The organism is Ensifer sp. D2-11 (assembly GCF_054161295.1).
The window spans coordinates 2397324-2623027 of sequence record NZ_CP096433.1; the positions used below are offsets into that span (position 1 = coordinate 2397324).

Sequence of the window (225704 nt, forward strand, 5' to 3'; positions counted from 1 at the left end):
ACCCTGCATCCGTGCGCACCGTTTCGGCCACATAGACGGGCTTGCCGGCCCGGGCCGCCCGGCGGACGAGAGGATCGGCGGCGGAACCGTGGCCGAGTTTCAGGAGAGCGTTGGCATGGCGCAGCTGATTGCCGATCGGCGCCCGAACGGGGCCGGAAGGCACGAGATGGCCGTTGCCGATACCGCGGCCGGAATCGACCACGAGAAGGGCGAAATCGAAGACGAGCCGGGCACTCTGGAATCCGTCATCCATGATGATGATGTCAGCGCCTTCCGCGGCAAGCTTGCGTGCGCCATCCACTCTGCGCCGGCAGATCACGGTCAGCGCCTCGCGGGCAAGCAGCAGCGGCTCGTCGCCGACATCGCGCGCGCGATGGTGCTCGGGGTCGACCACGGTCGTGACGTCCAGCGATCCGCCATAGCCGCGACTCAGGAAAGCGGGCTTCAGGCCCCGTGCCCTGGCGGCCCGCGCAATCGCGATCGCCGTCGGCGTCTTTCCGGCTCCGCCGACGGTGAAGTTGCCGATGCAGATCAGCGGTACGGCGGAGGTCGCCCGCCGCGCCCGGTCCATGCGCATCCCGGCAATCCGGCCGTACACCCAGGAAAAGGGCCAAAGAGCGTAGGCGCGCCAGTCGGCCTTGGTCCACCAGAACGGGGGCGCTTCTGATACCATCTTTACCCGTAAATATCCGTGCGGCCGCTCCTGCACCTCGTGGGCAGGAAGGGCAAATCCAGAACTTTCCGCCGCCGGCATCGGCCGTGAGCGGTGTGACCGGCGACAAAGAACGTCAGAACGGAGAAAAAGGCAAGCCGATCAGTTGGTGAGCACCGCTTCCAGCTCGGTGATATCGGCGAGGCAGTGGTCGCAAGCCGCGGCAAGCGACTGGCGCGATCCCGTGCCGGTCAAAACGGCAACCGTCATGCCGACGCCGGCACTGCGGCCCATATGCATGTCGTGATTGTTGTCGCCGACCACGGCCACCTGGTCGGGTGCAAGCCCCGTTGCGGCACAAAACCCGAGCACCATGCCGGGCTCCGGCTTTGTCCCAAAGCCGCTGTCGTAGCCGGCGACGTAATGCAGGTAGTCCTCGAAGCCGAAGCGCTTGGCGGTCTCCCGGATCGACCGCTCGTTGTCGCTCGAGGCGACGCCGAGCCGGTAACCTTTCGCGTGCAACCCGGCAAAAAAGGAAGCGAGATCGGTCACGGGCACGGCATAATGCGCGGATTGTGCAAAGAGCCCGTCGAACAGCGCCGTCAATTCTCCCACGGTAAACGGCGCGCCGGCGCCGACCATGCCGGTGGCAATCTCCACCGTATTGCCGGCCGCAAGCAGGCTGTCGGGAACGACATGTCCTGTGTCCGGATCCATCCCGCCCGCCTGAAGGAGGACACGCGCGAGGCTCTCGTTGCCCTTGGCGGCGATCCGCGCCAGCTCGTAATTCACCGGCACCCAGCTCTTCACATAATCGAGAAGGGTGCCGTCCTTGTCGAACAATATGCCGGCGATCGGTTTCGTTGCGGGCATGATCCCTTCCAGAATCGAGGCTTCAGGCTTCGGTTTTCAGGCTTCCGGGCGCGGCTCCAGCCGCGCCTTCACCACCAGCGGGTTGATGTAGGGATCGAGCCCCTTCATCGTCGCCGTCAGCGCGCCCCGCATCTGTTGCACGGTTTCGAGTCCGGCATCGATCATCGAGCGACGCATGTCGTCGTTGGCGAGCAGGTAGTTGACGCCCTTGGCGAGCATCTCCGTATCGCGCACGATCTTGGCGCTGCCGTTCTTGGCGAGCATCTGGTACGTCTCGCGGAAATTCTGAACGTTTCCGCCGGAAAGCACCGCGCAGCCGAGCATTGCCGGCTCGAGCGGGTTCTGGCCGCCCTCGGCGAATAGCGAACGTCCGACGAAAGCGACTTCCGTCAGCCTCAGATAGAGCCCCATCTCGCCGATCGTATCCCCGAGTAGAATGTCGACTTCAGGTGTGACCGGATCGCCGCGCGTGCGGCGCGCGACCTTCAACCCCTTCGCGACCAGGGCAGCCTCGATCGCGTCGCAACGCTCCGGATGGCGAGGAACGATGATCGTCAGCAGGCCGGTTCTCTCCTTCAGCGCCTGGTGGACCGTCCCGGCCGCATTCTCCTCACCCTCGAAGGTCGAGATCGCAGCCCAGGTCTTTCGCGCACCGATCTGCTGGCGGTATTCGCGCAGGTCCCGGGGATCGTGCGGCGGCGCCTCGTTGTCCACCTTGAGGTTGCCGGAGACGGTGACCGGGAGCGCACCGAGCGTGCGGAAACGCTCCGCATCGACATCGGACTGAGCGATGACGAGCGCGAGATTTTCGAAGAGAGCATCGGCAAGCGACGGCCGGCGCCTCCATCGGGCGAAGGTGCGGTCGGAAAGGCGGCCATTGACCAGAACCTGCGGAATATGGCGCCGGCCGAGCTCGATGATCGTCATCGGCCAGATTTCCGATTCTGCGATGATTGCCAGATCCGGCTGCCAATATTCCAGGAAACGGCTCACCGCCGGCTTGAAATCGAGCGGCACATACTGGTGCACGACGGCCGAGCCCAATCGCTCTGCGGCGACCCGCGCCGAGGTCGTCGTACCGGTGGTCAGCACCACGGCGATGCCGCGGCGGCGGATCTCCTTGATCAGCGGAGTGACTGCATTCGTCTCTCCGACACTGGCTGCGTGGAACCAGACGAGGGGGCCCTGGGGACGCGGCGCACTGGCATAGCCATAGCGTTCGCGCCGGCGTGCCGGGTCCTCCTTGCCCTTCGCCGCGCGGAGCGCAAGATAGGACCAGAAGAAGGGATAGACGGCCGTTCCGAGCCAGCGATAGCCGGAAAGTGCCAGCCTTGCGCGCAGGCTGCTCATGAACGCTTGCCCTCCGCCGCGTCCGACGCCGACGGCATTACTTCGCTTCCGGATCGAGCAGGCGATGCATGTGGACGATGAAGTAGCGCATATGCGCATTGTCGACGGTCATCTGGGCCTTGGCTTTCCAGGCGACATGCGCGCTCTCGTAGTCCGGGAAGATGCCGACGATATCCAGATTTTCGAGGTCGCGAAACTGCACGCCGGTTAGCGTCGCCAGTTCGCCGCCGAAGACGAGGTGCAGCCGTTGTTTTTTCTCGGAGTCGTGAGCCATCGAAGTTCCATCTGTGTTCTTATTGGTGTTGGGGTGGTTTGCGGCATTCGCCCCTAAAGGTCAATGGGGCTCAAGCGACCTGGAGGCGGCGAGCAATGCCGGCAGCGCGGTTCCCGAGGCGGCCCCCAGAACGCCGTGGATGACAGTCGGGCGGTTGTAGGACAGGGGCTCGCCATCGAGACCGCAAAGCGCCCCGCCGGCGCGCGAAAGGATGAGGTCGGCGGCCGCTAAATCCCAATCGTGCGAATTCCGCTTGACGATCGTACCGTCGATGCGGCCATCCGCGATCATCGCAAGACGATAGGCGAGCGACGGTACGTGCGACACGCGCATCATCGTGTTGCGATAGGGTAATGCCAGCCTGCCCATGACATCCTCGGCCGCCGCCACCTTCAGCACCGCGCCGGATTCCGCCTCCCGCACGGCAATCGCCTTGCCGTTCTTCCGCGCTTCGCCATCGCGGGTCGCCTGGAATATCTCGTTGAGGGAGGGCGCATAGAGGACGCCGGCCACAGGCTGGCCACGGTGGACCACGGCGACGCTGACGCACCAGAGATCCTTGCCGGCGATGAAGGCCCGGGTGCCGTCGATGGGATCGACGACAAAGACGGTCTCGCGGACGAGGCGGCTTTCGTCGTCGTCGGTCTCCTCCGAAAGCCAGCCATAGTCCGGCCGTGCAGCGAGCAGCCGCCCCTTGAGGATGTCGTTGGCGGCGAGGTCGGCCTCGCTCACCGGGGAACGGCCCTCATTTTTCCAGCGGACGTCCAGCGTCTTGCGGAAATAGCCGAGCGCAGTGTCGCCCGCCGCGACTGCAGCAGTAAGAATGAGTTCGAGGTCCTCGTCCCAGGCCGGGAGGATCGAAAAGGCTGTTTCTGACATGCAAATCCTTACACGCGGCGCTGTAGCACTTTGATCTGCTGCATGTTTTTGTCCTTTAATCGGATACGATTAAAGGAAACATGCAGTAGTGCAACGCGCCGCCCACATTCATGTTCCGGCGATGGTCATCCCTTCGACCGCAAGCGTCGGCGCGGCGATGCCGAACTTCCTGTCGATGTCGTCGGCCGGCGTCAGCGCCATGAACATCTGCTTGAGATTGGAGGCGATCGTGACCTCGGAAACGGGATAGAGGATTTCGCCGTTTTCGATCCAGAAGCCGGAGGCGCCGCGACTATATTCGCCCGTCACCATGTTGACACCCTGGCCGATGAGCTCGGTGACATAGAAGCCGGTGCCGACGCCGCGGATCAGGTCATCGCGCGAGATGGAGCCGGGCTCGAGGGCGAGATTGGTCGAGGCCGGGCTGACCGCCGGCCCGCCGCGAACGCCGCGCCCGTTGGTTTCGAGGCCGAGCTCCCTGGCTGCGGACGTGGACAGGAACCAATGGCGCAGCACGCCATCCTCGACCATCGACAGTTTCGAGCCGCTGACCCCCTCCCCGTCGAAAGGACGCGAGGAGGCGCCGCGGACGATCAACGGATCGTCGGTAACGGCAATGCCCGATTTCATGATCTGCTTGCCCATCATGTCGCGCAGGAAGCTCGTCTTGCGGGCAACCGACGCGCCGTTGATGGCTCCCGCCAGGTGTCCGACGAAGCCGCGTGCGACGCGCGGATCGAAAACCACCGTAACGTTCTTCTGCGTCGCGACGCGGCGGGGATTGACGCGGGCCGCCGCCCGCTCGCCGGCGACGCGGCCGATATCCTCGGCAGTGCGGAGCTCATCGAAATAGAGGCGGCTGTCGAAATCATAGTCGCGCTCCATTTTGGTGCCTTCGCCGGCGATCGCGCTGACGGAGCAGCCGAAACGGGTGGCCATATAGGAGCCGGAAAAACCATGAGACGTGACGAGCACGAGCCCGCCCATGCCGGCCGATGCGCCGGCCCCGCTGGAATTGGTGACGCCGGCGACCGAAAGCGCGGCCCCTTCGGCGGCGAGCGCCGCCTCCGTGAGTGCTTCGGTCGATACGTCGCGACTGTCGAAAAGTTCGAGATCCGGATAGGACTTCGCCAGGCGATCGGGGTCGGCGAGCGAAGCGTAAGGATCCTCGGGCGACGCCTTGGCCATCGCCACCGCACGCTCTGCCAGGACCTTCAAATCGAAGCCCGGATTGGCGGAAACGCTGGCGACGCGCCGCCCGACAAAGACCCTGAGCGAGAAATCGTCGCTCTCGGAAGCTTCCGTCGCCTCCACCTTGCCGAGCCGCACCGAAACGGAACGGGAGCGGCCACGCACCACCACGGCATCTGCGGCATCCGCGCCGGCGCGGCGGGCCTGATCGACAAGCTCGGCGGCGCGTTGCTCGAGGACGGCGGAATCGATCGTCTCAGACATGATTTTGGCCTTTCATTCCTGTCCCATTTATTGTGCACTGAAGCATGCATCAAGGGCATCATCGTGATTCCCGCCCCAGCAGCAAAATGATATCCGGCCGAACAAGCCCTCCCCCCACGGGCCCCCCCGGCCGTTATAGCGGAAGCACCGAGCATGGAAACGACAACGATAATCTATTCGCAGGCGCTCATGCTGCTTGCCGGCGCCGTGATCGCAGCGCCGCTGTTCAAGCGTCTCGGGCTCGGCACCATCCTCGGCTATCTCGCTGCCGGCATCCTGATCGGTCCCGTCGCCCAGCAAATCACGGAAGGCGAAGAGATCCTGCATGTCTCGGAACTTGGCGTCGTCTTCCTGCTGTTCATCATCGGCCTCGAGCTGAAACCGTCGCGGCTGTGGCAGATGCGGCGCGACATTTTCGGTCTCGGTACGGCGCAGGTCGTGATCACCGGCGCCGTTCTTTCGTTCCTGATCGCGTTCAGCGGTCTTCTCGAAGGCGCCGGCAGCATCGTCGCCGGGTTCGGCCTGGCGCTTTCTTCCACGGCCTTCGCCATGCAGATCCTGGAGGAAAACAACGATACCAACACGCGCTACGGCCAACGCGCCTTCTCCATTCTCCTGCTCCAGGACCTGGCGATCGTGCCTCTGCTTGCCATCATTCCGCTGATGGCGGCGCAAGCGCCGGAGGACACGACCACGCCGCTCGAGGATTTCGCGATCGCGATCGCCGCCGTGGCCGCGCTTTTCGCCGCCGGTCGTTATCTCCTCAATCCGCTCTTCCAGGTGATCGCGCGCACGGGGGCGCGCGACGTCATGATCGCAGCCGCGCTTCTCGTCGTCATGGGCGCGGCGACGATGATGCAGCTCGCCGGCCTTTCCATGGCGATGGGCGCCTTCCTTGCCGGCGTATTGCTGGCGGAATCGTCCTATCGCCACGAGCTGGAGGCCGACATCGAGCCTTTCCGCGGTATCCTCCAGGCGCTTTTCTTCATGGCGGTCGGCCTGTCGCTCGAGCTCCAGGTGGTGGCGGAGAACCTGCTGAGCATCATCATCGCGGTGCCCGTGCTGATGCTGGTGAAGAGTCTGGTCCTTTATGGACTGTGCCGGGCTACCGGCTCACGCCATAACGACGCCGTCCGCATCGGCCTGCTTCTGCCGCAGGGCGGCGAGTTCGGCTTCGTGCTCTTTACCGCCGCCGCTGCGGCCGGCGTCTTCTCGCAAGCCACCTCCTCGCTGCTCGTCGCAATCGTCACGCTCTCCATGGCGCTGACGCCGGTGGCTGCGATGCTCTCCAGGCGGCTGATGCACAAGCAGGACGAACTGGCCGAGGAAATCGAAGAGGATTTCGAAGGCGCCGGCGCCGGCGCCGACGTGCTGATGATCGGTTTTTCCCGCTTCGCCCAGATCGCTTCGCAGATCCTGCTCGCCGGGGGCCGCGACGTAACGATCATCGACCATTCCGCGGCGCGCGTGCGTCAGGCGGCCACATTCGGCTTCCGCATCTATTTCGGCGACGGAACACGCCTCGACGTCTTGAGGGCGGCCGGGATAGAGAAGGCGAAGATCGTCGCCGTATGCACGCAGAAAAAGGAGGTCACGGACAAGATCATCGATCTCGTCCATGCCGAATACCCGAATGCCCGCATCTTCGCGCGCTCCTACGACCGCCAGCACACGCTGGAACTGCGCGCGCGGGGGGTCGACTACGAATTGCGCGAGACGTTCGAGTCGGGTCTGCTTTTTGGCCGCAAGACGCTCGAGGCGCTCGGCGTGAACGGCGATGAAGCCATTGGCATCATGGACGATATCCGCCGCCGCGACGAGGCAAGGCTGGTGCTCCAGGAAGCGGAGGGCATCACCGCCGGCCGCGACATGCTGCATTCAAGGCCCGTCCGGCCGGAACCGCTGGTAAAGCCGAAGCGTGAAGTCACGCAGCCTGACGACGCTCTGGCGGATCTTGCCGACGAGACGCTGGAAAAGGCGGAGTGATCTCAGGGCCGACATGACCCCCAGGAAGTCCGCGTCACCACCCATTGACCGGCCCTGCTGCCGCATATGGACGTGCGTTCTGGATATCAATGCGCCATTCTGGTAGAATATAGATCGACAGGAACCAGGAAGCATCTGATGGCGCTGAGCATCAAGGACACTGAAACCGAGCAGCTTGCCCGCACACTTGCCCGGCGGACAGGGGAATCCATCACGCTTGCCACCAAGCGTGCCCTCGAAGAACGATTGCGCCGAACCGACACCGCTGCCCGGCGCGCGGCTCTTCTGGAGGATCTGGAAGCCATTCAACGCCGCTGGAATGCCATGCCCGTCCTCGACAGTCGCAGCTCCGATGACATTATCGGTTATGACGAGGATGGACTCCCCTCATAATGGTCATCGACACATCCGCCATTGCCGCGATTGCCTTCAATGAACAGGAGGCCGGAAGTTTCCGCGAAAAAATCGCGGACGACCCGGTTCGGCTCATCTCCGCGGCAACCGCTCTGGAAGCAGCCATGGTAATCGAAACCCGGTTAGGCGAAGCTGCCGGAGCGGAACTTGATCTTTGGCTTTACAAGGCAAACGTGGAGATTGTTGCGGTAACCGCCGAGCATATGGACCAGGCCCGCCGTGCCTGGCGCCGTTTCGGCAAAGGCCGTCATCCGGCCGGTTTGAATTTCGGTGATTGTTTTTCCTATGCCCTGGCCTTTCTGACAAATGAACCGCTTCTCTTCAAGGGAAGCGATTTCTCGCAAACCGATATCCCGGCGGCGTAACGCTCGCGCAGCTGGTCCCGCAGGAAGCGGAGGGCATCACCGCCGGCCAACAGTTCATTGGCCCCTCACCCTAGCCCTCTCCCCGTTCTGACGGAAAGAGAGGACGTGCCCGATGATACGACGACGGTCATCGTGGCGAAGGCAGTGCTGCGAGTCCCTTCGCCCCGCCTGCGGGGAGAAGGTGCCGGCAGGCGGATGAGGGGCAGCTGTGGAAGCTCGTGCCCGGCCTTATATCCCTTTCCTCCACCGATCGATGCGCTCTGCCAGCGCGCGCTTCACCTCGTCCTTGGTCCCGCAGGTGGCGGCAAGCAGTTCCTGGGCGCGCAGGAAATCGAGCACGCGGAACCGTCCGACATCGGGACGCAGGAGAATATCCGGTGCGCCGGCCTGCATCTTCATGGTGATGATCGACTGCATCATCAACTGGGTCGCGCCGAACAGGCTGTCGATACGGCTCGGGATCGTCTCGCCGTCGCCGTCCGGCCCGCCGACGACATCGACGGCGACGACGATATCTGCCAGTCCGCGCAGGTGATCGAAGGGGATCGGATTATAGATGCCGCCGTCGATCATCACGCGGCCGTCGATCTTCACCGGCATGAAGACCGCCGGCAGGGCGCAGGAGGCAGCGAGCGCCTTGTAGAGGTCGCCGCTTTCGCATACCCGCTCCGTCTGCCCGTAATAGTCCGTGACGATGATTTTAAGGGGGAGTGCCAGATCCGAGAAGCGGAGAGGCACCGCCTCGGGCAGGAAGGCCTTCAGCACGCGCTCTATATTGAACTGGCCGACGCGGAAACCGCTCGCCACAGCCTCGGCAAGACTGGTCGGCCTCAGTCGCCATAGGCGGTTGAGCACCTCCCCACGCCGGCCGACGGTCGAAAGCACGTGTTCGCGGATTTCCTTCCCGCTCATGCCAGCGGCCACGCCCGCGCCCATGAGGGCGCCGATCGACGAACCGGCCACGACTGCGGGGCGGAGCCCCATCTCATCGAGCGCCTCGATGACATGGATGTGGGCAAGTCCCCGCGCACCGCCTCCGCCGAGCGCAAGCGCGATGGTCGGCTCTCCCTCGCTACCCGCGGCTTTGCGTATCGTGGATAGGTTCTGCTCCATCGCCACCTCCGTCATCGGCCATCCTGCACGACGGGCAGGCCGAGATCACGCGGAATCTGAGCCGCTCCGGCCGACTTTGCGCCGATCTCAGGCGCCTCGGAAGCGCAAAAAATGCATCAGCGTGTCGCCGAAGGCGCGTTCATCGACCGATTCGAAACTTTCGGAAAACTGCGGCCGGACGTCCGCGCGCTCCTCCAGGATTGCAAGGGCACCCGGAACGAGCCAACCGCCGCGGGCGGCCGCGCTCAGAGCGCGTTCGCCGAGACCCTTGCCATAGGGCGGATCTGCGAACACCAGATGAAACGGCTCCATCGTCCCGACCGGCCCGAGATCTGTCGCGTCGCGGCGAAAGATCTTGGCCCGGCCCTGAAGGCCGAGCGCCTCGATATTGATGCGCAGCAGCCCGCGTCCCTCGACCCCTTGCTCGACGAAGAGAACCTGCCGGCAACCGCGCGATAGCGCCTCGAGCCCGACGGCCCCCGTGCCCGCGAAAAGATCGAGAACGCGCGTTCCGTCAAGCGCCTCCGGATAGGCGTGGCTCAGGATGTTGAACAGGCTCTCGCGCGTGCGGTCCGTGGTCGGGCGGATATCGTCCGATTTCGGCGCGGCCAGCGTGCGGCCGCGGAATTCTCCACCGACAATGCGCACGGCCGCCTACTTCCCCCTGCCCTGCGGCCCCTTGCCCGGCGGCTTGCCGCCACCCGGACGGCCGCCGGGCTTGCCGCCACCCGGACGGCCGCCGGGCTTGCCTTCAGCGGGTCTGCTGCCGGCGGGCTTTCCGGCACGCGGGCCGGACGAACGATGGGCGGCCGGCTTTCCCGAAGCCGGCTTTGCAGCCACCGGTTTTCCGCCGGCGCTCGCGCGTGGCCGGTCGCCGGCAAAGCTCTTCTTGCCTTCGCCACGCGGCGGCCGAGCGCTCTCCTTGCGTCCTTCGGACGAGGTGCGGTCGTCGGCCGGGCGGACCGCTCGCTCGCCATTGGGCCGGCGCGGCGGACGGTCGCCATGATCGCGGGATTTCCGCTCCGCGCTTTCGAGCGGGCGACGCCTCTCGAAGCCGCCGGCGCCCGCGGCGTCCTTGCGACCGGCGGATTTACCGGCCTTGCCCTGGCGTTCCGCATCGAAGCCGCCCGCTTTCGCGGCAGCGTCCTTCGGGCGGTCGCGGCGTTTACCTTCCGCAGGCGCGCGCCGCGCCGCCTTCGGCGACAGGTCGTCCTCCGCCGCCTTTGGCTTCTTCTCGACGGTCGGACGCGCACCCGGCGCCATCCAGACGTTGGAAGAGCGGTTACGCCGGACTGGCGGGCGCGCCGGACGCTCCTCCGGCTTCCCGCGGCTGCGGCCGCGTTCGCTCGGGCGACCATCGTCGCGGCGGGTATCGAGGCGGGCAAGAGCACGCTCGCGCTTGTCCTCGGCCTTCTCGCGCTTGCTGCCCCATTCCGCCTTGCCGTGATCGGCGGGCTCCGCTTCGGGCTCGGCAGCAGCCGGCTGGTCGTTATAGATCGGCGCGTCGAAATTCGCCTTGGAGTCGGCTATCAGCCGTGGCCCTAGCTGTTCGCGCAGCGTGCGGCCGCGTATTTCCTGAACCTGGCCGATCGGCAGCTCGCCGAGCTGGAACGGACCGTAGGAGATGCGGATCAGCCGGTTGACGTCGAGGCCGAGCGCGCCGAGGACATTCTTGATCTCACGGTTCTTGCCTTCCCGCAGGCCCATGGTGATCCAGACGTTCGAACCTTGCACCCGGTCCAGCGTCGCCTCGATCGCTCCGTAAAGGACGCCGTCTACCGCGATGCCCTCCTTCAGACGGTCGAGCGCCTCCTGATCGATTTCCCCGTGCGCCCGCACGCGGTAGCGGCGCAGCCAGCCGGTCGACGGCAGCTCGAGCACGCGCGCAAGCCCGCCGTCATTCGTCAAGAGCAGCAGGCCCTCGGTATTGATGTCGAGGCGACCGACCGACAGAACGCGCGGCAGTTCTTCGGGCAGGTTCTCGAAGACCGTCGGACGGCCTTCCGGATCGGCATTGGTCGTCACGAGGCCGCCCGGCTTGTGATAGAGCCAGAGACGCGTCCGTTCGATGCCGCGGATCGGATGGCCGTCGACCTCGATCCTGTCGGCGAGCGTCGCATTGACGACCGGCGTGTCGAGCACGACGCCATTGAGGCTCACCCGCCCTTCCATGATCATCCGCTCGACGTCGCGACGCGATGCGACGCCTGCGCGTGACAGGATCTTCGAAATGCGCTGCGGCTCGTCCGCACCGGTGGGCGCCGCCGGACCACTGCCGGCTGCCCGTGCCGCAGGCTTCTCGCTGCCGGAATGAGGTTTCTTGTCGCGACCCTTGGCCTTGCCGCCGGGCCTCGTGGGCTTGTCTTTGGATGTCATTTGTGTTGCCTGCCTTTTGCGGCTGTCCTATCAGGTCGTAGGCCGTGGGTTAAGAGGAAATTGTCGAACGAACAATGGCAGAAACGGCGCGCTTCATGCAGGCGGCCCTTCAGGAGGCCCGAAAAGCGGCGGCACGCGGCGAAGTGCCGATCGGCGCCGTCATCGTGCTCGACGGCAAGATGATCGCCGCTGCAGGAAACCGCACCCGCGAACTCAACGACATCACCGCCCATGCGGAGATCGAGGCCATCCGCCACGCCGCGGCGGCCGTCGGCGACGAGCGTCTTTCGGGAGCCGACCTCTATGTCACTCTCGAGCCCTGCACCATGTGTGCGGCCGCGATCTCCTTCGCTCGCATCCGCCGCCTCTATTATGGCGCGGAGGATCCGAAAGGCGGCGCGGTCGACAACGGCGTCAGGTTCTATGCTTCTCCCACCTGCCACCACGTGCCGGATGTCTATTCCGGTCTTGCCGAGCGGGAGGCCGCCGACATTCTGCGCGAATTCTTCGCCGGCCGGCGTTAAAAGCACTTCGGGGTAGCGTTTTCCCCGGGAGCGCGTGAAGTGTCAGTCCGCTGCGAACGCTTCCAGCCCCTTGCCGGCGAGCCGGTAACGCGTCCATTCCGACATGGGCTCCGCCCCGACGGCCTCATAGACGCGGATGGCGGGCTCGTTCCAGTCAAGCACGCTCCATTCGAAGCGGCCGCAGCCTTCCGCGACTGCCGTCCGCGCCAGGTGCTTCAGGAGCGCCTTGCCGGCGCCCGAGCCCCTAAACTCCGGCGAGACGTAAAGATCCTCCAGGTAAAGCCCCTTGCGCGCCTGCCAGGTGGAATAGCTGAAGAACCAGATGGCAAAGCCCGCGGGCTTGCCGTCGGCCTCGCAGATCACGGCGCGCGCGACGGCATCGGCTCCGAAGAGCGACTCGTGCACGCGCTCGACGGTCGCCTCGACCTCGTGCGGCGCCTTTTCATAAGTTGCGAGTTCCGTAATGAAACGGAGGATCGTCGCAGCGTCACCGGGAACGGCATCGCGAATGCTGATAGCCATGGCTTAGGACCAATTCCAAAACTTGGATGCGAGCGGAACCGCGCGCACTTTCTCATTCCGCTCTAAAACGGCCAGTACCACTTGCTTCCGGAGTTCTTGATCTGCGCCTCCTTCTTGCGGCGGCGCTCCTTGTCCTTCTCCGGTTCCCCGAGATCGACTTCGGAGCCCTCCGGCAGTCGACGGTATTCGAGCGGCGGGTCGCTCAGGAAGCGGCGCTTGTCCGAGTAGGCGCCCTGCTCGATCTTGCGCGCCTGGCGATAGGCCTCCTGCTGCTCCTTGGCGGAAAGGCGGCGGCCGTTGGCATTCGCTTTTGCCAGCGGCGAGACGTAGTTGGGATCGTTCTTGTTGGCGTCCGCCTCGTCGCGCAGACGCGCGCGCGTCTCTTCGGGAGACTCGACCCAGGCCGGGTTGGCCTCGCGGCTTGCAAGCGACTGCTGCGGCTCGACAAGAGCGGTCTGCTGCTGTTGCGGCGGCAGCACCAAACCGGGGCGCGGCTGATACTTGACCGGATCCTTCTTCGCGGGAGCGAGGCTGACCGCGCTGCCGAGATCGTCGAGCAAATGCTCGCCAGCCGTCTTGTCCGTGCCATAGGTCGGGCCGCCGATGCAGCCGGAAAGCACCAGGCCTCCCGCCAGGATGGCGGCAATGCCGGCGGCCACTCGCAACTCTCGCGTCATTCCCATGAGATTCCTTCCAGCCGGCCGCGTCTCACATGATGCGGCCATTCAGCGCCCCATGGCGGAAAAAACCGCCAAATTTCGGGCAGGTTTTACCGGATGAAGAGCCTGAGTGCAATTCACCCGGTAAACCGATCGATTACGGCTTGAAGCCGAGCTCCCGCAGGGCAGCCGCGTCGCGCGCGGAGACGTCCGGATAGAGCGGATCGGAGCCGACATCGGTGGTGATTCGCCAGGAGCGGGCGCATTTGCGGCCCTCGGCGAGTTTCGGTACGACGCTGACTTTGGCGACGTCCGGCAGCCTGAACGCATCCTCCGGGCCATCGCCGCCGTCGACTTCGATTGCCGAGGTGATGCAGATCTCGGCGAAGTCCTGGCCGTTGAGCGCCTGGAGCAGATCCGGATCGGCGACATGGACGGCCGGCGCCGCCTCCAGCGAAGAGCCGATGCGCTTTTCCTTGCGCTCGATCTCGAGCGCGCCGGTCACCACCTTGCGGACTTCGCGGATCTTCCGCCATTTCTCGGCCAGCGCGTCGTTGCGCCATTCCGCCGGGACCGTTGGGAACTGTTCGAGATGGACGGAGACGGCTTGCGGGTTGCGCGAAAGCCAGGCCTCCTCGGCGGTGAAGGGCAGCATGGGTGCAAGCCAGGTCACCAGGCAATCGAAAAGCGTGCGGATGACCTGCAGGGCCGCGCGGCGGCGCAGCGACGACGGTGCGTCGCAATAAAGCGCATCCTTGCGGATATCGAAATAGAAAGCCGAGAGTTCGACATTCGAGAAATCGATGAGCGCCCGGGCAATCCTCTTGAAGTCGAAGGCATCGTAACCTTCGCGCACCAGCCGGTCGAGTTCGGCAAGGCGATGCAGCATCAGCCGTTCGAGCTCCGGCATGTCGGAAAGCGCTACGACCTCGCCCTTGTCGTGGGCGAGCGTGCCGAGCATCCAGCGGATCGTGTTGCGCAGCTTGCGGTATGCGTCGATGTTCGTCTGGATGATGGTCTTGCCGAGGCGCTGGTCTTCCCAATAGTCCGTCGTCATGACCCAGAGGCGCAGGATGTCGGCGCCGGCATCCTTCATCACCTCCTGGGGCGTGACGGTATTGCCCTTCGACTTCGACATCTTCTCGCCCTTCTCATCCATGGTGAAGCCATGGGTGATGACGGCGTTGTAGGGCGCGCGGCCGCGCGTCGCGCAGCTTTCGAGCAGCGAGGAATGGAACCAGCCGCGGTGCTGGTCGGACCCTTCGAGATAGACGTCGGCCGGCCATTTCAGGTCCGGACGGTCCTCGAGCGTGAAGGTGTGGGTCGACCCGGAATCGAACCATACGTCCAGGATGTCCGTGACCTGGTGCCAGCGGGCATGATCGTGGTCGTTGCCGAGGAAGCGCTCTTTCGCGCCTTCTGCGAACCAAGCGTCCGCTCCTTCCTTCTCGAAGGCGTCGAGGATGCGGGCATTGACCTCGTCGTCCACGAGGATTTCGCCCTCATCGTCGGCGAAGATCGCGATCGGCACACCCCAGGCGCGCTGGCGCGAAAGCACCCAGTCGGGGCGCTGCTCGATCATCGCCCGGAGACGGTTCTGGCCGGCGCCGGGCACGAAACGGGTTTCGTCGATCGCGTTCAACGCGCGCGAGCGCAGCGTCGTGCCGTCGCCGAAATCCTTGTCCATGGTGACGAACCATTGCGGCGTGTTGCGGAAGATGACCGGTTTCTTCGACCGCCAGGAATGCGGATAGGAATGCTTCAACCGGCCGCGCGCGAAGAGCGCGTGGCGGCCGATCAGAGCCTTGATGACGCGCTCATTGGCGTCACCCTTCTTGCCCTTGTCGTCGATGACGCGGCCGGCGCCGCCTTCCGCATCCGGACCGAAACCGGGGGCGTCGGCGGTGAAATAGCCGGCATCGTCGACCGGAAACGGGATGGTGGACGAGATGCCGCGTTCCTCGAGGAGACGCACATTGTCCATCCAGGCCTCGAAGTCTTCGCGACCATGGCTCGGCGCCGTGTGGACGAAGCCGGTGCCGGCATCGTCGGTGACGTGCTCGCCGTCAAGGAGCGGCACGCTGAAAGCGTAGCCTCCGCCCAGGCCATGGAGCGGGTGGGCGCAGGTGATCGCCGCCAGTTCGCCCGCTTCGATATCGCGCACGAAATTGAACGTGACCTTCGCCTTGGCCGCCGACTCGTCCGCCAGCCGCTTGGCGAAGATCAGCTTCTCGCCCGGCTGCGGGCCGTAGTCGTTCTCGGCGGTCGCGACCTCATAGAGCCCATAGGCGTATCGCGACGAATAGGCGATCGCGCGGTTGCCGGGGATCGTCCAGGGGGTCGTCGTCCAGATGACGACAAAGGCGCCGGCAAGCGCTTCGGGCCCCTCGGTCACCGGGAACTTCACCCAGATCATGTCGCTTTCGACGTCGGCATATTCGACCTCGGCCTCGGCAAGTGCGGTCCGCTCGACGACGGACCACATGACCGGCTTCGAGCCGCGATAGAGCTGACCGGATCTGGCGATCTTCATCAGCTCGCCGGCGATGCGCGCTTCCGCGTGGAAGTTCATCGTGGTGTAGGGGTTTTCGAAGTCGCCCTCGATGCCGAGGCGCTTGAACTCCTCGGTCTGGATCCCGATCCAGCCGCTGGCGAATTCACGGCATTCCTTACGGAACTCGTTGACCGGTACCTCGTCCTTGTTCTTGCCTTTCTCGCGATACTTCTCCTCGATCTTCCATTCGATCGGAAGACCGTGGCAGTCCCAGCCCGGCACGTAATTGGCGTCGAAACCGCGCATCTGGAACGAGCGGTTGATCACATCCTTGAGGATCTTGTTCAGCGCGTGGCCGATATGGATGTTGCCGTTGGCATAGGGCGGGCCGTCGTGCAGGACGAACTTCTCGCGGCCGGCAGCGGACGCGCGGAGCTTTTTGTAAAGCTCCATCTTCTGCCAGCGGGCGACGGTCTCCGGCTCCTTCTGCGGCAGGCCGGCCCGCATCGGAAAGTCCGTCTGCGGCAGGTAGAGAGTGGAAGAATAGTCGATCTTTTCAGCGGTCTCGGTCATGGTTTTCGCATTCGTCTTTTCCGCGCGGGGCAGTCACGCAGGCGGAAGGGTTCGGTAATCTCGAAGATGAATGGGGGCGTTGAAACGCCGAAATCCCGGACCTTCCGGCGCAGACTAGAGCGCGCGGAAAGCCGGGCCAATAATTCGCTGATCGATGATCACTCGATGGATCCGGGTCATGTGGCCGGTTCTTTAAGGCGTTTTCCGCCTTTTGAAAAGGTCCGCCGGCCGCACATGCCCGAATTCTTTGACGTATCGGGTGGCACAGGGCCCTGGCGCCGCTCAGGCGAAATTGAGCCTGCGGTCGATCCCGCTCAGGGGCTGGACGCCCGCAAGCAGCGCGCGCGCCTCGCTCTCGTCCTTGCGCATCTGGACCATCAATGGCTCCAGACCGTCGAACTTGAGTTCGTCGCGCAATCGGCCGAAGAAGGATACGGCGCAGATCTCGCCGTAGAGATCCGCGGAGAAATCGAAAACGAAGGTCTCCAGCAGGGCTTCGCCGTCGCTGTCGACGGTCGGGCGACGGCCGAAGCTTGCGACACCGTCATGGAGCGACCCGTCCGCCCTGCGGAAACGCACCGCATAGATGCCGCTTTTCAGCTCCGCCTCTGGCGGCAGGCGCATGTTCGCGGTCGGATAGCCGAGCGTGCGGCCGAGCTTCTTGCCGTCGATGACTTCGGCTTCGACCGTATAGCGATAGCCAAGCAGCCCGGCCGCGTGCGGAACGTCGCCGTCGGCGAGCAGGGAGCGAATGAAACTCGAGGAAATCACGGCGGCGTTTTCGTCGCGGAAGGCATCCACGAGCGTCACGCCGAATCCCTCGCGCTCCCCGGCCGCCATCAGGAAGGCCGGCCCGCCTTCCCGCCCCTTGCCGAAATGGAAATCGAAACCGGTGACGACATGGGAGGCGTGCAGCCATTCGCGCAGGATGCTATGAATGAAGTCGGAGGCCGAAAGCTCCGAAAAGCTCCGGTCGAAGGGATATTCGATGACGGCCCCAAAGCCCATTCCCTCGAGGATGCGGGCTTTCAGCGGTGCCGGGGTGAGGCGGAATACCGGCGTGTCGGGCCGGAACACGGTACGCGGATGCGGCTCGAAGGTGAGCACGAGCGCCGGAACGGCCCGCTTCACGGCCTCCTCCAGCGCGCGGTTCAGCACCGACTGATGGCCGCGGTGCACGCCGTCGAAATTGCCGATCGCGACCACACCGCCGCGAAGATGTTCGGGCAGCGGATCGCGGGTCTCGTTGCGGTGAAAAACGGTCATGCCGATCGTCCCGTCATGCCAGCCGCGGCATCCACCATTTCGGCTGGGCCCCATTCTGCCTCAGAAAGGCCATGAGCCTTGCTTCGTCGGTCCGGCTTTCGTGCATGTATTCTTGCGCATGGATGCCCGCGCTGATGTAGAGCAGGTCGAAGCCGGCATCCTGTGCGCCCTTGACGTCGGTCGGCATCCCGTCGCCGATGGCGATGACGCGCGAAAGGTCGAAGGCACCCCTGGCGGCCTTGGCCTCCGCGAGAGCGGCGCGATAGATCGCGATATAGGGCTTGCCGGCAATGCGGGCCTCGCCGCCGAGCTCTTCATAGAGTTTGGCGATGGCACCGGCACAGGGGATGAGCCTATGTCCGCGCTCCACGACAAGATCGGGGTTGGCGCAGATGAACGGTATTTTCCGCTTGGCGAGCCCCGTCAGCGTCGCGCGGTAGTGCTCGGGCGTCTCGGTCTCGTCATCGTAGAAGCCGGCGCAGACGATTGTCTCGGCCTCGTCGGCGGATACGATCTCGGTGCCGAGCCCTTCAAGCAGCGGCAGATCCCGGTCCGCCCCGATAAAGAAGATGCGTTTGTCGGCCGCCGCAATCAGCGCCTGCGTCACGTCCCCGGAAGTGACGATACGGTCATAGGCTTCGTCGGGGACGCCGAGGCCGCGGATCTGCACCGTGACGCCCGGATGCGGCCGGGGTGAATTGGTGATGAGAACGACGGTGAGCCCCTGGGCGCGCGCCTCGGCCAGCGCTTCGCAGGCGGATGCAAAGGCTTGAATGCCGTTGTGAAGCACACCCCAGACGTCGCAAAGGACAACGTCGTAGCGACCGGCGATTTCCCGAAAACTGTTGATCCTGACGGCCATGCTGGCTTCCTGCAAACTCGGCTTTCCGGCTGACATCGCAAGGAAGGGGCAAGAATACAAGCCTTACGCCGAGAAAAACGCGGCACTTCCCAAGGATTTTAAAGCAATTCCGGGAAGCGGCGCGTTGAAGCTCCGGTCGGTTTTGTCGGCGCGCATGCCGATGCGCTTGAATTCCTCGAGTGCCGACTGCGCGGCCTATTGCATGTTTCCTTTGGCAGGAAACGGATCCTGCAGTCTCGCCTCTTCCAGGGATGTGGTAATCAAACAAGCCGCGGCGGGAAGGCGGGCGCGGCTTCCACGGCTGTCCCTCCGTTCATGGCCTTTTCCCCTTTCCGCCATGCGATACCCAGTCGTGCTTTTCCTGCGTCGCATCACGCGCCCAGCGATAGAGCGCATCATAGATCGTCATCCCCGCCTCGAGCTGTTCGAGATCATCGGCATACATGCGCGATAGGCCGAGTGAAACGGCAAGCAGCCCCGCCGCCTCCGGTTCCAGTTCGCGCCTGTCCGTGTCGGCGCCGCGGACGATACGGGCGACGTGCTCCAGCGCGGGGAACGAGAGACCGAATTCCTTGACCATCGTGTCGAAGGTGCATTCCTCGCCGCGATGACTCCAGAAGACGCCCTCGATGTCGAACGGCGTCGCACCGAAGCGCTCGCCGACCGCCTCGACCTCCGCCGGCGTGACATAAAGAAACCGGGCACGCGGGTCGACGAAGCGCCGGATCAGCCAGGGGCAGGCTATGCGGTCGATCTTCGGCCGCGATCGGGTCACCCAGACGGATCCCCCCGAAGGGTCTGCATTCGGAAGGCTTGCGACCGGAACGAGCGGCAGTCCCGCGGCCCGCCACGCTTCGATACCGCCGTCGAGTATCTCCGCAGCCGCGCCTGCATGACGCAGCCATGCGGCGGCACCCTCGCTGAGTTTGCCGCCGTGCTTGCAGAGCACGACAACCCAGCCGCCGCGGTATTCCTCGGCCCATTGCGGCACGTGAACATGGCCGCGATGGAAGGAGCCCGGCACGAGATGATGATCGGCTGCGAAGTCGTCGTCATCGCGCACATCGATGACGACGGGCGCCTTGGGAGTACCAACGAGACGAGCGAGTTTTTCGGATGAGATGGAGTTGAACGATGCCATGATACGACGTCCTTTAGATCGTTAGCGGACGCGAAATTCCGGCATGGCGCCTCGTGAGGTATTCGCTTACCCCATGGCACTCATCAAACAAAAGTGCGGCCGGTCTGTCAACGATCATGGCCGGCAAAAAATCTCGGAGCCTATCCTTGACTCATTTCACGGCCAGCCTTATCTCGGCTGGCGCTAGCACTCGCTTGATATGAGTGCTAACACCCATCTGGCGGGTCCATCCGTGACCCGCAGTGTCATTTGATCGAGGGATTAGACAATGGCAAGCACCAATTTCCGTCCGCTGCACGACCGCGTTGTCGTCCGCCGCGTCGAGTCTGAAGAAAAGACCAAGGGCGGCATCATCATTCCGGACACCGCTAAGGAAAAGCCGCAGGAAGGCGAAATCGTGGCTGTCGGTTCGGGTGCCCGTGACGAAAGCGGCAAGGTTGTTCCGCTCGACGTGAAGGCTGGCGACCGCATCCTGTTCGGCAAGTGGTCCGGCACCGAAGTCAAGATCAACGGCGAAGACCTTCTGATCATGAAGGAAGCCGACATCATGGGTGTCATCGGCTGATCGCCGGCAACCCTTCAAACTTCCGCAATTTGAAACCGGACCAGTTCCGGAATTTCGAAACCAGGAGCTTTCAAAATGGCAGCTAAAGAAGTCAAGTTCGGCCGCAGCGCGCGCGAAAAGATGCTGCGCGGCGTCGACATCCTCGCCGACGCAGTCAAGGTGACGCTCGGCCCGAAGGGCCGCAACGTCGTTATCGACAAGTCGTTCGGCGCGCCGCGCATCACCAAGGACGGCGTTTCGGTCGCCAAGGAGATCGAACTCGAAGACAAGTTCGAGAACATGGGCGCCCAGATGGTCCGCGAAGTCGCTTCGAAGACCAACGACATTGCCGGTGACGGCACGACGACTGCAACCGTTCTCGCCCAGGCGATCGTTCGCGAAGGCGCGAAGGCCGTTGCCGCCGGCATGAACCCGATGGACCTGAAGCGCGGTATCGACCTGGCTGTCGCCGAAGTCGTCAAGGACCTGCTCGCCAAGGCCAAGAAGATCAACACCTCGGACGAAGTCGCCCAGGTCGGCACGATCTCGGCAAACGGCGAAAAGCAGATCGGTCTCGACATTGCGGAAGCGATGCAGAAGGTCGGCAACGAAGGCGTCATCACGGTTGAAGAAGCCAAGACCGCCGAGACCGAGCTGGAAGTCGTCGAAGGCATGCAGTTCGACCGCGGCTACCTGTCGCCCTACTTCGTCACCAACCCGGAAAAGATGGTCGCCGACCTCGAAGACGCTTTCATTCTCCTGCACGAGAAGAAGCTCTCCAACCTCCAGGCGATGCTCCCGGTTCTCGAAGCCGTCGTGCAGACCGGCAAGCCGCTCCTCATCATCGCTGAAGACGTCGAAGGCGAAGCACTCGCAACGCTCGTCGTCAACAAGCTGCGTGGCGGCCTGAAGATCGCTGCCGTCAAGGCCCCGGGCTTCGGCGACCGCCGCAAGGCCATGCTCGAAGACATCGCCATCCTGACGGGCGGCACGGTGATCTCGGAAGACCTCGGCATCAAACTCGAAAGCGTCACGCTCGACATGCTCGGCCGCGCTAAGAAGGTTTCGATCACCAAGGAAAACACGACGATCGTCGACGGCGCCGGCCAGAAGTCCGACATCGAAGGCCGCGTCGCTCAGATCAAGGCCCAGATCGAAGAAACCACCTCCGACTACGACCGTGAGAAGCTGCAGGAGCGCCTTGCCAAGCTCGCCGGCGGCGTCGCTGTCATCCGCGTCGGCGGTGCGACGGAAGTCGAAGTGAAGGAAAAGAAGGACCGCATCGACGACGCCCTCAACGCGACGCGCGCTGCCGTTCAGGAAGGCATCGTACCGGGCGGCGGCGTTGCCCTGCTGCGTTCTTCCGTCAAGATCACCGTCAAGGGTGAGAACGACGATCAGGACGCCGGCGTCAACATCGTTCGCCGCGCTCTGCAGTCTCCGGCCCGTCAGATCGTTGAAAACGCTGGCGACGAAGCCTCCATCGTTGTCGGCAAGATCCTCGAGAAGAACACCGACGACTTCGGCTACAACGCTCAGACCGGCGAGTATGGCGACATGATCGCCATGGGCATCATCGACCCGGTCAAGGTCGTTCGCACCGCGCTTCAGGACGCAGCCTCGGTTGCTTCGCTGCTCATCACCACCGAAGCCATGATCGCCGAACTGCCGAAGAAGGACGCTCCGGCAATGCCTGGCGGCATGGGCGGAATGGGTGGAATGGACATGATGTGATAAGGCGACAGCCTTAGCACGATCCATCCGGATCTGAAGGGCGGCTCTCGAGCCGCCCTTTTTGTTTTAACGCCGCCGGCCACGAAGCAGAGATCGCGAAGGCCGCCAGCGGTTTCCATGTTCGGCGCTTACCGCTTCCATTTGGTTTCCGTAGGTCTTATTGCTCCGGCCCCCGCCACAATCCGCGGAAATATAAGTTGGCTGCTACGTCTGGCCCTCGGGAGGGGCCGTTGCCGCGGAGAAATCCGGCTGGCTCTCGCTTCCAGTTATGCAGTCTGCCGACGGGATCGTTCGGGATAGGTGAAGGTCAAGCCGCTTGTCGTCTCCCCCTTGTGGGGGAGAATATTTGCGGCGGGCTCTCGCTTCCGCTTCTGCGTTCTGCCCGTGGCATCGTTTGTGCATGTGAAGTCAAGACCGCTTGTCTGCCCCAAGGCAATGGTCCCGCGAGAGGATCAGATGGTATATGCCCTAGTTGCAGCGCAGACGGCGGCATCGCGGCTACTATACAAGCAATGCCTTCAGGTCGACCTGCGGATCCGCGAGCAGCAAACGGTCCGGCGTGGCCCCCGCCTCGAGAAGCTTCTTCCCCGTCACATACGCCTTGGCGTCGTTGATCGCATCGACCGCGATCAGTTTGCCCTGGCGGAAATACCAGACCGAGACGCTGCCCTGGCGCTGGCCCTGGCGGACGAGCGTTTCGTCGTGGCCGAGGCCGAAGCCGGCGATCTGCAGTTTGACGTCGTACTGGTCGGACCAGAACCATGGCTTCGGGTCGTAGGGATCGGTGCTGCCCGCAAGAACCGCGGCAACCGCTTCCGCCTGATCGACGGCATTCTGCACGGATTCGAGGCGGATGCGCATGCCGTCCCACGGCAGGACGGCGCAGTCGCCCATGGCGACGATCGTTGGATCGGAGGTCCGGCCATGGCTGTCGACGACAATGCCATTTGCGGTTTCGATGCCGGCTTCGTGCGCCAGCGCATCATTCGCCGCCACGCCGATGCCGACGATCACGATGTCGACGGGAATGACGGAGCCGTCGGAGAGTTCCGCCGCCGTCACGCGGCCGTTGTCGCCGATCAGACGATGGAGCCCGGTGCGCTCACGTATGTCGACGCCGTGAGAGCGGTGGATTTCGCGGACGATCGCCGAGGTGGCGGCGGAGGCGACGCGCTGAAGGATCCGATCGGCCATTTCGATGACCGTGACCTCAAGCCCCGAAGTCCGGGCAACCGCCGCAGCCTCGAGGCCGATATAGCCGCCACCGACGACCAGCACCCGCCGGCCGGGCTGCATCTCCTCTGCCAGCCGGTCGGCATCCCGGAAATCGCGCACGACGAAAACGCCCGCGAGATCGCCGCCCACCGCAGCCGGCAGCCGGCGCGGCGTGGCGCCGGTCGCGAAGGCAAGCGTCTCATAGGTGAGCATCGAGCCGTCGCTCAGCGCTACCTGCTTTGCGAGACGATCGACCCGCGTCACCGTCGTGGAAAGGCGAATGTCGATCTCGTGCTCCGCATACCAGGCCTCCGGCCGGTAAAGCAGGCGATCGAGGGTCATTTCGCGCAACAGGTATTTCTTGGAGAGCGGCGGCCGCTGGTAGGGCAGGCTCGCTTCGGCGGCGACGACGGTGATCGGACGCATGTCCTTGAGGGCGCGAAGCTTGGCGACCAAAGCGAATGCGGCTTGACCGCCACCGACAACAACAAGTCTTCCCGACACCTGCTCCACCTCAATCGTCTCTGCTCATCGCTATCCTCCCGGCCGGCGTCCGGTCAATCTCCGGCCGGAAGGCTCCGCGCTCTTGATCTACTCCTTGCGCGGGATCTCCATGCCCTTCTGGGCCGCAGGGCGTGCCAGGCCGCGATCCACCCAGTCCATGACATTCGGGAAGCTCTTATAGTCGAGCACCTCGGCGCCACCATAGAACTTCCGCGCCCCTTCCACCCAGGGATAGGTCGCGATGTCGGCGATGGTGTATTCCTCCCCCATCAGCCATTGACGGCCCTCGAGCCGCGCTTCGAGGACGCCGAGAAGACGCTTCGCTTCGTCGCGATAGCGTTGAACGGGATAGGGGTTGTTGGCGACCTTGTCGGCGGCAAATTTGAAGAAATGGCCGAACTGCCCGAACATCGGTCCGATGCCGCCCATCTGGAACATGACCCAGCACAGCGTCTCGTAGCGGCGGGCCGCGTCCGCCGGAAGGAGTTTGCCGGTCTTTTCCGCAAGATAGATCAGGATCGCGCCGGATTCGAACAGGCCGATCGGCTTTCCGTCCGGTCCGTTCGGATCGATGATCGCCGGAATGCGGCCGTTCGGATTGAGCGACAGGAATTCGGGCGACTTCTGCTCGTTGGTATCGAAGGAAATGCGGTGCGCCTCATAGGCCAGGCCCAGTTCTTCGAGGGCAATCGAGACCTTCACGCCATTCGGCGTCGGAAGCGAATAGAGCTGGATGATATCGGGATTTTTCGCCGGCCAGCGAGCCGTGATCGGAAACGAGGAAAGATCAGCCATGACGGATGCCTCTAGGTGGGAAATCGAAAGGGTGTCTGCCGCCCCAACATAGGGAGCGCCGGTTGCATTTGTCAGGGTCGAAGGCAAATTTGCCGGCCTTCACCTTCGCCGTCCTCGCGCTCAGAGCACGGCCCGCACGGCAGCAACGATCCGGTCGATCACGGGATTACCCTCGTGGGTGGCCTTGCGCGCCCGCACCAGGCAGGCCTCGGAGCGCAGGATCACGCCGTCCGAAAGGATCTTCAGATGGTTGGCCTTGAGCGTCGAGCCCGTCGAGGTGATGTCGACGATGATGTCGGCTGAGCCGGATGCCGGCGCGCCTTCGGTCGCTCCCAGGCTCTCGACGATGCGGTAGAGCTGGATGCCGTGGCTGCCCGAGAAGAAATGCTGCGTCAGACGCCAGTATTTGGTGGCGATCGCAAGCCGCCGGCCGTGACGCGCGCGGAAGTCCGCGGCGACATCGCCGAGGTCGGCCATGGTGTCGACGTCATACCAGATCTCGGGAACCGCGACGACCACATCGGCGTGACCGAAGCCGAGCCGGGCGGCGAAGTCGACACGGGCATCGGCGTCCGCCAGGCCTTCGCGCACGAGGTCCTCGCCCGTGACGCCGAAATCGACCGCGCCGCTGCCGATCTCACGGGCGATTTCCGAGGCCGACAAATAGGCGATCTCGACGTCGTTCCATCCTTCAACGCGGCCCCGATAGGACCGGTCGCTGCCGACCGCCGCAATCTTCATCCCGGCGCGTTCGAAGATCGCCGAGGCCTCATCTTTCATTCGCCCCTTGGAGGGCAGCGCAATGGTGACGGTCATTCCGCCCTCCCCGCAGCGATCGCCTGTTCTATCCGGTCGAGCCAGAGGGAAAAGCCGACGGCCGGAATATGCTCGCGGGCGCCGAGCAAGGTTAGGAGGCGGTCGAACCGGCCGCCGCCGGCGAGCACCGCCGGCGTGCCTTCGACCCCGATTTCGAAGACGAGCCCGGTGTAGTAATCAAGCGGCCGTCCGAAGGCGGCGCGGTAGCGCATCAGACCGGGATCGGCGCCGGCCCTTGCAAGCGCGGCCACGCGCGCGTCGAAAAGCGCCAGCGCATCATCGATCTTCAGGCGCGCCTTGCCGGCGAAGCGGTGGAGCGCCGCCGGAGCATCGGCGAGCGGCAGATCGAGAGCCAGGAAGGCGCGCATGACGCCGAGCGCTGCCTTGTCCAGCCGGGTGGCGGCGAGTTCGACCTTTTCCTTCAGGCGCCGCGCTATGTCGCGGGGCGAGCGGCCCGCATTGGTCGAATAGCCGGTCGCCTTCATCGTTTCGCCGATATGGGCGACGAGCCGTTCTTCGTCCTCGAGCATGCCGAGCGCCGCGACGCGCTCGACGTCGTGACCGAAGACGCCGGGCGACTTCGGATCGGCGAGCGCCGCCAGGAGCCGTTCCAACTGCTTTTGATCGCCGAAGGCATGGATGAGGCGCTTCTGCCAGCCCCCGGGCAGGCCGCAGGCTGCAATCACCGCTTCGAACACCGACTGGTCGCCGAGCGTCACTTCCAGCCGCTCGCCCGGCAATCGGTTGGCGAGGACGAACATCGCGTCGCCGACCACGCGGGCGTCGGCAGCGGCCGTATCCGGATCGCCAAGGTCTTCGATGCCCGCCTGATAGAATTCGCTCGATCCTTCGCGGCGCTGCCGGAACACCTCGCCCAGATAGGCGTAGCGCTGCGGCGTGCCGGTTGCGGTCTCGATATGCCGGAGGCAGACGGGAATGGTGAACTCGGGGCGCAGGCAAAGGCTCTCGCCGGTCTCGCTCTCGGTCATGAAGATGCGCCGGCGCAGATCTTCGCCGGCCATATCGAGGAAAGGCTCCGCCGGCTGGATGACCGGCGTATCGACGCGCAGCGTGTTCCGGCGCTCGAAGTCCGCAAGGAGGTCGCCGGCAAAGGCGGGAAGGTTGATCAGAGGCATTGCGGTCAGCCCGCCCTTTTCCGGTCCTCGGCCTGTTCCGCCAGAATTTGGCGTACCTTCGCGACGAGTTCGCCTTCCGGAACGGAAACCTGCGCGACACGCGCCTCGCGCCAGGCGACATTATCCTCGATCTCGCCCGAGAGCCGCTTGCCTTCGATCAGGTCCTTGATCTGCACGACGCCGGAGGCGCGCTCGTCACCCCCCTGGATCACGGCGATCGGCGATCCCCGACGGTCGGCATATTTGAGCTGATCGCCGAAGTTCTTCTTGTTGCCCTGGTACATTTCGGCGCGGATCCCGGCATGGCGAAGATCCTGCACGAAGCGCTGGTAGCGCCCCATGCTTTCGATATCGCGATCCATCACGCAAACGACAACCGGAGCGGTGACCTGTTCGGCGCCCAGCTTGCCGAGATTCTTGAGTGCGGTCATCAGCCGCGAAACGCCGATCGAGAAGCCGGTCGCCGGCACCGGCTGTCCCATGAAGCGCGACACGAGGCCGTCGTAGCGGCCGCCGCCGCCGACGGAGCCGAAGACGACCTTCTCGCCCTTTTCATTGGTGACGGCGAACTGCAACTCCGCTTCGAAGACCGGGCCGGTATAATATTCGAGGCCGCGCACCACCGACGGGTCGATCTTGATGCGGTCCGCCTCGTAGCCGGCGCTGAGTACGAGACCGCGGATCGTGTTCAACTCGTTGACGCCCTCGGCGCCGCGAGCCGTTCCGGCGACGAGCGCCGCCAGTTCGTCCGCGCTCCTGGCATAGTCGGTGATCCCAACGAAGAACAGGATTTTGCCGATCTGCTCCTCGTTGAGCCCGGCGCCCTTGGTGAAGTCGCCGCTCTCGTCCTTGCGCCCTTCGCCCAGCAACAGCCGCACGCCTTCCGGACCGAACTTGTCGAGCTTGTCGATGGCGCGCAGCACCGTCAGCCGCGTATTCGTCTGCTCGACTCCGCCGAGACCGATCGCCTCCAGGACGCCGTCGAGGACCTTGCGGTTGTTGACGCGGATCACGTAATCGCCGCGGGCAATGCCGAGCGCCTCCATCGTGTCGGCCATCATCATGCACATTTCGGCATCGGCCTGCACGCCGGCGGCACCGACCGTGTCGGCATCGAACTGCATGAACTGGCGGAAGCGGCCCGGGCCCGGCTTCTCGTTGCGGAAAACGTAACCGGCGCGATAGGTACGATAGGGAAGCTGGATTTCGTTGAAATTCTCGGCCACGTGACGTGCGAGAGGCGCGGTCAGATCGTAGCGCAGGCTCAGCCACTGGTCGTCGTCGTCGGTCAGCGAAAAGACGCCTTCATTCGGCCGGTCGCTGTCGGGCAGGAACTTGCCGAGCGCGTCGGTATATTCGAAAAGCGGCGTTTCCACCGGATCGAAGCCGTAGCGTTCATAGACCTCGCGGATTTTCGCGATCATCTCGTCGACGGCGCGAATGTCCGCGGCCGACCGGTCGACGAAGCCGCGCGGCAGGCGTGCCCTGAGCTTCTGCGTTTTCTTCTGTTTTTCATTCATTGAAAGCATTCCGGACTTCAAGCTTGGTCGGTGCCTTCCCTACCGGATCATGGCAGGGGCGGCAAGGGCGGCGACAAGCCGCGAGACCGCGCGCGTGCGGGCTTCCGGAACATTGCGGCGTTGGATGCGTTCCTGCGCCAAAGCTGCGATCACAATGCCGTGATTGTATATCTTACCGTTTACGCGTATAAGTTACGCAGCAGATCGAGCGCGAGTTTGGGGACTGAGCGATATGCTGAACTTCATGACACCGGGATCCGGAGCCATAAAGCCTTTGAGTCCGGAGACGCACAGAGCCTGGACCCGCCGCGTCTCGCAGGCGGGCTGCCTGGTGGAGCCGTGGCGCTGCGACCTTTCCAGCGGCGCCTTCATGATAGGTTCCAAAACCGCCGCCCTCCTCGGACTGCGGCGCAATCCCTGCGGCATCATCGACCTTGTCAGGGCCTATGACAGAGGCGACCGGTCCACGATCCTGAATATTCTGGAACAGGCGACGGAAAGCTCCTCGTCCTTCTGCTTCTCGACCACTGTCCGCGGCGCAACGGGACATCCTTCCCCGCTTTATTGCATTGGCAATTCGACACTTACGGACGAGGGCGCAGAGGGTTCGCTCGAAGGCGTGTTCGCGCTACCCGAGACTGAAAAAACGAACGCGTAACGGCGCGTGCCAATTTCCATCATCTTTGCATTCTGTCCCCCCGTCAGCGGCGGACTCGATGAAAGGAAACGATATGGTCCCCAAACGATTCATGGCTGCCCTGTTTCTCGCCGCCACATTCGCTGCTGCTCCCGCGCTCGCGCAGGAGACCGACCACGGCAGCATGCATCACGGTTCGGCAGAAAGCGGCGCGGCGGGTGACGCGTCCCCGTCGAGCAAGGCCTTCGCCGAGGCGAACGCCAAGATGCACAAGGACATGGACATCGCCTTCAGCGGCAATGCCGATCTCGATTTCGTACGCGCCATGATCGCTCACCACCAGGGAGCGATCGACATGGCGAAGGTCGAGCTCGCACACGGCAAGGACGAAGCAATCCGAAAACTCGCCGATGACATCATCAAGGCCCAGGAAGCAGAGATCAGGATGATGAAGGAATGGCTGGCCCACAATGGCGGCTAGAGCACCGTTAGGGACGTGCGCAGCCTTTTCTGTTCAAAGAAGACCGGGACGAACGTTTAACGCGACGAACGGAAAGATTTTCGCGTTTGGGCTCGGTGCCACTCGGCTCCGAGGCGGCACCGATATTGACAGTTGGCCGCAAGCTCCTCTTCCATAGGCACAGGTGCCATGACGTCAAGAGGGGAAACGATGACGATACCACCCGGTGCATCTCCACAATTGTACAACGAAGACCTCGCGCCCGCCAAAGAACGCAACTGGGGCGCATTCTCCATTTTCAACGTCTGGACATCGGACGTGCACAGCCTTTGGGGATATTATCTCGCCGCCAGCCTGTTTCTCTTCTGCGGCAGCTTCATGAACTTCCTCCTGGCCATCGGCATCGGCTCGCTCATCATCTTCTTCCTGATGCAGCTCGTCGGCGTTGCGGGCGTGCGCACCGGTGTACCATTCCCGGTCCTGGCCCGGGCGTCCTTCGGTATCTGGGGCGCGAACTTCCCGGCAATCGTCCGCGCCATCGTCGCGTGCTTCTGGTACGGTGCGCAGACGGCGGCAGCCTCGGGCGCCATCGTCGCGCTGCTTGTCCGCAATGAAAGCCTGCTTCAGTTCCACCAGTCGAGCCACATGCTCGGTCATTCCACCCTCGAACTCGTCTGCTACGTCGTCGTTTGGGGTCTTCAACTGCTGATCATCCAGAACGGCATGGAAACGGTTAGAAAATTTCAGGACTGGGCCGGTCCAGCAGTCTGGGTGATGATGCTGCTGCTTGCGATCTATCTCGTCGTCAAGGCTGGCGGCTTCTCGTTCAGCCACACGATCCCGATGGACGTGTTGCTTGAAAAGACCAAGAACGCCGGCGTGCCGGGGGTACCGGGGTCGTTCGCCGCGCTTGGCGCGGTGGCCGCGATCTGGGTCACCTATTTCTCCGCGCTCTATCTCAATTTCTGCGACTTCTCGCGCTACTGCCCGAGCGAACGTTCGCTGAAGGTCGGCAACCTCTGGGGCCTGCCGGTCAACCTCATCCTGTTCTCGCTGGTTGCCGGCGTCACAACCATCGCCGCCTTCAATGTCTATGGCGAGGTGCTGCTGCACCCCGACCAGATTTCGGCCAAGTTCGACAGCTGGTTCCTGGCGCTGCTCGCCGCGCTGACCTTCGCGGTGGCGACTCTCGGCATCAACGTCGTCGCCAACTTCGTCTCGCCCGCCTTCGACTTCGCCAACGTCTTTCCCAAGCACATCGACTTCAAGAAGGGTGGCTATATCGCGGCGCTGATCGCCCTCGCGCTCTATCCCTTCGCGCCTTGGGAAGGCGGGGCTGCGCACTTCGTCAACATGATCGGTAATACGATGGGCCCTATCTTCGGCGTCATGATGGTCGACTACTACCTCATCCGAAAGGGCCGCGTGGATGTGGAGGCGCTCTACCGCGAAGACGGCGAATTCCGCTTCGAGAACGGCTGGCATGTCAACGCGCTGATCGCCGCCGGCATCGGGATCGTCTTCTCCTCGATCCTGCCGGGGCTTACATCCGTGATGCCGGCATGGTGGGGTGTCTACGGCTGGTTCTTCGGCGTCGCCATAGCCGGTGCGATATACTACGCGCTCCGCTCCTTCAAATCGGCCAGGCCATACCCGGCCCAACCCTGATGGCTTAATTTCTATCAGAGAACATCGCCCTCTCCATCGAACGCTACGGCATGCACATATCTCTTGCGCGCCGGTGCGGCGGATACTGCTGATGAAAGGGATCCCTCGGGAACCCAACCGCCTCAACCCCGCTCGGTCGGGATTGCCCCTCAACCGGCTGCCGCCACCTTCTCCCCGCAGGCGGGGAGAAGGGATATGCCGCGCCCACTCGCTCCCTCGGGCGGGCGGTGAATGCGGGGTTCAGTCGGCGCCGCTTGTCCCTTCTCCCCGCCTGCGGGGAGAAGGTGCCGGCAGGCGGATGAGGGGCGGGTGACCGGTAATGCCAATGTTAGCGCATACGGGTTTGATCCCAAGGACCCATCCGCAAGCCTCGCCACTGCTGGAAATACAGATGCCGCCACTCCGGAGTAAATCCGCGAAGGGCTGGACAACAAGAGATATGTGCATGCCGTAGCCATCGAACGGGGAGGGCGATGTCCTTACCGGATGCGGCAATCAGGCCGCCGGACGTGCGAAGCGCCGGCGCAGGTCCTCTATCGGCGCGCGGCAGAAGCAGCCCTCGATATGGTCGTTGACGAGGCCCATCGCCTGCATGAAGGCATAGACCGTCGTCGGGCCGACAAAGGTCCAGCCGCGCTTCTTCAGATCCTTCGAGATCCGCACCGAGGCCGGCGTCGTCGGATTGGCGATGAGTGTCTCGAAGTCGACGGTCTTCGGACGCTCGCTTCCATCGGGCTCATGCGACCAGAAATAGGCCGCCAGTGAACCGAATTCCGCACGCAGTTCCTTTGCGCGGCGGGCATTGTTGATGGTCGAGACGATCTTGCCGCGATGGCGGACGATGCCGGCATCGGCGAGGCAACGCTCGACGTCCTCCTCGCCGAACTCCGCGACCTTGTCGAAATCGAAGCCCGAAAATGCGGCGCGAAACGCATCACGCTTTCTCAGGATCGTCAGCCAGGAGAGGCCCGACTGAAAGCCTTCGAGGCAGATCTTTTCGAACAACCTGTGATCGTCGGCGACCGGCCGGCCCCATTCTTCGTCGTGATAGCGGCGGTAATCCTCCAGATTGCCGTGCCAGGCACAGCGATCAAGACCGTCGTCCCCCGTAATCAAGCCCCTGGCTGCCATTTCGCCTCTCTCCATCGTTTCTCTTTTGTTCCGTTTACCATTTGCAAACCACATCGATAAAGAGGCGAATAACCCTACCCAAAGCTTTATTGCCGCGGCCGCCCTTCAGCGCGGCGCCGTTTACCGTTCGGTTGCGGACAGGTGAGAGCATCGCGCCATTGCCGGAGCACTGGAACGCGCATGCGATTTCCCGAGCTCCGCCCCACTGAATTGAACGAAAGGCCTGGGCGGGACAACTCACCCGGGCTCCTCCAGATTGTTCCGGCCAAGTAGCGAGTCCGTCCGATGCTCAAGAAATCCCTTTGTCTTGCCGCATGCTTATTCTCGATCCTTTCCGGGGTGGCAGGCGCGCAGGACCGTTATCAAAACCGTCCGCCCGTCATCGTCAGCCCGGATCTGACCGCCCCCTGGGTGATGCAGCTGACGGGCGAGCGCGTGGTCTATCGCCAGCAGGTTCCCACGACCACCCGAAAGCGGCTTGAGCGGCGCGAGCTTAGCCGCCGCCCCGCCAACGCAGCCGTTCAGCCAGCCTCGATCGCGCGCAGGCAGAAGCCTGCAAAGTCGCAAATCGATCCGCAGTTCCTCCCGCAGATGATCGCTTACGAGACGAAGGAGAAGCCCGGGACCATCGTCATCGACACCAACAACCGCTTTCTCTATCTCGTCACCGGCAACGGCGAGGCGCGGCGCTACGGCGTCGGCGTCGGCAAGCCGGGCTTCGAATGGGCCGGAGAGCACAGGATCACGCGCAAGGCCGAGTGGCCCAACTGGACGCCGCCGCAGGAAATGATCGCGCGCGAGGCAGCCCGGGGTCACTATCTGCCAGCCCGGATGGACGGCGGCCCGGAGAATCCGCTCGGCGCTCGCGCCATGTATCTAGGCTCGACGCTCTATCGCATCCACGGCACCAACGCACCCTGGACGATCGGCTACGGCGTTTCCTCCGGCTGTATCCGCATGCGCAACGAGGATGTGGTCGATCTTTATGAGAGGGTGAAGGTCGGCACAAAAGTCATCGTGATATAGCGACTATGGATGCACAATACTTCTTCCGCGTTTTCTCTCTTCAACTCCCAAAAACGTGGTTTTGAAGCAACAGATGTTCCCTCAGATACAAGTCTTACCGAAATCGCCGCACTATAGAATGTATCGCGGGCGTCCACTTGCGGTTAAATCGCATGGCTTGCTTGCAACGAGGGTTCAGAGGGAATCGTAAATGAGACGTCATGTCACGGGGATGGCCGCGCTTGCAGTCGCGGCCGCTGCTCTTCTTATTTCCGCAAACGCTTCGGCATTCAGCCCGGCCGATATTGCCGGCGCGGGCGTAAAGCGTTCCGACATCATTCAGGTCGCCAAGCAGAAGAAGCCACCTCAGAGATATTGGCGCACCAAGGTGCGCTTCCGCACGGACGAGGCCCCCGGCACCATCATCGTCGACACCAACAGCAAGTATCTCTATTACATCGATGGCCCGAACCGGGCGACGCGCTATGGCATCGGCGTCGGCCGCGACGGTTTCGGCTGGTCCGGTGTCGTCAAGGTTGGCCGAAAGGCCGAGTGGCCGAGCTGGACGCCGCCGGCCGAGATGCGTGTGCGAGAAAGAGCGAAGGGTCGGATCCTGCCCATCACCCAGCCCGGAGGCATCGACAATCCCCTCGGCGCCCGCGCGCTCTATCTCTACAAGGGCGGCCGCGACACGATCTTCCGTATCCACGGAACCAACCAGCCCTGGACCATCGGTCAGAACATGTCCTCGGGCTGCATCCGGATGATGAACGAGGATGTCGAACACCTCTATGAGCGCGCCGGCATCGGCACGAAAGTCGTCGTCATCGGCCCCGGCAGCAAGCCCGGCGACACCTATTTCGACGATCGCGGCGTCGACATTTTCCGTACGATTTTCGGCGGTTGACGGCCGGAAGGGAGGGCCGTACCGGCAGGATTCCTTCGACGTCCGGTTTACGCCCCTCATCCCGCTGCCGCGACCTTCTCCCCGTCTGACGGGGAGAAGGAACAAGTGGCTGCGCTAGCAATTCTCCCGCACCGATGAGGAGGTAGAGCGCGCAGCGAGTCCCTTCGCACCGCTTGCGGGGAGAAGGTGCCGGCAGGCGGATGAGGGGGCCCTGCTCACCCCCTGACTGTCACAACCCCGCCGGCTTCGGTCCGCCATAGGCCCAGTCGAGCAGCTCAACCGTGTGCAGGATCGGTATCTCCGTGCCGCTGGCGATCTGCGTGATGCAGCCGATATTCCCGGTGGCGATCACTTCAGGCTTGGTCGCCTCTATATTTCTGACCTTCCGCGCCTTCAGCTTCGCCGAGATCTCAGGCTGCAGGATGTTGTAGGTTCCGGCCGAACCGCAACAGAGATGCCCCTCCGCCGGCTCGCGAACCGAAAAGCCCGCCCGTTTCAGGAGCTGCTTCGGTGCCGAGGTGATTTTCTGTCCATGCTGCATCGAGCAAGCGGAGTGGTAGGCAACGGTGAGATTCCGTGCCCCCTGCTCCGGCAGGTCGAGGGTCGCGAGATATTCGGTGACGTCCTTGGCCAGCGCGGAAACCCTCGCAGCCTTTTCCGCATAGGCCGGATCTAGTCGCAGCATATGACCGTAATCCTTGATCGTCGTGCCGCAGCCGGATGCGGTAATGATGATGGCGTCGAGCCCATCCTCCTCCGCCGCCTTCAGCCAGACATCGATGTTGTGCCGGGCAGCCTGCAGTGCCTGCTCGTCCCGTCCCATGTGATGGACGAGCGCCCCGCAACAGCCCTCTCCCGCCGAAACGACCACCTCGACCCCCTGGCCCGTGAGCAGACGGATGGTCGCATCGTTGATTTCCGGCCGCAGCACCGGCTGCGCGCAGCCGGTCAGAAGCGCAACGCGGGCGCGCGGCGTGCCCTTTGCCGCGTAGACAGCCGGTTTTGCCCCACGCGCTGCCGGCAGCGCGCTCGGCGCCAGATCGAGCATGACGCCGAAGGACCTGAGGAAGGGAACCCTCTTCAGCAATCCGGCGAGCGGGCGCGCAAGACCGGCAGCCCCGAGCGCCAGCCGGAACCGTGACGGATAAGGAAGAGTGGCGGCAATGACGGAGCGGGCGAGCCGGTCCTTGAAAGGCCGCTTATAGGTCTTCTCGATATGGGCACGGGCGTGGTCGACGAGATGCATGTAGTCGACGCCCGAAGGACAGGTGGTGAGGCATGAAAGACACGAGAGACAGCGGTCGATATGGGTGACGGTCTCGCTGTCTGCCGCACGGCCGTTTTCGAGCATGTCCTTGATCAGGTAGATTCGCCCGCGCGGACTGTCGAGTTCGTCGCCGAGGACCACATAGGTCGGACAGGTGGCCGTGCAGAAACCGCAATGCACGCATTTGCGCAGGATCGTTTCGGATTCGGCGACATGCGGGTCGGCGAGCTGCTCAGGGGAGAAGTTGGTCTGCAACTGAGTACTCCATGTGGCGCCTTGCGGCCTTTGGATCACTTTGATCTCCGTCGGGCTGGCCGGAAATCGCATGATCGATTCTCTTCGTCTTAGGCCGATCTTTTAGACCGCACGATGGCGAAAGGCTGCTTCGCCTAGTTCTGGACCAACGCTGCTGCGCGCCCCGGATTGAATATGCCCGACGGGTCGAATTGGGCGCGGATGCGTTCCGACAATCGTGCCACGGCCGGGGGCTGCGGTTCAAAGGCCGGAATGCGGCCGCGCGCCTCCTCGCCGGCACGCAGAAGCGCCGCATGTCCGCCACCGACCGCGCCGATATAGCGGCGGAGCAGTTCCGCCTCCGGGTCTGCCTCCATGCGCAGCCACACCAGACCGCCCTGCCAGTCGTAGAAGGCATCGACGCCGGTCTGCAGGCGCAATGCGGCGACGAGCTGATGGCCCGCGGAAGGGGCGACCGATATGCGCCACAAAGGCCGTCTGGTGCCGTCGGCATAGGGCTTTACGTCGCGGATTTCCGCCCACAGGGTTCTTGTCTGCGCCTCGTCGAGCTGCGATATCCGCCCGAAGCGCGATAGTTTTTCGCCAAGCTTCTCCGCCCGAATGGCAACGGATGCCGCGAGGCCTTCGAGGCGCAGCACCGTTGCGGCGCCATCCGGCAATGCACCGTCGAGAAAGCGGCTTCGCACGCTTTCCGGCAGATGCGACGCACCCGAAACCTCCACCGGCTGCGCCATGGCCTCGGCCATCACCGCGGCGGCTTCCGCATCGTTCAGGCCGGAGACGACGACGGTCGCTGCCGCCGGCGGCAGTGGCAGGACCTTGAAGGTGACTTCGGTCAGAATGCCGAGCGTGCCGTAGGACCCCGCCATGAGCTTGACGAGATCGAGCCCCGTCACGTTCTTCATCACCCGGCCGCCGGCCTTGATGAGTTCTCCCCGGCCGTTGACGAAACGCACCCCGAGCAGGTTGTCGCGAGCGGCACCGGCGACGTAGCGGCGAGGCCCGGAGACATTGGCGGCGAAGACCCCGCCGATCGTCGGTTCGCCCGTCGTTGCGAAAATCGGCCGATGGTCCATGGGTTCGAAGGAGAGCATCTGGCCCTTGGCGTGCAGTGCCGCCTCGACCTCGGCGAGCGGCGTTCCGGCAAGCGCACTCATGGTCATCTCGGCCGGGTCATAGGTGACGATGCCGGAAAGGCGCCTGGTCGAGAGGGTTCTGTCCGCACGCACGGGATTGCCGAGACCTGCGCGCGTGCCGCCGCCGACCACCGCAAGCGTGACGCGCTCGGCCGCCGCGGAACGCACGACGGACGCGATCCCCTCCTCGCTTGCCGGTTCGAAATGGACGATCATGCCGCGGGCCGTCCTTCGAGCGGAAAAACCTTCGACGGGTTCATAAGCCATTGCGGATCGAAGGCGGCGCGCGCCGCCATCTGCTGGCCGAGATCGGCCCTGCTGTACTGGTGCAGCATCAGATCGCGTTTCTCGATGCCGACGCCGTGTTCCCCGGTCAGGCAGCCGCCCGCCTCGACGCAGAGCTTCAGTATGTCGTTGCCGGCAGCTTCCGCGCGGGCAGCTTCCTCCGGATCGTTGATGTTGTAGAGGATCAGCGGATGCATGTTGCCGTCGCCGGCATGGAAGACATTCGCCACCCGCAGGCCGTAGCCGGCGACGATCTCCCCGGTCCGGCGCAAGACATGGGAGAGCTGGCTCAGCGGCACCGTTCCGTCCATGCAGATATAGTCGGCAATCCGGCCGGTTGCGCCAAAAGCCGACTTACGCCCCTTCCAGATCAGTGCCGCTTCCAGAGCGGACTGCGATTCCCTGATCGTCATCACGCCGTGGCGGCGGGCGATCTCGATGATGCCGGCGAGCGTCGCATCCATCTCAGCCTCGGAGCCTTCCACTTCGACGATCAGCAATGCTTCGACGTCGAGCGGATAGCCGGCCTGGGCAAAGGCCTCGCAGATCTCGATCGCCGGCTTGTCCATGAATTCGATTGCGACGGGGATGATGCCCGATCCGATGATATCGGCGACGCAGCTGCCGGCGGACTCGGAAGAGGCGAACCCAAAGAGCACGGGCCGCGCACCTTCGGGCTTCGCAATCAGCCGCACCGTCGCTTCCGTGACGATGCCGAGCTGCCCCTCCGAACCGCAGACGAGCCCAAGCAGGTCGTATCCCGGCGCGTCCAGCGCCTTGCCGCCGAGTTCGATCACGGTGCCGTCGAAAAGCACCATCTTGACGCCCAGAAGGTTGTTGGTCGTAACCCCGTACTTCAGGCAGTGCGCGCCGCCGGAATTCATCCCGATGTTCCCGCCTATGGTGCAGGCGAGCTGCGAACTCGGATCCGGGGCATAGAAGAAGCCGTCGGCCGAAACCGCATCGGAAATATTGAGATTGGTCACGCCCGCCTGAACCGTCGCCGTGCGGTTGAACAGGTCGATATCCAGGGTGCGCGACATCTTCGACAGACCGACGACGATCGCGTCCTCCTGAGGAATGGCGCCGCCGGAGAGCGAGGTGCCGGCGCCCCGCGGCACGATCGGAATGCCGTAGCGGCTGCAATATTTGAGCACCGCGGCCACGTGCTCCGTCGTCTCGGGAAGAACGACCGCGAGCGGCATCCGCCGATAGGCGATAAACGCATCCGTCTCGAAGGGCTTGAGGCCGCGCTCGTCGCTGATGAGGCCGCCTTCCGGCAACAGATCGGCAAGATCGGCGACGATTTCCCGCCGACGATCGAGCACGGCCTGCCTTGGCTTCAGAAAGCCGATCGTCTCCGGCATGAGCGCCTCCCATTCACAGCAAAGTGGTATTTTTTGCTTACCACTAATGCATGTCGCCCAAAAGTGTGCAGCGGATCTGAGACAAGGACATACACAAACAATGACCTCAGTGCGTCCCGCTCAAACCTTTTATAGAGGTGGACGGACACCCGGCAAATGTTAATGATCTTTTCGCCTTTGGAAACAATGATCAGGATTGATGACGAATCTAGGCGATCTCGAAATTTTCGCGCGGGTGGTGTCGACCGGCAGTATGTCGGCGGCGGGACGCGCGCTCGGCTTTTCCGCAGCCGTGATTTCCAAACGCATCAAGCGGCTCGAAGACAGGCTGGGCACGCGGCTCCTGCAGCGCACGACGCGGCAGATTTCGCTGACGGAGGCCGGCCAGGGTTTCTATGACCGGGTTCTCGGCATTCTCGCCGGCCTCGAGGAGGCGGAGGCTTATGCCTCCGGCCGCTCCTCCCAGGTCCAGGGGACGCTGCGCATTTCCGCGCCGACCTCCTTCGGCCGCATGCACATCGCGCCGCATCTGACCGGTTTCATGAAGGACCATCCCGACCTGAAGCTGCACATCGTGCTGACCGACGATTTCACCGACATCGTCGCAGAAGGCTTCGACCTCGCCATCCGAATAGGCGAACTCAGCGATTCGAGCCTCGTCGCCCGCAAGCTCGCGCCGGTGCGCCGGCTTCTCTGCGCAGCGCCGAGCTATGTCGCCCGTCATGGAGCGCCGACGGAGATCGGCGAACTCGCGAAGCACATCTGCCTTCCGGCACACAACAACGACAACTGGAAGCTGGAGGGGCCCGACGGCAGCCTCTCCTATCGGCCGGAGGGACCGCTCGTCACCAACTCGTCGGAAATCATCCGCGAAGCGGTGATTGCCGGCGCCGGCATCGCGCTGCGCTCCACCTGGGATATCGGCAGGGAACTTCGGGAGGGGCGACTGGTTCAGGTGCTGCCGCAATGGGAAGGATCGCACAAGCTGACGCTTTCGGCGGTCTATCCGAGCCGGCAATTCCTGCCGGCCAAGGTGCGGCAGTTCATCGACTATCTCGCCGCACTCTACGGGCCGGTGCCCTACTGGGAGCAATAGTCTATCCGTGCTCGTCGTGATGCCGGCGAATGCGCCGCACCACCAGCCAGACCCCGGCGACCGCGAAGGGAACGGCGAGGCCCGTCAGGAGACCTGGATCGACGGGTATTTCATGACTGACGGCCTTGGCGAGGTAGCCGAAGAGCCCGACGACATAATAGGAGATCGCCGCCACCGACAGTCCTTCGACGGTCTGCTGCAGGCGCAATTGCAGCTTGGCGCGGCGATCCATCGAATTCAACAGGGCGCTGTTCTGCCGTTCCAGTTCGACGTCGATCCAGCTTCTCAGGAGAGCCGTAGCGCGGGCGAGCTTGCGCGAAAGGTTCGCCTGCCGCTCCTCGACCGACTGACAGGTGCGCATTGCCGGCGCCAGCCTGCGCTCGAGGAAGGTGCCGATCGTCTCGTAACCGGGCACCGGCGTCTCGGAAAGCGTGCGGATGCGTTCCTGGACAATGCCGTAATAGGCGCGGCTGGCGCCGAAGCGATAAAGGCTGAGGGCGGCACCCGCTTCGAGATCGGCGGCAAGGCGGGTGATCTCCGCCAGCATCTCGTCAGCCTCCTCGCGGACGTTTTCCTTCATGCGCTGCGTCACCGCCGTCAGGCCGTCCTCGGTGCGGCGGATCTCCGGCGACAGCGACTGGGCAAGCGGCAGGCCGAGGATGGCGAGCGTGCGGTAGGTCTCGATGTCGAGCAGGCGCTGCACCAGGGCGCCTGTTCCCGCCTCCGTCATGCCGCGATCGATAACGAGCACCTGGGTCAGCCCGTCGCCGTTCTGGCGAAAGTCGGTCACGAGCACCGCCTGGCCATTCTTGGTTTCGCTGTAACAGAGGCTCGTGGGATCGAAGGCGCCGATGGCCTCGCGGGTGTCCGGCGTATCGGGACGGATTTCCAGACGAATTCCGGAAATCAGCGAGCCCGGGGGCGAAAAACCGTCGCCGAACGGATGGATCGGCACCTCACCGCCGAAGCTTTCCGGCGCGGGCGCGTCCCAGAAATAGGTGGAGAATTCCGTGTGCCGCTCCCAGCGCAGCGTTCCCTGCCCCCAGGGGATCGCGTGGTGATTGGCGTCGCGACCGGGCGGGGCGATGCCGCGCGAGCGCGACAACTCGGACATCACGGCGTGATCGACGATCGACCCGCCCTCCGTCATGAAGGCGAGTTGAAAGATGACGCGCGGAGTCGTCACCAGTGCATAGGGCCGTGAATGGACCTCGCCGAGTGCCTGGGCGCGCAAGGGCGCCACCGGAAATGCAAAACTGCCCTTTGGCATGAAGCGCTTCTTCCCCCTCACGCGTTCATCATCACCTTCTTATCAACGGATAAGGTAAAAAGAACAGGGCGCTTTGACGCAGTTCGATCTTTGTCAACACCCGCAGAGTGGACAATCAATTTGACCACTTGATAGGCCCTGTTAGATTGCCGAATGGAAGCGGAGGCCGGCGAAACCTGTGCACAATGCCCTTGGCGCTCCGGGAGACGTGGCCGTGACCGAAAACCAGGACGACCTCTATGCCCGCATCAGCCATAGCCGGACGGCCGACGAGGTCGTGCAGCAGATCGAGCTTCTGATCCTCGAGGGCGTGTTGCGCGACGGCGATCGCTTGCCGGGCGAGCGAGAACTCTCCAGGCGCTTCGACGTGTCGCGGCCGATCCTGCGTGAGGCGCTCAAGGAGTTGGAGGCGCGCGGTCTCGTCGAGAGCCGGCATGGCGGCGGCACGTTCGTCGCCGACGTGGTCGGCCAGATCTTTTCCAAACCCCTGATCGAGCTCATCGGACGCCACCACAAGGCGACGCAGGACTATCTCGAATACCGGCGCGAACTCGAAGGCTTGACGGCGGAACTGGCGGCGACCCGCGCAACCGACTTCGACCGCGACATTCTTACCCGCGTCATCGAGCGCATGCGCTCCGCGCACAAAAGCGGCAATTTCGCCGAAGAGCTCGAAGCCGATATCGAACTGCACAATGCTATCGGCGAAAGCGCTCATAATATCATCCTGCTTCACACCCTCAGGGCCTGTTACAGGCTGCTGACCCAAGGCATCTTCTTCCACCGCAATTCCGTCTTCGGCGCGCCCGGCGCGCGCGACCAGCTTCTCGCGCAGCATGAGGCGATCTATGCGGCGATCATGGTCGGCGATCCACAAACCGCTAAGACAGCCGCGCAGAGCCACATCGATTTCGTCGCCACGGCAGCGCGCGAGGCCGAGCGCAGCGGAGAGTGGGTGCGCATTGCCCGTCTGCGCCTGCAGCAGCGCGATCGCTCCGGTTCCTGACCCGTCGCGCGCGACAAGCGCTAAAGTACGGATGGCGAGTGCCCCTTGGTAAAATTCCCGCCGATTTCCTACATATGGTCGTATGGGGCAGTGGTTCTGTCGGAACCGCGACTCCGCGCTTTGCGTTAGTTGGCTAATATATGGGTCCCGAAAAGGAAGAGCATGAATCCGAATGAATGCGGCGTGTTTTGACGAACGCATTTACAGCGGCATGCGACGGTTCATACTCGGGTCGCGCAGCGGCAACCACTGATTCGTTGAGGAGTATCGGGAATCTTGAACTTTCTGCACCGGCTCGCTTCTGATGTGCAACTCATGCTGCGTCGCCCGGCGCGAATGCAGTATGCGGCGCTGTGCTATCGGCTTGCCAGGAAGACGAATGCGCTGGAAATCCTGGTGATCACCAGCCGCGACACCGGCCGGTGGGTCATCCCCAAGGGGTGGCCGATGCAGGGCAAGCAGGCGCACGAGGTCGCCGAGCGCGAGGCCTATGAGGAGGCCGGGGTGAAGGGCAAGGTGCAAAGGGCCGCCATCGGCGCCTACTTTTATCAGAAGCGGAAGGATCACGGCCTCGAGATCTCCTGCAAGGTGCAGGTGCATGCGCTCGAAGTTGAGGATTTTTGCAAGAACTTCCCGGAGAAAGGCAGCAGGCGGCTGGAGTGGGTCGACTATCGTGAGGCGGCAAAGCGCGTTGCAGAGCCTTCGCTGAAAGAGCTTATCCTCGATTTCGGCAAACGCGCCGACCCCGACCCGGAGCAGCGGCCCAAGGCCTCCAGCAACTGACGGCGAGGGCGGAAGCCCACGGCATCTGCACCGGCGACTGGTCGAACACGCAAGGTCGCCGCAGGCTTCGACATGCCGGATCGGGTAACGCCCCGACCCACCCTTCATCCCCCCTCTTCAATTCCTCTTGAATACGCCCGTTTGTGCCGCTACTGGCGAATATTACAGTTGGAGAACAGCCATTGGCCAAGCCGCGACCGCGCCTCGAAAAGCTGACGCTCGACAAGGATCTCGACAAGTTCAGCCTTGCCGAGGAAGCGTCGCATCACGTCATGCGCAGGTTGGCTGCTCCCGGGCTTGCCGCTCTCTTCCTGATCCTCAGCATGGGCTTCGCGGCGAGCTATTTCACGGGCGCCTCCGGTGCGGCCGTGGTGGTGGCGGCTGCGGCGGTCGCGGGCTACATGGCGATGAACATCGGCGCCAACGACGTCACCAACAACGTCGGAGCGGCGGTCGGAGCAAAAGCGATATCGATGCCCGTGGCGCTGGGGATTGCGGCGGTGTTCGAGATCGCCGGAGCGCTGATCGCCGGCCGTAAGGTCACGCTGACCATCGAGGCCGGGATCATCGACGGCACGCAGCTGGTCGGCGCCGAAGGGCTGGTCTGGGTGATGCTGTCGGCGCTTATCTCATCGGCGATCTGGATCAATATCGCGACCTATTCGCGTGCGCCCGTTTCGACGACGCATTCGCTCATCGGCGGCATTATCGGCGCAGGTGTCGCCGCCGCCGGGCTTTCCAGCGTCAAGTGGTGGGCGATCGCCGGCATCACGGCGAGCTGGACGATTTCGCCCGTGCTCGGCGGGGTCATTGCCGCACTCTTCCTCGCCTTCCTCAAGGAGTTCGTCATCTACCGCGATGACAAGATCTCGGCCGCCCGGCGCTGGATGCCTGTCGTCCTCGGCGTCACCGCCGGTTCGTTCACGGCCTATGTCGCGGTCTTTGCCATCGATCATCTGGCTTTTGTCCCGCTTCCGACCGGCCTGTCGATCGGCGGGCTGGCCGGGATCGCTTGCTACATAGTGTCGAAGCCGTGGATCCACCGCCAGTCGGAAGGTCTCGAAAACCGCAACCAGTCGCTTCGCAAGCTGTTCCGCCTGCCGCTCATCTTCTCGGCCGCCCTGCTGTCCTTCGCCCATGGCGCAAACGACGTATCGAACGCGATCGGCCCGCTGTCGGCGATCGTCTCGGCCGTCGACGGCGTGATCTCGAGCGCGGATTCGGAGGCCCCCTTCTGGGTACTCCTCATCGGCGCACTCGGCATCTCGGTGGGTCTTCTGCTCTACGGTCCGCTGCTGATCCGTGTCGTCGGCGAGGAGATCACGCGCCTCAATCCGATGCGCGCCTTCTGCGTGGCGCTTGCGACCGCCGTGACGGTTCTGCTTGCCTCGGCTCTCGGCCTGCCGATCAGTTCCACCCACACGGCGGTGGGCGCCGTCTTCGGCGTCGGCTTCTTTCGCGAGTGGTACACGCGCCACTCGCAACGGCGGCTCGAATATGTCCGGCGCAAGACGGGCCAGACCGAATTCATGGAAAAGGGCGAGACGAATTTTGCGGAAGTGCGTCGCCGGCGCCTGGTGCGGCGCTCCCACTTCCTGACGATCGTCGCCGCCTGGGTCATCACGGTCCCCGTGTCGGCGCTGCTCTCGGCCTTCCTCTATCTCGTCCTCTCCGGCCTGTTTCTCTAGAAGGTACCGTTTCCGATGCGCGCCAATTTCCGCATGCAGCGACTGTTCATCGAGAACCCGCTCCACGCCGGAGCGAAACACGAAACCACCAGGGAGCAGTTCAACTATCTCATCAACGTCCTGCGCCTCGGTGAAGGCTCATCGCTTCTGGTCTTCAACGGCCGGGACGGCGAATGGCGGGCGGAGATAGCCATGCCGTCGCGCAAGCAGGCGGTTCTCGTCGCGGTCGAGCAGACGCGCCCTCAGCCCGCCCCTTGCGATCTCGTCTACCTGTTTGCGCCTCTCAGGGTAGGGCGGCTCGACTATCTCGTGCAGAAGGCGGTGGAGATGGGTGCCGGCGTTCTGCAGCCGGTCATGACGCAGCATGTCCAGGGCAAGATCGGCAGCCTCGAACGCGTCCGCGCCAATGTCATCGAAGCGGCCGAGCAATGCGGCGTGCTCGGCATTCCGGCAGTCGAGGAACCGCGCAAGCTCGAGGACCTCCTCGTGGACTGGCCGCGCGACCGGCGCATCGTCTTCTGCGACGAGGGAAACGACAGCCAGAATCCACTGCCCATCCTCGAGGGAATTGCCGAACGCCGGCTGGCGCTCCTGATCGGGCCGGAGGGCGGCTTTTCGGAGGCGGAGCGGGACCTGTTGCGGAGCCGTGACTTCGTGACGGCGATCCCTCTCGGGCCGCGCATCCTGCGCGCCGATACCGCGGCAGTGGCTGCGATGGCCGTCATTCAGGCGACGCTCGGCGACTGGCGATGAGCCGTCCATCCGCTTGCCCCTAGTTTTTTTGAGGGCATCTTGAAAGAAATTGACTTGCGCCGCACTTGATTACGGTTCAAGCACTCCATCCGATCCTGCTGACCCCGCAGGAGCCGCCCCAGGCAAAGAAGACGAACATGGCCCGAGACACTACCGACCAGACGCCGGTTACCTCTGTCGCTGAACTGACCGCCTATCTGGCATCGGGATCGAAGCCGAAGGAAAAGTTCCGGATCGGCACCGAACATGAGAAGTTCGCCTTCTTCAAGGCGGACAACAGCCCGGTGCCCTATTTCGGCGATGCCAGCATCCAGGCGCTCCTGAACGGTATGGCCGAAAGGAACGGCTGGGAGCCGATCATGGACGAGGGGAATGTCATCGGCCTTGCCGAGCCCTCGGGCAATGGAGCGATCTCGCTCGAGCCGGGAGGGCAATTCGAGCTTTCCGGCGCGCCGCTCGAGAACCTCCATCAGACCTGCAAGGAATCCAACCAGCACCTGGCAGTGCTTCGAGAAATCGCCGAACCGCTCGGCATCCGTTTCCTCGGCATCGGCGGCAGTCCGAAATGGAGCTTCGCCGAGACGCCGCGCATGCCGAAGTCGCGCTACGCCATCATGACGCGCTACATGCCCAAGGTGGGCAGCAAGGGCCTCGACATGATGTATCGCACCTGCACGATCCAGGTTAACCTCGACTTCTCCTCGGAAGAGGATATGCGGCGGAAGATGCAGGTCTCCCTGAAGCTGCAGCCGCTCGCCACCGCCCTCTTTGCAAGCTCCCCCTTCACCGAAGGTAAGCCGAACGGGCTGCTTTCCTGGCGGGGAGACATCTGGCGCGATACCGACAACCAGCGCTCGGGCCTGTTGCCGACGGCCTTCAAGCCGGACTTCGGCTTCAGCGACTACGTGGAATGGGCGCTCGACGTTCCCATGTATTTCGTCGTCCGCGGCGGGCATTATCATGACTGCACCCATGTCACCTTCCGCCAGTTCATGAACGGGGCGCTGAAGGGCGAAATCGCCGAATGGCAGCCGACGATGGGCGACTGGACCAATCATCTGTCGACCCTCTTTCCCGACGTCCGTCTGAAGCGTTTCCTGGAAATGCGCGGGGCAGACGGTGGTCCGTGGCGGCGGATCTGCGCCCTGCCGGCGTTCTGGGTGGGCCTGCTCTACGATGACGAGGCCCTGTCGGCGGCCGAGGAATTGACCCGCGACTGGGGTTACGAAGAGGTCCTGGCACTCAGAGATGCCGTGCCCGCAAAAGCGCTCGCGGCCGAATTCCGGTCGAGGTCGCTCTTCGATGTCGCACGCGAGGTTCTCACCATTTCGCGCAACGGTCTCAAGCGCCGCAACCGGCTGAACGGCGACGGCATCGACGAAAGCCAGTTCCTGGCACCGCTTGACGAAGTGCTGGCGAAGAAGGCGACGCTCGCGGAAGACATGCTCTCGCTCTATCACGGCCGCTGGAACGAATCGGTCGAACCGGTTTTCGCCGACTACCAATACTGAGCGGACCCTTTATCCGGACGGAGCGCCGCGGACAGGCTCGTTCCGCCCCCGTCCGGCGCTTTCGAAAAAGCGGTTTCCAGCCCTCCAATTCCCGTTATAGTGCAAGGACATGCGTCTCGTCCGGGAAGGAACGCCAATGGCACCGCTTTTTGACATGTTCGCTCAGGCGCAGAACGGCCACGCCATCGAACTGATGGCGAAGCAATTCGGGCTCGCGCAGGAGCAGATGGCGAAAGCCACGGCCGCGCTGATGCCCGCATTCTCCACCGGCTTCAAGCACAATGCCACGAACCCCTACGACTTCGGCGCGCTGCTGACGGCGCTCTCGACCGGCAATTACGCCCGGTATTTCGAAGACATCAGCCAGGCGTTCACACCCCAGGGCGTCGCCGATGGCAACGGCATTCTCGGCCAGCTTTTCGGCTCGAAGGAAATGTCGCGCGCGATCGCGGCGCAGGCGGCACAGATGACGGGGATCGGCCAGGAGATCTACAAACAGATGCTCCCGGTGATGGCGAGCACGCTGATGGGGGGTCTCTTCAAGCAGACCACGGGGCAGATGAGCGGTGGGCTCGCCGACAATCCGATGATGACGCTGATGCAGCAATGGATGGAGGCGACGGGCTTCGCCAAGAAGCCCGAACCGCAGTCCAACCCCTTCGACAATCCTTTCGCCCAGGCGATGCAGGGCTTTTTCGGCGTGGGCAAGGCGGGAGAAATGGGCAGGGCCGGGGATAAGCCGAAAGCAGCCGACCTTTTCGCCGACAATCCCTTCTTCAAGGCCTATCGGGAGATGATGGGAGGCGCCGGCACGACCGAGAAAGCACCGGCCGATAACCCAGCCTTTGCCCAGTTTTCGCAGGCGATGAACAGCCTCTTCGACAGCGGCCTGGAGATGCAGAAGGAATATCAGAAAAGCATCGACGCGCTGTTCGAGAGCCACAAGGGCGGCTCGGGCGGCAAGGCGTAGCCGTCGGAATTTGCAGGCGGATGAGGGCGGTTGTTCGCTTTCTACGGCTCGTGCCAAGCGCTATGCGTAGGCACGCTCTGGCTCAACAAGATGATACGGTTCGACCAGGCAGTCGGTTGGGATGCCCCATTCTTTGTGAAGTCTGCGGATCATATCGACGGTAAGAGCGCGCCTTTTGCTCAAGATTTCGGAGGCCCTGGAACGGGAGCCGAAAAGTGCCGCCAAATCTGCCTGCGTACGGCCGAACATCTCCATGTGCGCCTTGATCAACTCAACGGGCTCAGGAGCTTCGATCGGGTGATGCTCGTTTTCGTAAGCCTCGATCAGGGTCGAGAGAATATCGAAACGGTCCGCTTCCTCGGTTCCGGTTTCAGGCGGCTGATCGAAGTATTTCGAGACCTCGTGGATGGCCCATGCAAGGTCATCATCGTTCCTTATGGCGCGAATATTGTCCATTACACTTTCTCCGGGTTGACTTTGTCGTATTCATCATGGGTGCCCATAAACTTGATCAGTACTCTTTTGAACGGGTACGCGACGTGAACGACAAGGCGATATTTATGGCCTGATATGTCGAAAATGATGCGATTGTCGCTCACAAAATCCACGTTGGCACCGAACATCGACTTCACATCGGACGGGCCCGCCCAGTTGGCGTTCCTAACCACCGCGTGCCACGTTTTGAGAGGCGTTTCTGCTTGAGGGTGCTTTTCCCAAAACGCTCTCAACGTGGACTTCGCTATGATTTGCATGGAACCTTGGATATTCCCAAATTGGGAACATGTCAATAATAGCTGTGAGGGAAAGCGGCGTCAGAGCCTACAGCGCCCCGCTCTTGCGCAAAAAAAGCCCGGTACATGTCTTGGCATGTACCGGGCAAGCAGCAGGGTCTATTGGCTCATACCCTGCGGGGAACTTTCAGGTGCCGTCGGCACCATCCGAATCTCGCGGCATGATCCGCGCGAGGGCGAAGATTTCGCAGATCATGCCGCACTGGCGCATCCGAGGCGGCGGGACGCGCCATGAGGGGTCAATCGTGGCGCACTCCCCTGTAGAAGAGGTTCGCCCGATTGCGTGAGGCGCGCGTCAGATAGCTGCCCGGGTTTTCGAAGAAGGCCGAGGTCAGCGCCTCGTGCAGGTCTTCGCGTTTCAAACCCATGTCCAGCAGCTGGCGGTCGTCGAGATCCTGCAGGCGGGCGATCTGGCAGCGGTTTCGATAGAGGCGCCAGACGGCCGTCAGCACGCCGACGATGCCTGTTGTGCGGACTGCAGGCGACTGCCTGCTCGCAACGAGGCCGAAACCGGAGGCGTGGTGGGTCGTGCGCATGACGGAACTCCTTTTCGCGGGCACGAAGAAACCCGTCCCCTGCGGGGAGGTCTTTCGCAGGGGCAGGCCGAAATACTTTTGGCGAACCGGCGACTATTTTGGCCGGAAAGATTGACGTGGTTTGCGGATTATCATTCGCAAATCCTTATTGATCAGTCCAACGAATGTTTTTAATGATATTCATCAAACAATCTTATGGGTATTCCGGCCATGTCCGCACCGCTCGATATTGACCAGCTGCAAACCTTCGTAGCAATCGCAGACACGGGCAGCTTCACCAAGGCGGCCGACCGTGTCTTCAAGACTCAATCCGCCGTATCGATGCAGATGCGACGCCTGGAAGAACGGATCGGCAAGCCGCTTTTCATGAAGGATGGCCGGGGCAACCGGCTGACCGTCGAGGGCGACAGGCTCCTCAACTTTGCCCGCCGGATGATCCGCCTCAACAATGAGGCGATCGCCTCCTTCGACGACAACCGCCTCGAGGGAACGCTGCGGATCGGCACACCGGACGACTACGCGGACCGCTACATGCCCGAAATCATCGTCCGCTTCGCCAAGACGCATCCGAACGTCGAGCTCTACATCATCTGCGAGCCTTCGGTGGACCTTGCGGAAAAGATGGCGAAGGGCGATCTCGACATCGCGCTCGTCACCCACAATCCGCGTGCGCGGGCTTCCGACGTCGTACGGACCGAACCGCTTTGCTGGGTAAGCTCCATCAATCATCCGCTGCCCGAGAATGCCCCGATCCCGCTTGCGGTCGGCCGGCGCGACTGTCAGTGGCGGCAGGCTGCCTGCGCGGCGCTCGACGCTACCGGCAAGGAATATCAGATCCTGTTCACGAGCTGGTCCTCGACCGTCGTTGCCGCCGCGGTGCTCGCCGGCATGGCGGTCTCCGTGCTTCCGGAGTCGGCGTTGCGACCGGGCATGAAGGTGCTGACGCTGGCGGACGGCTTCCCGTCGCTGGCGCCGGTGCAGATCGGCATCATGAAGCGCCCCGGCCTTTCGCCGTCGCTGTCGAACGCGATCACCAATCATATTACCGCCTGCCTCGACAACATCACGCCCATCACCGTCAACGACGATCTCGAAGGCGATCTCAAGGGCTATCCGCGTTACCCGCGCCTCAGGCAGAGCCATATGCTGCCGGGCTGGTGAGCCGCCTTACACGGCTCCTCCAATGACGAAGGCCACGCCTTGCTGAGGCGTGGCCTTCGCGCTTGTCGGGAACGGGCGCCTGATTACTCGGCCGCCGTGCTGATCGTGTCCGCCTCGTAGCCGTGGGCGGTCTTCAGCGCCTGGCGGACGCCCGCCTCGTATTCCGGGTGGACACGGGCGAAATGAATGAGCTGCCGCTCGATGATCTCGCCCGGGACGCCGCCCATGGCGGCCGCGATGTTGGAGAAGAGGCGCGACTTCTGCCCTTCGTCGAAGAGGCCGAACAGCGCCCGCACCTGGACGTAGTCGTCATTGCCGACGCGGTGGTCGTAGCGGGACATGTCGCCGTCTATTCTGAGCGGCGGTTCCTTGGCCAGCGGCTGTTCGGCCGGGCCATTGAAGGAGTTGGGCTCGTAATAGGCGTCCGGATTGCCGGTGCGAATGCCGCCATAGGTGTTCATCTGACCATCGCGATGATAGTGGTGAACCGGGCAGCGCGGCTGGTTGACCGGGATGTGCTCGTAATGCGTGCCGAGGCGGTAGCGGTGGGCGTCCGCATAGGAGAAGATGCGGGCCTGCAGCACCTTGTCCGGCGAGAAGCCGATGCCGGGAACGATATTGGAGGGCGAGAAGGCTGCATTCTCGATCTCGGCAAAATAGTTTTCCGGGTTGCGGTTCAGCTCCAGCACGCCGATCTCGACCGGCGGGTAGTCGGCATGCGGCCAGACCTTGGTCAGGTCGAACGGGTTGTAGGGCGTCTTCTCGACGTCGAGCTCCGGCATGATCTGCACCTGCACCGTCCAGCGCGGGAACTCGCCGTTCTCGATGGCGTAGAACAGTGACTCCTGATAGCCCTCGCGGGTCTTGCCGATGACCGCCTCGCCTTCCTCGTTGGTGAAGAACCTATGGCCCTGCTGGGTCTTGAAGTGGAACTTGACCCAATAGCGTTCGCCCGCGTCGTTCCAGAAGGAATAGGTGTGCGAGCCGTAGCCGTTCATATGCATCGGCGTCTGCGGGAGGCCGCGGTCGGACATCAGGATCGTCACCTGATGCAGGCTTTCCGGCGACAGGGACCAGTAGTCCCACATGGCAGTGGCGGAACGGAGATTGGTCTTCGGATGACGCTTCTGCGTGTGGATGAAGTCGGGGAACTTGTAGGGATCGCGAATGAAGAAGACCGGCGTATTGTTGCCGACGAGGTCCCAGTTGCCTTCATCGGTGTAGAATTTCAGCGCGAAACCGCGGACGTCGCGCTCGTGGTCGGCGGCGCCCTGTTCGCCGGCAACGGTCGAGAAGCGGGCCAGCATCGGCGTTTCCGCGCCGGGCTGGAGACACTTCGCCCTGGTGTATTGCGAGATGTCGCCGGTGATCTTCAGCGAGCCGAAAGCACCCCAGCCCTTGGCATGGACGACGCGTTCCGGAATGCGCTCGCGGTTCTGGTGCGCCAGCTTCTCGATGAGCTGATAATCCTGCAGCATGATGCCGCCACGCGGGCCTGCCGTCAGCGAATTCTGGTTGTCCGGCACCGGCGCCCCGGCGGTGGTGGTGATCGTCGGACGATCTGTCATCACATCCCTCCTGTTTCGATGTTTCGGCTTCCGATGCTCGCTGAAGAGCGTGACGGCTGAACGACAGCGGCCACGATCGCCACAGTGCATGGAAGGCCTTGGCACTGGTTTCTCCCATCCCGCGACGATAATCTCCAATTGTATTTCCTGCCATTTACGATAAGATTTTCCTATCATGTTGACACTCAGGCAGATGCGTTACTTCGATGCCCTCGCGGCCGCTCGCCACTTCGGCAAGGCGGCCGAACTCACCCATGTCAGCCAGCCGGCACTCTCTGCGCAGATCATGGAGATGGAAGAACATCTGGGCGTGAAGCTGGTGGAACGGAGCCGCGCCGGCGTTTTCCTGACCGTCAAGGGCGAGGAAGTGCTGGCACAGGTGCGTTCCATCCTCGCGGATGTCGGCAGATTGGAGGAGAGCGCCCGGACAAATACGGGCACTCTCGAAGGGCGGGTCCGCCTCGGGGTCATCCCGACGCTCGCGCCCTATCTCGTACCGAGGCTCATTCCCTACCTGCGCGAACGGTACCCGGCGATCGACATAGAGCTCAAGGAGTCGCTCACCGACCGGCTCGTCGCCGATCTCGGCGACGGCCGGCTCGATGCGGTCGTGGCGGCGCTGCCGGTCGATGGGGACGGCATCGTTACCCGGGCGCTGTTTTCCGATCGCTTCTATATGGCCGTGGCGGAGAACGACCGGCAGGTGCTCATGTCGCCGATGACGGAAGAGCAGGTGGATATTTCGCAGTTGCTGTTGCTCGAAGAAGGCCATTGCCTGCGCGATCAGGCGCTGGCCGTCTGCAATACGGCCGGCAAACGGCAGCTCCTGAGTTTCGGCGCCACGTCGATGGCAACGCTTTTGCAGATGGTGGCAAACGGCATGGGAATGACGCTCATTCCCGAGATCGCGATACCGAGCGAAGCCGCACGCAACGCGATCCGGATCGTGCCCTTCGCCGCCCCGGAGCCCTCTCGCGAGATCGGGCTCATCTGGCGGCGCAGCAACCCGCGGCCGCGCGACATGGACGCACTTGCAAACGCCATATCCGCCTGCGCCCGGAAGGTCTCACGGGACGCCGCCGCGGCCGGAAGAGGCGCGGCGAAAGCTGCGCCTCTTCCGGCCGCATGATCAAACCAGCTTCGTCTTCAGGAATTCGACGGTCCGCTGCCAGGCGAGGTCGGCCGCCTCCTTGTTGTATCGCGCCGCCGAGGTATCGTTGTTGAAGGCGTGGTTCGCACCTTCATAGACGTGGATCGTCACGTCCTTGCCGTTTTCCGTCAGCGCCTTGCGGTAGGCCTCTATGCCGGCATTGATGCGCTCGTCGAGCCCGGCGTAATGCAGCAGCAGCGCCGCCTTGATCTTCGGCACGTCCTCGGCCTTCGCCTGGGCACCGTAATAGGCCACGCCGGCCTTGAGATCGGGTGCGTTCACGGCAAGCCTGTTGACGAGACCGCCGCCCCAGCAAAATCCGATCGCGCCGACATTGCCTGTGCTTTCCGCATGGCCTTTCAGAAAGCTCACGGTGGCGACGGCATTCGCATTCGTCTCGGTTGCGTCGAGTGCGCTGATCATCTCCCGCGCCTTGTCCTCGTCATCGGGTGTCCCACCGTCAGGCGACAGGAAATCGGGCGCAAGCGCCACGAAACCTTCGAGCGCCATGCGGCGCGCAACGTCTCTTATGTGCGGGTTCAGGCCACGATTCTCGTGAATGACGATGACGGCGGGAAGCTTGCCCGAGGCATCGGCGGGTCTGACGAGATATCCCTTCATTTCGCCGTCGGCGCCGGGATAGGTGATGTCCTCTCCCTTAATACGCTCGTCCGTCTCGGCGATCATTTCGGCTTTGGCACTATTGGCAGCCAGCATCGGCGCGATTGCGGCGGCGGCGGCAGCCGTACCCGCGAGCGCCGTCAATCTCTCCATGAAACGGCGGCGATCCAAAGTGAGATGCGTATACTCGTCATAGGCATCGATCATCGCCTGGGTGATGACAGGCTTGTTCATGACGCTCTCCCTGGGGCTGTGGCAGATCAAATGTCGCTGTAGCAGGCGGCAGCAGACCACCCGGCGACAGGATAGGTCAGCGGCGCGGTCACGGACTTACAAAACTGCGTTACCTCAGCTCATCGCCATCCAGACGGAAAGCCATGTCCACATCGCGACGAGCACAAGGAAACCCGCCATGAAGAGCGGCTGGCGATAGCGAAGCCGATTGCTGGTGACGTGGATGAAGGCATGAGCATAACGGAGCGCCACGAAAAGCCAGGCGAGGCCAAGCGAAAGGATATTGTCCGCCTCGGTGAGGTAGAGCAGCACGCAGCAGAGATGAAAGAGAACCGGCAGCTCGAACTGGTTCGCGATGCTGTTCCGCACGATAAGGCTCTCGCCCGGCTCGTCGCGGTTTTCCCGGAAGAGGGAAGCGTCGATCTTGCCCGTCCTGATGAGCGATGCCCGACGCGTGGAAAGGAGCGCATAGAGCGCAAAAACAAGCGCGACATGGGCCACCATCGGCCAGAATATTCCGAAGCCTGTCATCGGTGCTCTTCAGCGTCAGCAATGGACATGGCGGACGCCGGACGGCGTCCGCCGATGATATCAGGCGCCGCCCGGATAGTTCGGGCTCTCGCGGGTGATCGTCACGTCATGGGCATGGCTCTCGCGGAGGCCGGCGCCGGAGATGCGAACGAAGGTGGCGCGCTCCTGGTAATCCTTGATCGTGGCCCCGCCGACATAGCCCATGGAGGCGCGCAGGCCGCCGGCGAGCTGGTGCAGGACGCCGGAGACCGGCCCCTTGTAAGGCACCTGTCCCTCGATGCCTTCGGGCACGAGCTTCAGCGTGTCGCGGACCTCTGCCTGGAAATAGCGGTCGGCCGATCCGCGCGCCATGGCGCCGACGGACCCCATGCCGCGATAGGCCTTGAAGGACCGGCCCTGGTAGAGGAAGACCTCTCCGGGGCTCTCCTCCGTTCCGGCGAGCAGCGAGCCGATCATCACGGCCGAAGCGCCGGCAGCGATCGCCTTGGCAACGTCGCCCGAAAATTTGATGCCGCCGTCGGCGATGATCGGGATGCCCGCGGCCTGCGCGGCATCGACGGCCGCCATGATCGCGGCGAGCTGGGGCACGCCGACCCCGGCGACGATGCGCGTCGTGCAGATCGAGCCGGGGCCGATGCCGACCTTGACCGCATCCGCCCCGGCGTCGATCAGCGCCTTGGTACCGTCCCCCGTCGCGACGTTGCCCGCCATGATGCGCACCGAGTTGGAAAGCTTCTTCACGCGTGCCACCGCATCGAGCACGCGCTGCGAATGGCCGTGGGCGGTATCGACGACGATCATGTCGACGCCGGCATCGATCAGCCGCTCGGCACGCTCGAAACCGTCGTCGCCGACGCTGACGGCGGCGGCGGCGCGAAGCCGGCCCTGCGCATCCTTGGCGGCGTTCGGGTTGAGCTGGGACTTTTCGATGTCCTTGACCGTGATCAGGCCGACGCAGCGTCCTTCGGGATCGACCACGAGGAGCTTCTCGATGCGGTGCTTGTGCAGAAGGCGCTTTGCTTCCTGCTGATCGACGCTTTCCTTCACGGTGATGAGGTTTTCCCGCGTCATCAATTCGTAGATCTTCTGGGAAGGATCGGAAGCGAAGCGGACGTCGCGGTTGGTGAGGATGCCGACGAGGCGCCCCTGCGTCTGCCCGCCCAGGCCGCCGTTTTCCACGACCGGAATGCCGGAGATGCCGTGCGCCTTCATCAGGCCCAGAGCATCCGCAAGCGTCGCATCCGGGCCGATCGTGACCGGATTGACGACCATGCCGCTTTCGAACTTCTTGACCTGCCGGACTTCTTCCGCCTGTTCGGCGGGCGTCAGGTTGCGGTGGATGACGCCGATGCCGCCGGCTTGTGCCATGGCGATCGCGAGCCGCGCCTCGGTGACGGTATCCATGGCCGCCGAGAGGATCGGAAGATTGAGTTCGATGTCCTGTGCGATACGGGTGGCGATATTCGTCTGGCCCGGCATCACCTCGGAATGCCCTGGCTGGAGCAGGACGTCGTCGAAGGTCAAAGCCTCCAGACCGGTTGCCGTTTCGATGATGCGCGCCATGGCCAGTTCCTCTTCAAATAAACGAAAAATCCCCGGGGACGCTCAGCGACTTGTCCACCGGGTGACTTCAAGGCTTGTCTTGGAAGTTGGCGAGGGCTGGTAACACGGATACGCCGGAATGAAAATAGCCAAGGGGCCCAAATCTTATGGGCCCCGCCGAATTGTTGTCGCAGTGCAACAAGCCGTCTCTTCAAATATCGAACTGATAGCTCGCCGGTACGAAGCGATAGCCCTGATCCTGGCTCTCGACGAAGCCGACGGACGGAAACGGCATGTGATACCCGATGAAGGGCAGCCGGTCGGTTGCGATCATGTCGAAGACCTTTTTTCTGCTCGCACTCGCGGCCGGCTTGTCCATGTCGAAGCGGACCTCCCAGTCGGGCCGCTGCAGCGACAGGACATAGTGGTTCGCGGTGTCTGCGGTCAGGATCATGGCCTTGCCGTCGGACTCGAGCCGATAGATCATATGCCCCGGAGAATGACCGAACGCGGCCATGGCAGAGATGCCGGGCACGACGTCGCCACCATCCGCGACGAAGGTGATCTTTTCCGCCAGCGGCACGACCTTCGCCAGCACCGCCTTGTGCCCGTTCTCGGCAGGCGTGCCGACGCGGGCGCCGTCCTTCCAGAAGTCGTACTCGACCTGTCCGGTCACATAGCGCGCATTGACAAAAGCGGGCTTTCCACCCTCCGTCAGGCCCCCGATATGGTCGCCGTGCATGTGAGTGATGACGACGACCGTCACCTGTTCCGGGGCATAACCGGCAGCCTTCAGGCCTTCCGCAAGCTTGCCCGTGCCCGCCTCGCGACCTCCTTCGCCAAGCCCAGTGTCGAAGAGAACGACCTCGGATCCGGTATCGACCAGGACCGGGGAAAAGCCGTTGACGAAGCCGCTGGTCGGCAGGAAATTCTGTTCCAGAAGCTTGGAGACCGACTCCGCAGGCTGATCGGTACCGAAGATCTCGTGCGGCTTGTCCGCGGCGCGCGTCCCGTCGCTGATCACCGTCACCTTGAAACTTCCGAGTTTCAATGTCCTGAAGTCCGCGCTCTTGCCCATGCCGTCCTTTTCCGCCGTTTCCTGAGCACCGGCAATACCTGCAAGCAGGCCTGGTGCCGCCAACGCGCCCGCGCCTGCCGCGAACAGCGTCCGCCGCTTCAATTGAAATGCCATCGTCATTCCCTCCTGTTGACCGGAGCTGCCCGCGCGCCGGCGATCACAGGCGAGAAGTAGTGCCTTGACAGAAATGGACAGGAGGGATCACACGCATTTGATCTTCAATCTCCGGTTTCGCCCCGACAAAGCCATCGGAACCCCTTACCCGCGACCCGCGCGCACGAGTTCTGATGATTTTGTCCTCAAATCGATTTCGAATTAAGAACCAATGCGGCTAACGCCCGCAGTGACAGCCCCAAGGCGCCTTTCATGAACCGCATCGTCCCGTTGATCCTCGCCGTCGCTCTCTTCATGGAGCAGATGGATTCAACCGTTATTTCGACATCGCTGCCGGCAATCGCGCGCGATATGGGTGTCGGGCCGATCACGCTGAAGCTCGCGCTGACCTCCTATATGGTGGCGCTGGCGATCTTCATTCCCCTGAGCGGCTGGATGGCGGACCGGTTCGGCGCGAAGCGCATCTTCCGCGCGGCGATCCTCGTCTTCATCGCGGGCTCCGTCTTTTGCGCGGTGGCGGATAGCCTCTTCGCCTTCGTCGTTGCGCGCTTCCTGCAGGGCATGGGCGGTGCCATGATGACGCCGGTCGCGCGGCTCGTCCTTGTCCGCAGTGCGCCACGAAGCGAGCTTGTCTCGGCAATGGCTTTGCTGACGATCCCCGCACTGGTCGGACCGCTCGCAGGCCCGCCGCTCGGCGGCTTCATAACGACCTATTTCTCCTGGCACTGGATCTTCCTGATCAACGTGCCGGTCGGCATTGTCGGCTATTTTCTTTCCGGCATCTACCTGCCCGAGATGGAGCGGCGAAATCCGCCCCCGGTTGATATCATCGGTTTCCTGCTCGGGGGCATTGCCGCCGCCGGCGTGGTCTTCGGGCTCTCAGTCATCAGCCTGCCGGCCCTGCCGCCGGCGATCGGTATCGCTTCCGTGTCGGCCGGCGTCGCCGCCTCGCTCCTCTATATCTTCCATGCGCGCCGGCATCCGGCGCCCGTGCTCGATCTCAAGCTCTTCCGCGACGGCGCCTTCCGCGCCGCGTCGATCGGCGGCACGATCTTCCGCATATCCGTCGGCGCTGTGCCTTTCCTGATGCCGCTGATGCTGCAGGTGGGCTTTGGTCTCAGCCCGTTCCAGTCGGGCCTCATCACCTTCGTCGGCGCCGTCGGCGCCATCACCACGAAGTTCCTCGCGCGCCGCGTGTTCGCTTTCGCCGGCTTCCGCACGACGCTGCTCATCGCCGCCGTGATCGCGGCCGTCACGACTTTCGCCAACGGCTTCTTCACGCCGGCGACACCCTATCTCCTGTTGATCTCCGTCCTGCTGATCGCCGGCTTCGCCCGGTCCTTCTTCTTCACCGGCGTCAACGCACTCTCTTTCGCCGATATCGACGATGCCGACGCCAGCAAGGCGACGTCGATGAGCGCCGTACTGCAGCAGATCAGTCTCGCATTGGGGGTCGCAGTCGCAGGCGCCATTCTCGAATTCGAGACGGCGCTCAGCGGCAAGCCGCTTGAGCTTAAAGACTTTCACGTCGCCTTCATGATCATTGCCATCGCCAACCTTCTGGCGGCGATCCCCTTCATCGCCATGGCGAAGAATGCCGGCGCCTCGGTTTCGGGGCATCGGCTGGCAGTACGGGAAGTGGAAACGACGGCTGCCGGCAAATAATCTGCCGCAGGGTCTGATTAGGCAGCACTGTCAGGGGGGCGCTCCGCCCCTGCCCTTTCAAGCAAGCCGCACAACTCCTATTCCGGCCGCTCGCAGACCGCCGAAAGCTTGTTGCCGTCCGGGTCACGGACGTAAGCCGCATAAAAATTGGCATGGAACGGGCGCAGCCCCGGCGCGCCCTCATCGGTGCCGCCGCCGGCGAGCGCCGCGGCATGGAAGGCGTCCACCGCCGCGCGGCTTTCCGCTTCGAGCGCCACCATCGAGCCGTTGCCGATCGTCGCGGCCTCGCGATTGAACGGCGTCACCACCCAAAGCCGGCAGCGGACGTCACCCTCCGCCCCGTAACCGATCTCCACCTCATCCTCCTTGCGGCGCTTGAGGCCGAGGGGCGCAAGCGCCCGGTCGTAGAAAGCGCCCGCCCTTTCGAGGTCATTGGAGCCGAGGGTCACATATAGCAGCATGGCTCTATTCTTCCGCAGCACCCTCTGCCGGCTCGTCGCTCTCAAGCGCATGGCGACCCTTGAAACCCTTGGCGAGCAGAAACATCTCCACCGATTCGGCACGCGACGATGCCGGCTTCACATGGACGACCTGGCGGAAATTCTGCTTCAGCATGTTCAGGAGGTCGCGCTCGGTGCCGCCCTGGAAGGTCTTCGCCAGAAAATGTCCGCCCTCCGCGAGTACCTCGACGGCGAAATGCGCCGCCACCTCGCAGAGATGCATGGTTCTGATATGGTCGGTCTGGCGATGGCCCGTGGTCGGCGCCGCCATATCGGACAGGACGATATCAGGAGCTCCGCCGATCGCCTGTTTCAGCTTTTCCGGCGCCTCGGGATCGAGGAAATCCATCTGCAGGAAGCGGACGCCCGGGATCGGATCCATTTCGAGGAAGTCGATCGCCGCGACCCGCGGATCGGCATCGGTCGAGTTCGTCACCTTGGCGGCGATCTGAGACCAGCTACCGGGTGCCGCGCCCAGATCGATGATGCGCTTGGCGCCGGCAAGAATCTTGTGCTTCTCGTCGATCTCGAGAAGTTTGAACGCCGCTCTTGCGCGGTAGCCTTCGAGCTGCGCCCGCTGAACATAGGGGTCGTTGATGTGGCGCTCGATCCAGCGGCGCGAAGACGCCTTGAGCTTGCCCTTCTTGACCTTCTGTCCGAGCTTGCGGCCGCTGCGATTGCCGCCGATCGGGGATTTCGTCATGCCTCGGTTCCTTCGTGGCGCTTCACCCGTTCCTCGCCCGCCTGCGCAGAACCGAAGCTGCGCTGATGACGGCGCGGACGCCCCCGGCGCCAGGCCCCGTCATCCGCCATCATATCGGTCAGCAGCCCTTCGCGAAGCCCGCGATCGGCGACGCGCATGCGGCTCGACGGCCAGCGGCGGCGGATCGCCTCGAGAATCGCGCAGCCGGCAAGCACCAGATCGGCCCGGTCCGGGCCGATGCAGGGATTGGCGGCACGTGCGGCGAAATCCCAGGAGAGCAGGCGCGCCTGCATGGCCGAGACCTCGTCGTCGGAAAGCCAGAGCCCGTCCACGCGGCGGCGGTCGTAACGCGGCAGGTCGAGATGCACGCCGGCGAGCGTCGTCACGGTTCCCGACGTTCCGATCAGATGGAAGCCGTCGCCGTAGGAGCCGCTTGCCAGCGCGTCGACCGAGGGGCTCTCGAAGCCGGCGAGCATCGCCTCGACCTCGCGCACCATCACCTCGAAACTCTGGGGCGTCACATGCTCGCCGCCGTGGCGCTCGGAAAGGGTGACGACGCCCACGGGCAGAGAAGTCCAGTGGGTAATGTGATTGGCAAGCCGGCTCGAGCGATTTTCGCCTATCCGGATGACGGCGATTTCCGACGAGCCGCCGCCGATATCGAAGAGCACGACGGACCTGGTTTCGCGGTCGACGAGCGACGAGCAGCCGGACACGGCAAGCCGTGCCTCCGTCTCGCGATCGATGATCTCGAGTTCGAGACCGGTTTCCTCGGCGACGCGCTTCATGAAGGCTTCGCCGTTGGCAGCCGCACGCGCAGCCTCGGTCGCAATCAGCCGGCGACGGCGGATCGAGCGGGCACCGAGCTTGGCGGCACAGACCTTGAGCGCTTCGACCGACCGCTCCATCGCGTCGTCCGAAAGCCGCCCGCTGGCGCCGAGCCCCTCGCCCAAGCGGACGATTCGCGAAAACGCATCGACCACACGGAACTGGCCCGGCCGGGTCGGCTGCGCGACGAGCAGCCGGCAATTGTTGGTGCCGAGGTCGAGTGCCGCATAAAGCGGTGCCGGCGGCTCGCCCGGCGCGACGAACGGCGCACCGAGCCTCTCCGGACGCGCCTGCTGTTGCGCGGCGGCTTCGCCGTTCCGCGGCCGCGCAGTATCGCCGGGCCGCTCGCCCGGCCGGCCGCCCGGCCGCAGGCTTGTCGTCGGGTTGCCCGCGGAAGCCAGCGGCCGCCCCTGAAGGCCGCGCCGATGGCGCGCCTTCCTGTTGCGCTTTTGGCCGCCCTTCTTGTCGCTGAGCACCGCATCCAACGCCGGCGCGCTTGCACCGGAGGCAGCGGACTGATCTTGCGGTCTTGCTGATTTCGAACGCCGGCGCCGTTTGCGCTTGCGCGACGGCTCCGCCTCGTTCAGTGCTGCGGGACGCCCTGCTTCCCCGGACGGGCCGGATCCGCTGGCAATTGCAGACGGGGAACCGGACAGCTTACGCCGCCTCCGTTTGCCCTTGCCGCCCCGCGGCGCGCCTGTGCGCGCCTCGCTGCGGCCTGCTGCCGACGCCCCGGATTCAGACGGCTTCTCGCCGTGATCGGGGTCTTTCACTTGTCTCAACCATGGCGCCGCGCGAAGCCTGACGGCCGCTCAAGGCGCTCTCTCGATTTTGCGTTGGCGCGACTGTACCAGCGCCGCTTCTTTTCGCCAAACTTTTTTTGAAACCATAACGGAGCGGGCGACCCCGACCGCCCTTCCCCCCTGCGGTTGCCGGACATCGATCAAGGATCGATGGACTTTCGAGCTCAACCCAAAACTAAAAGGACACAGCCCGGCCGCATTTTTTTGGCAAAAGGTATTTGCATCGGGCGTTCTTTTGTTTATAAGCCCGCCACACCGACGCGGCGGTACACCGCCTGCGGGCCTTGGGGAATAGGTTAACGGTAGACCAGCGGACTCTGACTCCGTTAGTCCTGGTTCGAATCCAGGTTCCCCAGCCAACCACTTTCCCTGATAAAACAGCTACTTAGCATGCATTTTGCTTAAATAAGCGATTATCGTCGCCTATCGGCGCTGTACGCTGTTGCCGCTCAATGAAATGTCTTACGCAGCCGACGATCCCGCACCAGACCCCAACCGTTGCCCGCATGTTTCCGCAGCGATCTAGCATCCAACGGCACCTCGCCGCCCTTCCCGCCCCAGTGCCGGGCTCCTCCGGCAGCGGGCCGCAAGCATCGCCGCGAAGCATGTTGTTAATATCTCCTTCCGGTTGCATTTCCTTGTAGACAGATCGGGGGGAAGAGCGATTGATTGCTCTTGTAAGAACCTATGGGCAATCGGGGCTATCAACATGAATCTAAGAATATTTTCGGCGCTGACCGTGATGGTTGCGGTGTCAGGTTGCGGATCCATCACCCGCGGAACCACGGAAAACGTAACCATTACATCGTCACCCAGCGATGCAAGTATAAGTACTTCTATAGGAAAGTACTGCCCTCGTTCTCCATGCACGATCGAAGTCAACCGTCGCACGGAGTTCACCGCATATGCTGAGAAAGATGGTTACAAAAAGGGGTCCATCGAGATCAAGACAAAAGTAGTCGGCGCGGGTGCTGCCGGTTTTGCTGGCAATGTTTTGATTGGCGGCGTCATCGGAATGGGTGTGGACGCAGCGACTGGAGCGGCGTTGGACCATTATCCCAACCCTGCGCATATCGAACTGGTCCCGCTGGGAAAGCGTGCTCCCGATAAGGCGGCCAAACCAAAAAGGCGGAAACACACGAGCACGGCTAAACCATCCGTATAGCGCCACGCTCTTCAGCGAACACAGGCCCGCCGCTCTTGACCGGCGGGCTTGTCGAGCGCCCCGCCATACCTCTCCTCGCAGCATCGTCGTTGCCTGCCATTCATCCGGCGTTCAGGGCCGATCTTCGAAACTAAGCGCTCAGAGATGCGTTGATCCGGCATACGAGAATACGACGAAGGAGCCCGACCATGAAGCTTTTGACCATCGCAGCGGCGGCCGGCGTGGCTCTCACCCTGTGCGCCGGCAACGCGCTGGCCGACCCCTGGAAAGACGAAAGCGGTCACGGGCGCTGGCGTGGGTATCATGACGAGCCACGCTATGAACGAAGAGCATACAAGGAAGAGTATCGCCGCGGTCGCTGCAAGATCGAGCGGAAATGGGACGAGGACGAGTACAAGGAAGAGATCAAGTGCAAGCGCGGGCCGCGGCCTGCCTATGGATATTACCGGTACTGAGCGCAGCTCGCGTGGCTATCTTCCGGTCAGGCGCCGGCGGCGCTCGCCGGCGGCCGGTCGGTGCCGCTTATCAGTCGACGCATCTGGTCCATGGCAGAGATCATCGCGCGCGCAGCCCGAAACATCCGGACCATTGACCATCGCTTGACAACGACAGGCAAAGGCCAGAAAACACGTTCCATGGGGTTGCGATCACCCCACGAGGCGACAGCCGAAGCATCGCGTCCGATAAACCGCCAGGCGGAGGACGCGCCATGTCTACACTTCTCGAAATTTCCCCCGAAAAGCTTGCCCGCTTCATAGGCACCCCGAACTGCCCGGTCCTCATCGACGTGCGCTGGTGCCGTGACGCGACTGATGAGATACACACATGGCCGTCGCCGAAGAAGGGAGCGTGGAATTGACCGAAACTGCACAGAACACGACCACATCGGCTCAAGGTCAGGCTTTGAGCCACGGTATTTCCTTTGGCGAGGCGCTCCGGGTCTGGGCACGCGTGGCGGCTTTGAGCTTTGGTGGCCCAGCCGGACAGATCGCGATGATGCACCGCATCATTGTCGAGGAGAAACGCTGGATTGGCGAGACCCGGTTTCTACATGCGCTGAACTATTGCACCCTGCTGCCGGGGCCGGAAGCGCAGCAGCTTGCAATCTATATCGGCTGGCTCATGCACAAGACCAAGGGCGGTCTGGTCGCCGGAGCCCTATTCGTGCTCCCCGGCGCCGTTGCCATCATGGTGCTGAGCTGGATCTACGCCATCTTCGGAAATGTCGGCGCCGTTCAGGCGCTGTTCTTTGGATTGAAGGCCGCGGTTCTGGCGATCGTGCTCGAAGCGGTTCTTCGTATCGGCCGCCGGGCGCTCAGGAACAGTGCCATGATAGCCCTTGCCGCCGGGGCATTCATCGCGCTCTTCCTGTTCCGCGCTCCCTTCCCACTGGTCGTCCTCACTGCGGGTCTCATCGGCTTTGTCGGCGGTCGAGCCGGCTGGGCTGCCTTTCAGGCGGGGAACGGACACGGAAAAGTTGGCAGCAGGCAAGTCGCTGATATCGAGACCGCGCTTGGCGAAGAGGTTCCGGCCCATGCACGGCCCCCAATCAGCTGGTCGCTCAAGGTTGCCGGTGTCGCTCTCTTTTTGTGGTTCGCTCCGGTGCTTGCACTTGTCGCGTTGCTTGGCCCAGGGAATGTCTTCACCGACATCTCGATCTTCTTTTCGAAAATGGCGATGGTCACCTTTGGCGGCGCCTATGCGGTTCTCTCCTATGTCGCTCAACAAGCCGTCGAGCACTATCATTGGCTGAAACCCGGCGAGATGCTCGACGGTCTCGGCATGGCTGAGACGACGCCTGGCCCGCTGATCATGGTCACTCAGTTCGTGGGCTTCATGGGCGCCTACCGCGACCCCGGTCTGCTTCATCCATTGCTCGCCGGCACGCTCGGCGCGCTGCTCACGACCTGGGTGACTTTCGTGCCCTGCTTTCTCTGGATTTTCCTCGGCGCGCCGTTCATGGAAACGATGCGCAACAACAGGGCTCTGTCCGCCGCGCTGGCGGCGATCACCGCGGCGGTCGTCGGGGTCATCCTGAATCTGGCAGTCTGGTTCGCGTTGCACGTGCTCTTTCGCGAACTCTATGAAGCGCGCGGATTCGGCATGACGGTCGATGTGCCGGTTCTGAGTTCTGTGAACCTTGCCTCTCTCATCCTGACCGTCGGCGCGATTGTCGCGGTGTTCCGGTTCAAAATCGGCATGCTGACAGTCTTGGCCGGCTGCTCCCTCATCGGCCTCGTCTATGGATTGTTCATGGGGTGGATCTAGCTCCCGAAAACGCGATCCGGCAGCGCTTCGATTGAGAAGCGCGCAGGGGCTCGAGGGAGGGGGCGCTCCGAGCGAAGGTATGAAGGCGGTGCAAAGCATTCATCCGGCCACCTATCTTTTTGCGGCGCGCGCCTTACGCGATTTTGGCGACGGGTTCGTCGCCATTCTGTTGCCGGTCTATCTGCTTGCTTTGGGATTTTCGCCGCTGCAAGTCGGCGTCATCGCGACCGCATCGCTCTCCGGCTCCGCACTCTTGACGATCGCGATCGGATTCCTCGGTGCGCGCCGTGATCTCCGCGGCTTGCTCCTGGCCGCCGCCGGCCTGATGGTCGCCTCCGGTGTCGCCATGTCTATCGTCAATGATTACGCGCTCCTGCTGGTGGTCGCCTTTGCAGGTACGATCAATCCATCGGCAGGCAGCGTGAGCGTCTTCGTCCCACTGGAGCATGCGGTGCTTACCCGCGAAGTGGCGAGTGCCGATCGGACGCGCATGTTCGCTCGCTACAGCCTCGCCGGAGCGCTCGCAAGCGCCGTCGGGGCGCTCGCGGCAGCTCTACCGGATTTCATGACGACCTTCGGCTTCGGGCAACTGACCGCCATCAAGCTGATGTTCGTTGTCTACGCGTTTTTAGGTCTGGCTGGCGCAGTACTTTATGCCCGCATGCCTCCGCGCATCACCCGCGGTGAGCCCGCGAAAGCAGCACTTGGCCCCTCGCGCGCTATCGTGTTCAAGCTCGCAGCCCTTTTCAGCCTCGATGCATTCGCTGGCGGGTTCGTGGTGCAGTCGTTGCTCGCCCTGTGGCTGTTCGAGCAATTCAATCTGTCGCTCGCGGAAGCCGGGGTGTTTTTCTTCTGGTCGGGCGTGCTGTCGGCCTTCTCTTTTCCTGTCGCCGCATGGTTATCGAAGCGGGTTGGCCTCATCAACACGATGGTGTTCACTCACATCCCATCGAGCATCGCCCTGATGCTGGCAGCATTCGCGCCTACATTGCCGCTGGCGCTTGCCTTGCTATTGGTTCGTGCGGCACTCTCGCAGATGGATGTTCCGACGCGTTCATCCTATGTGATGGCGGTCGTGACCGAGGCGGAACGCACCGCGGCCGCAAGCTTCACCTCGGTGCCGCGCAGTCTCGCCGCAGCGGTCAGCCCTGCACTGGCAGGCGCTCTCTTCGCTGCCTCGTTTCGTGCTTGGCCGTTCCTAATCTGCGCCGCGCTGAAGATCACCTACGACGTGCTGCTCTTGCTGCAGTTCCGACACCACAAGCCACCTGAGGAATACTGAGCCGACCGCCTCCTTGGGAGAACAGACGTGAGCCGCTCGCGTGGCTATCTTCCGGTGAGGCGCTCCGCACCAGGAACCACGCCGCGGCTGGCCCGTTCTCCTTCTGCCGAAAGGAGAAGACGATGAGTACCAAGGATACCAATGCGACCCCTGAACAGTCTGAACCAGCCGATGTTCGTCAGCCGGCAACCCGGAAGAAGCACCGGGACGAGGAGTCGATCGCACCACCAGCGGTCCAGCCTCCAGGGGCAAAGGACACAAGTGAGAAACCCGAAGTGAACCCGGTCACCGGCGGGGCGTTGTAGCGCTCGCCGCGCCTATTTGACCACCTGCACGACGGTGCGGCTCTTCACATCCGCGATGACGCGCTTCTCGTTGACCACCGCAAAACCATAGCGCCTGTCGGCCGGAACCGTATTGAGAAAGACTGTTTCAGGCACCGGTTTGCCGACGGATATCTGTTCCTGCAGCACAAGCGGCCGTTGCGGAAATGGCTGCAGTTCGACGTATTCCGTCACGCCTGGCGGCGGCGGATCGATCGCCGCACCCTCAACGGGCCCTGCGACAGCCGCCACGGTCGTATCGGCAGCGCTGATTTCGTTTGTGCTTTGCGCTTGGGCAGGAGCCGCGGTCAAGAAAACCGCAACACCCAATGCAACGGAGCTCTTGACGAGTACAATTGTCATGAGAGCTACTCCAGCTACGAATCCCTTCTCATGAAGAATCGCCTGCCGAGAGCTTTGTTCCGGCGTGCCTGCGGCATCAGACCTTGGTCCTACACGGGAAGGTTAAAGGTCCTAGGACCGTTGCACGCTGCTCCTCGTGACGCATATCGCTCTGAGACGACCACGGCGGCATCCTCGTCAGCCGTCCACGTCGTCTGAAGGTCCCGGAGCCAACGCGATTGTCCCTTCTAAACGCTCCGGGACCTTCATTTCCGTCCATATACGGGGGACCGTCTAAGCGGAGACCCGGCTTGGCCTGCGCACGGCCCTCACCTTCCCGCTGCTTCCTCCGCCACAGTAAAACCGGTCTCCGCCATCGGATTCGAGGCCGGAAACGCCTACACCCGGGGGCATCTCGAGCGTTTCGAGGACTTCTCCCGTTTCCGGGTCAAGGCGCCTCAGGTCGCTCTCGTCGCCTTCCCATGTGGCATGCCAGAGCTCGCCGTCGACCCAGGTGACGCCGGTGACGACTCGGTTGGATTCGATGGTGCGGAGAATCTTCCCGGTGTCGGGATCGACCTGGTGGATCTTCCGCCCTCGATAGTGGCCCACCCAGAGCGTTCCTTCAGCCCAGGCGAGGCCTGAATCACCGCCCTCGGCAGGCGCCGGAATGGTGGCAAGCACGCGGCCGGTCGCCGGATCGATCTTCTGGATACGATCCTCTGCAATCTGGTACAGATGCTCACCGTCGAAGGCCGTTCCCGCATGTGCGGCGACATCGATCGAGCGCACCGTCTTGCCGCTCTCCGGATCGAGGGCGTTCAGCCTGTCGCCGGAGGCGAACCAGACATGCCGGCCATCGAAGGTGACGCCGGCCACCTGCCCGGTATTCGGGAAAGGTCCGTATTCCTGGAGAATTTCTGCTTTCGATCGTTTCATTTTTCCGTCCTCGTCGCTGTAATGTCTCGCATCCTAGTCGCTCGGTAGCGGGCCCGGGAGTAACAAGACTGTCGGGAAGCCCAGGACGGGCGGGGTCATCCAGCGAAGCGCCCGTCCGCGGCCGAAGGACTGCACCTTGCCGGCCGACGCAAGCTGCTCGAGTGCCCGCTGCACGGTGCGCGGGCTCGCCCCGAGCGCAATCGCCAGCGCCGAGCTCGACCACGATTCGCCGTCGGCAAGGAAGGCAAGCACCGCCGCATGCTGGTCTTCGACGGGCGGCGCCAGCACGACGATCTCACCGGCGGCGCGGAGTGAGAGCGCGAAACCCTGCTTCGTCGCCCGCACCTCCGCCAGAGACCGAAGCTCTGCCCGAAGGCGTCCGATCTCCACGCGCAACCGGGCGCGGTGGGATTCGTCTGCATGTCTCGCACGGAAGGCGCGCGCTAGGAGCGTTGCTCTCGGCACGTCTTCCGGCCAGGCTTCGCCGAGCGCACGCGCAAGCGCGAAGAGCACCGGACGCGTGGCGAGCGAGACCACGCGCTTTTCGTTCCGCACCACATTGCGGCAGGCATCCACCACGAGTGCCCCGGAAGAGAGCAGCGTTTCGACTTCCTCGATGAGGAGAGACCGCTCACCGCCGCTGCCGATCAGGCGCGCGACCGGCGCATCCAGCACGAGCGATGCGCTTTCGACCTCAGCCGTCAGTGCCGGGATGTCGGCTTCGCGCGCGGCGCGTTCGGCTCGGGCGAGCGATATCCGCGCGGCTTTCGCCTGCAGACGCCGTATGGCGATGCCGGCGATGACCAGTTCGCGGGCCGCCCGCGTCGCCGGGGGGAGCGGCATGCCGGAGTCGAGCTCCGCAAGCGCGCGTTCGGCCTCGTCCAGGCGGCCGATGAGAAGCAGGCGCCGGGCCTCGAGATTGCGCGCATGCGCGGCATTGACGTGGTCGCCATGCGCTTCGAGGGTCGATCTCGCCGCTTCGAGCGTTTTCGTGGGCCAGCCGAGATCCCGCGAGACGAGAGCGATCTCGGCCTCGGCGACGATGCAGCGCGCGCGCGCCACCGCCTGCCTCTGGCCGAAGGCATGCGCAGCACTTCTGAGAAGGGTCTTCGCCCGGCCGAAATCGCCGAGCTGCGCCATCGCGATGCCCCGAAGCGCGAGCGCATGGGCGTCGTCGCGCAAAGCCACGCGGTTCAGTACGCCGAGAAGATCGCCGGCCGCGAGCGCCCGTGCCGCAGCGGTGATCAGCGAGTCCATCGAAATCCCGTCACACTTGTCACTCTCACCGTTCGATCTCCGGCTCTAGTCTGGGTTCCTGTCGGTCGAGCAACCCGCCCCGGCAATGTACGACGACAAATGGCCAAAGGAGAAGAATGATGACGGCACATGCAATCGGAACACGGGAAGAATGGCTGGCTGCGCGGCTCGACCTGCTCGAGGCCGAAAAGAACCTGACGCGGCGAAGCGACGAGCTGGCGAAGTGGCGCCGGGAATTGCCTTGGGTACGGATCGACAAGGCGTACCGGTTCGAGACTGACGAAGGCGAGGCCTCGCTGCGCGACCTCTTCAAGGGGCGTTCGCAACTCCTCGTCTACCATTTCATGTTCGGGCCCGATTATACCGCCGGCTGCCCGTCCTGTTCGGCGATCGCCGATGGTTTCAACGGGATCGTCGCTCATCTCGAAAACCACGACGTCGCCTTCTCCGCGGTCTCGCGCGCGCCGCTTGCGAAGCTCACGGCCTATAAGCGACGGCTGGGATGGAGCTTCCCCTGGGCTTCTTCGGACGACGGCGCCTTCAACCGTGATTTCTGCGTCTGGTTCACCGAACAACAACAGCGCGAGGGCGGCATCGAGTATAATTTCCGCCGCGAGCCGCCAATCCCCGAGCAACCGGCGTCCGAGCCGCTCGCGGGCAGGACAGTCCGGGAATGGGACGCAAGCGGCAGCGAGGGGCCGGTCGCACAGATCGCAGCCATGACGGGGACCGACGTCGCCACCTATACACGCGACAGGCCCGGTGTCAGCGCCTTCGCGCTCGAAGACGGCATCGTCTACCACACCTACTCCAGTTATGCGCGTGGACTGGATGGGCTATGGGGCATGTATCAGTGGCTCGACCGGACCCCCAAGGGACGCAACGAGAACGGCATCTGGTGGCGCCGCCACGACGAATATGCCCAAGGGTGACCGTCCGATGCGGCTCGCAACGGGTACCGCCGCGCGTGGCCTGGCCGACTGGCTGGGCCTCGCCGCCGCACCGGCTTTCGCGGTCATGGCGCTTCTGACCGCCGGCGGTGATGCGGATATCTGCTCATCGATACAAGGTCCTTCGCTGCTGAGCGGAATGAGCAGCATGTATTTGCTGATGTCCGTTTTTCACCTGGCACCATGGCTGAAGCTGATTTCCGCAAGACGGGAAGCGCCAACCGATCCGGCGCTTCCGCGGATCACTCCGCCGACTTGAACTGCAGCGTGAACACGTTGCCGGCGATCTCGTCGGAGAGTGATTTCGAGAACTCCAGCGGCACGCAATTCTGGAGCGCCTCGGTGGCGGCGGTCACGAAAGCCTGCCGCTGCTTTTCGTCGCCGTTCACTTCGATCGCGGTCGGCCGGGGCGGGCCCATCAACGTACCGTCGCCGCGGAACCCGAACCTGAGGGTGACGAAGGAATCCTTGAAGCCTTGCGGCGGAGTCCAGCATCTGCCAAGCGCGGCTCCAAGGTCGGCCACCGTATAAAGCGGCTCGGCGTGGAGCCTCTCAGCCCCCGAAACGGCAAGGATTAGACCAGTGCAAGCCAGTCTCGCCATCTGCATCGTCTTCAGCCCCTATCCCAGAGGATGGTGAAGCTAGAGCGGGATGAGGAAAAGTGTGTGCAGTTTTCCGCCCGCATCCCGCGTCTCAACCTACTAGAATCGATCACGTTCATGCCTTTAGGCCGACGGCCTGAAACCATCATGATCTAGCAGATTCGGAAACGCCTGCAACGGGCCCGTATTCACATACGGACTTGCGCCTCAGCGGCGCTTCGTTTTCAGCGCCGCATGGCTCGTGAGGCTGAGAAAGACGGCCAGGAACATGATGCCGAGGATCTTGAAGCCCTCCTCGACGAAAACCAGTCCGGCGAAGTTTTCCGAAACCGCGTCCACCAGGAAGGAACAGCCGAGCGAGGCGACGGCGGCAGCAAGCAGGACCCACTGAATATTCCGGCGGATAAACCAGGCGTGATAACAGAGCGTCGCCAGCAACAGCATATGGGGAACAAGGACAAACGGCTCCGGGACCCCGGCCGTGGCAATCGCCTCATGAAGCATCAGGAGATCGTCGATGCCCATCAACCCGGAAAAGAGCCCGCCGGCGAGAAGCGTGCGTCGCAGATGCGGCGCGTCGTAGCCGGCTCCGGACCAATAGGCCTGGAGAGCCGCGATCCCTCCCGTAAACCAGAGAATGACGCCGAGATTGGAGACTAGCCCGAAATATTTCGGCTGCCCGGCAATCGCGTTGGGGTCGCGTACGAGGTCGTAGTAGTCGATGCCAAAAAGCCGGTCGGCGATGACGATCGACGTCAACAGCACGATGCAGGAGCAGATGACGAGGAGGGCGTAGTGGAAATCACCCTGTATTCGCCTCTCCCGTGGCAGGGCTTTGGCCGTGGTGATGCCTTCGACATCCATCTCGATCCTCCGCAACAGATGCCCCAGCATGCCACCGCGGACGGTCAGCTGCCTTTGTGACAGTTTTATGACAAGGCGCGACCGGCGGTTGCGGACCTCCCGGCAAGGTGGTCCAGGACGCGCGGCACGGTCCCGCACACAACGGAACCTTGCAGGTTTTCGGACGTTAATCGTTGCGTCGTGTGCTCACCGGCCCGCGACAAGGTCGCAATTTACTTGCGGTGGTACGGAACCCCTCCCCTAGGGTCATGCTGATTGGGGATCTATGCAAAGGCGAATTTGCAGGCGGGGTGACGGAGAGAAAGGATGTATGCCATGAACCAGCACGAAGAATTGCGGGAGAAGCCGCCGCTCGATCCTGCCACCGGCCAACCGACGCCGCGGGACCCGGAAGTGCCCGTGACCAGATCGCGCCGTAGCAGCTGGCCTTTGCTGGTCATCATTCTTGCCGGTCTGATACTCGCGTTGATCGCCTGGCTTCCGGCAGAGCTGACCAGGGATGCCGAGAACGAGCCGGTCGCGCCGGGCCAAACCGAGACGACCCCGTCCGACGCCACCCCGCCGGCCGCTCAACCCGCGCCTACGGACCAGGCCGCGCCTACGAATGAGGCCGCACCTACGGACCAGGCGACGCCGCCCGCCGGGGGAACCACGGCGCCGGCAGCACCTGAGACCCAGACCCCGGCAGCGCCCGAGACGCCGGCAGCACCGGCAGCACCTGCCACGCCGGCACAGCCGCAGAGCGCTCCTGCGCAGTAGAACGACGAACGCCCCTTGTCGAGCGGGATGAAGCGGCTTGCCGCGCCATCCCGCTCTTCTGCAGTTAGATCCTCCCCGAGGGGTCGAGTGACGGAGCGGGTTCGTCTTTCATGAACGAAATCTTTGCCGACATCCTTGCCGATACCCAAACACCTTATCCGGTGATATTCGCGCGGCTCTTCGGCGCGGTCCTGCTCGGCGCAATGATCGGCGTCGAGCGTGAGAAGCGGCAGCGGCCGGCAGGGCTCAGGACCCATATTCTCGTCAGCCTCGCCTCCGCGATCTTCGCGGTGGTCGCCATCGAAAGCGTGCACATGAAAAGCCTTTCCGGCCCCGAGGTGCGCATCGATCCCATTCGCGTCGTGGAAGCCGTAACCGCGGGAGTGGCCTTTCTCGCTGCCGGCATGATCGTCTTTTCGAAGGGGGAGGTGAAGGGGCTGACGACCGGCGCCGGCATGTGGCTTGCCGGCGCCGTCGGTCTCTCGGTCGGCTTCGGCTTCTGGCTGATCGCGGCCTTCGCCGCCGTTGCGAGCCTCGTCGTGCTCTTTGTCCTCGGCCGGCTGGAGGTGGCGCTGCAGTGGAAGGCACCGGACGAGTTCTACAACACGGGTTCTACGTCGCAGAAGAATGAAGATGCAGGACAAGACCGGCCCCGAGACCGGGACGATATACGCGAACGTTGATCGGAGCCGCCAATGGCGGCTCGATCAGCGCAGTTCGGAAATTGGGGTTGTTTGATACCCGCCCAAGGGGAGCGGACGGTTATCGAAGACCGCCCTCCCCTCCTTCAGGCCATGAATGACAGCAACGGCCTTGCGGGCTTCGTCCGGCGTCGCGAACAGCTGGCCTTCCAGGGACCAGACGCTGAATTTCACGGCCATGAACCGCAACCGTCCGTTCTCCGGAATCAGCGCGCCGACAGCCTCGCCGGCAAACTCCACCGTCTGCTTGCTCATCGTGTTTGAAACTCCTCCCTCGGCCGGGCAAAGCCCAAGCGGGCCGACTCTTGCGGTCAGCCGCAGGAGAAACACGCGAAGCGCAGGTTGGTTCCGGCACCAGAATTAAAAAACAACTACGATGACCGCCTCCCTCGTGAAGGCGCTGCCTTAGGTCACTCCGTTGTAAGACAACTGACATGCATATGAGCTTTCGTGTCGATTTGAATAAATCAGTTCCCGTTGCAGTCGAGTGTCCAGCCGGCCCGCTTAACCATAGCACAAGCCGCTTCCCCGTTCGTACGTTTCCCGGAAGCGGTCACCATATTTTTGTTGACAGATGTCTGACAATTGCGCAGTTTTTCATTCGACAGGACCGCGCCCAGTGCGAGCGGCCGGCAAGCCACCTCGGCGCCGGCCGAGAACAAGAACGGCCTGCAGGAACGAAAACTTGGGACCGGATATGCACTCACCCACAATAGACGTGCAGGCTTCTGCACTTTCTGGACGCATCGACGACGCTATTGCCCGCCTCGCCCCCGGCGCGGAGCAGCTTCTTGAGCAGCTCGTGTCCGTCAACAGCATCAATCCGGGCTTTCCCGGCATCGCTCGCGAAACCGTGATCGGCGGAGAGACGGCCTGTACGCGCCTCATCGGCGCCTATCTCAGCAACCTCGGCTTCGAACTCCATGACATCGCAGTCGATCCGCAGCGGATCAATCTGGCGGCAGTATTGAAGGGCGCCGGCGGCGGGCGCTCCCTGCTCTTCAACGGGCATGTCGACACGGTCGCACCGTTCAAGCCCGAAGCCTGGACTTCCGGAGATCCGTTGAAGCCTGTAAGGCGCGGAGAGGAGCTCTTTGCTCTCGGGTCTACCGACATGAAGGGCGGCCTTGCCGCTGCCTGTCTCGCCATCGCGGCTCTCAAGGAAGCCGGCGTCCTGCTGAAGGGCGACCTGCAGGTCCATGCCGTCGTCGGCGAAGAGACGATGGACCACGAAAACGGCACGACAGCCGTAATCAAGGCCGGCTTCCGGGCCGATGCCGCCATCGTTGCCGAACCCTCCTCCCAACCCGAGCGGCTGACGATCGCTCCCGTCTCGGCCGGCAACTTCAACCTTGAAATTTCGGTCAAGGGTCATGGCACCCATGCCGGCAACCGGGGGGCGGCTATCCGTGCCGGCGGCGAAGGCCCGAGCGCCGGCGTCAACGCCGTCGAGAAACTGATCAAGATCGTGCAAGCGCTACAGGATCTCGAACAGGAGTGGGGTATCAGCAAACGCCATCCGGCCTTTCCGCCAGGGCTGTTTTCGCTCGTGCCGGGCGTATTCCACGGCGATGTCGGCGTTCCGAGCGTCGGCTACATGGCCGACCACGCCTATGTCGGCTACCTCGTCTGGTACGCGCCGCAAGAAGACCCCGAGGCGGTGAAGGCAGAAATCGAGCGCCATGTGCACCACGCGGCTCAGCTCGACCCATGGCTTCGCGATAACCCGCCGAGATTCACCTGGCGCAGCCACTGGCCTGCTGCAGATGTGCCGACGGACCACCCACTTGTAGACGTGCTCGTCGATGCCCGTTCGGCGGTGCTTGGTCCCCTCCCCCCAGGGCGGGCCACGACCGCTTCCTTCAATGCCGTAAGCGATGCGTCCTTCCTTCAGGCTCAGGGTATTCCAGCGATCGTGCTCGGCCCGGGGAACATCCGCTACGCTCATGCTGTCGATGAACGCATCAACATGCGCGAATGGCGAGAATGCGCCCGCATCTATGCCCGGGCCATCGTCGAGTGGTGCGGCCACGCCAACTGACTGCTGCTGCTTTCGACCGCCATGGAGGCGGGCGGAAAGCCCCGTCGGGCGGCGTCGGCCGCGCAATGCGCAACTGAAACGTGCCGGAGCCCGACGAACCGTGATCGATTTTCCAGTCTGGAGATTGCCATGACAACCCCGATCCTCTGTGCTCGCAATATCGAAAAAAGCTTTGGGCAGATGCGTGCCATGCAAGGCGCAAGTTTCGATGTCTATGAAGGCGAAATCGTCGCCCTCATCGGCGACAATGGTGCCGGCAAATCGACCCTGACCAAGATTCTTTCCGGCGTACTGCAGCCGGACAGCGGCGAGATCCTTGTCGATGGAAGGCCGATCCATTTCGACAGCCCGCTCGACGCACGCACACACGGCATCGAAACCGTTTACCAGGATCTATCGCTGGCGGTCGATCTCAATGCGGTGCAGAATCTCTATCTCGGCCGCGAGATCGCCGCCCCCGGACCAATGGGTCGCCTCGGTTTTCTCGACAAGGCGCTGATGCGGCGCAGGGCCCAGGAGTCCTTTGCCCGTCTGGGCGTGCGCGTTCCCGACTTGCGCGTGGCCGTCGCCAATTTCTCCGGTGGACAGCGCCAGGGCATTGCGGTTGCACGCGCGCTGATGTGGGCGAAACGGGTGGTGTTCATGGACGAACCGACGGCAGCGCTCGGCGTTGCGCAGACGCGCAACGTGCTCGACCTCATCCGCCGCGTTCGCGACACCGGCGTCTCCGTCGTGCTCATCAGCCACAGCATGCCGGATGTCCTCGCGGTGTCGGACCGCGTGACCGTGCTTCGCCACGGTCGTCGCGTTGCGACCTATGCCACCGGTGCGGTTACTTCCGACGAACTCGTCGCAGCGATGACCGGCGCCCTCGAACGCGAAGGAGCCGCGGCATGACCGTCGATACTGCATCCGACAACACGACGACCAAGGACCAGCCTTCCATGCTGCATGACGCCCCGCCGCGAAAGCCCCTGATCCGCCGGCTGTTGGACGGTCCGGAACTGATGATCTTCGGTTCGCTTATCATCATCATAGCGATCTTCACGGTCATGGCGCCCGCCGCGTTTCTGAGCGGTATCAACCTGCGGAACATGGCGATCGAGGCTTCGATGATGATGATCCTCGCCGTGGGCATGACCTATGTCATCATCGCCTCCGGTATCGATCTGTCGGTTGGCGCCGTGCTTGTCTTCTCAAGCGTCGCGTCCCTGATCGCCATGCGTGCAACTGGCTCGGATGCGCCCTGGGTGCCGGTGCTCGGGCTTGTCGTGTCGCTTGCCTCCGGAGCGCTCTGGGGGCTCGTCAACGGCCTGCTCATTGCCAGAGCCCGGCTTACCCCGCTGATCGTCACACTTGCCAGCATGGGCATCGCGCTCGGACTGGCCCGGCTGATGACAGGCGGCGTCGACCTTACCGGGGTGCCTCGATCAATTGTTACCTCGATCGGCATCGGCCGTCTCTGGGGCATTCCGGTCATCGTGCTGATCGCCTGCGTTTTCACGGCCATCGCCGGCATCGCTCTGCATATGACCCGCTTCGGCCTCTATACCTATGCAGTCGGATCCAACGAGCAAGGCGCGCGCCGCGCCGGCATCAAGGTCGATCGGCATATCGTATCGATCTATGTGATTTCCGGCGTTTGCGCCGGCTTGGCCGGCTATCTCACCCTCGCCCGCTTCTCGTCCACGACGATTTCGGGCCATGCCATGGACAATCTGAAGGCGATCACAGCCGTCGTGCTCGGTGGCGCAAGCCTCTTCGGCGGCGTCGGCTCCATGTACGGTACGGCAGCCGGGGTGTTCATCCCTGTCGTCCTGGCTTCGGGCCTGATCATCGTCGGCCTGCCAAGCTTCTGGCAGGAAGTCGCCGTGGGCATCGTCCTTCTCGCGGCCGTGCTGCTCGACCAGTACCGACGCCGCTCCCGCTCCTCCTGACCTCCAACCAAAACCACAAGAGGGAACAATGACGAAGATGACCAAGAGACTTGCTTTCCTGCTTGCCGCCACCGTTCTGTCGGCAACAGCTGTCGCGGCTTCGGACGACATCAGCGTGTCGCTGGTTCTCGGCCAGCGTAACAGCGGCTTCCATGAGGCCATCGCCTGCGGCGCCCGCGCCGCCGCCGAGGAGCTAGGCGTCAAGGTCAATATCCAGGCCGCCCCGACTTACTCAGCTTCGGAACAGATCCCCGTATTGAACTCCGTCATGGCGACGAGTCCTTCCGCCATCGTGCTCGATCCGACGAGCTCGACCGCACTGATCGCGCCGCTTATGGAGGCGGCGGCCAACGGTGCCAAGATCGTTGCCGTCGATACCACCCTCGACGACCCGTCTGTACTGGCCGCCGTGGTCGGCACCGACAATGAAAGTGTCGGCCGGGAAACCGCCAAGGCGCTTGCGAAAGCACTGGAAGGAAAGTCCGGCAAGGTGGCGCAGATCAACAGCATTCCCGGCATCTCCACCGTCGATGCCCGGATCAGGGGCTTCGAGGAAGAGATCAAGAATTATCCGAACCTTACCTACATCGGAAATCAGTTTGCCAGTGAAGACATACCGAAGGCACAGCAGGCCTTCGTGTCGCTTATGAGCGCCCATCCCGACCTCATCGGGGTCGTATCGCAGTCGAACAACCCGGCGATCGGCGTCGCCGGGGGCATTCGTTCCACCGAGACCGCCGACAGCGTCGTCGCCGTCGCAGTGGATGCCGACGATGCCGAGATCGAGGCGCTGAACGAAGGGCTGCTCGATGCTCTCGTCATCCAGCAGCCCTTCGAGATGGGTTATCTTGGCTTCAAGCAGGCCGTCGCTGCCGTCAAAGGCGAGCCCGTCAAGACGCCGATAGGCACCGGCACCGTAACCGCTACCAAGGCGAACATCGCCGAGCCGGACGTCGCCAAATACCTCTACAAGGGAAATTGCATCTGATCGAAAGTTCAGGCGACAGGCGGGGGCCGACCATCTCGCCCCCGTTTTTTATACCTCTAGAGCGGGATGCATTTAGGCGGAATCGGAAAGGGGATTCCTTTTTCTGCGCAAATCAGATTCACCATTCAGGCCGGTGAAGGAGGCCGGCCTTTATGGCGAGACCTTTTTCGAATGATCTTCGGGAACGCGTTGTCGATGCGGTGACGGGCGAGGGCCTATCGTGCCGGGCAGCGGCCAAGCGCTTCGGCATCGGCATCAGCACCGCGATCGATTGGGTGCGGCGGTTTCGCGAGACGGGCAGCGCCGCACCCGGCCAGATGGGTGGGCACAAGCCCCGCAAGCTTTCCGGTCCGCACCGGGCTTGGCTGCTTTGCCGCTGCCGCGAGCGCGACTTCACGCTGCACGGACTTGTCGCCGAGTTGAGCGAGCGCGGCCTGAAGGTGGATTATCGCGCCGTCTGGACCTTCGTGCACGAAGAGGGGTTGAGTTATAAAAAAAGACGCTGGTCGCCAGCGAACGGGAGCGGCCCGACGTCGCCCGCCACCGGGCACGATGGCTGAAGCACTGCCCCGGAATTGATCCCGCCCGCCTCGTTTTCATCGATGAGACCTGGACGAAGACGAACATGGCGCCGCTGCGGGGCTGGGCGCCTCGCGGCGAACGACTGGTGGGCTACGCCCCCTTCGGCCATTGGAACACCATGACCTTTGTCGCCGCACTCAGGGCCGACCGCGTCAGCGCTCCCTTTATCCTCGATGGCCCGATCAATGGCGAACGCTTCCGCATCTATGTCCAGCAAGTTCTGGTGCCGGAACTCAAAGCCGGCGACATCGTCATCCTGGACAATCTCGGCTCCCATAAGGGTCAGGAGATCCGCGCCGCCATCCGTAAGGCCGGCGCCCGCCTGTTCTTTCTGCCGAAATATTCCCCCGATCTCAATCCGATCGAAAAGCTCTTCGCCAAAATCAAGCACTGGTTGCGTGAGGCACAGGCCAGATCACGCGATGCAATCCATGACGAACTGCGCCACATTCTCCAAGCCGTCACCCCACAGGAATGCGCAGCCTACTTCAAAGAGGCGGGATATGAACGGGCTTAAATACATACCGCTCTAGAGAGACCGTGGTCCAGTTGGACGCACAAGGAACGCTCTGAATCACAATGATTTTAGGTCGGTTCGACCTAAAATCATTGAACACACTCCTCTCATCCGCGCTATGCGAGGAAGCGCTCCGGCCGATACGGCGTGATGTCGATCACAGGCTTCTCACCCGTCATCGCCTGTGCCAGCGCCCGGCCGGTGACCGGCCCGAGCGTCATGCCGTGATGCGCGTGGCCGAAGGCGAACCAGAGGCCTTCGTGCCGCGGAGCCTTACCGATAACAGGCATCATGTCGGGCGTGCAGGGGCGCGCGCCCATCCACGGTTCCTCGTCGCGCCGCTCGGCGAGCGGGAAGAACTCGCGAGCGACCCGCTCCGCTCGTGTCAGCTGCACCGGCGTTTTCGGCGCATCGCGCAGCGCGAACTCGGCGCCGGTCGTCAGCCGGATACCGCGCAGCATCGGCGCCAGGAAATATCCCTTCTCGGCGTCGAGCACCCAGTTGTTGAGCTGAGCGCCCTCCCTGATGCCATAATGCATGTGGTAGCCGCGCTTCACGGCGAGCGGGAAATGATAGCCGAGCTTTCGCGTCACCGTGTCGGCCCACGGCCCGAGCGCGACGACGACCTCCCGGGCCTCCAACGGGCCGTCCGGTGTGGCGACACGCCAGCCCGCCCCTTCCAGAATATGCTCCAGCGTCGCCGCATCGCCGGAAACGAGCCGGCCGCCGAGCGACTGGAAGTAGGCGAGATATGCCTTGTTCAGGCTGTGCGGATCGCGGATCGACCACGGATCGGTCCAGCGCAGGCCGCCGGCGAGTTCGGCCTGGATGGATGGTTCGATCGTCTTCAGCTCGCTGGTCGAAAGCTTCTGGTGATTGACTCCGAAGCCGGCGGAAAGCCGTTCTGCGTCCTTATAGGCCGCGTCCCGCTCCTTTTCGGTGCGGAAAACCTTCATCCAGCCATCCTTGCGAATGAGGTCGCCGGCGCCGGATGCGTCGATCAGTTCCTGATGTTCCGCGATCGAATGTTCGATAAGCGGTGCATAAAGATGGGCTATCTTCTGGTGCTGGGTAAAGCCCGAGTGCCACCAGTAACGCGCGAGGAACGGCACGAGACTGGGCAGCGCACGGAAGTGATAGCTGGCGTCGATCGTGTTATTCAGGGCGTAACGGAAAAGCGCTCCGAAATTGTGCGGGAAGCCGTAGGGGAAGACGCCCTCGCGCTGTATCAGGCCTGCATTGCCGTAGGACGTCTCCTCCCCCGCACCGCGCCGGTCCAGAAGCACCACCGACTTTCCAAGCCGAGCCAGATGGATCGCGCTGGAAATGCCGACAATGCCGGCACCGAGAACCACTACGTCCGTCTTCATGTGCAGATGCTCTCCTCTCCGTCAAACCGCCGTGCCGCGTCACTTCACGACGACAACTTCCAGGGATTTCGTGGGAGGTGGTGTCCTGACATGCGCGGCGGGTATTCGCATGAATAGCCAAGCGAGCCCGGCAGGGCAAGGGAACAGAGCGTCACACCGCAACTGGAAAGGGGTGGAGACGAGAGCTCCACCCCTTATCGTTCGGCACCAATTTGCGGGCGGCAAGCCCCGCCTGGAGGCTCACGTTCGCCGGATGAGACCCGCTACGAGCGAGATCACGAGGAATATGAGGAACAGGAAGAACAGGACCTGCGCAATTCCCGCCGAAGCGCCGGCAATTCCGCCGAAGCCGAGCACACCGGCGATGATCGCGACGATCAGAAACACGAGAGCGTAATAGAGCATCTGCTATCTCCTTGTCTGCGCTACCGAAATCGAAACGCGTGTCGGCTCGCCTTTGTTCCCGGATCAGCCCCGGCTGCGCGGCGCGAGGGTGTCTGCGTGGTTCAGAAAGCATTGATTAACCAAGAGAACCGCAAATAGAACGGAACTTATATTTCCCGTGCAAGCGAGAGGAACCTTCGAAAGGCGCTTGGCGTTGTTCGCATTGAAAGAATTTCCGGGAAGACAATGAAGATACCATCGCGACATATTTGGAAGACCGTAAACGAGGCCGGCCGTTATCAGGCGGATCTGCGCGATCGGAATCTTCACATAGGCAGGACGATGCGCGACCTTCAGCGCCACTCCGAGGAAAAGTACAACAAGCGGATCCAGGCACTGCTTGAAACTCTGGAACGTGCCGAACGCCAGTCGCATAAATGACGATCGCTCCGTGTCCCTCCGGCAACAGGCATGCGCCCCGGCGTCGTGCCGCGCGGAACAAAAGGCGCCAATCGGCGTTTTGGCGACAATAACAAGCGCCGCGGCGGCGGCATCCATGGGAGATGGGAATGCAAGCCTCGGCGGCGCCTGTTGTGATCACCCCTCCAGCGGGGATCGACGCTCAGATGAGCGTCGCAGCGGCTCCAGCCATGGCCTCGGCGCGCATTTCCGCCGAAGACTGTGCTCGGCAACTCCAGCAGTTCTGTATCAACCCTGAATAGGAACGCGTCATGAAGAAGCTACTCGTCGTCGCAAGCCTGATCCTTCCCCTGGCTGCCTGCACGCAAACCGAACGAGGTGCGGCGATCGGCGCTGCCTCCGGCGGTATCATCGGTGGTGCCATATCGAATGATGTCAGGGGAGCTGCGGTAGGCGCCGCTGTCGGCGGTGTCGCCGGAGCCCTTATCGGTCGTGCGAACGAGCCCGGCTATTGCGTCTATCGCGACCGCTACGGCCGCCGCTATACCGCGCGCTGCTGATACGAACGGCCAGCCGAGCCGCGCTCCGGCCGGCTCGGCTCGTTTCGTCGGTGGCCGACTGGCGTGAACGCTGCGACGTTACTCGCGCGGTCGTTCTTCGGCCTCATCCAGACGGTGCAGAAGGTCCAGAAAGTGCTGCGGCACCGGCTCGTTCTCCACCGCCTGGTAGAGCGCCTTCAGCTTCGAAGCGATTTGACCGTGAGGTTGCGTCGTCTCGGCGGGGGCGACCCCCGCTGGCACGGCGCCTTTCTTTGAGGACTTCTTCATCTTCCCGTTCCGTGCGGGCTGCAGTTCCGCGCCATTTCAGATCCGCGGTAACCTGATGTGGCGCTTTTCGTGCCTGTCGGGTTCAGCTTCGGCCAATCCCATCCAAGGCCGCACCAGCCGGTCGCCCAATTCATTTGCCGCGACTGTTTCTCAAGGCTTTCCATACACCGGAATACGTGCTCAAAACATTTGAGGTATCCTGCTGCGCGCCGTCGGCAAGACAGGAACATATGCATAATAGTTTAGGAAGGTCTAAATGCCACTTTCCACAAGGATTGCGCCCCACCTCCCCTATCTTCGGCGTTACGCCCGTGCCGTCACCGGCTCGCAAGCAGCCGGCGATGCCTATGTCGCTGCCGTGCTCGAAGCGCTGATCGACGATCTCGGGCTTTTTCCAGTCGCGTCGAACGATCGCATCGGTCTTTACAAGCTGTTCTGTTCCCTGTTCGGAAAACTCAAGATCGACCGAACCCAGCTCGCCTCGCCTTTCGCATGGGAGCAGAGGGCGGCTTCCAATCTCTCCCTCATCGCGCCGCCCCAGAGACAGGCATTCCTGCTCGTCGCCCTCGAGGGTTTCTCGACCGGCGAAGCGGCGGAAATCATGGGGCTTGACCAAGGCGCCTTCGGCAAGCTGCTGACCAGCGCCTCGGAGGAGATTTCGCGCCAGATCGCAACCGACGTGATGATCATCGAGGATGAACCTCTCATCGCGTTGGATATCGAGGACATGGTGACGAGCCTCGGTCACCGGGTCACCGGGATCGCCCGCACGCGCCGCGAGGCGCTTGATCTCTATCACCAGACATCGCCGAAAATGGTGCTTGCGGATATCCAGCTGGCCGACGGCAGTTCGGGTATCGACGCGGTCAACGACATCCTGACGCAGGCGGCCGTACCGGTCATCTTCATCACCGCCTTTCCCGAACGGCTGCTGACCGGCAAGAAACCCGAGCCGGCCTTTCTGGTAACCAAACCCTTCAACCCGGAAACCGTGAAGGCGCTGATCAGCCAGGCTCTTTTCTTCGACGAACATGCGCAAGCCGGAGCGAGCTAGATAACCCTTGAAGTCAGCATGAAGGGTCAGCCCGGCAACTGGCGTTCCGGCTGGGGCAGCAGGATCTGCTCGAATATGATCATCGCGATCAGCGACAGCGGAAAGGCGAGGAGCGCCCCGACAGCACCCCACATCCACGTCCAGAAAATGATCGCGACGAAGACCAGAAACGGATTGATATCGAAGCGTTGGCCGAGGATGGCGGGCACCAGCAGATTTTCCATGGCGAGGTGAACGGTGAAGAAGGCGACCGCCGGGGCGATGGCCACGATGAGCGCATCATGCGTCATCAGCCCGCCGACGACCAAAGAGAGGGTCATGAAGGTGACGCCGAGATAGGGAATGAAACTCGAGACGAAGGCGAACAGCCCCCAAAGCGGGGGCATCGCCAGTCCGCCGACCAGCGCAATGACCATGGTTATGAAGCCCAGCGCCAGATAGATCAGGCTGGCGGTCGAGAAATATTGCGTAAGCGCATCCTCGAGGGCGTTCATGACCCGGATCGCGCTCAGGCGACCTTCGCGGCTGGGAAAAGCGAGAATGATCGTGCTGCGCAGCTGAACGCGCCCGAGCAGGAAGAGTACCAGGGCGGCCAGGAAGATCAGGGTCTGCACCAAAGCGGGCGTCAGGCTCGCCGCCGCGCCGCCGATCAGCGGTCCGGCATTCTTGACGATGACGTCGGCAAAAGCCTCTTCTCCGCTGCCGCGGGCAAGCGCTACGTTTACCCATTCGAAGCGCTGCAGATAGGGCAGTATCCGCTCCATGAGGCCTTCGACGAGCCGCGGCGCCTCGCGCGCGACCTCGGTGATCGGCCAGAGGATGGCATTGACCAGGTATGACAGGCCAAGCAGAAAACATAGCGCCAGCAAAAGGCCGCCGAACATGGGCGGCAGCCCGAACCGGGCCAGTTCATCGGCAGCGCGGCCGAGAACGATGCCGATGACGACGGCGAGCGTGATCGGCAGGAGGATCGCTTCCATCGTATAGACGACTGCCGCGCAGGCGATCACGAACAGGCCGATGACGCTCCAGGCGCCGGCGAGATCGATGCTGTCGCGTTTTCTGGCGACGATCGCCGATGCCTCTGCCAGAGCGATTTCCCTCTCCGCTTCGCGCTTTCGTCGACGCTCGGCCGTCGTCCGCCCGGCTGTGTCCATCGGCACCTACCTCTCAAACGCTCGTGCGGCGAACAGCCCGTTCGCGGATGCAGGACGGAGGTGGCGCACTCCACCGCAGGATGCCCCCCGCGAAGCGTTGCTCAATGTTGCTCAGGCGGGAACAGGTGGAGCGTGGCGGAAAGCAGGCCAAGCCCACCGATGATGATCAGCAATGTGTAGGCCACGTCCTCCGGCGTCCGCGGGAAGAGACCCATGCCAAGTACCAGCACGGCAAGCGCTGACACGACGAGCCGTGGCACCCAGTAGAGCATGTCTCAACCTCCATTGCGGAACGCACCGATAAACGCCGCAACTGCGCAAATCGTTCCTGCGCGACACGCGTGTAAGGACGGCAGCAAAACGCCGCCGGCCCAGGGGCCGACGGCGGGGAAAGTGGAGCGTATATCTGCTTGCGTGAAACGGCTTAGAGAGCTGCCGTCACGATGACTTCGACGAGATATTCCGGGGTTGCGAGTTTCGCTTCGCCGGTCGCGCGGGCCGGCGCGTGGCCCTGAGGCACCCAGGCGTCCCAGACCGAGTTCATCTTGGCGAAGTCCGCCATGTCGGCAAGCCAGACGGTCGCGGAAAGAATGCGCGTCTTGTCCGTGCCTGCGAGCGCCAGCAGACGGTCGACCTCCGCCAGCGCCTGCTTCGTCTGGGTGACGACGTCGTCGCCGGCATTGCCGACCTGGCCGGCGAGATAGACCGTGTTGTTGTAGACCACGGCCTGGCTCATCCGCGGGCCGGTTTCGAAACGCTTGATTTCCATAATCCTCATCCTGGTATTGAGCCGAACAACGGTCTGCCGGCATTTGGGTGATACGTATTTCCGCTCAGGCGGCATTCTTCCGGGCGAGCCGGGCCTTGATGCTGGCAACATCCGCCCGCGGCGTCGCCGCGAACAACGTCTTCGTATAATCGTGCTGCGGGTCGGAGAATACCGCGTCCCGGCTGCCATACTCGACCGCTTCGCCGTAATACATCACCATTACGTCATCGGCGATGTAGCGCACCACCGACAGATCGTGACTGATGAAGACATAGGTGAGCTTGAATTCGTCCTGCAGATCGGCGAGCAGGTTCAGAACCTGCGCCTGTACGGAGAGGTCGAGGGCCGAAACCGGCTCATCCAGAACCAGAAGCTTGGGATTGAGCATCAGCGCACGGGCGATCGCGATGCGCTGCCGCTGGCCGCCGGAGAACATGTGCGGATAGCGATTGTAGTGCTTCTCCTCGAGGCCGACCTTCTTCAACATCGCCATTGCCCGCTCGCGGCGTTCGCCTGCCGGGACCTTGGTGTTGATGATGAGCGGTTCCGCGAGAATATCGCCGATCTTCTGGCGAGGATTGAGGGAGCCGTAAGGGTTCTGAAAGACGATCTGGACCTTGCGGCGCATCTCCGCCGTCAGCCCTTCGCGGGCGATGTCGACCGTCTTGCCGTCGATCAACAGCTCTCCCGCGGTCGCCGGGTCGATGAGCGTGATGATGCGTCCGAGCGTAGACTTGCCGCAGCCGCTTTCGCCCACGATCGCGAGCGTCTTGCCCTCGTCGACCGTGAAGCTTACGCCCTTCAGCGCATGAACGGTGCGCGCCTTGCGGAACAGGTTGCCGGGAATGTGATAGTCACGCACCAGGTTGCGGGCTTCGAGAACATGGGTCATCGAGCAGCTCCCTCGAGCATTTGTTGCTCATTGAAAAGTTCGGAAATCGTCGGCAAGCGGTCTCCCGTCGCATTCTCCGGCAAGGCCGAGAGAAGCGCGCGGGTGTAATTGCTCTTCGGCGACTCGAACAGCGACAGGACATCCGCCTCTTCGATCTTCCGGCCCTTGTACTGCACGATGACGCGATCCGCCGTCTCCGCCACGACGCCCATGTTATGGGTGATCATGATGAGGCCCATGCGGAATTCCTGCTGCAGCTTCATCAGGAGATCGAGAATCTGCTTCTGGATCGTCACGTCCAGTGCGGTTGTCGGCTCGTCTGCGATGAGCAGTTTCGGGTTGCAGGCAAGCGCGATGGCGATCATCACGCGTTGGCACTGCCCGCCCGACATCTGGTGCGGAAAGTGCCCGAGGCGCTCGGCCGGGTCGGGAATGCCTACCGCCTCGAAAAGCTCGATCGCGCGCTTGCGCCGCGCGGCCCGGTCGAGGCCCATATGTATCCGCAGCACTTCCTCGATCTGGAAACCGACGGTGAAGCATGGATTGAGGCTGGCGATGGGCTCCTGAAAGATCATCGCAATGTCCTTGCCGACGATCTTGCGACGGTCGGAGGCCGGCATCTTCAATAGATCCCGTCCGTTGAAGGCGAGCTTGTCCGCGGTCACCTTGGCGGTCCAGGGCAGAAGCCCCATGGCGGCAAGCATGGACACGGATTTGCCGGAGCCCGATTCCCCGACGATCGCCAGGACCTCGCCCTCATGCACTTTGAGCGAGACGCCGTCGACGGCTCGGAACGGCCCGGACGCCGTCTGGAATTCGACGACGAGGTTTTCGATTTCGAGAAGCGCCATGTCAGGACCTCTTCAGCTTGGGGTCTAGAGCGTCGCGCAGGCCGTCGCCCATCAGATTGATTGCCAGAACGGTCACGAGGATAGCGAGGCCTGGAAGCGTCACGACCCACCAGGCACGGAGGATGAATTCGCGTGCTTCCGCCAGCATCGTTCCCCATTCCGGCGTCGGCGGCTGCGCACCCATGCCCAGGAAGCCGAGTGCCGCCGCATCGAGGATCGCGCTCGAAAACGAGAGCGTCGCCTGAACGATGAGCGGCGCCATGCAGTTCGGCAGGATGGTCTTGAACATCAGCCTCGCATGTCCGGCTCCGGCGACCTTCGCCGCCACCACGTAGTCGCGCGTCTTCTCCGTCATCACCGCCGCCCGCGTCAGGCGAACGAAATGCGGCTGGAAAACCAGCGCGATCGCGATCATCGCATTGGTGAGGCCCGGCCCCAGCACCGCCACCAGGACGAGCGCCAGCAGGAGCGACGGGAAGGCCAAGATGATGTCCATGACCCGCATGATGACCGTGTCGATCCACCCGCGGAAATAGCCGGCGATGACGCCGACGAGGATTCCGCCGGTCAGCGACAAAACCGTCACGATGACGCCGACGAAGAGCGAGAAGCGGGTGCCGTAGATGAGACGGGAGAGCATGTCGCGGCCGACGGCGTCGGTGCCGAGCAGGAAAGTCGCGCGGCCGCCTTCCTGCCAGACGGGCGGGAGCAGCACCGCCTCACGGAACTGGATGGTCGGGTTATGGGGTGCCACCAGCGGAGCGAAGATGGCGAGCAGCACCAGGAACAGGAAGAAGAACAGGCCGATGACGGCGCCGCGGTTCTCCGAGAAATAATACCAGAACTCGGCGAGACGCGCCCGGCGCGTCGGATCGGTCGATATGGCGGTTGTTGCGGTAGCTTCGGTCATATCGCTCTCCTCAGTGCCGGATGCGGGGGTTGATCAGGCCGTAGAGCAGATCCACGGCGAGGTTCACCAGCATGATGACCGCGGCTATGATCAGGAGCCCGCCCTGTATGACGGCATAGTCGCGCCGGAAGACCGAATCGACCATCCATTTGCCGATCCCCGGCCAGGAGAAGATCGTCTCCGTCAGGATCGCGCCCGCCAGCATCACACCGATCTGCAGGCCGATGGTGGTGACGACAGGGATCATCGCATTGCGCAGCGCATGAATGCCGACCACACGGAAGGTGGAGAGCCCCTTGGCACGCGCGGTGCGCACATAGTCCTCGGAAAGCACTTCGAGCATTGCCGAGCGGGTCTGGCGCGCGATGACGGCGAGCGGAATGGTGCCGAGAACGATCGTCGGCAGGATGAGGTGATTGAAGGCCGACTGGAACGCCCCTTCCTGGCCGGACAATAGCGAGTCGACCAGCATGAAGCCGGTGACAGACGGGAAGAAGAACATCAACGAGATACGCCCGGACACCGGCGTCCACTGCAGAATGCCGGAGACGACGATGATCAACAGCAGGCCCCACCAGAAAATCGGCATCGAGAAGCCGATGAGCGCGGTGCCCATGATGATCTGGTCGAAGATGGACCCGCGCTTGACTGCCGCGACGACACCGGCGGGGATGCCGACGATCACCGCGAAGATGATGGCGCAGAGCGACAGTTCGACGGTCGCCGGGAAGAGCTCCATGAACTGATCGATCACCGGCTTCTTGGTGACGATGGACGTTCCGAAATCGCCCTGCAGAACGCCCCAGAGATAATCCAGGTACTGCATGACGATGGGGCGGTCGAAGCCCAATTGGTGGGAGATCTCGGCGTGCCGCTCCGGCGACATCACCCGTTCGCCGGAAAGCAGCGCCACGGGATCGCCGGGAAGCAGGCGGATGAAGGAAAAGGCGATGATGGAAACCCCGATGAAAGTCGGGATCAGAACTGCCAAACGCCCCAGAAGGAATCGGAACATAGTCAAACCTCATGCCAACCGTGGCCGCATGAGCGGCGCACTGGCAAAAAGGAAGAGGGGCGCTCGCCAGCGGCAAACGCCCCCTTCGGATCATTCGATAAGATTACTCTACAATATCAACGCCGTCGAAAGCAAAGTCGCCGAGCGGGCTCTGCACGAAGCCTTCGACATTCTTGCGCATCGGGACGATGGAGAGCGAGTGGTCGAGCGTCGCCCAGGGGGCTTCGCGCTTGAAGACGACCTGCGCCTCCTCGTAGAGCTTGGTGCGCTCTGCCACGTCGGATGCTTCCTTCGCCTTCGTGACGAGTTCGTCGAACTCCTTGTCGCACCACTGCGCGCGGTTGTTGCCGCCGACAGCGTCGCAACCGAGCAGCGTGTCGAGGAAGTTGTCCGGGTCGCCATTGTCGCCCGTCCAGCCGAGGATGACCGCACCGTCGCGGTCCTTCGCCTTGGACTTCTCGAGATATTCCGCCCATTCGTAGGAGACGATTTCGACCTTGACGCCGACCTTGGCGAAATCGGCCTGCATCAGCTCGGCGGCACGGCGGGCGTTCAGCATGTAGGGACGCGCGACCGGCATCGCCCAGACCTTCATCGAAAGGTCCTTGACGCCGGCATCCTCGAGCATCTTCTTCGCCGCTTCCGGATCGTAGGTGTCGTCTTCGATGTGTTCGTTATAGGACCACATCGTCGGCGGGATCGGGTTGGTCGCCGGCGTGGCCTGGCCCTGGAAGACGGCGTCGACGATCGCCTGCTTGTTGATCGCCTTGTTCAGCGCCTTGCGCACTTCGACCTTGTCGAAGGGCGGCTGCGTCGTGTTGTAGGCGAGATAGGCGACGTTGAGGCCGGCCTGCTCCATCACCTTGAGGTTGGGATCGGCCTTCATGGCTTCCACATCGGCCGCGTTCGGATAGGGCATCAGGTGGCATTCGCCGGCCTGCAGCTTCTGGAAGCGAACGGCCGCATCCGTGGTGATCGCGAAGACCAGATCGTCGATCTTCTGTTTTCCGCCCCAGAAGTCCGGATGAGCCTTGTAGCGGATGACCGCGTCCTGCTGGTAGCCGACGAAGGCGAAAGGACCGGTGCCGAGCGGCATCTGGTTGAGCTGGTTCATCTTGCCTTCGGCCTGCAGCTTGTCGGCATATTCCTTCGACATGATCGATGCGAAGGGCATGGCAAGATTGGCGAGGAACGGCGCTTCCTTGCGCTTCAGCTTGATCTTGACCGTCATGTCGTCGACTTTCTCGACCGACTCGAGCAGTTCCGGCAGGCCCATGCCCGCGAAATATTCCCAGGAACCGCCGGTTACGTAGCCGTGCCACGGATGGTCGGACTTCCACTGGCGCTCGATCGAGAAGATCACATCATCGGCGTTCAGTTCGCGGGTGGGCGTGAAGAAGTCGGTCGTCTGGAACTTGACGCCGGGACGCAGCTTGAAAGTATATTCGAGACCGTCGTCGGAAATCGTCCAGCTTTCGGCGAGCCCGGGCTCGGTCTCCGTCGTGCCCTTCTTGAACTCGAGAAGACGGCTGTAAACGGTATGCGCGGCAGCGTCGAACGTGGTGCCGGCCGTATAGAGGCCCGGGTCAAAGCCTTCCGGCGACCCTTCCGAGCAGAAGACGAAAGTTTTCGACCAGGCAGTGCCGGCCATCAGCGTGGCAATCGCCGTCGCTGCCAAGAGAGTAGTGAGCTTTTTCATGAGCTTGCTTCCCAGATTTGTTTTTGTTCTCGCAATTTATCTGACGCGGCATGACGTTTACACCCGGTCAAGGCCGGATGGAACGACATTTGGCGTCGCAATGCAATAAGTCGCTTTGGAATTTTGTCTATGCGAAAAATTCTTCCGCAAATAGAACGTGCGGAACTATCCCCGACTTTCGCCGACAACCGCGGTTCCGGGGCAAGCAGCCCGAGTCGCGAACCCTTAAGGGGAGTGCAGATAAACTCTAAGCTGTGCTGTCGAAGGGAAGCATTCGACCTCGAAAGTGCTCACCACCGTTCGAGGTTCTGAGTTCGCCCGCCGGAAGCACGAGCCGCCGAGGCAACTGGAAGCAGCAGGTCGCGGGTGAGCTCCGCCACCAGCATGCGTGCCGCGGCATGCGTGGGCTTTCCGCCCGCTCTCACGCTGCTTCAAGGCAAGCTTTACGGCCCGCAAGCTCGCAGACGCGAGTGAATTCAGGCGGCCGAGGTCTGCGGGCGCACCGGCTCTTCCAGGCCCAGGAGGAAGTTGATCTGCGGCCGGGCCTTGACCAGGTCGTCGATCGTGTATCCCTGAAGTACTTCGAAAAAGGCGTTCAGCGCCTTGCGCAGCGCGGCATTGAGGCCACAGCTGTCCACCAGCGGGCAGTCGATCTCGCCCGCCTCGAAGCATTCCGCCATGGCGAAACTGTCTTCCGTCACCTTCACGACGTCGAAAAGGGTGATCTCCGACGCCGGTCTCGGCAGGCGGACTCCGCCGTTGCGGCCGCGTACCGTCTCGACCAGGCCGGCTCTCGTGAGCGGCTGCAGGATCTTGAAAAGGAACAGTTCGGAAACGCCGTAAGCCCTGGCAATCTCGGGAATGCGGCTGAGCTTCTCGCCGTTCGCAGCGCAGTACATCAACATGCGTACCGCGTAGTTGGTTTGCTTCGTCAGACGCATTTTTTGCTCCGGATCCGATAAATTCGTGCCTCATCATATAGGACGGATCGTAGTTTGGAACAATTCCAAAAAGTGGAAAAGTTCACGAAGGTTATCTCTTCACCGTTTCGCTTGTTGACTGGCGCGCCTGCTGGCGGCAGAAATACGAGAAATATGATTGACTAAGTTAAGTTTAAAACACGAAAAAGGAGAGAACACCATGAATATTTCAAAAGCGCTGATCGGTGCGCTGTCCGTGGCGGCGACATTTCTTGCCTCGACGGCGCCTGTCCGCGCCGATGGGGAGGTCAACATCTACTCCTACCGGCAGCCGGACCTCATTCAGCCGCTATTGGACGCCTTCACCAAGAAGACGGGCATCACGACCAACGTGCTCTTCCTCGACAAGGGTCTCGTCGAGCGCATTCAGGCCGAAGGCGCGAACTCTCCCGCCGACGTAATCCTGACCGTGGATATCAGCCGCCTGACCGAGGCCAAGGATGCGGGCGTGACGCAACCGGTCGCCAACGAGACCATCAACAAGGACATCCCCGACCATTTCCGCGATCCGGACGGTAACTGGTTCGGCCTGACGACGCGCGGCCGCGTCGTCTATGCCTCGAAGGAGCGCGTCGCACAGGACGACATCACCTATGAGGAGCTCGCCGACCCGAAGTGGAAGGGCAAGATCTGCACCCGCGACGGCCAGCACTCCTACAATGTCGGCCTGTTCGCCTCCATGATCGCCCACCACGGCGAAGCCGAAGCGGAAAAGTGGCTCACGGGCCTCAGGAACAATCTTGCCAAGAAGCCGGACGGCGGCGACCGCGACCAGGCCAAGGCAATCTTCGCCGGGGAGTGCGACCTGGCGCTCGGCAACAGCTACTATGTGGGCCTGATGATCACCAACGAGAAGGAGCCCGAACAGAAGGAATGGGCCTCGGCGATCAAGGTTCTGTTCCCGAACACGAAGGACCGGGGCACCCATGTGAACATCTCCGGCATGGCGCTCGCCAAGAACGCGCCGAACAAGGAGAATGCCCTGAAGCTCATGGAATTCCTGTCCGAAGGCGAAGCGCAGAAGATCTATGCCGAGCAGGTCTTCGAATATCCGGTGCTGCCGGGCGCCGAACCATCGGAAGTCGTCAAGTCCTTCGGTGAGATCAAGCCCGACACGCTGCCGCTCGCCGAAATCGCGGCAAACCGCAAGAAGGCCTCGGAACTCGTCGACAAGGTCGGCTACAACGACGGCCCGCAGGATTGACGGGAACCCGCCGGATAGGTGCGACGACGGCGGGCGAATGCCCGCCGTTTTCGTCCGTGCCGGCGGAAGTGCTCCCTATTTCCGTTCGTGGCCGATCCAGTCCAGGATCGCCTTGCGCCGCTCCGGCGTCGAGGGATGCGTCGAAAAGATGCTCGTTCCACCTTTGTCGTCGAGCTTCGTTTCCAGCAGTTCGAAGAAACGGGCGATCGCTGCCGGATCGAAACCCGCCTTCATCATCAGTTCGACCGAGTGCCTGTCCGCTTCCGCCTCTGCTGAGCGTGAGTAGGAAAGTGCGAGGAGGCCGCCGCCCTGCACCAGCATGTCCTCGGCTCCCGATCCGATATCGCCGGCGACCAGCATGAGGAGGGCAGTGATGCCGGCGGCACGATAGATCTGTCGAAGGCTGTGCTTGTGCGCGACATGGCCGATCTCATGGGCCAGCACGCCGAGGATCATCTCGGTATCTTCGCCCGCGAATTCCACGAGTTCGTCGGTAAGGATCAGTGTTCCGTCAGGCAAGGCGAAGGCGTTCGGACCGAGCGCGCCGCCTCCGCGGAAGTGGAGCGTATAGCCCGCCTCTCCCCGTGCGGATTGCGACGCGACGCGGCGGAACCCTTCCACGATCCTGTTGCGCTTCGCCTCGTCGAGCTTCGACTTGTCCAGCAGGGTCCGATCCATCGTCTCCAGGGCGCTCGCCGACATGATTTGCGGCACGGCCGGCGGCGTGACGGCGATGGCAACCTCCACCAGCAAGGGCAGTGCCGAGCGATAAATCAGCGCGCCAAGCAGGATCGCGGCGGCGACGAAGGCGATCAGCCGCGGATGGAAGCGCTCCAGCCGGTGGATCGCTCCCTCGCTTGCGCGACCTTTCCCGGTTAGGAACCGGTCGACCGCGTCATTGTCGGCAGTCTCGAACAGCGATCCGTCCGGAAAGGTGACCCGGCGCGGAATGCGGCCTACCCGGGACGATATCTCGATCGAGTGCAGGTTGCCGCCCGCAAGCTCGCCGCCGCTTTCTCCGTCGACGACAAGGTGCCCTGCTCTCTCGACGAGGCTTGCGGGAACCGAGCGACTCGATCCCGGAGGATGCCACTCGCCTGAAGCGATCGTCGTGCCGTCAGAAGCCAAAGTCGAATCCTTCTATATCCATGAATTCGGCACCGACCGCCGAGCCCTCCTGCGCAATCTGCGACAAGAGTTCGCCGACATCTCCTTCGAATCGCACGCCCGTATGCTCGTTCACGTAGCGCGCCATCCTCACTGCCGCCCAGGGCCGCATCAGGCCGAGCGTAACAAGGGTAACGATCAGGTTTGAGACGGCGATCCAGGTATAGCGCAGGCGCGACAGGTCGCTCAACAGCCGATGCCTGCCGTCGAAAGAGGTGGCGGACCAGGCGACGTTGCGCACGCCGGCGCGGTAGATCAGCGCCGCCAGGCCGAAGATCGCGAAGAGAAGGAGGTAACCGAGCACAAGCAGCAAGCCGGTAAACCCCTGCAAAGCCTGGGAAGAGAGTTCGGCACCCTCTGCCACGGCGTTGACCAACGCCACGCCGAGGAAAACAAAGAAGCCGCCGATCAGCATGCCCAGCACCAGGACCGCGGCCGGGGCCACCCAGGTTCTGTAGAGCCGACCAAGAGGGGGATCGGTCGAAAACGGCTTCTGACCATAGCGCAGATTGTTGCCGACATAGCGGTAGGACCAGCGGCTGGCGAGCGGCGCCAAAATGCCGAGGGTCAAGGCCGCCAGGACCGGACCGATGATAAAAGCAAGGAACGCCCCGCCGGCGCCGCCGACGAAGTCGAAGCGCACGTTGCGGTAGCTCGTCACCCTTGCGCTGAAGCGCAGCCCCCGCGCGACGAGCCAGGGTACGAAGAAAAGCATCAGGACGCCGAGACCGATGCCGACGAGCGGCACGAATGTGAGCATGATGTTGTAGAGGACCAGATAGGCGAACACGATCAGGCGGCCGATGAGGATCTGCCCGCCACTCGCGTGATACTCGAACCCGCGCCCGAGCAGGATGGTGTTGCCGTAGAAATAACGATTGCGGCGGACCTTCGCCCAGGCCGAATAGATGCCGAGCGTTATGATCGTCAAAAGGATATTGACGATCCATATCCCGAAATATTCCCTGCCGCTTCCCGTGAAGGATAGGCGCTGGATATCCCCTTCAGCCGCGCGTCCGAAGCTGCGCTCGCCGGCATTTTGTGCCGGCAACGACTCTGCCATTGTCATGGTGCCCCCTACAAACCGATGCCTGCCGCCTCAGCGGCAGGTGCCGCTTGAATATTCGACGGCCATCCCCCAACGACCATCTGCTAGAGCACTTAGGTAACGGTTTTCCGTCCCGAAGTGCGTATCTGACGAAGGATGCGAATCTGCGATTCACATCGAGCACAACTGACGATAGTTTCCCTGCCGGATCTCGCGCAACAAAAAAGAGCCTCCCGAAGGAGGCTCCGATTGGAGGAGGAGAGCTTTGTTCGCGTTACCGCATCGTCGGTATCGAGAACTCGGCGCCGTCCTTGATGCCTGACGGCCAGCGCGAGGTGATGGTCTTGGTCCGGGTCCAGAACTTGATCGAATCCGTGCCATGCTGATTGAGGTCGCCGAAGGACGAGGATTTCCAGCCGCCGAAAGAATGATAGGCGAGCGGAACCGGGATCGGAACATTGACGCCGACCATGCCGATATTGATGCGGGAGGCGAAGTCGCGCGCCGCATCGCCGTCGCGGGTATAGATGGCGACACCATTGCCGTATTCATGCTTCATCGGCAGCGACAGGGCCTCTTCGTAGTTCCTGGCGCGGACGACCGAAAGGACGGGTCCGAAGATTTCGGTCTTGTAGATGTCCATGTCGGGTGTGACGTCGTCGAAGAGGCAGCCGCCGATGAAGTGGCCGTTCTCATAGCCCTGCAGCTTGAAGTCGCGGCCGTCGACCACGAGCTTCGCACCCTGCTCGATGCCGCTGTCGATCAGGCTGCGGATGCGCTGTTCCGCCTCCTTGGTGACGACGGGGCCCATATCGGCCTTTTCGTCGGTATAGGGACCGATGCGCAGGCTTTCGACCATAGGCACAAGCTTGTCGATCAGCCGGTTTGCGGTTTCCTCGCCGACCGGAACAGCGACCGAGATCGCCATGCAGCGCTCGCCCGCGGAACCGTAGCCGGCGCCGATGAGGGCGTTAGCCGCCTGGTCGAGGTCGGCGTCCGGCATGATGATCATGTGGTTCTTTGCGCCGCCGAAGCATTGCGCACGCTTGCCGTTCATCGCAGCCGTGCCGTAGACGTAGCGGGCGATCGGGGTCGAGCCGACGAAGGAGACGGCGGCGATATCGGGATGCGTCAGGATCGCATCCACCGCGCCCTTGTCACCGTTGACGACGTTGAGGATGCCCGCCGGCAGACCGGCTTCGATCATCAGTTCGGCAAGGCGGATCGGCACGGAGGGATCGCGTTCGGAAGGCTTGAGGATGAACGCATTGCCGCAGGCGATCGCCGGGGCGAACATCCACATAGGGATCATGCCGGGGAAGTTGAACGGGGTGATGCCGGCGCCGATGCCGACCGGCTGGCGGATCGAGTACATGTCGATGCCGGGACCGGCGCCTTCGGTGAATTCGCTCTTCTGCAGGTGCGGAATGCCGATGACGAATTCGCAGACTTCGAGGCCGCGCACGATGTCGCCCTTGGCGTCGTCGATCGTCTTGCCATGCTCGCGGGAGAGCATTTCGGCCAGCTCGTTCATGTTGTCGTTCAGGAGCTGGACGAACTTCATGAAGACGCGGGCGCGGCGCTGCGGATTGGTTGCGGCCCACTTGGGCTGGGCAGCCTTGGCGCTCTCGACGGCGGCGGCCAGGTCCGCGTCGCTCGCCAGCGCCACGGTGCCTTGAACTTCGCCCGTTGCTGGGTTGAAGATGTTGCTGACGCGACCGCTCGTGCCGGCAACGCGCTTGCCGTCGATGAAATGACCGAGTTCATACATGAGTGTTCCTCCTGACCCTTGATTGTGCCCTCATGATCGCACTACGATTTCAACAATTCAATTTCCGAATTTCAGGAACCGTTGTGCGCAAATTAAAGTCCATGAAAGCGTTCGCATGAACTGGGACGACGTCCGGGTATTTCTGGCTGTCGCGCGGACGGGCCAGATCCTCGCCGCCTCGAAAAGGCTCGGCATCAATCACGCGACGCTCAGCCGGCGGGTTACCGCGCTCGAGGAAAGACTGAAAGCGAAGCTCCTCATCCGGCGTCCCAACGGCTGCGAACTGACGGCCGAAGGCGAGGTCTTCTTTGCCGCGGCCGAGCGCATGGAAACCGAGATGCTCGCCGCCCAATCGCAGGTCGGGCGGATCGACACGGCGATCGCCGGCACCGTGCGCATCGGCGCGCCTGATGGTTTCGGCGTCTCCTTCCTGGCGCCGCGTCTCGGGCGGCTCACGGCACGTTACCCGGAACTGAAGCTCCAGCTCGTTCCTGTTCCGCGCTCCTTCTCGCTGTCGCAGCGCGAGGCCGACATCGCGATCACCATCGAGCGGCCGGAACAGGGGCGGCTCGTCTCGTCCAAGCTCACCGACTATACACTGGGTCTCTACGCATCGGCAGAATATCTTGGCCGCTACGGCACACCCGGGACTGTCGACGATCTCAAGAACCATCGCCGGATCGGCTATGTGGAAGACCTCATCTTCACGCCGTCACTCAATTTCTCCACCGAGGTCATGCGCAGCTGGGACGCCTCCTTCGAGATCTCCAGCGCCATGGGCCAGACCGAGGCGGTCCGCTCCAGCGCCGGGATCGGCATCCTGCACAATTATATCGCCCGGCAATATCCGGAGCTTGTACGCCTGCTCCCCGATAGGACGATCCGCCGCGCCTATTGGACGACCTATCACGAGAGCGCCCGCGACCTGGTGCGCGTGCGCACGGTCGCAGCGTTCCTGCAGGAACTGGTGACGGCGGAGCATCAGATATTCTCGTGACCGATGGCTGGGGCCACCGGAGCGCTTCCATGAACGTCGCCCGTCGAGAAGCCTACCGGTTCGCAGCTTCCCGGTCGCGCGCCGCAGAATCCCGAACCTCTGCCGGCGTCCTGCCGTAGGCGCGCCTGAACTCCTTGGTAAAGTGCGATGTGTTCACAAAGCCGACGTCGAGCGCGACTTCGATGATCGGTTTCCTGCTCGTCAGCAGGATCTGCTTTGCCCTGTCCAATCGCAGGCGACGGAAAGCGAGAGCGGGAGACATCCGGGCCTTTACGGCGAACAGGCGCTCAAGTTGACGCCTTGAGAGTCCCACCGAGGCTGCAAGCTGCTCGATGGTTATCCCGCCTTCGAGATGCTGCTCCATCGTTATCAGGACGGCCGTGATGCGCGAGTCGTTGAAATACTCGCAAAGCGGCTGTCGCGTCTGGATGTCGGTCTGGGCACGCGCCTTCTCGATCTGCAACACTTCAAGCGCGTTTCGCTCTGCATCCCGGCTTATGTGTCGCCTCACCAGGGCGGCGGCCAGATCGGCGGAACTGCTTCCACCCGCACAGGAGCCGCGCTTGCCCTCCAAGTTGAACAAACGGTCCGGCCGGACGTCGTTGTCGGGAAAACGCTCGCGAAACTGATGGTAATGCAACCAGCTGACACAGGTCTCATGACCCTTCATCAGGCCGGCTTCGGCGAGGATGAACGAACCGGTGCAAAGGCCGATCAAGGAGACATTCCTGGAAGCAGCCAGCTTGAGAAACCGGACGGTTTCGAAATCGACCGGTTCCGGGACGGTAAGAAGGCCCCCGACCACCGCTATGTAATCGAACCGGCGGGGATCTACGAAGTCCGAGGTGGGGGCAACCTGAACACCGCAGCTTGACGCGATCAGGTGCCTGGTACTGCCTAGAACATGCCAATCCGCGTGGACCCGGCCCGACCGGTCGAGCTGGTCGCTCGCCAGGCGCAGGGTGTCGACGAACAGGGCGAAGGCCGATAGCGTGAAGGAACGTGCGAGGACGAAGCCGATCGTCAGCCGCCGAGCTTGCGCGGCGGCCCCGCCCGCCGTTGCTTGAACAAAATATCCCATTTCGCTGCGGTTTCTCCTGAACGCACCGGGATCAGCGCCTGTGGGGTTCCGATGCCATCATGCGCGAGGGCGAGTCTTTTCGGGGTCGTAGTGGGCGAGCCGTATGATTTTCGCCGGCAGCCGTTTGGCATGGCCGTCCAATTTGCCGATCTCCACTTCTGCTCCGAGATCAGCGCTCCTCGCGTCCACACGCGCGAGCGCAATGTTCTTTCCGAGGATCGGCGAGCGCGTACTGCTCGTAACCACCCCGATCTGCGCGCGTCCGATATGAACACAATCGCCATGGTTGACTTCGTCATTCGAGTCGATGTCGAGTCCCACCAGCTTGCGCCGCGGATGCTCTTTTCGCTCAATGAGAGCTTCGCGGCCGACGAAATCGTCCGGCTTCGACTTCAAGGGAACGGTAAATGCGATGCCGGCTTCGAACGGGTCGGTTTCGGAATTGAATTCGTAATCGGCGAAAATCAGCCCCGCCTCGATGCGGAGGATGTCGAGCGCTTCCATGCCCAAAGGCTTGAGGCCATGTTTCTGCCCCGCCTCCCAAACGGCGTCGAAGACCACCAGGGCATCGCGCGGGTGGCAGAAGACTTCATAGCCCAGCTCGCCTGTATAGCCGGTACGGGAGACGACGACCGGGACTCCTTCGAAATGGCCGATCCGACCAACACAGAACCGGAACCACTCGAGCTCTCCAAGTGTGGGCTGGCCGGGGGGAGTCCAGATGATCTCCTTGAGAAGATCCCGGCTGCGCGGTCCCTGTACTGCGATGTTGTGCATCTGCTCCGTCGATGAGCGAACCCACACATTATAGCCCATCTTCTGCGCCTGCTCGCGCAGCCAGATGCCGCTGTAGTCGTCGCCGCAGATCCAGCGGAAATTATTCTGTCCCAGCCTGAAGACGGTGCCGTCATCGATCATGCCACCATTGGGATAACACATGGCCGTGTACACGACCTGCCCGACCGCAAGTTTGCGGATGTCACGCGTCATGCAGTATTGCAGGAGAGCTTCCGCGTCGGGACCCAGCACCTCGAATTTGCGCAAGGCGGAGAGGTCCATGACGGCGCATTTCTCGCGGCAGGCCCAGTACTCGCCGATCGGGCCCTCGTTGTTGAAGCGACTGGGCAGCCAGAAGCCTCGATATTCGGTGTAGTGGCGGGTCAGCGCCGAGAAGCGCTCGTGGAATCCAGTTTCCTGTGTCATCTGAGGGTCCGCGTCCGGTGTCTTTCGGTATGCGATCGCTCGCGAGAATTTGTTCTCGGGCGCATAGGTGCGAACGAGGATGTCCGTCGGGTTCCACCCGTTGCCCGAATCGATGTCGTCCGGGCAGGAGGAGGCCACACAAACAAGATCGGTCAGGGCGCGCAGCATGACGTAATCGCCTGGCCGCGACCACGCCTCGTCCGAGATGATCTGGTCATGCGCATTCATGCGGGAGTTATAGAAGAAATTGAGTGCCTCCCATCCCTTGCGCTTCGCGACACCGTAGGGATCCAGGGCATGATTGAAATTGTCGGTGCAATTGATGTGCCCCGGATAACCCAAGTCGTCATATTGGCGGGCATTGCACGCAGTCGCGAAAGCGTCATGGCGACCGCACGTGTCCTGGATCACCTCGACGAGCGGCTCGAAGTCGAAGGCAAAGGCCTTCGAGGGTAGGCCAGGCACCGGCAGCGCGCGGTGGGTGAGCGTTCGCGTGACGGTGGCATCGAGGGCATGCTCGATGCCATTTTCGAGTTTTCGGGCAGAGAAGCACTGGAAGTCAGTCATCTGCCTTCCGTCGATGTCCAGAATCTGAATGTATTCGCCGGCTTTGACGGTAAACGCCTGCGCTGTGGCAGCGCGTATACGCCTTTCCTGCAAGGGATCTCTTAGCGGATCGGGCAGTGGATTGCTTCCCGACTTGTAGTTGATCAGCGTCGCTCGCCGGATAAAAAGCTCCAGATCGGTGGCGGTGTCCTGGCGTTCGAAGTCCATCACGCCGCCGGGAGCAGCGACCCGCAGGACTGCATCCCGCTGGACAGTGAACTCGGCCTCCTCGCCGGAAGGCCCGGTCCCGAATATCCGCAAAGTGGGTTCATTGCCAGGCACACCCAGAATGCGCGTGTCGGCCCGGCCATCGATGCCCGTCGCGGTCAACTCGGCAGCCTGAAGGCCTTCCTTGTCGACTATCCTGAGCTGATCGCCGGCATAAACCTGCAGAGTCAGAGATCCGCCGCCCTTGACGGCGTAGCGTTCGAGACCGAGAGGCAGAGTGCGGATGCCAGGCCTCAGGGTGCGGCTCGGGCGGGGTGGAAGTAAAGCTGTCATTACGCCATCACATTCCAAGGTTGCGGTTTAGCTTTGCGGCCCACGCTCCAAGCAGACGATCGGCCGTGATCCCTATGAAAGCGATCCCAAGTCCGGCAAGGAGACCCCGGCCCGTATCCGCACCAGGCAAAGCCTTGTAGATCTCCTGACCGAGGTCCTGTGATCCGATCAACGCGGTGATGGCCACCATTGCAAGCGCCATCATGATCGTCTGGTTGATGCCCATGAGAAGCTCCGGGAATGCGATAGGCAGTTCGACTTTGACGAGACGCTGGAACGGCGTCGTGCCGCTTGCGATCGCGGCCTCGACGGTCGCCTGCGGCACGCGCTTCAGGCCGAGCTGAGCGAACCTGATCATCGGCACGCTCGCATAGGCGAGCATCGCGAGGACATTCGAGAGATCGCTCGTCTGAAACAGCATGATCACCGGAATGAGATAGATGAAGCTCGGGAATGTCTGAAGCGTGTCGCAGATCGTGTTGATGATCCCGGCTGCGAGCGGTCTGCGGGATGCCCAGATACCGACCGGGGTACCGATCAGGATGCTGAGCACCGTCGTCGAGGTGACGAGATAGACCGTCAACATCAGCTGCGTCCAGAACCCGGTCAGCAGCATGGTCCCGAGCAGCGCGACTGGAACCAGCGCGAGGCGAAGTCCGCCCAGTACCCACCCAATCGCCGCGAGACTACCCAGGACCACCGGCCACGGGAGCCATAGACAGAAATCGCGCAGAGGGAGAAGAGCCCAGATCGTAATGAAGTCGCGGACAGGTTTCACATAGGCGAAGAGTTCGCGCGAGACCCATCTTACAGCCTGGTTGATCGGCGCGCCGTAGCTGAAGGTCAGGTCTTTCGGCAGCTCGACTACCGCAGGGAAGAAAGGGGAAATGACAATCGATGCGATGAGAAGCGCCGCGAACCCAAAAAGGTGCTTGTGACGAAATATCTCGCCCGCGGGGCGATGTGCCGGTACGCGGCGCATGAAGGCCTGGGACATTCGATCGAGCACGACTGCAATCAGCGTGATTGCGACCCCCTGCTCCACCGCCTTGCCGATCTGCAATTGCTGAAGGGAGAACAGGAGCTTTTGGCCGAGGCCGGCCGCACCGACCAGTGAAGCGATCACCACCATGGCGAGCGTCTGCATGACGACCTGGTTCACCCCCAGCAGTAAGGTCTGCTGCGCGGCGGGAAGCTGTACCTTCCAAAGGAGTTGCCGCCTGGTGCAGCCCGACATATGCCCGGCTTCGATCACATCGGGCTGCACCGTGCGCATGCCGAGGATGGTGCAGCGTCCCATGGGAGGCAGTGCGAAAATGAAGGTCGCGATCAGTGCCGGTACTTGTCCGAAGCCGAACAGGACTACGACTGGACCCAAATAGGCCATGTGAGGCGTCGCCTGCATGATATCGAAGCACGCATTCAGCACTTTTTCAAAGCGACGGTTGCGAAACGCCCATACGCCGAGGGCGAAGCCGGCCATGACAGCGAGTGGAACGATGACGATAACGATCGAAACCGTCTTCATCGCCTCCGTCCAGAGTCCGAAAATCGCCAGGTAAGTCGTGGACAGGCCGCCAAGGAGTGCGAGTCTTCTGCCTCCGATCCAGTGGCCGAGTATCGTCATGCCTCCGGCGACGGCCACCCAGGGAAGCGGCGGCAGTCCCAGCGCGGTGAATCCGCGATAGAGCAGCGCTTCCGTCAAGGCCAATGGTTGAGACAGAACCCAGGCGATCCCTCGGGTGACGGGCTTGCCAACTTGAGCGAGCCAGACGAACGCGCCGGTGATCCAGCTCCGCAGCGGGATGACCAGGTCTGTCGGCCACTTGTCGAGAACCGGGATGTATTTCGCCGCGACGACGAATGCGACGCAAGCGAGGATGGCCGCGATGAAGCGCTGGTAACCGTTGGATGGCGGGTTCGTTGCAATTGCTTGCCCGGATACCGGGGCAGAGTTCATTGCGCTCTCTCCGGATAAAGGGCCGCGATCATCGATTGCCTGGAGACTGAACCGAGAGGCGTGCCATCATTTGCGATGACGGCGATCGGCGACGGGGACGACAGCACCCTCGAAGCCACCTCGTGGAGTTTGGCATCCGCCGGGACGGCGTCCTCCGCTTGAGGGCCGTGACTTCGATCGCAGATCGATCCTACCGTGATGATCTGATCCCGCGGCGCTTCGCGCGTGAATTCACGCACATAGTCGTTTGCGGGTCTTGCGACCATCTCCGCCGGCGCCGCCAGTTGCACAAGCTCGCCATCCTTCATGATGCCGATCCGGTCGCCCAGGCGGGCAGCCTCGGCGAAATCGTGAGTGATGAATACGATGGTCTTCTTCAACATCTTCTGCAGGCGCAGGAACTCGTCCTGCATTTCCCGCCGGATCAAAGGATCGAGTGCGGAGAACGGCTCATCCAGAAACCAGATATCCGGTCCCACCGCGAGAGACCGCGCAATGCCGACGCGTTGCTGCTGGCCGCCGGAAAGCTCGCGCGGAAAGTAGCTTTCGCGCCCTTCGAGGCCGACGAGCCGAATCATCTCGCGCGCTCGCTTCTCTCTTTCGTCTTTCGGAGTTCCCCTGACTTCGAGCGGAAATGCAACGTTCGAGAGGACAGATCGATGCGGCAGCAGGCCGAAGTTCTGAAAAACCATGCCCATCTTGTGGCGGCGAAGTTCGATCAGCTCCTTTGGACTCGCCTTCATCAGGTCCACGCCGTCGATCAGGACGGATCCGGCCGTCGGGTCGTTGAGACGGGTAATCGCTCTGACCAATGTGGATTTCCCGGAGCCGGAAAGGCCCATGATCATCAGGATCTCGCCGGGATGGACATCGAAGGAGACGTTTCGTGCGGCGCCAATGTATCCCTCAGCCTCGAAGTCCGCAGGCTGAGGGTTGTTGCCGTGTCTGGCCATGAACTCGGCCGGGCTTGCGCCAAACACCTTCCAGATGCTTCGACATGATATTTTCGCTGTAACCTGCATTCGAAACCTCTGCATGAGGGATGACGTATCGACTGGCCCGGCCGGTCTGAGGGACGGGTTATTCGACCCATGCCTTCCAGGTGGCTTCGTTCTCGGAGATCCACTTTTCCGCGGCTTCTTCCGGCGACATGCCGTCGACATCGACCATGGCCGCGGCCGCGGCGATCTCGGGATTGGTGAAGTTGACCTTCTTCACCACGGCGAATGCGTGGGGCCATTTCTTCTCGAATTCCGGTGATGCGGCCTTTTTCAGATAGCCGCTTGCGGGAGCGCCGCAGTCATAGATCGCGTCCGGGTTCTGACCCCATGCTGGGTCCTTGAAGCAAGCCGCGTCGAATTCGGGGAATTCGACGAACTCGCCCTTGAACTTGGCCTCGATGAAGTTCGGGGTCCAATTGAAGAGAACGATGGGTTCCTTCCGATCGTAGGCGGATTGCAGTTCCGCCCAGAGCGTTGCCGCCTGCCCGACGGGAACCTCCTGAAAGTTCATCTTGAGCGCCTGAATACGCTCGGAATAGTGCTTGCCCCAGGCGGCCGGCGGACCGACAAAGCGTCCCTTGGTTCCCGTCTCGGCTGTCGCAAATTTTTCGGCGCATGCATCGAGGGCCTTCCAATCCGGCAAGCCCGGGCAAAGCTCCTTGACGTATTCCGGATACCACCAGTCTTCACGCGTCACCGCGGTGTGGGCACCGAGATCGATAAGCCCCTGTTGCAGTGCGTTGTTGAACGATTCGGACTGCGATCCTTCCCAAACCTCGACCTGGAAATCCATGTCGTTGTTGGCTATCGCGGTATACTGCAGCTGGCCATCCGACGACCTGTACTCCACCGTGTTTCCAAGGCTCTCGAGGAGTTGGCCCACAATGTTCGAAAGCACGATCTGACTGGTCCAGTCGTTGTGACGATCCGGATCGGATCGCTCGAATCCTCGGCACTGGCAATTTGCGGCATGGCGCTTGCGAGGGTTGCACCGACGACCGACATTGTCGCAAAAAGCTTCAAAACTTTCATTCTTATTCCCCTTTTTTGTGACGCTCGGCATTCTTGTGGCCGAACGTCTGGCTTGCGGATTTTATTGAGCTGTCAGCCGAGCAGCATCTTCAGATGGTCGTTGAGGAAACGACCCTTCGGGTCCAATTCCCTTCGCAGCGCACGGAAGTCTCCGGCGCGCGGATAGAGATGCGTCACATCGTCGGTGTCGAGGAAATGCATCTTCCCCCAATGCGGCCGCGAGTCGTATCCGCGCAGGATCTGGTCGACGTCCTTCAAAAACGCCCAGTAATCGATCCCCGGGCCGCCCGAGACGGAGAGCGTGATGCTGTCCTGGTGATGGAACGGGCTCATCCACGCCGGATCGCCGGCGGTGAAGCGATATTCGATCGGATAGATGCAGTTCGTATGCTTGTTGAGCATGAGGTCGCGCACGGCTCTGACGGCCGCCTTGCCGTGTTCCACGGGCACCGCATATTCGAGTTCGACGAAGTTCGGGACGTATTCGATGGGATAGACTTCCGAACTGTAGGCGATCTTTTCGAACTCGCTCTCCATCGGCGCCGCATCGGTGATGTCCATCACCTTCATTTCGCAGACGTCGGCCGATTTGTTCGTAGATGAGACGGCCGAGGTATCCGGCAGGCAGTAGAGATGGCGGCTTTCCGGCGTCGGGCACCAGAAGAATCCGAAATGCCGGTGGTTTGCCGCCAGTTCGTCATGGCGCTCCATGCAGGTCTCGAAGTCGTCACGCCACAGCCGCTCGTGCAGGTTATAGGCATCCATGACGTTGAGGGTCATGGATGAGATGATACCGAGCGTGCCGACGGAGACCTGCGCCGCGTGGAGGAGTTCTTCGTCACTCCCATCGATGTCGAGTATCTCGCCGTTCGCCTTTACGATTCGCATTCCGGCGATCGAAGAGGCCATGTTTCCGAGCTTGATCCCGGTCCCGTGCGTTCCGGTGGTAAAGGCGCCGGCGACCGCCTGGCTGTCGATATCGCCCTGATTGATCAGCGAGAGCCCGTGCTGCTTCAGCGTCTTGCCCACCTCGTTGATGCGCGTTCCGCCTGCTACGGTAATCTGCTTGCGTGCCTTGTCGACCTTCTGAACGCCCCTGAGATTTGCGAGCGACAAAAGGAGACCACTGGTTCCGACGACCGGCGTGAAGGAGTGGCCCGAACCCGAGACGCGAACTCCGAGATCCCGCTTGTCCGCTTCTGCGACCAGCTCCGCCAGTTCGGCCTCGGTGCCGGGCGAGGCCTTGTACTGCGATACGCAGTACTGATTGCCGACCCAGTTCCGCCAGACTCCACCTTTCTCGAAAGCCATTTTTCTCCCCTCACATCGCTGTAAAACAATTGTCGACGAACAGATGGGCGCCGCTGACAAAGCTTGCGTCGTCGCTCGCAAGATAAAGCGCGGCCTTGGCGACCTCGTCCGGCCGGCACATCCGGCCCTGTTGGGCGGCGATCGCTGCGTCGGAAACATCGACCCCGTAGCGCGTCAGTTCCTCGACTTCCCTCTGGCCGTGAGCCGTCTGGATAAAGCCGGGGCAAACCGCATTGCACCGGATGTTCCGGTCCCTGAACTCCACGGCGACGGACCGGGCGAACATATGGCACGCCCCCTTGGTCGTATTGTAAAGGACCTCCATGGGGGTTGCCGCAACCGCCGATATGGAAGAGGTGCAGACGATTGATCCGCCCCCGGCGTCGATCATCTGGGGAAGGACGGCGCGGGTCATGAGGAACATGCTGCGCACGTTGACGGCCATCAGCCGGTCCCACTCCTCGGCCGTCGTCTCCAGGAACGGCCGAATGACGATGGTGCCGGCATGATTGAACAGGACCGTGATCGGTCCGAGTTCTCCCGAAACCCTCTCCACCGCCTGCGTTACCTGACGTTCGTCCGACACATCAGCCGAGGCGAAAACCGCTCTGAAGCCCTCGCTGCGGAGGCGGGCGACGACCGTTTCCCCTTGGCTCTGCGGGAGATCGACGATCCCGACCGCTGCGCCCTCCCGAGCGAAAAGTTCGGTGGCGGCGAGACCACACCCCCCTGCCCCGCCGCTGATAAGCGCAATTTTTCCGTCCAGTCGACCAGCCACGTGCTCCTCCAGCCGTCGTAGTGCTGCCTGTCGGCGCGGCCTGGAGGACGGCTCTCTTGGCGTCTTGATGTCCAGGTCGGCTAAGGCAGCTTTGATGCTTGTTCCACTTGGTCAGATTGCAGTAGCGTGACGAAGGCGTCTATATTCCAAAGGTGATAAGGTCGGGGCCACATCCTGACGCAAAGAGGATTCAGTGCCGAAGACCGAAGTGCCAGACCTATCCGCCATTGCCTCCGTCGTGGGGCAGATCGGCAGGCCGACATTGCCGGAAGCACTGGACGACATGCTTGCGAGAGTGGCACCGTTCGACCTGTCGGCGATCTTCGGTTTCCCCTTTGATTCAAGGCCGCTGCTCTTGCACGACGGCTACCGGCAGCATGCCGAAGCCGCGGCGCTCAAAGCGTATCTCGACGGCGCATATCTGTTTGACCCTTTCTATACTGCCTGCACCCAGAACCTCCCGCCGGGGATCTGGCGAATGCGGGAGCTCGCCCCGGACGAATTCTTCGATTCCGAATTTTACAGTTCCAGAGAGGTTCACCCCTGCATCTCCATGCAGGCCGGCTCACTCGTGGAGGAAATCGGCTTCCTCATCCCTCTGGAAGGAGGCTTCAACGCCGTGTACTCGCTCATGCGTTCGCAAGGCCTCCCGTTTTCAGCCGACGAGATGGAAAGACTGAAGCAGATCGAACCCTTCGTTCGCGAAACGGTGCGCTCGCACTGGCGCGATGCGCGCGCGAATGAACGTCAGTTCCGTCTCGACGACCTCATGGAGACGGCTTTCGCTTCGTTTTGCGAGGATCGCCTTACTTACCAGCAGCGGCGGATCGTGCAGCTTATTCTAAGGGGGAACAGCAATTATGCGATTGGACAGATACTCTCCGTGACGGAAGGAACCGTCAAACTGCACAGGCAGAACATCTACAAGAGACTGAACATCTCAAGCCAGCGGGAACTTTTCGCGATGTTCGTGGAGCAGCTACTGCCCCCACTTCCGCCGGAAGAGAGAGCACGGGAATAGCCTATCGGGCGCTTTCGCCGCCCGGGCATTCGACCAGATACACGAGCCTTGCGGACCGTGGACCGACTGGAAGCGCATGTCTTGAAAGAAATGGTACGGTTGGGGGGGATCGAACCTCCGACCTCAGGTGCCACAAACCTGCGCTCTAACCAACTGAGCTACAACCGCACTCGGCAAGCGACTCCAACTTCGTTTGGGGTCGTCGCTTGGCGGCTCACATACGGTCACTCACACCGATTTGCAAGCCTTAAGTTCAGATTATCCAGCAAAAAGACCGGATGGCAAGCCACCCGGTCTTTGCTTTGAATCCGATCGATACGGCGCGGCCGATCAGCCCTTCTTGAGGCTGGACATCGCCTTTTCCGCGGCATCCTTGCCGGGCTTGGCAACGTTCTCGGCGACCTTGCGCGTCGCTTCCTGCATCGTCTTCGCCTGCTCGACGGCAAGTTCGGCCTGCTTGCGGATGAAGGCGGTCTGCAGTTCGACGAGTTCGGAGAGAGACCTCACGCCGAGCAGAGCTTCCATGTGCGAGAGCGAGCTTTCGGCATTGGTGCGCAGCGCGTCGATGGCCTTGAGGCCGAGTTCGACGGTTCCCGACTGAGCGCTCTCGACCGTCGCTTCGACGGTCTTCGCTGCTTCTTCGGTCGCGGTCTTCATCTTGGCGTAGGCTTCCTTCGACTGGGCGGCGCCCTTTTCGGCAAACTCGCGGAAGCTGTCGGCAAACTTGGTCGGGTCGAAAGAGAGGGAAAATGCGTCTTCGGTCTTCCTGGTAGCCATTTCATGCGCTCCTTGGTGTGGCCCTCTTCAGAGGCGCCGTTTTGATTGATGGCCGTTCTATAGCCGATTTGGTTGTGCGTTGCAATAAATTTGTGCAGTGCACAATAAGCCGTGCCCATTAACCTTCCGCGCCGAAAGACGTGGCCGAGGCCGTCCCGTTGCTGGACCCTCGCCGATGGGCTGGGTATTAATAGAGCGTTAACGCGCAAGCGATCCGTCAGTAGGTCTGCCGATGCCCGAAAGACAGTACCCCTTCATCGACATTGCCGTGCATGCACGGGTGCGGGAGCATTTTGCCCGGGGGGATGCGTCCGTCCTTTTTTCGAAGAATGTCGCGCGGGTGCTATGGGCCAACGACCAGGGCGCAAAGCTGTTCGGGACGACCTCGGTCTACGATTTCATCGATACCGACCTCGACCCGAGCGATCTTTCGCTTCGCCAGCTGCGCGCCGCCGCGGCGCAGCTCGCGGCCGTCGGGGACCGCCGGCAGCTTCTGATCCGTATGGCGTCGGGCTTTCGCCGGCTTCCGCTCAATGCCGCCGTGGAGTTGATCCGCATCGGGCCCGGCGAAGAGGCAATTCTGTTCACCGTGCCCAACAACGGCAAGGCGCTTTCGACCGAAGCGCGCGCAGAGGCGATGATTGCCGGCCTCGACGGGCCGGACACGCATATGGCCGTGCTCGATGCCGATGGGACCGTCATTGCCGGCTCGCCCGGCTTCGAGAGTCTTGGCCTTTCGGCGGATATTCGCCGGACGCTCGTTGCAGCCGCTACGAGCGACAAGGATCGGCTGATCAAGCGTCCGGTCGCGACGGAAAAAGGGCGCCTGCCGGCGGCAGTCGGCAAGATTTCGGACCATCCGGCGCTCCACCTGCTCTTCGCGGTCGAGGCAATTCTCGAGAAATCCGAGACCGGAGAGGCGGTCGGCGCGGCGGCGGCGGAGCAGGCTATCCCCGCCGCACCTGCGGCGCCCGCTGAAACACGAGAGGCGGTCCCCTCCTCCGCGGCACCGGCGGAGACGGAACAGCCGGCGGGCCGCCTCGAGGAAGCCGAGCCCGCTCCCTTGCCGGAGGCGGCAGCACCGGCAGAACACGAAGCGTCCGTCGGGGATGGCACCGACGACGAAGCGCAAGGGGAGCTCGCTCCGCAGGACGAGGCCGAGGCCGCCGATCTCGCCGAGCCTGAAACGCCGCTTGAAGCAGAACCGGCTTCCGGTGAACCGGCTGCCGATGCGGACCGTGGCGGAGAAACCGCCGACTTCGCTTTCGCAGCCGGCGGACGGGCGGTACGGTTCGTCTGGAAGATCGACGCGGAGGGACGTTTCAGCGAAATTTCCGAAGAGTTCGCGTCAGCCGTCGGCCCGAAGGCCGCCGACGTGATCGGCGTTAGCTTCACCGATCTCGCCGATCGTTACGATCTCGACCCCGACGACAAGATCAACGAGCTCCTGCATCGCCGCGATACCTGGTCCGGCAAGACGATCTTCTGGCCGGTCCAGGGAACCAATCTCAAGGTGCCGGTCGATCTCGCCGCCCTTCCCACCTATTCCCGTTCGCGCGAGTTCGACGGCTTCCGCGGCTTCGGCATCGTCAGGATCGCCGACGCTGTGCCGGACGCCAGGGCGGCCGGGCTTGCGCTCGACCGTCCGGCGCCGGCGCAGATCGCGCAGGCTTCAAGCGACATGTCGGCTGAGGGCGCCGGTGCGCCGCAGGCTGAGGCTGGCTCCAAGACCGGCCCTGACGCCGGCAGTGGGAAAGACGCGGCCGAGGCTGCACCGGACGTATCGGAAGACCCGTTCCGCGGCGAACAGCCCGCGTTGCGGGTCGTCGAAACGGCCGGCAGGCAGGCCTCCGACAAGGTCATCGATCTCGACGAGCGCCGACCGGCGGGAGCCGGCGCGCTGACCCGCGGTGAGCAGGCGGCCTTCCGCGAGATTGCAAGGCAGCTCGGCGAGCATTTCGCCCCTGACCAGCTGCCGCAGGAAGGCAAAGCCGAAGGCCGGCACGAAGCTGACACCCCCCCCATCACGCCGGCTGACACGGAAGAAAGCCGACAGACGGAGGAAGCGGAGGCGCCGGGCGGATGGCACGATGCGACGCCGGCGGGCGAGACCCCTGCTGCGTCAATGGAGCCCGGCCTCACCGCACGCAATGGTGCAGCCATGAGCAGCGAGATCCTCGACAGGCTGCCGGTCGCATTGCTGGTTCACCACGGCGACGCTTTGCTGCATGCCAATGCGGAATTCCTGCGGCTGACCGGATATGAGAATCTCGAAGCCTTCGAACAGGAGGGTGGCCTGGAGGCCCTGTTCGCTCTCGGAAACGAGGCCGGCGCGGCAAAGCCGAACGGAACCATGACGCTGGTCCGCAAGGATGGCAGGCTCATTCCCGTCGGCGCCCATCTGCATTCGATCCGATGGGAAGGAAAGAGCGCGCTGATGCTTGCGCTGACCCCGGCCGGCGCAAGCGAAGCGGAGAAGCAGGCGCGCGAAGACGAAGGAGCGGCAGAGGCAAGCCGGCTCCGGATGGAGATCGACGAGCTCCGATCGATTCTGGAAACCGCGACCGATGGGGTCGTGGTCCTCGGACGGGACGGCGACATCCGGACGATGAACCGCTCCGCAAGCGCGCTCTTCGATTATGACGAGTCCGATATGCGCGGAAAGCCGTTCGCCGCGCTCTTCGCCCATGAGAGCCAGAAGGCGGTGATCGACTATCTCCAGGGCCTTTCCGGCCACGGCGTCGCAAGCGTGCTCAACGACGGCCGGGAAGTGATCGGCCGCGAAGCCGCCGGTGGCTTCATTCCGTTGTTCATGACCATCGGCCGGCTCTCCTCCTCCAACGGCTACTGCGCGGTCATCCGCGACATCACCCAGTGGAAACGGACCGAAGAGGAGCTTCGCAACGCCAAGCGCGCCGCAGAGACGGCAAATGCCCACAAGACGGAATTCCTGGCCCGGGTCAGCCACGAGATCCGCACGCCGCTCAACGCCATCATCGGGTTTTCCGACATGATGGCGAGCGAGCATTTCGGCCCCATCGGCCATCCGCGCTATATCGAGTATGCCGGCGACATCGGCCGGTCGGGACGGCATGTCCTCGACATCGTCAACGATCTGCTCGACATCTCGAAGATCGAGGCCGGCGAGATGGATCTCGACTTCGGCGCCGTGGATCTCAACGAGGCCGTCTCCGAGGCCGTGTCGCTGGTGCAGCCGCAGGCCAATAGCCAACGCGTGATCATCCGCACTTCGCTGTCGGGCTCCGTGCCCGAAGTCGTCGCCGACGACCGTTCGATCAAGCAGATCGCCCTGAACATCCTGGCGAATGCCATCCGCTTTACGCCGTCGGGCGGCCAGATCGTCGTGTCGACGTCCTACGAGGCTAATGGCAGCGTCATCCTGAGAATCCGCGACACGGGCATCGGCATGACCCGCAACGAGCTCGACCAGGCGATGAAGCCCTTCCGCCAGGTCACGACCGGCGGCCGCAAGCGTGGCGACGGCACCGGGCTCGGCCTGCCGCTGACGAAGGCGATGGCGGAAGCGAACCGCGCGCAGTTCGCCATCACTTCGGCCCCGAACGAGGGCACGCTGGTGGAAATATCCTTTCCCTCACAACGCGTCTTGGCCAATTGAGATCGAATGCTGTAAGGAAATGTTGACCTGCGGGAGCCAGTTTGTCGGTTCTTGAAGGTTGAGGAAACTGCGGGCCGATCCCTCACTCGTCATTTCGATCGGCATTGCTTCGGACGGATCGTTTGCACTTCACCGCCAAAAGCCTCAAGCGGCGCTACGCCAGCTCCGGCACCGGCCTTCACCATCCGCTGCTCACCGGCTGGGCCGGACTCGCCTCCGCCGTCGTGCTCATGCCGATTCTTGCCATTGCGTGGCTCGCCGTTTCCGGCGGCACCGCAGACTGGCCGCATCTCATCGAAAACGTGATCCCGCGTGCAACCGGCCGCACGCTTCTCCTGGTCCTGTTCACAGGCACCGCCACCGCCATGATCGGCATCGTCACCGCCTGGCTGGTGGCAACCTATGAATTTCCATTACGACGCTTCCTGTCCGCGGCCCTGGTGCTGCCGCTTGCCATACCGGCCTACCTTTCGGCCTATGCCTTCGGGGAGCTGCTCACATTCACCGGCCCTGTGCAGGGCCTGGTGCGGGCCCTCTTCGGATTTCAGACGAGCCGCGATTACTGGTTTCCCGACGTGCGTTCCCTCGGCGGCGCCGTGCTCGTTCTGAGCTCGGTGCTCTATCCCTATATCTATCTCGCCTGCCGTTCCATGTTCCTCATGCAGGGCCGCGCCGCCGCGGACGTGGCGCGGACGCTCGGCGCCGGACCGCTGAAGGTCTTCTTCCGCGTCCAGCTTCCGATGGCGCGGCCGGCGATCATGATCGGCCTCACGCTCGTTGCCATGGAAACGCTGAACGATATCGGGGCGGTAGAATTTCTCGGCGTGCAGACCCTGACCTTCTCCATCTTCGATACCTGGCTCAATCGTGGCAGCCTCGCCGGCGCGGCGCAGATCGCCTGCATCATGCTGGTTTTCGTCATCGGCCTGATGATGGTCGAGCGGGCGGCACGCCGCAGACAGCGCTTTGCGAGCCAGAAGACCACGGCCGCAGTTCACGACGCCGCGAGGCTGAAACTTTCCGGCTGGAAGAAATGGGCCGCGACGGCCGCCTGCCTTCTGCCGATACTGTCGGGCTTTGCCGTTCCCTTCCTTGTTCTGGGCGACTATGCCCTGAAACGCCTCGACCAGTTCCTGGCGCCGCGCCTCCTGAGCGCGCTGCTGCACAGCATCCTGGTGTCAGGTCTGACGGCGTTTGCGACCGTGCTCCTGGGTTTCGTGCTCGCCTATGCCGCGCGCACCGGGCGTTCGCGCATCGCCGATATCGCCGGGCGGCTCGCCTCCTTCGGCTATGGTGTGCCCGGTACCGTACTGGCGATCGGGGTGCTCTTTCCGCTCGCGGCCCTCGACAACACCATCGACGCCGAGATGCGGGGGCTTTTCGGGATTTCCACCGGCCTGCTCATGAGCGGCACCGGCTTTGCCATCATCTATGCCTGCACGGTCCGCTTCCTGACCATGGCGGAAGGGACGCTCGAGGCCGGCTTCCAGAAACTGTCGCCGCATCTCGATATGGCCGCACGCGCGCTCGGGCGCACGAGCGGCCAGACGCTGCGCGCGGTGCTCCTGCCGATGATGCGGCCCGCAGTGCTGACGGCCGCGCTCCTCGTCTTCATAGAAACGATGAAGGAGCTTTCCGCGACCATCATGCTGCGCCCGTTCAATTTCAATACGCTTGCGACGCTCGTCTACGAGGATGCCTCGCGGGCGAAGGTGGAAGACGCCTCCGTTGCGGCGATGATCATCGTCCTCGCCGGGATGGTCCCCGTCATCCTGGTGTCCCGGTCGCTCGAACGCCGGTCATAGATCACGTATTCCTGTGCCCGTCGCAGGGATGAGATGGTTGGGCAGAGGGGGGTGTCACCCGACCTAAAATCTCGTGACTATGCAAGGGATCGCACCCTCTCCGCCCTCATCCCTGTGCTCGTCACAGGGATGAGGAAGTCGGGGATGAGCCGGCACTACGACAACGTCCGCTTGCGGTATGCGAGTGAGTCTCACGGACTGCACCCACTCTTCCTTCCATTCTCCTGCCCCGCGTCAGCGGCGCGGGCAGAGGAACAGCGGCGCAAATGGAGACGGATGTCAGCCCCAACTCAGCTCTTGAGTTCCTCGAGCCCCGCAAAGAGGTCGAGAGCTTCCGGGTTCGCCAGCGCTTCCTTGTTCTTGACCGGACGGCCGTGCACCACGTCGCGCACAGCCAGTTCGACGATCTTGCCGGACTTGGTGCGCGGGATGTCGGCGACGGCGATGATCTTCGCCGGCACGTGCCGCGGCGAGGCGCCGGACCGGATCCGGTTCTTGATCTCCCTGGTCAGTGCTTCGGTCAGCTCGACCCCGGGGGCCAGCCGCACGAACAGGACGACGCGGACATCGTCCTCCCAGTCCTGGCCGATGCACAGTGCTTCGGCGACTTCATCCATCTGTTCGACCTGATTGTAGATCTCCGCCGTGCCGATGCGCACGCCGCCGGGGTTCAATGTAGCGTCGGAACGGCCGTGGATGACGATGCCGCCATGCGGTGTCCATTCGGCAAAATCGCCGTGGCACCAGACATTGTCGAAGCGGTCGAAATAGGCGGCTCGATACTTCGCGCCGTCCGGATCGTTCCAGAACATGACAGGCATCGACGGAAACGCCCTGGTGCAGACGAGTTCGCCCTTTTCCCCGCGCACCGGCTTGCCTTCGTCGTTCCAGACATCGACGGCGAGCCCGAGGCCGGGGCCCTGGATCTCTCCGCGCCACACGGGTTTCAGGGGATTGCCGAGCACGAAGCAGGAGACGATGTCGGTACCGCCGGAAATCGAGGCGAGCTGGACATCGGGCTTGATGCCCTCATAGACGAAGGAGAAGCCCTCCGGCGAAAGCGGCGAGCCGGTGGACGTCATGAGCCGCAAGGACGACAGATCGTGCGTCCTTGCCGGGGTGAACCCGCCCTTGCGCACGGCGTCGATATATTTCGCCGAGGTGCCGAACACGGCGAAGCGTTCGGCGGCGGCATAATCGAAGAGCACGTTGCCGTCGGGGCAAAAAGGTGAGCCGTCATAGAGGCACAGCGTTGCGCCCACGGCGAGGCCCGAGGCCAGCCAGTTCCACATCATCCAGCCGCAGGTGGTGAAATAAAACAGCCGCTCGCCGTCCCTCAGCCCGCAATGGAAGCGATGTTCCTTGAGGTGCTGCAGCAGCGTTCCGCCGGCCGAATGGACGATGCATTTGGGTACGCCGGTCGTGCCCGAGGAGAACAGTATGTAGAGCGGATGGCCGAACGGCAGGCGCTCGAAGACAAGCGGTCCCGCCTGGAATCCGGCGATGAAACCGGCAAGCGTCACACCGCCCTCGACGGTCGGCGCAAGCGCGGCGCTGTCTCCGGCATAGGGAACGATGACGGTGGGCGCGCCGAGCGACTTGGCCACCGCACGCACCTTCGAGTCCACGTCCTGCCGCTTGCCGTTATACCAGTAGCCGTCGCAAACGATGAAGAGCTTGGGGGCGATCTGGCCGAAGCGGTCGAGGACGCCCTGCTCGCCGAAGTCGGGCGAACAGGACGACCAGATGGCGCCGACGGAAGCGGTCGCAAGCATGAGTGCGATCGTCTCGGGCATGTTCGGCATCATCGCGGCGACGCGGTCGCCGGCGCCGATCCCCTGCGCCCTCAGCGCCTGTTGCAGACGCGACACCAGGGCGCGCAGTTCGTCCCAGGTCAGCCGGTAGCTCACCTTGTCCTCGCCGCGGAAGATCAAGGCATCGCCGCTCCCCGTCTTGCGCAGCAGGTTTTCGGCGAAGTTGAGCCTCGCTTCCGGAAAGAAACGGGCATCGAGCATCCGGTCGCCGTCGACGAGCGCCTTCTCCCCGCTTTCGCCGATGACCTTGCAATGTTCCCATACGGCGGTCCAGAACGCGCCGCGCTCGCTCACCGACCAGTCATGAAAGGCATCATAGTCGGCGAAGCTGCGCCCGAAGCGCTCCCCGCACCAGTCAATGAACTCAGCCATCGGGCTGCGTTCGACTATCTCCCTGTCCGGAACCCACAAAGGTCGTTCTGCTTGCATGCTCTCCTCCACTCTTCGGACTTTTCTATATCATGCTGCAGCGCGGTACAAACAGCGCGGATGCGGCTCCGCATGGTCGCGACGGCGACATTTTCATGTCAGTGGCATTTGCTTTATGCAAGCCGAAGTCCTATCCAAGCGGCTTACCCGAGGCGATGGCAAGTCCGACCGAATGACGAGGAAGATGTTCCAGATATTGCGCGATTCGCGCCTGTGGGCGCGGCTTCGCCGACGCCACCTCGTTTGGTCGGCCGCCATAGGCATCGCCCTCGCCGCCGCGTACAATGCCGCGCTGCCGCTCGTGGTTTCGACGACCGAGGCCCGCGCGACGATGGAGCGGATGCTCGACGACTGGTCGGGCGGGAAGAGCACGATCAGCGGCGAGCCGGAAGTCCGGTTCTGGCCGGAACCCCTGGTGACGCTCCCCGCAACGACGATCGTCTCCACCGGACCCGAACCGCGCCGGCTCGCAGAGATCGGCCGCATCACCGCTTCGTTCAGCCTGCTTTCCGCACTTCGGGGCGAACAGGCTCTTGAGGAGATCACGCTCGTCGATCCGGTCATCACGTTCGAGCGCGGAGCGGACGGCGCCGTCAACTGGCAAAAGCCGGACTGGCTGGTGCCGCCGGGTAATGCCATGCCGCGGGATGAGGCTCCCTTCGGAGACATCACGATCGAGAATGGCCGCTTCCGCGTTGTCGACCGCCTGGCGGCGACCGGGGAGGGCATAGACGTCGCGGGGATTTCCGGGACCCTCAAATGGCCTTCCTTCGGTGGGCGGCTGAGCGCACAATTTGCCGCGGTCATCGGCGGCGAAGCGGTAGGCTGGGCCTTCGTATGCGAAGAACCGCTCGCCCTCTTTGCCAGGCGCAACGCCGCTCTCAAGACATCGCTGACGTCGGCTCCGTTGACCTTTTCCTTCGAGGGCACCGGCAATTTCTCGTCGCAGCCTTTCGCCTCCGGCCATCTGCAGATGTCCGCACCTTCGCTGGCAGCGCTTGCCGCGTGGTACCGCGGGGCTCCGGATGCGGAATTGCCCCCGGGCGGGTTCAGTATCGATACGAGGGTGACCACCGGTGAGACGGCGCTGAAGCTCGAGGAGCTCCAGCTGGCGATCGGCGAGGCCACGGCGACGGGCGTTCTGGACGTGCAATTGCCGTCCAGCAAAGGGCCGCGCGTGGAAGGCACGCTCGCCTTCGACCGGATCGATCTCAACGGTTTGCCATTGGCAACGCTGAAGCCGGCGCAGGGGGACGACCGCGGATGGCGGATGGCCCAGGCTCTTGTCGGGGGCTGGCGCCTGGATGTCCGGCTGTCGTCGCAGGAAGTCCTGGCCGGTCCGTTGCACCTGACCGATGTCGCGGCCGGGGTGATGATCGATGGAAGCCGGGTTTCGCTCGACATCGGAGACAGCACCTATGCGAATGGCAGGCTGAGCGGCCGCGCCGTGCTTTCAGAGAAAGGGGTGGGGCAAGGCGGCAAGCTGCAGGTGAACCTGAAAGACGCCGACTTCGCTGCGGTCCTCGACAGCTTCGGCCTCAAGGGTCCCGTTCCGACAGGCCGGGGCGTTCTCAGCGTCGATCTTGCCACCGGCCGCCCCCTCTGGGAGGCCGGCGTCGCCGATGTCTTCGGCCGTGTCGATTATTCGCTCACCAATGGCAGGCTCGCCGATTTCGACGTTCACGCCTTCACCGATCTCGTGCGCAAGGGGGAATTCTTCTCTCTGTCGCAGGCAAGCGACGGCACGCTCGAGTTCCAGACGGCAGACATCGAGGCGAGCTTCGGCGGCGGCACCGCCCGGCTGGACCGGGCCGCTTTCGTCGGCCCCGCAGCCAATATTTCGGTGACCGGCGTCGTCCCCTATCGAAGCGGCAGTCTGGCCCTGGCGGGGACGCTCGCGGCCCCCGAGGCCGGCAAGGAGCCGCTGCAATTCTTCATCGGCGGCTCCTGGCCGAATGCGGTGATCTCGCCGCTTTCGGTTCTCCTCAGCCCGAAGTGACATCTATGCAATAACGCACTTCCGGACGGAAAACCGTTACACACTTTTCCTGGAAATGCTTTGAGGCCTGTTGAGATTGGGAATCTCGCCGCGGCTTGTTTGATCTTCTCATCCCTGTGCTCGTCACAGGGATCCAGCCAGACCAAGTCCTTGGGCTGAAAGAACTCTTCCGCGCGCCGCAGACGCGGCGCAGCTCTCATCTCTGTGACGAGCACAGAGATGACGAGGAAGAGAGATGGCACTCCTCCGAGCAGCCGTCACAAACTCGAGATGAACCTCAACGCGCCCTCGCTCACCCAATCGCCGCGAAGGCTGCTCGCTCGTCCTTTTCGCGCTGGACTTCACGACGCTTCGTGACGATCGATGCGACGATCACACCCAGCGCGACGATGCCGATCAGGATCGTGCAGATGGCATTGATTTCCGGCGTCACGCCGAGACGGACCTGGCTGTAGATCTTCATCGGCAGCGTCGTGGCGCCCGGCCCGGTCGTGAAGCTTGAAATCACGAGATCGTCGAGCGACAGCGTGAAAGCGAGAATCCAGCCGGAAAAGACGGCCGGCGCGATCACCGGCAGCGTGATCGCGAAGAAGGTCCTGACCGGGGTCGCGCCGAGATCGAGCGCTGCCTCCTCGATCGACTGGTCGAAGCTCAGAAGACGCGACTGGACCACGACCGCGACGAAACACATGGTGAAGGTGATATGGGCGAGCGTGATCGTCCAGAAACCGCGGTCGAACCCGATCGCCACGAAGAGCAGCAGCAGCGACAGGCCGGTGATCACCTCCGGCATCACCAGGGGCGCATAGACCATGCCGGAAAACAGAACGCGGCCGCGAAAGCGGGTGTAGCGCACCAGCGCGAGCGCCGCCAGAGTTCCGAGGACGGTCGCGCAGGTCGCCGAAAGGAGCGCCACCCGGATCGTTACCCAGGCCGCGTCCAGAAGTCCCTGGTTATGCCAGAGCTGGGTGTACCATTTGGTCGAGAACCCGGCCCAGACGGTGACCAGTTTCGACTCGTTGAAGGAGAAGATCACCAGGAGCACGATCGGCAGATAGAGAAAGCCGAAGCCCAGAACGACCGAGGCGATGTTGAAACGGGACCACTTCTCCATAGGTCACCTCTCCTCGCCGTCGGCTTTGGCCTGGATGTTCTGGAAATAGACGATCGGTATCACCAGGATCATGAGCAGGATGATCGCCACCGCCGACGAAACCGGCCAGTCGCGATTGGAATTGAATTCGCTCCACAAGGTCTTGCCGATCATCAGTGTTTCCGAGCCGCCGAGGAGGTCGGGGATCACGAATTCGCCGACAGCCGGAATGAAAACGAGCAGGCAGCCCGCCACCACGCCGGGGAGCGACAGAGGAAAGGTCACGCGCCAGAAGGCGGCGGCAGGCGTGCAGCCGAGGTCCTGGGCGGCTTCCGTCAGCGAATGGTCCATCTTCTCAAGCGCCGAGTAGATCGGCAGCACCATGAAGGGCAGATAGGAATAGACGATGCCGATATAGATCGCCAAGTTGGTGTTGAGGATGATGAGCGGCTGATCGATCAGGCCGACCGCCGACAGAAACTGGTTGAGCAGGCCCTCCGGCTTCAGGATGGCGATCCAGGCATAGACACGGATCAGAAAGCTCGTCCAGAAGGGCAGGATCACCATCATCAGCAGCGTGGGCCGCAGCGAACGCGGCGCCTTTGCCATGCCATAGGCGATCGGATAGCCGATCAGGAGCGTCAGGAAGGTCGAGATGGCGGCGATGACGACGCTCGACACATAGGCGTTGAAATAGAGGACGTCCTCCGTCAGCCAGACGTAGTTGTCGAGCGAGAATTCGCCGAGCTTCTCGATGATGCCGGAAAGGCCGCCGGCCAGGTCGAAGACGGGCATATAGGGCGGCATCGCAACGGCCGTCTGCGACAGCGAGATGCGGAAAACGATGAAGAACGGGATGAGGAAGAAGAACAGGAGCCAGGCATAGGGAATGATTATGACCAGGCGGCTGACGAGGGCTGAGGCAAGTTTCGCCATGGCTTCAATCCTTCAATACGACGCCCGCGTCGTCGCCGAAGGAGATCCAGACCTGCTGGTCGTAGCCGAGCGGGTCCTCGACCGCCCGGACCGCATTCAGCGATGACGCCTTGACGACCTTGCCGTCCTTCAGCCGGATGTGAAAAACCGTCATGTCGCCGAGGTAGCCGATGTCCCATATCTCGCCTTCGGCGGCGTTCACCGGCGCATGCGCCGGCGGCTGTCGGCCGATTCTGATCTTCTCGGGCCGGATGGCGACAGCCGCCTTTGCGCCGTTCCCCGGTTTTTCCGGCGACGCCATCCGCACCGGGATGCCGCCCGTCGTCTCGACACGGATATAGCCGTCTTCAGCCGAGGTCACTTTACCGTCGAATATGTTCACGTCGCCGATGAAGTCGGCGACGAAGCGCGAATTCGGCGCTTCGTAGATCTCCGCCGGCGTCGCCACCTGGACGACCTTGCCGTGGCTCATGACGGCGATGCGGTCCGCCATGGTCATCGCCTCTTCCTGGTCGTGGGTGACGACGACGAAGGTGAGGCCGAGTTCCTGCTGCAGGTCCATGAGCTCGAATTGCGTTTCCTCGCGCAGCTTCTTGTCGAGCGCGCCGAGCGGCTCGTCGAGCAGCAGCACCTTCGGCCGCTTTGCCAGCGAACGGGCAAGGGCGACGCGCTGGCGCTGGCCGCCGGAAAGCTGATGCGGCTTGCGCTTGGCGAACTTCTCCAGCTTCACGAGCTTCAGCATCTGCACGACGCGTTCGGCGATGTCCGCTTTCGGCATTCCGTCCTGCTTCAGGCCGAAGGCGACGTTGTTTTCGACCGTCATGTGCGGAAACAGCGCATAGGACTGGAACATCATATTGACCGGGCGGCGGTAGGGCGGGATGCCCGCCAGACTCTGGCCGTCGAGGATGATTTCGCCTGATGTCGGCTGCTCGAAACCGGCCAGCATCCGCAGGAGGGTGGATTTGCCGCAGCCCGAAGCGCCGAGGAGCGCGAAGAATTCGCGCGTGTAGATGTTCAGCGAAAGATCGTCCACGGCGGTGAAGTCACCGAACTTTTTGGTGACGTTCTTGACGGAAATGAAAGGCTTGGAGGCGGGGTCCGCCCATGGCGCGAAAGAACGCCGGATACTTCCGAGAGACTTCATCATCTATCCTCGAATGGCACAGTCCATACGCAATGGCCGGCGCCGACACGTCGAGAGTTGAGCGCAGAAACTTACAAGAAAATTGCCCGGATCTGAGGTCCGGGCAATTCGTTTTCGCTCCTACTGACCAGTGACGATCCTGGTCCAGAGCCGGGTCAATACCCTCTGCTCCTTAGCCTCGAAGGGCGTCGTGGTGAAGAGTTTCTGCATCACGGCATCGGACGGATAGATGGCGGTGTCCTCGAGCACTTCCTTGTCGAGGAACTGCTGCGAGGCCTTGTTGCCATTGGCGTAGAACACGTAGTTCGAGGCCTTGGCGATGACTTCCGGCTTCATCATGTAGTTGATGAACTCGTGCGCCTCGGCGACATGCGGTGCGTCGGCAGGGATAGCCAGCATGTCGAACCACATCTGCGCGCCCTGCTCCGGGATCGAATAGTCGACCGTCACGCCGGCCTTTGCCTCGGCCGCACGGTCGCGCGCCTGGAAGACATCGCCCGAGAAGCCGACGGCCAGGCAGATGTCGCCGTTTGCGAGCGCGTTGATATATTCAGACGAATGGAACTTGCGGATATTGGGACGGACCTTCATCAGCAGGTCGGCTGCCTTTTCGAGATCCGCCTGGTCGTGGCTGTCGGGATTGAGCCCCAGATAGGCGAGCGCCGAGGGCATGATGTCGGTGGGCGAATCCAGGAGATGTATGCCGCAGTCCTTGAACTTCGCCGCAATCTCCGGGTCGAAAATCACATCCCAGTTCGGCTTCTCGTCCGTGCCGAGAATCTCCTTCATCTTCTCGACATTGTAGCCGATGCCGGTCGTGCCCCACATGTAGTCGACGGCGTATTCGTTGCCGGGATCGTACTGCGCGGTACGCTCCATGACCATGTCCCACATGTTGGAAATGTTCGGCAGTTTCGACTTGTCGAGCTTCTGGAACACCCCGGCAGCGATCTGGCGCTGCAGGAAATAGGCGGTCGGAACGACGACGTCGTAACCGGAACCGCCGGCGAGCAGCTTCGTTTCCAGAATCTCGTTCGAGTCGAAGACGTCATAGACGACCTTGATGCCGGTCTCCTTGGTGAACTCCTCCAGAATACTGTCGTCGATATAGTCCGACCAGTTATAGACGTTGACGACCCGCTCCTGGGCGAAAGCCAGCATGGTGGATCCCGCAAGCACCGCGGTGGTCAAGGTTGCGACGATGAGTTTGGACATACAACTCCCCTCTTGATTATCGGCTCGGGACAGTAATCCTCTTCTCCAGTGCCGTTACGCCCCGTCTGTTGATCGTGCCGATGCGGAGGTTAGGCATCTTTCTCGATAAGCTCAAGGAGTTAGAGCAGTTCCGGGAAAAGTGGCTCACGGTTTTCCAGCCTGAAAGTCCCTCCTCTCACCTCATCCCTGTGCTTGTCACGGGGCCCAGCAGCGCCGCGTCTGCGGACGCGTAAGAGTTCGATCGGCCCAAGGACTTGGGCCGGCTGGATTCCTGTGACGTTTCGGGACTCGCGGTCGTATAACGAAGTCCGCCTGCGGATTGCGCGCCATTTCGCGCGGGCTCACTGAAAGTCGAAGACGCTCAGCCCGGTGGCCATTTCGTCGAGACCGAGCGGTCGGGTGATCGGCGGTTCGGCGCGCGCCAGGCACCCCTGCCGCTCGCAAAGCCGGCAGGCCGGACCGATTGCGATCGCCGGCATGACTGCGGCGGCGCCGTAGACCGTCTCATTCGCTAAGGTTGCCTCGCAGCCGATGAGAATCGCCGTGCGCCGAACCCGTTCGTGGAAGGCGGCCTGCGGACCGTCGACGGTGCGGGCGACAGTGAGGAATACGGTGCCATCAGGCATCTCGACGCGGTCGACGAGAAGCTGGCCGGGCGCGGCAAAGGCAGCCTGGACGTTGAGCTTGGGACAGCCGCCGCCGAAGCGGGCATGGGGAAATCCTTGCGCTCCGGCGCGACGCAGCCTGTTGCCGGCGCTGTCGATCTCCATGAGAAAAAACGGAACCCCCGCCGCGCCGGCCCGCTGCAGCATCGTGAGACGATTGGCGACCTGCTCGTAGGAGACCTGGAAACGCGCCGCAAGAACAGCGACATCGTATTTCATCCGCTGCGCGGCGGCGAGAAATGCCGCATAGGGCATCATCAGCGCATGGGCGGCATAGCGCGCCAGTTCGAAGCGGCCGATGCGCCGCGCTTCGGCGGTGGTAAAGCGGAACTGCTCGAGCTCGGCGGCAATCGCCTCGTGGCAGGCGATCGAAGCCACCTCGATCGCGATCTCGCGCAGCTGATCGAAAGGCGACAGACGTTCGGAGATGAAGAGGCGCATCGAGTGGCGGTCGAAGCGGCGGCGCAGGGTGGGCATAACGTGCACCGGCAGGGTCCGGACCGCAAGTCCGTGCTCCCTTCTCAGCCAAGCCTTCATTGCGCCTGAAAGATCGTCGCCGGGCGAGAGGCTTGCATGCAGGGCCTCCGCCGCCTCCTCTATGCGGGCGAAGTGATTGGGCCGAGCCTCGAACGCCTCGCGGACTTCGTCCATCGGCAGCCGGGTATCGGCAAGTGCCGCCATATGTCCCTCGCCCGCCAGCAGAGCGGCGAGATCCCTCAGACGCGAGGCCTGTTCGCGGTAGGCGCGATAAAGCTTGACGATGCCGCCGGAGACGTTCGGCGCCGCTTCGGCGACCTCCACCAGCTCCTGGTCCCCCGGCAGTTCGCCGGCAAGCAGCGGATCGGCAAAGACCTCGCGCAGCTGCGCAAGACCGCTGCCCGCCTCACCCTGAAGCTCTTCGAGATCGACCTTGTAGACGGAGGCCAGTTTCAAGAGCAGCTGCACCGTCAGCGGCCGCTGGTTGCGCTCGATGAGATTCAAATAGGAAGGAGAGATGCCAAGCGCCTCGGCCATGGCCGTCTGCGTCAGCTGAAGGCCGTTGCGGATCCGCCTGACCCGCGGCCCCGCAAAAATCTTGTTCTCGGCCATTGTAATTCCCTTTACAAACCAGGCAGATGATCCGCTTTGACATCTTTTACAACTTTACTTGCGGATACTGTCAAAGGCAAGACAAGCTAACCCGTTTCCGCCGGCTTGAAACAGGAATTCGATAGCGGGTTTCTGCAGCGCAATGTAAAAACTGTCACATGATCTTCCGGCCTAGAGACGCCGTAAGACGAAAGCCGAAGACGAACCGATTTCACGAGGAGGCAGGTATGACTGATTTTTACAAGCTCGTTCCAAATGCGCCGGAGGGGCGCTTCGACGGAATCGAGCGGCCCTATTCCGCCGAGGACGTGAAGCGGCTCAGGGGCTCGGTGGAGATCCGTTATTCGCTTGCCGAAATGGGGGCGAACCGCCTCTGGAAGCTCATCCACGAGGAAGACTTCGTCAATGCACTCGGCGCGCTTTCCGGCAATCAGGCGATGCAGATGGTGCGCGCAGGCTTGAAGGCGATCTATCTCTCCGGCTGGCAGGTCGCAGCCGACGCCAACACCGCTTCGGCCATGTATCCGGACCAGTCGCTCTATCCGGCCAACGCGGCTCCGGAACTCGCCAAGCGCATCAACCGCACGCTTCAGCGCGCCGACCAGATCGAGACGGCGGAAGGCAAGGGTCTCTCCGTCGAGACCTGGTTCGCGCCGATCGTCGCCGATGCGGAAGCCGGCTTCGGCGGGCCGCTCAACGCCTTCGAGATCATGAAGGCCTTCATCGAAGCGGGTGCGGCGGGCGTCCACTACGAGGACCAGCTCGCATCGGAAAAGAAGTGCGGCCATCTCGGCGGCAAGGTGCTGATCCCGACCGCGGCGCATATCCGCAATCTGAACGCGGCGCGGCTTGCCGCCGACGTGATGGGCACGCCGACGCTGGTCATCGCCCGCACGGACGCGGAAGCGGCGAAACTGCTCACCTCTGATATCGACGAGCGCGACCGCCCCTTCGTCGACTATGATGCCGGCCGCACCGTCGAGGGTTTTTACCAGGTGAAGAACGGCATCGAGCCCTGCATCGCCCGCGCGATCGCCTATGCGCCGCATTGCGACCTCATCTGGTGCGAGACCTCCAAGCCCGACCTGGAGCAGGCGCGCAAATTTGCCGAAGGCGTGCACAAGGCACATCCGGGCAAGCTGCTCGCCTATAATTGCTCGCCGTCCTTCAACTGGAAGAAGAACCTCGACGACGCGACGATCGCCAAGTTCCAGCGCGAATTGGGCGCCATGGGCTACAAGTTCCAGTTCATCACGCTCGCCGGCTTCCATCAGCTGAACTACGGCATGTTCGAACTGGCGCGCGGCTACAGGGATCGTCAGATGGCGGCCTATTCGGAGCTGCAGGAAGCGGAATTCGCTGCCGAAGCCAACGGCTATACGGCGACCAAGCACCAGCGCGAAGTGGGCACCGGCTATTTCGATGCCGTGTCGGTCGCGATCACCGGCGGCCAGTCGTCGACCACTGCCATGAAGGAATCCACCGAGCACGATCAGTTCCGCCCGGCAGCAGAATGAACGAGCGGGACGCGCGGCACCCCTGCCCCGCCGCGCGTCCCCAACCAGACCTCGAAACTGAAGCGGGAATCAACGAAGTCCCCCGCGACCATCGCCCAAAGGAGCACTCCGATGACTGTACAGACACGCGTCAAGGAACGGGCCGAGGAACAATCGTCGGCCATGACACCGGAACAGCAGGCGGCGATCCGCATGGTCGCCAACGACCTGCACCGCCTCAACCAGGCGGTCATGAAGGCCGTCGATGCGGGGGTTTCCGTAGAACTGGTCCGTTCGGCGCGCCATCACGGCGGCGACGGCAACTGGGGCGACCTGCTGATCCCCGTCATCGTCACGCAAGGCAGGCACTGATTGTTGTCGTGCAGCGCGACGTCGCCGAGGCCGGCGATCGAAAGATCGCCGCCGACGGTGGAGCCGGAGCCGCCGAATGAAGGGCTATCTCAACGGCACTCTTTATGTTGCTAGTTACATGGCGAGACCGTGCACAGTGCGGTACTGTCAGGCGCATACCGTCTTTTTTGCACTTACCCCGATACCGGACAAGCCACACCCCGATATGACCGAGCCGCTGAGATGCCGCGAAGACGTCGCCAGTTGCACCACTCAGTGGGACATAGTTCATAACTTACCGGCAAAGTATTCAAATGTCGTGGGTTTCGGGACGATAGCCCTGTTCAATTCTCTCAACCAGTAGTGGGGCGCTGATAATCCCCCTCAAAGAGTATTTCTTTTCCCTCTCGTTGAGGTCTCGACCAAGGCGCTCAGATTTCTCACCATCCCAGACAGCCCAGTTAACTTTCGCACCGTCCCTTGTATAATGGCACGTTCGAAACATCGGAAAAGGCTGATTTCCGATGGAAACAGGCGTGTTTGCCACTACCGAAACTAAATTCTGATTCAAAGCTGATTGAAGTGGAAAGAACGCATAAAATTGCGGCTCCACATCTACAATTTGTTTAAACTCGCTGGGCCGCTCTTTGTGAAAGCCCTCGAAAACGGCAAGAAGATGTCCATACTCCTCATGTTTATGGGTGAACTGAGCATATGCCACCCCCTCAGATGTCAGTATTTGTATGACATCGCCAATCTTTGCCCTCTTGGCCATCTTAAAATCCTGGATAATTGTTTTTCTTGAGGATTTCTGCACCGCGAATTAACGCTTGCTCGTATTCCGTCGGATTCCTTACCGCGGAAATCGAATTTATCTTGTTGAGCAACGTGCCACCATCTTTGCCCAATACATAATAATTAATTAGTGTTTGCTCCACGGCTTTTGCATCCGCCCGAGAAAGATTCTCCAAGCCTTCAATTTTTCAATGACAATTCCTTTTTCGCGCATGTGCGCCTGACCACGCTTCAGAATATCATCGGAAATTCCGACATACCGTGTCGTGCCATCCACCACACAACTATAAACACAGGTCTTTCCGCCTATGGTTGCTCTACTTGCAGCAACCTCCTGCCCGGCCCTCTCGGCCGCATCGATGACCTCGTCATTGCCGCTCTTGCGGAGCGCGCCCATGATCTTCATGCCGATCTTATCGCCGGGCACGAACGCCCCTGCGGTCAGGGTCACGCCGGTCTCGAGGGCGAAGTCCTTGACCATCTGGGCGGCTTCGGCGCAGGCGGCCGTGTCGCCTGCGTCGCAGGCAAGCCCCGCCTTGGTCAGCTGGTAGGCGTCGTAGCCGGTGAGGGCGTAATCGGCTGCCGTCAGGCCGATGACGAAGACGGCGATGAGAGCCGGAAGGATGTTGTTGTCGACGTCGCGCATTGCCGCGTCGACGGTGGTGTTCAGATTGTCCGGGTCGCCGCCCGAGGCCAGCCAGCCGGCGACCGCTGCGATCATCTTCAGCTTGGCGCGGTATTCCTCCGGCGTCTCGGCCGTGATGCCGCTTGCCGCGGCGATATCGGTGACGAGCGTGCCGAGGGCGGCGGCGCCGCAATTGCCGCCGCTTGCCTCGGCTGCCGCGCAGTTGATCAGCGCCTTGGCGACCGTCTTTTCAAGCGACACCGCCAGATGCCCGCCGGCGTCGGCAACCTCCGAGATCGCCGCACCCGCAACGGCGTTTACGGCGACGGACAGAAGCGACTGTGAAAAGCCGGACCCGAAATCCGTGCCGTACACGAGCGCGGAAAGGCCTTCGGTGATTGCCCCGTCGACAGCGCCGTTCAGCAACCCGGCCATGGTGGGCTGGCCGTTGCCGAAGCCGGGCACCAGATTATCGAGAGCCGGGCTGCCGGTGGCGAAGTCGATATTGACGGCGTCCTTCAGCCCCGCGGTGGCACCGGAGAAGGCGGCGCCCTTGAGAATCTCGCCGATGTCGTAGTTGCCCGAGACGATGCCGTCGAGGCTCTCGACGATGAAGGAGGAAGTGAAGGCTTCGGCGGCGGCCACGGCCCAGCCGCTGAGACCCGGCAGGACCGTTCCGACGATGGCCGGCGCCACGAAGTTGGCAACCGCGACGGCGACGAGGGCCTTGAAGGCGGGCGAGAGGGCGACCTGCTTGTCGTAGAAATATTCGTTGGCAAGGCCGGCCTCGATAAAGGCGAGCCCGGCGATGGCGAGGAGTTCCTCCGGATAGAGATCGCCCGGATTGGCCGGATCGACGCGGGCCTGGTTATAGAGGCTGAGGCTCGCCTGGCCGCCGATCGAGAAGTCGACCGCGCCGCCTGCCTCGAAGGAGGAGAGCGTGGCCGCCTCACGGAAGCTTCTCTCGGTGATCGTCGTCATGGTGACGAGGCCGAGATTGTTGGAGAAGAAGGCCTTGCGCTCGCTGTCGATCGCCGCTTCGACCTTGAAGTCGCCGCCGGTATCGACCGAAAGATTGCCGCCGGCGGCAAGATGCGCCCCGACGAGCGTGGTATCGGCGCCGGAGACGAGGGTCAGATCGAGCGCTGCGAGCGCATCGGTGCCGGTGCTGAAGCGGCTCTCGGCGCTGGAGTTCGTGGTCGAGCCGAAGAGGCCGAAGAAATAGCTTTTCTTCGTCGTGCGGCTTTCCTGGAAAATGTCGGTATAGGCGCCGGCGTAGATGTCGCCTTCCGTCGCCGAGAGGCCGATGTCGCCGCCGGCCGAGACGAAGCGGGAGCCGGCGGTGACGAAATCGCCGGTCTCGGCGATGACGTCGACGTCGCCGGCCGCTGCGATCGAGACGCCCTCATTGGTGACGCGGGCCTTGGAGACGGAGGTCGACTTCTTCTTGAAGAGGCTCTTCTTCTGCGTCTTCGCATCGTAGGAATAGATGTCCTGCGCCGCGGCGAGCACGACCTCGTCCTTCGCCGCGAGGCGGATGGAGCCGCCGCTGTCGAGCGCCGTGCCGACGAGGACCGCGCTGCCGCCGGCAAGCGCCGACAGGTCGCCGCCGGCGTTAAGCTTCGTCGCCGAGCTGGCGACGGTGGAGATGTCGAGGCTGGACCTGCGGCCGCTCCTTTGAAACACGGTGGTGGACTCCACCGCCGACAGCACCAGGTCGCCGGCTGCCGCCAGGCTGAGGGCGCCCGCCGCATCGCCGGTGACGCCGGCAAGCGTCAGCGCGCCGCCACTGACGATCGCGAGGTCGCCGCCGGATTGGAGGGTGGAGAGCTGTTGGTCGACGGTCTCGAAGGTGCCGTTGGCCCAGGTGCCGGCGAAGCTGCGTTCGAGCCCGGTCAAGGTCACGCCGGCGTTCCCGTAGATCGAAAGGTCGCCCGCGGAAACGATCGAGGTGCCGGCTGCGAGGAGTTCGCCGCCGGTCACCAGCGCAACGCTGCCGCCGCTGATCGTGGCGTTCTCGAAGGACGCGGCGTCGAGGGCGGAGAGTGTCAGGGCGCCGCTTTCGGCGATGAGTCTGCCACTATCGACCGAGACCGTGCCTGCGCTGACCGTCAGGCTGCGGCTTCCCGCGATTGTCCCGCTGCTGGTGAGCGAGCCGGAGGCGATCGCCACGTCCCTGCCCTGGATCAGGGCGCCGGTCGCGTCGAGCCAGAGCGGCACGGCCTTCGGATAGACGATGCGCGAGCCCGAGCCGTCTGGCGCCGGCACCTGGGCCGGCTTGTCGAGATAATCGAAAGCGGGGACGGGCACGCGCTCACCCGCGCGCTTCAGGGCAGCGAGGATAGTCTCCCGGCCATTGTTGACGAGGTCGTCCCGGTAGGCGAGCCGCCCCTCGGACATCAGGTAATCAGAGGTGACGAAATTGGCGTATTGCGTGAACTCCGGATCGGTCTCGGCAAGCGTGGTGAGGCCGGCGACGAGGAGCGCATCGACGGAAGCGGTGGGCGAGAGCGAGGGCCGAAGCGGCACGACCGGCAGCAACTTTTCGGAGAGCACCGCGGTATCGACGGGAATGACGGTCGGCGTGCCGGGAAGCGCAACGGACGCCGGTGCGGGCCTGTCCACCGCGACCGGCGCCAAAGGATCGACGACGACCGGCCCGTACCGGTTGACGGCAATCGGAGAAAGCGGATCGAACTTCGCAGGAGGGCCGGTATCGACCTTCGTTTCTGATCCCAGATCGGTGCCTTCGACCTTGCGGACCTCGCTGCCGTTGCCGGCCACGGGCGCCGTATAGTCGTCTGTCCGGGTTTCCGTAAGCTCGAAGTTCTTGTCGCTGGCGGGCGGGACGCCGGCCATGTCCGGATCGCCTGCAGCCTGCCGCTCGGCGATATAGGCGTTGAGTTTGTCGAGCACGTCCTTCGTGGAGAGCTCGGAGGAAGGCAGCGTGATGTTCTCGAGATTGCCGGAGATCGCAACCGTGCCGTTCGCCTCGATGCGGCCGCCGAAGGTGTCGTAGAACTCGACCTTGCCTTCGTGGCAGGTGAAGCAATCCGGGCGCTTATGCACCTCGACGAGGAACTGGCTGGCGCCGAGCGCCTGGTTCTTCACGTCGTCGGCGGTGATGACGATGTTTTCGGCCGCCGAAATATTGCCGTAGATGTTCTCGACCTTGCCGGCTTTGATGTCGATGCTGCCGCCGGCGACCAACTCGGCAAGCACGCCGTCATCCTGGAAGCGGTCCTGGTAGAGGATCTTGACGATGTCGTAGGCGGCGCCGGACCCGGCGGTCATCGCGTTCCACGGCGAGGTTGCAGCGGCCACCAGCCGGTTCGAATAGACCGTTGCGGTTTCACCCGTCGCGGGATCGGTACCGGTGCCTTCGACCTCGAGCGAGGTCGGTTTGAGGATTGCCTTGACGTCGTCCGTGACGGTGGTGCCGCCGGAGGCGAGCGTGTCCCAGAGCGCCGCATAGGCTGCGGCGTTTTGCGGCAGGATGTCGCCGTTTGAGGCGAAGGCGGTGTCGCTGACGAGCTCTTTGATCGCGGCGGCCGGATCGGGCGTTCCGGCGGCATTCGCCCTGGCGAGCATGTCCGACCAGATGCCGGCGAAGGCGGCGGCGAGCGCCGTACCGCTCGGTGTCGTCACGCTCGGTTTGACGATCGAGCGGCTTGTGGCGGAGAGCAAGGAACCGCCACTCACCAGGTCGGCCCAGAGCGCGGCATAGGCACCGGCATGGGACGGCTTGATGTTGCCGTTGGCATCGAGATAGGCGGGATCGATCAGCTTGAGGATCTCTTCCGCCGGCTCGGTCGTCCCGGCACTGCCTTTCTCGAGCCATTTGATGATCTGGCTCGAGCCTATCGTGGGCGCGGTGCCGACATTGTAGACCTCGTTCGCGCGGATCGTCAGGTCGCCCTGGAGAGCCTCGATGCGGCCATCGGTGTTCTGGACCACATCTGCGGGATCGAGCGCGGTGTTCGCGGCAAGCGTGATCGAACCGTTCGCCCAGATGACGCCGCCATTGTTCAGGATCTGATCGTTGTAGATCGCGAGGTCGCGGCCGGAGACGAGCGCGGCGGCGTTGATGAAGGGGGCGGCGGCTGCAATCGTCAGGGTATCGCCGCCCGAGACGAGACCGGTATTGGCGAAGGTGCCGGCGGAGACGAGATCGATAGAGCCGCCGCTGAGCGTGCCGCTGCTCTTCAGACCGCCGGAGCCGGCATTCACGGCAAGCAGGCCGGTTGCGGCAAGCTTTCCGGCGATATCGACGGCATCCGCAGAAATTGCCGCATCGCCGGCGCGAATGCTCGAATTTGCCGTGGCTGCGAAAGCGGTGGCCGCGGCGATCGTCAGCGCCGACGTGCCCTCTATATTGCCTTGATTGTCGATCGCCGCCCCGGAAGCAAGCGTCGTGCTGCTGCTGACGAGGCTGCCGGAATTGAGCAGGCCACCGGTGCCGGCGGAGACGTTCAGGCCGGTATCGGCGAGGGTCGTGCCGGCAGAGAGAATCCTCTCGGCGGCGAGGTCCACGGCGCCGCCATCGATGCGGGCGTCGGCCGTGGTGGTCAGCGTTTTGCCGGCGTCAAGCCGGATCGCCCCGTCGCCTGCGAGGACGCCGCTGTTGGTGATATTCTCGGCGGCGGCAAACAGGTCCTGGGCGCCGACGATGCGGCCGTCGTTGCGGAACGCCGCCGTGGTCTCGAAGCGCGCCGATCCGCCGATGAGCGTCCCGCTGTTGCCGATACCGCCACTGTCCGCGACGATCTCCAGCGTCCGGTCGGCCACGATCGTGCCGGCGGTAGCGACTCTTGCAGCATCGATCGCGACCGCGCCGGCCTGGATGCCGGAGCCACGGCCGGTGGCGACGGTTCGATCGGCGTCGATCCCAACGCGACCGCGGCTGAGCAGCGTGCCGTCGTTGGTGACGGCCGCGGCGTCGATGACGACCTTATCGATCCCCTCGACGACCCCGGCATTACCGACCTCGCCCGTGGACACGAGCTCGGCAGTCGAGGCGCTGATCGTTGCCGAACTGGCGGTTCCGCCGCTGCCCGAAGCGAGCCGGAGCGTCGTTTCGGCAAGGATGACGCCGGCGGTTGCAAGGCTCTCCCCGGAGACATCCACGGCACCGCCGGCGACCCTGGAACCGTCATCGGTGACGACCGAACGCGCGGCCTTCAGCAGAACGAGGCCATTGCTGGAAAGCACGCCGCTGTTGCGGATATCGGTCGCCGCGATGAGCAGTTCGGTACTGCCCGCGACCGCGCCCTCGTTGCGGAAGGAGCCTCCCGTCCCCGCGACCGCCCGGGCGCCGACGAGCGTGCCGCTGTTGACGATACCGCCGCTTGCCGAGACGATTTCGAGGGCGGCGTCGGCGACCACTGTGCCGGCCGAACGGACCGAACCACCCGTGAGTGCGACCGATCCCCCGGCGATTTCGGCGGCGGCCATCGTTGACAGCGTCTGCTCCGCCGAGAGGCCGATCGTGCCTTCGCTGGTGATCGAGCCGCTCACCAGCAGACTGGCGGCGGCATCGAGGGAGACGGCGCTGCGTCCGCTGATGGCGCCGCTATTCGCAAGTTGACCCTTTGCCGTAGCGTTAACGGTCTCGCCGGCCAGAAGCCCGCTGTTGCCGATGCCGCCGCCTCCGGCCGCAATCGTCAAGGCGGCGTCTGCGACGACCGTGCCGGCGGAGTGAAGCGCTGCCGCTGAGAGGGCGACATTCCCGCCGGATGTCTCGGAGTCCTTGCCGAGCGCCATCGTCGCGCCCGACTGCAGCCGCACTGTCCCGAGGCTGGAGATCACCCCTTCATTGCCGAGATCGGCGGCGGCGGCGATTGCCACCTCGTCCCGGCCGCCGATCTGCCCCTCGTTGAGGAGGGCGGCCGCCGAGCGGATGCCGGTCGTCGCCGCCTGGACGGTTCCCCTATTGGACAGACCTCCCGCCGCCGCTTCGATCGTCAGTGCAGCATTGGCGACGATCGTGCCGGCGGTTTCGACCGTTCCGCCGCTGAGTGCGACGGTTCCGCCTGATATCTTCGAGCCGGCCGTTGCCGAAAGCCTGAGCCCGGCGGATATATCGAGTGCACCCGCGGCCGCGATGGTGCCGCTGTTGGCCGTGTCGCGCGTGGCAACGAACGTCGCCGATGCCCCCGCGAGCGAACCGCTATTGGCGATCGAATCGAGGCTCTCGATACGCAGGTCACGAGCAGCGAGGATCGCGCCGGAATTGCTTGTATTGCCGGTGCTGGCAATGGCCACCGATTCGCCGCTGAGTTCGCCATTGTTCGCCAGACCGCCGGAGCCGGCCGTCACGGCCAGAGCGCCGGCGGCCTTGAGCAAGCCCGCGGTCGCTACCGCCGTGCCGCCGAGCCGCAGGCTGCCGGCCGAGACCTTCGCGCCCGCTCCCGCTTCGAGCGTCTCGCCGGCAGCGAGTTCTGCTGCCCCGCCGGCGTCCAGACTGCCCTTGAGGGTGAGGTTCCCGCCGGCCGTGAGCACGGCGCTGCGCGCCGAGAGCGCCGCATCGGCCCCGACGGTGAGGGAACTGCCCGTCGAGCGCAATGTGAGCTTGCCGCGGGCCGCGACGGCGGCTGCGACATTGGCGGCGCCGGCGCTTTCGAGCAGGATGTTGCCGCCGGAGGCCTGGCCGGTAAAGGTCAGCGCGCCTCCCGTGCGGATGTCGACGAGGTCGCCCTGTTCGGAGGTTACGGACCCTTCGAGCAGAAGCGGTCCCTCGCTGCGCACGATTACCTTCTGCCTGGCCTTGAGGCCGACGCCGGAGGATGAACCGAGGCTCAGGCGTCCGGCACTCGAGAGCGAAAGGCTGGATCCCGAGGCCATTTCTCCATCGATGCGCACCCCGACGCCGCGCTCCGTGGCGATCATCTGAATGGCATCGGCGTACATGCCGCCAAGTGCCGAGACGTCGACGGCGAGCGCCGGCGCGGCCCCGGTTCCGTCCTGGGGTGCGACGCCGGTTACCTTTCCGGTGGCCGGATCGTAGGACCAATCGTATTTGACGGCGTTGGCGCCGCTGACGACGTTCAGGCCTTTGGCACGCATGCGGCCGTAGATCGCGGCCGCGCGCGCGATGACGTCGACACGTCCCGTATCGGAAGCGCCGACGCGGCTTTCCGGGTTCAGGCCTGCGCCGGTGATCGTCACGGTGCCCTGGCGCACGTCGAACCGGTCGAGGCCACCGGCCGCGTTCAGCGCCGGGGCTCCGGTCGTAAGTGTCGCGCGGCCCGTATTGATGAAGCCGCAGCCGCTGCAGGTGATGCCGTACTCGTTGGCAAGCACGACGTCCATCGCCGGTCCGCCGACCTCGAGCATTCCGTTCAGCTCGGCCGCACTGCCGCCGACGACTTCGCCGATCCAGAGCTTTGCCGGATTGGCGGGTTTGAGGTTCGGATTGCCCTCGATCCATCCGCCGAGTTCGGTCGTGACATTCGTCGGCGAGTTGTTGAGGATCAGGTCCCCGGCGGAGAACTTCCTGTATTGATCATGCGAGACGCCGGCGGCATTCGGCGTGTCGATATTGAGGATCGTCGTTCCGTTATTGGCGCGGTCGACACGCGGGCGGGCAGTGTCGGGTTTGACATGGACGATCTCGCCGGCACGAACGAGCACGGGCTGGAATGCCAGGACGGCGGCAAGCAGCCCGCTGATCGACCGTTTGAACCCATTCTTCATTCCCGAACCCTCATGGTGCCGGCCCGGGCCCGCAGACTGTGGCCGTCGGCAATGCCTCAAAAGCCGATTGGCCGGCCCGCCTGCGCGGACCGGCCAAAATCCTCAAAACCGCAGGTCGACGCCTGCGTAGCCGATGGTCCGCCCGGCCCCGAAATCCGAGGGCCGGTCGAGCGCATGCGCCAGGACGAGGGACATGAACATGCGTTGCCGGATGATGACGTCGGCCGACAGGCTGACGCCGATCAGGTGACGTTGATCCCATTGCCGCAGCGGTGAGGGCTTAAGCCAGCCGACGTCCAGTCCGGCGCCGAGGCGCGCCTCCAGCCCCGGACGGCTGAAGGCCAGCCACTCGAGCGTGTTGCGGAAATAGATGCCGCTTTCGCCGTACATGTTGTCATCGTGGAATCCGCGGACACTCGACCAGCCGCCGATCGAGAATTGCTCCGATGCCGGGAGGATATCGCTGGCGAGCTGCGCCGAAATCACGCCCCTATAGGTCAGCGGACTGGAACCGAGCGGCTGTTCGTTGGTGAGACGCAGGCTCCAGCTCTTGAAGCTGGGGTCGATGGCGCTCTTGTCGGGAACCTCGCTGCCGATCGCCTCGATACCGAAGCGCGCGCTCGCGTCGAACTCGAACTTGCCGGCGCCGGCAAAGGTCTCGCCGCGCAGGCCGAGGCTGCCGGTCGCAAGCCGCTGGCGCTGGCTTTCGATTTCGTAGCCTTCGATGAAGCTTGCCGAGCGGCTGAACTTGAGGCCACCATAGGCATGGAGTTTGCTGATGCTGTCGCGCGAGATCAGGCGCTCGAGGGTGAGCGACAGATGCCGGGAGCGGCCGGAGACGGGATAGGTCTGGTTGACGCCGTCGAGAGCGAAGGCATAGCGGCTGGTGCCCGCATCGAGCCCAAGGGACCAATTGCCGTAGGGAATGAGAGTGTTCACCGACAGCGCGTCGGAATAGCGGCTGCCGCGCGGGTCGAACGGCGTGGAACTCAGGCTGAAGCTCAGCTGGTCGTTGATGCCGATCAGGTTGTCGATGCCGACCGTGGCATTGCCCTTGTAGACACCGGTCGACTTGAAGCCGGTATTGTCGGTCGAGAGATTGGCGTGGAACCGCCGCTCATCCTCGGACAGCACCTGGACGAAGGAACCGCCGACGGCTTGGCCCGGAATCAGCTGGAACTTCGCCGAAGCCGACCGTGGCGCGTTGTAGTTGTCGAGGCCCTGCTCGATGTCGCGGAGATTGAGGAGATCGCCCCGCGCGGCGGGGAATGCGGCGGCGAGGCGCCGGTCCGCCTGCCGGCCGTCGCCATAGACATAGCCCTCGATGCGGCCCGGAATGACGGATATTTCCAACGATCCGTCCGAGACGTCCTGTTCGGGCAGGTAGGCGCGCGTGGTGATGTAGCCTTCCTCCTGGTAAAAGGCGTTGATGCGGCCGAGCGCACGGGCGATATCGGCCGCGGTAGCGCAGGTGCCGACGAGCTGCTCGTGGCCCGCCGGAGGCTTGCCGAATGGTTCGTGGCCGGTAATCCGGATCTCACGGATGGTGAAACAGGGCCCGCCCTCCGCAGGTGCCGAGCCGCTCTCTGCGGCGGGGACTTCGGAAGCGCTCTCCGCGCGGGCGCGCGCCGCATCGCGCCTGGCGCGCTCGGCTTCGGCGCTGGTGCTTGCCTCGTTCTGCAGGGTGTCGCGCAGCGTGTCGATCGATTGCGCAAAGGCTGGTGCGCTGCAAAGGAGCCACAACAGGCTGGCCAAGAGGCGATGGCTTACGGGCCGAATCAACGAGAAGGTCTGTCTCACGGTCACGGCTTGCCTCCGCGCTTCAGCCCCTCGAGCGCTTTCGAAAAGCCGTTAAGGGAGACGGCGAACTCGACCGCCTTGTCTTTCGCAGTCCATATGCGGACCTTGGCTGCTGCGCCGCGGCGAAAAGCGTCGAGGACCGGACCGGCGAGCTTGAAGCCGGCATGGCAGCCGGCATCATCGCAGAGTTCGAACAGCGCCTTGAACGGCCGGCGCTTGTCGACACGGATCTCGATGCCGGGCACGAGGTACACCCTTTGCGGGGCAGTAATGACCGCGAACTCCCCCGACCCGTCCGAAGCGGGCGTGACCGTCAGCAGGAAAGCCGGCGGAGCTCCGTTGCGGGTCTCAGGTGCGGCGTACATCTGGCATGAGGCCGGGACATCCTCCCGGCACTCGACCTTCCAGGCGGGCGAGCCCGATGCTGCCGCGGCGGACGAGCATGGAAGCGTTGCGGCAAGGAGCACCAGGGCGATCAGGAACGTTGTAACCGACATGCCCGGCTACTCGCCGGTTTGGTCGATCGGAAGCGCTTTCCAGTCACGCGCGGTGGCGTGCGCCTTTTTGAGTTCCTCCGGTCTCAACCGCGCGCCAAGCTCGTCGCGCAGGGATGCGGCCTCGACGTGGCCGCGGGCGGCCGCGAGATTCGCATAGGCGTGTGCCATTATCGGATCAGCGTCGACGCCCACACCCTCGGAATAGGCCCTTGCGAGTTCGTAGAGCCCCATCGGATTGCCGGCGGCGGCGGTTCGGCGGAAATACGAGACTGCCCTGTGGCGATCGGCATCGACGCCGTTCCCCTCCCGATGAGCGAGTCCGAGATAGTTGAGGGCGGCGACACTGTGCTGCGCGGCAGCCTTTTGCCAGTAATCGATTGCCTTCGCCCAATCCTGACCGACAGCCTTGCCTTCCGAATAGATCAGGCCGCAATTGAACTGACCGTTCGGATCGCCCGCCGCGGCCGCGGCGCAGATCAGTTCGGTGGCGCGGGCGTAATCCTGGATGACCAGTTCGCCCTTGAGATACATCAGACCGAGCCGGTTCTCGGCCTTGGCGCTCTTCTTGCTGACTGCAGCGGCATAAAGTTCCGCGGCGCGCCTCATGTCCTTGTCCGTCCCGAGCCCCATTTCGAAGAGTCGCCCGATATAGAAGGCTCCATCGGCGTCACCGGCCTCGTAGGCCTCCTGGAATTCCTTGACCGCTCCGGCGATGTCGCCGCCTTCGAGCGTTTTGATCCCCTCGGCGACGCCCGCCCGGGCGGTCGTTGCCGACACCAGTAAGAGCAGGCTCAACGAAGCGTAAAAGGATGCGGTCATGAGGGCCTCGAGTCGGGTGCAGGAACTGCCTGGGACAATCGTGCGATCCGTCGGTGCCAGCCGAAATGGAACGTCAGTGGCGCGAGCGCGGAATCCCTCCGCGCAGCGCAGTCCGTCTCACGCCATCTCGTCGTACAAGACCGAGCGAATCCAAGGAATCAAAGCGCGAATAGCTGATTATATGCAAATAAGGGTTGTGTTGCGGAAGACGAATTCAGCCAGGCAAAACAAGGACCGGCCGGCCCCAGCGCCGGCCGGTCAAGGCTGGAGGCTCATGCCGAATTGCGCGGCGGGCGCTTGCCGGCAAAAAGATCCGTATGGCTGCGCAGGAAACGTGTCATCCGGTCTACGACGGTGCGGATGTCGCGCCTGTGGCGGTCCTCGTTGTTCATGACGATCCACTGCCGATGTCTGAGCGGCTCGATCTCGTCGCCCACCCGCTCGAGCAGAGGATCGAGATCGCCGACGAAACAGGGCAGCACCGCCCGTCCCGCGCCGGCGCGCGCGAGATCCAGCAAGGACCGAGGCCGTGTGACGGCTGCAACGATCCGGCCCGGCGCATGCTCGTGCGGCCATTTCAGATAGGCCGATATCGCATCCTCTTCGGCGACTGCGACCCAGCGCTCCACTCCGCCCGGCGCGTTCTTCTGCCGGTAGGCGGCATAGGCGACTTCGCCCACCGGCCGCGCCGCAAGATAGGTTTCCTCCGGCTCGAAGGCTCGGATGCCGATATCGCTTTCGCGGTAGGCGAGATTCGCCCGCGCCTCGCCGATCGTCAGCGAAATGTTGAAAGCGTCCCGTTCCGTGCAGATGGCGGGAAAATTCTCGGCGATCAGCCAGGAGACCCATGTGCCGGCCGCGATGCGGACGACGGTCGCCCCCTCGCCCTCCTTCTGCCAGCTTTCGACCTTGCGGGCCGCCGCCTCCATTTCCTGCAACTGTTCGAAGAGAAAGCGGCCGTCTCCCGTCAGCGTGTAGCCGGTCTGGCTGCGGATGAAGAGCGAGCGGCCGATGCGCTCCTCGAGTTCCAGCATCCGGCGGCCGACCGTCGCAGGGCTGAGGCCCGTCGCCTGCGCCGCCCCGGTTAACCCGCCGGTACGCGCCACCGTGACGAAGCAGCGGTAGATGTCCCAATCCGTGTTTTTCATAGCTGAAAAACATATGGGGAAATCGGCTGTATGTAAAACAATTCCGGATGCATGAAAAAGGGGATGCCCAAGAATGAAGGAGCATCACCATGGATATGATGGCAATGGCACTGCTGTTCGATATGGCTTCGAGAAACCGTCCCTGGGACGAGAGATTCGAGCCCCGGACGCCGAGCCGCCGGCGGCATTTCGCGAAACGCCTGCTTGCGACAGTGTTCCGCAGGCGGCAACCGGCGGAGACAAGTGATGGTTGCGCCGGCAGCTTTGCTGTTTCCTGCGCAGGCGGCGTCAAATGAAAGCGCCGTGCATCCGGGATGCACGGCGCCCCTAGCAGCGTTTTGAATCCGATTAGGCCGCCCGGTAGCTGTGGTCGGCTGCGGCCACCGGCTCGAGCCGGAACTGCTCGACCAGCATCATCAGCGTATCCGCCTGATTGGCGAGCGCCCGGCTGGTGCCGGTCGCCTTCTCCACCATCGAGGCGTTCTGCTGCGTCATCTGGTCCATCTGGTTGACGGAACCGTTGACCTCGTTCAGGGCTGCGGCCTGATCGCGGCTGGCCGTGGCGATCATCTCGACATGCTGGCTGACCGTGACGATCTCGGCGCTGATCGAGGCGAGCACCGCGCCCGTTTCCTTGACGAGACGCGAGCCGGAACTCACCTCTTGGGTCGATTTGTCGATCAGCCCCTTGATCTCTCGCGCCGCCTCGGCCGAGCGCTGCGCCAGTTCGCGCACTTCCTGAGCCACGACGGCAAAGCCCTTGCCCGCCTCGCCGGCACGCGCCGCTTCGATACCGGCATTGAGCGCCAGGAGATTGGTCTGGAAGGCGATATCGTCGATCACTTCGATGATCTGCTCGATCTGGCGGGAGGCCGCCTCGATGCGTCCCATGGCGGCGACGGCGTTGGTGACGACCGTCGCCGAACTGTCGGCGCTCCGCTTGGTATGAGACACGGCCTGGTTCGCCTCGTGCGCCCGCTCCGCCGAGGAGCGCACCGTCACGGTGATCTGGTCGACGGCCGCCGCCGTCTCCTCGAGCGAAGCGGCCTGAGCCTCTGTCCGCTTCGACAGCGCGTCGGCGGACCGATGCATGTCGGCGCCACCCTGCTGGATCGCCTGGGCATTGGCGCGAATTTGCGCCAGCGTATCCTGAAGGCGGAAGAGCGATCCGTTGAAATCCAGCCGCAACTGTTCGAGACGGCCGGCGAAGGGCACTTCGATCTGCCGCGACAGGTCGCCCTGTGCCAGGCGTCCGAGACCGGCTGCGAGTTCGCTCACGGCAAGATCGATCTGTCTGTCGAGCTCGCGCTTCTCGGCATCGTTGCGGCTGCGCTCGGCTTCCGCGCGGGCACGCTCTTCGGCGCTTTCCGCCTCGATGCGCACCTTGGAGAGCGCATTTTCCTTGAAGACGCCGAGGGCACGCGCCATGTCGCCGATCTCGTCTCGGCGCGTGCCGCCGTCGATCGAGGTATCGAGCGCGCCGTCCGCCAGCCGCCGCATGGCAGCCGTGATCTGGCCGATCGGCTTTTTCAGCGTGAGCGTGAGCGCGATGCCGGCCAGGAGCGCGATCACGACGCCGGTGATCGTCGCCGCAACGGAGATCTGATTGGCTTCCGCACGCTCGCTGCCGGCGGCGACCTTCTGCTGCTCGGCAAACCCGGTGAGGTCGCTCCAGATCTCGTTGATCGCGGCGCCCGCGGCCTCGAATTCGACAGTGCGCTTATCCGTGATCTCGACCAGCGCAAGGCCATCCTTCTTCATCCCGTCGATGATCGGCAGAAGTGCGCCGGCGGCCTGGTCGAAGAAGCTCATGCCGCTCGCGATGCCGCGCAGAGTTGTGAGGTTGGACTGGACTGCAAGGAACCTGTCGAGGAGCTTCTTGCGGCTTTCCTCGCTCGTCGTTCCGAGAAATGCCGCGGCGGCGATCTGAATGTCGGTAAGCGATGTGGAGAGCCTGCGTGTCGCGGTCAGTACCGACTCCGTCCCCGCGATCTTGCCGTCGAGCTCGCTGAATATCTGCGTCGCCTCGCGCATCTTGCCGACCGAAGCTGCCTCCAGCCGGAAGCTGGCGGTGCGGAAACGGTCGACATATTTGGAAAGGCCGGCGAGCGTTTCGGGGCCGGGCGGCGTCTTGATAAGGGCGCCGATCGCCCCGGAAGCAGAATTGACGGTTTCGGCAAGGGATTTCTCGCCTTTCGGCAAAAGCACGAAGATATCCCGTTGCGTGCGGCCTATGGCCGGGAAGTGACCCTCTGCGACCTTCAGCTTCTCCTCGACCGTTATCGCCCCGCTCACCTCGGTCGCGAATTCGGCGTAGAAGCGGCTGGCACGCATGAGTTTTTCGGCGTTGCGCAGCATCGTCTTCGCCGCATTCTCGTCCTTGCGCACCGCGTATTGCAGCCGGTTCGCCTCTTCGTTGATCTTCGCCTGTTCGGCCGCCAGACGCTCCAGATCGGCCCTCGTCTCGGCCCGGAGCTTCTGCTCGCCCTCATGCAATGTCCAGAGCCCGTCGATGCGCGTCTCGATGTCGCCGGTGGCGGCAATGGCGGCAGCCAGCTCGTCCTCGCCGTTTCCGCCCGCAACCTGCGCCGCGGTTTCGGCCAGAACTTCCTTCTGCGTGACGATTGCGTCCTTGAGCATCCGCCGACTTTCGTCGGTTGTCTGCTGCAGGAAGTTGTTCATCTGGGCATAGACGTCCTTGAAGCCGCTCAGCGTCTTGAGGACGCTGTTCGAAATCTCCATGCGGCCCTGCAGCAGTCCAGAGGCATAAAGTCCGGTTATGCCGACGGCCGAGATGCTGACGACGAAGGGCAGGATGAAGAACAGAACCTTCGTCTGAATCTTGAAGCGGGCAAGTATCCTGTCGATGAACATGGAAAACACCTTGGCTACAGCGCGCGTTCGCCTCCCCGATGGCTCGAAGCGCTCCGGGGCGCGTCAGGTGAACGCACCAAAGGCGCTCGGGCGCCACCCGATGCGCAAACAGGCTGATGTTTTTCGGAAAAGTCATGCGGCGCACGCCGCCAGCCCGCCAGCAGTCATTGCGGGACCGCGCAGCCGGCTTGGCGGCGAGGACCTGGCGGTGCTCATTTGCTCGCCATAATCATTTCAAACGATTAAGAATTCCATAAGCGGAATTTGCCCCGTTGGGGGCGAAATACCGGTGCTCCGGCGCATCGACGTGGCGCGTCGGAAGCGACGCCTCAAAGCCAGGAAAAGAGAGCAACGGCCGTGACGGCAAACAGAGCGAGCGTCGCGAGGTAAGCCGTCAATTCGTTCTGCCCGCGGCTTTTCTCTGCGCGGGCAATGGCTATTGCACGGGGACGGCGGCGTTGCTGGTTCATGGCCTCTTGTCCTTGTCGCTGCAACACCGAGCGTCTTGGGCGCGCAAGGTCGATGCAGCACTTCGAGTTGCCAGCAAAGACCGGTCTGCCTTTGCCGTTACGATTATGGTGCATCCATCCTGCGGCTGAAGAAAGTCCCCGAAATGGAAACAATGTGGTTTCCGTTTGTTGACTTCCGCTGCCCTTCGAGGCTGTCGCGCCATGATAAACAGGTTCAGTAATTTCCCTTATATTTCCCTTAAGAATGGCCGAAGAAGCAAATCACCAATTTTGCCGCACGGTTACACGTCTTGACCGGCGACGAAGCCCGACGCCCAGGCCCATTGGAAATTGTAGCCTCCGAGCCAGCCGGTCACGTCGACACACTCGCCGACGAAGTAGAGGCCGGGGACTTCCTTTGCCTGCATGGTCCGGGAGTCGAGCGCACGCGTATCGACGCCGCCGAGCGTGACCTCGGCCGTCCGGTAGCCTTCCGATCCCGCCGGCTTCACCGCCCAAACCTGGATGGAGCTGGCAAGCGCGTCGATCGTCTTGTCGGAAAGGTCGGCAAGCATGCGCCCCGTCAGCTTCGCTTCGTCGGCGAAGAACTGCGCGAGCCGGCGCGGCAGGATGTCGGCAAGTGCCGTCTGGACTGCCTGGCGGCCGTTCGCCCGGCGCATTCCCTTGAGGATCGAGGCGATATCGATGTCCGGCATCAGCCGGAGGACGATCTCCTCACCCTCACGCCAATAGGATGAAATCTGCAGGATAGCCGGTCCGCTCAAGCCTCGATGGGTGATGAGGACAGCCTCGCGGAAGGCGGCCTTCCCGAACCGCGCCTCGGCATCGGCCGCGACGCCGGCAAGCGCGCCGAGCTTTGCGAGCTGCGCCTGGTCGAGTGTCAGGGGAACCAGTGCCGGCCGGGTTTCGACAACAGGCAAGCCGAACTGCTCCGCCATGCGATAGGCAAGACCCGTCGCTCCCATTTTCGGGATGGACTTGCCGCCGCTCGCCACGACCAGCGAGGCGGCGTCGACCGTGCCGGTGCTCGTCGTCACACGGAACCCGGAGGCGGTCCTCTCAACCTCGCCGATGCTGGTTTCGAGCCTCAGTTGCGCTCCCGCCCCCTTCATCTCCGCCATCAGCATGCGGATGATGTCCTTGGCCGAATGATCGCAGAAGAGCTGGCCGAGCGTTTTCTCGTGCCAGCCGATGCCATGGCGCTCGACGAGAGCGATGAAGTCCTGCGGCCGGTAGCGGGCGAGCGCCGACTTGCAGAAATGCGGGTTGCCGGACAGGAAGTTCCTGGGGGACGCATGGATATTCGTGAAATTGCAGCGGCCGCCGCCCGAGATGCGGATCTTCTCGCCGGGCGCCCTGGCGTGGTCGATGACGAGCACGCGGCGCCCGCGCTCACCCGCCTCGATGGCGCACATCATGCCGGCGGCGCCCGCCCCGATGATCACCACGTCCTGCTTTTCCGCCACGGAAGCTTCCTTCTGTTTCCGTATCCTCCTTTCCGGCGAGCAGGGCGAAAGTCAATCGCGTGCATCTAGCTAATTGCCAAACTGCGGCTATGATTGCGCTATCCGAAGCCAAACCCGGTGATTTATGTCTTCCAAGAGAAGTGTTGCCCAAGAGACAGCAAAGGTCAGCAAGAGTTCGAAGATACCCCCCGCCCTGCATGCCGCCCGTGGCGTGAAGACCTGGACCGAAGCGGTCGACTGGCTCAAGATCCGCGGCATCGAAGATATCGAGTGCATCACGCCGGACCTTGCCGGCGTTGCGCGCGGCAAGATGATGCCGACGTCCAAGTTCACGTCCAATACCTCGCTTGCCTTGCCCTCGGCGATCTACCGGCACACGATTTCCGGCGAATATCCGGAGGAGACCGGGCAATTCCGCTATGATTCCCGCGACAGCGACATCAAGCTCGTTCCGGACCTGTCCACCCTTTCCATCGTTCCATGGGAAAGCGACCCGACGGCGCAGGTCATCTGCGACATCGTCGGCTCGCAGGGCGAGCAGATCAGCTACACCCCGCGCAATGTGCTGAAGCGCGTCATCGAGCTCTACCGGCAGAAGGGCTGGAAACCGGTGGTCGCACCGGAGATCGAATTCTATCTCGTCGCCCAGAACGACGACCCGGACTATCCGCTGCGGCCGCCGAAGGGCCGGTCCGGCCGCTCGATCCTCGGCGGCCAGGGCTATTCGATCGCCGGCATCAACGAGTTCGACGAGCTCATCGACGACATCTACCATTTTTCCGAAAAACAAGGCCTCGAGATCGATACGCTGATTCACGAAGAGGGGCCGGCCCAGCTCGAGATCAACCTCAGGCACGGCGATCCGATCGAGCTTGCCGACCAGGTCTTCCTGTTCAAGCGGACCATCCGCGAAGCGGCGCTGAAGCACGGAATCTATGCGACGTTCATGGCCAAGCCCATGCAGGGCCAGCCCGGCTCCGCCATGCATATCCACCAATCGGTGATCGACATCGAGACCGGCCGCAACATCTTCTCCAATCCCGACGGCTCGCCATCTCAGGCGTTCTTTTCCTTCATAGGCGGCATGCAGCTTTACGTGCCGCGGACGTTGTCGATGATGGCGCCCTATGTGAACTCCTATCGGCGCCTCACGCCGGACATGTCGGCCCCGGTCAACACCGCCTGGGGCTATGACAACCGGACCACGGCGTTCCGTATCCCCGTCTCCGATCCGGTCGCCCGGCGCATCGAGAACCGCCTGCCGAGCTCCGATGCGAACCCCTACCTGGCGCTCGCGGCTTCGCTCGGCTGCGGCTATCTCGGCATCATCGAGGGCCTGCAGGCGACACCGCCCACGGAACACACCGCCAATGAGGGCGAAATCGAACTGCCGCGAGGGCTGCTCGAGGCGGTTTCGCTGCTCGAATCGGCTCCCGCGCTGGCGGAGGTCTTCAGCGCCGAGTTCATCGCCATCTATGCCGGCGTGAAGCGCGGCGAGTTCGAAACCTTCATGCAGGTCATCAGCCCGTGGGAACGCGAGTTCCTGCTCCTGAATGTCTGATCCGGAATAGGGTTCCATGACCTGGCAAAGCCCGATCTCGCCCGGATATTCCTGGTACGAGGCGACGATTCCCGAGCGGCCCGTCTTCCCGGTCATGCCGGGCTCCCGCAAGGCCGACGTCGCCATTATCGGCGGCGGCTACACCGGCCTGCAGGCCGCCTGCAATCTCGCCCGGAGCGGGACGGACGTCACGCTGATCGACGCCTGCCGCTTCGGCGACGGCGCCTCGGGCCGAAATGGCGGGCAGTTCGGCACCGGGCAACGTGTCTGGGCCGACGAAACGGAGGAGGTGCTCGGCCGCGAATGGGCGCAACGGCTCTTCGATATGGCCGAGAACGCCAAGCGCTATGTCCTGGGATTTGCCGAAGAGCACGCGATCGACATCGAATTCATGCCGGGCCAGCTCTCGGTCGGCCACAAGGCAAGCCTCGAAAGGGACTATCGCAACCACGTCGAGGCGATGACCGGGCGGTACGGCTATCCGCACCTTTCCTTCATGGATCGCGAGGAGACCGTGAGCCGGCTCGGCTCCAGCCATTACCACTTCGGTATCCGCGACACCGGGACCGGCCACATCCACCCGATGAAGCTGGTTGTGGGGCTCGCCAGACAGGCGGCGCTCGCCGGCGCCAATCTCTACGAAGGGACGAAGGCGCTCAAGATCGAGAAGAAGGGCGGCGCGGTCGTCATCGAGACGACAAGCGGCACGATCACGGCCGACCGGGCGCTGATCGCCTGCAATGGCTATATCGGCAATCTCGAGCCGGTGACCGCGAGCCACGTCATGCCGATCCGCTCCTTCATCGGCGCGACGACGGTGCTGCACGGCCATCCCGAGATTCTGCCCGGCGGCGAATCGGTCGACGATTCGCGCTTCGTCGTTCGCTATTTCCGAAAATCGAAAGACGGGCGGCTGCTCTTCGGCGGGCGCGAAGCCTACACTGCCGACAATCCGCGCGACATTTCGGCGCACATACGCCGGCAGATCTGCGAAATCTACCCGGATCTCGCCGATGTCGAGATCACCCATGCCTGGGGCGGCTCGGTCGGCATCACCATGCCGCGCCAACCCTTCTGCCGCGAGGTCATGCCGGGCGTCACCACGATCGGCGGTTATTCCGGCCATGGCGTCATGCTCGCCAATTACTGCGGCAAGCTCTATGCCGAGCTCGCGCTCGGCAAGTCAACCGAGCTCGATCTGCTGAAGCAGCTCAAGATACCCGCCTTCCCCGGCGGGACGCGGTTCCGCTCGGCACTCCTGTTCCTGGCGCTCAGCTGGTACGCACTGCGCGACCGTTTCTAAAGGGAAGGCCGTCCCTGATTTCCGACGGTGGCGCAAAGTCCTTGAAATGCCGCATATTTCTGTTCCCCGGACGGCGGTGATATAAGGATCGGTGCGTCGGCAGCCGTGCGGCCGCCCATTTTGTTGCGGTGCACCCTAGCCATTTTAAATCGATTAGATTATATCAGCCCAGACCTCAACGAGATCGAGACATCCCATGAGCAGCCAGATCATTCCCGTCGAACCGTTTGACTATGTGGTGTTCGGGGGCACCGGCGATCTTGCGGAGCGCAAGCTGCTGCCGGCACTTTATCACCGTCAGATGGAAGGTCAGTTCACGGAACCGACGCGGATCATCGGCGCATCGCGCGCGAGCCTTTCCCATGACGAATACCGCAGGTTCGCGAGCGACGCCCTGAAAGAACACCTGAAGTCCGGGGAGTTCAACGAGGCGGAAGTCGAGAAATTCACCTCGCGTCTCTATTACGTCTCCGTCGACGCCAAGTCCGAGCAGGGCTGGGACGATCTGAAGAAGCTCCTGGAAGAGGGCAAGGATCGTACCCGTGCCTTCTATCTCGCCGTCGGGCCGGCGATTTTCAGCGACATTTCCGAAAAGATCCGCGATCACAAGCTTATCACGAGGAACACCCGCATCGTCGTCGAGAAGCCGATCGGCCGCGACCTCGCTTCCGCGACGGAGCTCAACGACACGATCGGCAAGGTCTTCCGCGAAGAGCAGATTTTCCGCATCGACCACTATCTCGGCAAGGAAACGGTGCAGAATCTGATGGCACTGCGCTTCGCCAACGCACTTTACGAGCCATTGTGGAATTCCGCCCACATCGACCACGTGCAGATCACCGTTTCCGAAGCCGTCGGGCTCGAGAATCGCGCAGGCTACTACGACAAGGCGGGCGCGCTGCGCGACATGGTGCAGAACCATATCCTCCAGCTTCTCTGTTTCGTCGCAATGGAGGCGCCGACGTCGATGGACGCGGAGGCCGTGCGCGACGAGAAGCTCAAGGTGCTTCGCGCGCTGAAGCCGATCACCGCCTCCAATGTCGAGCAGGTGACGGTCCGGGGCCAGTACCGCGCCGGCGCATCGTCCGGAGGCCCGGTCAAGGGCTATCTCGAAGAGCTCGAAGGAGGCGTTTCCAACACGGAAACCTTCGTCGCGATCAAGGCCGAGATCAGCAATTGGCGCTGGGCAGGCGTGCCCTTCTATCTGCGTACCGGAAAGCGCATGGCGGGCCGCATGTCGGAGATCGTCATCACCTTCAAGCAGATCCCGCACTCGATCTTCGATCAGAGTGCCGGTCGGATTTCGGCCAACCAGCTGATGATCCGCCTGCAGCCGAATGAAGGCGTCAAGCAGTCGCTGATGATCAAGGATCCCGGACCGGGCGGCATGCGGCTGAGGAACGTGCCCCTCGACATGAGCTTTGCCGAGGCCTTCGCGGTCCGCAATGCCGATGCCTATGAACGCCTGTTGCTGGACGTCATCCGCAACAACCAAACCCTGTTCGTGCGCCGCGACGAAGTGGAAGCGGCCTGGCAATGGATCGACCCGATCCTCAAGGCCTGGGAAGCAACCGGACAACAGGTGCAAGGATATACCGCCGGAACCTGGGGCCCGAGCCAGTCGATCGCGCTGATCGAGCGCGACGGCCGCACTTGGAACGATGCGATCTAGGGCCGATCATGAGCGCGAACATGCACATATTCGAAAATCCGTCCGCACTGGCCGAGGCCCTCGCGGATGACGTCGGTGCAAGGCTCGCCGCCGCGATCGCTGCGAGAGGCGCGGCAAGCCTCGCGGTATCGGGCGGCTCGACCCCCAAGGCCTTTTTCCGGTCGCTGTCGCGTCGCGAGCTCGATTGGTCGAAAGTGACGGTCACCCTCGTCGACGAGCGCTTCGTGCCGCCGGAAAACGACCGCTCCAACCATCGTCTGGTTGCCGACAACCTGCTCCAGGACGGGGCTGCTGAGGCGCGTTTCGTTCCGCTCTATCAGGCGGCCGAGACTGCGGAAGCGGCCGCGGCGATCGCGAGCGAGAGGACGGCAAGCCTCGGCGCCCCCCTCGATGTCGTGGTGCTCGGCATGGGAACGGACGGCCATACGGCCTCGTTCTTCCCCGGGGGGACGCGCCTTGAAGAGGCGCTCGACCCCACGACGCCACGCGGCGTGATCACCATGGAAGCGGAAGGCGCCGGCGAACCCCGCCTCACCTTCACCTTCTCCAGCCTGCAGGATGCCGGCTATCTGGTGCTGCATATCGAAGGCAGCGGCAAGAAAGAGGTGCTTGCTCAGGCCGAGGCGTCCGGCGACGAGGCGGAGATGCCCATCCGGGCCATGCTTCGGCGGGCCGCATCGCCGCTGCAGATATACTGGGCGCCCTGAGGCGACCCGGAAAGCGCCGCAACGCTGTGGCGCTCGAAGCCGATGATCGATGAAAAAGAGGAGTCGTAAGACTCCGGAAGAGGATGTGTCCATGTCCGCCGATTCCCGCATAGCCGCCATTACCGCCCGCATCGTCGAACGCTCGAAGCCCCACCGCGAGCCCTACCTCGATCGCGTCCGCAGCGCTGCGACGAACGGACCGCACCGGACCGTTCTCGGCTGCGGCAATCTCGCGCACGGGTTTGCGGTCTGTTCCCCCGCCGAGAAGGTGGCCCTTGCGGGCGACCGCGTCCCCAATCTCGGCATCATCACCTCCTACAACGACATGCTGTCGGCGCATCAGCCGTTCGAAACCTATCCGGCACTGATCCGGGAGGCCGCGCACGAGGCGGGCGGCGTCGCTCAGGTCGCCGGCGGCGTTCCGGCAATGTGCGACGGCGTCACCCAAGGCCAGCCCGGCATGGAACTGTCGCTCTTCTCGCGCGATGTCATCGCCATGGCGGCCGGCATCGGCCTGTCGCACAACATGTTCGACGCGGCCGTCTATCTCGGCGTCTGCGACAAGATCGTGCCCGGACTCGCGATCGCCGCGCTCACCTTCGGCCATCTGCCCGCGGTCTTCATCCCCGCCGGACCGATGACCACGGGCCTGCCGAACGATGAGAAGGCCAAGGTTCGGCAACTCTTCGCCGAAGGCAAGGTCGGCCGCGACGAGCTCCTGGAGGCTGAGTCCAAGTCCTATCACGGCCCTGGCACCTGTACCTTCTACGGCACCGCCAATTCCAACCAGATGCTGATGGAGATCATGGGCTTCCACCTGCCCGGCGCCTCCTTCATCAATCCCGGCACGCCGCTTCGCGACGCGCTGACCAGGGAAGCGACGAAGCGGGCGCTTGCGATCACCGCGCTCGGCAACGAATTCACGCCCGCCGGCGAGATGATCGACGAACGGTCGATCGTCAACGGCGTCGTCGGCCTGCATGCGACCGGCGGCTCGACGAACCACACGATGCATCTCGTCGCGATGGCCCGCGCCGCGGGCATCGTGCTTACCTGGCAGGACATTTCGGAGCTTTCCGATCTCGTGCCGCTGCTCGCGCGCGTCTATCCGAACGGGCTGGCCGACGTGAACCATTTCCACGCGGCAGGCGGCATGGGCTTCCTGATCGCCCAACTTCTCAGGAAAGGCTTGCTGCACGACGATGTCCGCACCGTCTACGGGCAGGGGCTGAGCGCCTATGCGATCGACGTGAAGCTCGGCGAGAACGGCAGCGTCAAGCGCGAGCCCGCGCCGGAGGCAAGCGCCGACCCGAAGGTGCTCGCGACCGTCGACCGCCCGTTCCAGCACACCGGCGGCCTCAAGATGCTGAGCGGCAATATCGGCAAGGCGGTCATCAAGATCTCCGCCGTCAAGCCGGAGAGCCACGTCATCGAAGCGCCGGCCAAGATCTTCAACGATCAGGCGGAACTGAACGCCGCCTTCAAGGCTGGAAAGCTCGAAGGCGATTTCGTGGCCGTCGTGCGCTTTCAGGGGCCAAAGGCCAACGGCATGCCGGAACTGCACAAGCTGACGACGGTGCTCGGCATCCTGCAGGATCGCGGCCAGAAAGTCGCGATTCTCACCGACGGGCGTATGTCCGGTGCCTCCGGCAAGGTTCCGGCAGCGATCCACGTGACCCCGGAAGCGAAGGAAGGCGGCCCGATCGCACGTATCCAGGAAGGCGACATCGTCCGCATAGACGCGATCAACGGCAAGGTCGAGGTGCTCGTCGAGGACATCGCGCTGAAGACGCGCGTTCCGGCGCATATCGACCTCTCCGACAACGAGTTCGGCATGGGCCGCGAGCTCTTCGCTCCGTTCAGACAGATCGCCGGCGCAGCCGACCGCGGCGGAAGCGTGCTGTTCCATTAGGCAGGCCCAGTCCGATCGGATTGTCGCGGGGAAACGCCCCCTCTGGCCTGCCGGCCATCTCCCCCACAAGGGGCTACGGCATGCACATATCTCTACAGCGCCGCGCGTCTTATCAGACGCGCAAAGATCGCTGTAGCACTTTGATCTGCTGCATGTTTTTGTCCTTTAATCGGATAGGATTAAAGGAAACATGCAGTAGATTGCCCCTCAACCGCCTGCCGGCACCTTCTCCCCGCAAGCGGGGAGAAGGGACAAGCGGCGCCAACTGCACCCTGCATTCACCGCCCGCTCGATGGAGCGAGCGGGCGCGGCATATCCCTTCTCCCCGCCTGCGGGGAGAAGGTGGCGGCAGCCGGTTGAGGGGCAATCCCACGCTCGGCCTTCCCTCGAACCGCCAGGTTGTGGGGGAGGTGGCCGGCAGCCCAGAGGGGGTATAGCCCGCCAACCACATCGAGCATCGCCAGCGGACGGCCGCGTCATTCTCAGCGATAGATGTCGAGCGTGCGGTTCCGATGGTTCGGATGGGTGCTGTAGACGAAGATCCGGTTGAGGTCCCGCTCGCTCAGGAGCCGCAGGAAGCGCGCCTCGATGATGTTGTTGGCGTGGACCCGCCTCAGGAGGCAGCCGATCAGGGGAATGCGGGCGCTCGGTATGTCGAGATAGAAATTCTGCGGCAGCTGGAACTGGGTAAGGATGCCGATCAGGGCGCTGCTCCTGGAGAGCTTGATGATCTCGCAGCGGCGCGACGAGAGATGCTGCATACCCTTTTCGGTGAATTCGATCCGCGCCTCGTTCCGCGTGTCCTCCATCGGGAAATTCGCCTCCCGATCGTACATGAATGACTCTTCCTTGTTGAGAAAGTGCCGGTTGATCACGGGGGCTGCACTGCTCATCGAACTCGCCTTTCGCATTCCACTGCGACGACGCTAACCCATGAAATTTAACAGAGAGTTCAGAGCTGCATGCCGAAAATGCCCCCGTCCCCGCAGCCGATCTACGCCCGATAGCTCTGTCCCGTGGTGTCGAAGAGATGCAGCTTGGCCTTCTCAGCCGTGAACCGCACCTTGTCGCCGCGGCCGACCCGGGCGATACCGGGCATCTTGGCGATGATCGGCTCGTTTTCGACCAGTCCTTCGATGTAGAGCAAGGTCACCTCGCCCAGCGCCTCGACGATCGAGACCGTGCCCTCGAACAGGAAGTCGTCGGCCTCGGTCACCCGCAGGTCTTCCGGGCGGACGCCGAAGCTCGCCGTCTTGCCGTTTTCGGAGGCATTCGTCGGAACATCGAGCGTCACCGACTTTCCGCCCGCGAGCGAGACGGCGGTCTGTTGGCCGGTCGCGGTGATCGTCGCCGGGATGACGTTCATGGCCGGGGAGCCGATGAAACGCGCGACGAAGAGGTTTGCCGGCCGCTCGTAGAGTTCGAGGGGCGCCCCGACCTGTTCGATGTGACCGGCGGAGAGGACCACGATCCGGTCGGCGAGCGTCATCGCCTCCACCTGGTCATGGGTGACGTAGATCATGGTGGTGTCCGACATCCGCTCGCTGAGCTTGGCGATCTCGATGCGGGTCGCTACCCGGAGCGCGGCGTCGAGGTTGGAGAGCGGCTCGTCGAAAAGGAAGACCTTGGGATTGCGGCAGATCGCCCGGCCGATGGCCACGCGCTGCCGCTGGCCGCCGGAAAGCGCCTTCGGAAGCCGGTCGAGATATGGGGTGAGCTGAAGCATATCCGCGGCTCCGCGCACACGCCGGTCGATCTCCTCCTTCGATTCCCTGGCGATGCGCATGCCGAAGGCCATGTTGTCGTAAACGGTCATATGCGGATAGAGCGCATAGGACTGGAACACCATGGCGATGCCGCGCTTCGAAGGCGGCACGTCGTTGACCCGCTCGCCGTCGATGAACATGTCGCCGCCGGTTATTTCCTCGAGCCCGGCGATCATGCGCAGAAGCGTCGACTTCCCGCATCCGGACGGTCCTACGAAGACGACGAACTCGCCTTCCTTGATGTCGAGATCGATGCCGTGAATTACGTCGACGGCCCCGTAGGACTTGCGGATATCTTTCAGCAGCAGGCCTGTCATGGCACCCTCCCCTCGGTTCTCAGGCCAGGCGCGCGAAAAACGCGCCCCAGGCCGGCAGCTTGACCTCGTGATCCAGTATCTCAGAGACGAAGCCGTGACCCTCGAGCGGCTCCAGCCGCTTCATCGGCAGTTCCTTCGTCGCAGCTTCGTCGCTCATGTTGAACAGGCAAAAGACTTTCTCGTTGCCATGGCTGCGCAGGAAGCCGAGCAAGGAGCCCCTGGTCTCGACGAATTCGATCTCGCCCTTGGCCAATGCCGGATTTGCCTTTCTGAAGGCGAGAAAGCGTCGGTAGTGGTGCAGCACCGAGGCCGGGTCGCCCTCCTGCACGGCAACCGCCCGCGGAATGTGGCTCTCGGAAATCGGCAGCCACGGCGTCGCGCTGCTGAAGCCGCCATCGGGCAGGCTCTCCCACACCATCGGCGTGCGGCAGCCGTCCCGGCCCTTGAAGTCGGGCCAGAACTGGATGCCATAGGGATCCTGGAGATCCTCATAGTCGAGCTCCGCCTCGGCGAGCGCGAGTTCCTCGCCCTGATAGATGCAGACGGTACCGCGCAGCGACATCAAAAGGGTGGCGAGCAACTTCGCATGCGCGTCGTGATCGGTGACGCCGTCGGCCCAGCGGCTGACGTGGCGGACCACGTCATGGTTCGAGAAGGCCCAACAGGCCCAGCCTTCGGGGGCCGCCCTGTGGAAGTCGCGCAGAACCTCGGCCACGCGCTGCGGCGTCAGCCGATCGGGCGCCAGAAACTCGAAAGCGTAGCACATGTGCACCTTGTCGCCGCCCGACGTGTATTCACCTGCGATCTCGAGGCCGCGCTGGCTGTCGCCGACCTCGCCGACGGCGGCGATCGCCGGGAACTCGTCCATAACCGCGCGGAAGCGCTTCAGGAACTCCAGGTTCTCCGGCCGGTTCTTGTCGTAGATATGCTCCTGATAGTTATAGGGATTGACCGCCGGCGCAGTCGAGGCGTTTCGGCGTTCGGGCACGAGCGCGGGGTTGTCGCGCAACTCGCGGTCATGGAAATAGAAGTTGATGGTGTCGAGCCGGAACCCGTCGACGCCCCGCTCCAGCCAGAAGCGCTCGACGGCAAGCAGCGCTTCCTGAACCTGCGGGTTATGCAGATTGAGGTCGGGCTGCGAGGTGAGGAAGTTGTGCAGATAATATTGCAGGCGGGTTGGATCCCACTGCCAGGCGGACCCGCCGAAAATCGACAGCCAGTTGTTGGGCGGTGTGCCGTCCGGCTTCGAATCCGCCCAGACGTACCAGTCCGCTTTCGCATTGCTGCGGCTGGAGCGGCTTTCGACGAACCAGGGGTGCCGGTCGGAGGTATGTGACAGCACGAGGTCGATCATCACCCGGAGACCGAGCCGGTGGGCCTCTGCGATCAGCGCATCGAAGTCTTCGAGCGTCCCGAAGATCGGGTCGACATCGACATAGTTCGAGACGTCGTAGCCGAAGTCCCGCATCGGCGACGTGAAGAAGGGCGATATCCAGATCGCATCCGCGCCGAGCCCTGCAATGTGGGGCAGACGGGCCGTTATCCCCTGCAGATCGCCGATGCCATCGCCATTGGTGTCCTGAAAGGAGCGCGGATAGATCTGATAGATTACCGCGCCGCGCCACCAATCCCTATCGGGCTCGAGGAGTGAGCTCGTCGTTTCGTTCATTGTCATGCTGTTCAGGGTTCCTTGTCTGAAATCGATCAGCCGCCCTTGACCGACCCAGCCAGCAGACCGCGCACTAGGTAGCGTTGCAGGGCGAAGAAGACGATCAGCGGAACGACGATGGTGATGAAGGCGGAAGCGGTGAGAATTTCCCAATTGCCGCCGCGGGAGCCGAGGAGATTGACCAGTCGCCCGGTCAGCACCAGCTTGTCGTCCCCCGCGCCGAGGAAGACGATGGCGACGAGAAGGTCGTTCCAGGTCCAGAGAAACTGGAAGATGGCAAAGGAGGCGAGCGCCGGAAACGACAGGGGCAGAATGATCTTGACGAAGATATCGAAATCGCTGGCGCCGTCGACGCGCGCGGATTCCATGATCTCGCGCGGCAGGCCGGCCATGTAGTTGCGCAGGAGATAGATGGCGAGCGGCAGGCCGAAGCCGGTATGGGCGAGCCAGATGCCCATATAGGTCTTGGCGGAGACGCCGAAGAAGGCGCCGACGCCATTATAAAGCTGCAGCAGCGGAATGAGCGACATCTGCAGCGGCACGACCAGAAGGCCGACGACCACCGCGAGCAGCACCGCGCGGCCGGGAAAGGGCATCCAGGCGAGCGCGTAGGCAGCGAAGGCCGCAATCAGGATGGGAATGACGGTTGAGGGTACGGCGACGGTCAGCGAATTCAGGAAGGACCTGCCGATGCCCGCAGCACTCAGGACCTCGGCATAATTGTCGAGCGTGAAGCGCGGTGGCGTGGTGGCCGTAAAGAATATCCGCTGGCCGCGCGAACCCTCCATCCGCTGATCCGAAACGATTTCGAAGCTGCCGTCGGATTGTACCGTCAGCCTTTCGCCGTCGTTGAGCTCAGCCGTTTCGCCGGGCTTGAATTTAGTGGGTTCGCGGCTGGAAAATCCGAAGGCGGAAACCTCGCCCCGGCCCTCCAGCAGGTTTCCGGAAATCACGAACTTGCCGTCGCGCTCGACCTGGTCCTCGGCCGAGGGCGCGCGGACGACGGCATTGCGCGACGAGCTGGAAAGAGCCGTCCACCAGCCGGAAACGGCGAGCTGGTCCTTGTCGCGCAAGGAGGAAATCAAGAGGCCGGCCGTCGGCAGGGTCCAGAGCAGGACCAGAAGCAGGACGGAAAGATGCACGGCCCAGGTGAGCGGAGAACGCCTTGACGGATTCATCTCAGTGGCCTCCCGATTCCCTGGTCGCGTTGCGGATGTTCCAGATCATGATCGGGACGACCAGGATCATGATGACCACCGCGATTGCCGCGCCCCGGCCGAAGTCGCCGCCGCCGCGGAACATCCAGTCGAACATGAGATTGGCAAGCACCTGGCTCTGCCATTGCCCGTTCGTCATCGCCAGCACGATATCGAAAACCTTGAGGACCAGGATGGTGATGGTCGTCCACACGACGGCGATCGTGCCCCAGATCTGCGGCACCATGATCTTGAAGAAAATCTGCCAGCCATTGGCGCCGTCGATAACCGCCGCCTCGATCGTCTCCTCCGGAATGCCGCGCAGCGCCGCCGAAAGGATGACCATGGCAAAGCCGGTCTGGATCCAGATGAGGATGACCATCAGGAAGAAGTTGTTCCAGAAGGGCAGCGTGATCCAGGCCTGCGGCTCGCCGCCAAGCGCGACGACGATGGCGTTCAGGAGACCGATCTGTTCGGAGCCTGCGGCGCGGTAATCATAGATGAATTTCCAGATGACGGCTGCGCCGACGAAGGAAATCGCCATCGGCATGAAGATCAGCGTCTTGGCGATATTGCCCCACCAGATGCGGTCGGTCAGTGCCGCAATGATCAGGCCGAAGAAGGTCGAAAGCGCCGGCACGACGAGGAGCCAGAGGAAATTGTTGAAGATCGACTGGCGGAATTCGCCGTCATTGATCATCCAGGAATAGTTGCTCAGGCCGACGAAGTTCCGGCCTCCCCGACCGTGAAGGCTCAGCCAGACCGATTGGACGACGGGGTAGACGAGGTAGAGCGTCAGCGCCAGCAGGGCGGGGGCGAGAAACAGCCAGGGACGAATGCTGTTGGCGATACGCAGGTTGCGCGAGGCGACGGCCCCGAACTTCCCCTTGGAGGGGAATATCCAGTCGAGAACGAGATTCGTGCTCCAGAAATAGGCCGCGCAGACCAGAACGCCGGCCACCATCGTCAGAATGGCAGCAATCAACTGTTCCATGACACATTCCTCCCCTCTCACGCCTTCGCAGGCGCCTGCTTCAGGCGCCTTGTATAACGGCGGCTGCTTTTATTGGCGGCCCTCTACAGCGCCGCGCGTCTTATCAGACGCGCAAAGGTCGCTGTAGCACTTTGATCTTCTGCAGTTTTTGTCCTTTAATCGGATAGGATTAAAGGAAACATGCAGGAGCCGGAGGGCCGCCCAATCAGGAACAGGCGGACGATGCCCCCACCGTCCGACCGACCGGATCTTACTTGATGGAGTCCCATGCCTTCTGTACGCCGGCCGCGACGTCAGCCGAGGACTTGCCCCCGACGAAATCGACCATGCCGGTCCAGAAGGCGCCGGCGCCGATCTTGCCGGGCATCAGGTCGGAGCCGTCGAAGCGGAACGTCGTGGCGTTCAGCAGGATTTCACCCTGTTTCTTCAGCGGCGGATTTCCGTAGACGTCGACGTTGACGCTCTTGTAAGGCGTGAGGAAGCTCGTCTGCGCCATCCAGACCTCGTGCGCGATCGGGGTCTTCAGGAACTCGATGAAGGCGCGTGCCGCCGGCGTGTCCTTGGTGATCATCGCAAGCGTGCCTGCGCCGAGCACCGGATTGCCGAGCTCCTTTTTGCTTTCATAAGGCGGCATGTAGAAGAAGTCGGCATCCTCTCCGACGACCTTGCCTTCCGGGAAGAAGGACGGAATGAACGAGGCCTGGTGGTGCAGGTAGCACTTCGGCGGAGAACTGAAGAGGCCTTTCGGGCTGTCCCGGAAGTCGGTCGACGCCACCGCCGCTGCGCCGCCGTCGACGAAGGCGTCATTGCGCGCGAACCAGCCGAACTCCTCCAGTGCACCCGTGACCGCCGCATCCGTGAAGGGTATCTCGTTCTTCACCCATTTGTCGTAGGTCTCGGCGGGCTGGGTCCGCAGCATCAGGTCCTCGACCCAGTCGGTCGCCGGCCAGCCGGTCGCGCCGCCCGAACCGAGACCGATGCACCACGGCTTTTCGCCGTCCTCGGCGATCTTCTCCGTCAGCGCTTTCAATTCTTCCATGGTCTTGGGCACTTCGTAGCCGGCATCCTCGAAGTTCTCCGGCACGTACCAGACGAGAGACTTGACGTCGATCTTGTACGGGAAGGCGTAAAGCGCGGACGTTCCGTCCTTGCCGTTATAGGTGGAGAGGTCGACCCAGGACTGGCCTGCAGCATAGTTGTCGAGGAGCCATTGCTTGGTTTCGTCGCCGAGCGGCGTCAGAAGGCCCTTGGCGGCCAGATCGGCGATGAGACCCGGCTGCGGCAGGATTGCGACATCAGGCGGGCTTCCCGCCTGCGTATCGATGACGATCTGCTGCTCGTAGTTTTCCGAGGAGGAATACTTGAGCTCCACGCCGGTCGCCTCGACGAAATAGGCGTAGACGCTCTTGAACAGAGCCTCGTCCTCGCCGCGCCAGGGACCGAAGATGGTGAGCGTCTGCCCCTTGAGGTCGTGACCCTTCTTGAACTCCTCCAGGCTCGCCCAGTTGAACCTGGAATCCTCTCCCGGCTTGAATTTCAGGTCGGCGGCGCCGGCAGTCCCTGCAAGCCCAGCAGTCCCTGCAAGCAATGCGAATGCGGCCACGCCGATCAGCAATGATCTCTTCACCTCTTGTCCTCCCCCAAAAAGAAGCCCGGGCGGACGCCTCGGGCGAATGTCAAAGCGCGAATTCATGGCTCCGTTTATGCCGAGCATTCAAAGCGCTTTGAGTTCGCTAACACTCCATCGCTGCAGAGAAAGAGTCAAGAGCTTTCCTTCCCCTGCAGAATTGTGCGGCATTTTTGCTTTGCGGCAACGTTTTGCGGCGCAAGATGCGGGTTTTTCGCTTTTTTGAAGCCGATCCCGATGATACAGGTCATCAGAGGTGCTTGCCGAAGCAAGAAAAATGAAAAAGATATTCAAAGCGCTTTGGAAGGATTCTCGCCATGCCGGTCAATCTCAAGCAATTGGCGGAACTGCTCGGCCTGTCCCAGACCACGGTCAGCCGGGCGCTGAACGGCTATCCGGAGGTCAATGCGGAAACGCGGGCACGGGTGCTGGAGGCGGTGCGCGAGACGGGATACAGGCCCAACCGTGCCGCACAGCGCCTCGCGACCGGGAAAGCCTATTCGATCGGGCTCGTCATGCCGATCGCAGCCGGAATCGATTCGGACATCCATTTCGGTGAATTCCTGGCGGGGCTGGCGGAAGAAGCGGTGGAGCACGATTTCCACTTCGTGTTGAACCCCAGTGCGCCCGAAGACGAGGAGGCGACATTCCGCCGGCTTGCAGCGAGCGGCAATGTCGACGCTGTCTTCATCGCCTATATGCGCGCCAACGATCCCCGCATCGAGATGCTGAAGGCACTTTCCATTCCCTTCGTGGTGCATGGCCGCTCCATCGGCGGTCCCCGGGACTATCCGTTCCTCGACGTGGACAATACCGGCGCCTTCTACGACGCCGCCAGGCTTCTCATCCAGCTCGGCCACAACCGCATCGCCCTGATCAACGGGCCGGAACACCTCACCTTCTCCATCCGCAGGAGGAAAGGGCTGGTGCGCGCGCTCGCGGAGAAGGGTCTCAACCTCGACGATGCGCTCGTCCATCACTCGGCGATGACCGACGAGCATGGCTATCGGAGCATGCAGCGTTTCCTCAAACGGCCGGCCCCGCCGACCGCCGTCCTTTGTTCCAGTACAGTGCTGGCGCTCGGCGCCGTGCGGGCGATCAACCAGGCCGGACTCGCCATCGGCACCGACATCTCGCTCATCGCCCATGACGACGTGCTGCCGATGCTGAAGCCCGAGAACTTCAGCGTACCGCTGACGACGACGCGCTCCTCGCTTCGCGCGGCAGGTGCACGCATCGCCAAGCGGCTGATCGGCGGCATACTCAATCAGGGAGACTATCCCGAGCAGGAGCTTTGGCGCGCCGAACTGATCGTGCGTGCCTCGACGGGGCCTGCACCGGACAGATCACCCCTCCCCAACCCCTCCCCACAGGTGGGAGGGGCTTAACCCGCCGCATCCATCTCGCCTTTCCGGACCGTTCCAGCAGAGTGGACGGCCGAAAAGCATGTAGCGGGCGCAGCAACGAAGCCCCTCCCCTTGTGGCCCCTTGTGGGGAGGGGTTGGGGAGGGCTGTCTTAGACCCAGGCGGCAGTCAGAACTTCGGAGGCTTGCGGCCGGCCATGCGGCAGGCGGCGATGATCGTGTTCGCCATCAGCATGGCGATCGTCATCGGCCCGACGCCCCCCGGTACCGGCGTGATCACGCCTGCGACCTTCGCACACTCGTCGAAGGCGACATCGCCGACGAGCTTCGTCCTGCCCTCGCCGCGTTCGGGCGCCGGGACGCGGTTGATGCCGACGTCGACCACCATGGCACCGGGCTTGACCCAGTCCGCCTTGACCATCTCGGGGCGCCCGACCGCGGCTACCAGGATGTCCGCGTTGCGGCAAACGGCCGCCAGATCCTTGGTGCGCGAATGCGCCGTCGTGACCGTCGCATTGGCCGCGAGAAGCAGGGCGGACATCGGCTTGCCGAAGAGGTTGGAGCGGCCGATGACGACGGCATTGAGCCCGGAAAGATCATCGCCGTAAGTCCGGCGCACGAAGACCATCGCGCCGGCCGGCGTGCAGGAGACGAGCCCGCCTTCGAGGTCGCCGGTCGCGAGCTTGCCGGCATTGACGACATGCAGTCCGTCGACGTCCTTTTCCGGAAGGATCGACTGGATGATCGGTTCCGAGCGGAGGTGTTTCGGCAAAGGCAGCTGCACGAGAATGCCGTGGATTGACGGATCCGCATTGAGCTCGGCGACCAGCGCCGCGAGCTCCTCCTGCGAGGTCTCCTCGGGCAGCGTGTGCTGGACCGACAGGAAGCCGCATTCCTTCGCCATCCTGCTCTTCGCCGACACGTAAGTGTGGCTTGCGGGATCGTCCCCGACGATGACGACCGCGAGACCCGCGCGCACGCCCGTCTCGCTTTCCAGTGCGCTCGTGGCGGATTTCACGGTTTCGATGACCGAAGCAGCAACGTCCTTGCCATCAATCACAGTCGTCACGGCGTATCTCCCGATTAGTCCCGAACGCGGCACACTCTAGATCAAGCCGCATCCGGCGATTGCCTGCATGCGCCCTATGCTGTTCCAAACGCATAATTGCAAGTGCCCGGCGCGCATGGAAGCGCCATCCGCAGTGCGACGCGGCAATTTCGTTGTACCGATGAGAGATCGCCTTGCTCCCTGGGGCGCATCGACGATTCCGGCTTTTGCATTGCCGAGACCGGGCGTAAAATCCTCATTCGAAAGGCTGTTTTGGATTCAACCTCTGTTTAGGAAGATTTGCTGTACTCATTGCATCGAATCGGCGCGGGCTTTGACGATGACGTCGGACGGCCAGGACAGTTTCATCCATTTTCAGACGAAGCTGGAAGATGCGTCGGATATCGAGCTCGTCGTCATCGTGCCCACGTTCCGGCGTCCGGATCATCTCGTCAAGACGCTGAGGACCATCGTCTCGCAGCGGCCCGATGTCCCCCTCGCGACCATTGTCGTCGAAAACGACGCGGACGGGCTGGCCGGCGCGCAGGCGGCCAAAGACTTCTTCAGCGGCCATTCCTTCGATTCCTCCGTCGTCGTCGCACGCCGCCACGGATATGCCCATGCCTGCAATGCCGGATTGACAGCCGCTCTCGAACTCTTTCCGAGAATCGGCCTCGTCGCCGTCATCTATGATGACGAGATAGCCGCTCCCGAATGGCTCGATTGTCTGATGGCGGTGCAGGAAGCCCATGACGCGGACATCGTCGGCGGTCCGCAGCTTCCGGTCTTGGGGCATCCTCAGGAACAGAAGTGGAAGCGCCACCCCGTCTTCGCACCTCCCTACCATGGGAGCGGGCCCGTACCCGTCCTTTACTCCGCAGGCAACGTCCTGATCACGCGACGGGTGCTCGACGGCATGCCGCGGCCGTTCCTGGATCCGGCGCTGAATATCGTCGGCATCGGCGACGCGGATTTCTTCGACCGGTGCAAGGCGAAAGGCTTCTCCTTCGCCTGGGCTGCGGATGCCTGGGTCGCGGAATCGGTTCCGGCTCATCACACGACGGCTTCGTGGACACGTGCCCGCAGCCTCGAGAAAGGTGCGATTTCGACGCTGATGGAGCACCAGCGCGACGCGACCTTCTCCGGACGACTGAAAACCCTCTGCAAGTCCCTATGGCTGCTGGCCTCGTCGCTGCCGGTAGGGCTCAGGCTCTGGAGAGAGACCGGCCTTGCCGCGGCCAGCCTCCATCCTCTCCACGTCGCGATCGGCCGGCTGACCGCCAGGATAGACGCGGACGATACGCGGGACGGCAATCGCGACAGGGACTGACGCAGTCGCCGGCAAAACGCGCGGCACGGCAGGCGTCAGTGCGCGCTCGTCGCCTGCACCGCGCTCTCCGGTAGCCGATCAGAGGCCCCCTGGCCGTTCCTGTCGAGGATCGGCACAGGCTTCTGATAAGGGCGGTTCTGGCTGTTGGCGACGCGTTCCACGTCCTCTTTGGTCAGATACTCGAGCTGCTCGACCAGAACTTCGGAAATGACCTCGCTTCCGAGCTTTCTGTTGAGGCCATCCTTGACCGCAACCTTGAAGGCAGCCAGGTCGAACGTAGCCGTATCGGCGACATCGATGAATCTCGAGCCCACGAGCATGTCGTAGAGCTCGTCGGTGACGAGCTGGCGCAGAGGCGCATGCAGCTTGGCGATACCTTCCCGCGATGCCGAAAAGGAGAGCTTGGCAAGGAAATAGCCCTGCACCGCACCGTCCTTGATGGACGGGATCGTTATCATCTCCCCGGGGACATATTCCTGCGACGCGCGCCGGTCCGCCTCCGCATCCGAAACCACCGGCGCCGAGGCATGCTGCATCGAAAAATAAACCGACCCGAGCGTGACGGCGCAGACCCAGACTCCGGTGAGGACGAGCTTCAACATCAGAAATCGCTGTAGCGGAATTGCGCTTCGGTATAGATGCCGTCCGCATCCGCATCCTGGGCGGCGGTCTTGAGGAGGTCGACGACGGAGCGGACCGCTTCCAGGTGCGCCGCCACCTTCTGCGCGTTGACCTGCAGCTTGCTCCTGAGATGGCGCGTCTGTGCCGCGAAGGCCGGCGAGATCTCACCCGGCCCCGCGTCGCGATGAAGCATGGTCAATTCGTAGAGGCACCGGCTCTTGTGGGCATTCGACGTCTTGAGGTCGAATTCGGGGTCCGCACCGATACGGCTGTTCTCGTTGTCGATGATCATCTCCAGTCGGCCGAGAACATTTTGGATCCGCAGGTCGTTGGATGCCACAGCTTCCATAATCAACTCCCATATGCACTATCGCAGGGCGCGGGCGGAACGATGCCCAGGCATTCTTTCGCCCGCTTGTTTCGATTGGTATGAATGTACTTCGCCAAGCCGCTTCGCGGTCCGGGCGACAAGCATCAGGCCTGCTTCTTCTCTTCATCGTTGGGCAGGAAGGACGAGAGCGCCTTGCGCTCATATTCCTGGACCATGCCGGCGGCGAGGTTCCGGCTGTCGCCGTCGAGCGAGGCGTTCACCCGGTCGGTCGCATCGTCGCCTACCATCTGATCGGCGATGCCGATCCCGCCGCCCTTGGCGAGCACGTCGCCGATCTGCTCGGCCATCATGCTTTTCCAGATGTCGCCGGAGGTGCCCTTGCCGAAGACGTTTTCGCTTTCGCTCGGAAGCATGGATTTCACGAAATTCTGCAGGACCATCGCCTCGAATTTCCGATAGGTCTCCGGGATCTTCTTCGCTTCGGCCCGATTGCTGATGTCTCCAAGACCGCTCGATCCCTCGGCAGAATTGAGTACCGAAGAAACGTGCGCCGCGAAGCCATCGCCGTTTTCCGCGAGGCTGGTCGCCTGGAAAGCGGCGCGATTGGCCTTGAGCCGCGCCTGGGCCTCCTGGACCTCAGCCGGATCGGCCGCGCGGACGACGTCCATCACCAGATCGCTGGGCGGAGAAATAGCCATGTCAGATCCTCTCAAAGCCGAAGCCGGCATCTCGTTTGCCGGGCAAGGCGATGTTCGTGAAGCGGAAAGCCACCCTTGCTGGCTCCCCGGTTGAGGTACTATCGCCCGTCAACCTTACCGGAAGCTGGCGCGCCGCCCGAGACGTGCTGGTCGATCAGGTCGAGGATCGAATTGTCGGCGGCTTCGCGGTCCTCCGACAGCCGGGCGTCCTTCATGTGTTCCTCGAGCCGGTCGCCCTTGGCGCGTTCCTTCATCATGCGGGCTTCATGCACCTGCTGGATTCCGAGCAGCATCTGGTCCTTCTGCACGAGTCGCCCGAGTTGGGAGGCATAGTGACCTGAAAACACACGATGCATCGGATGGGCCGACCCCATGGCGTCGACCACGACGTCGATCGTTCCGGCTAGTTCGGTCCGTTGGCGGGCGGTCTCGGCCACTTCGCTTTCGGCCATCCGCTCCAGGTGCCGCTGGACGGCGACCAGGCGTTTCAGCTTTTCCGACCGCGCCTTCATCGAGCTAGCCGCCCTGCATGACGGGCGCGAAGCCGTCGGCGAAGAGACGCAGCATCGCGGCGATGCCGAGATAGAGAAGGAACAGGCCGCCCATGATGAGGTAGGGCTGGGAAATGAAGTAGACCGGTATCTGCGGCGCCAGCTTGTTGACCATCCCGATCGCCACGTTGAACAGCAGGCCGTAGATCACGAAGGGGCTGGCGAGCCGGAGCATGATCATGAAGGTCTGACCGAGCGAATTGGTGAGCGTGATCAGCGTGCCCTGCGGGTCGAAGCCGGCGCCGATCGGCATCACCCGGTAGGACTGCGCGATCGCCTCGAAAATCACGTGGTGGAAATCCAGCATGAAGAGAATCATCAGCCCGGCAAAACCGATCATGCTGGTGAGCTGGTTTTCCGCCGTATCCTCCAGCACGTCCGCCGCCGGCGGCGAGCCGAACCCCATCAGCATGGTGATCGCGGTGCCGGCGAACTGCAGCCCGAGCACGTAGTAGCGCGCGACGAGCCCGATCACCGCGCCGACGGCGGTCTCGGTCGCGACGAGGTAGAGATAGTCGTGACCCTTGCCCGTCACCTGCGGATAGATGTCCGTCCACATGATCGGCAGGATGGCCATGGAGAGCGCCACCGCGATGAACAGCCGTATCTGCATGGGGACGCGCGCGGTCGAGAATCCCGGCATGATCATGACGCAGCCGCCGATCCGGCAGAAGGCCGCAAACAGCGCCAGAACCGTGCCCTCGGGGTCGGTGATCATGAAATCGAGCCGATGATCTTGATCTCGAGTCCCTTGGCGAGCTCGACATGCGAGAGCACGGGCAACGTGGCGAAGAGGCGTTCGATGATCATGCGCACATAAGACCGGGATTCGGGCGAACTTACCAGTACGAAGGGCATGCCGCGGTCGAGATGTTCACGGATTACCTTCGTCGCCTGCTCGCTGAACTCCTCGAGATGGCGCGGGTCGATATCGAACTCGACGATCTCACCCTTGGCGTCGCGCTTGAGCGCCTGGTGGAAGACCATGTCCCATTTGTTCCCAAGCCTCAGCACGCGCAGCACGCCATTGTCGGCGAGATCGCCGCAGAGCTGCTGCGACATGCGCACCCGCACATGTTCGACGATCTGCTCGGTCTTGCGCACATGCGGGGCGAGCTCCGCCACGGCTTCGAGGATCAGATGAAGATTGCGGATCGAGACGCGTTCGGCGAGCAGCAGTTTCAGCACCGCCTGCAGGCCGGAATAGGACATGTGCGAGGTACAGATCTCGTCCGCGAGCTTGCGGTATTCCGGGTCGAGCCGTTCGATCAGCACCTTCACGTCCTTGTAGGAGAGAAGCTGCGGAAGATTGTTGCGGATCACTTCGCTCAAATGCGTCAGCACCACCGATACGTTGTCGATCGGGTGGAAGCCTTCGCGCTTCAGGTCTTCCGTGAACGTCTCGAGGATCGACACCGCCGGCATGCCGAATGCCGGTTCCCGGATGTCGTCGCCAGGCACGCTCGGCCGCCGCCCGCCGCCGGTAACCACCAGCACTTCGCCCACGCGGACCGTGTTGGAGGCGATCGTGGTGCCGTGGATGCGGACATGATAGGCCTTGTCGGGGATGGTGATGTCGTCGGAGACCTTGATCTCCGGAACGACGAGGCCGTATTGGAGGGCGAACTTCCGGCGCATCTTGCCGACGCGGAAGGCAAGCTCCTGATGGGCGCCCAGCAGCCTGGTGGAGACCTGCTTGCCGAGCAGCAGCTCGATCTCCGCGGTCTTCAGCACCGATTTGACCGAATCCTTGTCGCTTTCCTTGCTCTGCTGCGCCTTCGCCGCCTCCTCGTCCCGCTTTGCCGCCTTCTCGGCCTCGATCTGCTTCGGAATGAACCAGCTGAGGAAGGCCATGCCGCCGCCAAGCGCCGCAAAGGGGAGGAAAGGCAGGCCGGGCGTGACGGAGAGCAGGACGATCAGCCCGGAGGCAACCATCAGCGCCCGGGGATAACCGCTGAGCTGGCCGACGACCGCCTGGTCGGTGGAACCGGCGGTGCCGCCGCGCGAGACGAGCAGGCCCGCGGCGAGCGACACGATCAGCGCCGGGATCTGGGAGACGAGACCGTCGCCGACGGAAAGCTTGACGAAGACATCGGCCGCCTCGCCGATCTCCATGTCATGCCGCAGATAGCCGATGATGATGCCGCCGAAGACGTTGATCGCGGTAATGATCAGGCCGGCGATCGCATCGCCGCGCACGAATTTGGACGCACCGTCCATCGCGCCGAAGAAGGAGCTCTCCTCCTCCAGTTCGCGGCGGCGGCGCTGCGCTTCCTTCTCGTCGATCAGGCCGGCCGAGAGGTCGGCATCGATCGACATCTGCTTGCCGGGGATCGCATCGAGGGTGAAGCGGGCGCCGACTTCGGCGATACGCGTGGCACCCTTGGTGATGACGATGAAGTTCACCGTGATCAGGATGAGGAAGACGATGAGACCGATCACGAAATCCCCGGACATGACGAGGCTGGCGAAACCGGAGATGACCCCGCCTGCGGCGCCATGGCCCTCATGCCCATGGGAAAGGATGACGCGCGTGGTGGCGATGTTCAGCGCCAGACGGATCATGGTCGAGATCAGCAGAATCGTCGGGAAAGACGAGAAATCGAGCGGCCGCTGGATCCAGAGCGCGACCATCAGGATCAGCACCGAGAAAGAAATGGAGAAGGCGAGCCCGAGATCGATCAGGAAGGGGGGAATAGGCAGGAACAGGATCGAAAGGATCATCACGATCCCGAGCGCAAAGCCGACGTCCCGGCTCTTGGGTGCAAGTTTCGGGATCGTCAGCGTCGCCTGTTGTGCCATGTCTCTTCCGTCTCTTCATGAGAGGCGGGCAGCGATCATAAGATCTGCCCAAGGGTATGGCAGAGTCCTAGAGGGCCAAGCTTGCGCGAAGGTGGTATGGGGTAGGCGGCGTTGTCGCCGATCTCTAAAACCCGCTTTGTATCCGCGAGAACACGATATCGGTGAAGATCGAAATCTGCGCGCCGACGAAGGGCGCGGAAATTGCGGCGGTGATCATCACCGCGAGAATCTTCGGCACGAATGTCAGCGTCATCTCCTGGACCTGGGTCAGGGCCTGGATGAAGGCGATGCCGACGCCGACCACCATTGCGGCGAGAACGGCAGGGCCCGAGGCCACGATCACTGTCCAGATCGCCGCCTGTACGATGTCGAGGGCATCTGCCTCATTCATGGGAACTCACTTCATTATGACGCCCGGACCGATGACGAGCTCCTTGCCCGTATCGAGCACCGCGATGATTCCATCGGAGTATAGTTTCACCTCCTTGACGACGCCAGTGGTCTTGCCGTCGGCGCTGGTGACCGTCCTGCCGATCACCGCGTCCGCCTCGCTGAGCGCGGTGCGCTGCAGCAGGCTCTCGAGGTTCTTGTTGGTCTTGATCGTCTGCTCCACCTGCGAGAAGGTCGCAAGCTGCGCGATCTGCTGCGTCGCGTCCATCGGCTGCGTCGGATCCTGGTTCTTCATCTGCGCCACGAGCAGCTTGAGGAAGCTCTCGTAGTTGAGCGTCGCCGCGCTGGCGTCGCCCGCCGAGTCCGTAGCGGAAACCGTGGGCGTGTAGCTGTTGGACGTGTTGTTGACGCCGCTTACCGCCATGGCGCGATCTCCTTGCGTATCTGTTCCACCGTCGCAGGCGTCAGTTCCTGCGCGTTGAGTATCTGGTCCTCGATCGGATAAAGCCCCCGGATCGCCTTCAGTGCCTCGAAGGCCCGGCCCTGCGTGACCAGCCCGTCGATGCGCTTGAGTTCGGCCAGCACCTCGTCGTGCTTGAAGCAGTTGAGCAGCATCACGATCGACTTGCGGAACATCGCGGTCGACTGGTCCGCGCCTTCCGGATTGATCAGGATCATCTGGGCGATGAAATAGAGCTGCCGCAGCGGTGTCGTCGCATCTTCGGGCTGCAGGACGTGGTTTTCCAGGAGGAAGGTCACGTCGTTCAGGAATTCGATCGCGACCTTGCGGTCGACGCGCAGCACTGCGCCGTTTACAAAGATCCTTTCGCCCGATTTCAGCGAAATACGCAGTGTGCTCTTCATTTCAGTCCATCCCTGATGATGGTGGTTATGTCGATTATGCCCTGGAAGTTGGAAGACTCGCGTTTGCGGATCTTCTCCGTCTCGTTCAGAATCCAGATTCCGATCGAGATGAGGTTGGCGCGCAGCTCTTCGTTGAGCTGGTTGTCCGGCGCGCGCAGATCTTCGATGAACCGGATCCAGAGACGCCGGGTGAAGTAGACCGCTTCGATCGCTTCCCGGGTGTATCCGTCCTTTTCCTTCGCCGCCTGCAAGAGCGCGATGGAACGATCGAGAACCTGCTTCTCCCGATCCTTGGAAACGGCTACGCCTTCCTCCATGATCTCGGCGTATGCAAACTGATACATTCAGACATCCCTCATGCTTGTCCGCATCCTCTAGTCATTAGAGGAAGTCTATCAAACTCAACCGCTGGATCCGCGCCGTCAGCGTGTAGGAGGTCTCTACCTGCGTCAGCAGCGTGTTCATCCGTGTCGAAGCCTCGTAGGTGTCGACGCCTTCGAGATCGGTAATATGTGTGTTGATCAGCTTGATCTGGGCTTGAAGGGAGGTATTCGCCTTTTTCACGCGCGCTTCGGAAATACCGAGAGTGCTGCGCTCCGCCGTGATCTGCGTATTGGCCTGCTCGACATAGCCGAGCGCGGCCTCGCCGATATAGGCACGGACTTCGGAACTGACATTTTCGTCCATCAGTTCCAGCGCGATCACGCTGGCGAGAGCGAATTTCCGGAAGCCTTCCGTCGTCGCATTGGTGGAGCTCTGCACCACTTCCGTCGTGCTGATGCGGCTCGTCATGTTCTGGCTCGAGGCCTTGGACCAATCGGCAGCCCATTGCGCATCGCTTGCATAAAGCGGCTCGAGCGTGTTGGTGATGAAGTCCTCCATCTCCGCCTTCGTGAAATCGCTCATGGAGGCAATGCCGTTCGCCGACATGTAGGTGGCGAGCGCGGTGTCGAAGGTCGACTTCGCCGCGGCGTTATAGTCGTCGAAGGGCCTCACGTCGGTGTTGATGCCGGCGAAGAGAAATTCGCCGTTGAAGGACAGGTTCGCCGCCGACGAAAAGGCCGACATGGCGCTCTGTATTTCGGTCTTCTGGATTGCGAGCTGATCGGCGGCATCATTGCCCTTGAAGGTGACGAGGGTGTTGCGCACCTGCTGCGCCGCCTCGGCCATCGCGGAGAGGGCGGATTGCGAGGCGGCAAGCCGCTGGGTGACGACGGAATTGGTATCGACGAGCGTACCGAGCCGCGCGAGCTCGCGCTGCAGGCTCACGGACCGCGCCGCCGAGGAACCGAGCGCCAGCCCGACATCGGCGTGGCGGCCGGTCGTCACCTCCGTCTGCAGCTTCAGAAGTTCAGCCTGCCCCTGCTGGATGGTCAGCCGCATGGCGTTCTGAACGGCCAGGTTCGAAACGAAGGACGTCTTCATGATTACCTCACGGCTTCGAGAAGCGACGCCATCATGGCGTCGACGGTGCTGATCAACTTGGCCGAGGCCTTGTAGGACTGCTCCAGGTCGAGAAGCAGCGACAGTTCCTCGTCGATGCTCACCCCGGTCACGCTGCCGAGCGCCTCCTGCGTGCGGGCCAGCAGCGCCGCCTTGTTGTCATCGGCCGTGGAGGCGCCGCTGCGTATCTGCTCGAACCAGCCGATGGAAGACGCGGCGAATTCCATGATCGAGCTCGTGGCGTCGACCCCGGTCGCGCCGTCGAACGCCATGTCGCCGTCCATCGCAGTGACGAAACCGTCGAGCAGGACCGTATAACCGGCATTGCCGTCCGGGTTCGAAACGACGCCGTTGAAGCCGCCGTCGCGCAGGAGGAAGGGATTGGCCTTCGCCGCGGGATTGACCGAAAGGCTCGCGGCGAGCCCCGGCTGGACGGCGCCGGCGGCCGGTACGGTTCCGCCCGACCAGGTGAAGAGTCCCGGCAGGCCGCCTTCCTTGAACAGGGTGACGAGGCCGCGCGCCATCTCGTCGAGCTGCGACTGGAACGTCGGAGCGATGTCGTCGCGCAGCTGAAGCAGGCCCGCGAGCTTGCCCTGGGCACTGGTGTCGGCGCCGCTGCCGGCAGCGAGCGGCACGCCGTCGATGAATATGCCGTTGCCGGTGACAGTAGCATCGTAAGCGCTCTTCGGCGCAAACGTGACCTCTCTCGGAAGCGTCTCGAACAGGACGGTGCCGCCCGAGGTGTAGATGACGGTATCGTTGTTTGCCCGCGTGACGGTGGAGATACCGACAAGCTCCGATACCTGCTTCAGGATCTTGTCGCGATCGTCGAGCGCAGCGGTCGCGTCCGTTCCGGCAGCCGTCGCCTGCTTGACGGCATTGTTCGCCGTCTCGAACTGCGCGAGAAGGCGGTTCAGATTGGCGACCTCCTCGGCGATTTTCTTGTCCGAGTCGAGACGAAGGTCCTGAACGGCGGCCGACGTCTTGCTGATCGAGTTGGCAAGATCCGATGCATCCGACACCACGGTGGCGGCGATCGTCGCATTGCCGGGCGTCGACGCGAAAGTCTGCAGGCTGTTGCGGAAGGCCGAGAGATAGGTGGAGGGCGACGACTCGTAGTCATTGCCGCCGAGCGCCGATTTCATGATCTCAAGCCCGGACAGAAGGCTGCTCTGCGCGGAGGACTGCGAGATGCCGATCAGGTTCTGCTTGAGGAGCGCCTCGTTCTGCGCCCGATAGATCGATACGATCTGGGCGCCGCCCGGGGTGGTCCCGAGCATCGCCATGCGGCGCGAGTAGTCCGCATTGCCGGAATTGGCAATGTTCTTCGAGACCGTGGCGGTTTGTTGCGCCGTGGTGCTGAACGCGGATTGCGCAATGGCGATTGCAGAAGACAGCGACATGCCGGGGACCGTTTTCTCAGGGCACTCCCGGGAAGAGCCCGTAATGGGCCTTACGTCCGGAAGTGCGTAGTTTCGAAGTTGGAATTACCGCTTCAGATTGACGAGAACTTCGAGCAGTTCCGAACCGGTCTGGAACACCTTGGAGTTTGCCGTGTAGTTGCGCTGCGACTCGATCATCGCCGTCAGTTCCTCGGCGATATCGACATTCGAGCTTTCGAGCGCGCCGGAGAGGATTTCGCCGAAATCGCCCGAGCCGGCGAAGCCGGTGATGATGACGCCGGAGTCGACGCCCTGCGAATAGACGTTACCGGATTCCGGCTTCAGCTTGTCCGGGCTCTGGACATTGGCGAGCGCGATGCGATAGCGCGGATCGAGCTTGCCGTTCTCGTATTTGACGTAGACGATGCCGTCGGAGTCGATCTGGTAACCGGCAACCTTGCTCGGTGCGTTGCCGTCGATATTGCCGCCGTCGGCGTTGAAGGCGTAGCCGAGCTGCGTGGTCTTCGTCAGATCGATAGTCAGGGCCGAGAGGTTCGCGCCGGTGCCGGGAAGGGCCGTCATCGCCGATGTCGTCAATGTGGCAGGGGTCGCGGTAAGGGATCCGTCCGCGTTGAAGTTCAGCGTCTGTGTGCCGAGGACCGTTGACGACGTCCGGTCGACGACCTCGACGGACCACGCATTCGCCCCGGTCTTCTCGTAGTTGAAATCCAGAATGCGGGTATTGCCCTGGCTGTCATAGACGACGAGCGAAGTGGTGGAAACATCGCCCACGGCAGCGCCCGAGGGCAGGTTCGCGCCCATGGAGCCCTTGGTCGAACCGGTCGCGATAAGCCCATCCGAAGCGAGATTGACCCTGGTCAGGCCATCGAAACCGTTGACGACGACCGTCGGGTCGACGCCGGCCTCGTATTCGTAGCCCATCAGAGTGAAGCCGGAGGCATTGACCAGATTGCCTTCGCTGTCCGGAACGAAGGAGCCGGCGCGGGTCAGATATTCCTGGCCGTTGGCGCCTTCGACGATGAAGAAGCCACCGCCGTCGATCGCCAGGTCGCTGGCCGAGGTGGTGAAGGTCGTCGCTCCCTGCTGCGAGATGCTGTAGCGCACCTCCGTCTGCACGCCGCCGGAATTATAGGATCCGTTGCCCGATGGCAGGATCATCGATGAGAATTCCGTCGACGCGCGCTTGTAGCCGGTGGTGTTGGCGTTCGCGATGTTCTCGGCGACTGTGCTGAGCCGGTTGGACTGGGCGTTCATGCCGGACACGCCCGTTCTCATGGTACCGTAGAGACTCATATCGGATCCTCATTTCCTTGTTGCGGCGACACTAGGGACCGGGCCTTGCGTGAACCTGTCTTGAGCTGTCCTCGCCCTGCCCTTCGGCGCTCAATTCCAGTCGATGCAGTAGCCAAGGAAACGCTTGGAATCGATCGGGTCGAAGCCGAGCTTCTTGCGCAGTTTCTTGCGCAGCTTGCTGATGTGGCTTTCGACGACATTCTCTTCGACGTCCTCGTCGAAGATGCCGTAGATCGCGTTGAATATCTGCGACTTGGACACCCGGCGCCCGCGGTTGGCGACGAGATATTCGAGGATACGTCGTTCGCGACGGGGAAGCGCGAAGACTTCGCCGTTGATCTCCGGATCGCGCCCGTCGGCAAAAACGCGGATGGGACCGATATCCGTGAAGTTGGCGATGGCCGTCAAACGCCGGCGGATCGCTGCGACGCGTGCGAGGATTTCCCTCGGATGCACCGGCTTGCGGACCACGTCGTCGACACCGCAGTCGAAGAGCGCAAGCGTGTTTTCCAGCGACGGCGTGTCGCTCATGGCGATGACCGGCGCACGGGAGCGATCCCGGATTGCGCGCGGCAGGGTCAAAGTGCTCTCCCCCTGCCCGATTAGGAAGGCTTCAACAGCGTCGATATCGGAATCGGCGGCGGAGCTTACCCACTCGCCGAACTCCCTCGGATCGAAGCCCGTCGAGGGAATGCCCTCGCGGCCGAACAGGGACGCGTAGCCGTCCTTCACAAGAGCTCTATCATCAACCACCACGATCATTCGCCCGCCTCCGAATCAGTATGGATGCCACATTGATACAGAGGTACGAATCCCGGGAATCGGGAACAACTAGAAGAAGTTAATGGGGGATTTTAATAGTTGATTAAGAATTGCGTGCCGATTTGGCCTATATCTAGTAGGTGATCGTTAACCTTACCACTAACATGATGTTGAAAAGTTAACGCGAGATGCTGAAATCGCTTGCGATCACAATCTGTCCGCATTGTCGCCACAATGAGACAGCCGCTGCGGTAATGCAACCGCAAGTCGGTCATCGGCAAAACTGCTGCGCGTTCGGCGTCCACTTGCCATAGCCGGTCGCGACCAGGTTTGCGATGACGCGGCAGACGTATTTCTTCTGCGCCGGGTCGTTGTTGGGGCCGGCGTGATAGCGAGCGACCGCCATCGTCCAACTCTCGTGCCGGGCGCGCAGATCGGACAGGAAGCGGGCGGCATATTCGACATTCCTGCGCGGGTCGAGCATCTCCTCGGGAGAGCTGAAATGTTCGCCGTGAAAGTGGTAGTTGATCTGCATGCAGCCGAGATCGATGAGCTTGGCGCCCTCGGCACGCGCCGCGCCGAAACGCGTGAGGACATCCTGGACGCTTTGCCCGAAATAGGCCTTGCCTTCGATGTTCATCGCATAGGGCTGCAGGGATCCCTTTCGGCCCGTCTCGGTCAATCCGACGGAATAGAGAATCCCGGTCGGGACGCCGTATTTGGAGGCGGCGGATGCGATCTCGCGTTCGCAGACGCCTGCGCTCGCAAGGGCGCTACATGTAGACGTGGCCAGCGCGAGAACGCTCAGCACCGTCAGGCACATCGTCCGTAGCATCATTGCCCGCCCACCTTTCCGTCGCCGCCCGGCCGCCATCCCGCGGCTGACGCCCCTGGCCATCATCACCTGCCCGCTCGCGGCCCTCGTAACCGAGCTGTGCCTGAGCCTGGGACTGTCCGCCGCCGCCACTTGCGGAATCTCCGCCGCCGTTGAAGACGATGTTCACCTGGTCGACCGCAAATCCTTGCGCCCGCAGGGCCTTCACCATTTCGCTCTGATCGTCGCGCAACTGGCGGAAGGCCTCACCGGTTTCGACCTTCAGATCGACCTGCAGCTCGTCGTCCTTCAGCCTCAGCGTCGCCGTCACCATGCCGAGGTCGACCGGGTGCATCTGGATCTTCAGCGTATTGAGCGTCTTGCCGGCCTGGCTCCAGGCTTCGGGCTTCGTCGTCGCGGCGCTCGACTGCAATGCCTCGGCCCATCCGCTATCGCCGGCGATCGCGGTCGTCACCGACGTGGCGTTCTCGTTGACCGCAAGGCCGAGATAGCGGCGCGCCTCCAGGACGGTTACGGTCTCCACTCCGGGTTTGACCGACGATCGGCTGTTCTCCACGACGGCCCGCTCGCCATCCCGGGAAATGCTCATGGAAACGGCCTGCCCCTTGCCGTCGGCACGGGCGAAGCGGAAAAGCCGATCCGGCTCGCTGCCGCCGGTCCCCTCCCCGGTCTGCGGATGCTCGCCGTCCGGCACGTCCGGAGATATGCCGCCTACAGCCTTTGCCGGACCGTCGGAGCCGTCTCGAACCGCCGAGGCGGGCTTTGCCCTGCCTTCCGGCTGCGAAGCCGCAGCCACCGCCGGTGCGGCGCCTGTAAGCATCGACAGGAGATCGGAGACGGTTCCGCTGGCAGGGTCGCCGTTCTCTCCGCCTTCCCTCGCCGTCACGCCCGACGCTTCATCTACGGAGTCGCGCGAGGTCTGCACCGTCTCGCGCGAGCGGACCACCGCCCGCTCCGCCGGCTGGGCGATTTCCTCTCCGCCATCCTCGCGGCCCTGCGACAGATGGCGCGTCCCGGCGGGGTGGCTGTGCTGCAATCGTTTCGCCGCCTGGTCCCGTGTGATGATCGCGCGCTCGTAGGCGGGTCGAGCGTCGGGCGAGGCAGCATCCGCCGTGGATGCCGGAACGTCCGCGCCAAAGCCGTCGGCCTTCGACACCGCCGAGGCGTTACCGCCGTTCGCGACGGAGTCCCGTCGCGCGTCATCCGCAGATGTCTGGCCGCCTTGCCCCTGCGTCCTGCGGCGGCCTGCATCGGCGATCGCCTCGCCGAACGCTCCGGACTCCGCCTCCGGCTGACCCCGAACACTCAGCGACTGTGCCGGCCTGCTGGCGGCGGATGTGCGCAAATTCTCGTCAAGAGGCCTCATTGTCCTTCCCCCTTCAGCAGCGCATCGATCTCGTCGATCTTCGAACGACCGCTGGCAAGAAAGCCGTCGAGAGCCGGATCGTCTGAAGCGGCGACATCGGCTTCGGCCGTCATCTCGGATGGCCTGCCGGGCGACGCCTCGACCGGCTGGCCGAATGGGCTCATGCCGCTTCCGCTTTCCTCCGCAGCCAACTCGCTTTGCTCCCCGGCCGGTCTTTCCGCTATAGGCGCGGGTGCTTGCGCCGGGCTTTCTCCCAATGGTGGCCGGACCACCGCATCGGCAACGGCCTTGGCCGCCTCGCGCAGAGCGCGGTCGCGCGGCGACAGCTTTTCGTCGGGGATCGCTTCGAGGGCTTCGGCGGCCGAAAAGACATCCGCGGACGGCACGGCCGCCAGCCCCTCGTAGAAGCTCGCAAGCACCTGCGATCGGGAACTGTCATCCCCTGCCAGTTCCTCGGCGCGCCTGGACGCCAGCCGCGCCAGGGCCTGGTTGCCGGCAATCGCGGCGCGGCGCGCCACCCTGAGATAGACCTCGCGCTGGCGGGCGCTATCCATGAAGGAGAGTATCTCCGAGACGCGCCCGTCGGCCGCCTCGTCGAAATGGGCGACCGCCAGCTCGACGAAGACTTCGGCAAACTGGCTCGCATAGGGTGACGTCAGGTAGCGCCGCGCGTAGTTCAGCGCATAGCGAAAGCCCTTTTCGGGAAGGCCGGCCTGCGCCGCCAGCGAGACCGAACGGCGAAGGGCAGCCTCCTCGATTATGGTGCCCGGTGCCGTCAGGCGCGCCCAATCGTAATGTTTCATCGCCTCGATCGGATCCTGCTGCGACATGGCGTTGCCGAGGATCAGGAACAGATACGGGCCGATGCGTGAGTTCTTGTATTCCGGAGCAGCCTTGGTGAGATTCTCGACGATCAGAGGGCCCTTGCCGTTCAGATATTGCCTGAGCGCATCGGTTACCCGGGAATCGAAATTGCCCTCGATGTCGCGATCGGCCAGAAGGTCGAGCGTCGCCGGATTGCCGCCGCTCATGACATAGACGAGAGCCGCATCGACGTTGCGCGGATCGCGAAACGCCGAATGGTCGGCGGCTCTCAGCCGCTCGTCGATCGCGCCGAGCATGAAGCGCTGCATCTCGATCGCCGAATGGTCGCCGAGCACCACCGAATCCTGCACATATTGCAGCGACCTTATCATCTTGTAAGGCGTGAGCTCTTCCGTCCCGTTCGCGCGGGCGATGCCGAGCGCGAGGGGAGCGGCAAGGGCCGATGCCGCAAGAATCGTGCAGAGCCGCTTCAGCATTTCTCAGCCCTGGCCCGACTGCAGCAGGATTTCGATCCGTCGGTTCGCAGGCGCATAGGCATCGTTCGGCACCTGGAGCCGGCGGTCGGCAAAACCGCTGATCTGCTTCACGCGCTCTTCATCCAGGCCGCCGCGCACGAGCATGTAATAGGCGCTCTGGGCGCGTGCCGCCGAAAGGCGCCAATTGTCGTAGGTGCCATCCTTGAACGGCCGCCCGTCGGTATGGCCGCGAACCGCCACGGCGCCCGGGCGCTCGGCGAGCAGCCTGCCGATCTTCTCCATCGCGAGCACCAACTCCTTTTGCGGCACGGCGGAGCCGACCGCGAACATCGGCGCATCCGTCTGCTCGCTGATCGTCACCAGCAGGCCGCCCTCGGCCGGGGTTACCGCCAGGCCTTCAAGGAGCCGCCCGGCCTCGCCGCCGAGTTCCTTTTCGATTTCGGCCTTCAGGGCTTCGGCTTCCTTCTGCGGATTTTCAGCCGGCGCTTGATTCTCGGGTGCATCCGCGACCTTTGCGCCCTCTGCCTTATCCGGCACGTTAGGCGCGGAAGCCGCTTCGCGGGCGCTGTTTGCCGCTGACGCCACCTCGCTTTCGGCCGTGTTGCCTGCGTCCTTCACCTCGACCTGCTTGGTCCAGAAGTCCGGGTCGAAGGGATCGCGATAGGCTTCGCCGCCGGCGGCGCCGGTTGAAGGGCCGGACTGGGCCGCGCCGCCGTCGCCATTGACGCTGATATTCGCCTCGTGACCCACTTCGCGCGCGATTTCGGACAGGACCGAGTAGGGATTTTCGAAGAAGTCGGCGTCGGAATATTTGGTCTCTTCGCCCGAGGTCGCCGTCAGCTGATCGCCGGTCTTGGCCGAACCGCCCGACTTCGTCTGTTCGCCGTCAACCTTGGAGCGCTGCTGCGTCTGTTCGCCCTGCGCATCCTTGGCAGGATCCTTGAGGCCCTTCTCGGCCGGCTTCTGATCGGTCAATTGCACCGGATTGAAATAGGCGGCGATCGCCGCCTTGGTCTCCTCGTTTGCGGCGTTGATCAGCCACATGACGAGGAAGAAGGCCATCATCGCCGTCATGAAGTCGGCATAGGCGATCTTCCACCCGCCGCCGTGATGGCCGTCGTGGTTGTCCGCCGAACGCCGGACGATGATGATTTCGTTCTTGCCGTTGTGATTGCTCTCGTCGTTCATGCCAGAACCTTGCGAACAGTATCGGACCACGCGGCCATTCGCGTCACCAGTATCGCCTCGCCCATTTCGACGGTCAGGTCGACGTCACCGCTTTCGACGTGACGGAACGCGGCCGTTTCGGGCAAGAGGGCTTTCAATGCTTCGAAAAGCGCAAGCGGCCCCCGCACCGTAATCGCGATCCCTTCGCCGGCAGCGAGGCCGTGCCGGACCATGCCGGCCAGGTTCTCGACCGCGCGCTTGGCGAGCGCCTCGTCCATGACCGGAGCAAGGACGCGCGCCGCCTGGTCGCCGAGCGCGAGCGCCAGCCGATCCGCCATTTCGCCGAAACCGGCAGCGATCCTGGCGGCTGCCTGTTCCTCGAGGCGCTGCTTCAGGGCGTCGATCTCTTCTGCATGGCGCGCCTTGAGATCGGCGATCTCTTTCTGATGCTCGAGATCGAGTTCGGCGCTGGCCTCGGCACGTCCCTGCGCAAAGGCTTCGCGGCGCTCGGCGTCGATATCGATCTCGGGCATGGCCGGCCTCGCACCGGCACGGTTCTCCGAAAGGCCGGTGTCGAGGTCCGGAAAATATCTCGGCGGTACCCGCGCGAGCTCGATCCTGGGCGGACTGAAGTCCTTGAGATAGCGGGACAGCGACGCGCTCATCGGCACGCCTCCCTGCTCAGCCCGGCGAAGGCCGATATTGCCTGCCGCACCTGCAAGGGCTCGCTTGCTGCCCGGAAATCCATAGAGCCCGACACGTCTTGACCGTCTCCTTCGGCCCGTTCGCCCGAATAGCGACGGACCAGCATTCTTGATTCTGCAGCGCTTCGCTGAAGGCGAAAGCGCGATGCAAGCGGCAGCCAGAGTGGTTTCCGGCCGGCAATTTCGAATATGACTGCGAAGGAAGGCTATCCGGTCAAACTTGTGCGAAGGTGTTGGACCGCGCCAGGGCAACAGCGCGGTCCAACCTTTCTCCGACCGATGCCGATGACCGGCGGCACGGCGGAAGGCGATGCCCTTATTCCTGGAACAGGCGGAGGATGTTCTCGGAGGTGGTGTTGGCGATCGACAGCGACTGGATGCCGAGCTGCTGCTGCGTCTGCAGGGCCTTCAGCCGTGTCGATTCCTCGTTCATGTCGGCATCGACGAGACGCCCGACGCCTTTGTCGATCACATCCATCAGATTGGCGACGAAGCTTTCCTGCATCTCGATGCGGCTGGTGATCGCACCGAGCGTGGCGGCGGAGTCGGTCAGCTGACTGATGAGCTCGTCGACGACGCTGATCATGTCGCCCAGCTGCGCACCGGTCGTTGCGTTGTCGATCTCGATCTCGGTCGCGCCCCCGGGAGCTGCGCCTGCATCGATGAGATAGTAATTGCGGGCCGTGCCGGCCGGCGTGGATTGAAGCGCGTCCGCGTCCACGGCCTTGGTGAGCATGCCGCGGCTTGGATCGGTAACGTCGATCAGAACGGACTTGGCGGTGTCGTAATTGAGCGTCGACACCGTAACGCTGCCGTCGGCGCTGCGGTTGAAGGAGGCGACGATCGATTTGGTGCCCAGTGCTGCAGAAGCACCGTTATAGAGCCAGTTCTCGCCGGAGAAGGAGGCCGACTGCGCGGCCGAGTTCAACTGGCTCTTGAGCTCGGCCACTTCCTTGTTGATCTTATCCTTGTCGACGCCCGGCTCGCTTGCCGCGACGAGCTTGGCCTTGATCTCGGTCATCACGTCGATGACCGTATCCATCGCCGAATAGAACGTATCGACCTTGGCTGCTCCGAGGCCCAAGGCGTCGTGAACCGTCGACAACGCGGCATTGTCCGACCGCATCGTGGTTGCGATGGACCAATAGGCGGCATTGTCGGCCGCGGTTTCCACGCGAAAGCCGGAGGAGATGCGGCCCTGAGTCGTCTCGAGATTATGGTTGATCGCGCGCAATGTCTGCAACGCCGCCATGGCGGCGGGGTTGGTCATGATGCTGGTCATTGGTGGTCACCCTGGGGCGCTATGCTGCCCTGGTTGGGGAAATCGGACCATTCCGGAAAGCCGGCAACGACGGTGAGGCGTCATGCGCGCTGACACCTTTTTGCCCTGGGTGACAGACCGCCGTTCTTAACGAACCATTAACGGAAATGGTTAAGAAAAAGTTAACAACGTTAATGGATCGGTAATGAAGGTGAAGAATTCGTTTAAAGCCGTCAGCCTGGCACAAGGTCGGCACCAAAACGAAAACCCGCAGCCCCTTCCAGGACCGCGGGTTTTTCTCCTTCAGAGCGGGACGAAGCCGCCCCCTAGCCGGGGCGCCGCTTACTGACGGAAGAGCTGGAGGATGTTTTCCGAATTGGTGTTGGCGATCGACAGCGACTGGATGGCAAGCTGCTGCTGTGTCTGCAGTGCCTTGAGCCTGGTCGATTCTTCGTTCATGTCGGCGTCGACAAGCCGGCCGATGCCCGAGTCGATCGAGTCGGTGAGCTTCGATACGAACTCTTCCTGCATGCCGATGCGCATGGAAATCGAGCCCAGCGCCGATGTGGCGCTGATCAGATCCTCGAGCGCTTCGTCGACGCCCCTGATCAGCGCGTCGAGGTTTGCGGCCTGCGTGGCGTTGGTGATGTCGATGTTCTCGACAGAAGCGGGTGCAACAACGTTGGTGGCCGGCGCACCAGTAACTGCCGTGTCGACGCCCCATTTGGTAGTACCGTCGTCATACACAACTTCCTGACCCGTCGCAGCCACATCAACCGCACGTACCCAGTTACCCTCCACTTTAACGAAGTTGCCGTTATAGTCGATCCCACCCACGGGCACCGTGTATCCGACCACATTCGCGGATTCGCCATCGAATGTTGCTCCGGCAGCGATGAGTTCATCCACCGTATAGGCCGCGACGGTGTATTCAGTTGTCGTCCCGTTTACGTTGACAGGAAGCGTAATGCTCGCTTGCGACACGTTATAGATCTTGTCCAGGATTCCCGTGTCGCCGACTGTATCGAAGAGAACGGAACTACCGTCCAGGACGTAATCTATCGTCTTGACGGAAACCATGCCGGAGGAATCGCGCACGAAGGAGCCGACTACGCTCTTCGTCACAGGCGCTGTGATGTCCGCCTCAAGCCAGTTCTCGCCGCTGAAGGAGGCCGCCGTCGCGATGCTCTTCAGCTGCTCCTTGAGCTGCTCTATTTCTTCCTGAATCTTGGCCTTGTCGACACCGTCTTCGGTGGCAGCGACGAGCTTGGCGCGAATTTCCTTCACCACCTCGACGGCATTCTCCATCCCGGCATATGCCGTGTCGACCTTGGCCGCCCCGAGACCCAGGGCATCCTGCACCGCCGAAAGCGCCATGTTGTCCGATCGCATCGTTGTGGCGATCGACCAATAGGCAGCGTTGTCCGAAGCCGTGCCGACGCGGAGGCCCGAGGACACGCGAGCCTGCGTTTCCTCCATGTTGGCGTCGATACCGCGCAGGGTCTGGAGTGCAGCCATCGCTGCAACATTGGTGAGAATGCTGGTCATTACGGGCCCCTTTGAATGGCTAGTTGGAAAGGGACATCCCGGCTGCCCCGGGGAAACGAACGCGAGGCATCATGCCGTTAACCGCTTCTTCGTCTTGGTTAACCGTTCGTTGCGTTGAGCCCACTTAGCGCGGTTATGGTTAACAAAGGTTAAACAGTTATTCGCCGAGGAAACACCGAAAGGGGCCACGCTCGATGAGCGGGCCCCTTTGAAGGTTCGGTCAGGGCGGCGGTCGCTCAGTTGGCGACCGCCTTTCCGAGCCGTATTAGCGGAAGAGCGTGATTATATTTTCCGACGCCGAGTTGGCGATCGACAGCGACTGGATGGCAAGCTGCTGCTGTGTCTGCAGAGCCTTCAGGCGGGTCGATTCTTCGTTCATGTCCGCATCGACGAGACGGCCGACACCCGAGTCGATCGAGTCCGAGAGCTTGTTGACGAATTCGCTCTGCATGTCGATACGCATGGAGATCGAACCAAGCGATGCCGCTGCGCTGGTCATATCGGTGAGCGCCTTGTCGACGGCTGAGATCATCGTGTCGAGCTGGGCGGAGGTGAGTGCGTTGACGTCGAGCGTCTTGATCGACTGCGGCACCGCAACGGAAGCTAGCGGGGCGTTACCCGTAGCGACACCCCACTTGTTGGTGCCGTCATCATGCATGACTTCCTGGCCGGTGGCGGCTACGTCAACGGCCTTAACCCAGGTCGTGTCATTGATCTTGACGAATTTATCACCTGCCGCGATGCCGGTACCGGCAGACGCGGCCGTCGCAATCGTCGTTCCGGTCGTGGCGTTGGTCGCGAATGTCGAACCGGTGTCAATCAGCTCATCGATGGTATATGCGGCGACTTCGTAGGCTTGGGATTCACCGTTGATGTTGACGGTGACTGTCACGGCCTTCTGGGAAACGCCGTAGGTTTTATCCAAAATGCCATTGTTGTTGCCCGAAGTGTCAAACAACACCGTATCGGTAGTAAGGTCGTATCCCACCATCTTGACGGATACGGCATTGTTCGCGTCTCGGACAAACGAGCCGACTACGTTCTTCGTAATCGTCGTGCCCGCCGTCGTAATGTCGGCCTGCAGCCAATTCTCGCCGGAGAAGGATGCAGCGTCGGAAATGCTCGTCAGCTGGTCCTTAAGCTGGGTGATTTCTTCCTGGATCTTGGCCTTGTCGACACCTTCTTCGGTGGCGGCAACGAGCTTGGCCTTGATTTCCTTCACGACTTCGATGGCCGATTCCATACCGGAATAGGCGGTATCAACCTTGGCGGCACCGAGGCCGAGGGCGTCCTGGACGGCCGAAAGGGCCATGTTGTCGGAGCGCATGGTGGTCGCGATCGACCAGTAGGCGGCGTTGTCAGCGGCCTGGCCGACGCGCAGGCCGGAGGAGACATGCGCCTGCGTCTCTTCCATGTTGGAGCCGATGGTACGCAGGGTCTGGAGAGCGGCCATGGCCGCAATGTTGGTGAGAATGCTCGTCATGGTTTAGTGCCCCTTGGTGGCTGATGAAAAGGGACATTCCGGTTCCACCGGCGAAAGACGGTCAACGTCATGCTTGCTAACCAGCTGTTATCTCTGAGGTTAGCCCGTTCTTTCGATGAGCTTAGATAATCCCGGCTTGGTTAATGAAGCACTAAAGAGCAACAATCCCGATAATTTTTTCAACCTTTGCGCGCACGCGTGCCATAGGATGTTTAAGAAAAAGTGAAAGGCGGATGGCCATGGAAGAAAAGCAAAAAAACCGCGCCCGGTTTTCCGTGCGCGGTTCGAAGGGAGCCGGATGCAGGCACAACTTGCCTGCATCTCGCTATTGAAGTCTTCTTAGCGGAAGAGCGACAGGACGCTCTGCGAGTCCGAGTTGGCGATCGACAGGGCCTGGATGGCAAGCTGCTGCTGTGTCTGCAGAGCCTTCAGGCGGGTCGATTCTTCGTTCATGTCCGCATCGACGAGACGGCCGACACCCGAGTCGATCGAGTCCGAGAGCTTGTTGACGAATTCGCTCTGCATGTCGATACGCGACGAGATCGAACCAAGCGATGCCGCTGCGCTGGTCATATCGGTGAGCGCCTTGTCGACGGCTGAGATCATCGTGTCGAGCTGGGCGGAGGTGAGTGCGTTGACGTCGAGCGTCTTGATCGACTGCGGCACCGCAACGGAAGCTAGCGGGGCGTTACCCGTAGCGACACCCCACTTGTTGGTGCCGTCATCATGCATGACTTCCTGGCCGGTGGCGGCTACGTCAACGGCCTTAACCCAGGTCGTGTCATTGATCTTGACGAATTTATCACCTGCCGCAACGCCGGTACCGGCAGACGCGGCCGTCGCAATCGTCGTTCCGGTCGTGGCGTTGGTCGCGAATGTCGAACCGGTGTCAATCAGCTCATCGATGGTATATGCGGCGACTTCGTAGGCTTGGGATTCACCGTTGATGTTGACGGTGACTGTCACGGCCTTCTGGGAAACGCCGTAGGTTTTATCCAAAATGCCATTGTTGTTGCCCGAAGTGTCAAACAACACCGTATCGGTAGTAAGGTCGTATCCCACCATCTTGACGGATACGGCATTGTTCGCGTCTCGGACAAACGAGCCGACTACGTTCTTCGTAATCGTCGTGCCCGCCGTCGTAATGTCGGCCTGCAGCCAATTCTCGCCGGAGAAGGATGCAGCGTCGGAAATGCTCGTCAGCTGGTCCTTAAGCTGGGTGATTTCTTCCTGGATCTTGGCCTTGTCGACACCTTCTTCGGTGGCGGCAACGAGCTTGGCCTTGATTTCCTTCACGACTTCGATGGCCGATTCCATACCGGAATAGGCGGTATCAACCTTGGCGGCACCGAGGCCGAGGGCGTCCTGGACGGCCGAAAGGGCCTGATTGTCGGAGCGCATGGTGGTCGCGATCGACCAGTAGGCGGCGTTGTCGGAGGCCGAACCGACGCGAAGGCCGGAGGAGATGCGGCTCTGCGTGTCTTCCATGCTGGAAGAGATCGAGCGCAGCGTCGAAAGCGCGGCCATTGCGGAGTTGTTGGTGAGAATGCTGGTCATATTCGTTTGTCCCTACGAAATACTGATTGGGGGGACATACCGGACTGAAAAATCGCTACCGGTCACGACGGTCCGGCATCATGCCACTCGGCTCCGCTCAACTCGTGATGGATACCAAACCCGTCGTGTGAAGACGAAATTCGCAGCCATTCATTGCCAAGTGTTTAACCGGAGAAGATGTGTTCGGGGAGCGGCGAGAAGGTGGTTAATCGACTGTGAAATCCTATGCTTAACGGATTCTTGCCGGGCCGTCGTGCCTGGCGGCGGGGCCTCAGATAAACGAGCGCACCAGGCTGCCGACGAGCAGGTTCCAGCCGTCGATCAGCACGAAGAACAGGATCTTGAAGGGCAGCGAAATCGCCGTCGGGGGAAGCATCATCATGCCCATCGCCATGGTGATGGTCGCGACGATCAGGTCGATCACGAGGAAGGGCAGCATGATCAGGAAGCCGATCTCGAAGCCGCGGCGGATCTCCGAGATCATGAAGGCCGGCACGACGGCGCGCAGGTCCACCTTCTCGTCGACGACGACGGTCTGGCCCTTCTCCCGGGCGATGTCGATGAAGAGCTGCAGGTCCTTGTCGCGGGTATTGGCCAGCATGAATTCGCGGAAAGGCTCCGACATCCGCTGCATCGCATCCGTCTCGGAGATCTCGTTCTTCAGGAGCGGATCGATGCCGTCGCGCCAGGCGCGGTCGAAGGTCGGCGCCATGACGTAGAAGGTCATGAAGAGCGCGAGCGACACCATGATCATGTTGGAGGGCGTCGTCGCCAGTCCCATGCCCGAGCGCAGGATCGCGAAGGCGATGACGAAGCGCGGGAAGCTCGTCACCATGATCAGGATACCCGGGGCCACCGAAAGAACGGTCAGGAGGCCGAAGGTGCGGATGATCCACGAGGCGACGGAGCCGTCGACCGGCGTGTTCAGGATATCGGCGGGGAAGCTCTGAGCCCCGGCAATTCCCGACATCGCCATCATGGCGATTATGAAGGTGGCAAACCGGAGCATCAGCGAATCATTGGATGACGAAGGTGCGGAACATCACATTCGTTACGCGGCCCTCGGAGCGCAGGTCAACCCGCTCCTGGATGTCATCCCGGAGATATTGGAAGCCGCGCGGTCCTTGAATCTGCTGCAGCGACACGGTCTTCAGATAGGCTGCAATGTCCTGGTGTATCGTCTCCGCCAGTGCAACGTCGGGAGCTCCATCGAACTGGAGCGCGACCTCGAGGCGAACCCAGTTTTCGGCCGGATAGGCCAGGTTCGTCGTAATGGGATCGAGCTGCACGATGCCGTGTGCCACCTCTGACATTTTCGGTATGTCCTCCTCGCCGGTGGCGTTCGCAGGCAGTTCGGCCGCGGCTTCCGCCTTCTCCGCCGGCGGCGGTGCCAGGAGCATGCCTGCAAGCCAGCCGCCACCGCCGGCGACGAGGGTCAGCACCGCCACGGCCGCGATGGTCATCAGCCGCGAGGGGGCCTTCGTTTCTTTGCTCTCGATTTCTTCCATCGTGCTTCCGGCCGGTCAGAGGGGCGAGACGAGATCGACGAGTTGCTGACCCCACGGCGGCTGCTGGACCTCCGTCAGGCGGCCGCGGCCGCCATAGGAGATGCGGGCCTCGGCGATGCGGTCGTAGGAGATGACGTTGTCGGCATCCACGTCGCGCGGCCGGACGATGCCCGCGACATTGAGGATGCGCAGCTCATGGTTGACGCGCACTTCCTGCGAGCCGCTGATGAGCAGGTTGCCGTTTTCGAGGACGCCGGTCACGACCGCGGCGACCAGCAGCCTGAGCTTCTCCGAACGCTCGGTCTTGCCGTCACCTTCGGTCTTGGTGTTGGAGCCGTATTCGAGATCGCCCGACCAGGCGAAGTCGCTCGTCTGGGATTGTCCGCTGGCGCCGAGATTGAAGCCGCTCGAATTCTTGCGGCTGCGGTCCGTCTCGTTTTCGAAAGAGGCCTTGTCGTCGATACGGATGTCGACCGTCAGGATGTCGCCGATATTGATCGCGCGGGCATCCTTGAAGAGGGCCGCCTGCTGGTCGTTCCAAAGCGAGTACCCGTTCGTGACGTGGCGGGGCTGCTTCGGATACATGGCAAGCTGCGGCGTTTGCGTATATTGCAGGCCGCTGCCGATCGGGCTCATGGCCGGCGCCCGCCCGATCTCGTTGAAGGCCTGATTCTGGCAACCCGCCAGGAGCCCTGCGGCCAGTACGGCCGTGATGCGCGTTCTCATGATGGCTCCTTGGAGGTATTGGGATCGCTCGCGCTCGAAATGATGTTGGTCAGCACCGCTGCCCTTTCGTCGCTCATTTCGCTCAGGATCAGCGACGACTGGCGCGGCGGCAGGCGCATGACGATTGCGGCCGCGATCTCCGGACGCACCATCTCGAGCTTGCCGGCGGCGGCATCCGGCTTCATCGTCTTGTAGATGTCGACAAGGCCGAGCTCCGCCTGTTTGAGGAAATCGTTGCGGCGCTTAAGCCAGTCCTCGTATTCCGCCCGGCGCGCTTCCAGCGTCGCAATCCGTTCGTCGACATTCGCTCTCAGCTTCTCCAGGTCCTGGCGCTGCAAAACGTAGCGCTGGTCGCGCGCGGCGTCGGCGATATTGGTGCAGAACTTTTCGATTTCGCTCGCGGTCGCGCTGTCGGCCGGCGGCGACGTGACGTCCTGTGCGAAAGCACCGGGCATCGAAAGCATGAGCGCGGCGGCGACCGAGCCCAGGAGAACGCGGCGCGCCTTGCCGAAAAGACGATCGAGGTTTCCGGTCATTGCAGAACAAGCTCCGCCTGTAGGGCTCCCGCCGATTTGATGCTCTGGAGGATCGCGATGATCCCGTCCGGCTTGACGCCGATGCTGTTCAGGCCCGCGACGAGCGAACGCAGGCTCGAGCCGTTGAGGATGGCGACGGTGCCGCCGTCGGCCTGCGCTTCGATCGTGGTATTGGGCTCGTAGGCCGTCTCGCCGCGCGAGAACGGTTCCGGCTGGACGATCGTCGGCGTCTCGCTGACCTGCACCGTCAGCGTGCCGTAGCTGACGGCCACTTCGGCGACGCGGACGTCCTGCCCGATGACGATCGTGCCGGTGCGCTCGTTGATGACGACCCGGGCCGGCGCGTCGGTCTCGATCACCAGGTTTTCCACGTCCGCCATCAGGCGCGCGAGATCCGCCATCTTCGGCTTCTGGACCAGGACGGACTGAGAGTCCAAGGCTTCGGCGATGCGGCCGCCAAATTGCGCCGCGGCATATCTGTTGATCGCCGCGGCCATGCCGACGGCGGTCGAAAAGTCCGGATTGCGCAGCTGCAGCACCAGGTTGAAGCCGTCCTTGAATTTCGACGGCAGTTCCCGCTCGATGATGGCGCCGTTCGGGACACGTCCCGCCGTGGTCACGCCCTGGCTCAATTGGGCGGCTTCACCTTGCGCGTTGAAACCGCTGACGACCACCGAGCCCTGCGCCACCGCATAGATCTGGCCGTCGGCGCCCGAAAGCGAGGTCATGACCAGCGTCCCGCCGCGCAGCGACGTCGCATCGCCCAGCGAACCGACGGTCACGTCGAGCCGGCTGCCGGGGCTCGCGAAGGGCGGCAGCGTAGCGGTGACGAGCACCGCCGCGACATTGCGCGTGCGCGAGTCCCCGCCCTGCGTGGAAATGCCGAGGTTCTGCAGCATGGCGCGGATCGACTGATCCGTGAAAGGAGAGGAGCGCAGGCTGTCACCGGTGCCCTGCAGGCCGACGACCAGGCCGTAACCGATGAGCTGGTTGTCCCTGCCCGACTGCAGGGACGCGACGTCCTTGATCCGCGAGGCCGCATAGGCGGAAGTCAAGGTCGCGGCGAAGGCCACCGCGAGCGTCAGCAGCCACTTGCATGCATTGATCTTCATTTCGCCACCACATGGATCGTGCTGTCCGCCATCACCGTCCCGGAGACGATCACGCCGGTATCGACGTTGCGCACGCGGATCAGGTCGCCGACCGCGGCATCCTGCAGCGGCGAGCCGGCGGCCGTTATCGTCAGACCGCCATTGTTGAAGACGAGGCGAACGGTGGAGCCGCGTTCGACCGCATATTGCTCGCGCAGCGCCGAGGCCAGGATGACCCGCCCGGGAAGAAGGGTCCGCTTGGTCACCATGCCGTCGACCTCGTCGATCGAGCGCACATAACCGTCGCGCAGGTCCGGGTTGGTCACGTCGACCACCTCCAGCATGCTCGCATCGAGCTTTTCGCCGGGATAGATCGTCTGCTTCGGAATGACGGCCGTCGGCGGCTCCGCGAGAGCTGCTGCCGGCGAAAGCAGGCAACTCGCCATGGCCGCAAACAGAACGGCACGTGCCGGCTGCGCGCGGCCGCCTGCAACTGCTTTTCCTCCGGGGGATCGGCGAAACATCATGTTTGCCTCCTCTTCCTGTTACCTCAGGTTCTTGCTCACCGTGGCGGCCATTTCGTCCGCGGCCTGGATGATCTTCGAATTCATCTCATAGGCACGCTGGGCCGAGATGAGGTCGGTAATCTCCTTGACCGGATCGACGTTCGAGGATTCCAGGTAATTCTGCTTGACCTGCGCAAAGCCCGGATCGGCCGGCGTGCCGACGATCGGATCCCCGGAGGCCGGCGTCTGCCGGAACAGGTTCTCGCCCATCGGCTCGAGACCGGCTTCGTTGACGAAGTTCGCGATCGTCAGCTGGCCGATTTCCTGCAGTTCCGTATCGTTGCCGATCCGCACCATCACCTGGCCCGACGAGGTGAAGACGATCTCGGTCGCGTCCTGCGGCACGGTGACGCCCGGAACCACGGTGTAGCCGTCGATGGTCACGAGCTGGCCCGTGGCATTGGTGTTGAAAGCCCCCGAGCGGGTGTAGACCGTCTCGCCATCCGGCGTCTCGATCTGAAACCAGCCGCGGCCGACAAGCGCCAGGTCGTAGTCGTTGCCGGTGTTGACGAGGCTGCCCTGGATATGAAGGTTGCGCACGGCGGAGGTCTGGACGCCCAGGCCGATGATCGCGCCTTCAGGCACGATCGCCTGGTTGGAGCGGTTCGGGACGCCCTGCGCCCGCTCGGTCTGGTAGAGCAGGTCCGAAAATTCTGCGCGCGCCCGCTTGTAGCCGGTCGTGTTGATGTTCGCGATGTTGTTCGCGATGACTTCGAGATTCAATTGCTGGGCGTTCATGCCCGTGGCGGCGATGGAAAGGGCTTTCATGTCTCTTTTCCTCAGATCTGCATGCGCGCGATTTCGAGATAGGCGGTGACCACCTTGTCGCGGATGGCGATTGCGGTCTGGAGAGACTGCTCGGCGCTCATGACGGCATCTACGACTTCGCGGGTGTTCGCCTCTCCGCGGATCGCCTGCAGCGAAGTGCCCTCCGCCGACTTCATCGAGCGGATGGCGTCCGTGGTCATGTTGCCGAGGACTTCGGCGAAGCTCCCCGCCTGAGGCGCGGCCGTGCCGGCGCCCGGCATGACGAGCGAGGCGGAAGAGGCCGGGCCGGCGACTTCGGTCTCCCTGATGGTCGAAAACGCGCCGACTGACTGAATTGCATCGATCATTATTGCGAAGCCCTCAACAGGTCGATTGTCTGGGAGATGAGATCGCGAGACTGCTTGATGGTCTGCAGATTGGCCTCGTAGGCTCGGTTGGCCTCGCGCATGTCCGCCATCTCGATGAGGATGTTGACGTTCGGCAATTTCACCATGCCCTTTTCGTCGGCGGCCGGATTGCCCGGGTCGAACTCGATGTTGAAATCGGAATCGTCGGTGCCGAGGCGTTCGACCTCGACGAGGGACGCGCCGCTTGCCCGGTCGACCTCCGCAGCGAAGCTGATCGTCTTGCGGCGGAAAGGATCGGCGCCGGGAGCGTCCCCGGTCGAGCGGGCATTGGCAATGTTTTCCGAGACGATGCGCAAACGCGTCGATTCCGCCTGCAGACCGGAGGCCGAAACTTTCAGTGCCGAGGTCAATGGATCCATGGTCGCTTACTTCCGTACCGTCATGAGAATCATCCGGTGAAAGGACTTCACCAGCCCGGCATTGAGCTCGTAGTCGCGCTTGATCGCGCCGGTCTTCATCAATTCCTCTTCGAGCGCGACCGTATTGCCGGACTGCTGCACGGCGACATCGTCGAGAGCGCTGACTTCGGTCACATGCGCGGCTTCCGGGCTTTCGGTGAAATGGGCGCGATGGGTCGCGGCCATCTGGATGCCGGTGTTCTGGAGCACGCTTTCGAAGGGCTGAACGTCTTTCGCCCTGTAGTGCGGCGTGTTGGCATTGGCGATGTTGCCCGCCACCACGTTCTGGCGAACGGTCAGCCACTGGGCCTGCCGCGACGCGAGTTCGAAAAGCTGAATCGGTTCCATCAAGAGCTCCTGCTGATGGTGGCGAACCTAGGCCGGTAATCTTGCGTGGGACTTGTCGGGGATGCGGAAGGACTGCACCGTGATCTTGCCCCTCTCCTCGGGTTAACCCGAGGACTAGCCCTCTCCCCGCAGGCGGGGAGAGGGGACGTGGCTCACATACGCGACCCATTTGCGGTGAAGATTGCACGGGCTGAGGCGGGTGCCTCTTGTTCCCTTCTCCCCGCATGCGGGGAGAAGGGAACAAGAGGCAGGCGGATGAGGGGCAAGCGCGACGGGAAATAGCCCCGCCGCACCCCGCTTATGGCCCCTACGCTACTTCGCCGCGAAGATCTCGCCCTTGGACGTGATCATCACCCAGCGGCCGTCGCGCTCCTCGAAGGTCGCAAGCCGGCTGTTGTCCGGCAACACCGAACCGATACGGACGATATACATGCCGCTCGCGTCCTCGATGAGCGCGCGGCCATTGGCGACGTGCATGAGTTTGAAGCTCTCTTTTCCGGGGAACGGCTGATCGGGAGCCCCCATGTCCGTGCCTTCGGCGGGATCCTGATCGAGCCCCGGCACCGTCGCCGTCGTCAGGCGATCGACCGCGGCGGCGGTCTCCTCGTCCATGTCCGTCATTGCCAGCGGCGACACCGACAGGATCTGCCGGTCCGGGCGCTCCGGCAGATCGCGCGTCGTTCCCTGCCAGAGCGACGGCATCGAGAATTTCTCCGGATGCAGATAGACGTACCACGGCAGGAACGTCGCACAGGCAGCCATGGCCAGGCCGATCGCACCGAGTATCTTGTCGATCAGCGGCATCCGGGTTTCGCGGCGGCGTTGGCGCACGATCTCGTCTGCATCGAAGTCCGTCAATTTCATCCCCTTCCGCGCAGGCCGGCGGCGCCCGGCTGATTGCCCATCGCGGCTGCCTTCAGCGCGTTGGCGAGGTCCGTGAAGGCGTCGAAGGCGGGCCGTTCGCCGGGCATCTGCTTCAAGACGTCGTAGATGACCGGCACTTGCTTTATCGCCATGTCGAGATCGGCGTCGCCGCCCGGCCGGTAGCCGCCGATGAGCCTGAGGTCCCGGGTTTCCTCGAAGCGGTGGATCAAGGATTTCAGCCGGGCAACCAGCTTCTCCTGGTCCGGCGTCCAGGCCTTTCGGGCAAGACGCGAGATGGAGGCGAGCGGATTGACCGGCGGGTAGCGCCCCTCTTCGGCAAGGCTTCGGTCGAGGACGATGTGCCCGTCGAGAATGCCGCGCGCCGAGTCGGCGACCGGGTCGTTGTGATTGTCGCCATCGACCAGGATCGAAATGATCGCCGTGATCGTGCCGGCTCCCTCGGCGCCGGGCCCGGCGCGCTCGAGCAGCCGCGGCAATTCGGTGAAGACCGAGGCCGGATAGCCGCGGGCGATCGGCGGCTCCCCCGCTGCCGTCGCCACCTCACGGATCGCATGGGCGAAACGCGTGACGCTGTCGACGATGAGCAGCACGTTGTCGCCCTTGTCGCGATAATGTTCGGCAATCGTGACCGCGGTCAGCGGCGCCATTTTTCTCAGCATCGGGCTCTCGTCGCTGGTGGCGACGACGGCGACCGATTTCGAAAGATTGTCGCCCAGCGTGTCCTCGATGAATTCGCGCACTTCGCGGCCGCGCTCGCCGACCAGGGCGATCACCACCTTGTCGAAGGCGTCGGCGCGGGCCAGCATGGAAAGCAGCGTCGATTTGCCGACGCCGGAGCCCGCGAAGATGCCGAGGCGCTGCCCGAGGCAGAGCGGGGAGAAGATGTCTATCGCCCGCACGCCCGTCCTGAAGCCTTGCTCCACCCGCTTGCGCGTCATGGATGGCGGCGCGGTGTTCGCGATCGAGCGGCGGATGTCGCCCTGCAGCAGCGCGCCCAGGCCGTCGATCGGCTCGGCCAGCGCATTGATGGTGCGGCCGCACCAGTTGTCGGTCGGCGCTATGCGGAAGGCGCCCTTGCGGATGACGACGTCATGGATGCCGATCGGGTCCCCCGGTTCGATCGGGCAGACGACCACCCGCTCGGGCTCGACGCGGACGACTTCGCCGAGATGGGTGCCGGTCGTGCTCTTGTGCGCCACGAAGTCCCCGAGCCGGACGTGCCGCGACAGGCCGCTGACCGTGTAATGCCCCGGCGAAATCGTCTGGACATGACCGCCCGGTGCGATGGCAAAGTCGGGATTTGCATAGCGCTCGACCAGCCCGGCGAGCGCCGCGAGCGACGTCGATGTTGCAGTTTTTTCAGCGGCTTCGCGTGCCATCCGGCTTTCCGTTCCGTCCCGCCCCAAATTCCGTCGATAGAACCGTCAACGGCTGCCGCCGAGCGTCTCGATGGCCTTATCGAGCGATCCCTCACTGTCGCGCATAAGCGCGGTGACGTTGTCGAAGGCGCGGGTGATCATGATCAGCTGCGACATTTCCTGTATGGCGTTCACGTTCGACCCCTCCAGGAAGCCCTGCATCACGCCGACGTCGAACCGGTCAACGACCGGTTCCGGCTGGGCGGCCGGCATAACGGAACTGTTGTCGTAACGCATGAAGCCTTTGCTGAAATCCGCCTCGTAAAGCCCGAGCAGGGCGATCTGGACGCCGTTCTGGTGAATGGCACCATCGGCACCGACGGCAATTTCACCGGCACCGCCGTTCAGCTGGATCGGCGCGCCGCCGGCGTCGAGCACCGGATATCCCTTGATGGTTACGAGCTCGCCGGTCTCCGTCAGGGTGAACCGGCCGTCGCGCGTCAGCGCCGGGCCGCCGGGCGTGTCGATCGAGAACCAGGCGTCACCCTTGATGGCGAAATCGAGTGCGGAGCCGGTGCGCGCGAGCGCGCCGGTTTTGGTGCTCAGGAATTCCTCGCCCTCCGAAACATAGGAGACCTTTGTCGGCTTGGTGTCGCCCAGCACCTGGTTGAACTTCACTTCCGTCGCGCGGAAGCCGACCGTGTTGGAGTTGGCAATATTGTCGGCAAGCGTGTTCAGGCGCTTTTCAAGCGCCATCTGCGACGAAAGCGCGACATAGAGACCGGTCTGCAAATCAGCGTCCCCCGAGTTTCAGATTGTTGATGGTCAGGAGCAGGTCGGGAGAAATTCCGTAGCCGCTCGACGCGCCGAAAACCGCAAGTGGGTCATAGCCGTCGGAGGAATTGTCGATTTCCCAAAGAGCGGTGAAGCGGTCCAGGAACTCGGCTATTTTCTGAGGGTCCTGGAAATCCTTGAAATCGATCGCCGCCTCGTAGGCCTCAGCCTGGCGATCCACGTCGGCGGCCGCGAATTCGGCCGGCAGCTGCAGGACGGTTCGGACCACATGCGAGAGGGCCTCGTCGGCGATGATTTCGTAGCCATTGGCGATCGTCGGCGCCATGCGCTGGAAATAGAGCGCCAGCCGCACGCCGGTGTTTTCCTCGCCGGCCTTCTGCTCCAGCGTCTGGCGCGTATATTTTTCGGCCACACCCTTCTGCGCCCGCTCGAAGGCAGTGGCGGCTTCGCCGTGCCGGGCGAAATTCAACGACTCGACCAGCGCCTCGTAGCGCCCGTCGGCCAGCTTGTTGGCAAAGGCGTCGTCACTGTCGATGCCTTCGGCGAGCACCTTGCGCATGAAGGCCTTGGCATAGGCCATGTCCTCGAGGCCGTGCGCCTTCATCGCGTAGTTGTAGAGCCGGCTGTCGGCGAAGAAATCGTCGAGCGTTTTGATGCTGCCGATCTTCGACAGGTAGTACTCCGTCTCGCGGGCGACGTCCGGCTGCGCCGAAACGCGTTCCAGCGATTTCGTCAGATCCGCAGTGATCAGCCTGTAGCTCGTATAGGTCGTCGTCACGATCGGCTCGCCTGTCGCAATGAAGCGGGATGAGAAATGTGTGCGCGGTCTTCCGCCCGCGCCAACTGTCGGGACCGGACGCGATTGCGGTCCGACCCTGGCCAACCCTGACGGCGTTGGCTTGCGCGAACCTGTCCCGGACGCGGGGTTTCCGCGGCCAGCCTCACGCAAGGATCGAACCCTATTTCATCGGAGGAAATTCACGATCGCGACAGGTATCGGCATGAACATCATCATCGGGCTTCTTGTGACTTTCGGCTGTATCCTCGGCGGCTACATGGCGATGGGCGGCCACCTGGAAGTCCTCAACCAGCCCTTCGAGCTGATGATCATCGGCGGGGCCGGCATCGGCGGCTTCATCATGGCCAACTCGATGAAGGTGGTCAAAGACACCGGCAAGGCACTCGGCGAGGCCTTCAGGCACAAGGTGCCGAAGGAACGCGAATACCTCGACACGCTCGGCGTGCTCTACAGCCTGATGCGCGACCTGAGGACAAAATCCCGCAACGAGATCGAGAGCCACATCGACAATCCGGAAGAGTCTTCGATCTTCCAGTCCGCACCCACCGTCCTGCAGAACAAGGAGCTCACCGCCTTCATCTGCGATTATGTGCGCCTGATCATCATCGGCAACGCCCGCTCGCATGAGATAGAGGCGCTGATGGACGAGGAAATCCAGACGATCACCCACGACAAGATGAAGTGCTACCACGCGATGACGACCATGGGCGATGCTCTGCCCGCGATCGGCATCGTCGCCGCGGTTCTCGGCGTCATCAAGGCAATGGGCGCGATCAGCGAGGCGCCGGAGGTGCTGGGCGCCAAGATCGCCGCCGCGCTCGTCGGAACGCTGCTCGGCGTGTTTCTTTCCTATTCGATCGTCGGGCCCCTCGTCGCAAACATCAAGTCCGTGCGGGAAAAGCAGAACCGTCTCTATGTCATCGTCAAGCAGACGCTGCTTGCCTACATGAACGGCTCGGTTCCGCAGGTGGCACTCGAATACGGCCGCAAGACCATCTCCGCCTATGAGCGGCCGTCCATCGATGCGGTCGAACAGGAAATGATGAATCCCGGCGGCGGCAGCGAAAGCAAGGCGGCCTGACATGAGCACAAGCACCGCATCGAACGTCCATGCATTCGACAGGAGGCTGATCGCGCGCATGACCGGCGCGCTCGGCGATGACAAGGTCATCGGCCGAACCGCTCTCGAGCTGGCGCAGGTCTTCGATGAACGCCTGCCCGGTGTCCTGCAATCGGAGACCGGATGCGACGTCACGATCGCCTATGCGGGCTTCCGGACAGGCCTCCGCAACGATCTTATCGCGGCTCTCGGAGACGGAGTCCTGCTCGGCGATCTTTCACTGCGCAACTGGTGCGCGGACTTCCAGGTCGGCTGCGACAGCCCGGTTCTGATCGCACTCGTCGAGGCTCTGCTCGGGGCCGAACCCACGAGCATAGAGGAACCCGCGCCGCGCTCTCTGTCGAAGATCGAGATCGATGTCGCCTTGCCGGTATTTCACGGCATCGCCGAGGTCCTGCGCACCGCGGTGAACGCGCCCGGCGGGTTCGAGCCCGTCGTCGGCCGCCCGTACAACAGCGCGGAACGGGCAAAGCCCGATCCGGTGCTCCAAGATGTCTTCGCAGCCTCGATCGACATGACCATCGGCCTCGGGCCGGTGCTCTCCACCTTCTCGGTCATCGTCCCGCAAAGCACGCTCCTCAAGACCCGGATCGTTTCTCGGAAGGGTGCGGGCGAGGACCGGAATGCGAAGACCGAATGGACGGAACAGCTGGAGGAGCAGGTCCGCCGATCGGCCGTCGCGCTCGAGGCCCGCATCCGGCTGGAAAGCCTGACGCTCGACACGCTCAGCCGCCTGCAGGCCGGGGACGTCATCCCTTTCCACGACGGGCAGGATGTCCGCGTGGAGGTGAGCGCCAACGGGCGCGACCTCTATGTCTGCGAGTTCGGCCGTTCCGGATCGCGATACACGGTCCGGGTCAAGGATACCCACGGCTCCGAGCAGGACATCCTTCGCCACATCATGAGTTAATCCGCCCTCGCCCGGCAGAATGCCTGAGGCAAGCTTCAACTGGAATATTCGGCACATGGCACCCAAGAAAGCAGCACCCATCGCAGAACCGGCCGTATTCGCGGCAGATGCCGAGCTCGACCAGGCGATCGACGACCTGCGCGGCGTTCTCAAGAAGGACGGCGAGGCTGACTTCGGCGCGGATTTCTCCGCAGCCGGGCCGCTCGAACAGCCCATGGATTTCGGCAGCGACTTCGGTTCCACTGACGGTGCTGGATTCGGCGGCGATTTCGCTGCCGGCTTCGGCGGCGGCCTCGCGGAAACCGGGGCAGCCAGCGGCTTCGACGCGGACTCCGGTTTTGCCGGAGGGGATTTCGACGCGGCACCGACTGCCGGTGAAACAGCGCCCGGCAGCGGAATGACCGCCAACATGGACCTGATCATGGACATCCCGATCGATGTCCAGATCGTGCTCGGGACCAGCCGCATGCAGGTCTCCGGTCTCATGGCGCTTACCGAGGGCGCAACGATCGCGCTCGACCGCAAGATCGGCGAACCGGTCGAGATCATGGTCAACGGCCGGGTGATCGGCCGCGGAGAAATCACCGTTCTCGAGGGCGATGTGACCCGCTTCGGCGTCAAGCTCCTGGAGATCAAGGGCACTAAGAAATAGAGCGGGATGAGGAAAGGTGTAAGCGGTTTTCCGCCCGCATCCCGTTTCAACTCACTAGAAGCCCGATGACCGGGCGGGGATGAATCCATGACGGATTTCGGAAGTTTCGAGGCACAGGCTCAGGCGCTTGCACAACCGTTGAGCCAGACGGAAAAGGCGGCCGCGGTGCTGCTCGCCATGGGCAAGTCGATTGCCGGGAAGCTGTTGAAATTCTTCACCCAGAGCGAGCTGCAGGCCATAATCGCCGCGGCACAGTCCCTCAGAGCCGTCCCGCCGCACGAGCTCGAAGCCCTCGTCAACGAGTTCGAGGATCTCTTCACCGAAGGTGCAGGCCTCATGGACAATGCCAAGGCCATGGAGAGCATTCTCGAAGAGGGCCTGACGCCGGACGAGGTGGACGGGCTCCTCGGCCGCCGGGCCACCTTCCAGTCCTACGAGGCGAGCATCTGGGACCGGCTGATGGATTGCGATCCGGTGATCATCGCGCAATTGCTCGCCCGGGAACATCCGCAGACGATCGCCTATGTTCTGTCGATGATGCCGTCGAGCTTCGGCGCCAAGGTGCTGCTGCAGCTTTCCGACAAGCAGCGGCCCGAGATTCTCAACCGTGCCGTCAACATCAAGAACGTCAACCCGAAGGCGGCGGCGATCATCGAGGCCCGGGTTATCGAAATCATCGAAGAGATGGAGGCCGATCGCAACTCGCCCGGCCCGGCGAAGATCGCCGAAGTGATGAACGAACTCGAGAAGCCGCAGGTCGACACGCTGCTCGCCTCGCTCGAAACGATCAGCACCGATTCGGTCAAGAAGGTGCGGCCGAAGATATTCCTGTTCGACGACATCCTTTTCATGCCGCAGCGGAGCCGCGTGCAGCTCTTCAACGACGTCTCCACCGACGTCATCACCATGGCGCTCAGAGGTTCTGCGGCGGAGTTGCGCGAGTCTATCCTCGCCTCCATCGGCGCCCGCCAGCGGCGCATGATCGAATCGGACCTCGCCGCCGGCGATGCCGGCATCAATCCGCGCGATATCGCGATCGCGAGGCGCTCGATCACCCAGGAGGCGATTCGCCTCTCCGCAAGCGGGCAGCTCGAGCTCAAGGAAAAGGAGCCGGAGGCCGCCTGACGCCTCCAGCCTGCCGGTATATCGCGTTTGGTTTCCGATTTCTGTTGACCCGCGCGGGCTGCCGCACACCCACCCTTGCGCAGGGACCTGTCCGGGTTCACCACAACAGCGTGCGCTTGCGTCTGCTGCCACGATTCCCTCGCGAATTCGGGTCGAGCGGTAACCGGAAGCGTCGTTCAGATTGTCGCCTGCTGAGGAGCTTGCTGGTTCATGGCGGAAGAGCAGGACAAGGACAGTAAAACAGAAGCGCCGTCGGAAAAGAAGATTTCCGACGCGACCGAAAAAGGCAACGTCCCTTTCTCGCGTGAGGTGACCGCTTTCGCCTCGACGCTGGCAATCTACATTTTCGTCGTCTTTTTCCTTTCGGACGGCGCGGCAAACATGGCCGAGGCGCTGAAGGACATTTTCGAGCAGCCGGAAGCCTGGAGGCTCGATACGGCAACGGACGCCGTCGCCCTGATTTCGCATGTCGTTCTGAAATGCGCCGCGCTGGTTCTGCCGGTTTTCATCCTGCTCATCCTCTTCGGCGTCGGATCGTCGATCTTCCAGAACCTGCCGCGGCCGGTCCTCGACCGCATCCAGCCGAAATGGAACCGGGTATCGCCCGCGGCCGGTTTCAAGCGGATCTACGGCGTTCAGGGGCTGGTGGAATTCGGCAAGTCGCTGTTCAAGATAATTGTCGTTTCGATCGTCGTCGTCCTCGTGCTCTGGAACGATTATTTCGCCACGCTCGACATGATGTTCTCCGATCCGGTGACGATCTTCACGACGATGATCTCCGACCTCAAGCAGATCATCATCGTCGTTCTCTTCGCCACCGCGACGCTCGCCATCGTCGACCTCTTCTGGACGCGCCATCACTGGTACACAGAGCTCAGGATGACGAGGCAGGAGGTCAAGGACGAGCTGAAGCAATCGCAGGGCGACCCGATCGTCAAATCGCGGCTCAGATCGATGCAGCGCGACCGCGCGCGCAAGCGGATGATCTCCTCGGTTCCGCGCGCAACCCTGATCATCGCCAACCCGACCCACTATGCCGTAGCCCTGCGTTATGTGCGCGAGGAGAGTGACGCGCCGGTCGTCGTGGCTATGGGAAAGGACCTGGTGGCCCTGAAGATTCGCGAAATTGCGGAGAAGAACGGCATCCCCGTCTTCGAGGATCCGCCGCTTGCACGCTCCATGTTTGCACAAGTCTCGGTGGATAGTGTCATTCCACCGGTGTTTTACAAGGCAGTCGCCGAACTGATTCACCGGGTTTATGCAGCTCAGCCGCAACAAAGACGGGTGACATGATCTTGAAAAAGTGCCAATTCTCCGAAGAACGAGAACAGATAGTTGCGGAGGCGATCCGTCCGGTTGCGACCGAATTGCGCCTCATCGATGCTGCGGATTTCATCGCGCTCCTGCGCTTCGAGTCCTATGCGAGCATCGCCGATTTGGTGGAATCGGCGGCAGAGCTCTACTTCCTGCCCGGCACCGTGAACTTCGGCCTCGGCGGCAACTATAATCTCGACTGGGACAGTCGCCCGGAGGTCATCCTCGACCTCGAACTGAAGCCCCGCGGCGTCACGGTCTATGCGCGCCTCGTGCTCGCGGGCGATACGGCCGGCATCGAGATCAGCCACATCAACTTTCAACAGCCCTCGGGCGATCCGGACGAGAATACCGCCTTTCTCGCCAAGAGCCTGGCAGAATCGAAGTTCGTCAAAACCTATCCGCTGCCCCTGGCGAGCTGAGGAGCTGGCTAGCTGATATAGCCGAGGCGGATCGCCTTGGCGATCGCCTGGATCCGGTTGACGGAGTCGAGCTTCGTCGTCGCGGCCCCGAGATAGGCATTCACCGTGTGCACCGAGAGACCCATCTTCTCGGCGATCTCCTCGCTGATATGTCCGTCGCCGGCCATTTGCAGGCAGGCGATTTCGCGATCGCTCAAGGCCTCCGCCTTGAACAGACGCTTCTCGTCGGCGGCCAGGAGGTCTGCCATGATCTGCGCGCTGCGGCCGTGAAGCTCCACGATCTGTTCGCCCGAAGCATCGATGTAGCTTCCGGCGAACATCACATAGCCATTGCCCTGCGCGCCAAGCCGTATCGGAAAGGCGATGCCCGAATAGGGAAGCTTGCGCTCCCTCAGCCGCCGTGTGAACGGGCCGAAATCCGAGACTTCGGCGGTCTGATGCTCGCCCTGACCGTTCCAGAGGACCGGCAGCAAGGAAAGATCGAGATGCTGGAGCAGTTCGTCGCCATAGAGCATTATCAGATCACGCGCGTTTTCCTCGCAAGAGGCTCCCCAGTTGTGGAGGACGCAGGTGAGCTTGCGCGTTGCAGGAAGGCCCCTGCCATTCGTTCGCAGAACGGCGAAATTCTTCGCGTTGATCTGCCGTTGCATGGCCTGCAAGCGCGTCACCAGAGTCGCTGCCCGCGCCGCGCGGGCGTTACGGCCCGACCGGCCGGCGTCGTCGCGATCTTCGGTCGCGAGATAAGCCATCGTCACCGCTCCTAAACCAGATTGTTGCGCACGGCGTGGGCGATCGCTTCCGACCGCGTTCGCGTCGCCGTCTTGCGCATTACGCTGGTGATGTAATTGTTGATCGTGTTGCGGGAGATCCCGAGTATGACGGCGATCTCATCGCTCGTCTTGCCTTCGGCAATCCAGAACAGACATTCGAGCTCGCGCTCGGTCAGTTCGCATTCCCTATCGTGACGCACATCGGCTTTGATCTTATGACTGGCGACATAGCCGGCAAGCACCGCGATGTCGCGCAGCGCCTCCTGGGAGAGGATCACGTCCTCGGGGAAGAGCAGCATCAAGGAGAACCGCGTGCGCCCCACGCTGAAGGTCACGGCGCAATAGCTCCGGCTGACCCCCCGCGGCAAGCCGATATCGTCGGGCATCGTATGGAAGGCCGGCTGCAGTTGGGCGAGGCACTTTTCCAGTTCGGTGATCTTTGCATGGAGCCCGGCGATGATGCCCGAAAGGCGCCGAACGATGTCGAACGGCCAGTCGGAACAGACGACAAAATCAAGTCCGCCGTCCTGCGAGACATCGTGCCGGGCGAGAAGGTAATGGGTTGCGCCGACATACTCCGTCAGCGCTGCCAATCCGTTGCCGAGACCCGCGCCCGAGGCCACTTCCCCAAGCCTTCGGATCAGTTGCTCCCTTGATATTTTGCGTCCACACACCCGCGGCGCAGCGGTCTCCGAAGACCAGACTGCGTCCGACCGCGACATTTCCATGACTTTCAGCCCCCGTGCCGGATTCGACGCCCTGAAATGTCACGCTTGCCCTGTCGTCCCCGACAGCCGGCTTCGCCGGTATTCTTGCCACCAAGCGAGTATCAGGACGCGAATCAATTGCTAAACTGTACATCGCCGCCCCCAAAAAGACAGGGCATCCAGTTGCGCGGTTACTTGGCAACCTTGCCCAGCGCATTCACGTGTGCGTGAGCTGGCGGGCGGCCGGGCGCGCTTCTTCTCCGACCGATTCGCTAATCAAGGCATTGATTATTAACGGCATCCGGCGATCGCTGTGCGTGGCCGTGCAGTTGAAAATCCGTGACATCGGACGGGAGTTCGCCTTTTCGTTGCAGATCAGTTGCTCGCGGGACGCCTCAACTCTTCATCCAAGACTTACTTTAAGCCGGGGAATGTTGCCGAAATGCATCAAATCCTGCCGGGGTTATTGACAGCAACGCCGGGAATGCGGAAAGTCTGTTCACCAAATTATATTCACCTCTTTCGAAGATATATTTTAATGCAACTCCGGAACCAGCAAACAACGCGGAGTAACGGGCTGCGCAAGCCGCAGCATGGAGAGCGCCGCGTGAATCTAAATTAATTAAAATTTGGTTTAAATTTGCCGACGGCCATCGGACGTGATTCCGGACGCGGGGCGGATTCTTTAGCCAGACTCCTCCGCGTCATCGCCAGCCGGAGCTAGACTCGCCAATACTCCCGGAAGGCCCGCTGCGCCGGCGCGGGCCGGATCGAGGCGCGCCCGCAACGGGCAAGTCCCGCCTGTTGGGCGGGACTTCGTTCCAATTCAGGTTTCCGCCGGCATCTTTCACGCCGCTCGGTCGACTGCCCATTTTCGCAGTATCTTCGCTGCCCGCTCTTCGCTGATCTCTACCATCCGGGCGAGGCGCCGCTCCGGCCCTTCCTTGACGCGGCGGTTGAAGCCGGCCTCGTCGCCGAGATTGAGCAGGTCGTTGCCGCCGTCGAAGCCGAAGTCGGAGCCGAAGCCCTCCATGAGGGCGCCCCCTGCGCCGGCGCCGGCCGGCGAGAAGTCCGGCAGTTCGAGCCCGGCGGCTTCGCCTTCGAGCTTGCCCGCCTGTCCGCCGAAGCCCAGCTGGCGGGCAAGCGGCCGCATCCCGAACCATACCACCAGGAAGGCGACCGCGACGAAGGCGAGCGCGTTGATGATGCCGCCGAGGTTGCGCGTCAGCATTTCCATGATCCCCGGGCCCGGCACCGCCTGGTCGAGGAGCTGTGTCTCCACGAAATCCATGGCGTTCAGCGTCACGACGTCGCCGCGACCCGGATCTATCCCGGCGGCGGAGGAAACGATCTTCTGCATCTCCTGGAGATAGGCATCGATTTTCGCCTGATCTGCCGGTTCGCCGGCCATGGCCGCGAGGCGCCCGCGATTGACGACGACCGCGATCGACAGCCGCTCGATCGAATAGCTGTTCTTGACGGTGGCGATCGTCTTGCTGTTGATCTCGTAATTCGTCTGCTCTTCCTTCTTCTCAGCCTCGTCGCTCGACTGCTGACCGGCTCCGCCGCGCGGCGCCGCCTGGGGGACGTTCTGCTGTACCGTGGCGGCATTGTCCGGCTGCTGCTGGCTGGACTTCTGCTCTTCCTTGATCACGCGCGTCGAGCGCTCGACGCGCGATTCCGGATCGAAGACAGTCTCCTGAATCTGCTGCGCATCGGTGTTGAGCCTGGCGGTGACGCTGGTGCGGAAATTGTCCATCCCGAGGAATGGCGCGAGAGCATTGTCGATCTTCTTTTCGAGATCGGACTGGACGTTCTGGACGACGCCGAGTGACTGATTGAGCGCGCTGTTCGACGGGTCGTCACCGGATGCGAGCAGCTGGCCGGTCGAATCGAGGACGGTGACGTCGTCGACATCGAGGCCCGGCACGGAAGACGCGACCAGATGCCGAATGGAGGACGCAGCGCTACGGCCGACCGTGGCGCTTGCCCGTATCATGACCGAGGCCGTCGGCGTCTGCTCTGCCTTGCGGAAGCTGCCGCGCTCCGGCATGACGATGTGGACGCGTGCGGCGGCGATGCCGGAAATCTGCTGGATCGTGCGGGCGATTTCGCCCTCGAGCGCCCGAACGCGGGTCACTTCCTGCATGAAGGACGTCAGCCCGAGCGAACCGACATTGTCGAAGAGCTCGTAACCGGCATTGGCGCTGCTCGGCAGGCCGCGCTCGGCAAGCAGCAGACGGGCCTTGCCGGTCATGCCGACGGGCACCTGGATGCTGCCGCCGTCGGTGCCGACTTCGAAGTCGACATTGGCCTCCGCAAGCGCAATGCTGATCTGGGTGACGTCGCTGCGTTCGAGACCGACATAGAGCGTCTCGAAGGACGGCCGGTTGACATAGATACCGGCACCGAGGACGAAGCCGATCGCCACGACGCCAGCCACGGCAAGCGCAATGAGCTTTCCTTGTCCGAGATTGCTCAGATTTTTCGTGAACGTCGAGAATTGATCGAACAGATTCATTCTGTTTCCGCACCCAGTATCGCAAGGCACCCGCTCCGATTATCCGGTCGGTACCCTGCGCAGATCCAACATTCGGGTTTGCTGGAAAACGGCCTGCGCTCAGCCGTTCTGCATTAGCCGCGAATCTACCAGCCCCGGAAGCGAAGCTAGGCCACGAAACTTGCGCGAACTTGGCGAAGGGCAGGCATCGGCGAACTGTCGCGCAGCGCACCGCTCCGGCCGCGCGGCCGCCCCTCATCCGCCTGCCGACACCTTCCCCCCCGCAAGCGCTACGGCATGCACATATCTCTTGTTGTCCAGCCCTTCGCGGACTTACTCCGGAGTGGCGGCATCTGTATTTCCAGCAGTGGCGAGGCTTGCGGATGGGTCCTTGGGATCAAACCCGTATGCGCTAACATTGGCATTAGCGGTCACCCGCCCCTCATCCGCCTGCCGCCACCTTCTCCCCGCGCAGGCGGGGAGAAGGGACAAGCGGCGCCAACTGAACCCCGCATTCACCGCCCGCCCGAGGGAGCGAGCGGGCGCGGCATATCCCTTCTCCCCGCCTGCGGGGAGAAGGTGGCGGCAGCCGGTTGAGGGGCAATCCCGACCGAGCGGGGTTGAGGCGGTTGGGTTCCCGAGGGATCCCTTTCATGAGCAGTATCCGCCGCACCGGCGCGCAAGAGATATGTGCATGCCGTAGCCCGCAAGCGGGGCGAAGGGACAAGAGGCATGCTCCACATGTCCGCTCTCCCTGCCTGCGCTAGGGTATATACATATCTGCTCCTCTGGCGGGAGCCGAGCCGTGGGGAGAAACCGGCTGGCTTCCAGTTTTGCGGTCTGCCGATGGCATCGTTTGGGATAGGTGAAGGTCAAGCCGCTTGTCGTCCCCACAAGGGGGGAGAATATTTGCGGCGGGGCCCGCTTCCCCTTCTGCGTTCTGCCCGTGGCATCGTTTTGGGCATGCGAAGGTCAAACCAATGTCGTCTGCCCCAAGGCAATGGTCCCGCGGGAGGGTCAGATGTATACAGGCCCTAGCCGCGCGCGGGGAGAGGGAGAGGGTTAGGGTGAGGGGCGGGCGACCTCAGAAGGCCTCGAAGTCGCCAGCCGCCTTGGTCAGCGGCTGCGAATGCCCATGCCGGAGGATACCGCTGCCGAGCGCCTTCTTCATGTCGGCAAGGTTGACGAGGTTCACCGCGGTGGTGACGTCCACCAGACAGGTGTCGGGAATGGAGGCGGTGATGGTATCGATGAACTCCGCGAGCCCGCGCGTCTTCTGCACCGCGAGGTCGATGCCCTGCAGCACCATGATCCTGTCCGCGCCGGCGCCGTCATCGCTCATGAGTTGAGGCTCTATGCGCTCGATCAGATAGGCGACGTCGTGGAGCTCCGTGACGACGCGCATCAGCACGTCCGGCAGCGATTCTTCCGCGTGAGGCTGGTTGTGGTCTTTCTGCATTGTTTCCTCACATGGCCTCGGCCGGTATGATCAGAAGAATTCGATGGAGCTTTCGGCCGGCTTCGGCACGGCGGGCCTCTGGTCCATCTGAAGCGCCCGCTGTGCCTCCACGCCTGTCAGGGCATATTGGCGCGCGCGCCCGGACGACGGCCAGTATTCGAGCTTGCGCCCGTGGTCGCCGCCAGTGCTTTCGCCGACGATGCGGATACCCTCGTCCATCAGGAACTGGCGTGCGAAGGCGGCATTCTGCTCGCCGACGTTCGAGAAACGCGCAATCGTCCTGGCGCCGCCGAAGATTTTCGCCTCCAGCCGGTCGCGGCGCGCCCCCTGCTTCAGAAGGCCGTTGATGAGAAGCTCCATCAGGTGCACGCCGTAGCGCGTGGCGTCCGCGCCGGAACTCGGCGAGGTCGCCGATCCCGGCAGCAGGAAGTGATTCATGCCGCCGACGCCGGCCGCCGGATCGCGCATGCAGGCGGCCACGCAGGAACCGAGAATGGTCGAAAGCACGATATCCGGATCGTTGACGACCTTGAACTCGCCCTGAATGACATGGACGCGCCTCCCGGCAGCCTCGGTGTTCATTTCAGTGCCCCGAACACGGCCTCGATCGCGGCTTTCATCTTTTCGATCGTGAACGGCTTTGCCAGCACGTTGTTGGCGCCGAGCGCAGCCGCCTTCTGCACCAGCGCGCGGTCGCCCTGTGCCGTCAGAATGATGAAGGCCGCCTTCTTGGTGGCGGGGTTTGCACGCACCGCCTGGAGCAGGCCCAACCCATCCATTTTCGGCATGTTGAAATCCGAGATCACCAGATGATGGGGATTCTGAGCCATGATCTTCATGCCCTGCTCGCCGTCACCGGCCGCGGTGATCTGCTTGAAGCCGAGTTGCTGCAGTGCGTCGCCCAGGAGCAGACGGCTCGTGACCTGATCGTCGACGATCAGAACTTTTATCTTTTCGGCGAGAGACATTATTCGATTCCTTCTTTTCGGGCAGCCGCCGTCTTCAAAATCTCCTCCCCGATCGATCCGAGGGGGAGCTGCGTTTCGACCGCGCCCAATTCATAGGCGACGCGCGGCATGCCGTAGACGACACAGGTCTTTTCGTTCTGACCGAAGGTGCGTGCTCCGGCATGCCGCAATTTCAGGAGACCGGCGGCGCCATCGCGGCCCATTCCGGTGAGAATCACCCCGATGGCGTTCCGGCCCGCCAGTTCGGCGACGGAATCGAACAGCACGTCGACCGAGGGACGATGTCCGTTGACCGGCGGATGATCCACCAGTCGGCAGCAGGGTGCTGCGGCATTATGGACCTCAAGATGGCGTTCGCCGCCGGGCGCCAGATAGACCCTGCCGACCTCGAGCCGCGCGCCATCCGTCGCCTCTTGGACCGTCGGGGCGCAAAGCCGGTTCAGCCGTTCGGCGAAGCTCTTGGTGAAGGTGTGCGGCATGTGCTGCGTGATCACCGTCGGCGGACAATTCGCCGGGAACTTCTGCAAGACCGTGATCAGCGCCTCGACCCCGCCGGTCGAGGCTCCGATCGCGACGATCTTGCGCCCTGCCCGGTAGTCGGAAACGGCTGTCGCCGCCGGCGCGGCCGCCCTGTTGCTGGTGATCATGGACTTGCGCTGCGAACGCGCGGCCGCCTTGACCTTTTCGGCGAGATCGCGGAACGGATGCGTATCCCCCGGCTGGGGCTTGCCGACGCAGTCGAAGGCGCCGATCTCGAGCGCGGCGATCGTCGCTTCGGCGCCCCTATGGGTCAGCGTCGAGACCATGATCACCGGCATGGGCCTCAGCCGCATGATCTTGTCGAGGAATTCGAGGCCGTTCATGTTCGGCATCTCGATGTCGAGGGTCACGACATCGGGGTCAAGCTGCTTGATCGCCTGACGCGCCTCGAGCGCGTCGGCAGCCTGACCGACGACCGCAATGTCCGGATCGGCATTGAGCACGGCGGAGATGAGGCCGCGCATGGTGGCCGAGTCGTCTACGACGAGAACACGTGCGGGAGCGCTCATGCCCGGCCCCCGTGGAACTTGCCGGTATGGCGATAGGTCGTGATGCCGATATTGTCGAACAGCGCCTTGGCATCCCCCGACACACGTTCCGAGTGGCCGATATAGAGGTGCCCGCCATTGTCCAGCACACCGGCGAAGCGCGACCAGATCTTCATCTGCGTCGGCTCGTCGAAATAGATCACGACATTGCGGCAGAAGATCACGTCGAACGGCCCCTTGATCGGCCACTGCGCCATGAGATTGAGTTCGTTGAAGGTGATCAGCCGCTTGACGCGATCGTCGACCTGCCACTTGCGGCGGCCGCCGGCTTCGACCTCGCTGAACCATTGCTTGCGCATGGCAGGGTTCACCGTCTCGAGCGCCGTCGCATCGTAGGCGCCGGCCCGCGCCAGCGCCAGGATCTTCGGGTCGATATCGGTCGCGAGGATGCGGAAGTCGTAGTCCGCAGCATTGGGCAGCAAAGACAACACCGTCAGCGCGATCGAATAGGGCTCCTGGCCATCCGAACACGCAGCAGACCAGATGCGGACGCGACCGCCGTTCTTCGCGCGGGCGATAAGACCAGGCAGAACGTCTGTTTTCAGGTGCTCGAAATGATGGTTCTCGCGGAAAAAGCGGGTGAAATTCGTCGTGAGATGCGAAAGCATGTCGCGGCGCGCCGCCGCACCGGCAGGCGAAGCGACGAGCTGGCAGTAGTCGCGGAACCCCTTCAGTCCGAGATTGCGGATATGCTTCGAAAGCCGCGAATAGACGAGCGATGCCTTGGATTCGTTGAGATAGATGCCGGCATCCGCGTAGATCATCGCGGCGATCTCGGTGAGATCGCGGCGGGTCAGCGGATATTCTCCGCTCGCGAGACATTCGTCCGGATACGGCCTCTGATCGATGTTGGCCTGGACCCTCATGCCGCCTCCCTTTCCTCGCTCGGGAAGACCGAGTCGAGCTCTACGAGGCAGATCATGCGCCCCTCTATCGCCAACACGCCGCGTGCGAAACTCCGCTCGAAATCGGACGCGATGTCCGGCGTCGGCTGAATATCGCGATCGGAGACGGTGAGAATGTCGGAAACGGCGTCGACCAGCAGGCCGACCACCCTGCTCTTGACCTGCGCGACGATGATCACGTGCCGAACCGTCGGCTCGGCCGCCTTCATGCCTAGCCGGGCGGAGAAATCGACGATCGGCAGCACGGCGCCGCGCAGATTGATGACGCCGAGCACGTAGGCGGGCGCATGCGGCATCGGGGTCGCCGGCGTCCATCCGCGAATTTCTCGCACCGACATGATGTTGACGCAGAATTCCTGGTCGCCGACGCGGAAGGCGATCAGCTCCCGTCCGCCATTGGTCAGATGTTTTGCGGCATTGGTCATGGGAATTATCCGGCTGCAGCAAGAGACATTTCAGGTTTCAGGGATTGCCCGCGCGACGCAGCGACAATGGCGTCGACATCGAGGATGAGTGCCACGCGCCCGTCGCCGAGAATTGTGGCCGCGGCAATGCCGGGCACATGCGTGTAGTTGGCTTCGAGGCTCTTGATCACCACCTGCCGCTGGCCCTGGATGGCATCGACCATCAACGCGCGCTGGCCGCCGCCTTCGGATTCGACGAGAAGCGCCACGCCTTCGACCGGGTTGGCCTGTGCCCCGCGGAAGTTCAGGATGCGGCCCACGTCTACGAGCGGGCAGAAGGAGTCGCGGATCGAGATCAGCCGCTGGCTGGAACCGAAGCTGTGGATCGCAGAGGCCTCCGGCTGCAGCGTCTCGACGATTGCCGTCAGCGGCACGACGAGCGTCTGGTTGGCGACGGTCACCACCATGCCGTCGAGGACGGCGAGCGTCAGCGGCAGGCTCATGGTGAAGATCGAGCCCTGGCCCGGCTTCGAAGAGATGTTGATGCGGCCGCCGAGTGCCTGGATGGAGCGCTTGACGACATCCATGCCGACACCACGGCCGGAAATGTCGGAGATCTTGTCGGCCGTGGAGAAACCAGCGTGGAAGATCAGGTTGTCGACTTCCTCGTCCGAAAGGTTTGCGTCCGCCGCAATGAGATCGTTGTCGATCGCCTTCTGGCGCACCTTCTCGCGATTGATGCCGGCGCCGTCGTCGGCAAGCTCGATGACGATGCGGCCGGAGCGGTGCTTGGCCGTGAGCCGCACTGTTCCTTCCGGGTTCTTGCCCGCGGCAACCCGCTTTTCAGGCGTCTCGAGGCCGTGATCGACCGCGTTGCGGATCATGTGCGTCAGCGGCTCGGCGAGCTTGTCGATGACCGTCTTGTCGACTTCCGTATTTTCACCCTCGGTGATGAGACGGACGGACTTGCCGGTCATGTCGGCGATTTCGCGGACGATGCGGGACATGCGCTGGAAGACCGGCTTGACCGGCTGAGCGCGGATCGCCATGACGCTGTCCTGGATTTCGCGCGTAAGCTGCTGCAGTTCCTCCAGGCCCATATTGATCGACGACGTGCCGTTGGTGTCGTTTTCGATCACGCTCTGCGACAGCATCGCCTGGTTGATGACGAGTTCGCCGACGAGGTTGATCAGGCGGTCGACACGATCGAGATCGACGCGAATGGTCGGGGTCGCGGCGGAAGCGGCCTGCTGGGCGGCAGCCTGTGCCGCCGATGCCGATTGGGAATTGCGGGCATTCTCCGGGGAGACGCGCGCCGTGGACTGCGCCATTTGCAGGACGTTGCTCGCCGTCTGCGCCGCCGCGACGGCCGCATTCCGGGAGTCGCCCTCGCTGGCGGCGGCCCGGTCCTCTTCCCCGGCAGGCGCCTGGGCTTCGTCCTCGAGGATCGAAAGGTCGAAGGGGACGGGCTGCATCGGCAGGTCTTCGTCCATCCCGACCGTACCGCCGGCGAGCGCGACGTCGAGCTCGCAATCCCACTCGGCGAATTCGAACACGGAGCGGATCGCCTCTTCGCCCTTGTCGGTTTTGAGCGAAATCTTCCAGGAGAAATACGCCTCCTCCGGATTCATCCGGTCCAGCGGCGGCAAAGTGTCCATGTCGCAATGGATGCTCATTTCGCCGAGACGCGAGAGATCGCGCAGGAGCAGCGTGGCGTCATTGCCCTTGGAATAAAGATCCGACTTGGGCTTGAAGACGATCTCATAGGTGGACGGTTCGATCGTCGGCTCGTCGCCTGTCTCGAAATCGTCGAAGGAGAAGGCAACGGGCTGGAAGCCTTCCTCGTTGACGACCGGAGCAGCCGGGGCAACGCCGGCCGGCGTCGTTTTCGGCGCGGACTCGGCGGCGGCTTGCGGCAGTTCGCCGTTGGCGAGCGCTTCGAGTTCCTTGATCAGTTGCCGGCTGCGCGCCTCGTCGACGCCGCCGCCGTCACGGGCGGCGTTGGTGAGATCGGCAAGCACGTCCGCCGATCTCAGCATGACTTTCAGGACGTCCTGATTGGGTTCCAGCCTGTTGGATCGAACGCAGTCGAGCGTCGTCTCGAACACATGCGCGAAGGAGACGAGATCGTCGAGCCCGAAGGCGCCGGCGCCGCCCTTGATGGAATGGACCGCACGAAAAACGGCATTCACCGTTTCCGGATCGCGATCGCCGTCATTGAGCTTGAGGAGACCCGATTCCAGTTCCGCGAGTTGCTCCTCGCATTCCTGGAAGAAAATCTCTTTGATTTCGTTCATATCCATTGGATGGCTGTCCCCGGATTTCAGGCCGTTACGCGCTCGATGGCATCGATCAGCTTGGTCGGGTCGAACGGTTTGACGATCCAGCCGGTGGCGCCCGCCTGCCGCGCGCGGTTCTTCTTCTCCGCATCGCTCTCGGTGGTCAGCACGAGGATCGGCACCGCACGGTAGCGATCGTTCTTGCGCACACCCTCGATGAAGCCGAAGCCGTCGAGGCGCGGCATGTTGATGTCCGTTACGATCACGTCGGGGTTGGCCGTATCGAGCTTCTCGAGGCCCTCGACGCCATCCTCCGCCTGGATCGTTTCGAATCCGGCATTGTTGAGGGTGACGAGAAGCATGTTCCGGATCGTCCGGGAATCGTCGACAGTCAGAACTCTCTTCTTCATTGCTCAAATCTCCTTTGCCATCAGGGGACCGATGTCCGCCCCGATGAGCTGTGTCGTCTTGATGAAAGCGTCGGACACCTCGGCAAAGGTGAAAGACAGGCGATCCGCTTCCCAGCTTCTCGCGGCGGCCATGAGCACCTGGACACAAAGCGCCCCAACGCGCTCGACCGCGGACGCGTCGATCGCCACGGCGCCGCCTTTCAGTGCCAGGAGCCTTTCATGCAGCACCGTTGCCTCGTTCAGGTCCAAAACCGGAGCGAGCATCAGCGTGTTTCGTGCGGAGTTTCTGCTGGCCATTTTTCCCTCGCTTGAAATGCTCTACCTAGCGCCGCCATCCGGCCAGATGACGTTCGGACGTGACTTCGCCGAACGGGCTCGTGGTCTCGTCTTCCGGCGCCTCTATCCTCATCCGCGGGGCGAAGCTCGCGGCCGATCTCGCCTGACGGTCGAGATGAAAGCGACGGATGGTCTCGCCCAGTTCCACGATGACGCCGTGAAGATCGTCGGTCGACGCGAGGGCCGCGCCCGCGAGTGCGGCGCCTCGGTTCATCGCCTGCGCGACCCCGCCGATCTCCGAGGTTGCGGAGGCGAGATCGTTCACCTGACATTCCGCCTCGCGGGCAATGCCGGTGACGGCCTCGTTTATGGAGACTACCTGTTCGGCGATGCTGCTGATCGCGTGCTGGGTCCGGCCGACGATCTCGACGCCGGCCACGACCTGGCCCTTGGTTCCGGTCACGAGTTGCTTGATCTCGCGCGCCGCTTCGCCGGAGCGTTGCGCGAGCGCACGCACCTCCTGTGCGACGACCGCGAAACCGCGGCCGCTTTCGCCGGCCCGTGCGGCTTCGATGCCCGCATTGAGCGCCAGGAGATTGGTCTGGAAGGCGATCTCGTCGATCACGCCGATGATCTGACCGATTTTCTCGGCAGAAGCCTCGATGTCCGCCATGGCCGAGATCGCCTGGCCGGCGATCTCGCCGCTGCGCTCCACCGCGATGCGGGTTCGGCTTGCCTGGGCCTCGGTCTCGCCGATCCGGATCGAACCGGTGCGGATCCGCTCGGTTACGGTGCCGAGGCTCACGAGATGCTGGTCGATGGCTTTCGCTTCTGCGCCGGCATTGCCCGAGAATTCGGCGGCACTGCCGCGCAGGTCCGAGACGATGGCCTCGGCCGCCGTGGCGCGTTTGTCGGCCGCGAGCAGCGCATCCCTGATCTGGCCCAATGCCGTGTTGAGGCCTGCCACGATCGGCTGGTAGGTATCCGGCGCATCTTCCGGAAGACGCGCGGTCAAGTCGCCCTCCCCCAGAGCCCGGAGAAAATCCGCAAAGAGTGTCTTCAACTCGCTTTCGTCGTCCCGGCGCTGCTCCGAAAGCTGCCGCTGGTGCTGCTGGCGCAGCGTGTTGAAACGCAGCGAGACTGCAATCTCCATATCGACGAAGGCAGTGCGCACGAGAGCGGCGACGAGGTCGCGGAGTTCCCTCCTGCGTGCCTTGCCGAGGGAGAGGATCGATTTCGGCCAGGCATCCTCGATCGCACCGAGGATAAGGTGCTCGAGCACGATCGCGTGGCTGGCGATCTGCCAGCGCGGGTCGAGACCCATGCGACTTTCAGTATCGGCAAGCACCTTCACGCGCTCGGCATAGAGCCCGTCGAAACGGGCGTCCGTGAGCACGTTCCAGTGCGACGACTGAAGATCGTGCAGGCGGTCGATCTGGCGGTCGCTGTCGAAGTGGCGCGCCGCATCGGGGCTCGCCTGCAGGCGGTGCGAGAGGGCTCGCAGCGCCAGTTCGATGCGTGGCGAAAGAGCCTGGCGGTGATCGCGCAGCAGCGCGCAGGCATCCTCGTCGAGACCGGCAAAGCGCAGGCGTTCCAGCAGGCTGCCCGCCTGGCCCTTTCTCGCCTGTTCTGACGCTTCCTGTTTCACGCTGGTCCCCGCTGCTGATGCGTCCCGCATTCGAAATCCGCTGGGGAAGGGCCGCCGCCGGCGGCCGGTCACGCCCACCCGATGAGAGCAGCGCGCCCGGAAGCGCCCGCCATCGTCCGTCCCACAGTGATTTCAGTGAAAGTGGATACCGGACCGAAACCGGTACGGCGGTGCGGCATCATGCCTTGAGGAGAAGTCGAGACTTCCTATTCCGACGTGTTGGACCATGTTTATGGTTAATTCCTTGCTTGAAAGTTAATGCCTCCTGCCTCTTAACCGGAATCGCTAAAATTCAACCGGAGCTTTGCCGTCCACTATCGATGCAACGTTTTCTTTGAACGCAGCCACAGGTTTTCAATGATGAGAGTTTAGAATTGCGGATCTGTTTGACGTTCAGTATCGAAGCATACAGCGCCATGCGTCTCTCTTCGGACGGGCAGAGGTCGCTAGAGCATTTGAAGTGCTGCATGTTTCTTGTGTCGGCTGCGATTCAAAACATGCAGGTGTAATGGCGCGAAATATGCGTTGAGTAGCATCTTCAGGCACAGGGCGGCATCATGACGGTGCGCCACGGGACGTGAACAATGATTGTTCTTGGAATAGGCGCCATCATCACCGCAACGCTCGCAATGGCGGCGATATCGATCGTCGTCAATCTTGAGCACGGCCGCGCAACGAGCAGAACTTCCGTCTTCTGAGATTCCTTTACGGATCACTCCGGACATGCGCGGCAGTGCGCCGGCGCCATGCCTCGGCATAAGCCGCATAGGCGTCCGGCTTTGCGGCCGGTATCGGCTCGGCCCCCTTCTTAACGCGGGCGCCCGCGACGAGGCAGGCGGCGCCGAGGCTCGTTCCCGTGCTGTTCAGCCTGTTGGCGAGCACCGGCCGGCCGGTGGCGGCCGCAAGCATCCTCAGATAGGCGTCGTTCAAGGCAAACGGCCCCTCGACCAGGATCTCGCCCCTTGCGCCGATCAGATCGAGGCAGGTCGCCGTCATCAGTGCAAGATGAAAGGAGACGACCGCGAGCCGTTCGGCGGGAGCGAGCTTGTCTTCGTCCGCGGTCCAATGGGGGCTCGCAGCCGGAAACGGCCCTGAACCACCCGGCAGCGACGGCAGCAGCATATGCCCTTGCTCCAGGACACTCGCTTCCGCCTCCGGCGAGGCCGTCGGCGGATCGTCGCCGATCAGCAGGGAATAGGCGCGCCCGCCCATGAAGCGGGCCGAAGGCACCGGATCGCCGAGTGCGTTGACGTTGATGAGCGTGTCGCGCCGCTCGTCGAGTTTCACGGGCTCGGCGCCGACCGCGAGCATCACGACCCAGGTCCCGGTCGAGGCTACGGAGAATGGCGCCTGGCGCGTAATGAGATGCGGCAGCAACGAAGCGTTGGAATCGTGAATGCCGCAGTGGACCGGCGTTTCCGGTGGCAGACCGGTCTCATCCGCAACCTGCCGAAGCAAGGGACCAAGCACGTCGCCCGCCCTTCGCACCGGCGCAAAGAGATGGCGCCAGCCCTGCTCGTCGACCATCGACGAGAAGGTTGCCGCCTTCGGGTTCCAGAGATCGGTGTGGCAGCCGAGCGAGGTCAACTCGTTCGTCCTGACCCCCGTCAAGCGGTAGGACCAATATTGCGCATAGGTGAGGATCGTCGCGACGCGGGCGAAATGCTCCGGAAACATGCGCTGCTGCCAGAAGAGCTGAGCGCCGACATTGAGCCCCATCGGCAGGCGCGCCGAACCGGTCTCCGTGAAGGGAGGGCGCGCCTTCTCATATTCCTCCGCGAGCGCATCCGGCCCGGTGAATTCATAGTCCAGAACCGGCAAGGCGAGTTCGCCCGCTTCGTCGAGCAGCACGGCGGTCGCGCCGTGCGTGGTCACCGAAATCGCATCCACCGGGTGCTCGCGGTGAAGCGCCGCTAGACTGTCAAGAACGAAACGCCAAAGGCGCTCGGTGTCGAAATGCGGGTAGGGCCCGTCGTCGCTCACGCCATTGCCGGACTTGCGCACGGCGATTTCCTCGAAGCGCTCGAGATCGACCAGTGCGACCTTGGCGTTTGTCTTGCCGATATCGATGACGGCGACGGTTTTCATCATCATTTGAGGTGGAAGACGGTTTTGAGCGGCACGGCGACCGGCTCGTTGTCGGCGCGGGTCTCCATGATATCGGCCATATGGGCCCACCATTTCCGCATCACCGGATGCGACGGCAGGTCGCCCATCCTGTGATCGTCCGACCGCCAGAGCACGCCGAAAAGCAGGCAGTTCTCCTCATCGAGGTGGATCGAATAATCGGAGACACCGGCGTCCTTCAGGAGCGTGACCAGCTCCGGCCAGATCGCGTCGTGACGCGCCTGGTATTCGGCGGCCTTGCCGGGATGGAGCCGCATGCGGAAGGCATATTTTTCCATGACTTGCATCTCAATGAACGGGACGGCGGCGGGCGCGCTGCCAGAGGATCGGCAGCGCGATCACCGAAATCAGGAGCAGGCCGATGAAGATCGACATGACGATGCCGGGCACGTTCAGGAGGCCGAAGCCGAAGGTGACCATGCCCATGATCAGCGCCGCCAGAACGACGCCGGGTATCGTGCCGGAGCCGCCGAGGATATTGACGCCGCCGAGCACCACCATGGTCACGACCTCGAGCTCCCAGCCGAGCGCGATCGAGGGCCGTGTGGAGCCGAGCCGCGAGGTGAGGCAGACGGAGGCGAGCCCGGCCATGAGGCCGGTCAGCAGGAAGAGCGTGAACTTGACCCGCCCGACCCGAACGCCGGAAAAGAGTGCAGCCGTCTGGTTGTTGCCGATGGCATAGACGGCACGGCCGAAATTCGTCCTGTGCAGCAGGACTCCGTAAATGACGGCGAGCACGACGAAGAGCGTGAACTCGAAGGAGAAAACCCACCAGACATAGCCTTGGCCGAACCAGGCGAAGCTCTCGGGATAGCCGGTAAAGGCCTGGTCGCCGAGCACGATGAAGGACAGGCCGCGAAACAGGCTCATGGTGCCGATCGTCACCACGATCGACGGCAGGCCGAGGCCCGTGATCAGGAGCCCGTTGACGAAACCGCAGAGGAGACCGACGCCAAGGCCGATCGCGACGAGCGCCGGCGTGTCGAAACCGAGTTGCACGGCATAGCCCATGGCGGTCGAGGCAAGGGCGATGATGGAAGCGACCGAGAGGTCGATCTCGCCGGAGATGATCACCAGCGCCATGGCGAAGGCGATCATCGCCTTCTCGGTGAAGTTGAACGTAGCGTCGGAGAGGTTCCACGGATCGAGGAAATAGGGCGACGCCAGCGAATTGCCGAGGAAGATCACGATGGCGACCACGAAGAGCAACGCTTCCCAGCTCTTCAGAAGGCGAGCGCCGCCTCCTTGCAGGCGATCGGGAATGTTGCGGGGAGAAATTTGCGCGTCCGCCATCAGACCGCCTCCGCTTTCTTGAGAATGACCCTGCCCTTGCGCCGCTCGGCGCGGGCGTTGACGGCGACCGCGATGATGATGACCGTTCCGGATATCGCCAGTTGCGCGAAGGGCGAGATATTGATGACCGGCAGAGCGTTCTTGATCACGCCGAGGAAGAGCGCTCCGAGGACCGCGCCCGCCACCGAGCCGATGCCGCCGGCAATCGAAATGCCGCCGATGACGCAGGCCGCGATGATGTCGAGCTCGAAGCCGGCCGCGATGTCCACATAGGCGACCGCATAGCGCGATACCCAGAGGTAGCCCGACAGACCCGCAAGCGCGCCCGAGAGACAATAGGCGAAGAAACGCGTACGTCCGACATCGATGCCGGTATAGACGGCTGCGTGCGGATTGCCGCCGACGGCATAGAAGGCGCGCCCGAGCGGCGTGCGCCCCATGACCAGGAACATCAGCGCGACCATGACGAGCGAGAGCCAGGAAAGCACCGGCATGCCGGCCACATCCAGCCGCGGCAGCGCCTTGAAGGCGTCGCTCATCTCATGGGCATTGATCCACTTGCCGTTCGTCAGCACGAAGATGAGGCCGCGATAGATCGTCAGCGTCCCGAGCGTGACGACGATCGGGGGAATATTGAGCTTCCAGACCAACGTGCCGTTGATCGCCCCGAGGAAGCCGCCCAGCGCCATGACGGCGACAATGATGAGCGGTATCGGCAAGCCGGGAAAGGCGTTGTTCAACATGGCCGCGACCATGCCGCAGAGCGCGAGGTTCGCCGCCATCGACAAATCGATGCAGCGGGTGAGAATGACGGCCATCTGCCCGAGCGCCAGGATGACGAGGATAGAGGTGTCGCTATAGACGCGCGCGAGATTGGACGGAGCCACGAAAGCCGGAAAGCGCAAGGCGATCAGGGCAAGCAGCACGGCAATCGCGACGACGAGCAGGATTTCTCGGTTCTTGAGGAGCCTGGCCATCATGCGGCCCTCCCATCGGCTTGCGTTTCGATGCCTGCGGCGGCCCGCACCAGCTTCTCGGCGGTCAGTTCGGACCGCTCGTATCTTCCGGCGACGCGCCCCTCGCGCATGACGATGACGCGGTCAGACATCCCCATGATCTCGGGAATTTCCGAGGACACCATGATGACGCTCAAGCCTTGCGCCGCAAGCTCGCTCATGAAGGCATGAACGGCGGCCTTAGAGCCGATGTCGATGCCCTTGGTCGGCTCGTCGAGGATGATGACCTTCGGCCGGGTCGCGAGCCACTTGGCGATGACCACCTTCTGCTGGTTGCCGCCGGAAAGCGTGCCGACGTCCTGATCGAGCGCGGCGGCCCGCAGATCGAGGCGGGAGGTGTATTCGCGCGCCAGCGCGAATTCCTCGGCAAGCCGCAGGAAGCCCGAGCGCGAGGTGTGTGAAAGCGAGGGCAGCGTCACATTCTGGAAGATCGGCATGCCGATGATCGCCCCCTGCCGTCCGCGCTCTTCCGGCACATAGACGATGCCTGCGCGGATCGCCTCCGCCGGGCTGCGGATGACCAGCACCTCGCCATCGAGCTTCACGGCACCGGCGGACGGCCGGGTGATGCCGATCAGCGACTGCATGAATTCCGAACGCCCGGCGCCGACCAGGCCATAGAAACCCAGGATCTCGCCGCGCCTGAGTTCGAAGTTGATGTCCTCGAATTCGGTCGGGTGGCGATAACCGGAAACGGTAAGCACCGGCTGACCGATGGTCACCTCCTTCTTCGGATAGACGGAGCCGACGGCGCGGCCGACCATCATGCGGACGAGATCGTCCTGGCTGACGTCGGCGATCAGCCCTTCGCCGATCATCGCCCCGTCGCGAAAGACGGTATAGCGGTCTGCGATGCGGAAGATCTCATCGAATTTGTGGCTGATGAACAGGACGGCCTTGCCGTCGGCCTTGAGCCGTTCGATCAGATCGTAGAGCTCGTGAATTTCCTTGTGCGACAGCGCGGCCGTCGGCTCGTCCATGATGACGACGCGCGCATCGACCGAGAGCGCCCGTGCGATCGCGACCAGATGCTTCTTGGCGATGCCGAGATCGCGCAGGCGGATCGTCGGGTCGAAATCGGCGCCCGCGCGGCGCAACAGGGCCTGAGCGTCGGCGTTGAGCTGCTTCCAGTCGATGAGGCCGAAGCGGTTGCGCGGTGCGTGGCCGAGAAAGATGTTTTCCGCGACGGAGAGCTCGTCGAAGAGCACCGTCTCCTGATGAATCGCCGTGACCCCGGCGCGGGACGCCGCAAGGGCGGTCGGAAAGGTGGTCTCCGTGTCGCCGAGCCGGATGGTGCCCGCATCAGGCTGATAGATGCCGGTCAGTATCTTGACGAGCGTCGACTTGCCGGCGCCGTTCTCGCCGACGAGCGCCGTCACCGAGCCGGGATAGAGAGCGAGCGAGACATCGGAAAGAGCGCGCACGCCCGGAAAGGACTTCGATATGCCTTCAAGCGCAATGGCGGGCTTCATCCGCGATGTGGTTGTGTCCTGCAACAAGAGTGGATCCACCAGTTCAGTCGTTTCAATTGGGTGGCGGCCAAGCCCTCGATCACATGAGGCTGCCCCTCTCCTCGGGTTTAACCTGAGGACTAGCCCTCTCCCCGCAGGGCGGGGAGAGGGGACGAAGGCGGCGCCGCTTGTGTCCTTCTCCCCGTGAAACGGGGAGAAGGTGGCCGGCAGGCCGGATGAAGGGCAAACACCCCAGCACGATCAGAAGATCTTCGCGAATTCCTCGACGTTCGAGGCATCATAGACGAACGGGTCGGCCATGGCGCCTTCGTTGTTATCGTCGAGCTTGACCGTGCCCATGCGGCCCATCTTGAGTTCCGCGCCGGGCTTGGCTTCGGCACCGTTGATGAGGTCATAGGCGATCATCGTTGCCGAATAGCCGAGGTCGATCGGGTTCCAGATGGCGAAGGACTTCGAGGCGCCGGACTTCACGTGTCCGGCCATTTCGGAGGGAAGGCCGAGACCGGTGACGTTGATCTGGCCGATCTTGCCGGCGTCGGTCACGGCCTGCGCCGCGGCGACGATGCCGACGGAGGTCGGCGCGATGATGGCCTTCAGGTTCGGATGGGACTGGATGAGCCCTTGCGTCTCGCGATAGGACTTGTCGGCCAGGTCGTCGCCATAGACGGTGGCGACCACATTGATGCCCTTGTAGTTGCCCTGGACCTTCTTCATTTCGGCGATCCACGTATTCTGGTTGGTCGCCGTTGCGGAGGCCGAGAGCACTGCGACGTCGCCGCCTTCGGGCAGATTGTCGGCGGCGAGCTTGATGATCATGTTGCCGATCAGCGGGCTCGAGGACGGGTTGAGATGCATCAACCGGCCTTCCTTGGCCACACCCGAATCCCAGGAGATGACCTTGATGCCGCGATCCATCGCCTTCTTCAGTGCCGGGACGAGCGCGTCCGTGTCGTTGGCCGAAACCGCGATCGCATCGACTTTCTGCGCGATCAGCGAGTTGATCACTTCGATCTGGCCTTCGGCCGTCGTCGAGGTCGGGCCGGTATAGATGATCTCGACGTCGCCGAGTTCCTTGGCCGCTTCCTGAGCGCCCTTGTTGGCGGCTTCGAAGAAGCCGATGCCCAGTGCCTTGACGACAAGCGCGATCTTCTTGTTTTCCGCGTGAGCGGCATTGGCCATCAGCGCCACGGCGACGGCGGCCGTCACCATCAATGATTTCAGGACTTTCATCGTTTTTTTCTCCTCCCATGGGCCCGCATCCGGAGTGGCTGCGTCTTCCTGCCCGAACAATCATTTCCCGATCTTCACCCGGAAGCTCGGGACTTCAGCTCCTCTCCCCATGCTTCATGCGGATGTCGAAGCCTTTTCGGCGTCGGCCTTTGCGCTCTGAGTGGCGACGATCAGGCTGACGCCGGCATTCTCAAGCATCGAGGCATGTCTGTCCTCGATACCTGAATCGGTAATGACGGTGGCGATGCGCTTGAGGCCGCACAGAATGAGGCTCGAGCGCCTGTGAAATTTCGAGGAGTCGACGAGCACGACGAGGTCGTCGGCCTGGTCGATCAGCTTCTGCTCGGCCTGGATCAGCAGCGGATCGGCCTCCATCAGCCCGAGAGGCCCCAGCCCCTGCGCCCCCATGAACATGCGCCGCGCATAGAAGTTGCGCGTCACGTCGTTCTCGAAGGGGCTCAATATGATGTTCTGCTCGCGATAGATCGTCCCACCCGACAGCATCACGGTGTTCTTTGAATGCTTGAGCAGGTGTTCGGCGATCGGGAAGGAATTGGTGAAGACCTGCATCCGGCGATTGGCCAGGAAATGCACCATCTGAAAGGTCGTGGTGCCGCCATTGATGATGATCGGCTCGCCGTCCTGACAGAGCGCCACCGCTTCCCGGGCGATCGCCTGCTTCTCCCGCGCATGCAGACCCTCGTTCACCCGGAAGGGACGGCCGGCAAGGCCTACGAACTGCGGAGGGTTGATCGCTTCGGCACCGCCCCTGACGCGGCGCAGCCGCTTCTGCACATGCAGCGCCGCGATGTCGCGGCGGATCGTCGCCTCCGAGCTGCCGGTGAGATCGACCAATTCGGGCACGGTTGCGACCGGCTTTTCCTGCACCGCCGACAGGATGATCCTGTGTCTTTCTTTCTCGTGCATGCGCTCCTCCGATGCTCCGCATGCTTCCATCCCTTCCGAGCATTGTCAATCACAATCAATCATGTTTTTCCATTGTGCGGCGCATCATGAACGTTTTTGATCGTTTTTGATTGACATCCGCGTAATCACCGTGTGATCTGGTGCCAATCATATGGCCGCGGTTCATGTTGCGGCAGCCAGATCAGCGGAGGAGTTGGACATGCTCGACAAGCACCAGGGCGCGCGCCTTGCCAATCTTTGGGACGACGGCAAGGCGGCAGGAATGACCGAGCCGGAAAAGCTCCTCTACCGTTCGAACCTCCTCGGATCGGACAAGCGGATCACCAATTACGGCGGCGGCAATACCTCCGCCAAGGTCATGGAAAAGGATCCGCTGACCGGCGAAATGGTCGAGGTCCTCTGGGTCAAGGGCTCCGGCGGCGACGTCGGCACGATCAAGATGGATGGCTTCTCCACCCTCTACATGGACAAGCTCCGCGCGCTGAAGGGCATCTATCGCGGCGTCGAATTCGAAGACGAGATGGTCGGCTACCTGCCCCATTGCACTTTCGACCTCAACCCCCGCGCCGCCTCGATCGACACGCCGCTGCACGCCTATGTTCCGAAGCCGCATGTCGACCACATGCATCCGGATGCGATCATCGCCATCGCCGCCTCGAAGAACAGCAGGGAACTGACGAGCAAGATCTTCGGCGACGAGATCGGCTGGCTGCCGTGGAAGCGGCCTGGCTACGAACTCGGCCTCTGGCTTGAAAAGTTCTGCCAGGAGAACCCGGATGCGCGCGGCGTCGTGCTCGAAAGCCACGGCCTCTTCACCTGGGGCGACACGGCGAAGGAGGCTTACGAGACGACGATCGAGATCATCAACCGCGCCATCGCCTGGTTCGAGACCGAGAACACGGGTCCCGCCTTCGGCGGCCGGTCCAAACCGGTGCTCGCCGCCGCCGATCGCGCCGCCATCGCCAAGAAGCTGATGCCGGTGATCCGCGGTCTCATCAGCGCGGGGGAAAGCAAGGTCGGTCATTTCGACGACAGTCAGGCGGTGCTCGATTTCGTGACTTCGACCAGCCTCGAGCCGCTGGCGGCGCTCGGCACGAGCTGCCCCGACCACTTTCTGCGCACCAAGATCCGGCCGCTGGTCGTCGATTTCGACCCGGCGCAGCCGGATGTCGGCAATACCCTTGCGGGCCTGCCCGAGGCGATCGCCACCTATCGCGCCGACTACGCTGCCTATTACGAGCGCTGCAAGCGCGCCGACAGCCCGGCCATGCGTGATCCGAACGCGGTGGTCTATCTGGTGCCGGGCGTCGGCATGATCACCTTCGCCAAGGACAAGGCGACGGCGCGCATCTCGGCAGAGTTCTACGTCAATGCGATCAACGTGATGCGCGGCGCGTCCGGCGTGTCGACCTATGTCGGGCTGCCGGAGCAGGAAGCTTTCGATATCGAATACTGGCTGCTCGAAGAAGCCAAGCTGCAGCGTATGCCGAAGCCGAAGAGCCTTGCCGGGCGCATCGCGCTCGTCACCGGCGGCGCCGGCGGCATCGGCAAGGCGACGGCCAACCGGCTGATGCAGGAGGGCGCCTGCGTGGTGCTTGCCGATATCGACGAGACGGCGCTCGAAGCTGCTCAGACGGAGCTTTCCACCCGATACGGCAAGGACTTCGTCCGTTCCGTCAACATGAACGTCACGAGCGAGGCAGCCGTCGAATCGGGCTTCGGCGACGCGCTGCTTGCCTTCGGCGGCCTCGATATTCTCGTTTCCAATGCCGGCCTCGCCACTTCGGCGGCCGTGGAGGACACGACGCTGGCGCTCTGGAACAAGAACATGGACATTCTCGCGACCGGCTACTTCCTGGTCTCGCGCGAGGCTTTCCGCATCTTCCGCAACCAGAAGGCCGGCGGCAATGTCGTTTTCGTCGCCTCCAAGAACGGACTTGCCGCCTCGCCCGGGGCTTCGGCCTACTGCACGGCCAAGGCGGCCGAAATCCATCTCGCCCGCTGCCTGGCGCTCGAAGGAGCGTCGGCGCAGATCCGCGTCAACGTGGTCAATCCCGACGCGGTTCTGCGCGGCTCCAAGATCTGGACCGGCGAATGGAAGGAACAGCGCGCAGCTGCCTACAAGATGGACGTCGACGAGCTGGAGGCGCATTACCGCGAACGCTCGATGCTGAAGCTCAGCGTCTTCCCGGAAGATATCGCCGAGGCGATCTACTTCCTCGCTTCCGACATGTCGGCGAAGTCCACCGGCAATATCGTCAATGTCGACGCGGGCAATGCCCAGTCCTTCACCCGCTGATAGGGAGGCTCCGATGACCCTGATGATCAGCACATCCGTCCTGGATGCCGAGAATGCAAGCCGCCGGGGCGCTCTGACACGTGACTATGAAAGCCTCGGCGAGCGCCTCGCCCGCCGCGGCATCGATATCGATGCGGTGAAGGCCAAGGTCGCGGCCTACGGCGTTGCGGTCCCGTCATGGGGCGTCGGCACCGGCGGCACGCGCTTCGCCCGTTTCCCCGGCCCCGGCGAGCCGCGCAACATATTCGACAAGCTTGAAGACTGCGCCGTCATCCAGCAATTGACGCGGGCGACGCCGGCCGTGTCGCTCCACATCCCCTGGGACAAGGTGTCCGATCTGGGGGCGCTGAAGGAGAAGGGCTCGGCGCTCGGCTTGAGCTTCGACGCGATGAACTCGAACACCTTCTCGGACGCGCCCGGCCAGGCGCATTCCTACAAGTTCGGCTCCCTTTCGCACACCGATTCCGCGACCCGGCGCCAGGCGATCGAGCATAATCTCGAATGCGTCGAGATCGGCAAGGCGCTCGGTTCCAAGGCATTGACGGTCTGGGTCGGCGACGGCTCCAACTTCCCCGGCCAGAGCAATTTCACCCGGGCCTTCGAACGCTATCTCGACTCGATGAAGGCAGTTTACGCGGCGCTTCCGGATGATTGGCGCATCTTCACCGAGCACAAGATGTTCGAACCGGCCTTCTACTCTACGGTCGTGCAGGATTGGGGCACGAACTACCTGATCGCGCAGGAGCTCGGGCCCAACGCCTTCTGCCTCGTCGATCTCGGGCACCACGCGCCGAACGTCAACATCGAGATGATCGTCGCCCGGCTGATCCAGTTCAAGAAGCTCGGGGGCTTCCATTTCAACGATTCGAAATACGGCGACGACGATCTCGATACCGGATCGATCGACCCCTACCGCCTGTTCCTTGTCTTCAACGAGCTCGTCGATGCGGAGACACGCGCCGCGAACGGTTTCGATCCGGCCCATATGCTCGACCAGAGCCACAACGTGACGGACCCGATCGAAAGCCTGATGACCAGCGCCATGGAGGTCGGCCGTGCCTATGCTCAGGCGCTTATCGTCGATCGCAAGGCACTTGCAGGCTATCAGGAGGAGAACGATGC

207 protein-coding genes and 2 tRNA genes (2 of these 209 cut by a window edge) are annotated in these 225704 nt (G+C 63.0%); 63 read left to right on the forward strand and 146 right to left on the reverse strand.

All coding sequences use genetic code 11. The features are described 5' to 3' along the window. From lpxK to M1D34_RS11615, 6 genes are all read right to left on the reverse strand, one after another. Positions 1-673, reverse strand: the 5' portion of a protein-coding gene (gene lpxK, locus M1D34_RS11590; protein ID WP_010968838.1) for a tetraacyldisaccharide 4'-kinase. 368 nt of this gene lie to the left of the window's left edge; only the first 673 of its 1041 coding nucleotides appear in the window; the start codon lies at positions 671-673; its stop codon lies beyond the left edge, outside the window. A gap of 141 nt (positions 674-814) precedes the next feature. After that, complete coding sequence (locus M1D34_RS11595) at positions 815-1525, reverse strand: HAD family hydrolase (RefSeq protein ID WP_127638802.1); 711 nt, start codon at positions 1523-1525, stop codon at positions 815-817. 36 nt (positions 1526-1561) lie between these two features. Then, the gene (gene waaA / locus M1D34_RS11600; RefSeq protein ID WP_003533683.1) at positions 1562-2875 is read right to left on the reverse strand and encodes a lipid IV(A) 3-deoxy-D-manno-octulosonic acid transferase; all 1314 of its coding nucleotides are present in this window, start codon (positions 2873-2875) and stop codon (positions 1562-1564) included. Between the two features lie 37 nt (positions 2876-2912). Further along, a complete protein-coding gene (locus M1D34_RS11605; RefSeq protein ID WP_003533684.1) occupies positions 2913-3149 on the reverse strand; it encodes a DUF4170 domain-containing protein in 237 nt (78 codons plus the stop codon). Between the two features lie 60 nt (positions 3150-3209). Beyond that, positions 3210-4028, reverse strand: coding sequence for a 3'(2'),5'-bisphosphate nucleotidase CysQ (locus tag M1D34_RS11610; RefSeq protein WP_498779128.1), 819 nt, complete (start codon positions 4026-4028; stop codon positions 3210-3212). 108 nt (positions 4029-4136) lie between these two features. Further along, positions 4137-5483: a TldD/PmbA family protein gene (locus tag M1D34_RS11615; RefSeq protein WP_027989724.1), complete on the reverse strand. Its 1347-nt coding sequence runs from the start codon at positions 5481-5483 to the stop codon at positions 4137-4139. Positions 5484-5636: 153 nt separating this feature from the next. Between M1D34_RS11615 and M1D34_RS11620 the strand changes: the two genes are divergently transcribed. From M1D34_RS11620 to M1D34_RS11630, 3 genes are all read left to right on the forward strand, one after another. Continuing rightward, positions 5637-7469, forward strand: coding sequence for a monovalent cation:proton antiporter-2 (CPA2) family protein (locus M1D34_RS11620; RefSeq protein ID WP_498779130.1), 1833 nt, complete (start codon positions 5637-5639; stop codon positions 7467-7469). A gap of 138 nt (positions 7470-7607) precedes the next feature. After that, positions 7608-7862: a type II toxin-antitoxin system VapB family antitoxin gene (locus M1D34_RS11625; protein ID WP_003533689.1), complete on the forward strand. Its 255-nt coding sequence runs from the start codon at positions 7608-7610 to the stop codon at positions 7860-7862. Continuing rightward, complete coding sequence (locus M1D34_RS11630) at positions 7862-8248, forward strand: type II toxin-antitoxin system VapC family toxin (protein ID WP_003533691.1); 387 nt, start codon at positions 7862-7864, stop codon at positions 8246-8248. Before M1D34_RS11625 ends, M1D34_RS11630 begins: the two co-directional genes overlap by 1 nt. A 228-nt stretch (positions 8249-8476) precedes the next feature. On the opposite strand, the gene M1D34_RS11635 is transcribed toward M1D34_RS11630, so the two are convergent. The 3 genes from M1D34_RS11635 to M1D34_RS11645 all read right to left on the reverse strand — a co-directional run bounded on the left by M1D34_RS11635 (position 8477) and on the right by M1D34_RS11645 (position 11737). Further along, positions 8477-9376 carry a patatin-like phospholipase family protein gene (locus M1D34_RS11635; RefSeq protein ID WP_003533692.1) on the reverse strand — a complete coding sequence of 300 codons (900 nt, stop codon included), beginning with the start codon at positions 9374-9376 and terminating at the stop codon, positions 8477-8479. 72 nt (positions 9377-9448) lie between these two features. Continuing rightward, positions 9449-10009, reverse strand: a complete 561-nt coding sequence (gene rsmD / locus M1D34_RS11640) for a 16S rRNA (guanine(966)-N(2))-methyltransferase RsmD (RefSeq protein ID WP_498779132.1) — start codon at positions 10007-10009, stop codon at positions 9449-9451. 6 nt (positions 10010-10015) lie between these two features. Continuing rightward, positions 10016-11737, reverse strand: a complete 1722-nt coding sequence (locus M1D34_RS11645; protein WP_498779134.1) for a pseudouridine synthase — start codon at positions 11735-11737, stop codon at positions 10016-10018. Between the two features lie 74 nt (positions 11738-11811). On the opposite strand from M1D34_RS11645, the gene M1D34_RS11650 reads away from it, so the two are divergent. Further along, complete coding sequence (locus tag M1D34_RS11650; protein WP_127541659.1) at positions 11812-12261, forward strand: nucleoside deaminase; 450 nt, start codon at positions 11812-11814, stop codon at positions 12259-12261. Between the two features lie 42 nt (positions 12262-12303). Here M1D34_RS11650 and M1D34_RS11655 read toward each other — a convergent pair whose 3' ends face one another. The 6 genes from M1D34_RS11655 to M1D34_RS11680 all read right to left on the reverse strand — a co-directional run bounded on the left by M1D34_RS11655 (position 12304) and on the right by M1D34_RS11680 (position 19778). After that, the gene (locus M1D34_RS11655; RefSeq protein WP_028010254.1) at positions 12304-12783 is read right to left on the reverse strand and encodes a GNAT family N-acetyltransferase; all 480 of its coding nucleotides are present in this window, start codon (positions 12781-12783) and stop codon (positions 12304-12306) included. Between the two features lie 62 nt (positions 12784-12845). Then, on the reverse strand, positions 12846-13466 hold the full coding sequence (locus M1D34_RS11660) for a hypothetical protein (protein ID WP_003537309.1): 621 nt from the start codon (positions 13464-13466) through the stop codon (positions 12846-12848). A gap of 133 nt (positions 13467-13599) precedes the next feature. Next, positions 13600-16509 (reverse strand): isoleucine--tRNA ligase, encoded by a 2910-nt coding sequence (gene ileS, locus M1D34_RS11665; protein WP_127638807.1) that lies wholly within the window; start codon positions 16507-16509, stop codon positions 13600-13602. Between the two features lie 282 nt (positions 16510-16791). After that, the gene (locus M1D34_RS11670; protein ID WP_010968827.1) at positions 16792-17775 is read right to left on the reverse strand and encodes a bifunctional riboflavin kinase/FAD synthetase; all 984 of its coding nucleotides are present in this window, start codon (positions 17773-17775) and stop codon (positions 16792-16794) included. A 13-nt stretch (positions 17776-17788) separates the two neighbouring features. Further along, the gene (locus M1D34_RS11675) at positions 17789-18637 is read right to left on the reverse strand and encodes a TIGR01459 family HAD-type hydrolase (RefSeq protein WP_003537315.1); all 849 of its coding nucleotides are present in this window, start codon (positions 18635-18637) and stop codon (positions 17789-17791) included. A 313-nt stretch (positions 18638-18950) separates the two neighbouring features. Further along, complete coding sequence (locus M1D34_RS11680) at positions 18951-19778, reverse strand: chromate resistance protein ChrB domain-containing protein (protein ID WP_003537317.1); 828 nt, start codon at positions 19776-19778, stop codon at positions 18951-18953. A gap of 268 nt (positions 19779-20046) precedes the next feature. Here M1D34_RS11680 and groES point away from each other — a divergent pair, with 268 nt between their 5' ends. Together groES and groL are read left to right on the forward strand one after the other, a co-directional pair. Continuing rightward, the gene (groES, locus tag M1D34_RS11685) at positions 20047-20343 is read left to right on the forward strand and encodes a co-chaperone GroES (RefSeq protein ID WP_010968824.1); all 297 of its coding nucleotides are present in this window, start codon (positions 20047-20049) and stop codon (positions 20341-20343) included. A gap of 75 nt (positions 20344-20418) precedes the next feature. Beyond that, on the forward strand, positions 20419-22056 hold the full coding sequence (gene groL, locus M1D34_RS11690; RefSeq protein ID WP_010968823.1) for a chaperonin GroEL: 1638 nt from the start codon (positions 20419-20421) through the stop codon (positions 22054-22056). 501 nt (positions 22057-22557) lie between these two features. On the opposite strand, the gene M1D34_RS11695 is transcribed toward groL, so the two are convergent. The 5 genes from M1D34_RS11695 to hisS form a co-directional block, all read right to left on the reverse strand. Continuing rightward, positions 22558-23775 (reverse strand): NAD(P)/FAD-dependent oxidoreductase, encoded by a 1218-nt coding sequence (locus M1D34_RS11695; protein ID WP_028010437.1) that lies wholly within the window; start codon positions 23773-23775, stop codon positions 22558-22560. A gap of 87 nt (positions 23776-23862) precedes the next feature. Then, a complete protein-coding gene (locus M1D34_RS11700) occupies positions 23863-24570 on the reverse strand; it encodes a glutathione binding-like protein (RefSeq protein ID WP_026029796.1) in 708 nt (235 codons plus the stop codon). A gap of 120 nt (positions 24571-24690) precedes the next feature. Continuing rightward, on the reverse strand, positions 24691-25386 hold the full coding sequence (hisG, locus tag M1D34_RS11705) for an ATP phosphoribosyltransferase (RefSeq protein WP_498779141.1): 696 nt from the start codon (positions 25384-25386) through the stop codon (positions 24691-24693). Beyond that, on the reverse strand, positions 25383-26522 hold the full coding sequence (locus M1D34_RS11710) for an ATP phosphoribosyltransferase regulatory subunit (RefSeq protein ID WP_498779142.1): 1140 nt from the start codon (positions 26520-26522) through the stop codon (positions 25383-25385). The genes hisG and M1D34_RS11710 overlap by 4 nt, the downstream gene beginning before the upstream one ends. A 5-nt stretch (positions 26523-26527) precedes the next feature. Next, positions 26528-28042 carry a histidine--tRNA ligase gene (hisS, locus tag M1D34_RS11715; protein WP_010968817.1) on the reverse strand — a complete coding sequence of 505 codons (1515 nt, stop codon included), beginning with the start codon at positions 28040-28042 and terminating at the stop codon, positions 26528-26530. A gap of 232 nt (positions 28043-28274) precedes the next feature. Here hisS and M1D34_RS11720 point away from each other — a divergent pair, with 232 nt between their 5' ends. The 3 genes from M1D34_RS11720 (at position 28275) to M1D34_RS11730 (ending at position 30807) form a co-directional block, all read left to right on the forward strand. Further along, positions 28275-28700: a hypothetical protein gene (locus M1D34_RS11720; RefSeq protein WP_015007219.1), complete on the forward strand. Its 426-nt coding sequence runs from the start codon at positions 28275-28277 to the stop codon at positions 28698-28700. Between the two features lie 73 nt (positions 28701-28773). Beyond that, positions 28774-29160 carry a CopM family metallochaperone gene (gene copM, locus M1D34_RS11725; protein ID WP_498779144.1) on the forward strand — a complete coding sequence of 129 codons (387 nt, stop codon included), beginning with the start codon at positions 28774-28776 and terminating at the stop codon, positions 29158-29160. A gap of 189 nt (positions 29161-29349) precedes the next feature. Further along, entirely contained in the window at positions 29350-30807 is a 1458-nt protein-coding gene (locus M1D34_RS11730; protein WP_014529064.1) for an NCS1 family nucleobase:cation symporter-1, read from the forward strand. A 495-nt stretch (positions 30808-31302) separates the two neighbouring features. Here the strand turns inward: M1D34_RS11730 and M1D34_RS11735 are convergent, their stop codons facing one another. Then, on the reverse strand, positions 31303-31938 hold the full coding sequence (locus tag M1D34_RS11735; protein ID WP_015007218.1) for a DNA-3-methyladenine glycosylase I: 636 nt from the start codon (positions 31936-31938) through the stop codon (positions 31303-31305). Positions 31939-32223: 285 nt separating this feature from the next. Between M1D34_RS11735 and M1D34_RS11740 the strand changes: the two genes are divergently transcribed. Together M1D34_RS11740 and M1D34_RS11745 are read left to right on the forward strand one after the other, a co-directional pair. Continuing rightward, positions 32224-32964, forward strand: a complete 741-nt coding sequence (locus M1D34_RS11740; RefSeq protein ID WP_003527245.1) for a L,D-transpeptidase — start codon at positions 32224-32226, stop codon at positions 32962-32964. A 190-nt stretch (positions 32965-33154) separates the two neighbouring features. Further along, positions 33155-33850 carry a L,D-transpeptidase gene (locus tag M1D34_RS11745; protein ID WP_013844076.1) on the forward strand — a complete coding sequence of 232 codons (696 nt, stop codon included), beginning with the start codon at positions 33155-33157 and terminating at the stop codon, positions 33848-33850. 229 nt (positions 33851-34079) lie between these two features. Here M1D34_RS11745 and glcF read toward each other — a convergent pair whose 3' ends face one another. The 3 genes from glcF to M1D34_RS11760 all read right to left on the reverse strand — a co-directional run bounded on the left by glcF (position 34080) and on the right by M1D34_RS11760 (position 38160). Then, positions 34080-35444: a glycolate oxidase subunit GlcF gene (gene glcF, locus M1D34_RS11750; protein WP_498779147.1), complete on the reverse strand. Its 1365-nt coding sequence runs from the start codon at positions 35442-35444 to the stop codon at positions 34080-34082. 62 nt (positions 35445-35506) lie between these two features. After that, positions 35507-36724: a glycolate oxidase subunit GlcE gene (glcE, locus tag M1D34_RS11755; RefSeq protein WP_498779148.1), complete on the reverse strand. Its 1218-nt coding sequence runs from the start codon at positions 36722-36724 to the stop codon at positions 35507-35509. After that, positions 36721-38160 (reverse strand): FAD-linked oxidase C-terminal domain-containing protein, encoded by a 1440-nt coding sequence (locus tag M1D34_RS11760; RefSeq protein WP_498779149.1) that lies wholly within the window; start codon positions 38158-38160, stop codon positions 36721-36723. Before M1D34_RS11760 ends, glcE begins: the two co-directional genes overlap by 4 nt. A 199-nt stretch (positions 38161-38359) precedes the next feature. Here M1D34_RS11760 and M1D34_RS11765 point away from each other — a divergent pair, with 199 nt between their 5' ends. Next, positions 38360-39256 (forward strand): LysR family transcriptional regulator, encoded by an 897-nt coding sequence (locus tag M1D34_RS11765; RefSeq protein WP_015007215.1) that lies wholly within the window; start codon positions 38360-38362, stop codon positions 39254-39256. Between the two features lies 1 nt (position 39257). Here the strand turns inward: M1D34_RS11765 and M1D34_RS11770 are convergent, their stop codons facing one another. Then, complete coding sequence (locus tag M1D34_RS11770; protein WP_010968806.1) at positions 39258-40526, reverse strand: DUF3422 family protein; 1269 nt, start codon at positions 40524-40526, stop codon at positions 39258-39260. A gap of 214 nt (positions 40527-40740) precedes the next feature. On the opposite strand from M1D34_RS11770, the gene M1D34_RS11775 reads away from it, so the two are divergent. The 6 genes from M1D34_RS11775 (at position 40741) to M1D34_RS11800 (ending at position 47237) form a co-directional block, all read left to right on the forward strand. Then, the gene (locus tag M1D34_RS11775) at positions 40741-41532 is read left to right on the forward strand and encodes a FadR/GntR family transcriptional regulator (RefSeq protein WP_187292983.1); all 792 of its coding nucleotides are present in this window, start codon (positions 40741-40743) and stop codon (positions 41530-41532) included. A 276-nt stretch (positions 41533-41808) separates the two neighbouring features. Beyond that, on the forward strand, positions 41809-42315 hold the full coding sequence (locus M1D34_RS11780) for an NUDIX hydrolase (RefSeq protein ID WP_498779151.1): 507 nt from the start codon (positions 41809-41811) through the stop codon (positions 42313-42315). 182 nt (positions 42316-42497) lie between these two features. Continuing rightward, positions 42498-44003 (forward strand): inorganic phosphate transporter, encoded by a 1506-nt coding sequence (locus M1D34_RS11785; RefSeq protein WP_003527228.1) that lies wholly within the window; start codon positions 42498-42500, stop codon positions 44001-44003. 15 nt (positions 44004-44018) lie between these two features. Then, positions 44019-44756, forward strand: coding sequence for a 16S rRNA (uracil(1498)-N(3))-methyltransferase (locus tag M1D34_RS11790; RefSeq protein ID WP_498779153.1), 738 nt, complete (start codon positions 44019-44021; stop codon positions 44754-44756). Positions 44757-44893: 137 nt separating this feature from the next. Continuing rightward, positions 44894-46267 carry a glutamate--cysteine ligase gene (locus M1D34_RS11795; protein WP_028010423.1) on the forward strand — a complete coding sequence of 458 codons (1374 nt, stop codon included), beginning with the start codon at positions 44894-44896 and terminating at the stop codon, positions 46265-46267. A gap of 136 nt (positions 46268-46403) precedes the next feature. Further along, a complete protein-coding gene (locus M1D34_RS11800; RefSeq protein ID WP_498779155.1) occupies positions 46404-47237 on the forward strand; it encodes a DUF937 domain-containing protein in 834 nt (277 codons plus the stop codon). Positions 47238-47297: 60 nt separating this feature from the next. Here the strand turns inward: M1D34_RS11800 and M1D34_RS11805 are convergent, their stop codons facing one another. From M1D34_RS11805 to M1D34_RS11815, 3 genes are all read right to left on the reverse strand, one after another. Further along, entirely contained in the window at positions 47298-47693 is a 396-nt protein-coding gene (locus M1D34_RS11805) for a helix-turn-helix domain-containing protein (protein ID WP_003527219.1), read from the reverse strand. Next, the gene (locus M1D34_RS11810; RefSeq protein WP_127595299.1) at positions 47693-47989 is read right to left on the reverse strand and encodes a type II toxin-antitoxin system HigB family toxin; all 297 of its coding nucleotides are present in this window, start codon (positions 47987-47989) and stop codon (positions 47693-47695) included. The genes M1D34_RS11805 and M1D34_RS11810 overlap by 1 nt, the downstream gene beginning before the upstream one ends. A 278-nt stretch (positions 47990-48267) precedes the next feature. Then, positions 48268-48564 (reverse strand): DUF1127 domain-containing protein, encoded by a 297-nt coding sequence (locus M1D34_RS11815; RefSeq protein ID WP_003527213.1) that lies wholly within the window; start codon positions 48562-48564, stop codon positions 48268-48270. A gap of 210 nt (positions 48565-48774) precedes the next feature. Here M1D34_RS11815 and M1D34_RS11820 point away from each other — a divergent pair, with 210 nt between their 5' ends. Further along, the gene (locus M1D34_RS11820; protein ID WP_003527211.1) at positions 48775-49725 is read left to right on the forward strand and encodes a LysR substrate-binding domain-containing protein; all 951 of its coding nucleotides are present in this window, start codon (positions 48775-48777) and stop codon (positions 49723-49725) included. A gap of 83 nt (positions 49726-49808) precedes the next feature. Here M1D34_RS11820 and katA read toward each other — a convergent pair whose 3' ends face one another. After that, positions 49809-51293, reverse strand: a complete 1485-nt coding sequence (gene katA, locus M1D34_RS11825; protein WP_280097475.1) for a catalase KatA — start codon at positions 51291-51293, stop codon at positions 49809-49811. A gap of 175 nt (positions 51294-51468) precedes the next feature. Here katA and oxyR point away from each other — a divergent pair, with 175 nt between their 5' ends. Then, the gene (gene oxyR, locus M1D34_RS11830) at positions 51469-52422 is read left to right on the forward strand and encodes a hydrogen peroxide-inducible genes activator OxyR (RefSeq protein WP_027992384.1); all 954 of its coding nucleotides are present in this window, start codon (positions 51469-51471) and stop codon (positions 52420-52422) included. On the opposite strand, the gene M1D34_RS11835 is transcribed toward oxyR, so the two are convergent. The 4 genes from M1D34_RS11835 to M1D34_RS11850 all read right to left on the reverse strand — a co-directional run bounded on the left by M1D34_RS11835 (position 52423) and on the right by M1D34_RS11850 (position 56563). Then, positions 52423-53298, reverse strand: a complete 876-nt coding sequence (locus M1D34_RS11835) for a dienelactone hydrolase family protein (protein ID WP_003527204.1) — start codon at positions 53296-53298, stop codon at positions 52423-52425. Positions 53299-53412: 114 nt separating this feature from the next. Then, a complete protein-coding gene (locus tag M1D34_RS11840; RefSeq protein ID WP_127595304.1) occupies positions 53413-53829 on the reverse strand; it encodes an MAPEG family protein in 417 nt (138 codons plus the stop codon). Between the two features lie 60 nt (positions 53830-53889). Continuing rightward, positions 53890-55392 carry an IMP dehydrogenase gene (gene guaB / locus M1D34_RS11845; protein WP_010968796.1) on the reverse strand — a complete coding sequence of 501 codons (1503 nt, stop codon included), beginning with the start codon at positions 55390-55392 and terminating at the stop codon, positions 53890-53892. A gap of 190 nt (positions 55393-55582) precedes the next feature. Next, on the reverse strand, positions 55583-56563 hold the full coding sequence (locus tag M1D34_RS11850; RefSeq protein ID WP_013844067.1) for an MBL fold metallo-hydrolase: 981 nt from the start codon (positions 56561-56563) through the stop codon (positions 55583-55585). Between the two features lie 252 nt (positions 56564-56815). Here M1D34_RS11850 and M1D34_RS11855 point away from each other — a divergent pair, with 252 nt between their 5' ends. Continuing rightward, entirely contained in the window at positions 56816-58228 is a 1413-nt protein-coding gene (locus M1D34_RS11855) for a DHA2 family efflux MFS transporter permease subunit (RefSeq protein ID WP_498779159.1), read from the forward strand. 77 nt (positions 58229-58305) lie between these two features. On the opposite strand, the gene M1D34_RS11860 is transcribed toward M1D34_RS11855, so the two are convergent. Genes M1D34_RS11860 through M1D34_RS11870 form a run of 3 tightly spaced genes read right to left on the reverse strand, consistent with a single transcriptional unit; the run spans position 58306 to position 61032 of the window. Then, complete coding sequence (locus tag M1D34_RS11860; RefSeq protein WP_318856738.1) at positions 58306-58689, reverse strand: VOC family protein; 384 nt, start codon at positions 58687-58689, stop codon at positions 58306-58308. Positions 58690-58693: 4 nt separating this feature from the next. Beyond that, entirely contained in the window at positions 58694-59431 is a 738-nt protein-coding gene (locus M1D34_RS11865) for an RlmE family RNA methyltransferase (protein ID WP_100669377.1), read from the reverse strand. Next, the gene (locus M1D34_RS11870; RefSeq protein ID WP_498779161.1) at positions 59428-61032 is read right to left on the reverse strand and encodes a Ppx/GppA phosphatase family protein; all 1605 of its coding nucleotides are present in this window, start codon (positions 61030-61032) and stop codon (positions 59428-59430) included. The genes M1D34_RS11865 and M1D34_RS11870 overlap by 4 nt, the downstream gene beginning before the upstream one ends. Positions 61033-61347: 315 nt before the next feature. On the opposite strand from M1D34_RS11870, the gene M1D34_RS11875 reads away from it, so the two are divergent. The 7 genes from M1D34_RS11875 (at position 61348) to M1D34_RS11905 (ending at position 66082) form a co-directional block, all read left to right on the forward strand. Then, positions 61348-61421 (forward strand) — tRNA-Gln (locus M1D34_RS11875). A 350-nt stretch (positions 61422-61771) separates the two neighbouring features. Continuing rightward, positions 61772-62227, forward strand: a complete 456-nt coding sequence (locus M1D34_RS11880; RefSeq protein ID WP_013844065.1) for a hypothetical protein — start codon at positions 61772-61774, stop codon at positions 62225-62227. Between the two features lie 188 nt (positions 62228-62415). Beyond that, positions 62416-62682 (forward strand): hypothetical protein, encoded by a 267-nt coding sequence (locus M1D34_RS11885; RefSeq protein ID WP_010968791.1) that lies wholly within the window; start codon positions 62416-62418, stop codon positions 62680-62682. Between the two features lie 254 nt (positions 62683-62936). After that, the gene (locus M1D34_RS11890) at positions 62937-63086 is read left to right on the forward strand and encodes a rhodanese-like domain-containing protein (protein WP_164777877.1); all 150 of its coding nucleotides are present in this window, start codon (positions 62937-62939) and stop codon (positions 63084-63086) included. Then, a complete protein-coding gene (gene chrA / locus M1D34_RS11895) occupies positions 63053-64495 on the forward strand; it encodes a chromate efflux transporter (protein ID WP_498779164.1) in 1443 nt (480 codons plus the stop codon). Before M1D34_RS11890 ends, chrA begins: the two co-directional genes overlap by 34 nt. Before the next feature lie 79 nt (positions 64496-64574). Then, positions 64575-65777: an MFS transporter gene (locus M1D34_RS11900; RefSeq protein WP_003527187.1), complete on the forward strand. Its 1203-nt coding sequence runs from the start codon at positions 64575-64577 to the stop codon at positions 65775-65777. Between the two features lie 122 nt (positions 65778-65899). Then, positions 65900-66082, forward strand: a complete 183-nt coding sequence (locus M1D34_RS11905) for a hypothetical protein (protein ID WP_015007184.1) — start codon at positions 65900-65902, stop codon at positions 66080-66082. A 12-nt stretch (positions 66083-66094) separates the two neighbouring features. Here the strand turns inward: M1D34_RS11905 and M1D34_RS11910 are convergent, their stop codons facing one another. From M1D34_RS11910 to M1D34_RS11920, 3 genes are all read right to left on the reverse strand, one after another. Beyond that, entirely contained in the window at positions 66095-66463 is a 369-nt protein-coding gene (locus tag M1D34_RS11910) for a DUF1236 domain-containing protein (RefSeq protein WP_010968788.1), read from the reverse strand. 273 nt (positions 66464-66736) lie between these two features. Further along, the gene (locus tag M1D34_RS11915) at positions 66737-67381 is read right to left on the reverse strand and encodes a Vgb family protein (protein ID WP_010968787.1); all 645 of its coding nucleotides are present in this window, start codon (positions 67379-67381) and stop codon (positions 66737-66739) included. A 33-nt stretch (positions 67382-67414) separates the two neighbouring features. Further along, on the reverse strand, positions 67415-68638 hold the full coding sequence (locus tag M1D34_RS11920) for a hypothetical protein (RefSeq protein ID WP_010968786.1): 1224 nt from the start codon (positions 68636-68638) through the stop codon (positions 67415-67417). Between the two features lie 119 nt (positions 68639-68757). Here M1D34_RS11920 and M1D34_RS11925 point away from each other — a divergent pair, with 119 nt between their 5' ends. After that, complete coding sequence (locus M1D34_RS11925) at positions 68758-69570, forward strand: DUF899 domain-containing protein (protein WP_003527182.1); 813 nt, start codon at positions 68758-68760, stop codon at positions 69568-69570. Positions 69571-69577: 7 nt separating this feature from the next. Beyond that, positions 69578-69847 carry a hypothetical protein gene (locus M1D34_RS11930; RefSeq protein WP_027990472.1) on the forward strand — a complete coding sequence of 90 codons (270 nt, stop codon included), beginning with the start codon at positions 69578-69580 and terminating at the stop codon, positions 69845-69847. Here M1D34_RS11930 and M1D34_RS11935 read toward each other — a convergent pair. Together M1D34_RS11935 and M1D34_RS11940 are read right to left on the reverse strand one after the other, a co-directional pair. Further along, positions 69831-70196 (reverse strand): UCP034077 family protein, encoded by a 366-nt coding sequence (locus M1D34_RS11935; RefSeq protein WP_010968784.1) that lies wholly within the window; start codon positions 70194-70196, stop codon positions 69831-69833. The two genes, M1D34_RS11930 and M1D34_RS11935, sit on opposite strands and share 17 nt — an antisense overlap. 201 nt (positions 70197-70397) lie before the next feature. Continuing rightward, on the reverse strand, positions 70398-71054 hold the full coding sequence (locus tag M1D34_RS11940) for a DUF8692 domain-containing protein (RefSeq protein WP_010968783.1): 657 nt from the start codon (positions 71052-71054) through the stop codon (positions 70398-70400). Between the two features lie 306 nt (positions 71055-71360). On the opposite strand from M1D34_RS11940, the gene M1D34_RS11945 reads away from it, so the two are divergent. Beyond that, complete coding sequence (locus M1D34_RS11945; RefSeq protein WP_014526621.1) at positions 71361-71813, forward strand: hypothetical protein; 453 nt, start codon at positions 71361-71363, stop codon at positions 71811-71813. Between the two features lie 110 nt (positions 71814-71923). After that, positions 71924-72496 (forward strand): MgtC/SapB family protein, encoded by a 573-nt coding sequence (locus M1D34_RS11950; protein ID WP_498779170.1) that lies wholly within the window; start codon positions 71924-71926, stop codon positions 72494-72496. A 24-nt stretch (positions 72497-72520) separates the two neighbouring features. Here M1D34_RS11950 and M1D34_RS11955 read toward each other — a convergent pair whose 3' ends face one another. Continuing rightward, the gene (locus M1D34_RS11955; RefSeq protein WP_010968780.1) at positions 72521-72769 is read right to left on the reverse strand and encodes a hypothetical protein; all 249 of its coding nucleotides are present in this window, start codon (positions 72767-72769) and stop codon (positions 72521-72523) included. A gap of 442 nt (positions 72770-73211) precedes the next feature. Here M1D34_RS11955 and M1D34_RS11960 point away from each other — a divergent pair, with 442 nt between their 5' ends. From M1D34_RS11960 to M1D34_RS11980, 5 genes are all read left to right on the forward strand, one after another. Next, on the forward strand, positions 73212-74555 hold the full coding sequence (locus M1D34_RS11960; protein ID WP_498779172.1) for a M20/M25/M40 family metallo-hydrolase: 1344 nt from the start codon (positions 73212-73214) through the stop codon (positions 74553-74555). Positions 74556-74684: 129 nt separating this feature from the next. Beyond that, complete coding sequence (locus M1D34_RS11965) at positions 74685-75452, forward strand: ATP-binding cassette domain-containing protein (protein WP_498779174.1); 768 nt, start codon at positions 74685-74687, stop codon at positions 75450-75452. Beyond that, complete coding sequence (locus tag M1D34_RS11970) at positions 75449-76492, forward strand: ABC transporter permease (protein ID WP_498779176.1); 1044 nt, start codon at positions 75449-75451, stop codon at positions 76490-76492. Before M1D34_RS11965 ends, M1D34_RS11970 begins: the two co-directional genes overlap by 4 nt. Positions 76493-76520: 28 nt before the next feature. Next, positions 76521-77480, forward strand: a complete 960-nt coding sequence (locus M1D34_RS11975; RefSeq protein WP_498779177.1) for a substrate-binding domain-containing protein — start codon at positions 76521-76523, stop codon at positions 77478-77480. 152 nt (positions 77481-77632) lie between these two features. Continuing rightward, positions 77633-78579 (forward strand): IS630-like element ISRm2011-2 family transposase gene (locus M1D34_RS11980; RefSeq protein ID WP_011970797.1). Its coding sequence is split into 2 segments (ribosomal slippage): positions 77633-77972 and positions 77972-78579, totalling 948 coding nucleotides; the frame shifts between segments, so codons are not numbered across the junction. 116 nt (positions 78580-78695) lie between these two features. On the opposite strand, the gene M1D34_RS11985 is transcribed toward M1D34_RS11980, so the two are convergent. From M1D34_RS11985 to M1D34_RS11995, 3 genes are all read right to left on the reverse strand, one after another. Beyond that, positions 78696-79949 (reverse strand): NAD(P)/FAD-dependent oxidoreductase, encoded by a 1254-nt coding sequence (locus M1D34_RS11985; RefSeq protein WP_498779178.1) that lies wholly within the window; start codon positions 79947-79949, stop codon positions 78696-78698. A gap of 240 nt (positions 79950-80189) precedes the next feature. Next, positions 80190-80354 carry a DUF1328 domain-containing protein gene (locus tag M1D34_RS11990; protein ID WP_003527150.1) on the reverse strand — a complete coding sequence of 55 codons (165 nt, stop codon included), beginning with the start codon at positions 80352-80354 and terminating at the stop codon, positions 80190-80192. Positions 80355-80417: 63 nt separating this feature from the next. Continuing rightward, entirely contained in the window at positions 80418-80891 is a 474-nt protein-coding gene (locus tag M1D34_RS11995) for a hypothetical protein (RefSeq protein ID WP_498779180.1), read from the reverse strand. A gap of 173 nt (positions 80892-81064) precedes the next feature. Between M1D34_RS11995 and M1D34_RS12000 the strand changes: the two genes are divergently transcribed. Further along, positions 81065-81313, forward strand: coding sequence for a YMGG-like glycine zipper-containing protein (locus M1D34_RS12000; RefSeq protein WP_003527142.1), 249 nt, complete (start codon positions 81065-81067; stop codon positions 81311-81313). Between the two features lie 78 nt (positions 81314-81391). Here the strand turns inward: M1D34_RS12000 and M1D34_RS12005 are convergent, their stop codons facing one another. Further along, on the reverse strand, positions 81392-81580 hold the full coding sequence (locus M1D34_RS12005; RefSeq protein ID WP_003527140.1) for a NepR family anti-sigma factor: 189 nt from the start codon (positions 81578-81580) through the stop codon (positions 81392-81394). A gap of 256 nt (positions 81581-81836) precedes the next feature. On the opposite strand from M1D34_RS12005, the gene rsiB2 reads away from it, so the two are divergent. Next, positions 81837-82634, forward strand: coding sequence for a PhyR-type response regulator RsiB2 (rsiB2, locus tag M1D34_RS12010; RefSeq protein WP_003527138.1), 798 nt, complete (start codon positions 81837-81839; stop codon positions 82632-82634). 26 nt (positions 82635-82660) lie between these two features. On the opposite strand, the gene M1D34_RS12015 is transcribed toward rsiB2, so the two are convergent. From M1D34_RS12015 to rirA, 9 genes are all read right to left on the reverse strand, one after another. Continuing rightward, on the reverse strand, positions 82661-83791 hold the full coding sequence (locus tag M1D34_RS12015) for an AI-2E family transporter (protein WP_027990470.1): 1131 nt from the start codon (positions 83789-83791) through the stop codon (positions 82661-82663). 101 nt (positions 83792-83892) lie between these two features. Next, entirely contained in the window at positions 83893-84063 is a 171-nt protein-coding gene (locus M1D34_RS12020; protein WP_003527134.1) for a hypothetical protein, read from the reverse strand. Between the two features lie 152 nt (positions 84064-84215). After that, positions 84216-84560, reverse strand: a complete 345-nt coding sequence (locus M1D34_RS12025) for a RidA family protein (RefSeq protein WP_003527133.1) — start codon at positions 84558-84560, stop codon at positions 84216-84218. Positions 84561-84624: 64 nt separating this feature from the next. Continuing rightward, entirely contained in the window at positions 84625-85452 is an 828-nt protein-coding gene (locus tag M1D34_RS12030) for a dipeptide ABC transporter ATP-binding protein (protein WP_003527132.1), read from the reverse strand. Beyond that, complete coding sequence (locus M1D34_RS12035) at positions 85449-86303, reverse strand: ABC transporter ATP-binding protein (RefSeq protein ID WP_003527131.1); 855 nt, start codon at positions 86301-86303, stop codon at positions 85449-85451. Before M1D34_RS12035 ends, M1D34_RS12030 begins: the two co-directional genes overlap by 4 nt. 1 nt (position 86304) lies before the next feature. Beyond that, the gene (locus M1D34_RS12040) at positions 86305-87213 is read right to left on the reverse strand and encodes an ABC transporter permease subunit (protein ID WP_003527129.1); all 909 of its coding nucleotides are present in this window, start codon (positions 87211-87213) and stop codon (positions 86305-86307) included. A gap of 10 nt (positions 87214-87223) precedes the next feature. Further along, positions 87224-88228 (reverse strand): ABC transporter permease subunit, encoded by a 1005-nt coding sequence (locus M1D34_RS12045; RefSeq protein WP_015241063.1) that lies wholly within the window; start codon positions 88226-88228, stop codon positions 87224-87226. A gap of 103 nt (positions 88229-88331) precedes the next feature. After that, positions 88332-89927 (reverse strand): ABC transporter substrate-binding protein, encoded by a 1596-nt coding sequence (locus M1D34_RS12050; RefSeq protein ID WP_127595357.1) that lies wholly within the window; start codon positions 89925-89927, stop codon positions 88332-88334. A 476-nt stretch (positions 89928-90403) separates the two neighbouring features. Next, the gene (gene rirA, locus M1D34_RS12055; RefSeq protein ID WP_003527122.1) at positions 90404-90868 is read right to left on the reverse strand and encodes an iron-responsive transcriptional regulator RirA; all 465 of its coding nucleotides are present in this window, start codon (positions 90866-90868) and stop codon (positions 90404-90406) included. Between the two features lie 199 nt (positions 90869-91067). On the opposite strand from rirA, the gene M1D34_RS12060 reads away from it, so the two are divergent. Next, the gene (locus M1D34_RS12060; protein ID WP_010968778.1) at positions 91068-92111 is read left to right on the forward strand and encodes a Fe(3+) ABC transporter substrate-binding protein; all 1044 of its coding nucleotides are present in this window, start codon (positions 91068-91070) and stop codon (positions 92109-92111) included. Between the two features lie 75 nt (positions 92112-92186). Here M1D34_RS12060 and M1D34_RS12065 read toward each other — a convergent pair whose 3' ends face one another. The 3 genes from M1D34_RS12065 to M1D34_RS12075 form a co-directional block, all read right to left on the reverse strand. Continuing rightward, positions 92187-93239 (reverse strand): M48 family metallopeptidase, encoded by a 1053-nt coding sequence (locus M1D34_RS12065; protein ID WP_498779183.1) that lies wholly within the window; start codon positions 93237-93239, stop codon positions 92187-92189. Beyond that, on the reverse strand, positions 93229-94347 hold the full coding sequence (locus tag M1D34_RS12070) for a YjgN family protein (RefSeq protein WP_013844056.1): 1119 nt from the start codon (positions 94345-94347) through the stop codon (positions 93229-93231). The genes M1D34_RS12065 and M1D34_RS12070 overlap by 11 nt, the downstream gene beginning before the upstream one ends. A 253-nt stretch (positions 94348-94600) precedes the next feature. Continuing rightward, positions 94601-96097 carry a CoA-acylating methylmalonate-semialdehyde dehydrogenase gene (locus tag M1D34_RS12075; RefSeq protein ID WP_010968775.1) on the reverse strand — a complete coding sequence of 499 codons (1497 nt, stop codon included), beginning with the start codon at positions 96095-96097 and terminating at the stop codon, positions 94601-94603. A gap of 115 nt (positions 96098-96212) precedes the next feature. Between M1D34_RS12075 and M1D34_RS12080 the strand changes: the two genes are divergently transcribed. Then, complete coding sequence (locus tag M1D34_RS12080; RefSeq protein ID WP_127540922.1) at positions 96213-97094, forward strand: LysR family transcriptional regulator; 882 nt, start codon at positions 96213-96215, stop codon at positions 97092-97094. A 52-nt stretch (positions 97095-97146) separates the two neighbouring features. Here the strand turns inward: M1D34_RS12080 and M1D34_RS12085 are convergent, their stop codons facing one another. The 7 genes from M1D34_RS12085 to M1D34_RS12115 all read right to left on the reverse strand — a co-directional run bounded on the left by M1D34_RS12085 (position 97147) and on the right by M1D34_RS12115 (position 106567). Further along, positions 97147-98175, reverse strand: a complete 1029-nt coding sequence (locus M1D34_RS12085; RefSeq protein ID WP_318866906.1) for a GlxA family transcriptional regulator — start codon at positions 98173-98175, stop codon at positions 97147-97149. A 57-nt stretch (positions 98176-98232) separates the two neighbouring features. Further along, a complete protein-coding gene (locus M1D34_RS12090) occupies positions 98233-100485 on the reverse strand; it encodes a trimethylamine N-oxide demethylase (protein ID WP_498779186.1) in 2253 nt (750 codons plus the stop codon). A gap of 7 nt (positions 100486-100492) precedes the next feature. After that, complete coding sequence (locus tag M1D34_RS12095) at positions 100493-102445, reverse strand: ABC transporter permease (RefSeq protein ID WP_127540918.1); 1953 nt, start codon at positions 102443-102445, stop codon at positions 100493-100495. After that, on the reverse strand, positions 102442-103398 hold the full coding sequence (locus M1D34_RS12100) for a quaternary amine ABC transporter ATP-binding protein (RefSeq protein WP_318866909.1): 957 nt from the start codon (positions 103396-103398) through the stop codon (positions 102442-102444). Before M1D34_RS12100 ends, M1D34_RS12095 begins: the two co-directional genes overlap by 4 nt. 127 nt (positions 103399-103525) lie before the next feature. Then, positions 103526-104344, reverse strand: a complete 819-nt coding sequence (locus M1D34_RS12105; RefSeq protein WP_498779189.1) for an ABC transporter substrate-binding protein — start codon at positions 104342-104344, stop codon at positions 103526-103528. Between the two features lie 206 nt (positions 104345-104550). After that, positions 104551-105789 carry a D-arabinono-1,4-lactone oxidase gene (locus tag M1D34_RS12110; RefSeq protein WP_498779191.1) on the reverse strand — a complete coding sequence of 413 codons (1239 nt, stop codon included), beginning with the start codon at positions 105787-105789 and terminating at the stop codon, positions 104551-104553. Positions 105790-105799: 10 nt separating this feature from the next. After that, entirely contained in the window at positions 105800-106567 is a 768-nt protein-coding gene (locus tag M1D34_RS12115) for an SDR family NAD(P)-dependent oxidoreductase (protein WP_498779193.1), read from the reverse strand. Positions 106568-106862: 295 nt separating this feature from the next. On the opposite strand from M1D34_RS12115, the gene M1D34_RS12120 reads away from it, so the two are divergent. Further along, entirely contained in the window at positions 106863-107588 is a 726-nt protein-coding gene (locus tag M1D34_RS12120; protein ID WP_498779195.1) for a LuxR C-terminal-related transcriptional regulator, read from the forward strand. A 91-nt stretch (positions 107589-107679) separates the two neighbouring features. Here the strand turns inward: M1D34_RS12120 and M1D34_RS12125 are convergent. Further along, positions 107680-107756, reverse strand: a tRNA-His gene (locus tag M1D34_RS12125). A 162-nt stretch (positions 107757-107918) separates the two neighbouring features. Next, positions 107919-108365 carry a phasin PhaP1 gene (phaP1, locus tag M1D34_RS12130; protein ID WP_003527110.1) on the reverse strand — a complete coding sequence of 149 codons (447 nt, stop codon included), beginning with the start codon at positions 108363-108365 and terminating at the stop codon, positions 107919-107921. Between the two features lie 232 nt (positions 108366-108597). Between phaP1 and M1D34_RS12135 the strand changes: the two genes are divergently transcribed. Further along, entirely contained in the window at positions 108598-112002 is a 3405-nt protein-coding gene (locus M1D34_RS12135) for a PAS domain S-box protein (RefSeq protein WP_498779197.1), read from the forward strand. 122 nt (positions 112003-112124) lie between these two features. Continuing rightward, positions 112125-113807 carry an ABC transporter permease gene (locus tag M1D34_RS12140; RefSeq protein ID WP_498779199.1) on the forward strand — a complete coding sequence of 561 codons (1683 nt, stop codon included), beginning with the start codon at positions 112125-112127 and terminating at the stop codon, positions 113805-113807. A gap of 290 nt (positions 113808-114097) precedes the next feature. Here M1D34_RS12140 and M1D34_RS12145 read toward each other — a convergent pair whose 3' ends face one another. Beyond that, a complete protein-coding gene (locus M1D34_RS12145; RefSeq protein ID WP_498779201.1) occupies positions 114098-116050 on the reverse strand; it encodes an acetoacetate--CoA ligase in 1953 nt (650 codons plus the stop codon). 172 nt (positions 116051-116222) lie between these two features. Here M1D34_RS12145 and M1D34_RS12150 point away from each other — a divergent pair, with 172 nt between their 5' ends. Continuing rightward, positions 116223-118049, forward strand: coding sequence for an AsmA family protein (locus tag M1D34_RS12150; RefSeq protein ID WP_498779202.1), 1827 nt, complete (start codon positions 116223-116225; stop codon positions 118047-118049). Between the two features lie 292 nt (positions 118050-118341). On the opposite strand, the gene M1D34_RS12155 is transcribed toward M1D34_RS12150, so the two are convergent. The 5 genes from M1D34_RS12155 to M1D34_RS12175 all read right to left on the reverse strand — a co-directional run bounded on the left by M1D34_RS12155 (position 118342) and on the right by M1D34_RS12175 (position 124194). After that, a complete protein-coding gene (locus M1D34_RS12155) occupies positions 118342-119163 on the reverse strand; it encodes an ABC transporter permease (RefSeq protein WP_003527099.1) in 822 nt (273 codons plus the stop codon). A gap of 3 nt (positions 119164-119166) precedes the next feature. Further along, positions 119167-120078, reverse strand: a complete 912-nt coding sequence (locus M1D34_RS12160) for an ABC transporter permease subunit (protein ID WP_153314372.1) — start codon at positions 120076-120078, stop codon at positions 119167-119169. Positions 120079-120082: 4 nt separating this feature from the next. After that, positions 120083-121225: an ABC transporter ATP-binding protein gene (locus M1D34_RS12165; RefSeq protein WP_498779205.1), complete on the reverse strand. Its 1143-nt coding sequence runs from the start codon at positions 121223-121225 to the stop codon at positions 120083-120085. 120 nt (positions 121226-121345) lie between these two features. Beyond that, on the reverse strand, positions 121346-122440 hold the full coding sequence (locus tag M1D34_RS12170; protein WP_003527093.1) for a polyamine ABC transporter substrate-binding protein: 1095 nt from the start codon (positions 122438-122440) through the stop codon (positions 121346-121348). Between the two features lie 341 nt (positions 122441-122781). Continuing rightward, a complete protein-coding gene (locus M1D34_RS12175) occupies positions 122782-124194 on the reverse strand; it encodes a helix-turn-helix domain-containing protein (protein WP_498779207.1) in 1413 nt (470 codons plus the stop codon). A 227-nt stretch (positions 124195-124421) separates the two neighbouring features. Here M1D34_RS12175 and aceA point away from each other — a divergent pair, with 227 nt between their 5' ends. Together aceA and M1D34_RS12185 are read left to right on the forward strand one after the other, a co-directional pair. Further along, positions 124422-125711 (forward strand): isocitrate lyase, encoded by a 1290-nt coding sequence (gene aceA / locus M1D34_RS12180; RefSeq protein ID WP_003527089.1) that lies wholly within the window; start codon positions 124422-124424, stop codon positions 125709-125711. 111 nt (positions 125712-125822) lie between these two features. Beyond that, positions 125823-126062, forward strand: coding sequence for an SMc00767 family acetate metabolism repressor (locus M1D34_RS12185; protein ID WP_003527087.1), 240 nt, complete (start codon positions 125823-125825; stop codon positions 126060-126062). 289 nt (positions 126063-126351) lie between these two features. Here the strand turns inward: M1D34_RS12185 and M1D34_RS12190 are convergent, their stop codons facing one another. From M1D34_RS12190 to M1D34_RS12215, 6 genes are all read right to left on the reverse strand, one after another. Continuing rightward, positions 126352-126816, reverse strand: a complete 465-nt coding sequence (locus M1D34_RS12190; protein ID WP_498779209.1) for a hypothetical protein — start codon at positions 126814-126816, stop codon at positions 126352-126354. A 147-nt stretch (positions 126817-126963) separates the two neighbouring features. Then, positions 126964-135156, reverse strand: a complete 8193-nt coding sequence (locus tag M1D34_RS12195; protein ID WP_498779211.1) for a two-partner secretion domain-containing protein — start codon at positions 135154-135156, stop codon at positions 126964-126966. Between the two features lie 102 nt (positions 135157-135258). Further along, positions 135259-136962, reverse strand: coding sequence for a ShlB/FhaC/HecB family hemolysin secretion/activation protein (locus M1D34_RS12200; protein WP_498779213.1), 1704 nt, complete (start codon positions 136960-136962; stop codon positions 135259-135261). Further along, positions 136959-137453, reverse strand: a complete 495-nt coding sequence (locus M1D34_RS12205; protein WP_027992367.1) for an invasion associated locus B family protein — start codon at positions 137451-137453, stop codon at positions 136959-136961. Before M1D34_RS12205 ends, M1D34_RS12200 begins: the two co-directional genes overlap by 4 nt. A gap of 6 nt (positions 137454-137459) precedes the next feature. Then, entirely contained in the window at positions 137460-138272 is an 813-nt protein-coding gene (locus M1D34_RS12210; protein WP_498779215.1) for a tetratricopeptide repeat protein, read from the reverse strand. Between the two features lie 272 nt (positions 138273-138544). Then, the gene (locus M1D34_RS12215) at positions 138545-139420 is read right to left on the reverse strand and encodes a LysR family transcriptional regulator (RefSeq protein WP_498779217.1); all 876 of its coding nucleotides are present in this window, start codon (positions 139418-139420) and stop codon (positions 138545-138547) included. 89 nt (positions 139421-139509) lie between these two features. Here M1D34_RS12215 and M1D34_RS12220 point away from each other — a divergent pair, with 89 nt between their 5' ends. Further along, positions 139510-139716, forward strand: a complete 207-nt coding sequence (locus M1D34_RS12220; protein WP_003527065.1) for a hypothetical protein — start codon at positions 139510-139512, stop codon at positions 139714-139716. 52 nt (positions 139717-139768) lie between these two features. Here the strand turns inward: M1D34_RS12220 and M1D34_RS12225 are convergent, their stop codons facing one another. From M1D34_RS12225 to M1D34_RS12235, 3 genes are all read right to left on the reverse strand, one after another. Continuing rightward, positions 139769-142294, reverse strand: coding sequence for a methyl-accepting chemotaxis protein (locus tag M1D34_RS12225; protein ID WP_498779219.1), 2526 nt, complete (start codon positions 142292-142294; stop codon positions 139769-139771). Positions 142295-142623: 329 nt separating this feature from the next. After that, a complete protein-coding gene (locus M1D34_RS12230; RefSeq protein WP_010968761.1) occupies positions 142624-142764 on the reverse strand; it encodes a hypothetical protein in 141 nt (46 codons plus the stop codon). A gap of 281 nt (positions 142765-143045) precedes the next feature. Beyond that, positions 143046-144230, reverse strand: coding sequence for a BaiN/RdsA family NAD(P)/FAD-dependent oxidoreductase (locus M1D34_RS12235; RefSeq protein ID WP_498779221.1), 1185 nt, complete (start codon positions 144228-144230; stop codon positions 143046-143048). Positions 144231-144354: 124 nt separating this feature from the next. On the opposite strand from M1D34_RS12235, the gene M1D34_RS12240 reads away from it, so the two are divergent. The 5 genes from M1D34_RS12240 to edd all read left to right on the forward strand — a co-directional run bounded on the left by M1D34_RS12240 (position 144355) and on the right by edd (position 151385). Continuing rightward, positions 144355-145791 carry a glutamine synthetase family protein gene (locus M1D34_RS12240; RefSeq protein ID WP_318866925.1) on the forward strand — a complete coding sequence of 479 codons (1437 nt, stop codon included), beginning with the start codon at positions 144355-144357 and terminating at the stop codon, positions 145789-145791. 16 nt (positions 145792-145807) lie between these two features. Further along, positions 145808-147094, forward strand: a complete 1287-nt coding sequence (locus tag M1D34_RS12245; protein ID WP_014529034.1) for an NAD(P)/FAD-dependent oxidoreductase — start codon at positions 145808-145810, stop codon at positions 147092-147094. A 196-nt stretch (positions 147095-147290) separates the two neighbouring features. After that, a complete protein-coding gene (gene zwf, locus M1D34_RS12250) occupies positions 147291-148766 on the forward strand; it encodes a glucose-6-phosphate dehydrogenase (protein WP_003527054.1) in 1476 nt (491 codons plus the stop codon). A gap of 8 nt (positions 148767-148774) precedes the next feature. Further along, the gene (gene pgl, locus M1D34_RS12255) at positions 148775-149473 is read left to right on the forward strand and encodes a 6-phosphogluconolactonase (RefSeq protein WP_318866928.1); all 699 of its coding nucleotides are present in this window, start codon (positions 148775-148777) and stop codon (positions 149471-149473) included. A 91-nt stretch (positions 149474-149564) separates the two neighbouring features. Beyond that, a complete protein-coding gene (gene edd / locus M1D34_RS12260; RefSeq protein WP_153314360.1) occupies positions 149565-151385 on the forward strand; it encodes a phosphogluconate dehydratase in 1821 nt (606 codons plus the stop codon). A gap of 482 nt (positions 151386-151867) precedes the next feature. Here the strand turns inward: edd and M1D34_RS12265 are convergent, their stop codons facing one another. From M1D34_RS12265 to M1D34_RS12290, 6 genes are all read right to left on the reverse strand, one after another. Further along, positions 151868-152278 (reverse strand): hypothetical protein, encoded by a 411-nt coding sequence (locus M1D34_RS12265; protein ID WP_010968758.1) that lies wholly within the window; start codon positions 152276-152278, stop codon positions 151868-151870. 101 nt (positions 152279-152379) lie between these two features. Continuing rightward, positions 152380-153468, reverse strand: a complete 1089-nt coding sequence (locus M1D34_RS12270) for an ABC transporter ATP-binding protein (protein WP_498779226.1) — start codon at positions 153466-153468, stop codon at positions 152380-152382. Between the two features lie 19 nt (positions 153469-153487). Then, positions 153488-155143, reverse strand: a complete 1656-nt coding sequence (gene bglA, locus M1D34_RS12275; RefSeq protein WP_498779228.1) for a beta-galactosidase BglA — start codon at positions 155141-155143, stop codon at positions 153488-153490. 29 nt (positions 155144-155172) lie between these two features. Further along, entirely contained in the window at positions 155173-156315 is a 1143-nt protein-coding gene (locus M1D34_RS12280) for a carbohydrate ABC transporter permease (protein ID WP_003529834.1), read from the reverse strand. Position 156316: 1 nt separating this feature from the next. After that, the gene (locus M1D34_RS12285) at positions 156317-157327 is read right to left on the reverse strand and encodes a carbohydrate ABC transporter permease (protein ID WP_498779230.1); all 1011 of its coding nucleotides are present in this window, start codon (positions 157325-157327) and stop codon (positions 156317-156319) included. A 250-nt stretch (positions 157328-157577) separates the two neighbouring features. After that, positions 157578-158954: an ABC transporter substrate-binding protein gene (locus tag M1D34_RS12290; RefSeq protein ID WP_010968756.1), complete on the reverse strand. Its 1377-nt coding sequence runs from the start codon at positions 158952-158954 to the stop codon at positions 157578-157580. Positions 158955-159271: 317 nt separating this feature from the next. Between M1D34_RS12290 and M1D34_RS12295 the strand changes: the two genes are divergently transcribed. Next, on the forward strand, positions 159272-160342 hold the full coding sequence (locus M1D34_RS12295) for a substrate-binding domain-containing protein (protein WP_014529028.1): 1071 nt from the start codon (positions 159272-159274) through the stop codon (positions 160340-160342). A 145-nt stretch (positions 160343-160487) separates the two neighbouring features. On the opposite strand, the gene folD is transcribed toward M1D34_RS12295, so the two are convergent. After that, positions 160488-161387 (reverse strand): bifunctional methylenetetrahydrofolate dehydrogenase/methenyltetrahydrofolate cyclohydrolase FolD, encoded by a 900-nt coding sequence (gene folD / locus M1D34_RS12300; protein WP_027993872.1) that lies wholly within the window; start codon positions 161385-161387, stop codon positions 160488-160490. 319 nt (positions 161388-161706) lie between these two features. On the opposite strand from folD, the gene M1D34_RS12305 reads away from it, so the two are divergent. Continuing rightward, complete coding sequence (locus M1D34_RS12305; protein ID WP_027993873.1) at positions 161707-162696, forward strand: glycosyltransferase family 2 protein; 990 nt, start codon at positions 161707-161709, stop codon at positions 162694-162696. Positions 162697-162731: 35 nt separating this feature from the next. Here the strand turns inward: M1D34_RS12305 and M1D34_RS12310 are convergent, their stop codons facing one another. The 37 genes from M1D34_RS12310 to M1D34_RS12490 form a co-directional block, all read right to left on the reverse strand. Further along, entirely contained in the window at positions 162732-163298 is a 567-nt protein-coding gene (locus tag M1D34_RS12310; RefSeq protein WP_003529849.1) for a hypothetical protein, read from the reverse strand. Next, positions 163298-163666 (reverse strand): hypothetical protein, encoded by a 369-nt coding sequence (locus M1D34_RS12315; protein ID WP_003529850.1) that lies wholly within the window; start codon positions 163664-163666, stop codon positions 163298-163300. Before M1D34_RS12315 ends, M1D34_RS12310 begins: the two co-directional genes overlap by 1 nt. Before the next feature lie 125 nt (positions 163667-163791). Then, positions 163792-164346 (reverse strand): rod-binding protein, encoded by a 555-nt coding sequence (locus M1D34_RS12320; RefSeq protein ID WP_003529851.1) that lies wholly within the window; start codon positions 164344-164346, stop codon positions 163792-163794. A 98-nt stretch (positions 164347-164444) separates the two neighbouring features. Beyond that, positions 164445-164858 carry a hypothetical protein gene (locus M1D34_RS12325; RefSeq protein WP_003529852.1) on the reverse strand — a complete coding sequence of 138 codons (414 nt, stop codon included), beginning with the start codon at positions 164856-164858 and terminating at the stop codon, positions 164445-164447. A gap of 4 nt (positions 164859-164862) precedes the next feature. Further along, the gene (gene fliR / locus M1D34_RS12330) at positions 164863-165615 is read right to left on the reverse strand and encodes a flagellar biosynthetic protein FliR (RefSeq protein WP_003529853.1); all 753 of its coding nucleotides are present in this window, start codon (positions 165613-165615) and stop codon (positions 164863-164865) included. Continuing rightward, entirely contained in the window at positions 165612-167699 is a 2088-nt protein-coding gene (gene flhA / locus M1D34_RS12335; RefSeq protein WP_003529855.1) for a flagellar biosynthesis protein FlhA, read from the reverse strand. Before flhA ends, fliR begins: the two co-directional genes overlap by 4 nt. A 124-nt stretch (positions 167700-167823) precedes the next feature. Then, the gene (locus tag M1D34_RS12340; RefSeq protein ID WP_003529857.1) at positions 167824-168090 is read right to left on the reverse strand and encodes a flagellar biosynthetic protein FliQ; all 267 of its coding nucleotides are present in this window, start codon (positions 168088-168090) and stop codon (positions 167824-167826) included. 6 nt (positions 168091-168096) lie between these two features. Then, positions 168097-168513, reverse strand: a complete 417-nt coding sequence (gene flgD, locus M1D34_RS12345; RefSeq protein ID WP_003529859.1) for a flagellar hook assembly protein FlgD — start codon at positions 168511-168513, stop codon at positions 168097-168099. After that, positions 168504-168953, reverse strand: coding sequence for a flagellar biosynthesis repressor FlbT (flbT, locus tag M1D34_RS12350; RefSeq protein WP_003529861.1), 450 nt, complete (start codon positions 168951-168953; stop codon positions 168504-168506). Before flbT ends, flgD begins: the two co-directional genes overlap by 10 nt. Next, positions 168950-169297, reverse strand: a complete 348-nt coding sequence (flaF, locus tag M1D34_RS12355; RefSeq protein ID WP_003529863.1) for a flagellar biosynthesis regulator FlaF — start codon at positions 169295-169297, stop codon at positions 168950-168952. The genes flbT and flaF overlap by 4 nt, the downstream gene beginning before the upstream one ends. 37 nt (positions 169298-169334) lie before the next feature. Then, on the reverse strand, positions 169335-170378 hold the full coding sequence (locus M1D34_RS12360) for a flagellar hook-associated family protein (protein WP_028011706.1): 1044 nt from the start codon (positions 170376-170378) through the stop codon (positions 169335-169337). A gap of 2 nt (positions 170379-170380) precedes the next feature. Continuing rightward, the gene (gene flgK, locus M1D34_RS12365) at positions 170381-171799 is read right to left on the reverse strand and encodes a flagellar hook-associated protein FlgK (RefSeq protein WP_498779236.1); all 1419 of its coding nucleotides are present in this window, start codon (positions 171797-171799) and stop codon (positions 170381-170383) included. Between the two features lie 84 nt (positions 171800-171883). After that, the gene (locus M1D34_RS12370; RefSeq protein ID WP_014529020.1) at positions 171884-173092 is read right to left on the reverse strand and encodes a flagellar hook protein FlgE; all 1209 of its coding nucleotides are present in this window, start codon (positions 173090-173092) and stop codon (positions 171884-171886) included. 90 nt (positions 173093-173182) lie between these two features. Continuing rightward, entirely contained in the window at positions 173183-173854 is a 672-nt protein-coding gene (gene rem, locus M1D34_RS12375; RefSeq protein ID WP_003529872.1) for a transcriptional activator Rem, read from the reverse strand. Between the two features lie 271 nt (positions 173855-174125). Next, positions 174126-174677, reverse strand: a complete 552-nt coding sequence (locus tag M1D34_RS12380; RefSeq protein WP_498781725.1) for a transglycosylase SLT domain-containing protein — start codon at positions 174675-174677, stop codon at positions 174126-174128. Next, positions 174628-176055, reverse strand: a complete 1428-nt coding sequence (gene fliK / locus M1D34_RS12385) for a flagellar hook-length control protein FliK (RefSeq protein WP_498779238.1) — start codon at positions 176053-176055, stop codon at positions 174628-174630. Before fliK ends, M1D34_RS12380 begins: the two co-directional genes overlap by 50 nt. Next, the gene (gene motC / locus M1D34_RS12390) at positions 176052-177356 is read right to left on the reverse strand and encodes a chemotaxis protein MotC (RefSeq protein ID WP_498779240.1); all 1305 of its coding nucleotides are present in this window, start codon (positions 177354-177356) and stop codon (positions 176052-176054) included. Before motC ends, fliK begins: the two co-directional genes overlap by 4 nt. Positions 177357-177359: 3 nt before the next feature. Then, on the reverse strand, positions 177360-178544 hold the full coding sequence (locus M1D34_RS12395) for a flagellar motor protein MotB (RefSeq protein WP_498779242.1): 1185 nt from the start codon (positions 178542-178544) through the stop codon (positions 177360-177362). Then, positions 178541-179188 carry a hypothetical protein gene (locus M1D34_RS12400; RefSeq protein WP_498779244.1) on the reverse strand — a complete coding sequence of 216 codons (648 nt, stop codon included), beginning with the start codon at positions 179186-179188 and terminating at the stop codon, positions 178541-178543. The genes M1D34_RS12395 and M1D34_RS12400 overlap by 4 nt, the downstream gene beginning before the upstream one ends. 355 nt (positions 179189-179543) lie before the next feature. After that, positions 179544-180509, reverse strand: a complete 966-nt coding sequence (locus tag M1D34_RS12405; protein WP_498779246.1) for a flagellin N-terminal helical domain-containing protein — start codon at positions 180507-180509, stop codon at positions 179544-179546. A gap of 321 nt (positions 180510-180830) precedes the next feature. Then, a complete protein-coding gene (locus M1D34_RS12410; RefSeq protein WP_498779248.1) occupies positions 180831-182036 on the reverse strand; it encodes a flagellin N-terminal helical domain-containing protein in 1206 nt (401 codons plus the stop codon). A gap of 265 nt (positions 182037-182301) precedes the next feature. Beyond that, the gene (locus M1D34_RS12415; protein WP_498779250.1) at positions 182302-183519 is read right to left on the reverse strand and encodes a flagellin N-terminal helical domain-containing protein; all 1218 of its coding nucleotides are present in this window, start codon (positions 183517-183519) and stop codon (positions 182302-182304) included. A 339-nt stretch (positions 183520-183858) separates the two neighbouring features. Then, a complete protein-coding gene (locus tag M1D34_RS12420; RefSeq protein WP_498779252.1) occupies positions 183859-185076 on the reverse strand; it encodes a flagellin N-terminal helical domain-containing protein in 1218 nt (405 codons plus the stop codon). A gap of 271 nt (positions 185077-185347) precedes the next feature. Beyond that, a complete protein-coding gene (gene fliP, locus M1D34_RS12425) occupies positions 185348-186085 on the reverse strand; it encodes a flagellar type III secretion system pore protein FliP (RefSeq protein ID WP_003529886.1) in 738 nt (245 codons plus the stop codon). Between the two features lie 7 nt (positions 186086-186092). Continuing rightward, a complete protein-coding gene (locus M1D34_RS12430; RefSeq protein WP_003529887.1) occupies positions 186093-186584 on the reverse strand; it encodes a flagellar basal body-associated FliL family protein in 492 nt (163 codons plus the stop codon). Positions 186585-186599: 15 nt separating this feature from the next. Beyond that, entirely contained in the window at positions 186600-187310 is a 711-nt protein-coding gene (gene flgH, locus M1D34_RS12435) for a flagellar basal body L-ring protein FlgH (protein ID WP_003529888.1), read from the reverse strand. After that, entirely contained in the window at positions 187307-187846 is a 540-nt protein-coding gene (locus M1D34_RS12440; RefSeq protein ID WP_498779256.1) for a MotE family protein, read from the reverse strand. Before M1D34_RS12440 ends, flgH begins: the two co-directional genes overlap by 4 nt. Then, a complete protein-coding gene (locus M1D34_RS12445) occupies positions 187843-188958 on the reverse strand; it encodes a flagellar basal body P-ring protein FlgI (protein ID WP_014529007.1) in 1116 nt (371 codons plus the stop codon). Before M1D34_RS12445 ends, M1D34_RS12440 begins: the two co-directional genes overlap by 4 nt. Further along, a complete protein-coding gene (gene flgA, locus M1D34_RS12450; RefSeq protein ID WP_003529894.1) occupies positions 188955-189464 on the reverse strand; it encodes a flagellar basal body P-ring formation chaperone FlgA in 510 nt (169 codons plus the stop codon). Before flgA ends, M1D34_RS12445 begins: the two co-directional genes overlap by 4 nt. Positions 189465-189482: 18 nt before the next feature. Then, complete coding sequence (gene flgG, locus M1D34_RS12455; protein ID WP_003529896.1) at positions 189483-190271, reverse strand: flagellar basal-body rod protein FlgG; 789 nt, start codon at positions 190269-190271, stop codon at positions 189483-189485. An 11-nt stretch (positions 190272-190282) separates the two neighbouring features. Then, positions 190283-190618: a flagellar hook-basal body complex protein FliE gene (gene fliE / locus M1D34_RS12460; RefSeq protein WP_318849484.1), complete on the reverse strand. Its 336-nt coding sequence runs from the start codon at positions 190616-190618 to the stop codon at positions 190283-190285. Continuing rightward, complete coding sequence (flgC, locus tag M1D34_RS12465) at positions 190618-191037, reverse strand: flagellar basal body rod protein FlgC (protein WP_003529902.1); 420 nt, start codon at positions 191035-191037, stop codon at positions 190618-190620. Before flgC ends, fliE begins: the two co-directional genes overlap by 1 nt. A 6-nt stretch (positions 191038-191043) precedes the next feature. Then, entirely contained in the window at positions 191044-191424 is a 381-nt protein-coding gene (flgB, locus tag M1D34_RS12470) for a flagellar basal body rod protein FlgB (protein ID WP_003529904.1), read from the reverse strand. A 312-nt stretch (positions 191425-191736) separates the two neighbouring features. Next, entirely contained in the window at positions 191737-192288 is a 552-nt protein-coding gene (locus M1D34_RS12475) for a hypothetical protein (protein WP_013844032.1), read from the reverse strand. Beyond that, positions 192285-193688, reverse strand: a complete 1404-nt coding sequence (gene fliI, locus M1D34_RS12480) for a flagellar protein export ATPase FliI (protein WP_010968730.1) — start codon at positions 193686-193688, stop codon at positions 192285-192287. The genes M1D34_RS12475 and fliI overlap by 4 nt, the downstream gene beginning before the upstream one ends. A 45-nt stretch (positions 193689-193733) precedes the next feature. Further along, positions 193734-194459: a flagellar basal-body rod protein FlgF gene (gene flgF / locus M1D34_RS12485; RefSeq protein WP_498779259.1), complete on the reverse strand. Its 726-nt coding sequence runs from the start codon at positions 194457-194459 to the stop codon at positions 193734-193736. 1 nt (position 194460) lies between these two features. Beyond that, positions 194461-195240, reverse strand: a complete 780-nt coding sequence (locus M1D34_RS12490; protein ID WP_498779261.1) for a DUF1217 domain-containing protein — start codon at positions 195238-195240, stop codon at positions 194461-194463. 223 nt (positions 195241-195463) lie between these two features. On the opposite strand from M1D34_RS12490, the gene motA reads away from it, so the two are divergent. The 6 genes from motA (at position 195464) to M1D34_RS12520 (ending at position 200804) form a co-directional block, all read left to right on the forward strand. Further along, on the forward strand, positions 195464-196342 hold the full coding sequence (gene motA, locus M1D34_RS12495; RefSeq protein ID WP_003529914.1) for a flagellar motor stator protein MotA: 879 nt from the start codon (positions 195464-195466) through the stop codon (positions 196340-196342). A 1-nt stretch (position 196343) separates the two neighbouring features. After that, entirely contained in the window at positions 196344-197291 is a 948-nt protein-coding gene (locus tag M1D34_RS12500; RefSeq protein ID WP_498779263.1) for a FliM/FliN family flagellar motor switch protein, read from the forward strand. A 55-nt stretch (positions 197292-197346) separates the two neighbouring features. Then, a complete protein-coding gene (fliN, locus tag M1D34_RS12505; protein ID WP_498779265.1) occupies positions 197347-197943 on the forward strand; it encodes a flagellar motor switch protein FliN in 597 nt (198 codons plus the stop codon). Positions 197944-198030: 87 nt separating this feature from the next. Beyond that, positions 198031-199068, forward strand: coding sequence for a flagellar motor switch protein FliG (gene fliG / locus M1D34_RS12510; protein ID WP_003529920.1), 1038 nt, complete (start codon positions 198031-198033; stop codon positions 199066-199068). 210 nt (positions 199069-199278) lie between these two features. Next, the gene (gene flhB / locus M1D34_RS12515; protein WP_010968725.1) at positions 199279-200361 is read left to right on the forward strand and encodes a flagellar biosynthesis protein FlhB; all 1083 of its coding nucleotides are present in this window, start codon (positions 199279-199281) and stop codon (positions 200359-200361) included. A 2-nt stretch (positions 200362-200363) separates the two neighbouring features. Then, positions 200364-200804 (forward strand): BspJ family T4SS effector nucleomodulin, encoded by a 441-nt coding sequence (locus tag M1D34_RS12520; protein WP_003529924.1) that lies wholly within the window; start codon positions 200364-200366, stop codon positions 200802-200804. Positions 200805-200812: 8 nt separating this feature from the next. Here M1D34_RS12520 and visR read toward each other — a convergent pair whose 3' ends face one another. The 20 genes from visR to M1D34_RS12620 all read right to left on the reverse strand — a co-directional run bounded on the left by visR (position 200813) and on the right by M1D34_RS12620 (position 222283). Further along, positions 200813-201553 carry a transcriptional regulator VisR gene (gene visR / locus M1D34_RS12525; protein ID WP_003529926.1) on the reverse strand — a complete coding sequence of 247 codons (741 nt, stop codon included), beginning with the start codon at positions 201551-201553 and terminating at the stop codon, positions 200813-200815. Positions 201554-201564: 11 nt separating this feature from the next. Further along, entirely contained in the window at positions 201565-202302 is a 738-nt protein-coding gene (visN, locus tag M1D34_RS12530; RefSeq protein WP_027992685.1) for a transcriptional regulator VisN, read from the reverse strand. A gap of 826 nt (positions 202303-203128) precedes the next feature. Further along, positions 203129-204802, reverse strand: coding sequence for a flagellar basal-body MS-ring/collar protein FliF (gene fliF, locus M1D34_RS12535; protein ID WP_498779268.1), 1674 nt, complete (start codon positions 204800-204802; stop codon positions 203129-203131). Between the two features lie 1063 nt (positions 204803-205865). Beyond that, a complete protein-coding gene (gene cheT / locus M1D34_RS12540) occupies positions 205866-206240 on the reverse strand; it encodes a chemotaxis protein CheT (RefSeq protein ID WP_127539872.1) in 375 nt (124 codons plus the stop codon). Between the two features lie 30 nt (positions 206241-206270). After that, positions 206271-206822, reverse strand: coding sequence for a chemoreceptor glutamine deamidase CheD (gene cheD / locus M1D34_RS12545; protein ID WP_014528991.1), 552 nt, complete (start codon positions 206820-206822; stop codon positions 206271-206273). Next, positions 206819-207208: a response regulator gene (locus tag M1D34_RS12550; RefSeq protein ID WP_003529938.1), complete on the reverse strand. Its 390-nt coding sequence runs from the start codon at positions 207206-207208 to the stop codon at positions 206819-206821. Before M1D34_RS12550 ends, cheD begins: the two co-directional genes overlap by 4 nt. Then, the gene (cheB, locus tag M1D34_RS12555; protein WP_127539874.1) at positions 207208-208257 is read right to left on the reverse strand and encodes a protein-glutamate O-methylesterase CheB; all 1050 of its coding nucleotides are present in this window, start codon (positions 208255-208257) and stop codon (positions 207208-207210) included. The genes M1D34_RS12550 and cheB overlap by 1 nt, the downstream gene beginning before the upstream one ends. Continuing rightward, a complete protein-coding gene (gene cheR / locus M1D34_RS12560) occupies positions 208254-209162 on the reverse strand; it encodes a protein-glutamate O-methyltransferase CheR (RefSeq protein ID WP_003529944.1) in 909 nt (302 codons plus the stop codon). The genes cheB and cheR overlap by 4 nt, the downstream gene beginning before the upstream one ends. After that, positions 209159-209626 carry a chemotaxis protein CheW gene (locus tag M1D34_RS12565; protein ID WP_014528989.1) on the reverse strand — a complete coding sequence of 156 codons (468 nt, stop codon included), beginning with the start codon at positions 209624-209626 and terminating at the stop codon, positions 209159-209161. Before M1D34_RS12565 ends, cheR begins: the two co-directional genes overlap by 4 nt. A gap of 5 nt (positions 209627-209631) precedes the next feature. After that, positions 209632-211908, reverse strand: coding sequence for a chemotaxis protein CheA (locus tag M1D34_RS12570; RefSeq protein WP_498779271.1), 2277 nt, complete (start codon positions 211906-211908; stop codon positions 209632-209634). 20 nt (positions 211909-211928) lie between these two features. Beyond that, positions 211929-212294, reverse strand: coding sequence for a response regulator (locus tag M1D34_RS12575; RefSeq protein WP_003529950.1), 366 nt, complete (start codon positions 212292-212294; stop codon positions 211929-211931). Between the two features lie 3 nt (positions 212295-212297). Then, a complete protein-coding gene (locus tag M1D34_RS12580) occupies positions 212298-212591 on the reverse strand; it encodes an STAS domain-containing protein (protein ID WP_014528987.1) in 294 nt (97 codons plus the stop codon). A gap of 25 nt (positions 212592-212616) precedes the next feature. After that, a complete protein-coding gene (locus M1D34_RS12585; protein ID WP_498779274.1) occupies positions 212617-214218 on the reverse strand; it encodes a globin-coupled sensor protein in 1602 nt (533 codons plus the stop codon). Between the two features lie 705 nt (positions 214219-214923). Continuing rightward, complete coding sequence (locus M1D34_RS12590) at positions 214924-216312, reverse strand: FGGY-family carbohydrate kinase (protein WP_498779276.1); 1389 nt, start codon at positions 216310-216312, stop codon at positions 214924-214926. Beyond that, entirely contained in the window at positions 216309-216623 is a 315-nt protein-coding gene (gene rhaM, locus M1D34_RS12595; RefSeq protein ID WP_003529957.1) for an L-rhamnose mutarotase, read from the reverse strand. The genes M1D34_RS12590 and rhaM overlap by 4 nt, the downstream gene beginning before the upstream one ends. A 10-nt stretch (positions 216624-216633) precedes the next feature. After that, complete coding sequence (locus M1D34_RS12600; RefSeq protein ID WP_498779279.1) at positions 216634-217638, reverse strand: ABC transporter permease; 1005 nt, start codon at positions 217636-217638, stop codon at positions 216634-216636. Continuing rightward, the gene (locus tag M1D34_RS12605) at positions 217638-218618 is read right to left on the reverse strand and encodes an ABC transporter permease (protein ID WP_014528983.1); all 981 of its coding nucleotides are present in this window, start codon (positions 218616-218618) and stop codon (positions 217638-217640) included. Before M1D34_RS12605 ends, M1D34_RS12600 begins: the two co-directional genes overlap by 1 nt. Further along, on the reverse strand, positions 218615-220126 hold the full coding sequence (locus M1D34_RS12610; RefSeq protein ID WP_003529960.1) for a sugar ABC transporter ATP-binding protein: 1512 nt from the start codon (positions 220124-220126) through the stop codon (positions 218615-218617). The genes M1D34_RS12605 and M1D34_RS12610 overlap by 4 nt, the downstream gene beginning before the upstream one ends. Positions 220127-220366: 240 nt before the next feature. Continuing rightward, positions 220367-221356, reverse strand: a complete 990-nt coding sequence (rhaS, locus tag M1D34_RS12615) for a rhamnose ABC transporter substrate-binding protein (protein WP_028009766.1) — start codon at positions 221354-221356, stop codon at positions 220367-220369. 114 nt (positions 221357-221470) lie between these two features. Beyond that, positions 221471-222283, reverse strand: coding sequence for a DeoR/GlpR family DNA-binding transcription regulator (locus M1D34_RS12620; protein ID WP_153313139.1), 813 nt, complete (start codon positions 222281-222283; stop codon positions 221471-221473). Positions 222284-222482: 199 nt separating this feature from the next. Here M1D34_RS12620 and M1D34_RS12625 point away from each other — a divergent pair, with 199 nt between their 5' ends. Both M1D34_RS12625 and rhaI read left to right on the forward strand, forming a co-directional pair. Continuing rightward, positions 222483-224582 carry a bifunctional rhamnulose-1-phosphate aldolase/short-chain dehydrogenase gene (locus tag M1D34_RS12625; protein ID WP_498779282.1) on the forward strand — a complete coding sequence of 700 codons (2100 nt, stop codon included), beginning with the start codon at positions 222483-222485 and terminating at the stop codon, positions 224580-224582. 13 nt (positions 224583-224595) lie between these two features. After that, positions 224596-225704, forward strand: partial view of an L-rhamnose catabolism isomerase gene (gene rhaI, locus M1D34_RS12630; RefSeq protein WP_498779284.1) — the 5' portion only. It continues 184 nt past the right edge of the window; only the first 1109 of its 1293 coding nucleotides appear in the window; it begins with the start codon at positions 224596-224598; the stop codon falls past the right edge of the window.

What these genes read in the sequence shown, in the direction of transcription:
- M1D34_RS11595 (WP_127638802.1), bottom strand. Translation starts at nt 1,525, where the DNA reads ATGCCCGCAACGAAACCGATCGCCGGCATATTGTTCGACAAGGACGGC.
- waaA (WP_003533683.1), bottom strand. Translation starts at nt 2,875, where the DNA reads ATGAGCAGCCTGCGCGCAAGGCTGGCACTTTCCGGCTATCGCTGGCTC.
- M1D34_RS11605 (WP_003533684.1), bottom strand. Translation starts at nt 3,149, where the DNA reads ATGGCTCACGACTCCGAGAAAAAACAACGGCTGCACCTCGTCTTCGGC.
- M1D34_RS11610 (WP_498779128.1), bottom strand. Translation starts at nt 4,028, where the DNA reads ATGTCAGAAACAGCCTTTTCGATCCTCCCGGCCTGGGACGAGGACCTC.
- M1D34_RS11615 (WP_027989724.1), bottom strand. Translation starts at nt 5,483, where the DNA reads ATGTCTGAGACGATCGATTCCGCCGTCCTCGAGCAACGCGCCGCCGAG.
- M1D34_RS11620 (WP_498779130.1), top strand. Translation starts at nt 5,637, where the DNA reads ATGGAAACGACAACGATAATCTATTCGCAGGCGCTCATGCTGCTTGCC.
- M1D34_RS11625 (WP_003533689.1), top strand. Translation starts at nt 7,608, where the DNA reads ATGGCGCTGAGCATCAAGGACACTGAAACCGAGCAGCTTGCCCGCACA.
- M1D34_RS11630 (WP_003533691.1), top strand. Translation starts at nt 7,862, where the DNA reads ATGGTCATCGACACATCCGCCATTGCCGCGATTGCCTTCAATGAACAG.
- M1D34_RS11635 (WP_003533692.1), bottom strand. Translation starts at nt 9,376, where the DNA reads ATGACGGAGGTGGCGATGGAGCAGAACCTATCCACGATACGCAAAGCC.
- M1D34_RS11645 (WP_498779134.1), bottom strand. Translation starts at nt 11,737, where the DNA reads ATGACATCCAAAGACAAGCCCACGAGGCCCGGCGGCAAGGCCAAGGGT.
- M1D34_RS11650 (WP_127541659.1), top strand. Translation starts at nt 11,812, where the DNA reads ATGGCAGAAACGGCGCGCTTCATGCAGGCGGCCCTTCAGGAGGCCCGA.
- M1D34_RS11655 (WP_028010254.1), bottom strand. Translation starts at nt 12,783, where the DNA reads ATGGCTATCAGCATTCGCGATGCCGTTCCCGGTGACGCTGCGACGATC.
- M1D34_RS11660 (WP_003537309.1), bottom strand. Translation starts at nt 13,466, where the DNA reads ATGGGAATGACGCGAGAGTTGCGAGTGGCCGCCGGCATTGCCGCCATC.
- ileS (WP_127638807.1), bottom strand. Translation starts at nt 16,509, where the DNA reads ATGACCGAGACCGCTGAAAAGATCGACTATTCTTCCACTCTCTACCTG.
- M1D34_RS11670 (WP_010968827.1), bottom strand. Translation starts at nt 17,775, where the DNA reads ATGACCGTTTTTCACCGCAACGAGACCCGCGATCCGCTGCCCGAACAT.
- M1D34_RS11675 (WP_003537315.1), bottom strand. Translation starts at nt 18,637, where the DNA reads ATGGCCGTCAGGATCAACAGTTTTCGGGAAATCGCCGGTCGCTACGAC.
- M1D34_RS11680 (WP_003537317.1), bottom strand. Translation starts at nt 19,778, where the DNA reads ATGGCATCGTTCAACTCCATCTCATCCGAAAAACTCGCTCGTCTCGTT.
- groES (WP_010968824.1), top strand. Translation starts at nt 20,047, where the DNA reads ATGGCAAGCACCAATTTCCGTCCGCTGCACGACCGCGTTGTCGTCCGC.
- groL (WP_010968823.1), top strand. Translation starts at nt 20,419, where the DNA reads ATGGCAGCTAAAGAAGTCAAGTTCGGCCGCAGCGCGCGCGAAAAGATG.
- M1D34_RS11700 (WP_026029796.1), bottom strand. Translation starts at nt 24,570, where the DNA reads ATGGCTGATCTTTCCTCGTTTCCGATCACGGCTCGCTGGCCGGCGAAA.
- hisG (WP_498779141.1), bottom strand. Translation starts at nt 25,386, where the DNA reads ATGACCGTCACCATTGCGCTGCCCTCCAAGGGGCGAATGAAAGATGAG.
- M1D34_RS11710 (WP_498779142.1), bottom strand. Translation starts at nt 26,522, where the DNA reads ATGCCTCTGATCAACCTTCCCGCCTTTGCCGGCGACCTCCTTGCGGAC.
- hisS (WP_010968817.1), bottom strand. Translation starts at nt 28,042, where the DNA reads ATGAATGAAAAACAGAAGAAAACGCAGAAGCTCAGGGCACGCCTGCCG.
- M1D34_RS11720 (WP_015007219.1), top strand. Translation starts at nt 28,275, where the DNA reads ATGCTGAACTTCATGACACCGGGATCCGGAGCCATAAAGCCTTTGAGT.
- copM (WP_498779144.1), top strand. Translation starts at nt 28,774, where the DNA reads ATGGTCCCCAAACGATTCATGGCTGCCCTGTTTCTCGCCGCCACATTC.
- M1D34_RS11730 (WP_014529064.1), top strand. Translation starts at nt 29,350, where the DNA reads ATGACGATACCACCCGGTGCATCTCCACAATTGTACAACGAAGACCTC.
- M1D34_RS11735 (WP_015007218.1), bottom strand. Translation starts at nt 31,938, where the DNA reads ATGGCAGCCAGGGGCTTGATTACGGGGGACGACGGTCTTGATCGCTGT.
- M1D34_RS11740 (WP_003527245.1), top strand. Translation starts at nt 32,224, where the DNA reads ATGCTCAAGAAATCCCTTTGTCTTGCCGCATGCTTATTCTCGATCCTT.
- M1D34_RS11745 (WP_013844076.1), top strand. Translation starts at nt 33,155, where the DNA reads ATGAGACGTCATGTCACGGGGATGGCCGCGCTTGCAGTCGCGGCCGCT.
- glcF (WP_498779147.1), bottom strand. Translation starts at nt 35,444, where the DNA reads ATGCGATTTCCGGCCAGCCCGACGGAGATCAAAGTGATCCAAAGGCCG.
- glcE (WP_498779148.1), bottom strand. Translation starts at nt 36,724, where the DNA reads ATGATCGTCCATTTCGAACCGGCAAGCGAGGAGGGGATCGCGTCCGTC.
- M1D34_RS11760 (WP_498779149.1), bottom strand. Translation starts at nt 38,160, where the DNA reads ATGCCGGAGACGATCGGCTTTCTGAAGCCAAGGCAGGCCGTGCTCGAT.
- M1D34_RS11765 (WP_015007215.1), top strand. Translation starts at nt 38,360, where the DNA reads ATGACGAATCTAGGCGATCTCGAAATTTTCGCGCGGGTGGTGTCGACC.
- M1D34_RS11770 (WP_010968806.1), bottom strand. Translation starts at nt 40,526, where the DNA reads ATGCCAAAGGGCAGTTTTGCATTTCCGGTGGCGCCCTTGCGCGCCCAG.
- M1D34_RS11790 (WP_498779153.1), top strand. Translation starts at nt 44,019, where the DNA reads ATGCGCGCCAATTTCCGCATGCAGCGACTGTTCATCGAGAACCCGCTC.
- M1D34_RS11795 (WP_028010423.1), top strand. Translation starts at nt 44,894, where the DNA reads ATGGCCCGAGACACTACCGACCAGACGCCGGTTACCTCTGTCGCTGAA.
- M1D34_RS11800 (WP_498779155.1), top strand. Translation starts at nt 46,404, where the DNA reads ATGGCACCGCTTTTTGACATGTTCGCTCAGGCGCAGAACGGCCACGCC.
- M1D34_RS11805 (WP_003527219.1), bottom strand. Translation starts at nt 47,693, where the DNA reads ATGGACAATATTCGCGCCATAAGGAACGATGATGACCTTGCATGGGCC.
- M1D34_RS11810 (WP_127595299.1), bottom strand. Translation starts at nt 47,989, where the DNA reads ATGCAAATCATAGCGAAGTCCACGTTGAGAGCGTTTTGGGAAAAGCAC.
- M1D34_RS11815 (WP_003527213.1), bottom strand. Translation starts at nt 48,564, where the DNA reads ATGCGCACGACCCACCACGCCTCCGGTTTCGGCCTCGTTGCGAGCAGG.
- M1D34_RS11820 (WP_003527211.1), top strand. Translation starts at nt 48,775, where the DNA reads ATGTCCGCACCGCTCGATATTGACCAGCTGCAAACCTTCGTAGCAATC.
- katA (WP_280097475.1), bottom strand. Translation starts at nt 51,293, where the DNA reads ATGACAGATCGTCCGACGATCACCACCACCGCCGGGGCGCCGGTGCCG.
- oxyR (WP_027992384.1), top strand. Translation starts at nt 51,469, where the DNA reads ATGTTGACACTCAGGCAGATGCGTTACTTCGATGCCCTCGCGGCCGCT.
- M1D34_RS11835 (WP_003527204.1), bottom strand. Translation starts at nt 53,298, where the DNA reads ATGAACAAGCCTGTCATCACCCAGGCGATGATCGATGCCTATGACGAG.
- M1D34_RS11840 (WP_127595304.1), bottom strand. Translation starts at nt 53,829, where the DNA reads ATGACAGGCTTCGGAATATTCTGGCCGATGGTGGCCCATGTCGCGCTT.
- guaB (WP_010968796.1), bottom strand. Translation starts at nt 55,392, where the DNA reads ATGGCGCGCATCATCGAAACGGCAACCGGTCTGGAGGCTTTGACCTTC.
- M1D34_RS11850 (WP_013844067.1), bottom strand. Translation starts at nt 56,563, where the DNA reads ATGGCATTTCAATTGAAGCGGCGGACGCTGTTCGCGGCAGGCGCGGGC.
- M1D34_RS11855 (WP_498779159.1), top strand. Translation starts at nt 56,816, where the DNA reads ATGAACCGCATCGTCCCGTTGATCCTCGCCGTCGCTCTCTTCATGGAG.
- M1D34_RS11860 (WP_318856738.1), bottom strand. Translation starts at nt 58,689, where the DNA reads ATGCTGCTATATGTGACCCTCGGCTCCAATGACCTCGAAAGGGCGGGC.
- M1D34_RS11865 (WP_100669377.1), bottom strand. Translation starts at nt 59,431, where the DNA reads ATGACGAAATCCCCGATCGGCGGCAATCGCAGCGGCCGCAAGCTCGGA.
- M1D34_RS11880 (WP_013844065.1), top strand. Translation starts at nt 61,772, where the DNA reads ATGAATCTAAGAATATTTTCGGCGCTGACCGTGATGGTTGCGGTGTCA.
- M1D34_RS11885 (WP_010968791.1), top strand. Translation starts at nt 62,416, where the DNA reads ATGAAGCTTTTGACCATCGCAGCGGCGGCCGGCGTGGCTCTCACCCTG.
- M1D34_RS11890 (WP_164777877.1), top strand. Translation starts at nt 62,937, where the DNA reads ATGTCTACACTTCTCGAAATTTCCCCCGAAAAGCTTGCCCGCTTCATA.
- chrA (WP_498779164.1), top strand. Translation starts at nt 63,053, where the DNA reads ATGGCCGTCGCCGAAGAAGGGAGCGTGGAATTGACCGAAACTGCACAG.
- M1D34_RS11900 (WP_003527187.1), top strand. Translation starts at nt 64,575, where the DNA reads ATGAAGGCGGTGCAAAGCATTCATCCGGCCACCTATCTTTTTGCGGCG.
- M1D34_RS11905 (WP_015007184.1), top strand. Translation starts at nt 65,900, where the DNA reads ATGAGTACCAAGGATACCAATGCGACCCCTGAACAGTCTGAACCAGCC.
- M1D34_RS11910 (WP_010968788.1), bottom strand. Translation starts at nt 66,463, where the DNA reads ATGACAATTGTACTCGTCAAGAGCTCCGTTGCATTGGGTGTTGCGGTT.
- M1D34_RS11915 (WP_010968787.1), bottom strand. Translation starts at nt 67,381, where the DNA reads ATGAAACGATCGAAAGCAGAAATTCTCCAGGAATACGGACCTTTCCCG.
- M1D34_RS11920 (WP_010968786.1), bottom strand. Translation starts at nt 68,638, where the DNA reads ATGGACTCGCTGATCACCGCTGCGGCACGGGCGCTCGCGGCCGGCGAT.
- M1D34_RS11925 (WP_003527182.1), top strand. Translation starts at nt 68,758, where the DNA reads ATGACGGCACATGCAATCGGAACACGGGAAGAATGGCTGGCTGCGCGG.
- M1D34_RS11930 (WP_027990472.1), top strand. Translation starts at nt 69,578, where the DNA reads ATGCGGCTCGCAACGGGTACCGCCGCGCGTGGCCTGGCCGACTGGCTG.
- M1D34_RS11935 (WP_010968784.1), bottom strand. Translation starts at nt 70,196, where the DNA reads ATGCAGATGGCGAGACTGGCTTGCACTGGTCTAATCCTTGCCGTTTCG.
- M1D34_RS11940 (WP_010968783.1), bottom strand. Translation starts at nt 71,054, where the DNA reads ATGGATGTCGAAGGCATCACCACGGCCAAAGCCCTGCCACGGGAGAGG.
- M1D34_RS11945 (WP_014526621.1), top strand. Translation starts at nt 71,361, where the DNA reads ATGTATGCCATGAACCAGCACGAAGAATTGCGGGAGAAGCCGCCGCTC.
- M1D34_RS11950 (WP_498779170.1), top strand. Translation starts at nt 71,924, where the DNA reads ATGAACGAAATCTTTGCCGACATCCTTGCCGATACCCAAACACCTTAT.
- M1D34_RS11955 (WP_010968780.1), bottom strand. Translation starts at nt 72,769, where the DNA reads ATGAGCAAGCAGACGGTGGAGTTTGCCGGCGAGGCTGTCGGCGCGCTG.
- M1D34_RS11960 (WP_498779172.1), top strand. Translation starts at nt 73,212, where the DNA reads ATGCACTCACCCACAATAGACGTGCAGGCTTCTGCACTTTCTGGACGC.
- M1D34_RS11965 (WP_498779174.1), top strand. Translation starts at nt 74,685, where the DNA reads ATGACAACCCCGATCCTCTGTGCTCGCAATATCGAAAAAAGCTTTGGG.
- M1D34_RS11970 (WP_498779176.1), top strand. Translation starts at nt 75,449, where the DNA reads ATGACCGTCGATACTGCATCCGACAACACGACGACCAAGGACCAGCCT.
- M1D34_RS11975 (WP_498779177.1), top strand. Translation starts at nt 76,521, where the DNA reads ATGACGAAGATGACCAAGAGACTTGCTTTCCTGCTTGCCGCCACCGTT.
- M1D34_RS11985 (WP_498779178.1), bottom strand. Translation starts at nt 79,949, where the DNA reads ATGAAGACGGACGTAGTGGTTCTCGGTGCCGGCATTGTCGGCATTTCC.
- M1D34_RS11990 (WP_003527150.1), bottom strand. Translation starts at nt 80,354, where the DNA reads ATGCTCTATTACGCTCTCGTGTTTCTGATCGTCGCGATCATCGCCGGT.
- M1D34_RS11995 (WP_498779180.1), bottom strand. Translation starts at nt 80,891, where the DNA reads ATGGATGCCGCCGCCGCGGCGCTTGTTATTGTCGCCAAAACGCCGATT.
- M1D34_RS12000 (WP_003527142.1), top strand. Translation starts at nt 81,065, where the DNA reads ATGAAGAAGCTACTCGTCGTCGCAAGCCTGATCCTTCCCCTGGCTGCC.
- M1D34_RS12005 (WP_003527140.1), bottom strand. Translation starts at nt 81,580, where the DNA reads ATGAAGAAGTCCTCAAAGAAAGGCGCCGTGCCAGCGGGGGTCGCCCCC.
- rsiB2 (WP_003527138.1), top strand. Translation starts at nt 81,837, where the DNA reads ATGCCACTTTCCACAAGGATTGCGCCCCACCTCCCCTATCTTCGGCGT.
- M1D34_RS12015 (WP_027990470.1), bottom strand. Translation starts at nt 83,791, where the DNA reads ATGGACACAGCCGGGCGGACGACGGCCGAGCGTCGACGAAAGCGCGAA.
- M1D34_RS12020 (WP_003527134.1), bottom strand. Translation starts at nt 84,063, where the DNA reads ATGCTCTACTGGGTGCCACGGCTCGTCGTGTCAGCGCTTGCCGTGCTG.
- M1D34_RS12025 (WP_003527133.1), bottom strand. Translation starts at nt 84,560, where the DNA reads ATGGAAATCAAGCGTTTCGAAACCGGCCCGCGGATGAGCCAGGCCGTG.
- M1D34_RS12030 (WP_003527132.1), bottom strand. Translation starts at nt 85,452, where the DNA reads ATGACCCATGTTCTCGAAGCCCGCAACCTGGTGCGTGACTATCACATT.
- M1D34_RS12035 (WP_003527131.1), bottom strand. Translation starts at nt 86,303, where the DNA reads ATGGCGCTTCTCGAAATCGAAAACCTCGTCGTCGAATTCCAGACGGCG.
- M1D34_RS12040 (WP_003527129.1), bottom strand. Translation starts at nt 87,213, where the DNA reads ATGACCGAAGCTACCGCAACAACCGCCATATCGACCGATCCGACGCGC.
- M1D34_RS12045 (WP_015241063.1), bottom strand. Translation starts at nt 88,228, where the DNA reads ATGTTCCGATTCCTTCTGGGGCGTTTGGCAGTTCTGATCCCGACTTTC.
- M1D34_RS12050 (WP_127595357.1), bottom strand. Translation starts at nt 89,927, where the DNA reads ATGAAAAAGCTCACTACTCTCTTGGCAGCGACGGCGATTGCCACGCTG.
- rirA (WP_003527122.1), bottom strand. Translation starts at nt 90,868, where the DNA reads ATGCGTCTGACGAAGCAAACCAACTACGCGGTACGCATGTTGATGTAC.
- M1D34_RS12060 (WP_010968778.1), top strand. Translation starts at nt 91,068, where the DNA reads ATGAATATTTCAAAAGCGCTGATCGGTGCGCTGTCCGTGGCGGCGACA.
- M1D34_RS12070 (WP_013844056.1), bottom strand. Translation starts at nt 94,347, where the DNA reads ATGACAATGGCAGAGTCGTTGCCGGCACAAAATGCCGGCGAGCGCAGC.
- M1D34_RS12075 (WP_010968775.1), bottom strand. Translation starts at nt 96,097, where the DNA reads ATGTATGAACTCGGTCATTTCATCGACGGCAAGCGCGTTGCCGGCACG.
- M1D34_RS12080 (WP_127540922.1), top strand. Translation starts at nt 96,213, where the DNA reads ATGAACTGGGACGACGTCCGGGTATTTCTGGCTGTCGCGCGGACGGGC.
- M1D34_RS12085 (WP_318866906.1), bottom strand. Translation starts at nt 98,175, where the DNA reads ATGGGATATTTTGTTCAAGCAACGGCGGGCGGGGCCGCCGCGCAAGCT.
- M1D34_RS12090 (WP_498779186.1), bottom strand. Translation starts at nt 100,485, where the DNA reads ATGACAGCTTTACTTCCACCCCGCCCGAGCCGCACCCTGAGGCCTGGC.
- M1D34_RS12095 (WP_127540918.1), bottom strand. Translation starts at nt 102,445, where the DNA reads ATGAACTCTGCCCCGGTATCCGGGCAAGCAATTGCAACGAACCCGCCA.
- M1D34_RS12100 (WP_318866909.1), bottom strand. Translation starts at nt 103,398, where the DNA reads ATGGCCAGACACGGCAACAACCCTCAGCCTGCGGACTTCGAGGCTGAG.
- M1D34_RS12110 (WP_498779191.1), bottom strand. Translation starts at nt 105,789, where the DNA reads ATGGCTTTCGAGAAAGGTGGAGTCTGGCGGAACTGGGTCGGCAATCAG.
- phaP1 (WP_003527110.1), bottom strand. Translation starts at nt 108,365, where the DNA reads ATGGCTACCAGGAAGACCGAAGACGCATTTTCCCTCTCTTTCGACCCG.
- M1D34_RS12135 (WP_498779197.1), top strand. Translation starts at nt 108,598, where the DNA reads ATGCCCGAAAGACAGTACCCCTTCATCGACATTGCCGTGCATGCACGG.
- M1D34_RS12145 (WP_498779201.1), bottom strand. Translation starts at nt 116,050, where the DNA reads ATGCAAGCAGAACGACCTTTGTGGGTTCCGGACAGGGAGATAGTCGAA.
- M1D34_RS12150 (WP_498779202.1), top strand. Translation starts at nt 116,223, where the DNA reads ATGACGAGGAAGATGTTCCAGATATTGCGCGATTCGCGCCTGTGGGCG.
- M1D34_RS12155 (WP_003527099.1), bottom strand. Translation starts at nt 119,163, where the DNA reads ATGGAGAAGTGGTCCCGTTTCAACATCGCCTCGGTCGTTCTGGGCTTC.
- M1D34_RS12160 (WP_153314372.1), bottom strand. Translation starts at nt 120,078, where the DNA reads ATGGCGAAACTTGCCTCAGCCCTCGTCAGCCGCCTGGTCATAATCATT.
- M1D34_RS12165 (WP_498779205.1), bottom strand. Translation starts at nt 121,225, where the DNA reads ATGAAGTCTCTCGGAAGTATCCGGCGTTCTTTCGCGCCATGGGCGGAC.
- M1D34_RS12170 (WP_003527093.1), bottom strand. Translation starts at nt 122,440, where the DNA reads ATGTCCAAACTCATCGTCGCAACCTTGACCACCGCGGTGCTTGCGGGA.
- M1D34_RS12175 (WP_498779207.1), bottom strand. Translation starts at nt 124,194, where the DNA reads ATGGCCGAGAACAAGATTTTTGCGGGGCCGCGGGTCAGGCGGATCCGC.
- aceA (WP_003527089.1), top strand. Translation starts at nt 124,422, where the DNA reads ATGACTGATTTTTACAAGCTCGTTCCAAATGCGCCGGAGGGGCGCTTC.
- M1D34_RS12185 (WP_003527087.1), top strand. Translation starts at nt 125,823, where the DNA reads ATGACTGTACAGACACGCGTCAAGGAACGGGCCGAGGAACAATCGTCG.
- M1D34_RS12190 (WP_498779209.1), bottom strand. Translation starts at nt 126,816, where the DNA reads ATGGCCAAGAGGGCAAAGATTGGCGATGTCATACAAATACTGACATCT.
- M1D34_RS12195 (WP_498779211.1), bottom strand. Translation starts at nt 135,156, where the DNA reads ATGAAGAATGGGTTCAAACGGTCGATCAGCGGGCTGCTTGCCGCCGTC.
- M1D34_RS12205 (WP_027992367.1), bottom strand. Translation starts at nt 137,453, where the DNA reads ATGTCGGTTACAACGTTCCTGATCGCCCTGGTGCTCCTTGCCGCAACG.
- M1D34_RS12210 (WP_498779215.1), bottom strand. Translation starts at nt 138,272, where the DNA reads ATGACCGCATCCTTTTACGCTTCGTTGAGCCTGCTCTTACTGGTGTCG.
- M1D34_RS12215 (WP_498779217.1), bottom strand. Translation starts at nt 139,420, where the DNA reads ATGAAAAACACGGATTGGGACATCTACCGCTGCTTCGTCACGGTGGCG.
- M1D34_RS12220 (WP_003527065.1), top strand. Translation starts at nt 139,510, where the DNA reads ATGGATATGATGGCAATGGCACTGCTGTTCGATATGGCTTCGAGAAAC.
- M1D34_RS12225 (WP_498779219.1), bottom strand. Translation starts at nt 142,294, where the DNA reads ATGTTCATCGACAGGATACTTGCCCGCTTCAAGATTCAGACGAAGGTT.
- M1D34_RS12230 (WP_010968761.1), bottom strand. Translation starts at nt 142,764, where the DNA reads ATGAACCAGCAACGCCGCCGTCCCCGTGCAATAGCCATTGCCCGCGCA.
- M1D34_RS12240 (WP_318866925.1), top strand. Translation starts at nt 144,355, where the DNA reads ATGTCTTCCAAGAGAAGTGTTGCCCAAGAGACAGCAAAGGTCAGCAAG.
- M1D34_RS12245 (WP_014529034.1), top strand. Translation starts at nt 145,808, where the DNA reads ATGACCTGGCAAAGCCCGATCTCGCCCGGATATTCCTGGTACGAGGCG.
- zwf (WP_003527054.1), top strand. Translation starts at nt 147,291, where the DNA reads ATGAGCAGCCAGATCATTCCCGTCGAACCGTTTGACTATGTGGTGTTC.
- pgl (WP_318866928.1), top strand. Translation starts at nt 148,775, where the DNA reads ATGAGCGCGAACATGCACATATTCGAAAATCCGTCCGCACTGGCCGAG.
- edd (WP_153314360.1), top strand. Translation starts at nt 149,565, where the DNA reads ATGTCCGCCGATTCCCGCATAGCCGCCATTACCGCCCGCATCGTCGAA.
- M1D34_RS12265 (WP_010968758.1), bottom strand. Translation starts at nt 152,278, where the DNA reads ATGAGCAGTGCAGCCCCCGTGATCAACCGGCACTTTCTCAACAAGGAA.
- M1D34_RS12270 (WP_498779226.1), bottom strand. Translation starts at nt 153,468, where the DNA reads ATGACAGGCCTGCTGCTGAAAGATATCCGCAAGTCCTACGGGGCCGTC.
- bglA (WP_498779228.1), bottom strand. Translation starts at nt 155,143, where the DNA reads ATGACAATGAACGAAACGACGAGCTCACTCCTCGAGCCCGATAGGGAT.
- M1D34_RS12280 (WP_003529834.1), bottom strand. Translation starts at nt 156,315, where the DNA reads ATGAATCCGTCAAGGCGTTCTCCGCTCACCTGGGCCGTGCATCTTTCC.
- M1D34_RS12285 (WP_498779230.1), bottom strand. Translation starts at nt 157,327, where the DNA reads ATGGAACAGTTGATTGCTGCCATTCTGACGATGGTGGCCGGCGTTCTG.
- M1D34_RS12295 (WP_014529028.1), top strand. Translation starts at nt 159,272, where the DNA reads ATGCCGGTCAATCTCAAGCAATTGGCGGAACTGCTCGGCCTGTCCCAG.
- M1D34_RS12305 (WP_027993873.1), top strand. Translation starts at nt 161,707, where the DNA reads ATGACGTCGGACGGCCAGGACAGTTTCATCCATTTTCAGACGAAGCTG.
- M1D34_RS12310 (WP_003529849.1), bottom strand. Translation starts at nt 163,298, where the DNA reads ATGTTGAAGCTCGTCCTCACCGGAGTCTGGGTCTGCGCCGTCACGCTC.
- M1D34_RS12315 (WP_003529850.1), bottom strand. Translation starts at nt 163,666, where the DNA reads ATGGAAGCTGTGGCATCCAACGACCTGCGGATCCAAAATGTTCTCGGC.
- M1D34_RS12320 (WP_003529851.1), bottom strand. Translation starts at nt 164,346, where the DNA reads ATGGCTATTTCTCCGCCCAGCGATCTGGTGATGGACGTCGTCCGCGCG.
- M1D34_RS12325 (WP_003529852.1), bottom strand. Translation starts at nt 164,858, where the DNA reads ATGAAGGCGCGGTCGGAAAAGCTGAAACGCCTGGTCGCCGTCCAGCGG.
- fliR (WP_003529853.1), bottom strand. Translation starts at nt 165,615, where the DNA reads ATGATCACCGACCCCGAGGGCACGGTTCTGGCGCTGTTTGCGGCCTTC.
- flhA (WP_003529855.1), bottom strand. Translation starts at nt 167,699, where the DNA reads ATGGCACAACAGGCGACGCTGACGATCCCGAAACTTGCACCCAAGAGC.
- M1D34_RS12340 (WP_003529857.1), bottom strand. Translation starts at nt 168,090, where the DNA reads ATGAATGAGGCAGATGCCCTCGACATCGTACAGGCGGCGATCTGGACA.
- flgD (WP_003529859.1), bottom strand. Translation starts at nt 168,513, where the DNA reads ATGGCGGTAAGCGGCGTCAACAACACGTCCAACAGCTACACGCCCACG.
- flbT (WP_003529861.1), bottom strand. Translation starts at nt 168,953, where the DNA reads ATGAAGAGCACACTGCGTATTTCGCTGAAATCGGGCGAAAGGATCTTT.
- flaF (WP_003529863.1), bottom strand. Translation starts at nt 169,297, where the DNA reads ATGTATCAGTTTGCATACGCCGAGATCATGGAGGAAGGCGTAGCCGTT.
- M1D34_RS12360 (WP_028011706.1), bottom strand. Translation starts at nt 170,378, where the DNA reads ATGAAGACGTCCTTCGTTTCGAACCTGGCCGTTCAGAACGCCATGCGG.
- flgK (WP_498779236.1), bottom strand. Translation starts at nt 171,799, where the DNA reads ATGTCGCTGTCTTCTGCAATCGCCATTGCGCAATCCGCGTTCAGCACC.
- M1D34_RS12370 (WP_014529020.1), bottom strand. Translation starts at nt 173,092, where the DNA reads ATGAGTCTCTACGGTACCATGAGAACGGGCGTGTCCGGCATGAACGCC.
- rem (WP_003529872.1), bottom strand. Translation starts at nt 173,854, where the DNA reads ATGATCGTGGTGGTTGATGATAGAGCTCTTGTGAAGGACGGCTACGCG.
- M1D34_RS12380 (WP_498781725.1), bottom strand. Translation starts at nt 174,677, where the DNA reads ATGTGCCTGACGGTGCTGAGCGTTCTCGCGCTGGCCACGTCTACATGT.
- fliK (WP_498779238.1), bottom strand. Translation starts at nt 176,055, where the DNA reads ATGAGGCCTCTTGACGAGAATTTGCGCACATCCGCCGCCAGCAGGCCG.
- motC (WP_498779240.1), bottom strand. Translation starts at nt 177,356, where the DNA reads ATGCTGAAGCGGCTCTGCACGATTCTTGCGGCATCGGCCCTTGCCGCT.
- M1D34_RS12395 (WP_498779242.1), bottom strand. Translation starts at nt 178,544, where the DNA reads ATGAACGACGAGAGCAATCACAACGGCAAGAACGAAATCATCATCGTC.
- M1D34_RS12400 (WP_498779244.1), bottom strand. Translation starts at nt 179,188, where the DNA reads ATGAGCGCGTCGCTGTCCCGCTATCTCAAGGACTTCAGTCCGCCCAGG.
- M1D34_RS12405 (WP_498779246.1), bottom strand. Translation starts at nt 180,509, where the DNA reads ATGACCAGCATCATGACCAACCCCGCCGCCATGGCGGCGTTGCAGACA.
- M1D34_RS12410 (WP_498779248.1), bottom strand. Translation starts at nt 182,036, where the DNA reads ATGACCAGCATTCTCACCAATGTTGCAGCGATGGCTGCACTCCAGACC.
- M1D34_RS12415 (WP_498779250.1), bottom strand. Translation starts at nt 183,519, where the DNA reads ATGACGAGCATTCTCACCAACATTGCGGCCATGGCCGCTCTCCAGACC.
- M1D34_RS12420 (WP_498779252.1), bottom strand. Translation starts at nt 185,076, where the DNA reads ATGACCAGCATTCTCACCAACAACTCCGCAATGGCCGCGCTTTCGACG.
- fliP (WP_003529886.1), bottom strand. Translation starts at nt 186,085, where the DNA reads ATGCTCCGGTTTGCCACCTTCATAATCGCCATGATGGCGATGTCGGGA.
- M1D34_RS12430 (WP_003529887.1), bottom strand. Translation starts at nt 186,584, where the DNA reads ATGGAAGAAATCGAGAGCAAAGAAACGAAGGCCCCCTCGCGGCTGATG.
- flgH (WP_003529888.1), bottom strand. Translation starts at nt 187,310, where the DNA reads ATGAGAACGCGCATCACGGCCGTACTGGCCGCAGGGCTCCTGGCGGGT.
- M1D34_RS12440 (WP_498779256.1), bottom strand. Translation starts at nt 187,846, where the DNA reads ATGACCGGAAACCTCGATCGTCTTTTCGGCAAGGCGCGCCGCGTTCTC.
- M1D34_RS12445 (WP_014529007.1), bottom strand. Translation starts at nt 188,958, where the DNA reads ATGAAGATCAATGCATGCAAGTGGCTGCTGACGCTCGCGGTGGCCTTC.
- flgA (WP_003529894.1), bottom strand. Translation starts at nt 189,464, where the DNA reads ATGATGTTTCGCCGATCCCCCGGAGGAAAAGCAGTTGCAGGCGGCCGC.
- flgG (WP_003529896.1), bottom strand. Translation starts at nt 190,271, where the DNA reads ATGAAAGCCCTTTCCATCGCCGCCACGGGCATGAACGCCCAGCAATTG.
- fliE (WP_318849484.1), bottom strand. Translation starts at nt 190,618, where the DNA reads ATGATCGATGCAATTCAGTCAGTCGGCGCGTTTTCGACCATCAGGGAG.
- flgC (WP_003529902.1), bottom strand. Translation starts at nt 191,037, where the DNA reads ATGGATCCATTGACCTCGGCACTGAAAGTTTCGGCCTCCGGTCTGCAG.
- flgB (WP_003529904.1), bottom strand. Translation starts at nt 191,424, where the DNA reads ATGGAACCGATTCAGCTTTTCGAACTCGCGTCGCGGCAGGCCCAGTGG.
- M1D34_RS12475 (WP_013844032.1), bottom strand. Translation starts at nt 192,288, where the DNA reads ATGAAATTGACGGACTTCGATGCAGACGAGATCGTGCGCCAACGCCGC.
- fliI (WP_010968730.1), bottom strand. Translation starts at nt 193,688, where the DNA reads ATGGCACGCGAAGCCGCTGAAAAAACTGCAACATCGACGTCGCTCGCG.
- motA (WP_003529914.1), top strand. Translation starts at nt 195,464, where the DNA reads ATGAACATCATCATCGGGCTTCTTGTGACTTTCGGCTGTATCCTCGGC.
- M1D34_RS12500 (WP_498779263.1), top strand. Translation starts at nt 196,344, where the DNA reads ATGAGCACAAGCACCGCATCGAACGTCCATGCATTCGACAGGAGGCTG.
- fliN (WP_498779265.1), top strand. Translation starts at nt 197,347, where the DNA reads ATGGCACCCAAGAAAGCAGCACCCATCGCAGAACCGGCCGTATTCGCG.
- fliG (WP_003529920.1), top strand. Translation starts at nt 198,031, where the DNA reads ATGACGGATTTCGGAAGTTTCGAGGCACAGGCTCAGGCGCTTGCACAA.
- flhB (WP_010968725.1), top strand. Translation starts at nt 199,279, where the DNA reads ATGGCGGAAGAGCAGGACAAGGACAGTAAAACAGAAGCGCCGTCGGAA.
- visR (WP_003529926.1), bottom strand. Translation starts at nt 201,553, where the DNA reads ATGGCTTATCTCGCGACCGAAGATCGCGACGACGCCGGCCGGTCGGGC.
- visN (WP_027992685.1), bottom strand. Translation starts at nt 202,302, where the DNA reads ATGGAAATGTCGCGGTCGGACGCAGTCTGGTCTTCGGAGACCGCTGCG.
- fliF (WP_498779268.1), bottom strand. Translation starts at nt 204,802, where the DNA reads ATGAATCTGTTCGATCAATTCTCGACGTTCACGAAAAATCTGAGCAAT.
- cheT (WP_127539872.1), bottom strand. Translation starts at nt 206,240, where the DNA reads ATGCAGAAAGACCACAACCAGCCTCACGCGGAAGAATCGCTGCCGGAC.
- cheD (WP_014528991.1), bottom strand. Translation starts at nt 206,822, where the DNA reads ATGAACACCGAGGCTGCCGGGAGGCGCGTCCATGTCATTCAGGGCGAG.
- M1D34_RS12550 (WP_003529938.1), bottom strand. Translation starts at nt 207,208, where the DNA reads ATGTCTCTCGCCGAAAAGATAAAAGTTCTGATCGTCGACGATCAGGTC.
- cheB (WP_127539874.1), bottom strand. Translation starts at nt 208,257, where the DNA reads ATGAGCGCTCCCGCACGTGTTCTCGTCGTAGACGACTCGGCCACCATG.
- cheR (WP_003529944.1), bottom strand. Translation starts at nt 209,162, where the DNA reads ATGAGGGTCCAGGCCAACATCGATCAGAGGCCGTATCCGGACGAATGT.
- M1D34_RS12565 (WP_014528989.1), bottom strand. Translation starts at nt 209,626, where the DNA reads ATGACCAATGCCGCAAAACATCTGACCAATGGCGGACGGGAGCTGATC.
- M1D34_RS12570 (WP_498779271.1), bottom strand. Translation starts at nt 211,908, where the DNA reads ATGGATATGAACGAAATCAAAGAGATTTTCTTCCAGGAATGCGAGGAG.
- M1D34_RS12575 (WP_003529950.1), bottom strand. Translation starts at nt 212,294, where the DNA reads ATGAAGAAGAGAGTTCTGACTGTCGACGATTCCCGGACGATCCGGAAC.
- M1D34_RS12580 (WP_014528987.1), bottom strand. Translation starts at nt 212,591, where the DNA reads ATGGCCAGCAGAAACTCCGCACGAAACACGCTGATGCTCGCTCCGGTT.
- M1D34_RS12590 (WP_498779276.1), bottom strand. Translation starts at nt 216,312, where the DNA reads ATGATGATGAAAACCGTCGCCGTCATCGATATCGGCAAGACAAACGCC.
- rhaM (WP_003529957.1), bottom strand. Translation starts at nt 216,623, where the DNA reads ATGGAAAAATATGCCTTCCGCATGCGGCTCCATCCCGGCAAGGCCGCC.
- M1D34_RS12600 (WP_498779279.1), bottom strand. Translation starts at nt 217,638, where the DNA reads ATGGCGGACGCGCAAATTTCTCCCCGCAACATTCCCGATCGCCTGCAA.
- M1D34_RS12605 (WP_014528983.1), bottom strand. Translation starts at nt 218,618, where the DNA reads ATGATGGCCAGGCTCCTCAAGAACCGAGAAATCCTGCTCGTCGTCGCG.
- M1D34_RS12610 (WP_003529960.1), bottom strand. Translation starts at nt 220,126, where the DNA reads ATGAAGCCCGCCATTGCGCTTGAAGGCATATCGAAGTCCTTTCCGGGC.
- rhaS (WP_028009766.1), bottom strand. Translation starts at nt 221,356, where the DNA reads ATGAAAGTCCTGAAATCATTGATGGTGACGGCCGCCGTCGCCGTGGCG.
- M1D34_RS12620 (WP_153313139.1), bottom strand. Translation starts at nt 222,283, where the DNA reads ATGCACGAGAAAGAAAGACACAGGATCATCCTGTCGGCGGTGCAGGAA.
- M1D34_RS12625 (WP_498779282.1), top strand. Translation starts at nt 222,483, where the DNA reads ATGCTCGACAAGCACCAGGGCGCGCGCCTTGCCAATCTTTGGGACGAC.